Genomic DNA, 219328 nt, shown 5'->3' with positions numbered 1-219328 from the left:
TTTGCCGACGTCCAGGCCGAGGAACACGCCCACGTCTTCGGTGTCGAACATCGCGCCCTTCCCAGAGAGTTGAACGTGCCGGCCTTGGCAGTGGCGTCGTACGCGCGCATCCACGTTATGCAGACCTGCCGCCCGCGAACCGTCCGGCATTGCGCCGGACCGGGCGGTGGCCGGGCCTCTCATCGCGTCTCCGACGGCACCTCCCGGGCCCGGTGACACCACCCCCCAGGTCATCAACTTCGACAGGGGGACACAGTCATGCCGGGCCCGGAGGCCAGCGGTCCCGTTGCGGAACCGCGAAAGACATAGCGGGACGACGTGACTCTGAGGCCAGGGCGTAACACCGTGACAGTGACGGCGACCATCAACGGCTCCACGTACACCGACAGCGTCGACTGGACTCTCGGCTGAGAACTTCTGGGTGCGGGCTGACGATTTCAGCCCGCCCAGACCACCTCGGCTTGGTTCAGCGGCGCGGGGACAGCGCGGGGCGCCTGCGGCAGCGGGGTTTGCATGTGCCGTAACGGCATGTGGTCCAGTAGGCGGCGAGCACGACATTGAGAGGTTCCTCGCATGCCCCTTCCTGCGATTCCCCGCCGGGTCAAGATCGGCGATGCCGCCGCGTTCGCCGGGACCACACCCCGCGCCATCCGCCACTACCACACCATCGGGCTCCTCGCCGAACCGGAACGCGGAAGCGACGACCGCCGCCGCTATGGATACGACGACATGATCCGCCTGCTGTGGATCCGCAAGATGGCTGATGCGGGTATCTCCCTGGACGACATCCGGGACGGCTTTGAGGGCGCCACCGGCATCGAGCAGTCCCTGGCCCGGCTGGAGGAGTCCCTCGCCGCCAAGGCGGCCGCCATCGAATCCCAGCGGGCCGCCGTGCACCGCCTCCGCGAGGTGGGCAGCCCTCTGGGCCTGCTCTCACCGCTGGTGAGCGGCCGCCTGCATGATCTGCCGCCCGGAGCCCTGCGCCCGGCCGATCTCGATACTCTTCTGGTCACGGAGCGTGTGTTCGGCCCGCTGGGCGCTGCCGTCCAGGCCAACCGGTTCATCGTCCTGGCCACCCACCCCGATCTGCGGTCCGAGGAAGACCGCCTGGCCGAGGCCGAGGCGGCCCTGGACGACACCATGTCCCCCGACGACCCCCGCATCGAAGATCTGGCCGCCCAGCGGTGTACTCATGAGACCGCCTTGGGAGTCACCATCGACAGATCCGGTCTGGACGAGGCCCTCGACGACCTCCTGGACCAGGAAGACGAGCACGCCGGCGAGGAGGAAGGCGAGGCGAGGCGGAGCACGATGGAGGCCATCGGCAAGATGCCGTACGACTTCTCCCCGGCCCGCGTCCGGTACGAGGAACGTGTCATCGAACTGCTTCACTCGGTCGATCAGGACGGCGACATCCCACGGACCTGCTGACGGGCGTCGGTGCTCGGGGCGAGCCCGACAAGAGCAGCCCAGAATGGAGCAGCACGAACGCAACCACGTTGCCCCGGCAGCTGTTGGGCACTGTGCGAAGAGAGCAGAAGAACACGCCGAGGGCACTTGCCCGGTCGTCCACCAGTGCCGTCTGCCGTTGTCCACGCGCACCGTCAACCACCTCGCCGGTCTGCTGCGGCGCCATCTGAAGGCAAGAAGTGACACGCCGACTTTGCCATCCCTTGGGGCATCCGCACCCGCCCTCCTACCCTGGACGTAGTTTCTTCAGGGGGAGGCAGCCGTCATGCACAGCATCATTGTCGTGCCCATGCTCAGCACATGCCCGGACGATCACATCCACCTCGACCCCTGCGAGTCCCTGACCTTCGGCCGTTCCGCACGACCATCCGATCCGCACCTGGTCATCCCGCACGAGGGCGTCTCCAGAGAGGCCGGCGAGATCACGGCCGCCGGCGCCTACTGGAGGCTCAGCAACCTGAGCGGCGCACAGACGTACGTGGTCGAGAACCCGGAAGGCGCCGGCGAGCACATCAAGGTCCCACCCGGTCGGCTCGACGCACCGGTGCCCTTCGAGTTCTCGCGGGTGGTCCTGCCGGCCGCCAGCGAACTGCTGAGCTTCGACGTCTGGGCCCCTCGCCACGACTATCTCGACCCCACCGGCCCCAGAGGCGGAGCCCCCACCGCGTCCGCCTTCCCACTCGACCGCGGCAAGCGGTACTTTCAGGTGCTGGTCGCCCTGTGCGCCGGACGCCTGAGCGGTGAGCCGCACGCCCCCGTGCCCACCGCCGAGGAACTCGTCGAGCGACTGCGCCCGTTGTGGCCGTCGGTCTCGCGTTCGTCGGTGGCGTGGAACATCGACTACCTGGCGGTCAAGCTGCGACTGAAACCGGCTCCGGACTCCGCGCCGGGAGGCGGACCGCGCCTCAACGGCAAGAAGGAGAGTCTGGTCTCCCTGGCCCTGCGCTTCGACCTGGTGCGTGAGGCCGACCTGGCCCTGCTCAGCGGAAAAGCGGAGGCCTTGCGGTGAGCCAGGAGTCGTGGCCGTACGCCGTCCAGGTCCCACGGGGTTACCGCGTCGGCGCCTGGGACATACGCGAACCCATCGCCTCCGGGGCCTTCGGCAGCGTGTACGCCGCCCGCCGGGCCGAACTCGCCGAGGGCCTGCCGGCCGAAGCCGCGCTGAAGTTCCTGCCCACGGGGACCCAGACTCCGCGCCGACTGCGCCACCTGCGGGAACTCGCCGAGCGCGAGACGGAGTTACTGCGCAGGCTGCAGCGCCCGCGCCTGATCCGCATGTACGAGACCCTGACCGTGGACGACCCTTCCCGTCCCGGGCTCGACGGCGCCACCGTCCTCGTGCTGGAACGGGCCGAGGGCTCCCTCGACCAGTTGCTCGACCAGCTGACGACCCGGTTCCGGGGCCGGGGAGACACCCCGGCGGACCGCACCGTCGCCGTCCCCGGAGGGCCGTCCCTGGTCGCCCAGATCTGCGAGGGGGTGGCCCATCTCCACCACGCGGGCTGGGTGCACGGCGACCTCAAGCCCGCCAACGTGCTGCTGATGGCGGACGGTTCGGTCCGCCTCGCCGACTTCAACATGGCCGCCGAACTGGAAGGCACCCACGCCTACTCCCCCGCCTTCTCCACCCCCGACTACACCCCGCCGGAACTGCTGTGGGCCGAGGTCTGCGAACGCGGCCATCAGACCCGTCCCACCGCCGACATCTGGGCCTTCGGCGTCCTCGCCCACCTGGTACTCACCGGCGGCCTGCCGTTTCCCGGAGCGAACCCGGCGGCTCGCCGGGAAGCGGTTCAGCGTTACGCCAAGGGCCGGGAGGAGCTTCGCCTCTCGCCCGAACTGCCGGATGCCTGGCGGCAGATCGTCGCCGACTGCCTCGCCCCCACGCACGCCGACCGCGCCCCGCACTCCGCGCAGTCCCTGCTCCGCCGGGTCGAGGCCGCGGCCGGGGCGGCCCGTTCCCCACGGCTGCCCCGGCTGAAGCCGAGACGCGGCCCGCACCCCGCCGTCCTCGGCGCGCTGGCCGCGGTCACCGTGGTGTCGCTGGCCGCAGCCGGCCTCCTCGCCCTGCGCGAACCCGCGCCCCAGGGGTACGCGCGCTGCGACCGGGGCGACGTCTGCTTCTTCACCGAACCGGGAGGACAGGGCGAGATGTGCGCCTGGTACGAGTACGACGACGACTGGATCGGCGGCATCGTCACCTGCGACTGGGCGAAGACCACGAAACCGAGGTCGGCCTTCAACAACGGCTACACGGAGGATCCGCACGACGACGTCCGGCTCTTCCGCGAACCGGGAAGGAAGGCGCCGTTCGGCTGCATCCAGTCTCTCCAGAAGGTGGACTTCCCCGACCCCGGTGGCCTGGTGATCCGCTCCCACGAATGGGTGCCGGCCTGCTGAACCGAGAGCCGTCAGGGCGGTCGCCCCGCAACGTTCGAGGTACCGCTTTCGCGGCTGCGGCCGAATGCTTGACGCGTCCAGCGCCAAGAGCGACACAAGCACGACAACGGGGAGACACAGATGAACACTTCACACCCGGTCCGGCGCCGCAAGGCGGCCGTGGGGCTCGCGGCCGGCGCGCTCGCCCTCGCGTTCGGCCTCGAGTCCGCCGGCACCGCCACAGCGGCACCGGTCTCGGCCCGGATCGACGTGGTCCCGGCTGCCAAGCCGAAGTTCCAGATGCCGTTCGCCTGCGACACCCACTGGCGACTCGACGCCTACGGCAGCGGCCACGACCCGGCGCTGGACATCGTGGTGAAGGGCAACACGGGCTCGTCGGGCAAGGCGGTGTACCCGGGCTACAAGGGCAAGGTGGCCCGCACCTTCTGGGACCGGGGCGCCGGCAACGTCATCGTCATCGAGCACGGCAGCGGCTGGTACACGGCGTACTACCACCTCAAGGACAAGCACGACAGGTACGTGCAGAAAGGCGACCAGGTCACCGCGAAAACGAAGATCGGCCGCATCGGCGCCACCGGCGGGAACAGCGGCGACTGGGCGCACCTGCATTACGAGCAGCGCTACAAGACGAACGGCGTCCCGACGGAGGCCGACCGCAAGCCCGTGCACTTCAACGGCAAGAAGTACACGGGGACGGGGAACACGTGGAGGGACGTCGTCAGCAAGAACTGCTGACGTGGTTGCGGAAGAGTTCGGCCACTTCGGCGGCCCGCCGGTCAACACCCGGCGGGCCGCCGACGGTTCGTGGCAACCCCGCACCGCCGGAAATGCTCCGCCTTCCCGGTCCATGCATGCGAACATGATCTCGATTTACATGACTTGGAGGAAGGTTTCACACATGAGACTCACTCGCGGTGCCCTGTTCGTGGCCGCCGGCGCCCTGACCCCGGCCCTCCTGCTCGCCACCCCGGCGTTCGCCGCCGGCACGGCTCCCGGCACCACCACGGCGGCAGCGGCATCGCCTGCGGACGGCACGCCGGTGGACGAGATGTCGGAGGACGACCTCCGGATCGCGATCCTGCGCATCCTGGCCGACCCGGACTCCGGTCGCGGCGTCACCCGCGAAGCCAACGAGGCGCTCGACGGCACCGTGGAGGACATGCGGGAGTTCCTGAAGACCGGCTACCGCCTCGCCCAGGCCGAGGACGACGGCGTCGCCATCGCCCGCATCCTCGCCGACCCGGACTCCGGCCGAGGCGTCAAGCGCGAAGCCGGCAAGGCCCTCGACACCAACACCCCGGAAGCCCTGCGCGCCTTCCTGGAGACCGGCTACCGCCTCGCCCAGGCCGAGGACGACCGCGTCGCCATCGCCCGCATCCTCGCCGACCCGGCCATCAGCGACGCGCTGCGCGCCGCGGCGGAGGACGCCATCGACGGCACTCCGGAGGAACTGCGGTACTTCCTGGAGGTCGGGCGGTACGAGGTGGACGGCTGAGCGTCAGGGCAGTTCACCGTCGTTCACGAGCCGGAGGGCCCCCTTCCACGTGGGGAGCCTTGACGTGATCCCGAGGCCCGTCCTCCGGCTGACCGGCTGCCTTGTCGCGCCCGCGGTCGACGATCCGTCGGCCGCGGGCGCGACACTCGATCACAGCCGGCTACACGACACGGAGCCCGTTCCCTGCGGCACTGGGGGCCGGGCCGGCGAACCGCTCAACGCGGCCCGCGTGCCCGTCCGGCGTCGCCGTCGATCGCAGTGCGTCCCAGACGGTGCGGCGCGACATGCCCTGCTCAGGCGAACGCCCTGCAAAGTTGCAGGTTCCCGCGCGCTCACACTCCCCGAAAGCTGTCATCACACCGGACCTCGGGGGAGAAACGTGTCGAGGCGATGGGAACAGCACCACAGGCGACGTGCGCACGCCGCGGCCTGCGCGCTCACGGCCGTCATCACGGCCGTGGCGAGCGGATGCACCCAGGACAGGGACGGGAGAGGTGCGGGCCGCGCCACGGCGGCAGCACGCTCGACGGAGCTCCGGTAACTCACGTACGTCGAGGAGACCCGGCTGTCGGACGCCGAACAACGCCTGGTCCAGCTGTGTATGAAGGGCCACGGTTTCCGCTTCGGGCAGCGTGAGCGGCTCACGGTGGAAGAGGCGCGGCCCGTCGGCTACGTCCAGGACGACGTGGCGTGGGCGCGCGAGCACGGCTACGGCAGCCGCATCCGGGAGAAGACCGACCGCGCCCGACGGGAGGACCCCAACCTCCGCTACCGCGCGCAGCTTGCCGCATCCCGGCGCGCCGCGTTCGACACCGCGTTCGACACCGCGCTCGACGGCGGCCGAGACGCGAAGCTGCTCTCGGTCGACGTCCCGGGCGGTGGGACGATCCGCAAGCGGGTGGGCGGCTGCCTGGCCGAGGCCCAGACGAAGCTGTACGGAGAGCTGCGGACGTGGTCCCGCGCCGACGCGGTCGCCGCCAACCTGCGGCCGCTGTACGTGTCCGATTTGCTGAAGGACAGGCGGTTCACCGAGGCTGTGGCGGCCTGGGAGCACTGCATGCGACAGTCCGGCCACGCCTATGCCGACCCGGGATGGACGTCATCGAACCCTCCCAGCCCGCAGACCCGTTCGAGCAGGAACGGCGCCCAGTCCAGGTCCAGGACCTCCACCGACGGTGGATCCCAGAGAGGATCTCCATCCTTCGATGCGTCGGCTGACCGGCGGCAGGAGGCGAGATACTCCCCCGGGATGCGGGCGAGTTGCTGAGTGACGGCCATGACGGCGGTATCTCGACGACGTCAACCGGTTTCCCTACTCGGCCTTGTCGGTGGGGTTCGTCGATGGCCCTTCGCAGACATCTGCGTCTGCCGCGATCGCAGCAGACGCAGATGTCGGGGAAGGCGTGCGCGTCCTGGTGAGCGGGAGTGCACGCAGAGGGCTTACTCAGTGGGCGGGGTCGGCTCGGTCCGCCGCGAAGCCGCCCGAAGCGACTTCTCCGGCACACGCGGACGCATCCGACCGTGTGAGCGCCCGGCGCACCGCGTCCGCGAGGGCGGGAGCCGCGTCCGCGTCGGCGTCGGCGATCCCGACGCCGTAACGGAAGCGCACGGTCTCGCCGTCCTCGATGGTCAGCTCCTCGCTGAAGAACGGTGCCGGATTGAGGCAGGCGAACTCCTCGGTCCGGGCGAACCACTGCGGCGGGTGACTCGGGTTGGCCGCGTCGTCGACCATGAGCACGAGCGACTGCGCGTCCGTCCCGTCGTGGCGGCCCGAGAAACCCATCCACTCCATGCGCCGCCCACGGACCTCGTCGCCCCCCAGGCCGACCTCCGTCACGAACTGTCCGCCGGTGAACGAGCGCGGGCCCCGCCAGAACAGGCCGCCGTAACCGGCGTTCTCCCGTCCCTTGGTGGTCGGCGACCCCATGGCGACGTCCGTTCCGGAGACGTTCGTCATCCGCGTCTCGAACGTCAGCGCCCAGGCGTGCGGGGAGATCAGACTCGCTCGCAGCGTCCTGCGCTCGGTGAAGAACAGCGCGCCGGACTGGGTGGTCCAGTCCAGGTCGTGCGCGAACGTCGCCGTTCCGTCGGCCCTGTCCAGGGCGACGACCCGTTGGTGCGCCTGGGTTCCGTTGTTCTCCAGCTGGACGTAGAAGCGCCCGTGGATGTACGTGGGGCCGCCCCAGAAGTTCTCCTCGCCGACGTGGGGCAGGGACCAGGCGATGCCCTTGTGCCACACGTGGTCGTGGGGACGGAACAGGCTGACCACCTTGCCGGCCCGGGTGCGCAGGGGATGGAGGTAGGGCTTGGGCGATTCCAGCTGGACGGTGTCCGGCTGGTACACGTAGCGGAACAGCTCGGTGCCGCCGTCGCGGACCGTGACCGAGGTGCCGAGGTCGTGGCGGATGTCGAGAGTGTTCATACCAGGGCCTCCTTGACCCGATCCCACGGCACGGCGCCGCCGTCCATGCTGAGCGTGAACGGGTCGTCGCCGGCCAGTTGCCCTGCCGCGACGCGTACTCCGCGGAACGCCGAGGCGTACGTCGCCGCCGCGAACTCCAGGGTGCGGCGCGCGTCCGACAGGGAGACACCGGGTTCCTGACCGGTCTCCCATGCGTCGAACACGGCCTCGATCTGGAGCCTGTGGCCGCTGGTGAGGTCCGGCTCGCCGGCGTCGGCCCACCGATCCGCGAGCTCCTCGTGGCCGGGGGCCGGCGTGAACCTCCAGTGCTCTTCGCGGTAGCCGTAGAGGTGCTCGAGTTCGACCGTGGCGTACTCGAAGTCGAAGCGCAGGCGCGAGGTCTCCCGGGGGGACAGCAGGGAGTTGACCACCGTGGCGAGGGCTCCGTTGTCGAACCGGACGGCGGCCACCGAGACGTCCTCGGTGTCCGTGGGCCGGGCCTGGCGGTCAGCGAGCGCGGTGATCTGGGACCACGGTCCGAGGACCGACAGCATCAGGTCGAACTGGTGGATGCCGTGCCCCATGGTGGGGCCGCCTCCCTCGACGTCCCAGCGTCCCCGCCACGGCACGTCGAAGTACTCGTCGGGCCGGTACCACAGGGTCTCGCACGTGGCGACCAGCGGCCGTCCCAGCGCACCGGCCGTGGCCAGCCGGCGCAGGCGTACGGCTGCCGCGCCGTAGCGGTGCTGGAAGACGGTCAGGACCCTGGAGCCGGTCTGCTCCTGTACCGCGGCCAGTTCGTCCATCTCGCGCAGGCTCAGCGCCGTCGGCTTCTCCACCAGTGCGGTGACGCCGGCCCGCATCGCGAGGGAGGCCAGGGGCGCGTGGGTCTGCGGTGGGGTGCAGATGTGGACGAGGTCGAGCTGCTCGCTCTCCAGCAGGGCCTGCGGGTCGCCGAACACGTGTGGCACGGAGAACCGGTCGGCGAACTCGGCGGCGCGTGTGGGGTCGACATCGGCGACGGCGACCAGGCGGGCGCGTTCGGAGAGGTGGGTGAGGGCTTCGGCATGGGCGTGGGCGATACCGCCGGTGCCGATGATGGCCACGCTGTACGGCGGCCGGGAGCTGGGCATGGGTGGTTTCTCTCTTCTGGATCCGACCCGCTCTGTGCGGGGCTCACCCCGGGGGCCGTGGGGCGGCGACGACGGCCCCCGGGGAGGGGGTCACTTGGCCGCGTCGATCTCGCTCTGGAGCTCCTTGATGAAGGCCTTCGCGGCGGCTTCCGGCGAGGTCTTCTTGAAGTAGACCTCCTGGCTGTAGCGCTGCAGCTGCGGCTCGACGCCGCTTCCGCCGTTGGGGGTCACGACCGGCGACTCACCCGGTGTCACCGTGTTCATGTAGTCGGCTGCCGCCTTGTCGGGCCCGGTCAGACCCCCCTCGAGGTGCTTGAGCATCTCCTTGTTCGCGGGGATCCCGCGCTCCGTCTTGAGGATGTCGGCGGCCTTCGCGTCGTTGAGCACGAAGTTGACGAACGCGGCGGCCTCGGCCGGGTGCTCGCTCTGGCCGGAGACCGCCCAGTACATCGAGGGCTTGAAGAAGTTCGCCTTGGTGTCGCCGACGCGGGGCAGCCGCAGCAGCTTGAGCTTGGCGCCGGTCGCCTCCTGCAGCGCGGTGATCTGGGTGTTGTAGGCCCCCATCATGGCCGCCTTGCCGGTGGCGAAACTGCCGGCCGTGATACCGGCGGTCTGGTCCTCGACCATCGTCGAGGCCTTGACGCTGGCCCCGGAGGAGATCAGGCTCAGACCGTACTTCCACATACCGGCGAGCGACTCGGCCTTCAGCGAGACGTTCCCGTCCTTGCCGAAGAGTTCGTTGCCCTGCTGGCGAGCCCAGTACTTGAGACTTCCGGCGTCGAACCCGGGGGCGCCGGCCACACCGTGGATCTTGCCGCCGCTCTTGTCCGTCAGCTCCTTGCCGATCCTGGCGTAGTCCTCCCACGTCCACGTCTTGTCGTCGGGGAGCTTCACGCCGTACTTCTTGAACAGGTCGGTGTTCACGGCGACGGACATGACGCCGATGCCGACGGGAAGCGCGTACTGCGTGCCGTCGACCTGCCCGGTGGCCAGGGCCTGGTCGTCGAACTGCGAGGTTTTGACGATCTTCTCGGCCTTGCCGAGGTCGTAGAGCGCTCCGCGGCCGGCGTACGAGGCGAGGTAGAGCTCATCCATCTGGATGACGTCGGGGGAGTCCTTGGCCGCGGTCGTCGTGGCGAGCGCGTCCCAGTATCCGGCCCAGTCCTTGTACTCTCCCTTGACCTTGATGTTGGGGTACTTCTTCTCGAACGCCGCGATGACCTCGTTGGTGAGCTGAGCGCGGGCGTCCGCTCCCCACCAGGTGGCGCGGATGGTGACCGGCTTGTCGCCGAGCTCGGGAGCGGCGCCGGTGCTGCCGCCGGAGCAGGCGGTCAGTACGAGCGAGCAAGAGACGACGGCTCCGACGGCGACGCGTCTGAAGGGGCTGGCATTCATGTGCTTTCTCCTGTGCCTGAGGGGTGGATCGGGTGGGTGGCTGCGAAGCGCCCGAGCGGTCATGACTCGTTCGCCGCCGCGGTCCGGCAGTAGCCCCCGCGGTCACTTGCCGCCGGTGGTCGCGATGCCGCGCAGCAGGAAGCGCTGCCCGGCGAGGAAGACGAGGAAGACGGGAACGAGCGAGACCACGCTCATGGCGAACACCGAGCCCCAGTCCGTCGCGGTCTGCTGGTCGACGAAGGCGCGCAGCGCGAGGGGCGTGGTGTACATCACCGGGTCGGTGAGGTAGATCAGCTGGGTGTAGAAGTCGTTCCAGGTCCAGATGAAGGTGAAGATCGCGGTGGTCGCCAGGGCCGGGACCATCAGCGGCAGGATGACGTGGAAGAAGATCCGCGCGTGTCCGGCGCCGTCGATCCGTGCGGCCTCGTCGATCTCGCGCGGGATCCCACGGATGAACTGCACCATCAGGAAGATGAAGAAGGCGTCGGTCGCCAGGAACTTCGGCACGATGAGGGGCAGGAACGTGTTGACCCAGCCGAGTTCGGAGAACAGGACGTACTGCGGCACGATGATCACGTGGATCGGCAGCATGATGGTGACGAGCATGATGGCGAACCACACGCGCTTCGCCCGGAATTCGAGCCTGGCGAACGCGTAGGCGGCCAGGGAGCAGGCGAGGAGGTTGCCGAGGATCGCGCCGATCACGACGATCAGCGAGTTGATCATGTAGTGGCTGAAGGGTTGGGCGAAGGCGCTCCAGCCGTTGGCGTAGTTCTCGAGGCGCGCGTGCGTCAGGGCCAGTCCCGCGCTGCGGAAGATCTGGTTGTTGGGACGCAGCGAGCTGACCACCATCCACAGGATGGGATACAGCATCGTCAGAGCGCAGAGAGCCAGCAGGCAGTGCTTGAGGGGAGCGCGCACCGCGCGCCTGACCCGGCGTATCGACTGAGGGCGGTCGACGGGCAGCGGGCGGGGTACGGCTACGGCGCGGTCAGTCATCGTAAAACACCCAGTACTTTGAGGCCCAGAAGTTGACGGCGGTGAAGACCGCGACGATGAGGAGCAGGACCCACGCGAGCGCGGACGCGTACCCCATGTCGAAGTGGCCGAACCCGCGCTGGTACAGGTACAGCGAGTAGAAGAGGGTGGAGTCGGCGGGGCCCCCGGTGCCACCGGAGACCACGAAGGCCTGGGTGAACGTCTGGAAGGCGTGGATGATCTGCAACACCAGGTTGAAGAAGATGATGGGTGTCAGCAGCGGAATGGTGATGCTGCGGAACTGGCGCCAGCGCTTGGCGCCGTCGACGGAGGCCGCCTCGTAGAGAGAGACCGGAATCTGCCGCAGTCCGGCGAGGAAGATCACCATGGGTGAGCCGAACGTCCAGACGTTCAGGACGATGAGAGTCGACAGCGCCGTTCCCGGTTCCGAGATCCAGCCCTGCCCCTGGACACCGACCAGGGCCAGGGCATCGTTGACGAGGCCGTTGGTCCCGAACATCGCGCGCCACAGCACGGCGATCGCCACGCTGCCGCCGATGAGCGACGGCAGGTAGAACACGGAGCGGTAGAAGGCAAGGCCCCGCACTCCCCTGTCCAGCAGCAGGGCGAGTCCCAGAGCCAGCGCCAGCTGCAACGGAACGGAGACCAGGACGTAGCTGAAGGTCACCCCGAGCGACTTGTGCAGCCGCTCGTCGTGGAGCATCCGCGTCCAGTTGTCCAGTCCGCTGAACTGCGGCGGCTGCAGCAGGTTGTACTTGGTGAAGCTGAGGTACAGCGAGGCCAGCATCGGGCCGAGCGTGATCCCGAAGAGCCCGGCGAACCAGGGCAGTAGGAAGAAGAACGCCGCCTTGTTCTGCTGTCGCGCGCCCCGTTGGGACCCGCGCAGCCGGCGTAGTTCGTTGATGGAGCTCACGGCACTGCTCCCTTGAGCGGCGGCATCGAAAACACAGTGGTGCGGGCCCGTCCCGGGCCCCGCGTGACCAAAAAGTGATCGTTCACTCTTCGGGTTGCGAGGACCATAGTGAACGATCACTTTTTGCGTCAATAGTGTGTACGCTCTGACTTCCGTAACGTTGGCGGATGGGCGGGAGAAGCGGATGGACAGCGCTGAGACGGCGCGACGGCGGCCGACGATCACCGATGTGGCGCGACTCGCCGGGGTGTCGCCCCAGACGGTTTCGCGGTATCTGCGGTTCAACGGCGGGCTCAAGCCCACGACCCTGGAGCGCGTGGAGAAGGCGATCCGTGAACTGGACTACCGTCCCAACCTGGTGGCACGGTCGATGCGCACGCGCAAGACCGGCCGGCTGGCGATACTCATGCCCGCCATGGCCTTCAACCCGTCCCGCATGCTGGCGGGAGCCAGCGCGACGGCACAGGCCTCAGGGTATTTCGTGGACGTCGTGAGCGCCGGGGGCGGCGTACGGGCGAGGAGTGAACGCCTCCTGGAACTCGCCGACTCGGGGCAGTACGAGGGCATGCTCTCCCTGGCCCCCGTGCTCCCTGCGGTGGAGAGCAAACTGCACCAGAGGACGACCGTGGTGATCTCCGCCGACTTCGACGACGAGATGCGCGGCATCGGGGAACTGGCCGACGCCAGGCCCGTGGTGCGGATGATCGAGCACTTGGCGGCGCTCGGTCACTCCCGGTTCCTTCATGTGGCGGGCGACGCGCACTTCGCTTCCGCGAGGGCGCGCAAGCAGAGCTACCTGGACACCGTCGAACGCCTCGGGGTCGAGTCCGTCGGGGTCTTCGACGGAGACTGGTCGGGGGCGTCCGGCATCGAGGCGATACGGTCGCTCCCGAGCCGTTCGCGGCCGACCGCGGTGATCGCGGCCAACGACCTCGTCGCCGCCGGCGTCGTCCGGGGCGCCCGGGAGCGCGGCTGGGACGTGCCGGGCGACCTCAGCGTGACCGGTTGGGACAACGTCGGGGTCGGGCAGTTCATGACCCCGTCCCTGACCACCGTCGACGTGGATCTCGAACGGCTGGGCAGCAAGGCCATGGCCAAGCTGATCGCGGGCTTGACGAACACGGCGCCCGAGCCGAACGACGTGTCCCTGTTCCGGGTCATCTGGCGGGAGTCGACGGCCGAGCCGCCCCCTGGAAGCCGCCTCGCTCCGTAAACGGTGACCGCTCCCGGGCGCGGTCCGCGGCCGGCGCGGGCGTCCTGGCCTTGAGCGGTAACCGCTGCTGTGCACGGCCGCCCGCGCCGGCCCCGGCCGGTGACCGCGCCGACCCTTCCGCCGCACCGGCGGTCGGCCGGCTACGGACCGCAAGGCGGCACGGCAGGCACCCGCCCAGGCTCCCGTCACGGGCTCCTGGGTGCGCGTTGTCGTCGTCAGTCCTGGTAGACGTCAAGCCGCCCACACATGCCGAACTTCCCGCGGGCCGTGGGCTGTTGCGTCCGGACGACGGCATCGGAGAGGTGGGGGAACTCCCCCTGTTCAAGCGAGTCGAGCTGCACCGCGGTTGCCGCCGCGGCGGCCTCGGCCCCCTGCCGGAACCGCTCGCGCCACTCGGCGATGCGCGGCCGTACGAGCGCGACGGCGGCCCGGTGGAACGCGGCCAGGGCCTGTGGTCCCTCGGCCTCCCGCAAGGCCCGGTATCCCTCGAGGGCGAGGTCGCGCCGGGCCCGGGCGACGCGCTCCTGCTCCTCCTCGGGCGCGTTGGCCGGGATGACGGTGGCGCGTGCGTACGCCTCTGGATCGGTCAGGTACTCCGGGGGCAGCGTGAGGACCGCGTCCCCGGCTTCCGGCAACCCGCTGTTCTGCATCAGAACGGTGATCCGGAGATCGCTCTCGTTGACCAGCCGGTGGATGGTGCCGGGTGTGAACCAGGCGACGGCACCGGCCTGAAGGGGAGTCACCTCGTACCCGGACGCGGTCAGCGTCTGCACGGCACCCCGGCCGCCGGTGACGACGTAGGCCTCCGAGCACGCGAGGTGCATGTGAGGGGTGCCGCCGCACACCCCGTCGGCGGCTGGCCAGTCGTACACCGACAGATGCGAGAGGGCAACACCCCCGGGCAGTCCGGTATGGGTTGTGATCATGTTTCGTCAGCACTCCATTTCGCGACAGCAAGCGCTTACTATCTTCTCCTGAACTTACGTTCCTCTGGCCCAACGGGTCAATGTTCGGACTAAAATCAGGTCAGAAATCGCGAGCTGTAGGGAGATTGATGTGGGTAACGGGCCGGCAGGGAAAATCCTCTATGCCTTCGGCGACAGCATCGTGCACGGACACGTGTATCCGCGCAGTTTCGTGGACCTCGTCGCCGAGCGCGAGAGCATGACCCTTACCAAGTTCGCCCGGAACGGCGCGACTATTGGCGTCGACCCACATGCGTCCGGTGGACAGATACGCACGCAGGTCGAGGAGGCGACTGACATCGCGCCGGATGTTCTCCTCCTTGACGGCGGCACCAACGACGCCCAGTCGATCTTCAGGGACCAGCGCTACACAGTGGGTACTTACGCGGATGAGCTGGAGAAGACGCTGTACACGATGCAGCGGAAATGGCCGCGCGCCCGCATCGTGTACGTCGCCGCCCACAAACTCGGATCGAGGGACTGGAACACTCAGGTGGCGCTGCGTGAGGTGACGTTGCGGGCATGTCAGAAGTGGGATGTGGCGGTTGCCGACGTTTTCGGGGACACCTCGTTCGACACCCGCGATGACGCCCAGCGGGCGAAATACACGTTCGACGACCTGGTCAACGGTTTCCCCGGTACGGAGGGGTCGGGAACGCACCCCAATATGGCGGGTATCACCACCTTCTATGTGCCGGTGGTCAGCGCCTGCCTGCAGAAGATCTCATCGCGTTGATCAGTATGGAAATCAGCTCTGCCGGGCCGATAGCGGCCCGGCAGAGCTGTTTACTCACTGGAGAGATTTCAGCGGACCGAAACGGTCACTGGCCGTATCCGGTGCCGCGCGACACTCGGACGTCGTCCACGTGCACCGACCCGCGCTCGCCGCCGTTCGAGTACCACGCGACCTTCGCGATTCCCGGCATCGAGGTGCGGAACGCGGCATCGGTCAGGATGCGTCGGCCGTCGATGTCCAGGTCGAAGTGCTGGTTCACGGTGTCCACGGTGAGCGTGATCCGATACGACTTGCCCTTCGTGTACGTACCGATCGCGGAGTCCGTGGTTCCCTGATACGCGTGGATCTGGCCGCGCGCGAACGCGACGCTGACGGCTTGGTTGCCGCTGGAGTTGTACACGTAGGGCAACCCGAACCAGCCGCCTTGCGTGTCGTTGCGCATCACCTGCGCGTCGATGGTCACGACGCCCTGCAGCGGGGTGCTGAAGAGCCGGGCGAGGTTGGTCCCGTCGGTGCCGCCGCCTTCGATGGTGCGGGTCAGGCGGACGCTCTTGTCGGTCGCGGACGGCGTCTCCACCACGGAGACGTCGTTGTTGGTCGAGATGACCCGCCACCCGTTGGTCCCGTTGGCGAGAGCGCCGGTCGTCAGGCCGTTGAACGTATCCGTGAACGCGATGCCGGGCGCGCCCCGCTCGAAGGCGCCGATCTCCGGGCCGTTCCCGATCGGCACAGGAGCCCCGGCGTGGTCGAGGCCGCCGTTGCCGGTGACGGTGGCGCCGGAGTCGACGAACGGTGATCCGGACTGGAGCGCGAAGTTCGCCGCCGTGCCCAGCCTCGTGCCGTTCTCGTCACCGTAGGGTCCCGTGACGGAGGGGTTCACGAACTGCGGAGCGCCGACGACGGCGTTCGCGTCGGACGAGGGCCGAGTCGTCAGGTTGGACGAGTAGCCGTTGTTGTTGTAGACGATACTCGACTGCTGCTTGAACTCCGGTGCTGAATTTCCGGAGATGAACAGGTTGTTGGTCAGCGTCACCCTGCCGGAGGCGCCGCCGCTCACCAGGGTCTGCGAATTGGTGTTGGCGAAGGTGTTGTTGTAGACGTGCGCCACCGAGCCCGTTGTCTGCGACATGTGGAGGTTCCACCGCTCGCTGCCGGTGATGACGTTGTAGCGGACCACCGCGCTGCCGAAGTTGACCGAGGAGTTGCACGCGCAGAGCAGGATGCCGTCGCCGTTGTCGTGCAGGTAGTTGTACTGGAAGACCTGGTTGGTGGTGCCGATGTCGGGGTCCAGACCGTTCGCGTCGGCACTGCCACCCATGTGGTGCGTGCCCATGACCTCGTTGTGCTGGACGGTGACCCTGTCGGCCATGTTGGTCTCGACGCCGGAGACGCCGACCCGGTCGATCACGTTGCCTTCGACGAGTGCGCCTCGGGTGCCGGTGACGTAGATGCCGTTGCCGCCGAAGTCGGTGTTCGCCTGCGTGATGTAGTTGCCGCGGATCGTGACGTCGGTGTGCGGGGTGAAGCGGGAGTCCGTGGCCGTGGCGCGCTTGCCCCAACCCGTGAAGACGGCACCGGGCGCGTCACCGGCGTACTGCTTCGTCACGATTCCCGCGAACGAGGTGTTCTTGATGCTGGAGTTCTGCACCGTGATGTCGTCGAGCACGGTGGGGGCGCCAGGCGCGGCGATGTCCTGGACCGTGGTGAGGAAGGCGATGCCACCGCTGTTCTTCGAGCGGTCCCAGCCGTTGTTGAAGGTGATGCCCGGCTTGTTGTTGGCGGTGTTGCCGCCGATCCACTTGACCTCGCCGGTGACGTCGTGCACGTCGACCGAGTCGATCACGAAGTGGTGGAGGGTCTGGCCGTTGTTGCCGTGTACGCCGATGCCACGGAAGTCGCCGAGCTTCGAACCGTCTGTCGTCCCGGTGGGCACCGCGTTCGACACGTCGAGGTTGCGGATTTCCCAGTACTGCTGGTTGAACAGCCGCACCGCGTCGCTGACGGTGCCCTGGCCGGCGATCTTCGGCTTGGCGCCCGTTCCGTAACTGTCGATGGAGATCGGGGCGCCGTCTGTGCCGGACCCCTTCGGCCACAGCTGCCCGGTCCAGCTGTCACCGGCCTCGAAGCGAATGGTGTCGCCGGGCTGGAACGTCGTCGAGTTCACCTTGCTCAGCGAGCGCCAGGGCGCGCTGCTGCTGGTGCCGGCATTACTGTCGTTGCCGCTCGTGCTCACGAAGTACGTGGTGCCCGCGGCGTAGGCACGCTGCACGGGGATGAGCACGATCGACGCGAGCACGACGGCCAGCGCGCACAGTGCGGCGGCTGTCGCTCGTGACACAAGTCTTCGGTTGACGGTCATTGTCCTCTTCTTGTCGTCCGTGGTGGTGAGGAACTGGCTCCTGTCGTGACGCCTCCGGCCGCGACGTCCGGTAACGACTCGGGGCGCGGGCGGTTCGGGACCGTGAGGTGGACGCACCAACGGGTGCGCGACGACATGGGTGCGGGTCCGGCCGGACCCGCACCGTCCGGGGTTGAGCTCGGCGGCGGCTGCGAGAGCCGTGCTTCCCTCGTCACAGTGCCCTCCTGGAGGTGGAGCCGGCCGCCACGATTGCTCATGCCTGCCCCCTGGGGCTGCAGTGGGAAAACGTATTCCGCGCAGTGTGCCCAGCGATGACTGAGTGCGTCAAGGTTTCGGGCAGATGAACGCACGGGCGGTGCGGAGGGTCCTGCCGGAAGCCGACGGCATCGTGGGGCAGCGAGGCACGCGGCAGCACGTCTGCTTCGGTACTGCGCTCGCACGGGCTGCTCAGACACCCGCTGCACGCCTCACCCACACCCGCGCTCCCTCCCAGGAGGATCTCTCCCGCAGGGGCCTGCCGCGTGGGATCGCGGAGGTGAGAGGGCGCACCCGGTGGGAGGGGTCATCTCTCGGCGGGAAAACGCATTCCGCGTGGGAGGTCCGTCCGTGATCGAAACGCGTCTCGCGTCGGGCAGCCCGTAGAACGTCTGCGACGAGTCAGTCTCCGGTGGCCGGACACACTGTGTGCGTCGGCCGGAGTGATCGGTCCAGGGGCGGATCAGGCGATGCGGACCGCCACGCTGTCGCGCACCACGACCCGCCCGCGCATCATCAAATGCTCCGCTTCCGCACGATCCGCGAGCGCGAGGCGGACCGCTTCGGCACCTGCCTGCGCCAGCGGCAACGACACGGTCGTCAGCCGCGGTGTCACGTCGACCGCGAGCTCGATGTCGTCGAAACCGGTCACCGAGACGTCGTCCGGCACCGCCACCCCGGCAGCCCGGAAGGCGGACATCGCGCCGATGGCGATGGTGTCGTTGGCCGCGAGCACCGCGTGGGGCGGCTCCAGCCCCTCGGTGATCATCAGCCGCGCCGCGTCGAACCCCCCTTCACGGCTCACCGCACAGTGCGAGATCCGGATGTGCCGCCCCTCGACGCCGCCGTCGCGGAGCCCGGCCAGGAAGCCCGCGGTACGGGTGGAGACGTTTCCCTGCCCGCGCGCGCCGGCGAGGATCGTCACGTGCCGGTGCCCCGCCCCGGCGACGAAGCCGGCCAGTTCCTTCGCAGGGCCGTGATTGACGAAGCTGATGGAGTCGAACGGCATGTCGGTGTCACCGACGATCACCACCCGGCCGCCCTCGCGTTCGTATCCGAGCAACTCGTCGAGCAGGCGCCCCCCGAGGGCGTTCGCGTCGAGGCGGCTCGAGGTCAGAATGAGCGCACGCGGCCGCAGCGCACGCTGCAGCCGGACTGTCTCCAGCTGCCGCTCGGCGGTGCCGCGGGTCGACGAGACGGTCACGAACGCCCCGGCGTCGCGCGCCCGCCGCTCCATCGCCGCGACGGCCATTGCCATCGACGGGGTCGTGAGGTCGTCGCCGACGACCGCGATCGAGTCGTTCACGCGCCGCATGGCCCGGGCCGAGGCGTCCGCGGTGTAGCGCAACGCGGCCGCGGCGGAGAGGACCCGCTGCCGGTACTCCTCCGCGACCGTCCGGGAACTGCCACCCAGGACGCGTGACGCCGTCGAGACCGATACGCCGGCGGTCTCCGCCACGTCACGCAGGGTGACGGTCGGTCTGGCTGGATGGGGCATCGCGCCGTTCCTCCTGTCTTCCCCTGCCACGAGCGTGGGCGCTGTCGTCCCTGACCGGAGGATAGCCGTGGCCTGTCGGCGAGGGGTACAGGAACGGGTTCCGGCGCCGGCAGCAGCCGCCGGAAGAACGCAGTGCGAAACCAGGAGGGAGCGTCCCCCCTGCGGTGTGGCTCTCTGTGGCTGCACCGCCACCGCCGCGGTCCCTTGCGGCGCGGTGCACAATGTGCGGCATGGACGATGCGTCGGCGGGGCCTGTGCGGCGGCGCCAAGAGGCCGTATTCGGAGTGCGCCAGGCAACCCTGCGCGATGTGGCACGGGCGGCGGGTGTCTCGCAGGCGACGGCGTCGCGCGTTCTCAACGGCAGCATCCGTAACGTCCGGCAGCAGAACGTCGACCGTGTGCTCGCCGCGGCCGCGGAACTCGACTACACGCCGCATCTGTCCGCCCAGGCGATCGCCCGGGGATCGACGAACACCGCCGCGTTGGTCGTCAGCGGTGTCGACGACCCGTATTTCTCGTCCATCGCGGGCGGGGTGACGCAGGCGGCGGAGGCGGCCGGCCTCATCGTGACCATGGCGGTCGCGGACCGCTCCCCCGAGCGGGAACTCCAGATCGTCAGGACACTGCGCGGCATGCGGCCCCGCGCCGTCATCCTGGCCGGCAGCCGGATCGACGGCCACGACACCCGCGACGCCCTTGCCCAGGAACTCGACGCCTACCGGGAAGCGGGCGGCAGCGTGGTCCTGATCAGCCGGCACGACCTGCCGTTCCACACCGTCAGCATCGACAACTACGGCGGAGCGCGCCAGCTGGCCCGTGCGTTGGTCGGCCTCGGCTACCGACGGTTCGCGGTGGTGCGCGCGCACGCCGGGCTCAGGACGTCCCGCGACCGGTGCGACGGCTTCACGGACGGCTTGCGCGAGTTCAACATCGACCTCGAGGAACGGTTCGTGGTGGAAGCCGAGTTCAACCGCCGGGGCGGTGGTGCGGCAGCCCGTGAACTGGTCCGACGGGGCCTTGACGGCACAGAGCTCGTCTTCGCCGTCAACGACGTCATGGCCATCGGCCTGATGACCGCCTTCCGTGACACAGGGCTGATCCCCGGCCAGGACGTCGCCGTCGCCGGCTTCGACGACATCGGCCCGGCGGTGGATGTCGTCCCGGCGTTGACCTCTGTGACCGTGCCTCTGCACCAGGTCGGGCTCCACGCGATGGCACTCGCGCTTTCCGAGGGCGATACCTCGCGGATACTACCGGTCTCCACGAACATCGTCCTGCGGGGCAGCACCCCCCGCAGGTGACAGACCCTCGCTGTGGCGAGCGGCGAGACGCTGCTGGTGAACGGCGCCGCCGGGGTGGTCCGCTCCGTGGGCCTTGCGTCCGCCACCGCCCGCGTCCTCGGTGGACCGAGGTCCGCGAGCAGTATTGAGCACCCGGTTCACCAGGCACAGCACAGAAGCGGAACACCACGATCACGAACGGGCGGCAGCGCCGTCGCCCTCGTGGACCAGATGGCGCAGGACCTCCAGCGTGGTGGTTCCCGCGAGTTCGATCAGCGCCTGGGTAAGGCGGATCCGCGTCGCGGAGTCCACGGTCGGCGCGGGCAGTTCGTCGATTGCCTGACCTGGACCGATTCGACGCCGCGTCCTTTCCCGGAGGGGGGACAGAGCGGTACCCGCAGGTGGTGCGCTTAGCGCCCGAGGGACCGTGCTCGCTGCGAAGGGCCCGGGGACATGCGGCAGGTCGCACAGCCACCGCCCTGCTGGGAGCAGGCTGGGAGGCGTGACCAGCGCGCCGATCGTCGTACCCCCTCCCTCCCGTACCGGTGGCCGAAGCCTCACCGTGCACGCACGGGGCCTGGACGAGATCCTCGGCACCGCCTACAGCGACCACGATGTGGTGGTGTGGTGTTCCTCGAGGTATCGGGCGCATGCGGGCGCTTTGGCTGACGGTCACCTTCCGTTGTCCCGCCGCGAGGCTCTACGACATCAGGTGGGTCGCGGAACGTGCCCGCTCCCACATGCCGGGGACCTGTTCGACTGGACGCTGCTGTTCGCCGTGCAGGGCGTTGAGCACGACCAGGCATCCGGTCAGGGCCGGTACCGCCCACTGTGCGGCGGCCAGTTGCCGCCGTGCCTTGTCGAGGTCGATCGGGTGCTTCTCCGCCTGTTCGGCGTCGGCGGGGTCGGTGGAGGAGGCCAGCTCGACCTTTTTGCCCAGGATGCGGGCGTAGGCGGTGGCGGCCAGAGCCGCGGCGGTGACGACGGTCTTGGCCGTGGTGGAGGCGCCCACGCCCTGTTGTGTGGCGACACGGTGCGCGTTCACGGCGAGCAGCCCTCCGCCGCCGAACAGGTGTGCTCCGATCGCGGCTGCGTTGACCGGCGCCCACTTCGCCCAGCCCGACGAAGAGATCCGGTCACGGCCGGCCCCCACGCCACCTTCGTCCTGAGCCGCACCGTTGAGGCCGACCGCCCCCATCAGTGAGCCCCCGAACCAGGCGGCCAGACCAAGATCATGCAGGCTGCGGATGACGGTGTTGCGTTCAGACATGACAAAGCTCCCTCGGGTCAGCCGGAAGGGCTCGGCCTACGTGGACGGCGAAGCCCACCCCACCCTCGCCGAACTGCGTATACCTCGCCATCACGGCAGGCCGAATGGGTGGAACGGTGCGAAAGCTGTTTTGGGACCGCCGTATCGCCTGGCTGGGACGGACGCCTCGTGCCTGCGGTGCGTGATGGTTTCAACGCTGCAGCGAAGGGGCTCTGAAAGGCTGTGACGGCGCGTCCAGGGCCCCGACGCCGTGCAGCGGGACGCGCCTCACCGGGACAAAGAAGCATGCGGAAGTGGGGCACCACCGTCCACCCCCATGGCGCGGCCCGGGAATGAGCGGCCCCCGCTCCGAACCCACCGGCGAGCGGCCCGGTGACTGGCGTCGGCGAACCGGGTGCGCAAGGCGCGTAGGAGCCACTCGCAGGGAGAGCCCGCGCCGCCCGCGCCGTCAGCTCGCGGAGATTCATCGGGCAGGCCCGTCACGGTCTGATCTGGCCTTCGAGCACCTCCCCGCGCGAGCACGTGAAGGGCGAAAAGGTGGGTTTGTTCCTTTTTGGGGTACGCGGGACATCGGCAGTAGAACAGCTGGAGGAGATCATGAGCTATACCCCACCCAGCATGGAATCCCACCCGGACATCCTTGAGATGCGTGCTCGGCACGAGCGGGCAGCGACCACTCCCCGCGCGCAGGCGATTGAGGCTCTGGGTGTGGTTACCGGGCTGTACTTGGCGGCCTCGCCCTGGATAGCGGGCTTCAACGGCCTTTCGACCCTGGCCGTCAACAACCTGATCGTGGGCATCGCTTACGCGCTGCTCATGGGCGGCTTCGGGCATGCCTACGAGCGCACCCACAGCATGGCTTGGGCCGCCGCTGCGCTGGGGGCGTGGACGATCATCGCGCCGTGGGTGGTCTCGGGCGAGGTCGACACGACGCGCACCATCACCAACAACGTGATCGTGGGTGTGATCGCCTGCGCACTGGCCCTTGCGGCCGCCGCCGGCGCGAACATGTCCTCCGGCCGCCGTTCAGGCGGCGCCTCCGGCTACGGCAGCCGCGACGCAGGCACCTCCGAACAGTAGAGGGAACCGCCTCGAGCGCCGCAGTCAGTCAGGGCCAGTGGCTGCGGCAGCATCGGCCAGCCTGGGTGAGTGCCGGTTTCCGACGTAGGTCACCGTCACAGCCGCGGGCCGAACGTGCTCGACCCCTGGCCCAGGAACAGCACTTCAACACCTCCCTGATCGTGTGGGTCGGACCCGGGTGCGTTCCGGCCCCATCACCGAAACGGCAACCGAACATCACCAAGTGGGTCGACCGCGACGTATGGACCGCAGCCGTCAACGAGGCCGGATACCTCACCCGCCGCTGACATCTCATCAGGCCGTCCTCGAGCCCCTCGGGGTCAGCCGCCGCTCCGTCGTCGGACACCGCTCCTCCGGCACAAGCAGCGGCGCGAACTCACCACCGTGGCCGGAAGGCTCCGGAGAGAGCGGATCAGAGCAGTAGCGGGCCGGCGCCTCGAGAGCGTACTGAGACGCCCGACCTGGGTCATTCGGCTTCCGTTGCCGTGATCACCATCAGCTTGGTCACCTTCCCGTCGTCGCCGGTCACGTCCCGTACGTGCCGGAAGCCCAGGCGGCGGCACATGGCCAGACTGGCGGCGTTGTCGGCTCCGACCATGCCGTAGGCCTCCTTCAACCCGAGGTTGTCGGTGGCGTGGCGCAGCAGGCCGCGGACCACTTCTGTGCCGAGGCCGCGGCCCCAGTAGGGGGGTGCGAGGGCGGCGATCAGCTCGTGTCCGTCGACGTTTCCGGTCTTCTTGACCTCTGCGTGCCCGGCATAGACGTCCTCGTGCCAAATCCCCCACACGTCGAACAGGCGCTGGGGGTAGACGTCCGTCAGGATGGTGCGGAACAACGTGCGGATGTCCGCCTCGGGCACGCGTTCCTGACCCATCCAGCGACAGACCTCCTCGTCGCGCAGCAGGGCCACAAAGGCGTCCTCGTCCTCGGGACGATAGGGGCGGAAGGTGAGTCGTTCGGTGTGCAGGGCCGGTGTCATGAGGCTCCTCGGGAAGGGTGGACAGGCGGGCGGATCGGGGCGCGCTCCTGGAAAGGCGCGCGCCCCGGCCCGGTCCCGCGTGACGTTGCGCGAGCGCGTCAGGCTTCGGCGTTCTTCATGTGCTCACGCAGGCTGCGCGGGCGCATGTCGGTCCACACCTCGTCGACGTAGGCGGAGCACTCGGCCTCCGTGCCCTCCTTGCCGACGGGCTGCCAGCCGGCGGGCACCTCGATGTCGGCGGGCCACAGCGAGTACTGCTCCTCGTCGTTGCGCAGCACCTGGTAGCGGGTGTTCTCGTCCATGTCTGTCGGGCTCGCTCTCTGTGTTCGTGACGGGTCTCGGCGGTACGGGTCGGTCGGGCGGTGCCGGCGGTGGGGCTCGGCCCACGGGGCGGGGCGTCACCGGCGGTCGCGGGCGTGGTGGGCGATGTGGCGCAGCGCCCGGGCGAAGTCCTCGGCGACCCGCCGCACGGTGTCGGTGGCGTGCAGGGCGGGCCGGTGGTGCCAGGTGAAGGACAGCCGGCCGCGCTGGACCGCGCCGACGATCTCCAGCGGGTGGGAGCCACTGTCGCGCGGGTCGTGGTGGCGGCCGAACGAGCCGTGTTCGGCGCGCACCAGGCCGTCGCCGGCCTGCTCGGGGCGGGCATCCCACTGTCCGAGGTAGTTGAAGACGACCTGTCCGTGCGCGGCGCGGCCGAGGCGCTCGCGCACCTCGGGCGGGCCGAAGGTGCGCAGCGCGCCGAAGCCGAGGCCGTTGCCGGGCACGGCGCGCAGCTGGCGGCGTACCGACTTCACCAGGGTCCGCCAGTCGCGGCCGGGGTCGAGATCGGCGGGTTCGGGGACCTGGAGGGCGACGGGGTGGACGGTGGTGAACCAGCCGACCGTGCGCGTCAGGTCGACGTCGTCGAGGACGTCCTCGCGGCCGTGTCCCTCCAGGTCGAGGCGGACCTCCTCACGGCCGGTCCAGCGGGCCAGGGCGAGGGCGAGGGCGGCGAGCAGCACGTCGTTGACGCGGGTGCGGTAGGCGGTCGGCGCTGCGCGCAGGAGCGCTTCGGTGTCCGCCTCGTTCAGTTCGACGGTGAGTGTGTCCACGGCGCTCGTCTCCGGCCCGGCCGGTGTCTCGGCCGGGAGTGGCTCGGCGTTCACCGCGCGTTCCCAGTACGGCAGTTCGTGGTCGAGGGCACCGGCCGCGACGTGCGCGGCGAGGCCTCGGGCCCAGTCGCGGAAAGAGGTGGTGCGTTGGCCCAGCGTCACGGGGTCGCCCTGCGCGGTCTGCCGGTAGGCGGCCTCCAGGTCGTCGCGCAGGATGCGCCAGGAGACGGCGTCCACGACGAGGTGATGGGCGACCAGGAGGAGGAAGGCGGGCCGGTCGGCGGCGCCGGTGAACAAGGCCGCCCGCAGCAGCGGGCCGCGTGTCAGGTCGAAGCCGGTGTGCAGGTCGTCGGCGGTCTCCTCCATCGCCGCGTCGGCCTCGGTGGAGGTCAGTCCGCTGAGGTCGTGGCGGGTCAGGAGCCGGTCGCGGTCGGTGTCGGTCGCCGGCGGGTTGAACTGGCGCCAGCCGTCCCGGTCCACGGTGAAGCGCATGCGCAGGGCGTCGTGGTGGTCGAGCAGGGCGTTGAGGGCCGTTTCCAGGGTGGTGGCGTCGACGCCGGGGGCGAGTTCCACCAGCAGGGACTGGTTGAAGTGGGCGTGGCCGGCGCGCGGGCCGGTCAGGAACCAGTGCTGGATGGGGGTGAGCGGTACTTCTCCGCTCACCGCTTCGTCCCGGGAGTGCCGGGGCGCGGTGGTGACGACGTCGGCCAGCTCGGCGACGGTCTGATGGGTGAACAGGTCACGGGTGGTCAGGTGCAGTCCGTCGCGTCGCAGTCGTGAGACGACCTGCATGCTGAGGATGGAGTCGCCGCCGAGATGGAAGAAGTTGTCGTGCGCCCCCACGTCGTCCACACCGAGGACGTCGGCCCAGATGCGGGCGATGCGTCGCTCGGTGTCGGTGCGCGGTGGTGTATGCGGCCCCGTGGCGGTGTGGGTGGGGCCGGGTTCGGGCAGCGCGCCCCGGTCGGTCTTGCCGTTCGGAGTGAGCGGCAGGTGTGCCAGCGGCACGAACGCCGAGGGGATCATGTGCGGCGGGAGCAGCCCGGCGAGGTGGTCGCGCAGCTCGGGTCCCGGGAGTGCCTCCGGGGAGCCCTCGGCGGGGACGACGTGGGCGACCAGCCGTCCGCCGGAGCGGCCGTCGGGGTCGCTGCCGCCGCGTACGGTGACCACCGCGTCGCGCACGAGCGGGCTGGTGCGCAGCGCGCTCTCGATCTCTCCGGGTTCGATGCGGAAGCCACGCAGTTTGACCTGGTCGTCGGCGCGTCCGGCGAAGCGCAGTTCGCCGTTCACGTCCCAGCGCGCCAGGTCTCCGGTGCGGTACATGCGCTCTCCGGGGGCGCCGAACGGGTCTGCGACGAAGCGGGACGCGGTCAGGCCGGGCCGGTCGAGGTAGCCGCGGGCCAGTCCGGGTCCGGATACGTGGAGTTCGCCGGTCACGCCGGGCGGGACGGGGCGCAGGGCGGCGTCGAGGACGTGGACGCGGGTGGCGCCGGCCGGGCGTCCGATGGGCGGGGCGCCCGTGCCCGGGGCGAGCGGGCCGGTCCAGGTGGCGACGACGGTGGCCTCGGTCGGGCCGTACGAGTTGATCATCCGTCGGCCGGGGGCCCACCGTTCGACGAGGTGGGCGGGGCAGGCCTCGGCACCGACGATGAGGGTGCGCAGGTCCGGCAGGGCGTCGGCGGTGGCGGGCTCGACCGTCGCCAGGGCGGCGGGCGGGATCAGCGTGTGGCTGACGCGCCGCTCGGCGAGGGCCTGGGCGAGGCGCTCGCCGACGAGGGGGCCCTCCTCCCCCGTGACCAGGGTGGCTCCGCTGAGCAGGGATACGCACAGCTCCAGTACGGAGGCGTCGAAGCTGGGTGAGGCGAATTGGAGGATCCGGTCGCCCGGGCCCGCGTCGTAGCGGTCGGCGGCTGCCGCGGCGAAGGCGGCGAGGCCGCGGTGCGGCACCGCCACACCCTTCGGCGTGCCCGTGGAACCGGACGTGTAGATCACGTACGCCGGGTGGTCGACGGTCAGCGCGGCCATCCGGTCGGCGTCCGTGGGGGCGGTGTCCGGGCCGTCCACGTCCCAAACGGCGGCGGGGTCGTCCAGGACGAGGCAGGCGGCCGCGTCGCGCAGCATGAACTCCCGGCGCTGCTGCGGATAGTCCGGGTCGACCGGCAGGAAAGCGCCGCCGGCCTTGGTGACGGCGAGCTGCGCCACGACCGTCTCGGCGCTGCGCGGCAGGGCCAGCGCCACGATCCGCTCGGGTCCCACGCCCCGGGCGATGAGGCGGTGTGCCAGCCGGTTGGCGGCGCGTTCGACGTGCGCGTAGGTCAGCTCGCGGCCGTCGGCGTCGGCCACGGCGACGGCGTCGGGGGTGCGGGCGGCCTGTCGTTCGAACAGCTCGGGCAGGGTCGCCGCCGGGACCGGGCGGGCGGTACCGCGGCCCTGGTCGAGAACGGCCTTGAGCGTCTCGTCGGTGGCGAGGGGCAGGGCGCCCAGAGGCCGGTCGGGGTCGTCGGCGACGGCGGTCAGGAGGGTGGCGAGCTGGTCGGCCATGCGCTCGGCGGTGGCCGCGTCGAAAAGGTCGGTGTTGTAGGTGAGCACGCCGTGCAGTTCCCCGGTGCCGGTCTCGGCGAACTCCAGGGTGAGGTCGAACGCGGCGTGCCGCAGCTCGGTGTCGACGTCGGTGACCTCGATGCCGGGTAGGTCGAGGGCGGCGGCCGGGGCGTTCTGGAGGACCACCATGACCTGGAACAGCGGGGTGCGGCTGGTGTCGCGGACCGGCTGCACCTCGTCCACCACCTGCTCGAACGGCGCCTCCTGGTGGCCGAAGGCGTCGAGGACCGTGCCGCGGACCTCGCTGAGGAACTCGGGGAAGGGGCGGCCGGGTTCGACGCGGGAGCGCAGGACGAGGGTGTTGACGAAGAACCCGACGAGGTGCTGCGTCTCGGCGCGGTCGCGGCCGGAGGTGACCGTGCCGACGGTGATGTCCTCACCGCCGGTCAGCCGGGCCAGGTAGGCCTGGGCGGCGGCGACGAGCGTGGTGAAGAGGGTGGCCTGCCGGTCCCGGCCCACCCTGACGAGGCGGCGGGTCGTGTCGCCGGGCAGGACGAGGCGGACCGTGGCGCCGTGGTGGGTGCGCACCGCCGGACGGGGCCGGTCGGTGGGCAGGTCGAGCGTCTCCAGCCCGGCCAGGTGCTCCTTCCAGTACGCGAGGTGGACGTCCGTGCCGTGCCCGCGCTGCCAGTGGGCGTAGTCGGCGTACTGCACCGGCAGCGGCCGCAACGCACCTGCCTCCACACCGAGTTCGGCGCGGTAGAAGTGGGCGAGGTCTCCGGTGAGCACGCCCGTGGACCAGCCGTCGGTGACGATGTGGTGCAGGGTCAGCGTCAGGACGTGCTCGTCGTCCGCGAGCCTGATCAGTCCCGTATGCAGGAGCGGACCGCGCCGCAGGTCGAAGGTGCGGGCGCGTTCGGCCTCCAGCAGGTCCGCGAGCCGCTCCCCCACCCGGTCGGGATCGGCCTCCCCCGACAGGTCGTGCAGCGTCAAGGGCACCTCCCGCGCGGGGTGGACGATCTGCACGCCGCGGCCGTCCACCGCGTCGAAGGTGGTGCGCAGCGCCTCGTGCCGCACGACCAGGGCGCGCAGGGCCGCGGTGAGGGCGGGCACGTCGAGCCGGCCGCGCAGCCGCAGGGCCAGCGCGGTGACGTACTCTCCGCTGCCCGGCGCGAACTCCTCCAGGAACCACAGGCGCTGCTGGGCGTACGACATCGGGGCGGGCGTGTCACGGGAGACCGGGACGATCGCGGTGGGTGTGGAGTCACCGGGGCGTTCCTCGGTGAGCAGGGCGGCGAGGGCGGCGGGGGTGGGGTGGGTGAACACCGCACGCGGGGACAGGTCGGTGCCGAACGCCTCCGACAGACGGACGGCCAGCCGGATGCTGAGGATGGAGTCGCCGCCCAGCTGGAAGAAGTCGTCCCGCACGCCGGGGCGCGGCCCGGAGAGGACGTCGGCGAAGATCTCCACCGTGCGCCGCTCGGCGTCGGTGCGCGGTTCGGCCGGAGCGCCCTGCGGGTCGCCGCTCGTGGGCCGGGGCGCGGGGAGGGAGGCCCGGTCGACCTTGCCGTTGCGGCTGAGCGGCAGCGCGGGCAGGACGACGAACGCCGACGGGACGAGGTAGTCCGGCAGTGAGCGCCGGGCGAACTCCCGCAGGGCCGTCACGTCTTCGGTGCCGACCACGTAGGCCACCAGGCGGTGGCTGCCGGGCCGGTCCTCGCGGGCCAGGACCGTCACGTCGGTGACGCAGGGGTGCGCCGCGAGAATCGCCTCGACCTCGCCGGGTTCGACGCGGAAGCCGCGGATCTTCACCTGGTCGTCGGCGCGGCCAAGGAACTCCACGGTGCCGTCGGGGCGGCGGCGGGCCAGGTCGCCGGTGCGGTACATGCGGGTGCCGGGCGGGCCGGCCGGGTCGGCGAGGAAGCGGGCGGCGGTGTCGCCGGGACGGCCCAGGTAGCCGCGTGCCACGCCCTCGCCGGCGATGTACAGCTCGCCGGCGCAGCCCGGCGGCACCGGCCGCAGCCTGCGATCGAGGACGTGCACGCGAAGGTCGTCGAGCGGGTGGCCGATGGGCACGGTGTCGGGGACGGCGGTCGCGTCACGGAGCGCGAAGGACGTCGCGAACGTCGTCGTCTCGGTGGGCCCGTAGCCGTCCACGACGGTCAGGCCGGGGCAGGCCGCCAGGACGCGGCGGACGGCCGCGGCGGGCACGACGTCGCCGCCGGTCCACACCTGGCGCAGACCGGTGAAGCAGTCCGGTGCGTCCTGGGCCAGCAGACGGAAGAGGCCGGCGGTCAGCCACAGAGCGCTCAGACGGGTGTCACGGACCAGGTGCCGCAGCAGTGCCGCGTCCAGCGGCCGCTCGGGCGCCACGACGACGCAGCCGCCGGTGAGCAGGGGCGCCCACACCTCGAAGGTGGCGGCGTCGAAGGCCACCGGGGAGTGCAGCAGCACCCGCTCGCACACCCCGCCGGTGAAGCGGCTGTCGGTGGCGAGGGCGGCCACGTCCCGGTGGCGTACCGCGACCGCTTTGGGTTCGCCGGTCGACCCGGAGGTGAACATGACGTACGCGAGCCGCTCGGGATCCGCGGGTACGGCGACGGGCGCGCCCGGCACGGGGGTGCGCGTGGCGGCGACGCCCTCGGCGGTCAACCGGGCCGTCGCGCCCGCCCGTCGGATCAGTGTGCGGCGCCGGTCCTCGGGGGCGCGGGCGTCCACGGGCACGTAGGCGCCGCCCGCCTTGAGGACGGCGAGCTGGGCGACGACGAGTTCGGTGCCGCGGTCCATCAGCAGCGCCACCCGGTCCTCGGCCCGCAGTCCGTCGGCGAGAAGGCGGGAGGCCACGGCGTCGGACCAGTCGTCGAGGTGGCGGTAGGTCAGCTCCGTGTCACCGTCGCGCAGCGCGGGCGCTTCGGGGGTGCGGCGGGCCTGCTCGGTGAACAGGTCGACGGGGCTGCGCGGCACCGCGCTCCGGGCGGTGGTGTTCCACCGCTGCAGCAGGGCACGGTCGTCCTGGGTCAGCGGTTCCAGGGCGGTGACGTCGGCGTCGGTCTCCAGGGCGTCGGAGAGGGCGCGCAGGACGACCGTGAGGCGGTCCGTGAGGCGTTCGGCCGTGTCCGCGTCGAACAGTCCGGCGTCGTAGGCGAGGTCGATGCCGAGGCGGTCGCCGAGGTGGGCGCGCAGGCACAGCGGGAAGGTGGGCGCGTCCTCGGCGTGTGCCTCCTCGACCCGCACGCCCGTGCGGCCCGTGGCGGACTCGTCGACGGGGTAGTTCTCGAACACCACCATGCTGTCGAACAACGCCTCGCCTGCCGGTGTCTCGCACAGCGCCTGGATGCGGGGCAGGGCGAGGAAGTCGAAGCGCCGGGTGTCGCTCTGCCGCTCCTGCACCTCCCGCAGCCAGGACGCCGCTCCCCCGCTCGGGACCCGGATGCGGGTGGGCACGGTGTTGATGAACATGCCGATCATCGACTCCACACCGGGCAGTTCGGCCGGGCGTCCGGAGACGGTGGTGCCGAACACGACGTCGTCGCGGCCGCTGTGGCGGGCCAGCAGCAGCGCCCAGGCACCCTCGATCACGGTGTTCACCGTCAGCCCGGCCCGGGCGGCGGTCTGCCGCAACCGCGCCGACAGGTGCTCGTCCAGCTGCCGGTGCGCCAGGGCGGCGGCGCGGGCGCGGTGTTCCTCGGCCGGTGTGCGGTCGTAGGGCAGCGGGGTGCGGGCGGGGAACCCGGCGAGGGCGGCGGACCAGTGGGCCTCGGCGGCGTTCTCGTCCTGGTCGTGCAGCCAGCGCAGGAAGTCGGCGAACGGGCGCCGGACCGGCGCGGGGGCCGCTCGGCCGCCGGTGAGCGCGGCGTAGCGCTCGCAGACCTCGGTGAGCAGTTGCCCGGTGCTCCAGCCGTCCAGGATCAGGTGGTGGGAGGACCACAGCAGCAGGATCTCGTCTCCGGGCAGCGTGGCCAGGGTGATGCGGGTGAGCGGCGCGGTGGTCAGATCCATGCCCGCCGCGCGGTCGGCGGCCAGCAGTTCCTCGGTGGCCGCCGCACGCTGCTCGGGCGTCAGGCGTCGCCGGTCCAGGTGGGTGACGGGCAGCTCCACGCGCCGGTGCACGACCTGCACGGGGTGCGGCAGGCCTTGCCAGTGGACGCTGGTGCGCAGGGCCTCCGTGCGGTCGGCGACCTGCTGCCAGGCGGTGGCGAAGACGTGCGGTTCGGTCACCCCGGACAGGCGGACGGCCACCCGGTCGGAGTAGGCGCCCGCCGTGTCCACCAGGCCGTGGAAGAGCATGCCGGCCTGCAGCGGTGTCAGCGGCAGGACGTCGGCCACGTGCCGGCCGTCGCCCACGAGGCGGTCCAGTTCCCTCTGGCCGAGCCCGGCGAGCGGAAAGTCCGACGGGGTGCGTCCACCCGCGTCCGGGCGGGCGCAGTGGGCGGCGATCTCGCGCAGCGCCGCGCACATCTCCTCGGCGAGCGCACGGACGGTGGACTCGTCGTAGACGGCCGGTGGATAGGTCCAGCCGAGTTCGAGCCCGCCGTCCTGGACCACGCCGGTGATGTCCAGCAGGTAGGGCCGGGGGGCGTCGGGGTCGGTGTCGGAGCCGGCCGGTGGCAGGGCGGCGCCGTACAGGCCGCTGCCGCCGCCGTCGGTGTCCCACCGGCCGTGGTAGTTGAAGCCGATCCGCGGTGCCGGTGCGTCGGCCAGTGGGCTGCCGGGCAGGAGGTGGCGCAGCGCGCCGTGGCTCAGGCCGCGCAGGGGCACCGCGCGCAGTTGTTCCTTGACCGAGCGCAGGGTGTCGTGCCAGCCGGCGTCGGGGGCGACGGTCAGCGCGAGGGGGAACTCCGCGGTGAACCAGCCGACCGTCCGCGACAGGTCCAGGTCGTCGAAGAGGTCCTCGCGGCCGTGGCCCTCCACGCCCACGAGCACGCTCTCGCGCCCGCACCAGCGGGCCAGGGTGCGGCCGAGGGCGCTGAGGAGGACGTCGTTGACCTGGGTGCGGTAGGCCTCCGGAACGTGCCGCAGCAGGGCCTGGGTGGTCTCCGGCTCCAGTTCCACGGTGACCGTGGCGGCGGTGCCGTGGGTGTTCGGGCCGGGCCGTTCCGCGGGCAGGTCGGCGGGGGCCTGCGTGGTGCGCCGCCAGTGGTCCAGGTCGCCGTCCAGGGCGCCGGAGCGGGTGTGGGCCTCCAGCCGGGCCGCCCAGTGGCCGTACGCGGTGGTGGCCGGGGGCAGCTCGACGGGGTGCCCGGCGGCGGCCTGCCGGTGGGCGGTCTCCAGGTCGGCCAGCAGGATCCGCCAGGAGACGCCGTCGACGACCAGGTGGTGGACGGTGAACAGCAGGTGGGCGGGCAGTTGCGGGCCGCGGTCGAGGATCAGGACGCGCGTCACCCGGCCCTCGGCGGGGGCGAGGGCGGCGCGGGCCTCGTCCGCGAGGCGGGCCGTCTCGGCCTCCAGGGCGGGGCCGTCCAGGCCGGTCACGTCGTGCTGGGTGACAACGCCGTCCGGGACGTCGGGCAGGATTTCCTGGCGCCACTCGTGTTCGGTGCGGCGGAAGCGGGTGCGCAGCGCCGGGTGGTGGCGTACGAGGGCGTCCACGGCGTGACGCAGGGCGGACAGGTCGGTTCCGGGGGCCAGTTCGAGGCGCTGCGACATGGTGAAGCGCAGCGGGTCGCCGGGGGAGCGGCCGTCGAGGTACCAGCGCTGGATGGGCGCGAGCGGTGCCTCGGCGGGGGCGGCCGTGTCGGCCGTGACCGGCGCCGACTCGGTGACCCGCAGGGCGAGTTCGGCGACGGTCTGGTGGCGGAAGACGTCCTTGGTGGTCAGTGCCAGTCCGGCCTGACGGGCCCGGGAGACGATCTGGATGCTGAGGATGGAGTCGCCGCCGAGCGTGAAGAAGTTGTCGCGTGCGCCCACTCGTTCGACTCGCAGGACGTCGGCCCAGATCGCGGCCAGCGTCTCCTCGGGGCCGGGGCGTGGTGCCACGTATGCGGCGTCGGGTTCGGGTTGCGCGGGCGGGGCGGGCAGGGCCCGCCGGTCGGTCTTGCCGCCGGCGGTGCGCGGGATCCGGGTCAGGGGCACGAACGCCGCCGGCACCATGTGGTCGGGCAGGGTGCGCCGCAGTGTGAGGCGCAGTTCGTCGGCGGCCGGGACGGTGTTCCCGGCGGGCACGAGGTGGGCGACGAGCATGAGCCGGCCCGCGTGCTCGCGTGCCGTCACGACGGCCTCGGCCACGTCCGGGTGGGCGAGCAGCGCGGCTTCGACCTCGCCGGGCTCGACACGGAACCCGCGGATCTTGATCTGCTCGTCGGCACGGCCCAGGAACTCCAGCAGTCCCCGCTCGTCGCGGCGGGCGCGGTCGCCGGTGCGGTACATCCGCTCCCCGGGCGCGCCGAACGGGTCGGCGAGGAAACGCGCGGCGGTCAGGCCTGGGCGGTTCAGGTAGCCGCGGGCCACCTGCGCGCCGGCCAGGTACAGCTCGCCCGGTGTGCCGGGCGGCACCGGGCGCAGGGCGCCGTCGAGGACGTAGGCGCTCAGGTTGCCGCCGGGCCGTCCGATGACCGGCCGGTCGGGGTGGTCGGCGACGCGCCCGTAGGTGGCGTCGACGGTGCACTCGGTGGGGCCGTACATGTTGTAGGCGGTGACGCCCAGTGCGGCGGCGGCGCACAGCTCGCGCCAGGTGTCGGGGCCCGTCGCCTCGCCGCCGACGAGCAGGACGCGCGGGTGGTGGCGGCCGGATGCGAGGAGTCCCGCGGCGAGGAGTTCGCGCAGGAAGGACGGGGTGACGTTGACCAGGTCCAGGCGTCGTTCGGTGATCTGTGCGCAGAACGCCTCGGGGTCCAGGCGTACGTCTTCGTCGACGAGGTGGACCTCCTGGCCGAGGGCGAGCAGCAGCGGCCCCTCCCAGGAGGTGTCGAAGGAGAACGAGGCGCTGAGCGCGGCGCGCAGTCGCCGTCCGTCCGCGGTGTGCGGGGCGATGAGCCCTTCACGGTGGTCGTGGCAGAGGTTGGCCAGGTGGCGGTGTTCCACGACGACGCCCTTGGGGCGGCCGGTGGAGCCGGAGGTGTAGACGACGTAGGCGGCGTGGTCCGGGCGCAGCGGGGCCGGGCGGTCGTGGTCGGTGGGGTTGTGGGCGGGCAGCCGGTCCCACGGTGTGTCGCGCAGCGCCTCGGCGGTGAGCACGGTGTGCGGGGCGGCGTCCGCGAGGAGCCCGGCGGCGCGTTCGGCGGGCAGGTCGGGGTCGAGGTACAGCAGGGTGCCGCCCGCCTTGGCGACGGCGAGGACCGCGACCATCAGGCCGGAGGTGCGCGGCAGCCGTACGGCGACCACCCGCTCGGGGCCGGCGCCCCGGGCCAGCAGGTGGTGGGCGAGCCGGTTCGCGCGCTCGTTCAGGGCGGCGAAGTCGAGGGTGGCGTCCCGGGCCACCAGCGCGGTGACGTGCGGGGTGCGGGCGGCCTGTGCCTCGAACAAGGCGGGGAAGGTGGTGTCCGGGACGGTGAGAGGCGGTCCCTGCCCGTCGTGCAGCACCCGCCGCCGTTCGTCGGGGGTCATCAGCTCCAGCGCCCGTACGTCCCGGTCCGGGTCCCGCACCGCCGATTCCAGCAGCAGTCGCAGGCGGGCGGCCAGACGGCGGACGGTGTCCTCGTCGAACAGGCCGGTGTTGTACTCCAGGTGGCCGGTGACGCCGCCGTCGCTCTCCACGAAGTCGAAGGCCAGGTCGAAGGTGGCGTGTCGGACCGGCGGCAGGACCGGTTCGGCGTCCAGGCCCGGCAGGGCGGGTACTTCAGCGCCGAGGTTGTGCAGGGCGACCATGACCTGGAACAGGGGGGTGCGGCTGGTGTCCCGTTCGGGCTGGAGGGCGTCCACCAGCTGTTCGAAGGGCACGTCCTGGTGGGCGAACGCGTCCAGGACGGCTTCACGCACCCGCTCCAGCAGGGCGCGGAACGACATGCCGGGGCGCACCTGGTTGCGCAGCACGAGGGTGTTGACGAACATGCCGACGACGTCGTGCAGTTCGGGACGCTCGCGGCCGGCGGTGACGGTGCCGACGGCGAAGTCGTCCTGGTCGGCCCAGCGGGACAGCAGGGCCGTGCACGCGGTGAGCAGGGTCATGTACAGGGTGGCGTCCGCCTCCCGGCCCTGCTCGCGCAGCCGGTCGGTCAGTTCGGCGGGCAGGGCGAAGGTGACCAGTGCGCCGTCGCGGGTGCGTTCGGCGGGTCGCGGCCGGTCGGTCGGCAGCTCCAGTGGCGGTACCCCGTCCAGCTTCTCGCGCCAGTGGGCGAGTTGCCGCCCGGCCTGTTCGGTGCGGGCACGCTGCCAGGCGGCGTGGTCGGCGTACCGGACGGGCAGCTCGGGAAGTTCGGGGTGGCGGCTTTCGCGGGCCGCCGCGTACAGCTCGCCCAGGTCCCGGCCGAGGACGCCGAGCGACCAGCCGTCGGTCACGATGTGGTGGAGGGCGAGGGCCAGCACGTGTTCGCCGGCCGCCGTGCGGGCCAGCCGGGCGCGCAGCAGCGGCCCGGCCGCCAGGTCGAAGGGCGTGGCGGCCTCGCGCTCCAGCAGTTCCTCCAGCGCGAGCCGGGGGTCGGGGGCGGTGGTGAGGTCGTCCACGGTGATGTGGACCGGGTGCGGCGGGTGCACGAGTTGCCGGGGCCGTCCGTCCTGTTCGGTGAAGGTGGTGCGCAGCGCCTCGTGGCGGGCGACGAGGCCGTTCAGGGCCGTGTGCAGGGCCTGCTCGTCGAGGGGGCCGCGCAGGCGCAGCACGGACAGCGTCGTGTACTCGGTGCTGCCGGGCTCGAACCGGTCGAGGAACCACAGGCGCTGCTGGGCGTACGACAGCGGTGCCGGGGTCTGCGGGGCGGTCGCCGGTATCGCGTCGCCCTGGAGGGCGGAGGCGTCGCCGGCCGGTTCGCCCAGCTCGGCGGCGAGCGCGGCCACCGTGCTGTGGGTGAACAGCAGTCTCGGGGAGACCTCGGGCCCGAACGCGGCGCGCAGCCGGGCGGTGACGCGGACGGCGAGGATGGAGTCGCCACCCAGCGCGAAGAAGTCGTCCCCGGCGTGCACCTCGTCGGCCCCGAGCACGTCCGCCCAGGCGGCGGCGACCGCCCGTTCGGCGGGGGTGCGCGGCGCGGTCCGGTCGGTGTCGGCGGCGTAGCCGTCCGCCGTCGGGGCGGGCAGGGCGCGCCGGTCGAGCTTGCCGTTGACGGTGAGGGGCAGCGCGTCCATCGGCACGTAGGCGGCGGGCACCATGTGGGCCGGCAGCAGCCGCTCCAGGTGGGTGCGCAGCTCGGCGGCGGGAGGTGTCGCGCCGCCGGAGCCGACGACGTGCGCCACCAGCCGGCGGGTGCCGGAGGTGTCCTCGAACACGCCGACGGCGGTGTCGGCGACGCCGGGGTGGGTGTGCAGGGCGGCCTCGATCTCGCCGGGCTCGATGCGGTAGCCGCGGATCTTCACCTGGGCGTCCGCGCGGCCCAGGTACTCCAGGGTGCCGTCGGCCCGCCACTTCGCCCGGTCGCCGGTGCGGTACATGCGGCTGCCGGCCGGGCCGAACGGGTCGGCGAGGAAACGGGTGGCGGTCAGGCCGGGGCGGCCCAGGTAGCCGCGGGCCAGCCCCTCCCCCGCCACGTACAGGTCACCGGTCGCCCCCGACGGCACGGGTGCCAGGTCCGCGTCGAGCACGTACACCCTCAGGTCCGGGATGGCCACGCCGATGGGGCCGGCGGGGCCGCTCGCGGCGGTGGCGGGGTCGAGCGGGGCGTGGGTGACGTGCACGGTGGTCTCGGTGATGCCGTACATGTTGACCAGGCGCGGGGCGGCCGGGTGGCGTTCTGACCAGTCGGCGAGCCGTGATACGTCCAGGGCCTCTCCGCCGAAGATCACGGTGCGCAGCGCGAGCCGGTCGCCGGTGCCGGGGTGTTCGGCGTCGGCGCGGATCAGCGGGTAGAACGCGGACGGCGTCTGGTTGAGGACGGTGATTCGCTCGTCGGCCAGCAGCCGCAGGAAGTCCTCCGGGGAGCGGGCGGTCTCGTCGGGCACCACGACGAGCCGGCCGCCGTGCAGCAGCGGGCCCCACAGCTCCCACACGGAGAAGTCGAACGCGTAGGAGTGGAACAGCGTCCACACGTCGTCCGGGCCGAAGCCGAACCACGGGCGGGTGCGGGTGAACAGCCGCACCACGTTGGCGTGCGGGATCACCACGCCCTTGGGGCGGCCGGTGGAGCCGGAGGTGTAGATGGCGTAGGCGGGGCTCTCCGGGAGGGGGCGGCGGGCCGGGGCGGGTCCGCCGGCCGGGCGCCGGGCCAGGTCGGCTGCCGTGTCCGGGTCGTCGAGGAGGAGGGCGGGCACGCCGGTGCCGTCGACGCGGGCCGCGGCGCCGCTGGTGGTCACCAGGGTCACCGGGGCGGCGTCGGCGAGGAGGTGGGCGATGCGTTCGGCGGGCGAGTTCGGGTCGATCGGCAGGTAGGCCGCGCCGGTCTTCAGCACGGCCAGGATCGCCACGACCTGGTCGGTGGAGCGGGGCAGGGCGAGGGCGACGAACCGCTCGGGCCCGGCGCCGAGTCCGGCGAGCCGGTGGGCGAGGCGGCCGGCACGGGCGTCGAGGGTCGCGTAGTCGAGACGCTCGGTTCCGCAGGTGACGGCGATGTTGCCGGGGGTGCGGGCGGCCTGCGCCTCGAACAGGTCGACCAGTGTCTCGGTGGGGCGGCCGCTCTCGGTGCCGTTCCAGTCGGTGAGGATCCGGCGCCGTTCCTCGGCCGTCGTCCAGGCCAGGGTGCGCAGCGGCCGGTCGGTGCCGTCGGCCAGCTCGGTGAGCAGCAGGCTCAGCCGGCCGGCGAGCGCGCGGACGGTCGCGGCGTCGAACAGGGCCGGGTCGTAGGCGAGGTCGAAGCCGAGGCGTTCGCCGTGGTAAGCGCGCAGGACGAGCGGGTAGTTGGTGGCGTCGCGGGAGGTCACCCCGGCCAGCCGGATCCCGGAGCCGGCCGTGCGGGCCTCGTCGAAGGGGTAGTTCTCGAAGGCGACCATGCTGTGGAAGAGCGGGCTGCCGGACGGCACGTCGCTCAGCTGGGTCAGCTCGGCGAGCGACACGGCGGCGAATCGTCTCGACTCCGCCTGAGCGTCCTGGAGTCGGCGCAGCCAGGCCCCGGCGGGGAGGGCGGCGTCGACGCGGACGCGGGTGGGCACGGTGTTGATGAACATGCCGACCATCGACTCGACGCCGGGCAGGTCGTCGGGCCGCCCGGAGACGGTGGTGCCGAACACGATGTCGTCCTGGGCGGCGTAGCGGGCCAGCAGGAGGGCCCAGGCGCCCTGCACGACCGTGTTGAGGGTGATTCCGGTCTCACGGGCGGTGCGCGCGAGGCGCGCCGACGTCTCCTGGTCCAGGCCGGCCGTGTGCACATCCGCGGAGCGGGCCTGGTGGGCCTCGCGCAGGGGGCGGTCGGCGGGCAGCGGGGTGGGTTCGGCGAAGGCGGCGAGGACACCCTGCCAGTGGGTGCGTGCGGCGTCGGGGTCCTGGTCGGCGAGCCAGCGCACGTAGTCGCCGAAGGGGCGCCGCAGGGGCGGCCGGGGCTCGGCGCCCGCGGTGAGGGCCGCGTACGCCTCGCACACCTCGGTCAGCACCTGGGCCAGGCTCCAGCCGTCCAGGATCAGGTGGTGGGAGGTCCACAGCAGATGCAGCCGGGCGTCGGCCAGCCGGATCAGGGTCAGCCGCATCAGGGGCGCCGTGGCGAGGTCGATGCCCCGCGCGAGGTCGTCGGCCCGCAGCCGGGCCAGGCGCTCCACGTGTTCCGCCTCGTCCAGGCCGCGCCAGTCGAGGTGGGTGATCGGCACCCGTACGTCGCGGCGCACGACCTGGAGGGGCACCGGGACGTCCTCCCAGACGACGCAGCTGCGCAGGGCGGGCGTGTTGTCGGTGACGCGCTGCCAGGCGACGGCGAAGGCGTGCGGGTCGGTGACGCCGTCCAGCAGCAGGCCCGCCTGGTCGACGTAGACGTCGTCGGGGCCGCCGACCAGCCGGTGGAAGAGCATGCCCTCCTGCAACGGGGTCAGTGGCAGCAGGTCCTCCACCTCCCGGCCGTCGCCCACGAGCCGGTCCAGGCGGTCCTGGTCGAGGCGGGCCAGCGGGAAGTCGGACGGGGTGCGGCCGCCCGCGCCGGGACGGGCGCAGTGCTCGGTGATCGCGGTGAGCGCGCGGGTCATGCGGTCGGCGAGGTCGCGGACGGTGTTCTCGTCGTGCACCTGGTCGCTGTAATGCCAGGTGATCCGCAGTTCGCCGTCGGTGACCACGGCGGAGACGTCCAGCAGGTGGTCCAGCGGTTCGCCGGGGGCGATGTCGCGGCCGGGTGCCTCGCCCGCCGGGGCGAAGTCCCCGCCGTCGGAGGCCTCCCACTGGCCGTGGTAGTTGAAGCTGATCTGCGGCAGCGGCACGTCGCGCAGGGCGCGGGCGGCCGGGTCGGGCGAGCCGAGGCGGGCCAGGGCCTCGTGGCTCAGGCCGTGCCGGGGCACGGACCGCAGCCGCTCCTTCACCGCCTTGAGGGTGGCGCCCCAGTCGGGCGCCCCGGACGGTCCGGCGGGCGCGAGGGTGACGGGGTACTGGGCGGTGAACCAGCCCACCGTGCGGGACAGGTCCAGCGCGTCGTCCTCGCGGCCGTGGCCCTCCAGCAGGACGGTCACCCGCTCGGCGCCCGTCCAGTCGGCGAGGACCCGGCTCAGCGCGCCGAGCAGGACGTCGTTGACCTGGGTGCGGTAGACGGCGGGCACCCGGCGCAGCAGCGCCTCGGTGGTGGCGCGGTCCACGCGGGTGCCGAGGGTGCGCACCGAGCCGGCGAGCGGGGTGCCGGGGCGGTCCACGGGCAGCGGGGTGCGGGGCTCGGCGGCCTCGGCCGTCCAGTGCGGCAGGTCGGCGTCGAGTTCGCCGGCGCGGACCCGGCGCGAGAGGTGCGCGGCCCAGTCGGTGAACGGCGTGGCGACGGGTTCCAGGCGAACCGCCTCTCCCCCGGCCGCCTGCCGGTAGGCCTCGGCGAGGTCGGCGAGCAGGATGCGCCAGGAGACGCTGTCCACCGCCAGGTGGTGGGCCGTGACGAAGAGTTGAGGGCGCTCGCCGGACCGGGTCAGCAGGGCGGCACGCAGCAGGGCGCCGGTCTCCGGGTCGAGTGCGGCACGGGCGGCCTCGGCGGCCTGTTCGCGCTCTGTCGTCGGGTCGGCGGCGTGGGAGAGGTCGTGGCGGGTGAGCAGGCCGGTGGCCGGACCCTCGCCGGGGTGCTGGAGCCAGGTGCCCCCCGAGCGGGCGAAACGGGTGCGCAGCGCCGGATGGTGGGCGGCCAGCGCCTCCAGGGCGCGCTCCAGGGCCGCCTCGTCCAGGTCGTGGGGCAGGTCCAGCAGCATCGACATGCTGAAGTGCCGCAGCGGGCCGTGGCCGGCGAAGAACCACTCCTGTACGGGGGTCAGCGGCGCGGGGCCCTGCTCGGCCGGACGTCGGGGCGCGGGCACGTGCGCGGTGCGCACGGACGCGGCGGCGGCGAGGTCGGCGACGGTCTGGTGACGGAAGACGTCCCGCGAGGTCAGGTGCAGCCCGGCCGCGCGAGCGCGGGAGACGGCCTGGATGCTGAGGATGGAGTCGCCGCCCAGCTCGAAGAAGTTGTCCGTCACACCCACGCGGCGCGTGCCCAGCACTTCGGCCCAGATGCGGGCCAGGGTCTCCTCCTCGGGGGTGCGCGGAGCGACGAACTCCCGCTCGCGCTCACCGCCCTCGAGGTCGGGGGCGGGCAGGGCATGCCGGTCGACCTTGCCGCTGACGGTCATCGGCAGGGCGTCCAGGACGGTGAAGGAGGTGGGCACCATGTGGTCGGGCAGCACCCGCCGCACGGCCGCCCGCACCTCGCCCGCGGCGGGCCGCGCGTCGCGGTTCTCGGGGACGAGGTAGGCGGCGAGCCGGACGTGGCCGTGCGGATCGGTGACGGCGACGACCGCGGCGGCGGCGACCGCGGGCACATCGGTCAGGGCCGCTTCGACCTCTCCGGGCTCGATGCGGTGACCGCGCACCTTGACCTGGTCGTCGGCGCGCCCGAGGTAGTCCAGGCGTCCGTCGGCGGTCCAGCGGGCCAGGTCGCCGGTGCGGTACATGCGGGCGCCGGGCGGGCCGAACGGCTCGGGCAGGAACCGTGCGGCCGTCAGCCCCGGCCGCCCGCTGTAACCGCGCGCCAGTTGTACGCCGGCCAGGTACAACTCGCCGCCGATGCCGGGCGGCACGGGCCGCAGCCGGTCGTCGAGGACGTAGGCGCGCACGTTGGGCAGCGGCCGGCCCACGGTCGGCCGGCCGTCGCCCTCGATACGGCAGGCCAGCGCGTCGACGGTGCACTCGGTGGGCCCGTAGAAGTTGTAGGCGGCCACGTCCCGCCGCGTTGCCAGCTCCCGCCACAGGGCGCTCCCGACGGCCTCGCCGCCGAGCATGAGGACGCGCGGGTGGTGCCGCGGGTCGGTGAGCAGTCCGGCGGGCAGCAGCTGGCGCAGGTAGGTGGGGGTGAGGTCGAGGAAGTCGATGCGGTGCTCGACGACGTACTCGACCAGTGCGGCGGCGTCCAGCCGGGTCGACTCGTCGACCAGGTGCAGCGGGTGGCCGTCGGCCATCAGCAGCACGCCCTCCAGTGAGGTGTCGAAGGAGAACGACGCCGTGAGCGCCACCCTCAGCGGCCCGCCGCCGGCCTCGGCGACGAAGCCCTCACGGTGACCCGCCAGGAGGTTGGCCGCGGACCGGTGCGTCACGGCAACGCCCTTGGGGCGGCCGGTGGAGCCGGAGGTGTAGATGACGTAGGCGGTGGTGTCGGGGTGCGGCGGGGGCAACGCGCTGCCAGAGGTGGGGCCGGCGGTGTCGTCGGCCTCGCGCAGGGCGGCCTCGTCGAGGACCAGCGCGGGCCGCGCGTCGTCCAGCAGGAACCGCACCCGGTCCTCCGGCAGCGCGGGGTCCAGGGGCAGGTAGCCGGCGCCGGCCTTCCAGACGGCGAGGATCGCCACGATCATGTCGGCGGTGCGCGGCAGCGCGAGGGCGACCAGGCGCTCGGGTCCCGCGCCGCGCGCCACCAGGTGACGGGCCAGACGGTCGGCGCGCGCGTCGAGCGCCGCGTAGTCCAGGCGGGCCTCCCCGGCGATCAGGGCGGTGGCGTGCGGGGTGCGGGCCGCCTGTCGTGCGAACAGCTCCGGCACGGTCTCCTCGGGCACCGGGCGCGCGGTGGCGTTCCACTCCCCCGTCACCTGCCGCTCCTGCTCGGGCGAGAGCAGCGGCAGGGCGCCGAGGGGCCGGTCGGGATCGGCGGCGGCCCCGTCCAGTGTGCGCAGCAACTGGTCCGCCATGCGCTCGGCGGTGGCCGCGTCGAACAGGTCGGTGCGGTACTCCAGCAGACCGGTCAGTCCGTCCCCGTCGGGCACGAACTCGACGCTCAGGTCGAACGTGGCGGCCCGCCGGGGCACGGCGACCGCGGAGGCGGTCAGGCCGTGCGGGTCGGGTGCCGCGGGTGGCGCGGGGTGCAGCAGGACCATCACGTCGAACAGCGGGTTGCGGCCCGCCTCGCGGGTCGCCCCGACGGCCTCGACCAGCCGCTCGAACGGTGTGTCGCCGTGCGCGAAGGCGTCGTTGACGGTGTCCGCGGCGGCGGCGAGCAGCGCGCGGAAGGAACCGCCCGTCTCCACGCGGGTGCGCAGCGCGACGGTGTTGACGAAGAACCCGACGGCCCGCTCCAGGTCCGTGCGGCCGCGTCCGGGGGTGAGCGAGCCGACGGTGATGTCGTCCTGCCCGGACCAGCGGGCCAGCAGGGCCTGGCAGGCGGCGACCAGGGCGGTGAACAGGGTGGTGTGCTGCTCGGCAGCGAGCTGCTTGAGCCGGGCCGTGGTGGCCGCCGGGACGGTGAAGGTGTGCACCGCGCCGGAACCGGACTCCTCGCCGCGGCGCGGCCGGTCCAGCGGCAGCTCGGACGCGGCCGCCCCCGACAGTGTCTCCTTCCAGTACGCCAGTTGGCGCTCCAGCCGGGTGCCGGACAGTTGCTCACGCTGCCAGACGGCGAAGTCGGGGTACTGCGTGGCCACCGGCGCCAGGGCGGGCCGCGCGCCCTGGGCGAGGGCGTCGTAGGAAGTGCACAGCTCGTCCAGCAGGACGCCCATCGACCAGCCGTCGGTGACGATGTGATGGGCCGTCAGCAGCAGGACGTGCGCGTCGGGTGCCTGCCGCAGCAGCAGTGCGCGCAGCAGCGGCCCGGTCTCCAGGTCGAAGGGCCGCTCGTACTCGGCCAGCAAAGCCGCGTCCGGGTCGGTCCCGGTCTCGTCCGCGGCCGTGAGGTCCCGGACGGGCAGCGGGAGCGGACCGGCGGGGTGCACGGTCTGCGCGGGGGTGCCGTCGTTCTCCTCGAACGTGGTGCGCAGCGCCTCGTGCCGCGCCACCACGTGCTCCAGTGCGGCGGACAGGGCGGTGTGGTCGAGGGCGCCGGTGAGGCGCAGCGCCACGGCGCTGTTGTAGCGCGGGTCGCCGGGGCGCAGCCGGTCCAGGAACCACAGCCGCTGCTGGGCGAAGGACAGCGGCAGCGGCCGTGTGCGGTCGGCGCGCGGGATGGCCTGCCGGGCGGCGGTGGCGTCGGCGCCGGCGCCGCGTCCGGCCAGTCGGCGGCGGAGTGCTTCCTGGAGGTCCTGCGGGAGGGCCTCGGCACGGTTTCGCTTCGAAGACGTCATGGTCGTCCGGTCCTCACCGTTCGTCGTGGTCGCTGTCGCCGCGTGCGGCGTCTTCGAGTTCGCTCAGCACCTGTTCCTCCACCAGGTCCGCCAGGGCGGCGACGGTGCGGTTGACCAGGACGTCGCGGGGCGTGAGGGTCACGCCGAAGGTGTCGTTGGCGCGGGAGGCGATGAGCAGGGCGCGCAGGGAGTCGCCGCCCAGGGCGAAGAAGTCGTCCTCGGCGCCCACGGTGGTCTGCAGCGCCTCCTCCCACAGGGTGGCGACGGCCTCCTCGGTGGGCGTGCGGGGTGGTACGTGCCCGGTGGCCGGCTCCCGCGTCTCCGGGACGGGGGCGGGCAGCGCGGCCCGGTCGGTCTTGCCGTTCTCCGTCAGCGGGAAACGGTCCAGCACCACGAACGCCGACGGGACCATGGGGCCGGGCAGGGTGCGGGCGGCGAAAGGCCGCAGGTCCGCGCCGGCGGGCGGTTCACTGCCGGGGGCGACGAGCACGTGGGCCACCAGGCGCGGCAGCCCGGGTTCGTCCTCCCGCAGGCTCACCACGGCGTCCAGCACCGCCGGGTGGCGCACCAGGGTGGCTTCCACCTCGCCGGCCTCGATGCGGTGGCCGCGCAGTTTGAGCTGATGGTCGGTGCGCCCGAGGTAGTGCAGTTCGCCGCGGGCATCGCGGCGGACGAGGTCGCCGGTGCGGTACATGCGGGTGCCGGGCGGTCCGAACGGGTCGGCGGTGAAGCGGGTCGCCGTCAGCCCGGGGCGGCCCAGGTAGCCGCGGGCCAGGGCCGGTCCGGCGAGCCACAGTTCGCCGGGCACGCCGTCGGGGACGGGGCGCAGGCGCGCGTCGAGGACGTAGGCGGCGGTGACGGGCAGCGCGCGGCCGATGGGCGGTGCGCCGCCGTCCGGCTCCAGCGGGCCGGACCAGGTGGCCACCACGGTGGCCTCGGTGGGCCCGTAGGAGTTGATCATGCGGTGGTGCGGTGCCCATCGGGCGACCAGTTCGGCCCGGCAGGCGTCCGCGCCGACGATCAGGGTGTGCAGGTCGGGCAGGGTGCCGGGGGTGTCCGGCGGGAGGGTGGCGAGCGCGGCGGGCGGCAGCAGGGTGTGCGTGATGCGCGCGGTGCGCAGGACGCCGGCGAGTTCCGCGCCGAGCAGCGGGCCGGCCGGCGGTACGACGAGGGCCGCGCCCTGCGGCAGGGACATGCACAGCTCCAGCACGGAGGCGTCGAAGCTGGGCGTGGCGAAGGCCAGCACGCGGTCCCCGGCGCGGACCTCGTAGTGCGTGGCCTCGGCGGCGGCGAACGCGGCCAGCCCTCGGTGGGTGACGACGACGCCCTTCGGGGTGCCGGTGGAGCCGGAGGTGTAGATGACGTACGCCGGGTCGTCGAGGTGCAGCGGGCGGAGGCGGTCGGTGTCGGTGGGCCGGTGGCCGGGCGGGTCGTCGGGCGGCGCGGCGAGCAGGCCGGCGACCTCCTCGGCGGTGAGGGTGACGGTGGGGTCGGCGTCGCGCAGCATCAGCGTGATCCGCTCGGCCGGGTAGCCGGGGTCCACGGGGAGGAAGGCGGCCCCCGCCTTGGTCACGGCGAGCTGGGCGAGGACCATGTCCGCCGAGCGCGGCAGGACCAGCGCGACGATGTCGCCCGGCCCCGCCCCGCGCGCGATGAGCCGGTGCGCCAGCCGGTTGGCGTGGTCCTCCGCCTCGGCGAAGGTGAGCCGCGACTCCCCGGTGTCGAGGGCGGTCCGGTCGGGCCACCGGTCGACGGCGGCCTCGATCATCGTGGGCAGCGTCGCCGGGGGCGGCGGCGGGAGTTCCGGGCGGGTGGGGCCGTGCAGCAGCCGGTGGCGTTCGGCGGGGGGCAGGACGTCGACCGTGTGCAGGCGGGTCCGGTCCTCCGTCCCGGCGAGCGCGGTCAGGGCGTGCGTCAGCCGGTCGGCCAGCGCTTCGGCCATGGTCTCCTCGAAGTACCGCGGGTCGTAGCCGAGTTCCACGGTCAGCTCGTCGCCGGGCGAGATCACCACGGTGAGCGGGTAGTTGGTCGCCTCGCGGGCGTCCAGATCGCGCACACGCACGCCGTGCGCGCCGGCGGTGGCGTCGCCGACCGGGTAGTTCTCGAACACCAGCAGGCTGTCGAACAGGGGCGTGCCGGGGGGCAGGGCGCTCCACTGGTGGAGGTCCGTCAGCGGCACGTGGTCGAAGCGCCGGTCCTCCGCGCGGGCGGCCTGCAGCTCTCGCAGCCAGTCGGTGCACGGCGCGGACTCGTCCACGGTGACCCGCGCGGGCAGGGTGGTGATGAACAGGCCGGTGATGGTGTCCGCGCCCGGCAGGTCGGCGGGCCGGCCGGAGACGGTGGTGCCGAAGCAGACCTCCCCCTCGCCGCTGAAACGCGCCAGCAGCAACGCCCACGCACCCTGGACCAGGGTGTTGAGGGTGAGCCGGTGACGGCGGGCGAAGTCCGCCAGGCGGGCCGTGCCGGCCGCGTCGAGCCGCTGCGACAGCCAAGTGCCCGACCGGGCGGCGGCGCCCGGGGCGGGCCTGCGGTCGAACGGCAGCGGGGTGGGCGCGGCGTGTCCGGCGAGGGCGGCCTTCCAGTGCTCCTCGGCGGCGGCCGTGTCCCGGCGGGCCAGCCAGGCGGCGTAGTCCGCGAAGGGCCGCCGCCGCGGCAGCCGCGGCTCGGTCCCGTCGGCGAGCGCGGCGTGCGCCTCCAGGACGTCCGACAGCACGTGGAAGACGCTCCAGCCGTCCAGCAGGACGTGGTGGAAGGTCCACACCACGCGCACCTGGTCCGGACCGAGACGGATCAGGGTGACGCGCAGCAGCGGGGGGCGGTCCAGGTCGATGCCGCGGGCGCGGTCCTCGTCGAGCAGCCGCCGCAGTGCGCTCTCCCGCCGCGCCGGGTCGAGGTCGCTCCAGTCGAGCCGGGTGACGGGCAGGGCGACGCGGCGGTGCACGGTCTGCAGCGGGGCCGGGCCCCGGCCCAGGGCGACGGCGGTGCGCAGCACGGGCGTGGCGTCCACGACGTGCTGCCAGGCGTCCGCCAGCAGCGCGGGTTCGCGTACGCCGTCGGCGACGAAGGTGATCTGCTCGACGTACAGGCCCTCGCCGGGCTCGTCCATGCCGTGCACGACCATGCCGGTCTGGGTGGGGGTGAGCGGGTACACGTCCGTCACGTCCTGCCCGTCGCCGACGAGCCGGTCGACGGCGGCCTGGTCCAGGGCGGCCAGCGGGAAGTCGGACGGGGTGCGGCCGCCCACGCCGGACTCGGCGCAGTGCCGGACGATCCGGCGCAGTTCCTCCGCCGTCTCATCGGCGAGGCGGGCGACGGTGTCGTGCCGGTGCACCCGGCGCGCGTAAGACCACGTGAACTCGAGCCGCTTGTCGGTGACCCGACCGAGAACGTCGATGAGGTGGGGCCGGTCCGCCGAGCGGTCCATGCCGCCGGTCAGGCCCTCGTGGGGCGCCCGCAGCAGACCGTCCCCGGCCGCGCTCCGGTCCTGCTGCCCCAGGTAGTTGAAGCCCACCTGCGGCAGCGCGGGCAGCTCGGGTCCCGCCGTGGGGTGCAGATGCCGCAGCGCGCCGTAACCCACTCCCCCGCGCGGTACGGCCCGCAGGTTCTCCTTGACGGTCTTCAGCGCGGTGCCGAGGCCGGCGTCGCGGGGCACGTCGAGGCCAACGGGGAACATGGTCGTGAACCAGCCGACGGTGCGGGACAGGTCGACGTCGTCGAAGAGGTCCTCGCGGCCGTGGCCCTCCAGCGCGACCACCACCCGGTCCTGTCCGGTCCAGCGGCCCAGGACCCGGCCGAGCGCGCACAGCAGGACGTCGTTGACGCGCGTGCGGTAGGCGTCGGGCACCTCCTGGAGGAGCCGGCGGGTCTCCTCGGCGCCGAGGCTCACCGTCACGGTCTCCTCGTCGGCGGCGGTGTTGCCGCCGGGCAGGTCGGCCGGCAGGGGCGTCGGGTGCAGGGCGCCCCAGTGGGCGATCTCGTCGTCGAAGCCGCCGTCGGCGGTGTGCGCGGCCAGGCGCCGGGCCCAGTCGCGGAAGGAGGTCGTCTTCGCCCCCAGGTCGGGGGTCTCGCCGGCGCGCAGCGCCCGGTGGGCGGTGTCGAGGTCTTCGAGGATCACCCGCCAGGACACCGCGTCGACGACCAGGTGGTGGGCGGCGAGCAGCAGGACGGGCGGCCGGTCGCCGTCCGAGTGGCACAGGGCGGACTTCAGCAACGGCCCGTTGGCCAGGTCGAACCCGGAGCACAGACCGGCGGCCACGGCGGCCGGGTCCTCGGGGGTGTGGTGCACCTCCAGGTGCGGCTCGGCGCCCAGCGCGCTGCCCAGCTGCCGCCACCGGCCCTCACCCACCGGTTCGTAGCGCATGCGCAGCGCGTCGTGCTGCTCCAGCACCGCCGCGAGGGCGGCGCGCAGCAGTGTCTCGCCGGTGTCGGGCGCCGCCTCGAAGGAGACGGCCTGGGTGAAGCGGGCCGGGTCGCCGGTGAGGGTGTCGAACAGCCAGTGCTGTACGGGTGTGAGGGGGACGTCCCCGACGACCGGGCCCTGGTCTGCCGTGGCGGTGGCCGGGCCGGCCGGTGACTCGTCGACGGCGGCGGCGAGCTCGGCGACCGTCTGATACCGGAAGAGGTGACGGGGTGTCAGGTTCAGTCCGGCCCGGCGGGCCGCGGAGACGATCTGGATGCCGAGGATGGAGTCTCCGCCGAGCGCGAAGTAGTTGTCCGCCGCGCCCACTTCGGGCACGCCCAGCACCTGCGACCAGATCGCGGCGAGGGTCTGCTCGGTGGCGGTGCGCGGCGGCCGGGTGTCCTGCGAGGTGGCGGCCGTGGACCACACCGGTTCCGGCAGGGCCCGCCGGTCCAGCTTGCCGGTGGCGCCCAGCGGCAGCCGTTCCAGGGGCACCACGGCCGCCGGGACCAGGTGGTCGGGCAGGGTGCGGGCGAGGAAGGCCCGCAGGTCGGCCGGTGCGGGGGTGTCGTCGGCCCGCGGGACGGCGTAGGCCACCAGGCGCTTGTGGCCGTCGTGTTCCACGACCCGCGCGGCGGCCTCCGCCACCTGCGGGTGCCGGGCCAGCGCGGCCTCCACCTCGCCGAGTTCGATGCGGAAGCCGCGCACCTTCACCTGGTCGTCGGTGCGGCCCAGGTACAGCAGGTCGCCGTCGGCGCTCCAGCGGACCAGGTCGCCGGTGCGGTACATGCGGCTGCCGGGCGGGCCGAACGGGTCGGCGAGGAAGCGGGACGCGGTCAGACCGGGCCGGTTCAGGTAGCCGCGGGCCACCCCGGTTCCGGCGAGGTACAGCTCACCGGGCGCCCCGACGGGCACGGGCCGCTTCCGGGCGTCGAGGACGTAGGCGCGGGCGCCGCCTACGGGCCGGCCGATGGGCGGGACCCGGTCGGGCTCGTCCGGGTCGCAGGTGAAGGCGGTGGCGTAGACGGTGGCCTCGGTGGGGCCGTAGATGTTCATCACCCGGCAGCCGGGGATCGCCGCGCGCACCTGCTGGACGGCGCGGGCGGGCAGGGCCTCGCCGGCCAGGACGACGGTGTCGGCGCCGACCCGCACGGTGTCCTCGGCCAGCAGTCGGCCGAGGGCCGAGGGGACGGCGCTGAGCAGCCCCGCTCGCCACGGTTCGGGGCGCTCGGCGAGGGCCAGCAGGTCGCGGACGACCTCCACCCGCCCGCCCGCCAGCAGCGGCGAGAAGATCTCGAACACCGACACGTCGAAGTTGAGCGAGGTGGAGGCCACGATGTGGGCGAGTCCGCGGCCGGTGAACTCGGCGGCGGCCCAGTCGGTCAGCGCCATCACCGAGGCGTGGGAGACGACGACGCCCTTCGGCCGGCCGGTGGAGCCTGAGGTGTGGATGACGTAGGCGGGGTGGTCCGGCAGCAGCCGGGCTCGCCGCTCGCCGTCGCCGACGGGTGCGGCGGACGCGGCGGCCAGCCGGGCGGCGCAGCCCGGGTCGTCCAGCGCGATCGTCGTGTACGGGCCGTCCGGCAGCCGTGCGGAGGTGTCCGCGCAGGTGATCACCGCGTCGGGTCGCACGTCCTCGAAGAGGAACGCGATGCGCTCTTCGGGATGGCCGGGGTCGACGGGCTGATAGGCGGCGCCGCTCTTGAGGACGGCGAGGAGCGCCACGATCAGGTCGGCGGTGCGGGGCAGGGCCAGGGCGACGAACCGCTCCGGCCCGGCTCCGGCCTCGATGAGCAGGCGGGCCAACCGGTTGGCGCGCTCGTCGAGTTGCCGGTACGTGAGGCGGTCGGCGCCGGCGCTGACGGCGGGGGCGTCGGGGGTGCGGGCGGCTCGGGCCGCGAAGGCGTCCGCGAGGGTGCGCCGCGGGAGCTTCGCCCCCGGTCCCGCGAGCCGGTCCAGCAGGCGGCGCCCCTCGGCCGGTTCGAGCAAGGCGAGGTCGGCCAGTCGTTGGCCGTCGGTGACGTCGGCGGCGACCTGGGTCAGCAGCGTGCGCAGGCTCGCGCCGATCCCTTCGACGGTGGTCGCGTCGAAGGCGGCCGGGTCGTAGTCGAGGGTGACCGTCACGTCGTCGCCGGGGGCGACGACGACGCTGAGCGGGTAGTTGGTCGGCTCGACATCGCGTTCCTGCTCGACGGCGAGTCCGTGCCGGGCCAGGGCACCCGCGTCGAACGGGTAGTTCTCGAAGACGACGATGCTGTCGAACAGGCTGGTGCCGCCGGGCACCTCGCTCCACGTCTGCACCTGGGCGAGGGAGACGAAGTCGTGGCGCCGGGCCTCCGACTGGTCGGCCTGCACCTGGCGCAGCCACTCCAGCAGGGGGCGATCCCGGTCGATGCGCAGCCGGGTGGGCAGGGTGTTGATGAACAGGCCCACCATGGAGGTCACGCCGGGCAGTTCGGCCGGGCGGCCGGACACGGTCGTACCGAAGACGACGTCGTCGCCGCCACCGTAGTGGTGCAGCAGCAGGCCCCAGGCGCCCTGGAGCACCGTGTTCACCGTGAGCCCGGCCCGCTGGGCGGTGTCCCTCAGTCGCGCCGACACCTCCTCGCCGAGGGCCACCCGCACCGTCCCCGAGGAGGACGCGCGGTGGGCGTCGGCGGGGCGCCGGTCGCGGGGCAGTTCGGTGGGTACGGCGAATCCGGCGAGGGTGTCGCGCCAGTGGTGTTCCGCGCGGGCGGTGTCCTGGGCGGCCAGCCACTCCAGGTAGCGGGCGAAGGGGGCCCGGCCGGTCACCTGCGGGCGGCGGCCGGCGGTCATGGCCGCGTACCGCTCGCACACCTCGTCGAACACCTGGGCCGCGCTCCAGCCGTCGAGCAGCACGTGGTGGAAGGTCCACACCATGCGCACCCGGTCCGGTGCCAACCGGATCAGCGCGAGCCGCATCAGCGGGGCCGCGCCGAGATCGATCCCGGTCTCCCGGTCCGCGTCGAGCAGCGCTTCCGTCTCCCGCGCGCACCGCTCGGCGGTCCACCCGGTCCAGTCGTGGTGGGTGACCGGCACGGCGGCCCGCCGCTCCACCACCTGGAGGGGTTCGGCGGTCTCCTGCCACACCAGGCGGGTGCGCAGGATCGGGTTGGCCTCCGCCGTGCGCTGCCATGCCTCCGCGAGGGCGTGCGGGTCGGTGACGCCGTGCAGGACGACCTGCACCTGGTTGACGTAGGTGCGGCCCTGGGGGTCCAGCAGGCTGTGGAACAGCATGCCCGCCTGCATCGAGGTCAGCGGATACACGTCCTCGACGCCGCGGCCGTCGCCGACGATCCGGTCCACGGCGGGCTGGTCCAGCCGGGCCAGCGGGAAGTCCGAGGGGGTGCGGCCGCCGGCCTGCGGGGCGGCGCAGTGCGCGACGATCTCCTCCAGGGCGCGCAGCATGCCCTCGGCGAGGGAGGCGACGGTCTCCTCCCGGTGGCGGCCGCCGCTGTAGTGCCAGGTGATCTCCAGTTGGTCGTCCTCGACGCGGGCCACCACGTCCAGCAGGTGCGGACGAGGCGCCCCGGGGTCCTCCGCGCCGTCCAGGCCGCCGGGAACGGCCCGGACCAGCTCGGCGTCGGCGGCGGACCAGTCGAACCGGCCCAGGTAGTTGAAGCTGATACCGGGCAGCGGCGCGGCGGCGAGCCGTTCGTCGCCCGCGAGGTGGCGCAGGGCGCCGTAGCCGATCCCCCGGTCGGGCACGGCCCTCAGCTGTTCCTTCACGGCTTTCAGCGCGGCGCCCCAGTCGCCCCGGGGCAGGTCGAGGGCGACCGGGAAGAGGCTGGTGAACCAGCCGACCGTGCGCGACAGGTCGAGGTCGTCGAAGAGTCGGTCCTCTCGGCCGTGCCCCTCCAGTCCCACGGCGACGACACCGCGGCCGGTCCAGTCCGCCAGGACGCGGCCGAGGGCGGTCAGCAGGACGTCGTCGACGCGGGTGCGGTACACGCCGGGGACCTCGCGCAGGAGATCGTCGGTGCGCTGCCGGTCCAGGCGTACGGTCACGGCGCGCAGGTCGGCGACGGTGTTGCCGCCGTCCAGGTCCACCGGCAGCGATTCGGCGCAGTGCCGCGAGAGGTCCGCCCAGTGGGCGCGCTGGGCGGCGAGGTCCGCCTCACCGGTGCGTGCGGTGAGCCTGCGCACCCATTCCCGCACGGACGTGGTGCGCTGCGGCAGCCGGACCGGCTCGCCGGTCCGGGCCTGCCGGTAGGCGGTCTCCAGATCCTCCAGCAGGACGCGCCAGGAGACACCGTCGACGATCAGGTGATGGGCCGTCAGCAGCAGGCGCGGGGACCGGCCGTCACCGGTGAAGAGGCGGGCGGCGATCAGCGGCCCGCTGTCCAGCCGGAAGCCGGTGTGCGCCTCGTGGGAGAGGCGGGCCTCGGTCTGTCCGGCGGTGTGGGCGTCCTGACCTCTCAGGTCGTGCACCCGCAGCAGCTCCGGCAGCTCGGTGTCCGCGGCGGTGTACGACTGACGCCAGGTGCCGTCCGCCCCGCGGGTGAAACGGGCGCGCAGGGCGTCGTGGTGGGTCCACAGCGCGGCCAGAGCGGCGTGCAGCGCGCCGGGATCGACGTCCTCGGGCGTCTCGACGACCACCGACTGGTTGAAGTACTCCGGGCGCGGCGGCTCGGCGTCGAGGAACCAGTGCTGGATCGGGGTGAGCGGGACCTCCCCGGACACCGGCCCGGTGCCCGCGACGGTCGCGTGGGCGCCGGTCGAGACGGCGGCCAGGTCGGCGAGCGTGGGGTGGCGGAACAGGTCTCTCGGGGTCAGCGCGAGGCCGGCGGTGCGGGCGCGCGAGACGACCTGGATGCTGACGATCGAGTCGCCGCCCAGCATGAAGAAGTGGTCGTCGAGGCCGACGCGGTCCACGCCGAGCAGCTCGGCCCAGATGCCGGCGAGCACCCGCTCGGCCTCGGTGCGCGGCGCGCGGTAGGCGGTGTCGGCCGCCGCGGACCACTCGGGTTCGGGCAGCCGTCGCCGGTCGACCTTGCCGTTCGCGGTCAGGGGCAGCTCGGCCACGGTGACGAACGCGGCCGGGACCATGTAGTCGGGCAGTTCCCCGGCCACATGGGCCCGCAGCTCGGCCGCCTGCGACACGGCGGCACCGGAGGCCGGCACCAGATGCGCGACCAGGCGTTTGCGTCCCTCGTGCCGTGACACCGACACCACCGCCTCGGCGATCGCCGGATGGGCGGTGAGCCGGGCCTCGATCTCGGCGGGCTCGACGCGGAAGCCACGGATCTTGATCTGGTCGTCGACGCGTCCCACGAAGTGCAGTTCGCCGTCGGCACTCCAGCGCACGATGTCACCGGTGCGGTACATCCGCCCGCCGGGCGGTCCGTAGGGGTCGGCCAGGTAGCGGGCCGCGGTGGCGCCGGGGCGTCCGGCGTAGCCGCGGGCCAGTCCGGCGCCCGCGAGGTACAGCTCTCCCGGCACGCCGGGCGGTTGCGGCTGGAGCGCGTCGTCCAGGACGTAGGCGCGGGTGTCGTCCAGGGGGCGGCCGATGGGGAGCGTCGCGGGCAGCGTGTCACCGGCGCGGAAGGCTCGGCGAGTGGCGAAGGTGGTGGTCTCGGTGGGGCCGTACACGTCGACGACGGTGAGGTCGGGGCAGGCGTCGAGCACGCGTCGTACCGCGGCGCCGGGCACGGCCTCGCCGCCGGTCCACACCTCCCGGGCGCCGCGCAGGCAGGCGGGGTCCTCCTGGGCGAGCAGCCGGAACAGGCCGATCGTCAGGAACAGGCAGCTCACGCCCTGGTCGCTGATCGCACGGCGGACGGCGGCGGCGTCCACGTCCCCCGGCGGGGCGAGGACGGCCGTGCCACCGCGCAGCAGGGGCACCCACAGTTCGTAGGTGGCGGCGTCGAAGGCGTGCGGGGAGTGCACGAGGACGCGGTCGTGGCCGGCGAAGGCGCGATCGAGGGCGAGCGCGGCGACGTCCCGCTGCCGGGCGGCCACGCCCTTGGGGGCGCCGGTGGAGCCGGAGGTGAACATGAGGTACTGGACGGTGTCGGGGCGCACGCGCGGCACGGTGGTGAGGTTCGCGGCCGGGGCCTCGGTGTCCAGGTCCGGGCGCGATACGCGTCCCTCCGGGAGGAGATCCGCGGCCGTCTCGTGCCACTCGGCGTCCGTGAGCAGCAGGCCGGCGCCGGCCTCCGTGAGCATCGTGCGCAGCCGTTCCCGGGGTGCCCGGCCGTCGAGCGGCACGTACACGCCGCCGAGGCGGGCGAGGGCGAGCTGGGCGACGACGAGGGTGGTCGAGCGGTCCATCAGCACGCCGACGGAGACCTCCGGGCGAACCCCGAGCCCGGCCAGCCGGCCGGCCAGTGCCGCCGCCCGGGCGTGGAGTTCGCGGTAGGTCAGCCGCTCGGCGCCGGCCAGCAGTGCCACGGCGTCGGGGGTGCGTTCCACCTGCTCGGCGAAGAGGTCGGCGGTGGTCGCCGCCGGGGTGCCGGTGGCCGTGTCGTTCCACGCGTGGAGCACCTGCTCACGGCGGGCGGCGGTCAGCAGGGGCAGGCGGGCGGGAGTGCGCCGCGGGGTGGCGGCGAAGCCCTCCAGCAGGACGGTGAGGTACTCGGCCATCCGCTCGACGGTGGCGGCGTCGAAGAGGTCGGGGTCGTAGCCGAGGCGCAGGGCGAGTTCCGTGCCGGGGTAGGCGACCAGGCTCAGCGGGTAGTTGGTGGTCTCGATGCCGTCCAGACCGGTCAGCCGCAGCCCGTGCGCGGCGGCGAGGTCGTCGTCGACCGGGTAGTTCTCGAACACGACGATGCTGTCGAAGAGGGCGGCCCGCTCGGGCAGGTCGGTGTACGCCGTCATCCGGTGCAGCGGCACGTGGTCGTGGCGCCGGTCCTCGCTCTGCTCCTGCTGGAACCGGGCCAGCCAGGTGAGCAGCGGCTCGTCGCGCGGCACGGTCACACGGGTGGGCAGGGTCGCGATGAACAGGCCGGTGATGGCGTCGGCCCCGGGCAGCTCGTCGGGCCGTCCGGAGACGGTGGTGCCGAAGACCACCTCGTCGCGGCCCGCCTGACGGCTCAGCAGCACCGCCCAGGCGCCCTGGACGAGGGTGTTCATCGTGAGGCCCGCCGTCCTGGCCAGGCCCTCCAGCGCTTTCGTGGCGGGCTCGGGCAGGGTGACGCGCACCGCCGCCGTCGACTCCGCGCGGTGGTTCTCGCGGGGCTCGCGGTCGAAGGGGAGCGCCGTGGTCTCGCTCAGGCCGTTCAGGCGGGAACGCCAGTGCCGTTCGGCCTCGGCCCCGTCGGCGCGCTCACGCGACCAGGCGACGTAGTCACGGAAGGGGCGGCGCTCGGGCAGCGCGATGTGTGCGGTGCCGGACAGTCCCGCGTGGCAGGCGAAGACGTCGGAGAGGACCTGGAACAGGCTCCAGCCGTCCAGGATCAGGTGGTCGAAGGACCACACGACGCGGACCGCACGGTCGGAGACCCGGGCCAGCACCAGGCGCTGGAGTGGTGCGCGGGTCAGGTCGATGCCTCGGGCACGATCGCGGTCGAGCAGGTCGCGCAGCCGCTCGTCGCGTTCGGCGGCGGTGAGGTCGCGCCAGTCGGACAGTTCCACCGGCACGGCCGCCCGGCCCTGCACCACGAGCAGCGGCTCGGGCACGTCCTGCCACACCACCCGCGAGCGCAGCACCGGCGTGCGGTCCGTGACCCGCTGCCAGGCGTCCGCCAGCACCCGAGGCTCGGACACGCCGTCGAGGAGGAACGTCAGCTGCTGGAAGTAGACGCCGCGGTCGTCCTGGGAGAGCCGGTGGAAGAGCATGCCGGCCTGGGTGGGCGTCAGGGGGTGGACGTCCTCCACCCCGGCGGGGTCCTCCCCCGCGATGCGGTCGACGTGGGTCTGGTCGAGTCGGGCCAGCGGGAAGTCCGAGGGGGTGCGTCCGGCGGTGCCGGGGCGGGCCGCGTACCGGGCGAGGCCGGCCAGCGCGTCGGCGTAGCGTTCCGCCAGGTCGGTGACCGTCTCCGGCCGGTGCACCCGATCGGAGTGGAACCAGGTGAATTCCAGGCTGTCGCCGTCCAGCCGCCCCACGACCTCCAGGGCGTGCGGGCGTGTCGCCGAGGGGTCGGCGTCCAGCTCCAGGGGGCGGGCCAGCCCGCGGTACAGGCCCTCGGAGGTCTCGGACAGGCCGAACCGGCCGAGATAGTTGAAGCTGATCTGCGCGCCGGTCGCCGGGAGGGGTGCTCCGTCGCGGCCCGGCAGGGCCAGGGCGCCGTGGCCGATGCCGTGCCGGGGCACGGCGCGCAGGTGTTCCTTGACCTGCTTGAGCACGGTGTCCCAGGGGGCCTTCGGCGGGACGGTCAGGGCGACGGGGTGGCGGGTGGTGAACCAGCCGACGGTGCGGCTGGTGTCGACGTCGGCGAAGAGCTCCTCACGGCCGTGTCCTTCGACGTCGACCAGGACCCGGTCGTGCCCGCTCCAGCCGCACAGCACCCGGCCGAGGGCGGCGAGCAGGACGTCGTTGGCCTGAGTACGGTACGTCTCGGGGAGGGTCCGCAGCAGCGCTTCGGTGTCCTCGGGGCTGAGTCGCACCGTCACCGTGCGCTGAGAGGCGTAGGTGCCGGTGCCTTGCCGGTCCGCGGGCAGAGGCGCCCGGGCGCCTTCGGTCTCGCGGATCCAGTACGCCTGCTCGTCGTCGAAACCGCCGGCGGCGGTGTGCGCGGCCAGGCGCTCGGCCCACTGCCGCAGCGGGGAGGACTTGGGGGGCAGCGCGGCCGCGCCGTCCCGGCCCTCGCTGCGGGCGCGGTAGGCGCGTTCGAGGTCTTCGAGGAGCAGGCGCCAGGAGACCCCGTCCACGACGAGGTGGTGGACGGACAGGTGCAGGACGGGCGGCCGTCCGTCACCGCGGTCGTGCAGGACGGCGCGCAGCAGCGGGCCGTGGCCCAGGTCGTACGGGCCGAGGTGGGGGCTGTCGGTCTCGGGGCCGCTGTGGTGGATGAGGCGGCAGCGGGCGGCCGGGCCGTCGATCAGCCACCGTACGCGCGTGCCGTCGGCGAGGAAGCGGGAGCGCAGTGCGTCGTGGTGGGCGACCACGTCGTCGAGGGCGGCTTGGAGCGCGCTCGCGTCGACGTCGGCGGGCAGTTCCACCGAGAGGGTCTGGGCGAAGTGTCCGGCCCGCTCGGCGGCGCTGTCGAAGAGCCAGTGCTGGATGGGTGTCAGAGGCGCGGCGCCGGTGGCCTCGACGGGCGCGGACGGGGCGGCGGTCCGGCGGCGGTCCGTCTCGTCGGCGCGGCGGGCCAGGGCGGCGACCGTCTGGTGCTGGTAGACGTCCCGAGAGGTGATCGTCAGGCCCGCCTGCCGGGCCTGGGCCACGACCTGGATGCTGAGGATGGAGTCGCCGCCCAGCGCGAAGAAGTTGTCGTCCGCTCCGACCCGCTCCACGTGCAGGACGTCGGTCCAGATGGCGGCGAGCGTCCGTTCGGTGGGGGTGCGGGGGGCGACGTGGCGGGCGGCGGGTTCGGCCGGTGCCGGGTCGGGGAGCCGGCCGCGGTCCAGCTTGCCGTTGGGGTTGAGCGGCAGGGCGGGCAGCACCACGACGGCCGAGGGGACCATGTAGTCGGGCAGGGTGCGCCCGAGTTCCCGGCGTACGGCTTCAGGCTCCACGCGGGCGCCGGGGGCGGGGACGACGTATCCGGCCAGGCGGCGGTGGCCGTCGCCGTCGCGGACGGTGGCGGCGGCTTCGGCGACGCCCGCGCAGCCCCGCAGGGCCTCCTCGACCTCGCCGAGTTCGATGCGGAAGCCGCGCACCTTGACCTGCTGGTCGATGCGGCCGAGGTACTCGAGCTGGCCGTCGGCGCTCCAGCGCACCAGGTCGCCCGTGCGGTACATGCGCTCTCCGGGGGCACCGAACGGGTCGGCGACGAAGCGGGCGGCGGTCAGGCCGGGGCGGCGGAGGTAACCGCGTGCGAGTCCGCCGCCGCCGAGGTACAACTCGCCGGTGACGCCGGGCGGCTGGGGGCGCAGCAGGCGGTCCAGCACGTAGGCGCGGGTGCGGGCCACGGGACGGCCGATGGGAGGGGCCTGGTCGGGGAGCGCGCCGTCGGCGAACCAGGCGGTGGCGTAGACGGTGGCCTCGGTGGGGCCGTAGATGTTCGCCACCTCGGCCGCGGGCATGGCGTCCTTGATGTCCCGGACGGTCCGGGCGGGCAGGGCCTCGCCGGCCAGGACGACGGTGTCCGCCTCGATGGCGCCGTCGCCGCCGAACACGCGGGACAGCGCGGACGGCACGCCGCTGAGCAGTCCGGCCCGGCGCGGGCGGGAGGCGGCGAGGTCGGCGAGGGCGGTGAGGTCGGCGACCACTTCGACGCTGCCGCCGGCCAGCAGGGGGCACAGCAACTCGAAGACGGACACGTCGAAGTTGAGGGAGGTGGAGGCGACGACGTGGGAGAACCCGCGCGAACCGAACGTGTCCCCGGCCCAGGCGGCGAGCGCGGCCACGCTGCGGTGGGTGACGACCACGCCCTTGGGCCGGCCGGTGGAGCCGGAGGTGTAGATGACGTAGGCGGGATGGGACGGGTGGAGCGGCCCCGTCCGGTCGGCGTCGGTCAGGTCGGCGGCCGTCAGATCGGCGACGGTCCGGTCGGCGGCGTCGGCACCGGGCGGATCCGCCGCGTCGGCTTGAGCCGGGTCCGAGGTGTCGGCGTCGAAGGGTGCCACGTCCTCCAGCAGCAGCGGCTCGCAGTCCTCGGGAAGGGCGTGCGCCGTCTCCCGGGTGGCCAGGACGAGGGCGGGGGCCGCGTCGGCGAGCATGAAGCGGATGCGCTCGGCCGGGTAGCCCGGGTCGACGGGCAGGTATCCGGCGCCCGACTTCAGTACGGCCCACAGCACCGGAAGCAGGCCTGCGGTGCGCGGCAGGCACAGCGCCACCAGGGACTCCGGCCCCGCACCGCGCGCCGCCAGCAGCCGGGCGAGACGGTTGGCACGCCGGTTCAGCCCGGCGTAGTCCAGCCGGGTCGCGCCGCAGGTCACGGCGGTCCGGCCGGGAGTCCGGGTCACCTGCTCCTCGAAGAGCGCGGGGAGCGTGGACCGTTCGCCCCGGTCCTCGGCCGGCGCGGGCGGGTTCCAGGAGTCCAGGAGCACATGCCGCTCGCCCTCGGACAACAGCGGGAGCTCGGCCAGCGTCCGGTGCGGGCCGTCCGCCATGCCTTCGAGCAGGTGATGCAGTTGCCGGGCCATCCGGGCCACGGTCGCCGTCTCGAACAGGTCGGTGTTGTACTCGACCGTCAGCTCGTGGCCGCCGTCGGCGCGCGGCGCGAACTCCAGCACGAGGTCGAAGCGGGCAGCCGGGCGGGGCAGGGGATGTTCCTCGATGCGTACCCCGGCGGCGGCCGACGGCCGGGCGGGCGCCGCCTGCTGGACCACCAGCGCCTGCACCAGCGGGGTGCGGCTGGGATCTCTCGGCGGGGCGAGTTCCTCGACCACCCGGTCGAAGGGCACGCCGTCATGGGCGAACGCGTCCAGCACGGTCGCGCGCATGGCCTGCACGAACCGGTCCACGGTGACGGCGTCGTCGACCTCGCCGCGCAGCACGACGGTGTTGGCGAAGAAGCCCGTCACGTCCTCCAGTTCGCGGCGGTCACGCCCGTTGGTGACGGTGCCGAACGCCACGTCCCGCTGCCCGGAGTAGCGGGCGAACAGCACGGCCGCCGCCGCGGCGAACACCGTGAAGACGGTGGTGTCACGGCCCGCGGCCAACTGCCGCAGCCGGTCGATCAGGTGGCGCGGTATGTCCTGGCGGTGAGACGCGCCCGCGGTGGTGCGCACCGGGGGGCGCGGCCGGTCGGTGGGCAGGTCGAGCTGCTGGAGGCCGACGAGGTGGCGTTTCCAGTAGGCGAGGTCGTCCGCGTCGGCGTCGGCCGTGTGCCGCTCGAGTTCCCACAGCGCGAAGTCCGGGTACTGCACTTCCGGCCGGGGCAGGTCCTCGGGTTCGCCGGCGGCCTCCGCGCGGTAGAGCGCCGCCAGGTCCCGGGTCAGGACGCCGACCGACCAGCCGTCGGTGACGATGTGGTGCTGGGCCAGCAGCAGCACGTGGTCCTCGGGTGCCCGGCGGATGAGCAGCGCCCGGGTCAGGGGCCCGGTCGTCAGGTCGTGGGGTCGGCGCAGTTCCTCGGTCAGCAGGCGCTCGACGGCCTGGTCGCGCCGGTCGGCGGGCACGTGCCCGACGTCGGTGGTGCGCAGCGGCAGCTCCGCCTCGGCGGCGACGAGCTGGACGCCCTGTCCGTCGACGGTGGCGAAGGTGGTACGCAAGGAGTCGTGGCGGGCGGCGAGCCGGTGCAGGGCGCGTTCCAGGGCCGGCGTGTGGAGGGGCCCGCGCAGCCGCAGCGCCACGCCGGTGTTGTACTCGGTTCCGCCGTCGGCGAGGTCGTCGAGGAACCACAGGCGCCGCTGGGCGCCGGAGAGCGGGACGGGCTCCGAGCGCGGAGCGGAGGGGATCGGCTCCGGCGGGGCGACGGCGGACGGATCGGCGGTCAGCGGGGCGAGCGCGCCGACGGTCCGCGCGGTGAACACGTCGCGCAGGGTGAGCCGGGCGCCGAACGCTTCCCGGATGCGGGTCAGGGTGCGGGCCGCGAGGATCGAGTCGCCGCCCAGGTCGAAGAAGTCGTCGGTGACGCCGACGGTGTCGACACCGAGGACGTCGGCCCAGATCGCGGCCAGGGTCCGTTCGTCGTCGGTGCGCGGTTCGACGTGCCGCTCGGCCGGCGCGCCGCCGGGGGCGGGCAGCGCCCGCAGGTCGATCTTGTGCTGCGGGGTGAGCGGCAACGCATCCAGCACGACGACGGCGGAGGGCACCATGTGGGCCGGCAGAGCGGCGGTGAGGGCGGCTCGCAGCCGGGCCGGCTCGGGCCTGTGCGCGGGGTCGGCGGGGGTGACATAGCCGATGAGCCGGCCGCGGGCGGGTTCCTCGTCGCGGACCACGACGACGGCCTCGCGGATCTCCGGGTCGCGGATCAGGGCGGCTTCGATCTCACCGGGCTCGATGCGGAAGCCGCGGACCTTGACCTGCCGGTCGGCCCGGCCGACGAACACCAGCTCGCCGTCGGCGCGCCGGCGCACCCGGTCGCCGGTGCGGTAGAGGCGGGCGCCGGGCGGCCCGGAGGGGTGGGCGACGAACCGTGTCGCGGTCAGGCCGGGGCGGCCCAGGTAGCCGCGGGCCAGTCCGTCGCCGCCCACGTACAGTTCGCCCTCGGTACCGGGCGGCACCGGGCGCAGCGCCGCGTCCAGGACGTGCGCCTCGATGCCGGGAAGCGGGCCGCCGATGGTGGGTGTCCCGGTGCCGGCGCTGAGTGGTCCGGTCCAGGTGGCGACGATGGTGGCTTCGGTCGGCCCGTAGGAGTTGATCATGCGGCGGCCGGGTGCCCACCGGTCGACGAGCGTGGCCGGGCACGCCTCGGCCCCGACGATCAGGGTGCGCAGCGACGGCAGGCCCCCGATGTCCGCCGGGTCGGGCAGCGTGGCCAGGGCGGCCGGCGGTATGAGGGCGTGTGTGACGCGGTGCCCGTCCAGGACGTCGGCGAGTTCGTCGCCCAGCCAGGGTCCGTTCGGCGGGACCACCAGCAGGGCGCCGGACAGCACGGAGACGCACAGCTCCAGTACGGAGGCGTCGAAGCTGGGTGAGGAGAACTGCAGCACACGGTCGCCCGGGCCGACGGCGTAGCGTTCGGCGGCCGCCGCGGCGAAACCGGCGATGCCGCGGTGGGTGACGGTGACGCCCTTGGGAGTGCCGGTGGAGCCGGAGGTGAAGATGACGTACGCCGCGTGATCGGGGAGCGCCCGGCTCGGGACCGCGTCCGTCTCTCGCTCTTGGCCCTCCATCAGTGCGCGGACCCGGTCGAGGTCGTCCAGGACGACGGCGGGAGCGGCGTCGGCGAGCATCAACGCCCGTCGTTCGGCCGGGTAGTCGGGATCCACGGGGAGGAAGGCGGCACCGGTGAGGGCCACGGCCAGCTCGGCGGCGATCAGTTCCATCGAGCGGGGCAGGACCAGGGCCACCGTCCGCTCCGGTCCAGCGCCGCTCGCGACGAGGTGGACGGCGAGCCGGCCGGCCCGCCGGGCGAGTTCCCCGTACGACCAGGTGCTCCGGCCGTCGGTGACCGCGGGGGCGTCCGGGTCGCGCGTCACCCACCCGGTGAACAGCTCACCGAGCGGGACGTGACGGGTGACGTCACGGACGGGGGCCGACGGGACGGTGCCTGCCGGTGGGGGGACGAGCGTGGCGGGGCGCGGGGAGTGCGGGTCCGTCATCGGGGTGCAGTCCTTCGGGCGGGGGCGGCGCGCGGACCCGGCGCGCCGCGCTCGGGCGGCGCGTGGGCGCGCCGGAGCGGTGCGGGGTCCTTGCGTACGGGGCGGGTGCGGGGCGATCGGGCTGTGCCGGTGCCGCGCGCGGCCGGAACGGCGCCGATCCGGCGTGCGGTCGGACGGTGCCGATCGGAGGCGCAGTCGGACGCTGCCGGCCCGGCACACGGTCAGACGGCGCCGATCCGGCACGCCATCAGACGGCGTCGATCCGGCAGGCGGTCAGTCGGCGCCGATCCGGCACGTGGTCAGTCGGTGCCTGTGCGGCGCGCGGTGCGTCCGGAGATCTGCAGGCGATCGATGGCCCCGGTGGCGGGATCGCGGTGGAAGCGGCCGCCCGGTTCGACCCGGCCGGTGGCCGGATCCACCAGGTCGCAGGACAGGTCCGGATAGCAGACCAGCGGGATGGGATAGTCGCCGTCGACGGACAGCGTCGGCGTGTCGTCCCCGTCGAGTTTGACCAGGTACTCGGTGCCCCCGTTGCGGTAGGTTCCGGCGCACTCCGGGAGTGCCACGGCGAGTCCGCGGCGGGTGTCGGCGGCCGGGGCGGTGGGCACGCGAATCCCGGTGATCCGGGTGAGTTCCGCGGCCATGTCACGCCACAGGGCGGTGGCGGCGCCCGCGTTGCCGGTGAAGGCGATGACCACGCCGCTGTCGGGGTCCGCCCGCAGGTGACAGGAGGTTCCCTGGGCGTTCCCGTCGTGGCCGCACCACACCCGGCCGTCCTGTCGGAAGAGGGCGAGACCCAGGCCCCAGGAGTCGGCGAGGGCACCGGGGTCCGCGGCCGGTTCGGCGTGCCGCATCCGGTCGGCGACGGAGGCCGGCAGTCCGGCGGACCTGCCGATCAAGGCCCTGCCCAGGGCGACCAGGTCCTCGGCACTCGCCAGCAGCGCTCCGGCCGGGGCCTCCACCGGGGCGAGGTTCTGATGGGCCGGGCGTACCAGGCCGGTGGCCGTGTTGAGGGCGTGCCCGCTGGCGAGCGGCCGGGCGGGGGTGGCGTCGCCCAGGAAGGCGGGGACGACGCCCAGGGGCTCCAGGACGAGCGCTGCCACTGCTTCCTGCCAGGTCATGCCCGTCACTTCGGACAGGATGCGGCCGGCGGCGACGTAGCCCGCGTTGGAGTACGAGAAGCCGGTGCCTGGCGGGAACAGGGTGTTCCGGGCGGTGCAGACCGCGGAGAGGTACCGGGAGGCGGTGGTGCCGACGGCGCTGTCGGAGTCGGGTCCGGTGGGCAGACCGGCGGTGTGACTCAGCAGGTGACGCACCGTCACATCGGGTATCTCCCTTGATAAGTCGGGCAGCAGTTCGCTGACGGGTTCGTCCAGGTCCACGTCTCCGTCGTCGGCGAGGAGCAGGACGGCCGCGGCCGTGGCGACCTTGGTGACGGAACCCAGGGGGACGGCCGTCCCCGCGGTGAACGGGGTGTTCGCCAGGGCGTCGGCCGTGCCGGTGTGCGCGCTGAGGACATGGGTGCCGGTGTGGACGGCCAGTTGGGCGCCGGGCACGCGGTGGACGCGGGCGAGGGAGTCGAGGTGGCTGCTCAGCTCCTGCTGCGAGGAGGTCGACGGTCGGTGTGCGGCCGGAGCGGCGGTCGGGTACGGCATGGGGAGGTGACTCCTGGTGAGAGCGGGTGCGGGGAGGAGGACGCGGCCGGCCCGCGAGTGAGCGGTGCGGGGCGTGCGCGTCGGCGCGCTTACGGCCTGGTGACGCAGATCGGCAGGTGGCGTACGCCGACGATGACGGCCGGGTTCTGGTACGTGACGTCGTCGTACGAGGGCACCGCGATGGAGGAGAAACGTTCCATCATCATCTGCAGGGCGATACGGGCTTCCAGCCGGGCCAGGGGGGCGCCGAAACAGAAATGGATGCCATGGCCGAACGTCAGATGGGGATTGGGGTCGCGGGCCGCGTCGAAGACGTCCGGCGAGGTGAAGCGGGAGGGGTCACGGTTGGCGGCCCCCAGGTGCACCATCAGCAGGGTGTCGGCCGGGATCTCGTGGCCGCCGAGCGCCACCGGCCGGGTGGTGCGCCGGCCCAGCTCGGGGAAGGGCGGCAGCCAGCGCAGGACTTCCTCGACGGCGTCCGGAACCCGGTCCGGATCCTTCCGCAGTGCGGTGAGCGTGCCGGGATGCCGGTCGAAGGTGACCATGGCGGTGCCGAGCAGCGCGGTGGTGGTGATGTGCCCGGCGACCAGCAGCAGGGCGACGAACCCGACGATCTCCTGGTCCTCCAGCCGCGTTCCGTCGACCTCGGCGGTGAGGAGTGCGCTGGTCAGGTCGTCACCGGGGTGGGCGCGGCGGTGCCGGATGTGGTCCAGTACGTAGCCGTTCATCTCTCGCACCGTCGGGGCGATGGCCTCCAGCGCCCGTTCCAGGTCGGCCATGTCGAGGCTGTCCCCGAGCTGGTCGCCGCCGAAGAGGGTGGCGGCCCACTCCTGGAACAGCCTGTGGTCCTCGGCGGGGATCCCGAGGAGTTCGGCGATCACGATGATCGGCAGCGGGTAGGCGAGGGTGTCGACCAGGTCGAACCGGTCGCGGTCGGCGACGCCGTCGAAGAGCCGCGCGCACACGGCCTCGATGCGCGGTGCGAGCCCGTGGACCACTCGCGGAGTGAAGGCCTGACTCACCAGGGTGCGGAGTTTGCGGTGCTCCGGCGGGTCCATGCCGACGAAGTTGCCCTGCCGGAAGGCTTCGAAGTCCTCCTGGGTGGGGGCGATCGGCGTCATGTCGGAGGAGTACGTCGCCGGGTCGGACAGGACCGCCGAGACGCCCTGGTGGTCCACGACGTGCCACTGCCGCCGCGCTTCGTCGTACGTCACGGGACCCGCGTCGCGTAAGGACCGCCATCGCCCGGGTAACGCGTCAAGAGGCGATGAGGCGCCGGTCAGTTGTGTGCTTGTCACCGTTTCTCCTTGAGTGAGGGCGTGCGTGCCCGGCGGTGGGCCACCGACGGTGCGCGGCGGCCGACCGCGGGCAGCGCTGACCGTCACGGGTTCGGCCATCGAGGTGTGGCACCGCGGGGCGGTTGTCGCTCGGCGCCACCAGGCCGGTGCCCGGCTCAGCCGGGTCGGCCCACCGAGGGCGACTGGCTTGTCCGCCCCTCAGGGAATGCCGGCCCGGGCGTCAGCGGAACTGAGGACTGAACAGGGACGGTGGGGCGGCGGTTCCGAGCGGTCCGGACGCCCGCCGAGCAGCGGACAAACCCGCACGTGCGCAGCCCGGCCATACGCGCCCAGGGCACCTTGCAGACACCACCACGTCCCCCCAGTGACTTCTCCGCGCAGCAGCCCTGCGCAGAACTCCCCTGTCCTACGATTCACGTGTCAAGAACGCGCTTGGACACGATCATCCCGGCCCAGTGCGTTCACAGTTTTCACGTTGGGTCACAGGATGGCAACCCCCCGAAGTTGAAGGGGAGGTGGCCGTTCAGCAGCCCACCAAAGAGGGTGTGTATCCCGCTCTTTCACACTCAAACCCAGAGTCTGAAGGGAAAGTTGGGCCGTATCACGACGCCTTGAGGCACCACCGCGTCCGCCATCCTTGGCCACACGGCCACCCGCCTGCCGATATCGGTCAGAACGGCCGGTGGGCGGCAGTGTTGCCGCAACGGCCTCACAACACGCTGCAAGGCGACCTTCGAAGGTCCGGAACCGCAGCGCCGCCCCGCACCAGCCCAGCCATCCCTTTTGAGCCATCCCTGCCCACCATGGCGACCCCCTTCAGGTTCCGTGTGGATCACCGTGCGCGGAGCCAGAGGACGAGTGAGGCGATCCGGAGGCCGACGAGACAGCGGGCGACCGGCTCGTCGAAACGGGTGGCGACAGCCCGGAACTGCACATCGCTTCCCCCGGCCCGCCCAAGGCGCCGTCGGCCCGCGATTCCAAGGACGGGCACGGCGCGCTCGCGCCCACTGTTCGAGCATGCTCATGCTCCGTGCATTTCCGGCCAAGCAGCCCCGCGGTCGGAGCGGCACTCCTGCCGGCCGTCCTCCAGCAGGGTGCTCACGACCGCCGGGCCCAACACCGGGACCATCAGGCGCGGGTCAAGACACCAGAAGCGAGCCGTGGACCACTGGGGCCGGCCGGCCCTGTCGTCCGGCTTCCGATTGAGGTGACCCTTGGCCAGGAACGGCGCGGCAGGCGCCCGCTTCGGCCGTCTCCCAGAGGAGACCGCCACGGCCGCGCCGATCTTGCGGATCGCGCACCCTGCGCCTGCCTCACCGCCGAATGCACGGTGCTCAGGATGATCACGGCCTCCCCCAGTCGGTCCGCGGGGACGTTACCTGCGGCGCGGGGCACGGGCTTGTCTTCCACCTCCGCGCTGAGTGCGACCTGACGTCGGCCCCCCGACGCGTAACCGATGCGTTACGCTTATGGTGTGGACGACCTGAGCAAGGTGGCCGTCGCCATCGCCGATCCGGTACGCCGGGAGATCTTGATGATGTTGCGCCGCACCCCGCTGACGGCAGGCGACATCGCGGCCCGGTTCGCGATCAGCCGACCGGCGGTCAGCCGTCACCTGCGCGTGCTGCGGGAGAACGGACTGGTCCGGGACCAGCAGATCGGTCGCCACCGGCGTTACTCCCTCGTCCGCTCCGGGCTGGATGACCTCACCGCCTGGCTCACCCAGTTCGACACCCAGCGGGTCGACTGGTCGCAGCGTCTGGCGGCGCTGGAGACGGAGGTTCACCGCACCCGACGGGACCGCAAGCGGGTCGAGCCCGCCAACGACCACTCCAAGGAAGGCACGGCATGACCCTTGAACCCACCGGACAGCTCATCCCCACCCCCACGGGGCACGACCTGGTCCTCACGCGCAGCTACCGCGCCTCCGCCGAAGACGTCTGGGCGAGTGTCACCGAGCCGGAGCGCACCGCACGATGGTTCGGCCCGTGGCGCGGCCAGGCTGCGACCGGCCACACCGTCGAAGTGCAACTGGTCTTCGAGGAGTCGGCACCTTGGTGCCCACTGCGCATCGAAGCCTGCGAGCCGCCGCACCGACTCGCCGTCTCCATGGAGGACGAGGCCGGATCCTGGTCGATGGAGCTGCTGCTGACCGAGAGCGACGGCACCACCGAACTCCGACTGGTCCAGCATCTGGCCTCCACAAAGGACCTCGGCGAGACCGGCCCGGGCTGGGAGTACTACCTGGACATGCTCACCGCCGCGCGCACGGGCGGGCCACGACCTGACTTCGAGGACTACTACCCCGAGCAAAAGGCATACTTCGAATCCCTGACCTGAGCCCGTCTCCCGCCCTTTGAGCTCGAAGGGCGCGACGCGGCACGCGTCGCTCTCGTGGCAGCATCGGGCTTCCCTCCCGGAGCGAGTGCCGCGGTACTCCAGGACATGCGCGGCGGTTTCGACCAGCTCCACGACCTGGCGGACCGCTACGCCGTACCGCAGCAGGATCGTTCGCCGGGCGGAGGCGCGCCCGCGGCCCACCCCCAACAGAGACGAGGTCAGGGGACGGGATGACAACTCGTCTCCGAACTCTTGACAGAGAGAGACACGGAGCGGTCCTGCCCGGCGCAAGGCAGTTGCATCGGGGCACAGGCGCACCGATCGGCTGGAGCGGGAGTTGGGCACGGCTGAAGGAACGTCAGCCGGTGAACCAGGATCCCGCCGAAACCGCGAACATGTTCGGCCGCGATATCCAGTTGCTCGGCTTCCGACGTGCCTTGGGAGCCGACGCTCCGCATCGAGGGTTTCCGCCAACTGGGATATGGCCGCAGGCAGCGCGGACAGCCAAGGCGAGCTGATCGGCCCCGTCATGTTCTTCCTCGCCGACCCGGGGATGTTCCGCGCTCAATCTGCTGCGGGCTGTAGCCCGCCTCGGCTTCCCGCTGACGCGGCGGTGTTCCGCCGAAGTTCGGGAAGCGGAACGAGGCATGTGGCTCCGGTGGCCCGGGCCTCTACGGCCACAGGGAACGTGCCTCTGCGTCCTTCGAACGGGTGAAGGTCCTTGCCTGTGTGCAACCGCCGGGCCCGGGTGCGTGTCCTGCACAGGCGACACCACCCGCTCATCATGGGGAGCCTGTTCTTGTGCAAGAACCTCGTCACGGCTGCCGCTGTTGCGGCCGGCGCGCTGCCCGCCCTGCCCCCGCGTTCACGCACACGCCGCCGAGTACAGCTCGGCGTTGAAGATCCGCGGAGTTCATCACGACGCGCCGGGCCGCGACTCCAACAGCTGCTCCTCGGGCAACACCGACGAGGAGCACCCTGACGGTGAAGAACCCTCACTGTCAGACCCCTCTGCCACGATCGGTGCATGGGATTCTTCGACGATCTGGTGTTACCGGAGGAACCGGCCGCCGAGCGGACGGCGTTGGTCCGGCTGGGCCCGCCGGAAGAGGACGCCGGGCGGTACGCGCCGCCGGTCGACTGGTTCGCTCCTGCGCTGCTGTCGCAGCTTGAGGTGCTCGGCGCCGGTCCGCACACGAAGGTGCTGCTCACAGGATGGTCCGTATGGCCGCAGGCAGCCACCCTGCATCTGGCGGTCTTCCGCACGACCCGCCAGGACAGCGCGGCTGCGGGACGGCAGTCCGGGTTGCGGGTGGGGCTGCTGTTCTCCGACGGCCGCCGGGTGACCTCGCTGGACGGCACGACGGACCGGAGGGTGGAGTTCACCGGTCCGCAGGGACAGGTGACCGTGGCATCGACACCGCAAGCGGTCGGGCTGATACCGCTGGATCCCGGTTTGCACCATCCCCGCCGATCCCTCTTCAAGACCGACGTCGACCTGTATCTGGCAGAGCTCCCGCCCGCCGGAGAGGCTCAGTTGGTGGTGGAGTGGCCGGACGAGGGGATTGCCGAGACCCGCACCTCGGTCGACGTGGCGGCCCTCCATGCCGCCTCGACGCAGGCGCTCGAGGTCTGGCCGGCGCTCGAGCCGCCGGATCCGTCGGAGCAGCCGGGCGCCTTCGGGTTCATGGAGGTGAGCGGACCACCTGCTTTCCTGGCACCGCCGCTGACTCGGCACCAGCGCGAGATGCTGCGCCGCCAGGAGGAAGCCCGCAGGCGCTATGAGCCGCGGGCCGACTGGCAGCAACTGGGTTACCAGGACTGGGAGGACGCGGCCCTGATCCGTGCTCGGCTGAACGCAGGGGCACCGGTCGACGCCCGCGTCGGATGGCGTGGCACCACCCCGCTGCATTTGACGGCGGAACAAGGGTCGGTGGAGGCGGTCGCCGCGCTGTTGTCGCATCATGCGGAGGTCGACGCACGCGACGACGACGGACACACACCGCTGTGGTACGCCGCCTGCAGCGTGGACGAGGGCAGCGTCCGAGCGCTGATCGATGCCGGGGCCGATGTGTGGACGCCGCAGAGCGGGCCCTGGTCCCCGGGCCGGCTGCTGCTGACCACGTCGCTCGCGCCACTCGTCGCGGATCTTCCGGGGGCGGTGGAACTGCCCGCCGAGGAAGCCGCGGCGTTCGCAGCGGCGGACGCGCTCATCGCGGCCTTCGGCGAGCAGGAGCTGTGGACCGAAGGACTCGGCATCTGCTTCGTGTCGGGCCTGAGCGAGGACGAGGTGATCCGGCGGCTCGGCGCCGACCCCGCGCAGTGCCCGAAAGCAGACTCCGAGCACGCGCCCTTCGCCCCGATGGACTACGACGATTCCCTCCGCTATGTGGGCGTGACGAGCGTGCCCGGGGCCCCTGGCGGCTGCGCGATCACCCAGGATGGCTATATGCCGAGCGACGACGCCGTACTGCGGGTGATATCGGCGGGCACCGCCGCCTACGGAATCTACTTCAACCCCAAGGGCGGCACCTTCGGCACCCTGGCCCGCGACGGCGAAGTCGTCGAGCACGAGGAGATAGGCCTCTGGCCGGACAGTCCCGACCCGGCCGCGCACTGGCACTTCCGCTTCTGGCAGCGCCGTTCCGCCTTCCCGCACTACGCCGACACACTCGCCTACGCATGTGCCGCGGCCGGACTGAGGATCCACGACGGCCAGGAGGTTGCGGATCGCCACACCCCGCGCCGCTGGGTGCCGTTGCCTTCGCACCTCCAGCGCTGAGGCCCCGGGCCATGGGCCGGGGAGGCGCACATGCTCGGGGAGACAAGAGTGCCGCCTCCCCCCTGCGCGGCGTGAAATACCCACCCACGAACCGCTCCGAGCAGACCCGCGCCGCCTCTGCGACGGCGGAGCGGGGCTGCCATCGGATACCGGTGCGCAGCTGCTGCTCAGTCGGTGCCTGGGTGTGCCGGGCAGCACCACGCGCCGCACAGGGATTTCGGCCAGCGCCCGCGTCCAGCGCCTTCCGACGGAGCGCATTCCGCTATCGGGCCCTCGCCCTTCGCCCCACGCTGACCTGTAGAGATGGCCGTCAACTCACTGATAGCATCCGCTCACTTGTGCGAGAGCAGGTCGCTTTGCGGGAGGGGCGGCACGTGGGCGCAGCTGCCGTGTCGCACAGCCGACTGGCGGCCGATGTCGTCGCGGTACCTGTGCGGCGGGTGCAGAGCTGTTCGCCCGCCCAGCCGGCTCTTGCCACCACTGTCGTCGGCGGCATCACCGACCACTGCGGAGCCGACTTGATCTTCCGCAAGGCCAACGGCAGTACTCAGGGCACGGGACAGGTCCCCTTGCCCTGACCCTCGTCGCGCCTTTTCATGCCTGGACGATGTTCCGGTTGTCGTCCGTTCGTCGACGGCAACCCTGAGGTGGGAGAAACTCATATGACCAAGAGAGACGGCCGCGGCGGCAGATGTCGGGTCGTCGCCGCTGTTGGGCTCGCCGGGCTGCTCGGCGGTGTGCAGGTCCCGAGCGCGCACGCTGCCGGGGACACCGTCCCTGCGGACTTCAACGGTGACGGCTATCGCGACGTTGTGCTGCGGGTGCCCGCCGCGGACATCGCCGGACGCGAGGACGCGGGCGCCGTGATCGTCCTGTACGGCTCTGCCTCCGGGCTCTCGGCGACGTCCCGCGTCACGATCACCCAGAATTCCCCCGGCGTGCCGGGAAGCGCCGAGCGGGGTGACTACTTCGGTGCCTCCACCGCCTCTGCCGATCTCGACCGGGACGGCTACACCGACCTGATCGTCGGCGCGCCCTACGAGGATCTCGAACAGGGTGAGAACAAGGGCATGGTCACGATCCTGTGGGGCAGCCGATCGGGCTTGGTGTCCGGGCGGGTTCTGCCGACGCCTGACAGTCCCGAGGACTTCGACCGCATCGGCCGGGACCTGGCCGCCGCGGGCAAGGGAACCTCGTCCACCAGCCTGGTGACGGTCGGTGGCTGGAACTACACCCAGACCTTCCGGGGCCCGTTTACCCGATCGACTGGGCCCGCCTCCGCGGGAATGGGACTGGGCGAGTGGTTCGGCTCCGTCGCCGCCGGCGACCTCGACCGCGACGGCCGCGCCGACACGGTGGCGGTGACGGGGCGTGCCGGCGGGTACACCGGCGGGCGGATCCACGTCAACGCGGAAAACGAACCGCAGTGGAGCGTCCCCCTGACGCACGGCGACGCCCTGGTGGCCACCGTCGGCGATGTCAACGGCGACGGATACGGCGACCTCGTCGCCGGTGATCCCGACGAGCCCCGACAGCGCGGAGTCGACGGAGAGCACGGCGGGCGCATCCTCATCTGGTACGGCGGTTCGGCAGGGGTGCCGACCGACGCCAAGCCCGTCGTGCTTTCCCAGGACACCAGCGGCGTCCCCGGATCCGGGGAGAAGGGCGACAAGTTCGGTGCATCGGTCGTGGTCGCGGACTTCAACCGCGACGGCGTCGGCGACATCGCGGTGGGCGCGCCCGGCGAGAATCTCGGCACCGTCGCCGACGCCGGCATGGTGACAGTCATCCCCGGCAAACGCACGGGGACCCCGGGCTCCGGCGCCTACTCCTACAGCCAGGGCACCACCGGCGTCCCTGGCGGCAACGAGAGCGGAGACCACTTCGGCACCACCCTCTCGGCCGGTGACGTGAACCGCGACGGGCGCCCCGAACTCACCGTCACCGCGCACGGCGAGAACAACTACGCCGGCGCCGCATGGATCCTGCCCGGAGGAACCACCCGGCCCACCACAACCGGCAGCAAGATGTTCACCACCTCACAGTTCGGGCTCCCCGCCTCCGGATGGCAACTCCTCGGCGGCGACAGCCTCCCCCTGCTGTGACCACATGACGCAGGGCGGCCCGGCCTCGGGGCCGGGCCGCATACCGGTCACCCGGCGCATCCCTCACCAGGCTCAGCACGATCGCGACCGCCTCGTCGTCGTCGAGCAGCAGCGGCGGCAGCGTCGCGCCCGCGCCGAGCCGGTAGCCGCCGGCGACCCCTGGTGCGGCCTGGACCGGGTATCCGAGATCGCGGCCACTCGGTCGGGTAGTTCGAGCGGATCTCCCCCACCCTGCGCACCGCGCGCTCGCGCGGCTCTTGGGATGGAACGCGGGAGCTTCACCCTGGTTGACGACGTGAGTTAACGTCGATAAGTTATCGCCACTAACCAGGAGGAGAGTGACCTGTGCTCACACTTGAAGCCGACGACGTCTACGCGCTCGCGCCGTATGCCAAGACGCTCGGCGTCGTGTTCGAGGAGATCACTGAAGTCAGGGTTCAGGCCAGGCTGGCGCATGACCTCTCCCTTTCCACGGTGGGCGGCGGCCTCCACGGAGGGGCGTTGATGGGGCTCGCCGATGTGTGTGCTGCCGTTTGCGCCGCCCTCAACGGTCCAGTCGGCGCCGCACCGGCCACCGTGGAGTCGAGCACGCATTTTCTCCGGCCCGCCCGCACGAGCGTCGTCGCGACAGCTCGTCCCTTGCGTGTGGGACGCAACACCGTCGTCGAGGTCAACGTCCATGATGACGAGGGTGAACTGTGCGCCCGGGTAACCCAAGTGGTCACCGTCATCAAACCGAAGGCCTCATGACGCCTGGTCACGCACCGTCAAGACGCCGCAGATGAGGAAGCGTCCCCTCAGGGGGGCGCTCGGAGATTTCGGCGTCTGCCTATTGTCATCACCCTCTCACGAAGGCACATCTGTGACAGGTTCCCGAGTCCGCGCTGCCAAGGGCCAGGGTGGTCTGCTCCGAGATCAGCTTCTCGACATCGCCGCTCAGCTCCTCGAAAGCCATGGCGTTGAGGCCCTTACGATTCGCGCGGTAGCAACACGTGCAGGAGTCAGCCCGCCGGCCGTCTACCTCCACTTCGCCTCGAAGAGGGAACTCGTCCATGCGGCGTGCCTGCGCGTGTGGAGCTCACTGTTCAGCGAGATGGAAGCGGTGTCCCGGGAAATCCCGGATCCTGTGACGGCGCTCTACGAAACCTGTGTCGCCTACATCGCGTTCGGACTACGTCATCCTTCCCAGTACCGACTGGTGATGGCCGGCGAGGCCACCGAAGCCAGCCGCCAGAACGAAGACGCGTGTTTCCGCTATTTCCGGGACAAGATCGCAGCCTGTGTTGATGCCGGGGTACCTGTCGAGAGCACGACCGAAACCGCCAGAGTGTTGTGTGCCGGTGTGCACGGGGCGGTTTCTCTTCTGATCCACCAAGAGCGTGAGGTATGGCCGCCAGATAGCGACGGCTATGTCAGACGGGCGGCGTCCTCGGCCGTCCATGGCGCTCTCCTCACCGCATCCCACGCGTTCCGCCCCTCGATGGCCGACGTGATGCGGTCTGGCTGAACAATGGGTGCCGGAACCGCCCCGCTGGGATCACGGGCTGTGAGGGAGGCGATGCCAAGAAGTGCCGAGAAGCAGCGCGAATCGGCAGGAGGCGGCTCCCCGTTCGCCGACGAGGAACGGCGAAGCCGAGCGGCGCCAGGGCGGGCAGGCGCGTCCGTGACCACCGGAGCGGCGGGAAAACGTCGAAAGCTGCCACCCCTGGATCCGTGAGGGTCTGTTCCTGATCACCGAGACCGGGGAGCGCTGCCTATCCTCCGGAGAGCTCAACTACCCTTTCGCGCTCCAGTGGTGGTCAGGGGGACCTGGTCAGGCAAGCGTTCGTGGACGGTGTGCGGGCCTGGAGCATGCGGCGGAGGATTTCTGTGTATCTGGCTGCGCAGTGCTGCCTTCTCGGCCTGATCATTACGGCCGTCCATGTCCGGCACATCGATGTTCCACCTGCCGTCTACCTGGTTCCCTGGCTCGGCGTGTCAGCGGGCGGAGTGATCGGCATGTCTTTGGGGCTGAAGAAGCCGAACCAGCCATGACAGGGCACTGCGCCCGGCTGCCCGAGCGACTCCCCGTGCTCGTAGGGGCGAGCCGGCCGGCCGTCTTGGGGTTCCTTCTGCTGGCGACGCCTCAGAAATGCCTGCTCATGGTCGCGTTACGAGGCTATGGGCTTCCCGGGTGACCCGCGACGAGCGGGCCGCCGCCGCGGGCCGGTCGAGCGGAGTGCGCGCCGACCACGTCTCGGCCTCGCGAGCCGCGGCGGGGGAAAAGGCGTGCGATCCGGTTGCACGCCCCGGGCGCCGGACCGGTCGTCCGCAGTCCCTGAACTGACGAGAAATCGCCCGTCCCGGAAAAGGCGCCTCCCCATAAATGCCCCTACCAAACATGTTGATGAGGGGGAAGGGTGACGCTACGCTCGCAGACACCGTGAACGCTCGTATGCCATTCGTGAATGGAATGGCATACGACGCAACGGGGGAAAAGCCGACGCAGCGCCGGCCTGCATTTCGACGGTTCGACTCACACGGGGGCAGAATTGGATACGCGGCATCTCGAGGCATTCCTGGGCGCCGTAGACGCGGGAAGTGTGACACGGGCTGCGAGCATGCTCCGGGTGACCCAGCCGACGGTGACCAATCGCATCAAGGCATTGGAGCGGTCGCTCGGCCTGCCCCTGCTGGAGCGCTTGCCGGGCGGTGTCCGGCCGACGAGAGCCGGTCGCTCCATCCTCGAACAGGCCCGCGAGATACTGCGGCTCAGCGGTCATGTCCGGCGCATCGCGGACGCGTGACTCACGCCGCAGGGGAAAATCTGCGTCGGTGCGTCGGAGAGCCTTATCAACCGGTGGCGGAGATCGGCGGGCCGGGGCTGGGCGGGGCGCTGGTGCAGCTCGTGGGAGCGCCGTTCGCCCTGCTCGTCGACGCGGTCTCGTACCTCGCCTCCGCGCTGGGTGTCTCGGCGGTACGCAAGCGCGAGAAGCCCGTCCGTATCGACCCCGCGCCGTTACGGTCCCAGGCGTCCGAGGGTTTTCGCTTCACCTTCTCCAGCCCCTACCTGCGGGCCACGCTCGGGGAGGCCGCCAGTTACAACCTGTGCTGGCAGATCGTCCTGCCGATCCTCACCCTGTTCGCGGTGAAGGAACTGGACATGAGCCCGGGGACGCTGGGCCTCGTGCTGTCCGTCGGTGCCGTGGGCGCGCTGCTCGGCGCGGCGTTCACCGACCGTCTCGCCCACCGGGTGGGCCTGGGCCGCACGCTGGTGATCGCCGCGGTGATCGGCGACCTGGCCCCGCTGCTGCTGCCGGTCGCGCACCGCGGCACGTGGGCGGCTCCCCTGTTGGCCGTCGCCTTCTTCGTGCAGGGCTTCGGCATCACCGCCTGCAACGTGCACACCATGACGATCCGCCAGACGGTGACTCCGGAGCGGCTCCTGGGCCGCACCAACGCCGCCTACCTCTTCGTCGCCCTGGGCATGAAACCGGTCGGCTCACTGCTCGGAGGCTGGCTGGGCACCCATCTGGGGCTGCGCGGGGCGCTGGTGGTGGGAACCGTGGGGCTGCTGAGCACCAGTCTCTTCCTGATCCTGTCCCCGCTGCGTACGGTCCGCACCCTCGACAGCGTCAGGCCCGAACCCCCGGAGGAGGTCCGGGCCGCCGCGCCGACGAGCACGCCCTGAGGCGCGGTTCGGCGCCCGCCCCGGGCCGGCCGTCTCAGGCCACGTCCACCCGCAGGGCATGCCCCGCCTCGTCCAACGCGGCACGGCAGGTGTCCGCGTCGGCGGCCAGGGCGATCGCGTAGGCGACCCTGCCGTCCATCAGTCCGCGGGGCGGGGGCGACTTGACCTCTCCCGCCGCCGCCAGCGGGCCGCAGCGCACCACCTGCTCGGGCAGCCCCGACTTCTCGAAGCGGACCTCCGCGATGACGGAGTCGTCCTTGGGCGGGTAGTAGAAGCGGATGGCGGCGACCCGGCGGTGTCCGGTGGCCGCCCGCAGCCTCGGCGGTCTGCCGCACGCGACATCGGCAGCGGCGAGCGCGAGGTCCGGGCCACCGCCCAGGAGGTTCAGCAGGGGGATCATGCCCCCTCCGATCCGGGCGTTGACCTCGATGACCTTCGGCCCGTTCGGCGTCAGCCTGATCTCCGTGTGGGTCACGCCTTCGGTGAAGTCCAACGCGGCGTGCGTACGCACGACCACGTCCGCCAGTGTCCCGTCGGACCACAGCGGGTCGTCCGGGTCGACGACGTGTCCGGTCTCCTCGAAGTAGGGCTCGAAGCCGACCTCCTTGCGGGCGAGGCAGACCGGAGTCACCGTGCCGTGGTGGACCACACTGTCGACGCTGACCTCCGGTCCCCCGGCGAACTCCTCGACCAGGATGTTCCGCTCGTGCGTCGGAAGGTCGGGAGCCCACTCGCCGCTCGCGTCCGTGAACTCGACGGCCTTCCTCAGGTCGGCGGGTGAGTCGGCCCGCACCACGCCGAAGCTCCCGGCCAGGGCCCGCGGCTTGACGACGACCGGGTAGCCGATGTCCCCGGCCACCGCGAGGGCCTCCTCGCGCCCGGAGACGAGCACCGAGCGCGGCTGGGGCACCCCGTCGGCATCGAGGGCCGCACGGGTGCGGTACTTGTCCCGGCAGCGCTCGACGCACCGCCGGTCCCCTCCGGGCAGTCCGAGGGCGGCGGCCACCCGCGCGGTCTGCTCGATCCATGTCTCGTCCCAGCAGATGACGCCGTCCAGCGCCGGTTCGGCGTCAACCGCCCGGGCGACCCGCACGAGGGCGTCGACATCGGCAAGGTCGGCCACCACGGTGTGGCCGGCCACATACGCCCGTTCCCATGTGGGAGGTTCGGTCAGCACCAGGTGGACGCGGAAGTCGCGGCTGATCGACTGCAGCAGGTACTCGCGGTAGGCACGGATGCCAGGAGTGATCACGAGCAGGTGTCCCATCGTCATGGGCACCGGATACCCGTGCACCGCCGGGCGAGTCCCCGGCGGGCGGCGGCCCCTACCGGCTGCCTCCTGCAAGGGCCGCCCGCCGCCGCCCTCACGGTGCCGCGGGCTACGCGTCTCGTTCGGCGACGAAGATGCAGAACGGGTGGCCCTCGGGGTCACGGTAGACGCGGAAGCGTTCCTCGTCGTCGGGATCCGGCCGGTCCCGGTTGCTGAGCAGGCTGCCGCCGAGGGTGAGCACGCGCTCGTGCTGGTTCCGCAGTTCCGCCAACGAGGCGACGCTCAGGTCGAGGTGCATCTGCTGGGGCACCGGGCCGTCGGGCCAGTCCGGTTCGCGCAGGCGCTCCACCTGCTGGAAGGCGAGCTGCGGTCCGCCGCCGGGGTCGCGCAGGACGAGCCAGTCCCGGCCGTGCTCGTCCCGCTGATCGGCCGGAGGCGGCTCGTCCCCCTCCGCGTACGCGAGCCCCAGCAGGGACCGGTAGAACTCGGCGAGTTTACGGGCGTCGGTACTGTCGATCACGGTCTGCACCAGCCGGAGGCGGCTTGCGTCGTTGGTCATGGACTGCGGGTGCCCCGGCCCGGCCCCACCCGAACGACCCACTCGGGGGAACGCCCGCCGCCGAACAGCGCAAGCCGCTCGACTCCGGTATCGGTGTCGACTGCGCTTCCAGGACCGGCGCGACGACGGGCCCATGCGGACTTCCACACAGGCGGGCAGCGCCAACCACGACCACGGCTCCACGCCGCACGCCTTCACCTTCCACCACTCGTTCACCCCGGACGGAACTCCCGCCAAGGTCAGCGGCATGGGGCCGAAGAGCGACCAGGTTCGCTGACGAGGACGCCTGAACGCCGGGATGGGATGACGGCGGACGGCAACGGCCTGCCTCCTCTCCCAGCCCCGTCCCGCGCGTTGCCTTCACCCCCGTGTCCCCCCTGCTCATCCCCGGTTTCCCGGTCGCCGGTCCGGTGGGCAACAGGAAACCCGTCGACCCCCGGCCGACGGCGGGGCGACTCTGGACCCGTCAACCGGCGGCGGTGAAGGGGGGCGGAGTCCATGCGACGGGTACTGGTGTCGATCTGCGCGACGGTGGCGGCCACCGCGGCCGTCACGACCGGGTGCGCCGGTGGCGGTGACGACGACGGCCGTGCGCGGAACCCGCGTTCGCGTCCTGCGGCGCTGACCTGGCAGCAGGAACTGCGCGTCGCCGACGCGCAGCAGCGGCTGACCAAGCAGTGCATGGACCGCCGTGGCTTCACCCTCCGGGAGGACCGCGGTCTGACGCTCGACGAGAGCCGACCGGTGCGCTTCGTGCAGGACGACGTGGCGTGGGCCCGCGTCCACGGGTACGGCGGCCGAATCGAGGCGAAGGGCCAGGCCCTCCATGCGCGCAACCCCGTCGGCACCTACCGGCAGAGTCTCTCCGCCGACCGGCGCGCGGCCTTCGACGCCGCGCTGGACGGCGGCACGGACGCCCGCGTGGTCACGGTGACCCTGCCCGGCGGCGGCGGGGAGATCCGCAAGCGTCTGGGCGGCTGTATGGAAGAGGCCGAGCGCAGGCTCTACGGCGATCCGGCCGTGTGGTTCCGCACCGGCAAGGTCGTCACGGGTCTCAACGCCCTCTACGGCGAACAGCTCATGAGGGATCGCCAGTTCAGCTCCGCGGTACGGGCATGGTCGCGGTGCATGAAGCGGGCGGGACAGCCCTACCAGGATCCCCAGGCCGCCCGCGACGCCGTCCGCGTCAACACCGGCCGGCTGGGACCTGCCCGTTCGGACGAGGCGTTCGCCGCCGAGCGGAGAACCGCCGTCGCGGACGCCACCTGTGCCCGACAGACCTCCCTGCGGGCCGTGGCCACGGCCCGGGAGACGCACTACCTGGACCGCCTGCGTGACCGGTTCGGCAAGGACATCGACACCTACCGGCACCTCGGTCAGCAGGCCTACGACCGGGCGGTGGGCATCGTTCCGGAGCGCCACTGACCACTCCGCGCTCCGGAGCGGACACCGCTCACCGGTGCGGTGTGCGGGGCCACCGGCCCGGCGTACCCGCACCCGCACCTCCGCACGACCGGCAACACACCGACAGTGACAGCAAACGAGGGGAACAGCATGCGCAAGTTCAGCGTCACCGCAGCGGTCCTGGGGCTCGCCGCCCTGGGCCTCGCCGTACCCGCCACCGCGCAGGCGGCCGAGAGCGCCGTTCCCGGCCCCGTCTGCAACAGCAAGTGGGGACCGCGCAACGGCAATATGTACGCCTGGCAGGACCTGGACTGCGGGGGCACCCTGCTGATCGCCACGCCGGGCAACAGCAGCAACTGGGGAACCGCGGCCAACGACAAGGCCACCTCCGTCATGAACCGCGGCTACACGGGCGGCCTGGACCACGTCGCCTTCTACCAGAACGACAACTACGGCGGCGGCCACGCGTGTCTGGCGCCGGGCGAGCTGTACGCCGACAACCTGACCGACAACCGGTTCACCAACGGCGTCAACGTCAACGACAACATCACCTCGCACCGTTGGGTGGCCAGGAGCGCCTGCGGCGCCTTCCTGACCTGACGCGCGAACCGGTGAGGAGCGGGCGGCCCGCGACCCTGCGGGCCGCCCCGCCCTTCCGGTGACCCGTCCCGAACCAGGGGGAACACCATGCGCAAGATCACCGTCACGGCGGCCGTGCTGGGGCTCACCACGCTCGGCCTCGCCGTTCCGGCCGCCGCGCAGGCGACGGAGACCACCGTCGCCGAGCCGGGCTGCGCCGGCAAGTGGGGCCCGCGCGACGGGCGGTTGTACGCCTGGGACGAGCGGGACTGCCAAGGCTCCCTGCTGCCCGTCCCGTACAGCGGGACCTGGGGCCCGGCCGCCGACAACAGGGCGTCGTCCGTGATGAACCGCGCCTACACCAGTGGCTTCGACCACGCGGCGTTGTACGACAAGCCCGACTACTCGGGCGGGCACGTCTGCCTCGCCCCGGGCGAGCTGTACGCCGACAACCTGACCGACAACCGGTTCACCGACGGCACCCTGGTGAACAACGCCATCAGCGCGCACCGGTGGGTGAACGGGAGCGCCTGCCGGGCCTTCCTGACCTGACCCGGCGCCGCGAGCCACACAGAACGTCCGGAACCGCCCCACCGGTTCCGGACGTTCGCGTTTTCGCCACACCGGGGAAAGGCTTGGCTGCCCTGAGTGCCCCCGCAGTAGCCTGGGCATCCGCCGCCTCACGGACGCACTGCCATGGGGGACACCGTGGGAGACCCGCAGCACGGGCATGACACCGACCACCGGAACGGGCGGGACCGGAACGCGCTGACCACGCACTCCTTCCCCGCACAACTGCGACGACTGCGACAGGCACGCGGTCTGTCGCTGACCGATCTGGCACGGCAGACGCACTACAGCAAGGGCTACCTCAGCAAGATCGAGACCGGGACGAAGCGGGCGACCCTCGACGTCGCCCGCCTCTGCGACCAAGTGCTTCGCGCGGACGGGGAGTTGCTCAGACTCGTCCAGGAGAGACCGCCCTCCGACGGCGGGGACGCCCTCGAGGCCGCGCTCAGCGAGCGCCCGTCCGACGGGGCGTGTCCCTACCGCGGCCTGTCGGCGTTCACCCCGCAGGACGCGGAGTGGTTCTTCGGCCGGGAACGCGCGACGGCCGCCCTGGTGGAACGGGTCTTCGAACGGGTGGGCAGCGGCCCGCTGTTGCTGGTCGCTCCCTCGGGCGCCGGCAAGTCCTCGCTGCTCAACGCGGGACTGGTGCCCGCGCTGCGGCGCGGCGACTTCCCGATGCCGGGCGCCGACCGGTGGCCGGTGGTGACGTTCACGCCCACCTCGCGGCCCCTGGACGAGCTGCTGGAGCGCACCGCGAAAGCAGTGGGCGGTGACCTCGGCGTCACCGTCGAGGAAGCCCGGCGCAACCCCGACGCGGTACTGGACGCCGTACGCGCCATGACGGACGCCCCGTCCACGGCTCCGGGGGACCGCAGGCCCCCGCCCCGTCGGCCGGTGCTGATCGTCGACCAGTTCGAGGAACTCTTCACGCTGTGCGCGGACGAGGAAGAGCGGCGCTCCTTCGTCCGGGTGCTCCGCGCGCTGTCGGCGTCCAGGCCGGAGGGCAAGGGGCACGGCCCCGCCGTGGTGGTGCTCGGCATGCGGGCCGACTTCACCGGCAACTGTCTGGAACTGCCCGAACTGGCCCCGGTCTGCACCGACGGGCTGTTCGTGCTGCCCCCGATGTCCGTGGCGGAGCTGCGGGAGTCCATCACGCGCCCGGCGGAACTCGCCGGGCTGACCCTCCAGCCGGGCCTCGTGCCCCTGCTGCTGCGTGACGCGGGACTGCGCGACGGACCGGGCGGCACCGCCCCCGGCGCCGCGCAGGGGACCCGTCCCGGAGCCGACGAGACGCCCTGGGGCGCCCTCCCTCTCGTCTCCCACGCCCTGCTGGCCACCTGGCAGCGGCGTGAGGGCTCCGCGCTGACCGTCGCCGGGTACGAGCGGGCCGGCGGGATCCAGGGCGCGATCGCCCGCACCGCGGAGAACGTCTTCGCCCGGCTGTATCCGGCCGAGCAGAAGACGCTCCGCCGTGTCCTGTCCCGCCTGGTGTACGTCGCGGACGGGGCCCGGGCGACCCGCCGCCGGATGAGCCGGTCGGCGTTGATGGAGCAGCTCGCCGACGCGGACGGTGCGACCGCCGCGCTCGACGCCTTCGTACGGGCCCGGCTCATCACGATGGACAGCGACACCGTCGAGATCACCCACGAGGCCCTCCTTCACGCCTGGCCGCGGCTGCGCGACTGGATCCACGCCGACCGTGCCGGACTGCTGCTCCACCAGCAACTGGCGCACGCCGCCGCGGAGTGGGAGCGCGAAGGCCACGATCCGTCCGCCCTGTACCGCGGCACCCGGCTGAACACCGTGCGTTCCTGGGCCGACGAGCTGGACGGGTGGAGCCGGCTCAGTCCCGGCGAGGAGGCGTTCCTCAGGGCGAGCCTGGCCGAGCGGGAAGTCCTGGAGCGACAGACCAGACGACAGGTCCGGCTGCGGCAGTCCATGCTGGCCACCCTCGTCGTACTGCTGGGGCTCGCCCTGACCGCCGGCGCCCTCGCCTACCAGCAGCGCGAGAGCGCCCTCGACCAGGAACGCGTCGCGCGCTCCCAGGCCCTCGCCGTACGGTCCGCGTCGCTCGCCGAGGGCCAGCCGGAGGCCTCCATGCTGCTGGCCGGGGAGGCGTACCGGGCCCATGCCACCACCGAGGCGCGCGGCGCGCTGCTGAGCACCCAGTCACAGCCGTTCTCCGGTCGGCTCGGCGGCCACCGGGGCCCGGTCAACGCGGTGGCCTTCGCGCCGGGCAACCGGTCCCTGGCGACGGCCAGTTCCGACGGGACGGTGACGCTGCGCCGGGTGCACGATCACCGTACGACCGCCACGTTCGCGGTGCGCGGTCCGGTCCGCTCGATCGCCTTCAGCTCCGACGGCCGCCTCCTGGCGGCGACGTCGGCACACGGTCCCGTGAGTCTGTGGGACGTCGCCGGGGCCCGGCGGACGGCCGTGCTCGGCAAGGGCACCGAAGGCGCCCGGACGTTGGCCTTCGACCCCCGCGGGGGCAGGCTCGCCGTCGCGACGACGCGCGGGGTGATCGAGGTGTGGGACACCGCACGCGCCCCGCGCGTCACCGCCGCCCTGACCGGACACGAGGGAACGGTCAACGCCCTGGGGTACGCCCGGGACGGCCGGGCCCTGGTCTCCGCCGGCACCGACCGGACGGTGCGGCTGTGGGACACCGACCGGGCGGGGCAGCTCACCGTGCTGAAGGGGCACACCGACGAGGTGCTGGGCGCCGCGTTCTCCCCGGACGGCCGCGAGGTGGCCTCCGGCGGCATCGACCGGACGGTACGGCTGTGGGACGTCCGCGGTGCCCGGCTCAGCGCGACGCTGTCCGGGAGCAGTGACGACATCAACGCCGTGACGTACACGCCCGACGGCGCCACGGTCATCGGTGCGGTCGGCGACGGCACGACCCGGCTGTGGGACGTCCGCAGCGGCCGGCAGACCGCCGTGCTGGCCGGTCACACCGACTACGTCATGGGGGCGGCTGTGACCTCCGACGGCGCCCTGCTGGCCACCGCCGGGTTCGACCGGTCCGTCGTCCTGTGGGATCTGGGCGGCCCGGTGCTGACGGCGCGTCCGTTCACACAGGTGTGGCAGGCCCGGTACAGCCCCGACGGGTCGCTGCTGGCCACCGCCGACGCCGACCACACCGTGCGTCTGTGGGAGGTGCGCGGCCGGCGGCTGCTGGCGACGCTCCGCGGCCACACGGAGACGGTCTTCTCGGTGGCCTTCGCACCCGACGGGCGAACTCTGGCGTCGGCGGGCTCCGACGGCACGATCCGGCTGTGGGACGTGGCCGCCCGTTCCTCGCTGAGGACGCTGACCGGCCACACCGGGCAGGTGCTCTCCGTCGCCTTCGCGCCCGACGGCCGGAGCCTGGCCTCGGCCGGTGCCGACCGCACGGTGCGCCTGTGGGACGTGGGCGAACGCACGCCGCGGGCAACACTGACCGGCCACCGGGACTACGTCAACGGCGTCACCTTCAGCCCCGACGGCCGGACCCTGGCGAGCGCCGGCGACGACCTGGCCGTACGGCTGTGGGACGTGTCCGCGCGCCGGCCGCTCGGCACCCTGGACGGCCACACCGGCGCGGTCCGCAGCGTCGCCTTCGCCCCGGACGGGCGGACCCTGGCCAGCAGCGGCAACGACGGCACCATACGGCTGTGGGACGTGGGCCGCAGCCGCGCGCGGGCCGTCCTGACCGGGCACACCGGCTCCACGCGGGGCATCGCCTTCGCTCCGGACGGCCGTACGCTCGCCAGCAGCGGCAACGACCGTACGGTGCGCCTGTGGGACGTGGCCGGACGGCGTCTGTGGGCGACGTTGACCGGGCACACCAACGCGGTGTGGGGCGTGACCTTCGCCCCCGACGGGCGCACGGTCGCCAGCAGCAGCACGGACGGCACCGTACGGCTGTGGGACCTCGACCCCGGGGCGCGGCTGGCGGAGATCTGCCGGGTGCGCGCGGACCTGGGCGCCGGCGACCGCGCCGCACTCCTGCCGGGGGTCCCGCTCTCGGACGGGGCTTCCTGCGACGGCCGGGACTGAGACGGCGTCCCTGCTCGGAGGGGGTTTCCCAGGTGTTTCCCGTTGCCCGTCGGCGGGAGTCGACGGGCGGGATGTCGACGGGTGCGGGGCACGGCCAGCAGGCTGCTGTGCCATCACTTCCTCACCGCCTACAGGAAACGGGGGTCCTGGCATGGTCCGCCGGACCGGTCTGATCCGCACACTGATCGCCTTCATGGCCCTGATGTTCTGGGCGCCGGTGGCCGCCGCCGCGCCCGGCCCGGCGTCCGCGCCACGGGCGGCCGCCGCTTCGTGCGGCGCCCTCGCGCCCGGGGCCTCCCCCGCGGCCGAGCGGGCGATCGCCGCCGCCTGCGCCGAGGTGGCGGCCGGCACCTGGTACACGTGGGGCGGCGGCCACGGCTCCCAGCCGGGCGCCACCTACGGGCAGGTCGACCCGACCGACCCGGACAGTGCGCACGACCCCGAGCGGCTCGGTTTCGACTGCTCCGGCCTGGTCCGGCACGCCTACGCCAAGGCGACGGGCTCCGACATCCTCAACGGCATCGCCAGCCGGCAGTACTACACGCACCGCGCGGCGGCCCGCTTCACCGCCGCACAAGGCCTCGCCCCGCTGCTGCCGGGCGACCTGCTCGCCTGGGGCACGTCGAAGGACCTGCACCACATCGCCATCTACCTGGGCGCGGGCAAGATGGTCGAGGCGAAGGAGTCGGGCACCCGGCTCATGGTCAGTGACGTGCGCATGAACGGCTACTTCGGAGCCGTCCGCGTCAACACCGGCCAGGTCACCGGTCACATCCACCAGACCTGGGGCACGGATGTGTGGACCAAGGCGAAGCCCTCGCTCGGCGCGGAGCGCGTGTACGCCTTCCCGTACTCCACCACCATCCGGGTGCAGTGCCAGATCCATGCGGAGATGGTCAGCGCCGAGGGCTACGACAACGACGCGTGGTCGTACCTGCCGGACTACCGGGCGTGGGTGAGCAACATCTACATCAAGGGGCCGGCGTGGCTGGACGGCGTCTCGGACTGCGGGACGACGACACCCGTGCCGATGGTGTGACAAGGGCGCGGCGCCGTCCGTGCCCTCAGGGGACGCCGAGCGTCGCGAGGGCCCCGTCACCCGGTGGCTACGCGAGCGTCTGACAGCGCGGCAAGCGGTACCTTCGCCTGCCGCGCTGAGCGCCCGCGCCGGGCGCTCGTGATGCAGTCGCCGTACAGCCAACTGGCGTACGCGACCCCCTCCTTGGGTGCGTGGGGCGGTCGTCCGCCGTTGGCGTCGCCTTTGGCGTTGCCCTCGCGGACCGGCCGGGAGGCGGGACGGGAGGCGCCTGGGACCGTCCTTGCGATCTGGTCCGGAGAGCGATGAAGCGCCGAGAGCGGGAAGAAGGCCGATCAGGGTCGGGCGTCTGAGCGCCACGACCCTGATCCGAGGTGGTGATCACCTGGTAGGTGTCCCGGCGGGGCCTCCTGGGCCCCGCCGGGCCCTGTGTCATGCCGGTCGGATGTTCTCCGCCTGCGGCCCCTTCTGGCCCTGCGTGACGTCGAACTCGACCTTCTGCCCCTCCTGCAGCTCGCGGAAGCCCTGAGCGGCGATGTTGGAGTAGTGGGCGAAGACGTCAGGTCCGCCGCCCTCCTGCTCGATGAAGCCGAATCCCTTCTCGCTGTTGAACCACTTGACGGTGCCCTTGGCCATGGCTTGCTCCTTTGAGGAAGACCGGGCTCGCACCCTGCGGGCCCGGGAGGTGATCGCCTTGGTCCGGAGCGGCGCTGAACAGCAAGAACGCCCATGATCGTGATCACGGGCGCACGGGACTTCGGAACCACGACTGCTGGATATCGACGCTACACCGCTCGGTCCGAACCTGCTGGCGACACGGCCGTCGATCACGGAAGTCGATCATGGTTCACCCGGACGTGCGCGGTGCCGCCGGTGCCCGTGAGGGAGGAAGCCGCGCGGCGCGTGGTCCGGCCGTGCCGCGCGGGCGGTGCGGCGGTGCGCGCACCCTCCTCCTTTGAGGAGACGAACCCCCCTTCGCGCTGCGCGCCCGCGAATCCCTCGATGCGAAGCGCCGGATCGCGGCGGAGGTGGCCTCACTGATCACCGAGGGCGAAACCGTCCTGCTGGACAGCGGCACGACCTGTCTGGAAGTCGCGCGCCTGCTGCACGGTCGCCAGGTGACCGTCATGCCCCTGTCGCTTCAGGCGATCCGCCTCCTCGGCGACGCCCCCGAGCCGACCGCGCTCCTGGTCCCCGGAGGCCGGCCCCGCGCCGGCGAAGGAGCCCTCGTCGGGCCTCTCACCCTCGGCTCCCTGTCGGCGCTGCGCCTCGACACCGCCGTCCTGGGCTGCTGCGGCCCGACCGCCGGCGACGGCGTGACCGCCTACGACCTGGACGAAGCAGCGGTGAAGAAGGCGGTCATCACCTCGGCCCGCCGCATCATCGCCGCCGCCGACGGCGGCAAACCGGGCCGCACCGCCCACGCCCACGTCGGACCCTCCGCCCTGGTGCACGTCCTCGTCACCGACACCACCGCACCCGCCGACGAAACCGGCGCGCTCGAAGACAACGGCACCACTGTCAAGATCGTCTGAGTCGGCTGCCGCCGCTGCGCGGAACGGCATGCCAGGGACCAGGTCGAACGAGGGGGACCTGCGCGAGGACCGCCGGTCGGGTCACGAGCGGACGTGCGCTCGGACCGCCTCCTGAATGGGCGTCGACCCCTCGTTGAGTTCGAGGATCTGTCGGCCGATCCGGGGTTCGTGGAGCAGTTCCGCGAGGGTGGCGGCGACATCGTCGCGAGTGATCTCGCCGTGGAGCTCTGCCGGGCCGAGGGACACGGTGCCGGTTCCCGGACCGTCGAGAAGGAGTGACGGACGGAGGATCAGCCAGTTCAGATCGCTGCGGCTGACCGCGACGTCCGCGCCCTTCTTCACAGCAAAGTAGTACTCGACCTCCTCGCCCAGGTCGCGTTCCCGCCATGATTCCGGAAGCACCGACACCAGCACGAAGCGCTCCACACCGGCGAGGCGGGCGGCTTCCATCGCTTTGACGACCCCCTCGCCGTCGATCGCCGTCGTGACGTCCCTGCTGCCGCCATTGGATCCGGCACTGAACACGATCACGTCGACGTCGCCGAAGGCCGCAGCGAGTTGGTCCACGGTCATCGCGGAGAGATCGCCGACTCGTGCGTCCACACCTCGCGTTGCGAGTTCGGCCCGCTGGTCCTCCCGCCGAACCAGCCCGTGGACGGCGTCCCCCCGGGAGCGCAGTCTCTGCGCCAGCAGACCACCGATACCGCCGGTGATGCCGATGATGAAGATGTCCACGCCGGATGCCCCCTTCTCTCGATTTCTCTCGGTGCAGCTCTTCGGCTCCGGCGTCACACCGGCGCCCCGATGATCAACGAGCCGGGTCCACGCGGCTATTCCACGGGCATGCCGAAGCCCAGGGCCCGGCCCTTTCCTCCGAGGGGAAGGCACGGGCCGCACGGCGATCACGACCACCACCGGCCGGACCGCCGGGCCGGCACGACACAGCTGCGGGGCGGGAGCGAGAACCCATGAGGTCGCCGGGGGAGCCCGTGTCACGGGGCAGGCAGTGGATCATTCCAGCGGGCCCTCCGGTAGCGTCGGGGGGTATGAGTCATCCGCACCCCCATTTGAAGCCCGCCCCTCCCCTGCCGGCCGGAGGCTTGCGCGTCGTCGCCCTCGGCGGCCTCGGCGAGATCGGTCGCAACATGACCGTCTTCGAGCACCAGGGCAAACTGCTGATCGTGGACTGCGGTGTGCTGTTCCCTGAGGAGAACCAGCCCGGCGTGGACGTGATCCTGCCGGACTTCACCTCGATCCGGGACCGCCTCGACGACATCGTCGCCATCGTCCTCACCCACGGCCACGAAGACCACATCGGCGGCGTGCCCTACCTGCTGCGGGAGCGGTCGGACATTCCCGTCGTCGGCTCGAAGCTCACCCTGGCCTTCCTGGAGGCCAAGCTCAAGGAGCACGGGATCAGGCCCCGCTCGGTGCGTGTACGCGAGGGCGACCGGCGGGGATTCGGTCCCTTCGACTGCGAGTTCGTGGCCGTCAACCACTCCATCCCGGACAGCCTCGCGGTGGCCCTGCGTACCGCGGCCGGGCTGGTGCTGCACACCGGTGACTTCAAGATGGACCAGTTCCCGCTGGACGACCGCATCACCGACCTGCGTGCCTTCGCCCGGCTCGGCGAGGAGGGCGTGGACCTGTTCCTCACCGACTCCACCAACGCCGAGGTTCCCGGCTTCACCACCTCCGAACGCGAGCTGAACCCCGCGATCGAGCAGGTGATGCGCACGGCGCCGCGGCGGGTGATCGTCTCCAGCTTCGCCAGCCACGTGCACCGCATCCAGCAGGTCCTGGACGCCGCCCACGCGCACGGCCGCAAGGTGGCCTTCGTGGGCCGCTCGATGGTCCGCAACATGGGCATCGCCCGCGACCTGGGCTATCTCAAGGTTCCGTCCGGCCTGGTCGTGAACACCAAGGAGCTGGAGAAGCTCCCCGACCACAAGATCACCCTGGTGTGTACGGGCTCCCAGGGCGAACCCATGGCGGCGCTGTCGCGGATGGCCAACCGCGACCACCAGATCCGCATCGGCAAGGGCGACACCGTCCTGCTCGCCAGCTCCCTCATCCCCGGCAACGAGAACGCCATCTACCGGGTGATCAACGGCCTGACCCGGTGGGGCGCCAACGTCGTCCACAAGGGCAACGCCAAGGTGCACGTCTCCGGCCACGCCAGCGCCGGGGAGCTCGTCTACTGCTACAACATCGTCCGGCCCCGCAACGTCATGCCCGTGCACGGCGAGTTCCGTCACCTGCGGGCCAACGCCGACCTCGCCATCCGCACCGGCGTGGATCCCGAGCGGGTCGTCGTCGCCGAGGACGGTGTGGTCGTCGACCTCGTCGACGGTCGCGCCGCCATCACCGGCAAGGTGCCCGCGGGCAACGTCTACGTGGACGGCATGGAGGTCGGTGGCGCGACGGAGGCCTCCCTCAAGGACCGCCTCACCCTGGCCGAGGAAGGCGTCGTCACCGTCGTGGCCATCGTCGACGCCGACACCGGCGCCCTGGCCGAGGCTCCCGACTTCCTGGCGCGCGGCTTCGTCCACGACGAGAGCACCTTCGAGCCGGTCATCCCCGTCATCGAGAAGACGCTGGCCAACGCCGCCCAGGAAGGCGTCGGCGACGCTCATCAGCTCGAACAGCTCATCGCCCGAGCCGTGGCCAACTGGGCGTTCCGCACCCACCGCCGCAGGCCGCTGGTCATCCCGGTCATCATCGACGCCTGAGCCGGAACGCCACCACGAGAGTCGCCGACCCCTACCGGGCGCGGAGGAGGAGCACGAATGAGCGCGCGCTTCGAGGAGATCGACTGGCAGCCGACACCGATCGGTGAGATCAGTCTGCGCCGGCGCCGCGACCCGGTGTCGGGCGAGGACGTGTACGAGGTGAAGCTCGGCGACGAGTTCCTGATGTCCAGCCTCTTCACCACCGGTGAGACGGCCCTCGCGGAACTCGCACTGGCCGAGCTGCCGGACACCGGACTGGATGTCGCCGTCGGCGGCCTGGGGCTCGGCTACACCGCCCAGGCCGCACTGGACGACCGCCGGGTGCGTTCACTGACCGTGATCGACACGCTCGCCGAGGTCATCGGCTGGCACCGGCGGCACCTGGTGCCCCTGGGGGCCCGGCTGACGTCGGACGCCCGCTGCCGACTGGTACACGGTGACTTCTTCGAGCTGGCCGCCGACCCCGGCGGTCTGGACCCCGAGGAGCCGGGCCGCCGCTTCCACGTCATCCTGCTCGACGTCGACCACTCACCGCGCCATGTGCTCCACCCTCGGCACGCGGCGCTCTACCGGCCCGCCGGGCTCCGGGCCCTGGCCGGTCATCTTCGTCCCGGCGGGGTCTTCGCCCTGTGGTCGAACGACCCGCCCGACGAGGAGTTCACCACCGCGCTCACGGAGGTCTTCGCACACGCGGCGGCTCATGTCGTCGACTTCGACAATCCCCTGCGCGGAGGCACCTCGGCCAACACCGTCTACCTGGCAGGCACGGCACCGGACACGCCGTAGGACGCCGCCTCGCCCGGGTCCGCCGATGCCCGCCCGGTGGTCTCGCGAAGAGCCCGCGACGGGGAAGGGCACGTTCCGTCCCGTGTCCCGAGCGCGCGGACGGGTTGCCTGCCTCAGGTCACCGGCCCCGTGGCCGGGGGCGTGGGGTCGTAGGCGGCGGTCCGGGTGAGGTCCCGCAGGTGGAGCGCGGCGGTGAGCAGGTCCCGGTGGCTGGTGTAGAGGGCGTTGACGCCGAAGCGCAGCAGGTCGGGCGCGCGCATGTCGGCGATGACGCCGCGGTCCGCGAGGGCGGCGACCAGTCCGCGGGCATGGGGGTGGCGGAGGGTGACCTGGCTGCCCCGGCGGCCGGGATCGGCCGGGGTGACGGAGGTGAAGCCCAGGGGGGACAGGAGTTCGTCCGCGCAGCGCAGGAAGAAGCCCGTCAGGGACAGGCTCTTGGCACGGACCTGGTCCAGGTCGACGCCGTCGAAGGCGGTGAGGGCCGCTTCGAGGGCGAGCAGGGACAGGATCGGCGGGGTTCCGATGCGGGCCCGGGCGATGCCGGGGGCGGGCGTGTACTCCCGGGCCAGGGCGAACGGATCGGCGTGGCCGGTCCAGCCCGGCAACGGCGTCTCCAGCGCGGCGTGGTGGCGGTGCGCGACGTAGAGGAAGGCCGGGGTGCCGGGGCCGCCGGAGAGGAACTTGTAGCCGCAACCGACCGCCAGATCCACGCCGAGGGCGTCGACGTCGAGGGGCAGGGCACCGGCCGCGTGGCACAGGTCCCACAGCGCGTGGGCCCCGGCGTCGTGGACGGCCCGGGTCAGCGCCCCGATGTCGTACAGCTCACCGGTGCGGAAGTCGACGGGCGCGTAGCTGACGACGGCGACCCGGTGGCCTTCGGCGGTGAGGAAGCGCGGAAGGTCGGCCGGTGGTACCCGCCGTACCCGCAGATCCCGGCGGCGGGCGACCGCGTCGGCCAGATAGCGGTCGGTGGGGAAGTGTTCGGGGTCGGTGACCAGCAGCGGGCGGTCCGGGCGGAGCGCGGCGGCGGCGTCGAGCGCGGTGAAGAGCTGCACGCTCGTGGAGTCGCCCGCGACCGTCCTGTCCGGGCGCGGCCCCGATGAGTGCGCCGATGGCGTCGCCCACCCGCAGCGGCGCCTCCCACCAGCCGGACGCGTTCCAGGAGCCGATGAGTCCGGTGGCCCACTGGCGCCGCACGACGTCGTCGAGGGCCGCCGGTACGGCTGCGGGGAGCGGGCCCAGGGAGTTGCCGTCGAGGTGGAGAACGTCCGGCGGGAGCAGGAAGCGGGCGCGGAGGGGCGAAGGAAGCCGCGTGGAAGGCGCTCACCGCGTGCGAGGGTGAGCGGCGGGCCGGGACCGGCGGGGAGTCTGCGGGACCTGCGGGCGTTCCCCTGCGGGGACGGCCTGCTGGTGCGTCTGCGTACGGAGCCCGCCCACGCGGTGCGGGTGCGGGTGGTGCGCGTCGGGACGGGCGTGTTCAGCTACGTCCTGGGCCGGGCCGACGACCGCCTCTGAACAGGCGTTTCCCGTCCCCGGCGCGCCGGGGACGGGAAACGGTGGCGGGTCAGCGCTCCGGCGTGCCGCCGTCCCGGTAGGAACGCCGCACCGCGTCGCCGGCCTTGTCGGTCTTGGCGTCGTACTTGTTGCCCGTCCGCTCGTCGACCACGCGCTCGGCGCTCGTGACGCCCTTGTCGGCCTGGTCGGGGTGACCCTTGGCCATCTGCTTGGCCTTGTTCATCATGTCGCCCAGCTTGCCCATGGATACCTCCCGGGAGTGCACGTGCGTCGTTCCCGGACGTGGGTACCCTTCAGGCCGGATGCGAATCACACGCGGTCGCCCAGCCGTGCGGCCATGTTCCCCGCTGGTGCTGGTTGTCGTGGATGAGCCGGTGAGCGAGGCCGATTTCGTCGACATCGAAGGTCCGGGACAAACATGGGTCGATGATGCCCTGGTCGATCAGCCGGGTGACTTCTCGCGCCTCACGGGCGGTGGCAGAACTCGCCGCGTTCCTCGCTGGAGACGACCACGACGGGGATGCCGCCGACGTGCCGGACGAGCTGGATGGCGTTGCAGCCCAGACCGCCGGCGCCGCCCCGGACGAGTACCGGGTCGCCGGGGCGCACGGTGTGCGGGGGCCGGCCGAAGAGCTGGCGGTAGGCGGTGGCGGCGGTCGCCATGTAGCAGGCGGCCTCCGCCCAGGACAGCCGGGCGGACTTGGGGTGGCACATGTAGTCGTCGACGACCGCGAACTGGGCGAAGGAGCCGTAGTGCTCCTCGTCGTGCCTCGGCGTCAGATGCCGAGCATGGTGTTGAGCTCGTCCAGGGACTTCACGGTGATGTAGTCGTAGCCGTGGGTGACCGGGTCGCAGCCCCGGTCGAGGAGGACGAGGTTGCGGAAGCCCATGTCGTGCATCGGCATCAGGTCGTAGCGGGTGTGCGAGGAGACGTGCACGAAGTCCTCGGGGGACGCGTCGAGCTGGTCGAGCATGTACTCGAACGCCGCGTACCGGGGCTTGTACTAGCCGGCCTGCTCCGCCGTGAAGACAGCGTGAAAGTCCGCCCCGAGCCGGGGCACGCTCTCCTCCAAGAAGGCGTCGCCGGCGTTGGAGAGGATGACGAGCTTGTAGTGCTCGCCCATCGCCTCCAGGGCAGGCTCGATCAGGGCCCTTCCGGCCTCCGTCAGGACTGCCCTGCGCCCGATGCGGTGGAACAGCTCGGAGCCGAGATCACGCTCCAGTGCCCGCACGGCCTGCGACAGCGACGGCTGCGACACGTACAGAGCGGAGGCCGCACGGTTGAATCCGCCACGATCAACGATCGCGAGGAAGTATTCCAGCTGCCGAACGTCCATACGCGCCCTCTGCCCTCAGAGACCGACCGACGACTCGATCGGTCCCGACCATGGTCGCGTGAGGGATCGCCTCGACCAAGTACGGACCGCCGACGCACGGGCCGAAATCCTCTCCGAAGCGCGGTCACAGCCGGCTGAGGCACCGATGTGTCTCACCTGCCGGTGCCGTCGGTTCCGAAGTGTGCGCGAGGGCCTCTCGATGATCTCGTTCGGCTGCGTGGTTCGGATGCGTGGTTCGGATGCGTGGTTCGGTTCCGCCTATCAGCGCAGTTGCTCGGCCAGTCCGACGATGACGCCCTCCGGCCCGCGGACGTAGCAGAGCAAATGGCTGTCCTCGAACCGGGCGATCCGGCCGAGGAGTTCGGCGCCGTGAGGGCGCAGGCGGGCGACGGTGTCCTCGATGCCGTCGACGGCGAACATGACACGGTGCGTCCCCAGAACGTTGTGCGGCCGGTTGCGCGGCACGGCGCTGATCACCGCGGGGCTGCGGTACTTCGCCAGCTCGAGCCGGCTGTGGCCGTCCGGGGTCCGGAGCATCGCGATGTCACAGTGGACGCCGTCGAGTCCGGTGCACTGGTCGGCGACGGGGCCCTCGACCTCCGCCCTGCCCTCCAGCTCCATGCCGAGTTCCACGAAGAACGCGACGGCGGCATCCAAGTCCTCGACGACGATGCCGACGTTGTCCATCCGCTGAATCGCCATGCCGGCTTCTCCTTCTTCCTCGTGCAGCCGGCGGCCGCTCACACCCCTGGGACGGAGCCGGTGGCACGTTCTCGACATCCTCAGACTGTCGGACTCCGGAAAATCCGGCTCGTGCCCCAGCACCGCTGCAGCAGCGCCGGCGAGCCACAGCGTGCTGTCCGCGCTTTCCCGGCCCTCGCCGGCCGCGCCGCAGGAATGTCGTGGCACGAGGTGCAGGGCTCCGGATTTCCGCATCGGTGCAGGGCTCCGGATTCCCGCATCGGTGCCGGGCGCCGGATCGCCGCACCGGGACTACTCCGTGGCGTTGGCCGGCAGGCGCTCCGGCAGCCCGAGCCGAGGGAACCGGTCGTCGTGGAACGTGATGATCTCGGTGATCGCCCCACCGGTGACGCGCAGAACGTCGATTGTCAGCGGAAGGTAGGCGCCCTCCCGCTTCTGCCAGAGGTAGAAGGCGACGGCGGGCTGCCGGTTCACGAAGGTGGGGACGCCGCGCAGGCCCTTCATGCCCTCGAAGCCACTCTCGATCCAGTCCCTCACCACCGCGTCGCGGCCGACATGCAGGCCCGGAGTGGGCGGCATCGAGCAGCGGACATCGTCCCGCAGCATCGCGGCGAGCACGTCGACGTCCGTGGCCACGCTGGCGTCGGTATAGCGGCGCACCAGCTCGCGCGTCCCGGCGTCCTGCTCGCCGCCCGTCCAGTCCTGCCGCTCGGCGGGCAGGTGCTCCCGCATCCCGGCACGGGCCCGCTGCAAGGCGCTGTTCACCGAGTTGACGGAGTCCCCGAGACACTCAGCGACGTCCTTCGCCGGCCAGCCGAGCACGTCCCGCAGGATCAGCACGGCCCGCGGGCGCGGCGCGAGGTGCTGGACCGCCACCAGGTACGCCAGCTCGATCGTCTCCCGCGCGACGGCGACGGTCTCCGGCTCCTCCGCGTCGCCCGCGGGCAGCTCGTCGAGCAGCCGGTCCGGGTAGGGCTGCAGCCACAGCGCCTCGCCGCCCGTCGCGGGTTCCGGGCGGCACTTGGCGAGCAGGTCCAGGCAGGCGTTCGTGGCGATCCGGTACAGCCAGGCCCGGAACGTCGACCGCCCCTCGAAGGTCTCCCGCCGCCGCCAGGCACGGAGGAACGTCTCCTGCACGGTGTCCTCGGCGTCCTCGAACGACCCGAGCATCCGGTAGCAGTGCACGTGGAGCTCTCGCCGGTGCCGTTCCACCAGCCCCGAGAACGCCGGCTCGTCGGCCTCGCCCAGCCCGCTCACGTCCAGCTCCTTCAGCCGTGTGTCCGCACTCATCACGTCATCCTTCCGCCTCGTCGTGGTCCCTCGTAGGTGTGACGGGTTCAGGCGCGAAAACTCATCAGAGGCGCATGGGCCGGAGAGCGCCGTGTTCAGGGCAGCAGGACAGGCGGGACGGGCTCACAGGGTCGGCGTCACGTCGGGCCTATACCCTTTTAATACTGTTCAGCCTGATCCATGAGGGTCGGGCAGTCTCCCGGCAGGGATGAGAGTGCGGTGACGAGGGAGCAGCGGACGCCGGGGCTGTCTGGCGCGCGTCGCGCGGAGCGGGTCGACGGCCTGCCGTTCCGTCCTCCTGTTCTCGACGCCGTGCGTTCCGTGGCCGGGGCCGCTGCCCTGACGGGCGGTCTGCTCGGGCTGGTGAGCCTGGCCGGATGGGTCTCCGACACCGACGTGCTGAAGAAGGTGCTGCCCGGTACCGCGGTGTCGATGAAGCCCAATCCCGCCGTGGCGCTCGTGGCGCTCGGCTTCTCCTTGTTCGTGATCGCCCACGGTGCGGTCCGCCCGCGTACCCTCGCCGCGGCCCGGGCGGCGGCGGCCCTGGCCGCCGTGCTCGGCGTGCTGACCCTCGTGGAGTACGCGACCGGGGCGAGTCTGGGCATCGACGAGTTGCTCTTCCAGGACTCCACCGCCGCGGTGGGAACCGGGGCTCCGGGACGCATGGCGCCGAACACGGCCGCGGCGCTCGTGCTGGCGGGGGTGGCCACCCTGTGCGCCGGGGCGTCGCGGATCCCCGCCTGGGCGAGTCAGATCCCGGGCCTGGCCGTCGGAGCCCTCGGCATGCTGCGGCTGTACGGGTCCGCCTACGCGGTGCCAGAACTGGAGCGGTTCGGCGCCTACACGGGCATGGCACTGCACACCGCTCTTGCGCTCGTGTTGCTGGGCACGGCCCTCTTCCTGGCCCGCCCGGACGAGGGCCCGGCAGGGCTGCTGTGGAACGCGGGTACGACGGGTGCGCTGGGACGGTGGCTGTTCGTCACGGTGGTGGTGGTGCCGCCGCTGCTGGGCTGGGGTGTCCTGGCGGGTGAGGACGCGGGCGTGTTCGGGATGCGGCTGGGTACCGCTCTGCTCGTCTGCGGTCACGTGGCCGTGTTCACGGCGGTGATCTTCACGACGCTGGCGGTGGGCCGGCGGGTGGAAGCGGCTCACGCCCGGCTGGAGTGGCAGGTACGCCAGAACGAACTGCTTCAGGCCTTCATGGATCACACGCCCGCGGTGGTGTTCATCAAGGATCTCGACGGGCGCTTCCTGTCGGTCAACACGACGTTCGAGCAGATCCTGGGCCTGCGTCGGGAGCAGGTCCTCGGCCGGCGCGACCAGGACGTCATGCCGTCCGATGCGGGGCTGCGAGCGCGGCCCGCCGACCTCGCCCTACTGGCGGACGGCAAGCCGGTGCAGCGAGAGGAAGTGCTCGCCCTGCCGGGGGGCGCGCGGGAGTTCCTCTCCACTCTCTTCCCGCTCACCGACACCTCCGGCAGTCCCTACGCCGTCTGCGGCGTGGTCACCGACATCACCGACCGCGTCGCGGCCCAACGGGAGGTCCAACGGTCCCACCGGCGGTTCCGGGCGCTGCTGGAATCCGCGCCCGACGCCACCCTGATCACGGACGGCGACGGCACCGTGGTCATGGCCAACCCGCAGGTCACGCGCCTCTTCGGCCGTTCGCCGGACGACCTCGTCGGCACCGATGTGGTCCACTTGGCACCCGTCCCGCGGCGACGGCGGCACGGCGCCCTCCTCGGCGCCTACCTCCGCCTGCGCGATCCGAGACCCATGGTTCTGGACCGGGACCTGTACGGACTGCGCGACGACGGCTCGGAGTTCCCCGTCGAGGTGAGCGTCAGCAGCCTCGAGTCCGAGCAGGAGACCCTCGTCTTCCTGACCGTACGGGACATCACCGAGCGCAGACGGGCGGAGACCGACCGCGCCGAGCGCTACGAGCAACAGCGCCGGATCGCCCACACCCTGCAGCACAGCCTCATGGGACAGCCGCCCCGCCTCGCGTACCTGCCCAGCGCCCACCGGTACCTCGCGTCCGTCCAGGACCCCGGCGTCGGCGGCGACTGGTTCGACGTCATCCCCCTCGACAAGCGCCGCACGGGCGTCGTCGTCGGCGACGTGATGGGCCGGGGCCTGGAGGCCGCTGCCGTCATGGGGCAGTTGCGCGCCGCCTCCCACGCCCTGGCCCGCACGGGCGCCACGCCCGGTGTGCTCATGACCGGGCTGGACGCGTTCGTGAGCGACCTGGCGGATCAACTGGTCACGTGCGTCTACCTCGTGATCGATCAGGAGGCGAACGAGGTCACCCTGTGCTCGGCCGGACACCTTCCCGTCATCGCCCTGCCGCCCGGCGGACCGGCCTGCCGGCTCGGGGCCCCGGTCGGTGTGCCGCTGGGTGTCAACGACTCGTCCGGCATGGCGCTGCCGTTCGAGGACGTCAGCCATCCGCTGCCGCCCGGCAGCACGCTCGCGCTGTACACCGACGGGCTGGTCGAACGTCCCGGTACCGACATCGAGGCCCAGATCGATGTCCTCGCCCACACCCTCGCCCACACCCTCGGCCGTGAACCGAAGGACGGGCAGGCGGACCCGGAGACGCTGGATCGGGCCGCGGACCGGCTGCTCGCAGCCCTCGTCCCGGACCCGGCCTCCCATGACGACGACGTGACACTGCTCCTGCTCGGCCTGCCGGAGGCGGCGGAGCAGAGGTCCTGAAGGGAAACGTCCCGTTCACCCAGCGGGTCTGTCACGGTCCGGGCACGCCTCGCGCATACTTCTGGCCACGCAACCGCAGTGGCCGAAAGATGTGTCTTCGAGCGCGAGGCCGACCGCCGCCGAACGACGGCCCAGGGGGATGCGATGAACAGGTGGGAAGTGCCCGGATACACCGGGTCGCTCGAACTCGGGGAAGGGGCGAGTGGGCGGGTCGTCCAGGCCGTCCACGAGGAGACCGGCATTCCGGTCGCGGTGAAGTACCTCAGCGAGTCCCTGCGCACCCGGCCGGGATTCGTGCACGACTTCCGAGCCGAGGCGCGCCTGCTGGCCGGACTGGAGAGCGCGTACGTCACCGGCTTGTACGAGTACGTGGAGAGCCCGGACGGGGCCGCCATCGTGATGGAGCTGGTCGACGGCGTCTCGCTGCGTGCGCTGCTGAAGCGGGAGGGCCCGCTCGGCCCCGAGGCCGCGCTCGTCATCCTCAAGGGGTCGTTGCTCGGGCTGGCCGACGCGCACCGCATCGGCGTCGTCCACCGCGACTACAAGCCGGAGAACGTCCTGGTCACACCGGACGGATACTCCAAGCTGGTCGACTTCGGCATCGCGGTGGACGCGGGCACCAGCTCGGGCGTGGCGGGAACCCCCTCCTACATGGCCCCCGAGCAGTGGACCGGCGCGCCCGCCTCCCCCACCGCCGACGTGTACGCGGCCACGGCCACCTTCTTCGAATGCCTGACGGGCCACAAGCCGTACCTGGGCGACAACCTGGCCGAACTCGCGCTCCAGCACGTCGACGCGCCCGTGCCGGCCGAGGAGGCCCCCGAGGCACTGCGGGGCCTGGTCCGCCGGGGCCTGGCCAAGAACCCCGAGGAACGGCCCGCCCGCGCCGAGGATCTCGTCGCGGAACTGGAGGCCGCCGCCGGCACCGCTTACGGCCCCGACTGGGAGGAACGCGGCCGGAGCCGGCTCGCCGCCCTGGTGGCCCTGCTGGCGCTGCTCCTGCCCTCGTCCCGCGAGGCGCCCCACAGCACCACGGACACGGCCCGCACGGTTCTGCGCCGTCAGCCGGGACAGGGCCCGGCGGAGTCATGGCTGCCCGGCCGCCCGGGGCTGCTCGTGTCGGCCGCCGCCGCGGCTCTCGGTGTCCTCCTGGCCCTCGGGTCCCCGTTCGACCCGGGGACCGCCGCGCAGCGGTCGGCCCAGGCCCTGGCCACCACCAGCCCTCAGCCCGGCCGCGGGCCGGCCGCTCCGCCCGGTCCCACAGGCTCCTTGCCGCCGTCGGCGTCCACCACGCCCACCGAGTCGGCCGGGCCGTCGCTCACCCCATCGCCCTCGGCGCCGACGGCCTCCGGTCCGGACGAACCCCCGGCCGCCGCCACCCCCTCCGGAGACGAGGAGACCACCGCGCCCGGCGGCCCGGCCGGTGCGGCGACCCCCACGGGCCCCACGACCACCACGCCCACCCCGCCCGCCGCGCCCGCCGTCAAGGACGTCGTGGTGTCGGCGTTCCGGCAGACAGGTCCTGTGACCGCCACGGCCACCATCGGCATCACCACGGACGGCACCGGCCCGGTCTCGATCACGGTCTCCTGGTTCACGAGCCGCACGGCGGGCCGGCTGGGCACCCCGGACGGTGCGTCCCAGACCTTCGAACGCAGCGGCGCCACCCAGTACACGCTCACCGTCGACCACACGTTCCAGACCCTGGACTGTTACTGGGCGGTCCAGGCCACCACGACCCCGGCCGCCGCCGACGGGGGCGCCTCACAGCAGCTCCTCACCAGGCGGTGCGACCTCCGATGACCGCCCACGATGACGACCACGCTCCCGCATACGAGCTCACCGGCACGCCGGGATCCGCCGAAGAGCCCACCGAGGTGCTGCCCACCGGCCCACCAACCCAGACTCTGCCAACCACCGAAGAGCCCACCTACGTACTGCCCACCACCGGCCGACCGACCCAAACGCCGCCGACCGCGGACGAGCGGACCGAGGTGCTCGTACCGGCGGCCGAAGCGGGCGCTGCCCCCCGCGTGCTCGACACGACCCGGGACCTCCGGCCCGCCGACGGCCGCGCCCCGGGCGTGGATCTCCGGCCCTCCGACGGCCGCGCCCCGGGCGTGGATCTCCCGCCCGCCGACGGCCGCGCCCCGGGGGACGAGCCGGGCTCGGCCGACGCCGAGTACAGCGCCACCGTGCTGGCCAGCCACTGGATCGAGCGCCCCGAGCGTGACGAGACCCTCGTCGACCACGCGGCGCGGAAACGGCCGGTGCCGCCCGACCGCGTCGAGGGCACTGTGCTTCGCTTCGGCCCGGGCGTGACCGCCACCGTCGGGCACCGCACCCACCGGACGCTCGCCGCCACCCCGGCTCCTCCACCCCGGCCGCGCCGGCCGCGCAGACACGCACTGCCCGTGTTCGTGGTGCTCTGCGTCCTCGCGCTCCTCGCCTGGCAGCGGCTCGGGCCGCCTCTCAGGGTCGGCGCGGCCACGGTCACGGCCAGGCCGGCGGAACTCGACTGCGACGGCACCGCGTCCATCGTCGCCCTCGTCACCACGAACGGCCGCCCGGGCACCCTTTCCTACCGCTGGGTCCGCAGCGACGGCACCGCCTCGGGCGTGCTGGAAGAAAAGACAGTCCGGGGACAGAAGCGGGCACGGCTGCATCTGCGGTGGACCTTCCAGGGACCGGGGCGCCACACGGCCCGGGCCGAACTGCGCATCCTGTCGCCGATCGAGCGCACGGCCACCACCCGTTTCACGTACGCGTGCCCCTGACCGCCGCTCGCCCCGTCCGGCCCCGGTACCGACCACGAGCGGCGGACGCACCCAGCGGTCTCTCACAGCCCGGATCTGTACATTTGTATCGAAGGGAAGACAAAATCCCAGGCGTGCCGATGGCCATGCCCCTCCCATGACCCTCGCGGGCGAGGACCACATGTTCGATGTGAGTGCGCCGATCCTGACCACGTTCCTCGTGTACGTGGCCGCCATGATCGGGATCGGTGTCTGGGCGTACACCCGCACTCGCACCTTCACGGACTTCGCCCTCGGCGGCCGCAGACTCAACGCCTTCGTCGCAGCCCTGTCGGCGGGCGCCAGCGACATGTCGGGCTGGCTGTTCCTCGCCTTGCCCGGAGCGGTGTACGCGGCGGGCCTCGGTGCCAGCTGGATCGCCGTCGGCCTGGTGATCGGCACTTACCTCAACTGGCTCTTCGTCGCGCCACGGCTGCGTACCTACACCGAACGCGCCGAGAACGCCGTGAGCCTGTCGGCTTATCTGGAGGAGCGGTTCGAGGACCGCACCCGGATGCTCCGCGTGGTGTCGGCCGCCGTCACCCTGGTGTTCTTCACCGTCTATGTGGCCAGTGGCCTCGTGGCCGGCGGATTGCTGTTCGAGCAGGTCTTCGATCTCCGCTTCGGTGTCGGGGTGACCCTGACCGCCCTGCTGATCGTCGTCTACGCCTGCCTGGGCGGCTTCCTCGCCGTGAGCATGACGCATGTGATGCAGGGGAGCCTGATGCTCCTCGCGCTGGTCGTGCTCCCCCTGACCGCTGTCACGGTGCTCGGCGGCTTCGGGGCCCTGGAGGACACCCTCGACCGCGAAGCCCCGGAGTTGCTCGACATGGGAGCCCGGGTCGGCTACGCGGACGGTCAGTGGTCGGCCGGCGGGGCACTCGGAGCCGTGGCCACGGTCTCGCTGCTCGCCTGGGGCCTCGGCTACTTCGGCCAGCCGCACATCCTGGCCCGCTTCATGGGCATCCGCAGCACCCGTGCGATCCCGGCGGCCCGCCGGATCGGCACCGTCTGGGTCGCCGTCGTACTCGCCGGCGCCACCCTCGTCGGCCTGGTCGGCATCGCCCAGCCGGGCGCGCCGCTCGGTGAACCGGACACGGTGTACATCGCCCTGGCCCGAACCCTGCTCACACCCTGGGTCGCCGGAGTGATACTGATCGCCGTCCTGGCCGCGATCATGTCGACCGCCGACAGCCAGCTCCTCGTGTCGTCCACCGCCCTCACCGAGGACTTCTACCGCGCGTTCCTCCACCGGCGGGCCGGGGACCGGACACTGGTGCTGGTCGGCCGGTGCGCCGTCGTCGTGGTGATCCTGGTGGCCTACACGATCGCGCTCAGGGGCGGCGGACTGCTGGACATCGTCGGGCAGGCCTGGGCGGGCTTCGGAGCCGCCTTCGGCCCGGTGGTGCTCCTTTCCCTGTACTGGCCGCGCATGACCTGGGCCGGCGCCATGGCCGGAATCGTGTCGGGCGCGGGCACGGTCCTGTGGTGGGACCAGATCAACCCGCTCCTCGGCCCCCTGGAGTCGGGCATCTACGAGATGGTGCCGGGCGTCCTGGTCGCCACGGCCGCCGCACTGCTCTTCGGCAGATTCGTCGGCCGGCCTCCGAAGCGCGCCTTCTGGCGGATGCCGAACGGAGGCGTGAGCCAGCTGATGGTGACGCCGTTCCTCAACGACGCGCCCATCGGCATGGCCGTCCTGGACGCGGACCTGCGCTACGTCTGGGTGAACGAACCGCTGGAGCGTCTCGTCCCCCTCGAACGACGCCTGGGACGACAGGTGAGGGACGTGCTGCCGCAGGCGGAGGCCGAAGCCTTCGAGGACCGCATGCGCATGGTCCTCGAAACCGGGGAACCGGTGCTGGACCACGAGTACCGCACCCCCGGCCACCTGGCCCCCGACCTGATGCGCGCCCGCTCCGCCTCCTTCTTCGCCATGAGGGACCGCAAGGGTCGCACCGTCGGCGTCTCCTACATGGTCGTGGACGTCACCGAGCGGTGGCGGGCCCAGGAACGCCTGGCTCTGCTCAACGACGCCGGTGCGCGGATCGGCAGCACGCTGGAGGTGACGCGGACAGCGCAGGAACTGGCGGACGAAGCGGTGCCGTCCGTCGCCGAGTTCGTCGCCGTCGATCTGCTGGACTCGGTCATGAGGGGCGAGGAGCCGGCGCCGGGCCCGGTGGGCATGACACCCGTCATCCGCCGCGCCGGCCAGCAGTCGGTGCGCGAGGGTTGTCCGGAGGCGAGCCTGGCCGTGGGAGAAACGGTCAGGCGTGCTGCCTTGTCGCCGGTGACCCGGTGCCTGCAGGAGAGCCGGACCCTGGTGGAGCGGATGCTCGACCTTTCGGCCAGCGCCTGGGTGACCGAGGACGAGTGGCTGGGCTCGACCTTCCGCGACTTCGACTTCCGCTCGGTGATGGTGGTGCCGGTGCGGGCGCGGGGCGTCACGCTCGGGGTGGCGACGTTCGCCCGCACCGATCGCACCGGCCCGTTCGAGGACGACGACGTGCGGCTCGCCGAGGAACTCGTGTCCCGGGCCGCCGTGTCCGTCGACAACGCGCGCCGCTTCACCCGCGAACGCGCCGCGGCCCGCTCCATGCAGCGCTACCTGCTGCCCCAGGAGCTGGCCGGAGGCTCCGCGCTGGAGGTGGCGTCCTGGTACCTGCCCGCGGACGCCCCGAGCGGTGTGGGCGGTGACTGGTTCGACGTGATCCCGCTCTCCGGGGCCCGGGTCGCCCTGGTCGTCGGGGACGTCGTCGGGCATGGCATGAACGCGGCGGCGACCATGGGCCGCCTGCGCACCGCCGTGCGCACGCTCGCCGACCTGGACCTGCCTCCGGACGAGTTGCTGGCCCATCTCGACGATCTCGTCATCGGCCATCTGGGCGCGTACGACGGCAAGGTCACGGCGGCCGGCGACGAGAGCGCGGGCGCCGCGTTCCTCGGGGCCACCTGCCTGTACGCCGTGTACGACCCGGTCAGCAGACGGTGCACGCTGGCCAGGGCCGGCCATCTGCCGCCCGTGATCGTCGGTTCCGACGGCACCACCGACATTCTCGACCTGCCCGCCGGACCACCCCTGGGGGTCGGCTACCTCCCCTTCGAGTCCACCGAAGTGGAGCTGGCCGAGGGGACACTCCTCGCCCTCTACACGGACGGCCTCATCGAGACCTACGACCGGGACATCGACGTGGGTCTCAACCGGCTGGGTGAAGCCCTCGGGGCGCGCGGGCCGGCACTGGAGGAGATCGGCCAGGGCACGGTGGACGCCCTGCTGACCGGCCCACCGTCCGACGACGTGGCCCTGCTTCTCGCCCGGACCCGGGTCCTGGCCCCGGACCAGGTCGTCTCCTGGAACCTGCCCGGCGATCCGGCCGCAGTCGCCCACGCCCGTGGTCTCGTCGGCCGGCAACTGGACGCGTGGGGCATGCCCGACCTGACCTTCACCTCGGAACTCATCGTCAGCGAACTGGTCACCAACGCCCTCCGCCACGCGACCGGACCGGTCGACCTGCGCCTGATCCGGGACCGCGTCCTGATCTGCGAGGTCTCCGACGGCGCCAGCACCTCACCGCGGCTGCGCCATGCCCGGACCACCGACGAGGGAGGGCGAGGACTGCTGATCGTGGCCCAGCTCGCCCAGCGCTGGGGGACCCGTTACACGACGACGGGCAAGGTCATCTGGACGGAGCAGGCCATCCCGGCCGACCCGCTCGACTGAGGGCGCGCGGCCCGCAAGTCGGTACGGCACGCCCGTCCCCGAGGGTCTCGATCCACACGGCCGGCACCTTGCCCTGGTCGAGGACCACGGTCAGCGAGGCGGCCGGGATGACGGCCGTCCGGCATGCCGGGCGGCGCGTCAGGTCCGGGGTGGGCGGACGAGGGTGTTGCCACCGGTGCGGCCCGCGAAGTAGTCGTCCACGTTGGACACCGTGGTGTCGGCGATCTGGCCGACCGCGTCGCGCGTGAAGTACGCCTGGTGCGAGGTGACCAGGACGTTGGAGAAGGTCATCAGCCGGGCGAGCCGTTCGTCGGTCATCACCTCCAGGGACTTGTCGAGGAAGAACGCACCGGCCTCCTCCTCGTAGACGTCCAGACCGACACCGCTGATGCCACCGTATCGGGGCGCGGGGGCGAACGGTACGAGATCAAGGCAGGTGACCGGGACGGAGACAGGCGTGGGCGGTGCGGTCGCGTCCGTCAAAGGCGGGACGCCGGGTGGTGGGGAAGCCGCGCGCCCGGTGGGTGCGCCTCCCTTCGTTGTCGGACGACCCGGCCGGCCTCAGCGGCTGTCGCCCTTGAGCCGGTCCTGGGCCTGGGTGGCGATGACGGCCGCCTGGACGCGCCGTTCGACGCCGAGCTTGGCCAAGAGGCGGGAGATGTGGTTCTTCACCGTCTTCTCGGCGAGGTAGAGACGCTGGCCGATCTGGCGATTGGTCAGCCCCTCACCGATCAGCGCCAGGATTTCCCGCTCGCGCTCGGTCAGCCCGGGAAGGGCACCGGGATCCTCCTCCTGCCGGCCTCCCCGCAACCGGGCCATCAACTTCGTGGTGGCGCTCGGGTCGAGCAGGGACTGGCCCCGGGCCACCGTGCGCACGGCGGAGACCAGGTCGGAGCCCTGGATCTGCTTCAGCACGTATCCGGAGGCGCCGGCCATGATGGAGTCCAGCAGCGCCTCTTCGTCGTCGAAGGAGGTCAGCATCAGACACGCGAGGTCGGGCATGCTCGAACGGAGTTCGCGGCACACGGACACGCCGTCGCCGTCGGGCAGGCGGACGTCGAGAATCGCGACCTGAGGACGCAGGGCGGGCACACGCACCAGAGCCTGCTCGACGGTGCCGGCCTCGCCGATCACGGTGATGTCCGGTTCGTCGTTCAGCAGGTCGTGCACGCCGCGCCGTACGACCTCGTGGTCGTCCAGCAGGAAGACCCGGATCCGGTCGTCGTGGCCGGGCTGCTCGCCGTCCGCCATGTTCATGCTCCTTGTCCAGCGTTTCGTCCTGGTGTCCGTACCCGGTGCCTTGGGGCGGTACGGATCGGATCCTCCTCGTTCGCGGGCAGGAAGGCCAGGGCCGGTCGGCCCTGTTGCCCTCTCCCCCGATCCTCCCTCTTTGTCGCACCGGGCGACACGGCGACCGCCCACGGGTGCCGGAAAGCACCACCTGGTGCGAGCGAGTCCACCGCCTTTCACCCGCGCTTCCGGCTTGGCGGTGTGACGCGCTTGAGCCGGTCGGCCCACCGACCGGTGGAGGGGCGCGTCCACGACGCCACGCCCCTGCCGCGCGCCGCGAAGGTCCCCCCGGCCTCGCGGGCGGGACCGAATGGCCCTACCGCACGTCCCGGCCGCCCGGCTTTGCTCTGACCATGGCTGACATCTCCAGCAGGTCCGTCCTCCCGCAGCCGCCGGAGCGAAGGGCAGACGTCGTGACGCTGACCGGCGAGATCGACCTGGCCACGGCGCAGGCCCTGAGAACGCGTCTGGACGTGCTGACGGGCGGCACCGACCTCGACCTGGTCCTGGATCTGCGCCCCGTGTCCTTCATCGACTGCGCGGGACTGGGTGTGCTGTGCCGGGTGCGCAACCGCGTGCTGGCGCGACGCGGGCGGCTGCGTCTGGTCAGCGGCAGCCCCTCACTCCTGCGTGTTCTGCGGCTTGCCGGACTGGCCGGAGACTTCGAGGTGCTTCCGGTGATGCCGGAGGCCCTGGCCCACACGCTGCCGGAGAGCACTGCGATCAGGTGACACCGCGCCTACGTCCGTCAGGACCGCAGTTCCCGGCCGATCCGCGCCGCCCATGCCTCGATCCGCTCGAAGTCGCGGAAGTCACCACCCTTCCCGTTGCGGATGATCATCCAGGCGACCCAGCCCTTGGCGCCTTCCTTGAGGCAGCCGCCGAAGGTGACGTGATCCGTGGCGTCGAGGCCGGTCATGGCCTTCTTCACGCCGGGCACGGGTGGGAGGTCGCGCTCCGAGGCCGAAGGATCGAGCGGTCCGCTGCTGAACAACCACAGCGGGCGTTCGCTCAGTGCCTTGCGGTGGTGCCGCACGAAACGGCGAGCGTCCTTGTGCCAGCGGCCGGCGTACAGGCCTCCGCCGACCACCACGGCGTCGTACGACGCCACACCGGACACCGAACGGGCCGGGAGAGCCTCGGCCCTCAGCCCGTCCCCGCGCAGGACCTCGGCGACGAACTCGGCGATCTCCGCGGTGGATCCGTTCGTCGTTCCGTAGGCGATCAGCACGTTCTTCATCATGGCGGTCCGCCTCCTCTCACCCTTCACGCAGCCAGTCGTCGGCCGCGCCGTGCAGTGTCTGCTCGTCCGACCGAAGACGCGTGTCGTCCAGACGCCAGGCGAGCCGGTCGACGACCGCGACCACCCCGTCGATCTGACAGGTCATGGCGACGGCGGACACCTTTCGCTCCTGCGTTCCAGCTCGCCGGCGAGCATGACCAGGCCCTCGGTGACGCAGACGTCGATGGTGCGCGGCATCAGCCGCAGAGCACGCACACACACCTCGTCGGTGCCGTCCGCGAGAGATACCGCCCAGGGCGCGGGACGGGGTCCGGTCGAGCGCGTCGTTCGTCATGGCGGTCCCCTCGGAGCCTTCCAGGACGTTTCGAGCATCCCCCGGCCCGTGGCACCGTCCCAGGGGCCGACCGGGCCGACCTGGGGCCGATGGGCCCTGGTTGTCGGACAACCCGGGCGCGATCATGTCCGCTACGGGACCACTCCCACGGGGCAGGCGGCGTGGTGCAGCACGGCGTGGGTCACACGGCCGATGTGCAGGTCGAGGCGTCCGTCGGGATGCTGCGCGCCGATCACGAGGAGTGCCGCATCGGCCGAGGCATCCAGAAGGGCGGTGCGGGCACGGCCCTCGACGATCCGCTGACGCACCTCGACGTCCGGAAACTCTTCGGCGGGTGCGCGCAGCGCGGTCTCCCATGCCTCGACAGCGCGTCGCCGGTGCACCTCTGCGGGTTCGCCGGGAACCGGAACGTGGTCGGTCGTCTCATGTGCGTGCCGATGCCAGGCCCGGACAGCCTCCAGCGGAACGCCACGCCGGTCCGCCTCACGGAAGGCGAAACGCACGGCCGCCGAGCCGTCCGGTTCGTCGGGCACCCCCACGACCACGCGACGACCATGGAGCCGGGCCCCGACCGGGCCGTCCGGTGCGCCGCGGACGACGATCACCGGTCCTTCGGCCCGCCCGGCGACGGCCAGGCTGACCGAGCCCAGCAGCAGTTCCGCGGTGCTCCCACGACCGCGGGAGCCCAGGACGAGCGCGGAGGCCTTGCGTGCGGCATGACGGAGTACGGGCACGGGCCCTGCGGGCACGACCTCGGTGGTGATCGTCATGCCGGGACGTCGCCGGCCGGCGCGTTTGGCCGCAGCCACCACGAGCACGTCGGTGAGTATCTGCTCCGTCCTGCCCGGGCTCGTGGGAAAGACGGCACGCTCGTAGCGCTGCCAGAGTGACGCGTACACCACATGCAACGGCAGTGCGTGCAGCGCGGCCTCGTCGACCGCCCAGTCCACGGCTCTCAGGCTGGACTCGGAACCGTCCACGCCGACGACGATGGGCCTGCCCATGGTCCCCATCCTCTCCCGGGCTGAGGGGTTTCGGCAGTCCGGCCCGTCGGGGAGCCGCGGGCGACTGCGCAGGGCTCCGTCCCGCCGGGTTCGTGGCCGTCTCCGTGACCATGCTCCTCGTGTCTCAGGACGCCGGACATCCGGGGGTCCGGTTCCAGTGACCGGTCGCCCGTTGCCTACGACGGGAGTTCGGCCCCGTACAGGGTGCGCCCGCCCGCCAGGGCCCGTCCGGTCACCAGTTCCGGATCCACACGGACGAAGATCTCCTGCGGGACGGGCGTCCAGGATCTTGGTCCTTCTCGCAGGAGCCGAGTGTGTTCGGCAGGATCGGTGACCAGGGTGGCCGTGCCGGTGACCACGACGCTCCAGCCCGCACGAGTGTGCGGGTCGAACTCGTCGGCCTCGAAGGCCACCACCGCCCCCGCGATGGCGCTCGCCAGCTCGGACGTCACCGAGGTGCACAGCAGAACCGCCCCGTCGTCGGCCAGGCGGAAATCGACGGGGAGCACGGCAGGCAGCGCCCGCCGAGTGAACACGACGCGCCCCACGGGCGCCTCGGCCAGAAGGCGCAGGCACTCCTGCCGGTTCAGCTCACGAAATCCGTCGTCGGAGTACATCTGCCATCTCGTCTCTCACCCGATGCTCCTGATGGTGCTTGCCCCCATCCTCGGGCGGAACGGCATGACCGAACCAGGGCCGATCGGTCCCCGCGTCACCGACTACAGGTCCCGACCGCCTTCCGTCCGCCAGGAGTGGCGCCTCGAGAAGTTGTCGTCCCGCAGTCCGACGGGCCATCTCTCCTGGAGGAACACCAGAATCGCGGGTGCGGCATCCGATCGGTCTCGATGCAGTGCCAGGCCTGATCGACGGCCCTGCCGCCGATGCCTCGTTGCCGCGTTCGACGCATGGACCTGATCGCTCTCCCCCGGGAACGGGAACGCTTCGACAGCAATCGGCCGCCTGCGTGAGCTTCCCCCGTGTGGATCGGGCCCTGACACTAGACCGGGAGCGGCACGGTCCTGACAGTTGTCATGACCGTGCCTGTCAGGAGCGTGCGGGGCGCGTCAGCGGACGGAGAGATCGGCTCAGACCGTGCCAGGACCAGGTCTGCGCCTTCGACGGTCGCAGCACCTGCCTCGACTCGTCCGCGAAGCACGGCAACGCGTCCCGGTCCAGTGTCCATCGCTGGTCCTCGACCCAGCCGTGTACGGGCGGCCCTCTGGACCGCACGCATGACACCGGGACGCGTCCGCCAGTGAGATCACCATCACCTGTGAGGAGGAAACGTCAGTTGCGGCTACGCGGCGCTTGCCTGACGCTCTGAGCATGCACACGCGTGGCCTCGCACCACCGCCGCCCGCCCGGGGCCGCTCAGCTCGTGAAGCGCGTGTAGGTCAGGAAAACCGCACCGCTCTTCAGGGCGGTCTGGTCCACGAGTGTCCAGGTGCGCGGGTCGAAGGCTGCCTTGCGGGAGAACAGCGGGATCCCGTCGCCGATGGTGAGCGGGCCCACTTTGAGGATCATCGCGTCGATCTCGCCGTACAGGGACCCCGCCAGCTCGGCGCCGCCGAGTAGCCAGATGTCCTTGCCATCCTGTTGCTTGAGCTCCCGCACGGTCGCCACCGGGTCGTCGGCGACCAGTTCGACGGCCGGGCCGGGGATCTCGGTCAGAGTTCGGGAGAACACCAGATGCCGCAAGTGAGGGTAGGCGTCGGTGATTCCAGCCGCGAGACCGATCTCATAGCTGCGCCGACCCTCGAGAACGGTATCGAAGCGGGTGCCCCCCGCCGTGACGGACAGTGCCTGCCGCGCATGGGCGGGCAACGTCTCCGGGTACTCGGTGACGAGGTGTTGTACGTAGTCCTCCTGAATGGGCCAGAAGCCGTTGGGGCCGGTGGGATCCGCACCGTCCGGCCCGGCGATGAAGCCATCGAGAGTGGTGGCAACGTAGTAGACGAGTCTGCGCACGCACGTTCCTTCCGTCAGTCCGCTGTCGCGGTGCGACCCGTGGTCTCCGGGGCGTGGCCAAGGTGCGAGGTCGCTGAGTGATCATGACACCCGATCGATCGGGCGAACCACCGTGTCGCCTTTCTCCCCGCGTTCGAAGCAGTCCACAGCGTGCAGCCGGACCCGCTCCCACCCCGTCCTCCCGGCTTCGGTCAGCCGCGATCCCGCGCCTGTCTCACGTACCCCGTCGAAAGCCCCCGTGCCGGCGCCTGACCAGCGACGACAAGGCCACGGCTGCGGTGTCAGTCTGCTGAAGTATCCTTCCCGCCACCGCGGCACCGACTCGGAGGAACCAGAGAATTGACCGGCTTGTCTGCTTTCCCCTTGCCCTTTCAGACTTCCCGTTCCATAGCGTTCGCGACACCCAGAACGCTGCGGGAACTCCAGATGATGCGGTGCAGCGCACACATCCGGGCGAAGCCGGGGTGGTTCGACAAGATGAACGACCCCGGCATCGTGGCGAGATGGACGCAGGAAGCGGTCGCTCAGGGCCTCACCGAAGCGCAAGTCCGCTACGTGCTTGCCGAACTCCAGCATTACGCGGAGCTGCGGGACGGGCGAACGGGCGTCGAGGTGTCTGCCGTCGACGGGGTGTGGCAGTCGGACTCACTGGTCGACGATGAGCTGAGATCGCGGCTGCGCGAGGCGGTTGAGGTGCTGGAGCAGGTCCCCGAAGCAGAAAAGGACTGGCATCCCGGATCCGACGGCCAGGTGCTGGATCTGGTTCACCCCTCCTTGTTCTGCCTGGTGAGAGAGGTGAGCGGCGCGCCGGAGCGGGCTTGGCGGAACCCGACAGACCGCTACGGGAAGTACGAATTCTCGGAGACGTTCCAGTGGCTGCCCACGGACGTCGACGTCAGTGAAGACGGCGAAGTCACCTTCTGTTCGTATGTCAACAACGTCCACCCCGAGAAGCATCGCGAACTGGGTTCCGTCCTGCCGGACTTGTTCGCGCGTTTCCGCCCTCTGCTGGAGAATGTGCTCACCGACTTGCGCCATCCGCGGCCACTGCGGATCGAGGCCGATCCATACGGATGGTACGACTCGGAGCCGGAGTATCCGGACAAGTCCTCCTACAGCGATGACGGGGCCTACGCAGAAGCCCTCCGTGCGTGGGAACGGGCTCAGGACGACTGGTGGGAGAATCGCCGTCCGGTCATCCCGGACGCCCCGGCCTTCACACCGCTCCAGGTGCCCGATGAGTCCGCCCGCGTCGACCTGCGCGGTCGCCGTCTCCAGGTCATCGTCAAGCTTGCCAGCATTCACCTCACCCCGGAGAAGCCCGAGTACGCCGGCGGTTCCTGGCATGTCGAGGGGATGTTGAACGAGCGGATCGTCTCGACCGGTATCTATTACTGGGACAGCGAAAACATCACCGAAAGCCGACTGAGTTTCCGCGCGGCGCTCGACGACCCGAACTATGAACAGAACGACGACAATGGTCTGCGTGAGGTCTACGGCCTGGAGGACGAAGACGCACTGAACCAGATGCTGGGATCGACAGCCACCCCAGCGGGCCGTTGCCTGGCGTTCCCCAACATCCTGCAACACCGTGTCGGCTCGTTCCGCCTCGCGGACCCCAGCCGCCCGGGGTATCGCAAGATCCTCGCGTTCTTCCTGGTCGATCCGTCGGAAAAGATCATCTCGACATCCGATGTGCCACCGCAACAACCATGGTCCGCTGCCTCGACCATGACGCTTGATCAGGCCAAGGATTTCCGCGAACAACTCATGCGGGAACGCAAGTTCTTCGTCGACGAACACAACGAACAGCTCTACGAACGAGAGTTCTCCCTCTGCGAGCACTGACCTCTTCCCTCTCGGAGGTGTGTAGGTCAGGAAGGCGCGTACGGCCTGGCGGAGCGGTGGCGCTGAGCCTTCGCCACCGTCCGGCTTCGCACAACCGTCATCAGGAGGCGCCGGCACGCACGCCGCCGAGGAGGAGTTCTGTTGGACGCCCGAGCCGACACGCTTGAGGACGACCTCGCGAGCCGGCCATCGCGTTCGAACCCGTCGAGTCCTGCCCGGCCCGAAGGGAGAGCCGTCAACGGCGAAGTACCGTGCCGAGGGGGGCCGCGGAGGAGGCCGACGTGCCGGCGGTGACTGCGACGACCACGCCGGTGATGCCTCGACCACGGAGCGAAGACGAGACGGTCGCGGGTCCAGAAGGGCCCGGAGGGGTGCCCGGGACCGTTCCGGAGGGTGCCGGATGTCAAGATGGGGGCATGACTATCAAGGTTTTCTTTGACATCACCATCGACGACGTTCCCGCCGGCCGGATCAACATGAACCTGTTCGACGACGTCGCCCCCAAGACCGCGGAGAACTTCCGCGCGCTGGCGACCGGCGAGAAGGGCTTCGGCTACAAGGGCTCGTCCTTCCACCGCGTCATCCCGGACTTCATGCTCCAGGGCGGTGACTTCACCCGTGGTGACGGCACGGGCGGCAAGAGCATCTACGGCGAGAAGTTCGCCGACGAGAACTTCACGCTCAAGCACACCAAGCCCGGCCAGCTCTCCATGGCCAACGCCGGCCCGAACACCAACGGCTCGCAGTTCTTCATCACCACGATCGTGACGTCGTGGCTCGACGGAAAGCACGTCGTCTTCGGCGAGGTCGCCGACGAGAGCAGCATGGAGCTCGTGCGGAAGATCGAGAGCTACGGCTCACGGTCCGGCCGTACCTCGGCCACCATCACCATCGCCGACTGCGGGACTCTCTGACCGTAAGAGGTCATCTCCATGGGCTGTTCGGCAGTCTGGCGTCGTGGGGATCGTTGAGCGTCTCGTGCGAGATGAACTGCGGGAGCTGTTCGAGCGGGTGGGTGACGCCCGCTCCCTCCCCGCCACAGGCGGGCAAGGCTGGACGGCTGTCCTCTGACCCGCTCGCGGCGCGCACGGCCGCGTGCGGGGCCACTTCGGCGGGCGACGAAGCGGCGGAGGCGGGGTGACTGCGACCCGTACAGGCGGGCAGGGCCGACTGCGGCATGTCGGGCGGGTACCCGACCGCATCGGTCTCATGGACCGCCGGACGCAGCGGCGGGCCGACAGCACCCTGGAATCACGCCGCGCGAGTGTCCGCGGAGCGACCGCTCAGGGAGAAGGGACGGCTGCGTGGGCGAGGGCGGCGGTCTCCTCCGGTGTGCCGTCGATCGGGATGGCCGCCCCCGCTTCGTCCTCCCCTATCGGTTCGAGGGCGGCGAACTGGCTGTGCAGCAGCTCGGGCGCCATGAAGTGGCCCTTTCTGGCGGTGATCCGTGCGGCGATCAGCTCGGCCGAGCCGTCGAGATGCAGGAAGAAGGTGTGCGGCGCGGCGGAGACCAGCCGGTCACGGTAGCGCCGCTTCAGCGCAGAGCAGGTCACCACCCCTCCGCTGTCCGCATGGTCGGCGAGCCATCGTCCGATCTGCTCCAGCCAGGGGCCGCGGTCCTCGTCGTCCAGAGGGTGACCGGCCCGCATCTTCGCCACGTTGCTCGGAGGGTGGAAGTCGTCCCCCTCGGCGTAGGGGACGCCCAGACGGCGGGCCAGTGACCGGCCCACCGTGGTTTTCCCCGAGCCTGACACGCCCATGACTACAACCAGGGGAGCACCGTCGTACGACATGCAGAACCTTCCCTTCGCATCTCGTCTCCGCGGTCTAGAACTCGATGACTACCTTCACGTCGTCCGGTTGCTCCCGGAACGCCTCCGCTGCTCGTTCCAGCGGCACCCGCCTGGTGATCACGCGCTCGAGCCATGCCGGATCTGCCTCGGCCAGGGCGTCGGCGGCCTGTCGGTAGTGGCGCAGGTTGGCGTTGACCGAGCCCACCACCGCGTCGTTCTGCAGCACGATCTCCCTGTTCACGGCGCCGGCGTCCACGGTCGCCCTGCGGCCGGAGGGTGACACACCGGTCAGGCACACCACTCCGTAGGGGGCGGTGCCGGTCAGCGAGGCGAGCACGGGCTCGTTCGCGCCGGTCGCCTCGATGACGATGTCCGGGCAGACGGCGGAGATGACCTGCTCGACGTCCTTGGCGTGGTACGTGGCACCCAGGTCCCGGACCAGGCCGGGCTTGGGACCTTCGGTGACGCGGTCCAGCACGTGTACTTCCAAGCCCCGCTGGATGCCCAGGAGGGTGGCGAGCAGGCCTATGGGACCGGCGCCGGTCACCAGGACGCGCTGCGGCTCGAACCACGAACGGGCACCCACCCGCTCCACCTGCTCCCACGCCTTCGCCACCACGGTGGTCGGCTCCATGAGCACACCGACGCGGTCCAGATGCGGCTCCAGCTTCACCGCGTAGTCGGCCTCCACGCGCCACGCCTCGGACCCGTAACCGTCGAGCTCCTTGATGCCGCGTTCGGTGTAGCGGCCGTTGCGGCACATGTCGAACTCCCCACGGGCACACGCCCCGCACGGCTCGGGGTCCGGGCGGCGCACCACTCCGGCGACGAGGTCACCGGCCGAGAAGCCGCTTCCGGGTGGCGCCTGCCGCACCCGCCCGAGGGACTCGTGCCCCAGGACCAGCCGCTCACCGCCTGGTGGGGCCGTACCGTACTCGCCTCGGGCGATCTCTTTGTCCGTCCCGCACACCCCCACCGCCAGGGCGTCCACCAGCAGGTCTCCGTCAGCCGGGACGGGGTCGGGGACCTCCCCCACCTCTACGGAGTCCTTGGCGCCGGGCCGCACCGTGACCGCACGCATCGCCCACCTCGTCCCTCTCTCGGGCGGCGCAGGATGGCGAGGCGCCGCCGTCCGGCCGTCTGTCCCACTCAGAGCGTTTCAGTACCTGGCTGTCGGCACCGGAAACACGACGGGGCACCTTCGATCAGGCCGAGCGGCCCATCGGCCTTGGTCACCACGGCGGCACTCGTCGAGGACCGACCCACACTTCATCGTCGGCACCCCGGCCGGGCGCCGGTACGGGGCGCGTGGTGTCCTGCGCCCTCGTCACAGTCGGGCCAACCCCGTCCATGCCCCCGACCTGCATGAAAGGGATCCGGTCGGGGCAAACGGTTCTCCTGGAAATGTGGAGGATGCCATGACCATGACGGAGCAGCCGGTTCAGACGCCGGGACGCGACACCGCCTGCAGCGCAGGCCACGACAGCCAGAGCTCTGACCCCGGCGCCGATGCGCCGGAAACTGCGAGTGAACGGGTCAACCGGCGGTGGAACGAGATCCTTCAGGAGACACGGGTCACCCAGACGGGCGTGCAGATCCTCTTCGGGTTCCTGCTCAGTGTGGCTTTCACCCCGCTGTTCCGGGAGCTGGAGACGTTCGATCGCGTCCTTTACGTCACGACTGTGGTGCTCGGCGCGGCAGCCACGGGAACGCTCATAGCACCCGTCTCCATCCACCGCTTCCTGTCCGGCCAGCGCATGAAGGACGAGGTGGTGGAAGCCGCCGGCCGCTTGATGATGTGCGGCATGGTCCTCCTCGCGCTGACCATCGGCTGCACCCTTCTGCTGATCCTCCGTGTCGTCATCCCCGGCGTCCTGGCCGAAGTGCTCGCCGGTGGGGTCATGCTGTGGTTCGCCCTGTGCTGGTACGCGCTGCCGCTGGGTCTGCGACGCCGCGCCGCTCGGCGCTCCCGGCCCGACGGGGCGTAACACCCGCAGGGTTCGACACGGGCGAGGCTTCCCTGGCGGATGCCGTGACGCGGCCGTGCCTCGTCCGGGCCCCGGCAGGCCGAGGCCGACGGCCGGTCCCCTGTGACGCGACACATCCGTGCGACGACCGGTGGCCGAGCGTGCATCCCACGGGACGGGGGACACAACGCGGTATGGCGAGAAAGATCGGGAACAGAGGGGTGACGGAGACGGGGGAGCACGGAAGGGAGGGAACAGGAGCCAGGGGTTCCGACCGCACACTCATACGGTGCGATCGCCCATTGGTGAGTTCCGCCCCCTTCTCCCCCGGTGTGACGGAACGCTGGGGGATGCGGCGCGGGACCGGCGCCGGAGGTTTCTCTGGGGGTGGGGGTAGGCATGGCACTGGAAGCGGAACGCCCAGGAAACCTGGAACGGCACACGGTGTTGCTGGTGGCGGGCCTCACCGAGCTGGCCGTCAGCAGCCTGGGGTCGGCGCTCGGCACGGTGCGGGGTCTGCTGCGTCGCTCGGACACGGCCGAGCTGGCGGCCGAGGCCGAACAGGAACTGATCGCGCGCGGGCGCCTCGCGCTGGACCGGTACGCGGCCGGGCCCCCGGCCCATCTGGAGGTGCTCGCCCGTCAGGCTCAGGCCCGGCGGGCCGGCGATGGTGTCTGAACGTTGGGACGGCGCTGCGTTCAAAGTGCGCGTCGATGAGGTGCTGTGCTCCTTCGTCGCCCAGGAGGCGGACCGGTTCGCGGCGATCGATCCGGCTCTGGATGTCGTTGCCCGGCAGGTGGAGCAGGCGGTGGCGGACGGTAAACGGCTGCGGGCGGCCTTCTGCTACTGGGGCTGGCGTGCGGCGGGGCAGCCGGACAGTGACGCGCTGGTGCGGGCTGCGGGATCCATGGAACTGGTGCACGCCGCCGCGATCGTGCACGACGACCTCATCGACGACAGTGCGCTGCGCCACGGCCGCCCCACCGCGCACATGGCCCTGCGGAGCGCGCTGCGGCGCCGTCCACGGGCGGCCGGCGCGGCCCGCTCGCTGGCGATGCTGGTGGGGGACTTCCTCATGTCTCTGGCCGGTCAGCTGTTCGCCACCAGCGGCCTGCCGGCCGCCTACCTCGGCCGGGCCCGCCCGCTGTGGGCGGCGCTGGCCCGCGAGCTGATCGCCGGCGAGTGCCTGGAGATCCTGCACACCGGAGCCACCCCGGACACCACCGCGTCGCTGAAGGTGATCCGGTTCAAGACCGCCAAGTACACCGTCGAGCAGCCCCTGCTGATCGGCGGCGCCCTGGCCGGCGCCGATGAGCGGCTGCGGGAGGGATACTCCGCCTACGGCTTGCCGCTGGGCGAGGCCTTCCAGCTCAGGGACGACCTGCTGGGCCTGTTCGGGGATCCGGAACGCACCGGCAAGACCAACCTGGACGATGTGCGCGGCCACCGGCCCACCGCGCTGTTGGCAGAGACCTGGCGCATCGCCGGTGGCGAGGAGCGTGAGCAGTTGCGTGCCCTGCTGGGCCGACGCGACCTCGACGGAAACGGTCTGGAGGCGGTGCGCGCGATGATGCGGCGACTCAAGGCACCGGACCGCATCGAAGAGATGATCACCGCGCGGGTCGAAGAGGCCACCCGCTGCCTGCACGACCTGGATCTTCCCGGGCATGCCACCGCTGCCCTGACCGCGCTGGCCCAGTCGGCGGCGGTCCGCCACCACTGACGCCCTCGCGCCACCGCACGGTCGCACCGCGCCGCACCGCCTGATGCCCGCGGCGGCACCCTCGCCCCGCACGACCAAGGAGCCCTGTGATGAGCTACACCGAGGCGTCGATGGACGCCCTGCGCCAGGCAGGTGACGAACTCGCCGACGCCACCGTCGCCACCTTGTTCGAGCGCGGTGAGGTCGGCACGTTCAACACCCTCATGCGGTACGTGTCCACCGCCGGTGCTCCCCTGCCCGACGGGCTGCCCGACGTGGCCCGGGAGTACCTCCAGGTCACCAGCGCCCCGCCGGCCTGGGTGGACTGGGGTGAGATGGAGAAGGCCCGCCTGTTCTTCATCGACAACAACGTGCACATCTCCACCGCGCTGTCGTTCGCCTCCATGCCGGCCTGCTACGTCGTCCCGCACGTGGCACGGCTGTTGTCGGCCACGCACGGGCTGAAGTACCCCTCCAAGCGGATGGCGGAGACCGGCCAGTTCACCGTTTACCTCATGCAGCCCGGCGCGTTCGAGGCCGGCAGCCGCTTCATCCCGGCCGCCCAGAAGGTCCGTCTCCTGCACGCCTCCATCCGCCACCATCTCAAGCGCGACAAGCTCTGGAACACCGCCACGCAGGGCGTGCCGATCTGTCAGGAGGACATGATCGGCGGGCAGATGTTCTTCTCCCTGCTCGTCCTGGACTCCCTGCACCGCCTCGGCATCCACATGTCCACCGAGGGCGCCGAAGCCTACTTCTACGCCTGGCGAGTCGTCGGCGCGATGCTCGGCGTCGACCAGGACACCGTCCCCGAAACCCTCGACCAGGCACGCGAGTTCCTCGACCTGTACATGGTCAGGCACATGGCGCCGTCAGAAGAAGGCGCGCACCTCACCCGGCAGTTGATCGATCTGTACGAGGACGTCGTCCCCGGCACGTTCTTCGACCCGATCGTCTCCGCGCTGATCCGTCACCTGATCGGTGACACCTGTGCCGACTGGCTCCAAGTCCCGCGCACCCCCTGGGACACCGTGGTCAAGGCGGTCCCCCATCTGCTCGGCATCCTGGAGACCATCGAGGACCGCGCACCGCTCGCCGGCTGGGCACTGGACCGCCTCGGCCACCTCACCACCGTCCTGGAACTGTCCTCCCTCACCCGCGGACGCGTCATGCACTACGCCATCCCCGAACACCTCAGGCACGACTACGGCGTGACCGGCACCGTGCCCCGCACCCACCGCTGGACACCACCCGCACCCAGCAGCGTGAGTCACTGATCGTCGCCGGGAGCGTCTGGGCGTCAGCGCAGCGGCTTGTCCAGGATCGCCTTGCGGTGGCTGAAGGTCTCGATGGAGTAGCGGCCGTGGTAGTTGCCCATGCCACTCTCCCCCACGCCGCCGAAGGGCAGGTCGGAGACGGTGAGATGGGCGAGCGGCAGGCCGTACCCCAAGCCCCCCGAGGAGGTCTCGGCGGCGAATCGACGCCGCGTTCCCTCGGACTCCGTGAAGACGTACAAGGCGAGCGGCTTGTCCCGGTCGTTGATGAAGTCGATCACCTCGTCGAGGCCGGGGACGGTGACGATCGGCAGGATGGGACCGAAGATCTCCTCCCGCATGACGGGCGCGTCGGGGTCGACGTCGGCCAGGACGGTGGGCGCGAGGTACTTCGCCGTCCGGTCACTCGTGCCGCCCACGACGGTGCGGCCGGAGTCGAGCAGGCCGACGAGCCGGTCGAAGTGCCGTTCGTTGATGATCCGCCCGTAGGCGCCGGAGGCGGCCGGGTCGCTGCCGTACAGCGCGTTCACCGCGTTCGCGAGCAGCGGCTCCAGAGCCGCCGCGGTCTCCGGATCCGTCAGCACGTAGTCGGGGGCGACGCAGGTCTGTCCGGCGTTGAGGAACTTGCCGCGGGCGAGCCGGTCCGCGACGACGGCCAGGTCGGTCCCGCGGTCGACGAACGCCGGTGACTTGCCGCCGAGTTCGAGAGTGACCGGGGTGAGGTGTTCGGCGGCGGCACGCAGCACGATACGGCCGACCGTGCCGTTGCCGGTGTAGAAGATGTGGTCGAAACGCTCGCCCAACAGGGCCGTGGTCTCGGGGACGCCGCCCTCCACCACGGCGACCGCGTCGGCGTCGAGGTACGCCGGAAGCAGCCGTGCCAGGGCAGCGGAGGTGGCCGGGGAGAGCTCGCTCGGCTTGGCGACCACCGCGTTGCCCGCGGCCAGGGCGCCGACGACCGGGGCGAGCAGCAGCTGGGCCGGGTAGTTCCAGGGCGCGATGACGAGGACGACACCGAGGGGGTCGTACTGCGTCCAGACCGTCACGTCCGCGCCGAGGTGGGCCGGGGACGGGGCGGGCTCGGGGCGCAGCCAGTCGGCGAGGTGGTCGAGGGTGTGGTCGATCTCGCGGACGGTGAAGTCGATCTCGGTGCGGTAGGCCTCGGTGGCGCTCTTGCCCAGGTCGGCGTGGAGGGCGGCGGCCAGCTCCGCGCCCTGCTCCGTGAGCATGTCGCGCAGTCGGCGCAGTTGGGCCGTGCGCCATTCCACCGGCTTGGTGCGGCCGGTGCGGAAGGTGGCGCGCAGGCGGGCGACGACGTCGGCGGGCTGCTCAGGGGCAGAGTGGTTCACGGGTACCTCACAGACTCACAGTCGGATGCATATACCAACCATTTGGTGGCTGCCCGCATTCCACCGTTCCCGCACCACCTCCGTGCCGTGCGTCACAGGCGGAACGACCTGGGCGGCTCAGGGCCTGACCGAGGGGTGTGAGTGTTCGTGCCGCGCAGAAGCACCGCAGCACGGAGTGAGGCGGCCACCGGATCGGTGGCCGCCTCACTCGGTGCCTGTGGTGCCCGCTCAGCCGCGGACGATGTTCTGCGCCTGCGGCCCCTTCTGTCCCTGGCCGATGTCGAAGGTGACGTGCTCGCCCTCGGTCAGCTCGCGGTACCCGTTGCCCTGGATCTCGGAGTAGTGCGCGAAGACGTCCGGGCCCCCGCCGTCCTGTGCGATGAAGCCGAAGCCCTTCTCAGAGTTGAACCACTTCACGGTGCCGCTGGCCATACCATCGATCCTTCGTTCAAACCAGGGAGCAGCCCTTCACCGCGGGCCTGCTCCAGCCCTTGCACCTGCACGAGCCAGAAGCCGTTCTACCCCCGATCACCCTGCTTATCCGACCGACGACACACCTCATGTCAAACCCGCCTCCCACGCGCGGTGCAGCAGGGCGCGGAAGGCGGGCGGCGGGGCCGGGCCGTGCTGGACCGGCTGCCGGAGTGTTCGTCGGACATCCGGCGCGATCTCGGCGCCGGCTCATGCCGATGGCGGCGTCCGGTCAGCGGGTGGCGAGGAACTGCAGCGTGTCGATCACACGGTTCGAGAAGCCCCACTCATTGTCGTACCAGGCGACCACCTTCACATGGCGGCCGTCGACGCGGGTGAGAGCCGAATCGAAGACGGACGAGGCGGGGTTGCCCACGATGTCGGAGGAGACGAGCGGGTCGTCGGAGTACTCCAGGATCCCGGCGAGCGGACCCTGCGCCGCGGCTCGGTAGGCCGCGAGCACGTCCTCGCGGGTCACCTCGCGGGAGACCGTCGTGTTGAGTTCGACGATCGAGCCGACCGGCACGGGTACGCGGATCGAGTCGCCCGACAGCTTGCCGTCGAGGTTCGGCAGGACCAGCCCGATCGCCTTGGCGGCGCCGGTCGTGGTCGGCACGATGTTGACGCCGGCGGCCCGTGCACGACGGGCGTCACGGTGCGGTCCGTCCTGCAGGTTCTGCTCCTGCGTGTAGGCGTGCACCGTCGTCATGAACCCGTGCTCGATACCGGCGAGGTCGTCGAGCACCTTGGCCAGCGGGGCGAGTGCGTTGGTGGTGCAGGAGGCGTTCGAGACGATCGTGTGCAGCTCCGGGTCGTAGGCGTCGCTGTTGACCCCGAAGGCGAGGGTGACGTCGGCGCCGTCCGAGGGCGCGCTGACGAGCACCTTCTTCGCGCCCGCGTCGAGATGGGCGCGGGCGGCCTTGGCCGAGGTGAAGCGGCCCGTGGCTTCCAGGACGATGTCGACGCCGAGTTCGGCCCAGGGCAGTTGAGCCGGTTCGCGCTCGGCCAGCACCGTGATCCGACGGCCGTCGACGACGAGGGCATCCCCCTCGACGGTCACCGGGCGCCCGAGCCGGCCGGCCGTGCTGTCGTAGGCGAGCAGCCGGGCGAGCGTGGCGGGCTCGGTGAGGTCGTTGACGGCGACGACCTCGAGGGAGCTGTCGCGCTCCAGCAGGGCGCGCAGCACATTGCGTCCGATGCGGCCGAATCCGTTGATGGCGATGCGAGTCATGAGTGATGTCCCTTCCCTTCGCCCTCCAGGCTCGCCCCTGTCTCACGCAGCCGACAGTGGCGCGATCGCCACGGTTCAAAAGGATCCCGCCACAGGGTTTCGCGACAGGTGCTACTCGCCCCGGGTGAAGGTGCGCCGGTACTCGCTCGGGGTGGTGCCCAGGATGCGCTGGAAGTGCAGGCGCAGGTTCGCCCCGGTACCGAGTCCGACGTCGGCGGCGATCTGTTCGACGCTGCGCTCGGAGCGCTCCAGCAGTTCGCGGGCCAGGTCGATGCGGGCGCGCATCACCCACTGCATCGGGGTGTAGCCGGTCTCCTCGACGAAGCGCCGGGAGAAGGTACGCGCCGACACCCCGGCCTGCTGCGCCAGTGCGTCGAGGGAAAGGGGCTCGCCGAGTCGGTGCAGCGCCCACTCACGGGTGGCGCCGAAGCGCTCACCGACCGGCTCGGGGACGCTGCGCGGCACGTACTGCGCCTGGCCGCCGCTGCGATAGGGGGCCGCCACCAGGCGGCGCGCCGCGTGGTTGGACGCGGCCACCCCCAGGTCGCCGCGCAGGATGTGCAGGCACAGGTCGATGCCCGAGGCGGCGCCGGCCGAGGTGAGCACACTGCCCTCGTCGACGAACAGGACGTTCTCGTCGACCTGGACGAGGGGATGCCTGGTCATGAGCGCCCGCGTGTAGTGCCAGTGGGTCGTGGCGCGCCTGCCGTCGAGCAGGCCCGTGGCGGCGAGGGCGAAGGCCCCCGTCGAGATGGCGGCGAGCCGCGCGCCCCGCGCATGGGCGGCGATCAGTGCGTCCACGACGGCGCGCGGCGGGTCCTCGCGGTCCGGGTGCCGGTAGCCGGGGACGAAGACGATGTCGGCCCACGCCAGCGCGTCCAGGCCGTGGGCGACGGCGTAGGACAGGCCATCGCCGCCGGTCACGAGACCGGGTGTCGCCCCGCACACCCGCACCTCGTACGGCATGCTCGCGCGGGTCGTGAACACCTGCGCGGGGATACCGACATCGAGCGGCTTGGCACCCTCGAGTACCAGGACGGCGACGCGGTGCAGTCGGGAGGCCGGCATGGGAACGAGGCTACGTGGGACGTGACGTCGTTGCGGTCACCGCCCGGGCCCGACTCCGCGGTGCGGTCCACCGCTGGTTCCGCACCTGGCACGAGGACTTTCCGCCCGGCTGCGTTCCGGTCGCCGGACCGATTGGTCTCGCCGGCGACGACGTCTTCGGCGTCCTCGCTCCCGCCCGCCGCCTGGGCGCTTCCTGCCGCTACTTGGCCTTGGCATGGGCCGGCTTCATTCCTTTCCGGTCCTTGTGTGCCAGACCCGGCGGTTGGTCGGAGCCCTTTGCTTTGCCGTGCGCGGCTGCGCCGGGCGCCGCCTGCCCAGAGCTGCCGGGGGTCCCGGGCGGATGCGGGGCGGGCCTCGGGCCGCCGGAGGCCGGACGAGCCTTGCGCGTGGACGCGGAATTCTTGACCGGCTGAGCGGAGACGGAAGGGCTGCGCGAGGGCGGGGTCGCCGATGCGGAGGGCGTGTCGTCGTCGTGAACGGCGGTGTCCGGGAGGGTGGAGGGGGCGACCGGATCAGGGGCGGACGGGGCCGCTTCGCCTGTGGCGTCGCGGCTCGAGAAGCCGTCGGTGACCACCAGGCCGCCGGCGATGACGGCGGCCAGTGCGGCCGCCGCCCCACGCGTTCGGATGCGGCTGCGGATGAGGGCCGGCCGCGGCGCCCCCTCGGCTTTCCCGGCGGGCGGCGAGCTCCGGTGTGTCCTGTCCTCGCGATCCGCGACCGCGGCAGGAACAGCGCTGAGAACGGGCCGGGCCACGGAGGCGGACGAGGGCACCGTGCTCGTTTCGGCGAGACGGGTCAGGGCTCGGGCGCAGTCGCGCGCCGTGGGCCGGTCTTGTTCTTCCAGGCTGGTCATGTCCCGCAGGAGGGCGGCGAAGCCGTCGGACAGGAAGTCCGGCAGGACAGGCCGGCGGTGGAGGCGCGCTATCGCGGCCTCCAGGGGGCCGCCGTCGTATTCGAGTCGGCCGGTGACGCATTCGAGGAGGACCAGGCCGAGGGCGTAGAGGTCGGCGGGACGGCCGACGGGCCGGCCAAGCACCTGTTCGGGGGAGAGATAGGCCGCCGTGCCGGTCAGGGTGCCGGTAGCGGTGCGGGTGGTCGCGTCCAGCAGCCGGGAGATGCCGAAGTCCGTCAGATGAGGACGGCCGGAGGAGTCCAGAATGATGTTGGACGGTTTCACGTCCCGGTGGACGATGCCCGCCTCATGGGCGTGCGCCAGAGCATCGGCCAATGCCGCGCCGAGCGCGGCCGCGGCTTCGCACGACAAAGGTCCCTCGGCGATGCGGCTTTTCAGGGTTTGCCCGTCGATCAGCTGCATGACCAGGAAGGCGTCACCGTCATGACGTCCGGCGTCGAAGGCGGTCACCAGTCCCGGATGCTGCAAGCGGGCCAGGATCACAGCCTCGCCGTGGAAGGCCTCCTCCGTGTCGAAGCCGGTACCGGCGCGGAAGACCTTCACAGCGACCGGCCGCCGCAGCCGCAGGTCGAGACCGCGGTACACGTCAGCGGCGCCACCCGAACCGATCAGCGCGTCCAGGCGGTAGCGGCCCGCCAGAATCCGCGCACACCCTCGAAAAGCCCGCGCCTCCCTCGCGTCGCGCCATCGCACCTCGATCTCCCCACTCCACACACTCGCACCACTCGGACGCCCGTCGTCGACGAGCCGCCGCACGCAGGTACCCAGTCATCCGCGACTTGCACACAGCCGGGGCGTCGTCCCGGGCAAGTGCTCCGATGCCCGTGGTCAGGTCTGGGCGGGCTGCGTTGCCAGGGTGTGGGGAAACGGTGCCTGTACACCGGCGAAGCGGCGACCATGGCAGCGAAACGGCTCCGGCGGCTGGGACGCCGGTGTCCTCCTCCGGCGAGAGCGGAGGAGGACACCGGCGGTTCAGGTCCTCAGCGGTTGGTCCACAGGTTCCACTTCCAGGGCCACATGTTGCCCTCGGCGCACTGGTACTGGTCCCAGTGACCACGGTCGATGCCCTGCTGGCCGGCGGTCTGGCAGCCGCCCAGGGTCATGTACTTGCCGCGGTGGATGTCGAGACCGTCGGCGGCCTGCACGGCGGACGGCTGCTGGGACGCCACGCCGGGTGCGGCGACGGCCGGTGCCGCAACTCCCAGGCTGCCCAGTCCGACCACGGCGATGGCTGCGAAGGCGGACAGTGCGGTGCGTACACGCATGATGAAGATCCTTTCGGTAGGGGTTCGGAGCGGCCCGTGCCCTTCCATCGGCACGGCCACGAGTTCCGGCACGCTCACCCTCGGGGGTGATCCGCTGAGCCGGTATGCCGAGTTTGCGCAGGAAACGGCAGCCCTACAACCAGATCCCGGTTGCTTCACCGATGTCGGGATAAATACAGTCCTGACCTGCTGGGACATGCGCGTCCCGGGACATGGGACAGGTGGCGGGACGCTGTTGCCGCTCTTGCGGAAAGGCTTCGATCGATGACCGGCCGACAACCAGAGTCCCGCGCGGAAGCAGCACGGAAGCTGGGAGACGCCCTGCGCGACCTGCAGCGGCAATCCGGGCGCCCGCTGCGCAACCTGGAGGCTCAGGTCCGGATCAGCGACTCGTCCCTCTCGCGCTACTTTCGCGGCGAGACCGTGCCGACCTGGCCCGTGGTGCGGGACGTGTGCCGGGCGTTGGGCGCGGACCCTTCCGCGTACCGGGCCCTGTGGGAAGCAGCCGTCCCCGGCCACCAGGAAACACCGGCCGCCGCCGTCGGCGGCGACACCGTCGAAGCCGACGGCTCACCGCCCCTCCCCCACCGCGCCCCTTGGCGCCGACTGCGCGGACCGTGGCCTCTGCGCCGGATCGTCACAGCGGTCCTCGCCGCTGTCGTCGCGGGCGCGCTCGTGACGGGCCTGTGGCTTCTGCTCTCCCCGCAGGACGGCCCGGGTGCCACGCCCGCGCAGGGCGCCGCAGCCGGAGCGAGCTCGGGCGGCAGTGCGGGGGTCCTCGTCCACAACGTCGAGAAGGCATGCCAGGAGCCCCGCACGCACAGATGCGCACTGTCGCTGGCCTACAACCCGTACCGGCCCTACACCACCACCAACTCCGCCGGCCGTGTCTGGCACCGCGACCTCCTTCAAGCCCGCTGCACCATCGCCAACGGTGTCACCGTCACCGACGAGAACCACAAACACACCAGCATCTGGATCCAGGTCACACACAACGGACAGCGCCTCTGGCTCCCCGGAATCCGCGTCCGCCCCGGGCACCTGACCCAACTCACCACGGTCCTGCCCGCCTGCGCCCCGTCGGCCTGACACGGAGACCCGCGGGTCAGACCGACAAGGGCGCCCGTCGTTCCGGTTCCGCCCGGGGTCAGCTCGACAGTTCCATGAGGCGATGCATCAGTCGCTGCTCCTTCTCGGCGGCCTCGTGCACGATCTTCGACGCGCTATGGAGGGACTCCCGTGACGATGCGACTCCCGCCTCGTGCAGAAGCCCGGCCACCTCGGTCCACTTCTTCGACACCTCACGGTATGACTTCGAGACCTCCTCATATGCGCCGGTCCCGGTGATCTCGGCGGTCTCCGCGAGGAAGTCCGCCCACATCGTGCGGAACAGGCCCCCGCCGGTTCCCGCGTCCTCCATGATCGTGCAGATCTCGGGCAGGCTGTCGGCGGGCGATTCGAGGTCGTCGAGCCACTGCGGCATCAGGTCGGCGACTTTGTGCATGCCCTTGTACCCGAAATTCGAGATCGGCGGGTTCAGGAAATTGTCCGCCGCCGTCCTGATGCCCTTGCGGGCCGCTTCCCCAAGATCGGGAAGCCCGCCCTTCGGGAGATCGAGGGTGAAGGCACGGTTACGTGAACTCATCGGTCCCCGGGCGTTTCGCGCGGTCGCGAGGGATTCGCCGGTGGCCCATTGCAGGCCGAGGGGTTGAGTTTCGACCAGAGCAAAACGGTCGTCGTCGTACCCGACACAGGCGACATAGTGAGCCGCGAACCGGAAGTCGTCGGTGGAGTAGTCGAGGAAATAGCGGTCGAGCTTGAGACCGACAACGGTTCCGGAATCGAGCTCGGCCAGCAGGTGTTCCCTCGCCCGCTTCGCCGACGACGTCTCGTGGACGGACAGCCGCAGGTTCAGTGCGTTCGCGAGATGCTCGGACAATGTGTCGGGTTTGATACGGCCACCGACGAACGGCGTCGGCATCTGCTTCGTCCGCCAGTAGATGAACGACAAGCCACCGGCGAGCCCGAAGATGAGCGGCTCCGACAAGTCTACCTCTCGCTGCCGCAGCAAATTCACGAGAGTGGTCGACTCGCAATGGTTACCGACGTATGGATCTGTCTCTAAAAGCGACACTTGGTCTCGTCTCCCTTCCGTCGCGTCGAGCGTAGCGCAACCCCCTGAAGCACGATTGCGGACACCCGAATCAGGGAGGTGTTCACTCGCTCAGATTCGCGACACCAGGAAGTTGCCGAGGAACAGATGATCCATCTCCGTCTTGAGGAAACAGGACAGAGCATCCCCGGGTGAGCAGACGATGGGTTCGCCGGCGACATTGAACGAGGTGTTGATCAGGCAGGGAATCCCGGTCAGCTCGGTGAACTCACGCAGCAGCCGGGCGAGCAGGGGGTTGCTCTGCTCGGTGACCGTCTGGATCCGTGAGGTGCCGTCGACGTGGCAGGCGCCCTGGATCATGTCCTGGTACTCGGGGCGCACCGGAACCACGAAGGTCATGTAGGGCGAGGACTTCTTCTTGCCGAGCTCGAACACGTCGGGCGCGAGATGCTCCAGGACCACGGGGGCGAAGGGCCGGAACTGCTCGCGGTGTTTGATGCGTTCGTTGATGATGTCCTTGATGTCGGGGAACTTCGGGTTGGCCAGGATGCTGCGGTTGCCCAGTGCGCGGGGTCCGTACTCCATGCGCCCCTGGAACCACCCGATGACGCATCGCTCCCGCATCAGGGTCGCGGCCTCCCGCGGTACGTCCGCAGGGTCCAGTTCCCGCCACACGACCCGGTCGGCGTACTGCTGGAGAGCCGCCTGTATCTCCTGGCCGTCATGGCTCGGGCCCAGGTACGGCGACGGGCTGATCCGGGGCGGCGTGCCGGCCTGCCCGCCGGCGAACAGAGCCGCCCCGATCGCCACCCCGACGTCGCTGGCGCCGAAGCTGACATCCATCGAGGTGAAGCGTGAACGTTCCAGCAGCTTGCTGTTGTTGACGCAGTTCAGGGCGAGTCCGCCCTCGAAGATCACGCGTGGGAGGTCGCTCCGGGCTTCGAGCGTCCGGATCTGGCCGGCGGTCACCGTTTCGAGCATGTGCTGTGCCGCACTGGCCACGCGGACGCGGTAGTCGAACTCCTCTCGGCCATCGGCGTCTCCGCCGAAGATCCGGTCGAAGAGTGCGTAGTAGGCGGGTACGGCGTTCGCCGGATACGGAATCCTGTAGGTGCCGTCGGGGCACATCTCGACCACGTCCGTGAGCAACGGGTTGGGCTCGGGCGGCGCGCCATAGCCGGCCAGCCCCATCACCTTGTACTCGTCGTTGTTCGGCACGAATCCGAGGTATCGCGTCACCACGGAGAAGAGCATCGCCAGTGAGTGCCGCGAGTCGATGGTCATGTCGTCGAAGATCTTCACTTCGCCGTCGCGCACTTCACCCATGATCGAGGACAGCCATTCGGCGCGACCGTCGCTGACCAGGAATGCCGTGTCCTGGCCGCCCGACAGATGATACCCCGTCATCAGATGCGCCATGTGGTGCGGGACCCGGACCAGTTTCTCCGGGTTCAGCCTGTGTCCCGTGTGTTCGAGGAAGTCGGCTTCGGTCGCGGCCTGGCTGAACATCGCCTCATGGGTCTCCGCCAGGCGCTGCAAGCGCGCGAACTTCTGCTCGACGGACGCCGCCGGGTCTTCGGTGATCTCGGCGATCATCTTGTTCAGCACGTCCTGGGAGAACTGCCAGGAGAAGGCGAAGAGATCGACGTCGTCGAAGGATATCCCGGCCGATTCCAGGCACCAGCGCATGGCGTGGACCGGGAAGCTCGACGTCTTCTTCTCCCGGTTGAGCCGTTCCTCCTCCACGGCGGCGACCAGTTTCCCGTCGATGACGAGGGCGGCGGACGAGTCATGGCCGTACAACAGGTGGCGGTCGATGCCGGTGGCGCGAAAGAGGCGTCCGAAGATTTCCGCGGACTTGCCGAATCCGTTGTAGCCCAGAACGATCATGAGAGCTCCTTTCGCTATGGCCAGATCGTGAGGTAGTCCGAGATCACAGCAGTCCGCCGGAAGCCCGGGTCGAGCACCGCGCCGGTCAGATCGGCGCCGCTGAGGTCCGCGCCCTCCAGCTTCGCGCCCACGAGGCGGCAGCCGTTCAGCTCGGCCAGGATGAGGTACGCCTCGCTCAGATCGGCGCCTTCGAGGTTCGCGCCCCTCAGGTCCGCGGATATCAGGTAGGACTCGGTCAGCACGGCGTCGGTGAAGTCCGCGTCGGCGAGCTCGGCGCCCTGCAGGTCGGCGCCGTGCAGCATCGCCTTGCGCAGGTCGGGCCGGAAGGGGCCCCGTGCCCGGCTCCGTCGGGCGTGCTCGTTCCAGCGTGCGGGACCCTGGAGCAGTACGGTCTCGTCCTCGGTGGGCATGTCTCGACCTCGCGTCTACAGAGGGGTGAGCGCGCTGAGCGCCCGTTTCTCGACGTCCATCGCGGATCGCGCCGTGTCCGTCACGGCGTCCACGAGCGTGGTGAGATCGTCGCGCGCGGTGCCTGAGCCCGCTGTGAGCAGTGCGCGTCCCAGGTTCGACCACAGCCGCCCGCTGGCGAGGAACTGCTCGGCCGCGTCGGCGTAGCGCGCCTCGCCGGTGCTGTCGGCGACCCTCGCCAGGTAGCGGCCGATCATCGGGCGGAACAGCCCGCCGCCGGTGCCGAAGGACTCGATCTGCCGCCCCAGATGCAGCAGTTGACGCGCCAGTGCGTCGGTCCGCACCACGTTGCCCGTCAGGTCCACGTCCTCGACCTCGCCGTGTTTGGACTGCGGCCATGACGCCGCGGTCGTGGCCAGCGTCTTCATCCCGGGGATGCCGAGATTCCTGCTGCCCGGCTTGAGGACCTCGCGGCACAGGGTGCGTACGGCCACCGGGCCGACACGGTCCAGTTGGGGAGTGCGCCGGGGCGCGCCGAAGACGTACACCTTCCAGTCCGGGTTCAGCGGCGGCGAGTCGCGGCTGGACCGGGCCGCCTGGAGCTCGTCCGCGCTGACGGAGACGGGTTCGTCGAACGCCGGGTCCGACACCTCGAACGCATCGGCCCCCAGAGGGCGGACCACGTTGACGAAGTACCCGCCGAAGGAGGTGCGCCCCTCCAGACCCCAGTACGGAAGCAGGCCGAGGTCCACCCGGGCCATGACGGCCGGCACCGACTCCAGCAGTCCGGCCAGGCCGGCGCCGGTCTTCGGCGTGTGCGTCACCACCTCGACGCACATCAGTCGTGACGCCCGAAGCGGCATGATCGCCTGCTTCCCGACCACGATGTCCGGCGCGTTGCCGTTCGCCGGGAAGAAGGCGAAGCCGAACCCTGCGTCCAGTCCGAACACGATCTCCTCGTCCACCTCGTAGCCGTCGGCCGCGAGGACGGCGCATTGGCAGGCGGACTCAGAATTGATGCCTCGCCGGTGGGCGTAGCGGCCGGTCGCGTTCATCGCGTCACCCCTGTCCCAGTTCCATCAAGGACCGTCGAAGCCGCGGGTCCATCTTCTCCACCGCGTACCGGAACGTGTCGCGGGGCATGTCGGTGTGCCAGGTACGCAAAAACTCGGCCACCTCCTCGGGGTGGACCTGGGCGGTGACCTTGAGCAGCCAGCCGGAGCCCTTGCGCACGTAGACGTCGTCGTCGTGCATCAGCCGGACGCAGTTGTCGAAGACGTGCGACAGCGGCAGCTCGAAGACCGTCCGGCCCACTGTGCGCCGGACGAACTTCACGACTGCCACGTTCGCGGCACGTCTGGCCCACGGGGAGGCGGACCCGGTCCAGCGCCGGGTGCGCGGGATCAGCTCCAGGTGGCCGAGGAAGAACGGGTACAGCAGCTTCAGGCACATGTCGTCGCACTGCGCCCAGTTGGACACGTACGTCTCCAGCCAGTGCTCGCAGCGGTCCAGCAGTTCGCCGCCGAGCCCGGTCCGGGCGACCTTGTGCAGGACGGCGAAGCCCAGCAGCACCTCCTCGTGGTGCGAGGCGCGCGCCAGCACCTCCTCCGCCAGGAGCAGCCGCGTCGCCGCGGGGATGTCGCGCCGCTCCCGGAAGTAGTCGGTGGCGATCTCGGCGACCGCGGCGTTGCCGACCCCGAGGGCGCGGATCTCGTGCGGGAAGTACCGCTGCGTACGCACCGCGAAGTCCGGGTCGGCTCGGGCCGCAAGTGTCTTCGACAACTCGTCCGCGGCGGCTGGAACATCGATCACTGGGTGCCGATCGTGAGTGTGAGCGGCTGGGCGGTCACCGGCTTCGGTGCGCGTTCCAGCCGGGGCTTGCCTTGCATGACGTACTCGTACTCTTGTTGCATGTCGGCCACGGCCTGGACGGTGTCCCTCGAACGGTCCGTCAGGTTCTGCCCGCCCAGGCCCCACCACAGATACCAGTTCTTGTGGCTCAGGTAGGCGTCGCGGACGAAGTCGAGCGTGTCCCGGTCGGCGAGGATGGCCGGCTCCACGTAGAAGGCGGGGACGAACGTGCCCTGGCCTTCTCGCAGGATGCCGGCCTTGACGGCCTGACGCTGGAGCTTGGTGCCGCTGAGGATCCGGATCCCGAGGTTGGCGTAGATCTGGGCCGGGTTCAGGAACCGTTCGGTGAAGCGGATCGACTCCCTCAGTGCCTGCGGGGTCTCCCCCGGCCCGCCGAGGAAGATGCAGTGGGTGTGCTCGATCGGGCTGGCCGTGAAGAGGCGGTCGATCTCCAGGACCCGGGCCATGTCGAAGCCCTTCATCAGGTCCGCCAGGGCCTCGTCGGTGAGCGCGTCGGTGCCGAGGTCCACCCGGATGCAGCCGGCCGCGTGCAGCAGCTTCACGAACTCCGGCGTGACCGCGTTCGGCGTCAGCTGGCAGTACCAGGGCACGTCGAGCTTGGCGCGGATCATCTCCTCGCAGACCTCGGCGGCGTACTCCATCGGGTAGTTGAAGGTCGCGTCGACGATCTCGAACTCCCGCACGGCCGGGTTCTCCGCCATCGCCCGCTGGATCTCGCCGACGACCTCGGCCGGGTCCTTGAACCGGTCTCCCTTGCCCTCGGTCTTGCGGATGATGCAGTAGGAGCAGAACAGCTTGCAGCCCCGCTTGGTCTGCAGGGTCTCGATGGCCGGCTGGTGATCGCGGGTGAGGTCGGAGGCCGCCGAGACACCCTCCTCGAAGTAGCGGGGGTCGTAGACGGACCGGTCGGGCTCCAGCGCACCCAGGTCGAACGCGGAATTGGATTGGTTCTGGCAGAACTTGCCGTTGTCGTCGAGGTAGCAGAGCCCCGAGATCGACTCCAGGCGCCCGCCGGACTCCAGGTAGTCCATCAGCTGGACGATGCCGGCCTCGCCCTCACCCGCGATGCCGTAGTCCGGCTGGGCGTACTCGAAGAACGACAGCGGCTCGACGGAGAAGCCGGATCCGCCGAGGACCACCTTGGCGCTGGTGTACTTGCGCACACACTGGACGATCTTCTCGGTCATCGGACCGAAGAAGACCGGGTCGATGAACGTCAGGTTGTCCAGGTTGCGCACGGCGATGCCGACCACGTCGTACGTCTTCGCGGTCAGCTTCTCCCGGACCGCCTTGAGCTCCCGGGACTCCCAGAGCAGGTCCAGGACGTCGACCTGGTGCCCGGCATGCTTGAGCGCGGCGCTGATGTAGGCCATGCCGATGGGCAGCGCCGGCCGCGGTACCCGGATCTTGTTGGTGGAGATGAGCAGTACACGCATGGGCCTTCACTCTCGTCAGGACTGCCAGTACGTCGCCGGCTGCAGGTCGCCGCTCAGGGTGGCCTTGGTGCGGTAGCGGCGCATGCGCTCCAGGTCGACCTCGACGACACCGACACCCGGCTCCTTGCCGAGGTCCACCATCCGTTCGTCACCGTCGACGAAGTCGAATCGCTCGGCTTCGAGGAACAGCGGGTCCGCCAGGATCTGGCTGCGCCCCATGTATCCGAATCCCGCGTACAGGTTGGTGCCGATCCCGGAGGCGAACGCGATGACGCATTCGGCGTCCACCGCCCTGACCGGCAGTCGCATGTTCGCCACGTACGCGAACATCTCGGGCACCAGCGCGGAGCACACGATGACGTCGACTCCGCGGCGGCAGTACTCCCGCGCGACCTCGGGGAAGTTGATGTCGTAGCCCTGCATCAGGCCGATGCGGCCGAACCCGACGTCGAAGACCGGGTATTCCGATCCGCCGGAGAGGTAGCGGGCCTCCAGTTCGTGGCAGTGCACCCGCCGGTAGTGGCCGAGCATCGTCCCCTCGGGGCCGCACAGCACCGAGGTGCTGTAGTACTTGCCGTCGTCGCCGCGCTCCAGCAGGCCGGCCACGAGGTGCACGCCGGCCTGCTTCGCCTGCGCGCACAGGAACTCGGTCTCCGGCCCCGGGAGGGGCACCGACACGTCCGCGACCTCGAGGATGTTGCCGGAGGTGGAGAACGCCTCGGGCAGGCAGACCAGGTCCGCCCCCTGCTCGACGGCCTCGTGGATGTAGTGCTCGGCGCGCCGCAGGTTCTGGGCCGGCTTGCCGAGCTTCGACTCCATCTGGACGACGGCGATCTTCGTCCCGGGCATCACGGGCTCACCGGTTCGAGGGGACGCGAGGAGATCACCAGGCCGAGGTCCTCCTCCACCACCTGCCAGTCCGCCAGGCCGGCTTCCCGGAGCAGCTCGGCCGCCTCGTCCCGGGTGTAGGCGGCCTGAAGCGAGCGCATGAACTCGTCGCCGCCCTCCTTCACGAACTGCAGGATGAAGGTGATGTGCCCCTCCTCGGCGTGCCGGTTCATGTCCTCGATGATCACGACGCCGTCGGGCTTGCAGATGCGGGCGCACTCCTTCAGCGTCTCGACCGGCCTGCGCCAGCGATGCAGCGAGGAGAACGAGAACACGATGTCCGCGGAGTCGTCCGGGAAGGGCAGCCGGTTCAGCTTGGCCATCTCGAACTCCACGTCGCCGGCGCTGTTGGCCCACACGGCCAGCGTCAGGTTGTCCTCGGCGACGTCGACGAGGTTCTGGTTCTCCTCCACCCCGGACACGGCCAGGTCGGGCAGCCGGCCCGCCACATGGAGGGACAGCAGGCCGGTGTTGAAGCCGATCTCGACGAGGTCGGTCATCCCGTCGCGGACGTGGGCCAGGATGCGGTCGCTCGGTCGCTTGTACGCCATCAGCGCGGAGCGGCGCATGCCGAGGTCGTAGAAGCGCACCTTGTCGATGTCGTCGTGCGGGGAGGGCTGCGGCACGCGCTCACTCAGGTTCAGCAGTCGGGTCTCAGTGGTCACAGCCGGCCTCCTCGTTCTTCGGGCGCGTGGTGAGCTGCAGGGGAACCGGCCCGCTGGAGATGAAGTCGGAGATGTCCGCTCCCAGGTGCTGCGGGTAGCGCCGGTACTCCGGCGAGTAGAACGCCTTGGAGATGTTGTCCAGGTAGTACCAGCCCTTCGGGCCGGTCACCTCGATGCCGTTCTCGTCGGCGGTGACGAGTTCCTTCTCGATCAGGTCGTCGATCTCGGCGCGGAACATCTCCATGAAGTCGACGCCGTGGATCCGGCGGAAGCGCTCCCGGTTGACCCGACCGGCCTTGACGCCCAGGACCATCGAGCGCCGGATCGCCTCCGACTTGGTGATGTGCTTGCCCATGGAGATCGGCAGCCGGCCCTCCATCACCGTCTGGATGTAGCGGCCGATGTCGGGCTCGTTGAAGTACCAGTGGTCGCGCAGGTGCCCGGTCGCGGTGGGGCCGAGCGGGATGATGGGGATGTCCTCGCTCCAGGACGTCTCGCCGTACTTGGGCTGGTACCCCGGCTTGGCGAAGCAGTCGCCGTAGTAGCCCAGGAAGCCGTTTGCGGACAGCTTCTCAGCGGCGAACAGGAACATGTCGTCGACCACGGCCTTCTCCGGGACCGGCGGCAGTTTCCTGCGTTTGGTGGAGATCTGCGCGAACTCCATGTACGTGTAGAACGAGATGCAGGTGACGCCGAGTTCGATGGCGACGTCGAGGCTGTGCTCCCAGCTCTCCATCGTCTGCCCGTTGATGCCGTGCATCAGATCGATGTTGATGTTCTCGAAGCCGCACCGGCGCAGCAGCCGGATGCTCTCCTTGAGCATCTCCGGATCGTTCGGGCGGCCGATGTTCTTCAGCTCCTCCGGCACGAAGGTCTGAACGCCGAGGCTGATGCGCCGTATCCCGCGCTCCAGCAGGACGGTGGCCTTGCGTTCGGTGATGTCGACGGGGGTGGTCTCGATGGAGAAGTCCGCGCCCTCCTCGACGTTCAGGCTGCTGAACATGTGGCCCAGCAGGTCGTCGAGCTGGGGGGCGGTCAGCGCGGTCGGGGTGCCGCCGCCGATGTAGCCGAGGGTGATGACGTGGTCCTGGATGTAGGGGCGCTCGGCGTAGTTGGTGATCTCCGTCTTCAGCGCTTCCAGGTAGGTGCGGGTGAGGTCCCGGTCGGTCTGGTGCTTGATGTACGGGCAGCTGAAGCAGAGCCGGTTGCAGAACGGGATGTGGACGTAGACGCCCATGGGCTTGCGGGCGAACACCTCCTCCTCGTTCACCGGCACGTGCTTGGTCGGGTACTGCCGTACCCATTCGCTGTCGCGCTCCGGATACTCCTTCCAGAACGGCATGCTGGTGGTCGTGGTCGTGATGCTCATGCGATGTCCTCCGGTTCGACTCGGTCGACGATGGAACGGACGACGTCCGCCAGAGTGGGCTGGAAGTAGGACGCGGAGCGCAGGGCGAGGCCGGCCGCGTGGGCCCGGGCGACCACCTCGGCCAGAGTGCCTTGATGGTCGCCGTCGGCCAGGTCGAGCCGCACGCCCTGATCGACGGTGCGGACGGAACGGACCAGACCGCCGGCCTCGGCCTCCTGCCCGGCCCAGGAACGCAGCCGTGCCAGGTGCGTCTCGGTGAAGGCCTCGATGATCAGGCTGGAGCGTTCACCCCACCGGGTGACGGCGTCGAGGGAGGCGTCCTTGATCTGCCGTCCCTGGTGGAGCACCACGACGGAGTCGGCCAGCGCGACCAGTTCGTCGCGGTGATGGCTGGCGAACAGCACGCCGACGCCGTCCTTCTTCAGGCTCCCCAGCATCCCCAGCAGCGTCTCGCGCGCCGTCGGGTCCAGGCCGGTGGTCGGTTCGTCGAGGATCAGCAGGTCGGGCCGGTGCGCGACGGCGCAGATGACGTGCAGTTTGCGCTGGCTGCCGCCGGAGAGACTGCGCACGTACTGGTGGCGGTACTGCTCCAGTTCGGCCAGGGCGATCAGCTCCTCGTACCGGCCGGGGTCGGCCCGCCGGAGCTTGAGCTGGTGTTTGACGTAGGTCTCCACGCTGACGCCGTCCGGGAGGTCCTTGGCCTGCTGGACGTAGCCGATGTGGCGGCCGACCCGGCCCCAGCGGCGGGGGGCGGTGCCGCAGATGCGCACCTCGCCGCCGGAGGGGCGCAGCAGCCCGGCGACGAGCCGGATCAGCGTGGTCTTGCCGGCGCCGTTGGTGCCGATGATGGCCATGCCCTCGCCCGCGTGCACGGAGAAGGTGAGGGAGCGCAGGGCGAAGTCGGGGCTCACCCGGTGGTCGAGCCGGGAGACCGACAGGACCGGCGCCGCGGTGCTCGTGGTGTCAGCCATGGCCGATCCTCCTGCGGAAGGCCCACGCCGCGAGGGAGAGGGCCAGGAACGAGTAGGCCACCGCCAGCACCGACGCGCCGGTGGCCGAGACGTCCGGTGAGGTGGCGGCGCGGAACATGTCGACGTGCACCGCGAGGGGGAGCTTGTCGAACACGTCTCCCAGCGTGCCGAGGTTGTCGAGGGGGAAGAAGATCCCGGCGAAGTACATCAGCGGGATCACGATGATGTTCACCACCGCCGGGAAGGAGATCTCGTTGGTGTAGGTGGCGATGAGGATCCCGAGGCCGGCGAAGGCCGTGCACGCGGTGAAGAAGCCCAGCGTGAGCATCGGCACCGACTCGATCCGGGCGTCGAAGACCCCGACGCCGAGCAGGAGCACCAGCACGAACTGGAACAGGCACTTGAGCACCACGCCGACGATCCGGGCGAGCAGGAAGCCGGAGTACGACAGGGGCGAGAGGATGAGGTCCTCGATGGTGCGGCGGTTGCGGTCGACGATGACCGTGTAGCCGACGGTGTAGGTGCAGCTGAACATGATGCCGGCGCCGATGATGCCGGGGAAGACGAAACCGAAGTAGTCGGCGGCCGTCGGCGCCGGGCTCACCATCTGGTCGGTCGCCGCCCCGAAGGCGAGCACCATCGACACCGACGTCAGCAGGGTCGAGACCGCGAACAGACGGTTGTCGAAGAACTGCCGCATGTCCATGACGACAAGGCCGAGTACGTCACCGAGCCAGCCGGACTCCGGCTGCATACGCGTTGCCCTCATCAGGCGCGCCCTCCGTGGATCGTGGTCCAGGTCGAGCGCAGGTCGTCGTGGAACGGCAGTCCGGCGCGGACCTTCCGCCGCTGGCGCCAGTACACGTCCGCGTCGATGACCGCTTCCCGGCTGCCCGGGGCGGCCTCGGCGAGGATGTCCGCCTCCGGGTCCTGCCGGGCGTCCTGCACCAGACCGTCGACGATCATGCTGCGGCCGACGTAGGCCATGTTCGCGAAGCGGTTCTCGCCCACGCCGCTGGCGAGCACCAGCGCGCACTCGTTGTCCGCGGCCCGGGCGCGGCACAGGGAGCGCAGCGGGTGCGAGAACGGCCCGAAGAGGTTCGCCACACAGACGACGAGGTCGGCGTCCTGGGCGAGGTACTGTCGACTCGCCTCGGGGAACCGCAGGTCGTAGCTGACCTGAAGGCCGATCCGCCCGACGGGCGTGTCGATCACCGCGCCCGGCGAGCCGGTGGAGATGTACTCGGCCTCGCCCGCCCACACGCAGGCGCGGTGGTACCAGCCGAGCGGGTCGCCGCCGGGACCCATGAGCACGGCGGCGTCGAAGACGTCCCGCCCGTCCGACAGCAGCACGCCCGCCGCGATGTGGATGCCGAGGGTGCGGGCCTGCTCGGCGAGGAACTCGACGACCGGGCCGTCCTCGGCGGTGGCGTCGGTGCGCAGGGTCGGGAAGTTGAGGCCGGTGGCGAACGTCGCCGGCAGGCACGCCAGATCGGCCTCGCGTTCTCGTGCGGTGGACAGCAGCTTGGCGGCTCGCGCCAGGTTGTCCTCCCGCTGCCCGGGCTCGATCCGCATCTGCAGGGCGGCGAGTCGGGTTCGCGGGCCACGGAAGAGGCTCATCGCGGCGCCACCTCGGCAGCGACGTCCTTGCACGCCCGCTCCAGCTCCGGAAGGAACTCGTCCACCATCTTCGGTGTCACATGGCGGGTGACGACCAGCCGCAGGGTTTCGCCGAACCGCTTGGAGGTGGAGACGATCCAGCCCCTGGTCTCCAGCAGCTGCGAGATCCGCACCGCGTGCGGCATCCTCACCACCACGATATTCAGTTGCGGTTCGGTGAACAGCTCGTGCCCGGCCGCGCGCAACCCGTCCACCAGATACCTCGTCACCTCGTAGTTGGTCCGGGTGAGGTCGAGGAAGCCGTCACGCCCCAGGCGCTCCAGCACCGCGTAGGTCGACACCGCGGCGGCGCCCGGACGGGTGCCGAGCAGGGTGTTGTGCACCGGCGTGTCGATGAAGAAGGAATCGACCGCGAAGCGTCCGGCGTCCTGGGCGCCCCGGAACAGGATCGCTCCGGCCGGGACGTTGGCCAGTCCGTACTTGTGCGGGTCGATGGTGATCGAGTCGACGCCGTCGACGGTGAAGTCGAACTGCGGCAGGTCGTGGCCGAGTTCACGGGCGAAGGGGATGATGAAGCCACCGGTGGCCGCGTCCACGTGCAGATGCACGCCCCGTCCGGCCACCACCGGGCCGATCTCGTCGACCGCGTCGACCACACCGAACTCGCTGCTGCCCGCGGTGGCGACGACCGCCACGGTGTGCTCGCCGATACGCCGGGCCACCTCACCGGCCGGCAACCGCAGGGACTCGTCGACCGGCACGACCACCGGGGTCAGCCCCAGCAGGCCGAAGACCTTGGTGAAGGAGAAGTGCACGGTGCTGCTGACCACGACTTCGGGCCGGTCGGTCAGCCGCCCCCGGGCACGCGCCGACTCGCGGGCCACCAGCATCGCGATCAGGTTCGCCTCGGTCCCCCCGGACACCAGACTCCCCGACCCGCCGGGGTTGTCCAGCAGATCGAGCAGCAGCTCGACGACCTTGCGCTCGATCCGCTTGGTACCGCGGAAGATGCGCACGTCGCCGAGGTTGGTGTGCGCCGCCGCAGCGGCCATCTCCACGCCCAGCGGATGCGGTTCGGTGCAGATGGAGTTGAGCACCCGGTTCCACGGCACGTCGTCTGCCAGCTCCGTCGCGATCCGTCGTCGGACGTCGGAGGCGGGAGCGCCCGCGTCACGCATCTCACACCACCTGCGCCGTGAGGTCCGTGTACAGCTCCGTCCGGCGGGCCCACAGCCCGAACCACAGGGTCTGCTGGAAGCGCAGGTCGGGCTCGCGCAGGTGCCGGATCCTCTCGACGTCCCAGGGCGCCTCGATGACGCCCTCGTCGGCGCCCGCCTCGGCGACGAACCCCTCGGGTACCGCCACGGCACTGCCCCCACCGCAGCGTTCGCTCAGCGAACCGGCGAAGGCGACCGCGACGGTGTTGAGCGTCGCGATGCCCCAGACCGCGGCGCGCTGCGCGGCCTGCTGCGCGCCGTCCAGAGAACCGGAGACCAGCAGCAGTTCCGCGCCCGCCAGGCATTCGATGCGCGGTGGTTCGACCAGCCAGAAATCAGGGCCGAGCAGCACGCCGACGTGGCCGAACGGCGTCTCGACGACCGGGAAGTCGTCGCCGGTGCCGGTCGTCCCGTCGGCGAGGACGGGCCGCTCCACCCGGGCGCTCTCCGAGCCGCGGGGATCCAGCAGCCTGGCCACCTGCACCAGTTCGCCACCTGGCCGTTCCTCCGCCCACGAGCCGGTGAGCACGTAGGTACCGCGGGTCCGTGCCAGTGTCGACAGGCGGCCCAGACACCGCTCACGCAGCGGCCGGGGCAGTACCTGGGGGGCGTCGCCGGTGGTGAACGCGTTCTCGGGGAGGACGACGAACGATGCCCCGTCGGTCACCCGGCTGTCGAGATCGTCGAGTACGGCGTCGGCCGTCGCCTCGGGGGTGGCCCGGCGGGCGTGTTGGGCTACGAAGATGGTCATGGACGAGTCCCCTCATGTGCGCTGGTGGCGGCGACGGGCCGGCCGCGGTCCGGACCACCGCCCCCGGTCAGGCTCGCCCGCAGTTCGGCCGCGAGATCCCGGTCGGCACCGGCGTACGGGGTGAGCAGCGCCCGGTAGGCGTCGGGCCTGCGGAGCTGCTGCCAGCGGCGGCCGTCGCCCTCCGCGGGCTCGTCGAGGTCGACGACGAGGGTCTCCGGTTCGTCGCTGCCGGCCTGCGCGATCACGCCCTCCGGGCGGGCGACCAGGCTGGTGCCGGCGAAGTGGATCTCCACGAGCCGGTCCCCGCGTTTCCCGCGGACGACACCGACCGAACTCGCGTAGACGATGTTGACGTCGTTCAGGTACGCCGCCGTGCGCAACGCGTTCACCATCAGCGGCTGGTTCTGCCCCAGCGTCCCGCCCGGCACGAAGATCGTTCGCGCGCCGGCCAGGGCCAGCAGCCGGACGACCTCCGGGATCCAGAAGTCCGAGCACACGGCGATGCCGATCCGCCCGAACTCGGTGGACAGGACGCCGAGCGAGTCCGCCTGACGGCACACCACCATCTCGTTGCCGAAGGCGTGTGCCTTGACGGCGCGCCCGGTGATGACGCCCTGCCGGCCGATCAGCAGGGACGTGTTCCGGTACATGCCGTCCTGCATGTCCTCGACGAGCGAACCCAGCAGGATGTGCGTGCCGAGCTTGCGGGCCAGGGACTGGAAGCCGTCGACGACCGGCCCCGGGACGGGGGTGTCGGTCCGCCCCCTCAGGCCGTCCTGTCCCGGCATGTACCACGGCGGGCCGAGCAGGAACTCGGGAAAGCACACCAGGTCGACGTCGCCGGCGCCGCAGGCGTCCTCGATCGCCTGGTAGGCGTTGCGCAGGCCGTCCTCGTGATCGTCGACCCATCGGGTCTGTACTACCGCTACCCTCATACGTCTTGTCTCCTCGGGATGCCACCGGTGGATCGGCCGCGGCGGCTGCGTGCCGCGGCCGGGTGCGGGTCATGACGTGGCGGTACTCCAGTCCTGCACTCCGACGACCGTGACCTCGGCCTCGACCCCGAGCGCCTCGCCGATGCCGCTGCGGATCGCCCGCCGCATCGCGTCCACGTCGACCGCTCGGGGGTCGGCCACGGCGCAGGTCACGTGGAACGTGCCGTTTCGGAGGTCGCAGGCGAAGTGCGGTGCGAGCCTGCTGTGGCCGAACACGATCCGCTCCACGTCCAGCGCCGAGACCAAGCCGTCCGGACCGCGCACCGCCGACGCCGTGCTGCCGAGCGGCACCAGGATCCGGCTCGTGGAGCCGCAGTCGCAGCCGCGGTCCGCCGGCCACAGTTCGACGAGCTCCCCGGTCGGCGAGCAGTCCAGAAGCAGCTCACCGCGCAGGCCACCGCGGACCTCGGCCCGCAACCGGTGATCGCACAGGTGCAGTGCACCGGACTCGCAGGCGACGGCGACCGTCGGTGTCGACGGCGTCCCGTACAGGGCGGAGCTTCTCGCCGCCCAGGCGGCGCCGATGCGGTCGAGCCGCTCGGTGGAGCAGGCCTCCCCCACACAGACGATCGCCCGGATCGTCGAGTCCTCCGGTCGTCGTCCCAGCGCGACCGCGAGGGTCGCCAGCTCCGCGGCGAAGCTCGGCGAGCACACCAGGGCCGTCACTTCGTACTGCTCGATCAGCCCGAGCAGCCGGGGCATCGGGCAGATGGTCCCGCTCGTGCCGACGCTGATCACCGAGGCGCCGACCATCTCGATCACGCGGTCCACCTCGGCGCCGATGAACGACAGTTCGTACGGCACGGCCGAGACCACGACGTCGTCCTCGGTCAGCAGCCCGCCCAGCGCCAGCGTCAGGTCGATCTGGTTCCGCATCCACTCGTCGCGGGTCAGCAGGATCGGCTGCGATCCGCCCGACGGGTCGACCCGTTCGCCGTACCGGGCGCGGAGCCCGTCGCGGGCGTCCCCCGTGTCGTAGGTATCGCGGGTATCGCAGGTATCGCGGGCATCGCGGGCGAGCAGTTGCAGGAACTGTTCGTAGTGCGTCGCGATGGACGTGGTCGTCCTCACCTGTCCTCCGCTTCCCGGGCGAACCGGCGCCACCCGTAGTCGTCGAGCGCGCTGTCGCCCCGTTCGGTCCGCAGCAGGGGCCGGCGGTCGGTGCCGGCCTGCATGTCGACGCTGACGACCGTCGCCAGGACGAACTCGTGGTCGCCGATCCGGTAGGACGACTTCAGACCGCAGTCGATGGTGCCGACGGCGCCGGAGAGCCGTGGGCAGCCGTTGGCGGAGGGCGTCCACGACAGGGCGTCGAAGCGGCTGTCCGGCCTGCCCTGAGAGAAGGCGTCGGACACCTCGTGCTGGTCCTCGCCGAGGATGTTGACGCAGAACCGGCCCGTGTCGGCGATGGCGTTCCAGCTGGTGCTGCCCGAGCGCACCAGGAAGCCGATGAGGGCGAGCTCGTCGGAGACCACGGTGAGCGAGCCGATCACCAGGCCGTACGGTGTCGGTCCGCTCCGCTCGGACTGTCGCGCCGTGCCGGCGACCACCGTGACGGCCCGCGGCAGAAGCTCGCCGATGACCCCGAGGTCCGGTGCCGCACTCGGCCGCCGGTTTCCGGCGGGCTCGGGCACCGGCGTCACCGCACCGGGTTCGTCACGCAGCCGGCGCAGGAACCGGCCGGTCACGCTGGCCGCGTTGTCCGCGAGGTCCTCCGGCGGCCCGCTGTGCACCACTTGGCCCCCGTCGCGGCCCGCACCGGGCCCCAGATCGATCACCCAGTCGGCGATGGCGATGACCTTCAGGTCGTGCTCGATGACGACGATGGTGTTGCCGGTGGAGATCAACCGCTCGAACAGGGCCAGAAGATGGCGGATGTCGGCGGCGTGCAGACCGCGCGTCGGCTCGTCGAAGATGAACAGGGTGCGGCTGCGACGCTGTTTGAGCAGCTCACCGGCCAGGTTGAGCCGCTGCGCCTCGCCGCCGGAGAGCGTGGTCGTCGAGCAGCCGAGCTGGAGGTAGCCCAGGCCGAACTCGCTGAGCACGCCGAGCGCCTGGACGACCTTGGGACTGCTCGTGGCGTCGAACCATGCGAGCGCGTCCTCGACGGTCATCGAGAGCACGTCGTGGATGTTCTTCTCGCCCAGCCGCACGTCGAGGACGTGCTCCTGGAAGCGGCGGCCCTCGCATTCGGGACAGACGATGAACTCGCTCTTGAACAGGGTCATCTCGATCTCGGCCAGCCCGAGTCCCTTGCAGGACTCGCACCGCCCGCCGGCGACGTTGGGGCTGAACTCGCCACGGCCGAGTCCGCGCTCCACCGCGTCGGCACTGGCGGCGAAGGCGTCGCGGATGTGGTCGCTGATGCCGACGTAGGTGACGAGTGTGCTCCGGCTGGAGCGGCCGATCGGGCGCTGCTCGACGTAGATGACGTCGTCCAGGGATTCGGCTCCCTCGATGCCGGTGCTCGCGGAAGCCGCACCCGGGGACCGCTGGGCGATGGCCCGGGAGACCGAGGCGTGGATGCCGGCCACCAGTGAGCTCTTGCCGGCGCCGGACACTCCGGAGACGCAGGTCAGTCCACCGAGCGGGAACTTCGCCGTCTGGTCGACCACGTTGTTGCGCGTGATGCCGTGCACCTCGAGCCAGGACGCGCCGGCGAGGTCGGCCCTCGCCCGCGACGGCCCGTTCGACACCATCGCGGTCGCCGTCGGCGAGTCGCCGGAGTGCAGCAGGTCGGTGAAGCGGCCCTCGAAAACGATCTCGCCGCCGCGGGATCCGGCTCCCGGCCCCAACTCGACGATCCAATCCGCGGCACGGATCACCGACTCGTCGTGCTCGATGACGATGACCGTGTTCCCGAGATCGCGCAGCCGTCGAAGTGAGTCGAGGATCTTGCCGGTGTCGGCCTCGTGCAGACCGGCGGTCGGTTCGTCGAGGACGTACATGACCCCGGTGAGGTCGCTGGCCAGGTGCTGCGCCAGCAGCAACCGCTGCAGCTCACCGCCGGAGAGGGTGGTGACCGGCCGCCGCAGCTGCAGGTGCCCCAGGCCGACGTCCTCGATGTTCGCGCTCTGTTTGACGATCGCGGAGGCGAGCTCACGGACCTGCGCCGGCACGGCACCGGAGGAGAGCCCCTCACGCAGGCGGGCGATCGAGCGTGACAGCTCGTCGCTCTGGAAGTCGGGGAAGGTGTGCCCGGCCACCGTCGCCTTGAGCGATTCGGGACGCAGCCTCCCTCCGTTGCACGCGGGGCAGACTTCCCGCCCGAGGTAGTTGGTGAAGGCGTTCTTGCGGGCGGCCGACGACGCGTTGCGGTACGCGCGCTCCAGGAAGCCCAGGATGCCTTCGAAGCGGAAGTCGTTGGTGACCTTGCGGATCTTGAGCGTGTAGACGGTGTCCGAGCCGTGCAGCACCCGCTCGGTCTGCTCCGGGCTCAGCTTCTCGAACGGCAGGCCGAGGTCCAGGCCGATGTCCGCGGCCATCGCCTCGAAAGCCTTGCGCACGTTGGGAACGGCGAACGTTCCGGGGTCGGCGCCGTCCCAGATCTCGGTGAGCGTCTTCGACCGGTCCGGGATGATCTTCTCGAGGGAGAAGCCGACGAGTTCGCCGATGCCGTCGCACTGAAGGCACTTGCCTTCCTTGCGGTTCGGGCTGAAGTGCTTCGCGGAGTGTGGTTCGGCGAAGCAGCCGCAGTCGTCGCAGAACAGGTCCGCGCCGGTCGGGCCGAGACAGGCCGGGCACACCGGCCGCGATCCGGCGCCGAACAACAACCGGTACAGACCGTCGAGCCCGGTGAGGGTCCCCACGGTCGAGCGGGGATTGGAGTAGCCGCCGTCACGTTGGCGCAGCGCCACCGGCGGCTGTGTGCCCGCGATCCGGTCGAACTGGTAGTCGCCGTCGCCCATGTCGAGGGACTTGCTGGACAGGGCCCCCAGGTAGAGCGTCTTCGAGTGTTCGAAGAGGGTGTCGATGACCAGGGACGACTTGCCCGAGCCCGAGACGCCCGCGGCGACGACCAGCTTTCCCTTGGGGAAGGAGACGTCGACGGACTTGAGGTTGTGGGTCGTGACTCCCTCAAGCCGGATGCTGTCGAGACTCATGTGATGTCGTTCCGCCCTTCCGCCAGGTTTCGGGCCTGGGTTTCACAGCGCTTCAGGTCGGGATACCGGTCGTAGAGCATCGAGCGGACCCGTGCGGGATCGCCGCGGTTCCACGTCTCGTAGAGCTCCTGGCGCATGCCGAAGCGGTCGACGGCCAGATCGGCGGCGAGGCGGAAGACGCGGGACTTCTCGTCGACGCCCATCTCGCGCCCGCACATGTAGGTGTCCAGCACCGCGCGCAGCTCGGACGTGCCCAGGTCGGCGTCCGAGGGCTGCATGATCAGGCCCGACGCGCCGATCTGCCGGATGATCTCCGAGCCCCGGGTCGAGAAGCGTCCGGCGACGGCGTCGAGCGCTGCCGTCGAGCCGGGGGCGAGCAGACCCGAGGGGGTGGGCCGGCTCTCGGCGTCGATCGCGGTCAGGCCGAGCCGCACGATCTCGACGTACGAGGTGAGTTCGCCGAGAAGGTCGGTGACCTGCCGGAACTTGTCGACGCCGATCGCCTGGGCCAACAGTGACGCGACACCGAGCATGGTGCGCAACCGGTGGTAGTAGCGCAGTTGGCCGGTGTAGAGCGACCACTTGTTGAGCTCGCCGAACCCGCGGACGGCCGCCTGGGAGTCGTCGAGCAGGAAGACCCGGTCCATCGGGACGAACACGTCGTCGAACACCAGCATGGCGTCCTGCTCGTCGTAGCGCGAGGAGAGGCCGCCGGAGCCCTCGGCGTACGACGTGCGGCACAGGACGCGCAGGCCGGGCGTCGCCAGGGGGGCGGCGAACCAGCAGACGTAACGGGAGTCCTCACGCAGGTAGTTGGCGGGCGAGAGGTAGATGAGCACCTCGTGGGCGTACGGCGCCAGGGTGGCGATCTGTTTGGCTCCCCGCACGACGATGCCGTCGGCGCCCCGCCGTACCACCCTCAGTCCCAGTTCCGGCCGGTCGGCGGGGGTCGCGGACCGGTCGATCTGCGGGTCGCCCAGGCCGTGCGTCAGCGTGAGGTCGTTCTCCCGGCAGTAGTGGTAGTACTTCTCCGCGTTGGCCCCGAACTCGGGGTCGACCTCGGCCAGCTCGAACCGGTAGTCGTACAGCCCCACCACGACGTTCGACATGAAGTCGGGTATCCGGGAGAGCTGGCCGTAGGAGGCCTCCGCCCACCGGTGGGAGTTGGTCCACTTGCGGCTGAGGTCGTCCCGGTCGGCCGGCGCCAGGTACGACAGGCTGACGAGGTTGCCGGAGGTGTCCGACCGGTGGAGCATCTCGTCCGCCCGGCCGGGCAGGTGCTGGGCGTCGTAGAGACCGGCCAAGGTGGAGAGCATGGGCCGGAAGCCCGGGTCGCCGGTCACGTCGACCCGGCGTCCGTCGCACCAGACTTCCCGCTCGTCCTTGAGGCTGGCGATGTACTCGGCCCCTCTCCAGGCCCCGCCGGAGGTGCTCGGCGAAAGGGCGGTCCCGTCGTCGGGCTCGAGGCCGTCAGAGGCTGTGGATCCTGTGGTGGTCACCGTCCGCGCTCCTACGGGTTCCGCTCGGCCGCGCCGGACCGGAACGGCTGGTAGCTCTGCTCCTGCACCTGGGGGAAGTACTCGCGTGTCGCCTCGCCCACGACCCGCATCAGTTCGGCGTCGAGGGAACCGGGATCGGTGATGAGCTTGGCGAGGGGCGAGTCCGGCACGGCGTTCGCCAGGCTCGTGCGCCGTGCCCGGTGGATCACGGCCAGTGAGTGCTGGGCATTGGCCGCGTCCCGCATCTTGTAGACCGCCTGAGGACCGTCCGGAATGCCGATCATGGACTTGGTGCCGCCGCTGCCCAGGCAGTTGCGGGGCATGTGCAGATGCTCGTGCCGCCACTGCTGGTGGGCGGAGTGGAGTTTGAACGCCTGGTCGACCACCGTGTGCCGCAGCCATGCCTCCGGGTCGTCGTGCCGGTGTGCGTCGATGCCCCGGACGGTCTCCTCGAGCGAGGACTCGCCGAGCGAGTCCAGCCAGGCCTCCAGGTCGTTCCACATGTGCTTGAACAGGTCCCGGAACATGTGCTGTTTGATCGACAGGGAGTGTGTGCCGCTGGCGGGCCCCAGATTGGTCCGGAACCCGTGGTACTCCCCGGTCGCCAGGTGCTCGGCCATCACCCGCTGCGCCTCGACGACCGGGTCGAGCAGTTCCCGGCAGGCCGTCAGGTGCTGCGCCGCCCGGCTCAGGGCCTTGGCGCGGATCGCCCGGATCGCGACCTCCAGGTGGTCGTTCGCCTCGGCGCACAGGATCTCCGGGACCTGGTGCAGGGCGACGAACTCACCGTGCAGGGTGCCGGCGTTCAGCTCGGTCGCGGCGACGGCTCGCGCCAGCGTCTCGGCCGAGATCAGCTCGTCGGTGCTCCGGCTCACCCCGATGGGCACGGCGGTGAGGTCGCTCTCCCACTTGGTCGCGTCGTGGCAGCCGGTCCGGATGCCGTGCAGCACGCGGTACAGCGAGTCGTCGATGCTCTTGGTGGCGATGGTGGAGCGCGTCAGTTCGGGTGCCCCGGCCAGCAGCGAGCCCTTGGCGACGTCCTCCAGTTCCCGGAGCGCATCGACGTAGGCCGCGTAGCCGGCCGACTCGGAGATGCTCACGGTGGTGGTCCCTGCGGCCCCGCCGGCTCCGAAGACGCTGTGGGCGTCGAACATCACCGTGCCGAGCCTGCGCAGCAGCCGGTGGAACCCGACGGCCCACTGGACGTAGCGGGAGGCGGCCGGGATGTCGTCGGCGAGCAGGCGCTCCTGGGTCCTGCGGGCCAGGCGGGCCAGGTTGAGCAGGCACACCTCCGACGCCTGGAGGACGGCGCACACCGTCGAGTCGTACGTGCCCTGCGGCACTCCTCGGGCGGCCCGCGCCTCGCCGAGCAGGTCGATGCGGTGCAGTTGGTCGTAGCTCTCGGCCACCGGTCCCAGTTCGGTCATCTGCCGTCGGCCGGCGCACCTGTCGGCTTTCACTGGATCGTCCAGGCTGGACATTGCGCCATCACTCCCCGTCGGGTGCCGCTGAGTACCGGATCGATTCGGTGGGGCAGGAGTCGAACGCGTCGAGAACGCGCTCGAGCTCGTCGGACGTCTCGGGTTGTTTGCACACGTAGTGGACGTCGTTGTCGAGGTCCGCGTCGAAGTTGTCGGGCGCCAGGTCGTTGCAGAGCTTGCAGTCGATGCACGTGTCGTCGATCTCGAAGCGCCCGTCGAGCGGAACGCGCGTGGGAAGCGGCAGTTCAACCCTCACCGGCGGCCTCTCCTCCCCCGTGGGCACGGAAGTTGCGCATCGTCGGTTTGGCCGAGGTGCGCAGCGCCGTCTCGAACCGGTCGGTGTCCAGCGGACCGAATCGTGTGGACGCTCCGAGACGGTCACGGACACCGCATGCGATCGCCTTGCGGGTCGCGTCGTCGGCGCTCGACGGCGGCAGGGCGATCGTGAGGGCATCCCCGTCGACGTCGAAGGCGAAGTAGTACGGCTCGGTGGTCATGGCGCTCAGGACGATGTCCTCGATCTCCAGCTGGGAGGTCCAGCGGTCACCGACCGGGATGCGGTCACCGATCCGGCCTCGGTGGCGCAGTCGGCGCAACGGGGAGCCGCAGCCGCACGGCGCCGCCTCGATCTGGCACACGTCACCGGTCCGGTACCGCAGCAGCGGCATGGCCCGGCTCGCCAGCGTCGTCACGGCCAGTTCGCCGACGGAGCCGTCCGGCCGGCGCTCGCCGGACCGCGGGTCCACCACCTCGAAGAACGTCCGAGTCTCGACCAGGTGCAGCTCACGCTCCCGGCAGAACATGGCCAGCGTGTTGGTCTCGGTCATGCCGAACATCGAGTACGCGACGGCGTCCCACTGATCGGCCAGGCGCCGCTTCTTGGCCGGTGACGCCCCCTCCCCCGCCATGAGGATCTTCGAGACCGCGAGGTCGCGCCGCGGGTCGATGCCGCGGCGGCGAGCGATCTCGCCGAGGAACAGGGCACGCGTTCCGGAGCACACCAGGGTGGTCGCGCCGGAACGCAGCAGGGCGTCGACCATCCGGTCAGGGGTGCAGGACGGTGACGCCGCACCGAGCGGTACGACCGTGCAGCCGAGGATCTCGATGGCCCGGTCGAGGTCCTGGCCGACCCCGGCCAGTTCGTACGGGACGGCGATGGCCGCGACGTCCCGCTCGTCCAGGACGGCGGCCAGCAGGTGGGCGACGGTGAGGTTGTTCTCCAGCCAGTCCGCCATCGTGAAGAACGCCGCGATCGGGCGCCCGTTGCCGGTACCGGAACTCTCGTCGAAGCGGATCACCTCACGCCGCGGCACGGCGAGCATGCCGAGCGGGTAGGCAGCCGAGAGGTGGTCACGTGTGGTGAAGGGGAGGGCCTCGAACGCGTGTGGGCGGCCCCGCGCGACCGCTCGGGCGACATCGGCGGGGACGAAGTCGGCGTAGAACGGTGAGTTGCGGCAGGCGTGCTCCACGGTCGCGGCGAGCGCCTGCGCCGCCCATGTGTCGAGCGCCTGCCGGTCCAGTGCGGTGACCGCGGTGACCTTCCGGGCGATGTCGACGCGGGAGACGAGGGTGTCGTGCAGCCTGCCGCGCGGGTCGTGGCCGGCCGGCCGGGCGAGCGTGGTCATCGGGACGCCTCCTCCAGCCGTGCCATCGCCGTGCGCTCCTCGGCGGCCAGGCCGTCGACGATCGACGCGGCCTCGTCGAGTGAGCGCCGGGCACCGGCGTCGTCGGCCTCACGCAGCAGGTTCGCCACGTCCGTCCAGCGCCTGGAGATGCGGCGGTACTCGACAGCGAGCTCGTCGTAGGCGTCGATGCCGGTCAGTTCGTGCGCCTCTTCCAGGAATTGCGCCCACAGCGTCCGGAAGAGTCCGCCGCCCGTCCCGCCTTCCTCCATGCTGGTGCCGACGGCGGCCATGGCCTGGACGGGACGGTCGAGTCGCTCCTGCCATCCCCGCATGAGCGAGCCGGCCTTCGCGATGCCCTTGAAGCCCATGTTGGTGATCGGCGGGTTCAGGAACTCCTGTGCGGTGGCCAGGATCGAGGTCTGGCAGGCCTTCGCGAGGATCGACTCGTCGTACCCGCGCGGATCCACCCGGACCGACAGATGGCGCGAGGACATCGGTCCCTTGGCGGACCTGGCCCGGGCCAGGCTCTCCCGCGACGTCGACTGAACGCCGAGGGAGCGGGTCTCGACGACGACGAACCTGTCGTCCTCGTATCCGAGGCAGGCGACGTAGTGCGCGGCGAAGTGGTGGTTCTCCCGCGCGTAGTCGAGGTGGTAGCGGTCGAGTTTGAGTCCGACCACATCGCCCTCGTCGAGAGCCTCGATCAGCGTGGCCTCGGCCTTCGCCGCCGAGGACGTCTCCTGTGTCCGCAACTGCAGGGAAAGGGCGTCGGTGACGTTGCGCATGAGGTGGTCGGGCTTGACCCGGCCGGCGAGGAACGGGCTCGGCATCTGCTTCGAGTGCCAGTAGAGGAAGGACAGGCCCTGTCCCAGCCCGAAGATCAGCGGCTCGCTCAGCTCGATGTCGTGGTTGCGGAGCATGTTGAGCAGCGCGGTGGATTCGCAGTGCTCACCGGAGTACGGAGAGATCTCAATGACCGCCATCGCCGTGCTCCGATCCGCCGCGCGACGCCTCGTAGACGATCTCCAGCACGGAGCCGCTGTCGTTGTTGCGCAGGTGCCCGTAGGTGTGGCCGAGTTCGTCCGCCTCGGTGAACGCGATGTTCTCGAGGTGGTCGACGTCCCGGTCGAGGACGTCCAGGAGGTAGCGGACGTCGGCGTCGGTGTGCACGTCGACGGCGACGTGCGACATGAGACGCCCGCGTTCGCCGGCGGGGCGGTCCGCCCAGGGCCCGAACCGTCGGCAGGCGAACATCTCGATGACACGTCCGTCGGCGAGCACGATCGAGTTCCACCATCCCGGTGTGCCGTACTGCCGGGGTGAGATGTACGACGGGCCCATCTCGACGGTGGTGATCCGGCCGGACGCGCGGAGGTCGTTGAGGTAGGCGTTCCAGCCGAACACCTCGTCGTCGCTGCCGTAGTCGCCCATGTAGACGCCGATGTGGTTGACGCCGGCGAACTTGGCGACGACGTGGTCCGGCGCGTATCCGCACCAGGCCGACAGGTACTGCCCGCAGTCGAGGTCCCGCCACATGTCCGACGTCTGGAGGAGCTCTTCCCAGGATCGGTCGAAGCCTCCGCGGCCGGGGAAGCGCCCGTCGCGTGTGGCGGTGATGGCCGGCGAACTTCCCGCGAGTGCGTTCATGGCGCTTCCTTCCTGCCCGTGATGACGATCCCCATCTGGACTTCCGTGACCGCGGCCGTTTCGAGCGCGGTGCCCCGCAGCAGCTCCTCGATCTCGCTCTTGACGTACGCGGACCGGATCGAGGTGCGAAAGCCCGGGCGCATGTCGGCCGCGATGTTCGCCTTCATGAACTGGAACGTCGTCCGGTCGACGTCCCGGCGCAGGTCGGAGACGCAGTAGCGGCCGCCCGGCCTGAGCACACGGTGCATCTCCGACAGGGCGGTCGCCGGATCCGCCCATTCGTGCAGCGAGGACGCGCTGATGACGTGATCGAAGCGGTGGTCCTCGAACGGCAGGGCCAGCACGGTGCCGCATTCGTAGGCGCATCGCCCGGTGACGCCGTAGCTGTCCGCGTTGGCGCTCGCGCGCCGGAGCATCGCCGGTGAGATGTCGAGGCCGACGAGCCGGGCGGAGTCACGGGCTTGGGTGAGCCATTCCAGGCCCAGGTAGCCCGGGCCGCATCCCAGCTCCAGGACCTCACCGGAGTCGATCTCCGCCGCGAGGATGTCGTCGATCTTCTCCTGGAGCCAGCCGTTGTCCCGGATGTGGCGCTGCATCTCGTCGTACTTGCGGGCCAGTTCGTCGCCCTGCAGGCCCTCGTCGGTTTCCGGCACCCGGGCGGCGACGGTGCCCCGCGCGCTAGCCACGGCCTGGCCCGAGTCGCCGTATTCCCACTGCTACACCTCTCATCGTGGCGCTCCCCATGTGCACGTCGGAACGGTCGTTGGTCGTCAGGAGATTGACCGAGGATCTGAGCGATTCGTCGATCGAGGGCTCGCCCGGATACCACCAGCCGGCGTCCGCCATCACGACGTTCGGTGCGACGGAGTCGGAGATCTTGACGGTCATGCGCACCCCGCGCGCACCGGCCCGCGTGAACAGGTCCACTTCTTCGCCGTCCGTCAGCCCTTCCCGCTGCGCGGTGTCCGGGTGGACGGTCACCCGTGCCGCCGTCTGGCTGCGCGAGGTGGTCGGCAGTTGGTGGAACTCGGTGTTGTAGAACTGGCGTGGATGGGCGCTGGTCATCACGTAGGGCAGGGCGGGGTCCGGCTGTGGGGGGTGCCGGTAGACGGGGAACGGTTCGTAGCCCATGGCCCGCAGCCCGTTGTTCATCAGGTTCACGCGCCCGGACCGGGTGCGGAATCCGCCGTCGCGGTACTTGCGGTAGCGCTTCTCGTTCCGGATGTGGCCGATCTTCGTGAACTGTTCCCAGGTGAGGTCGAGGCCGGCGAGTTTGGCGTCAAGAGCGGCGTGGAGGGAGGGGTGGAAGTGGTGGCTCAGGCCGAGCCGTTCGGCGAGTTCGAGGATGATCTCCTCGTCCGAACGGCAGCCGTCGACCGTGGCGATCTTCTGCCGGGCCGCGATGTAGGAGTTGAACTCGACGATCTGGTCCCGTTCGAGCCAGCTGGAGGTCGGCAGGATCACGTCGGCGTACCGTGCGGTCGGCGTCATGAACAGGTCGCACACGACGACCAGGTCCAGCTTGGTGAGCGCCTCGCGGACCAGCTCGGTGTTCTCGTGCGAGGCCAGGATGTTGCTGCCGAAGATCAGCATCGAGGTGATCGGGTACGGCGTCCGGGTCACGATGGCCTCGTGCAGGTCTCCGGGCGCGACCCAGCCGGACATCGAGAGGACTTTGTGCTGGTCGCCACCGATCCGCTTCCTCGCCTGCTCCTCGGGGAGCAGATCCGAACGCGGGAAGGCACGCCGGCCCTCGATCGGCATCGGTTCCCAGATCACGTCGCCGCCGGGGGCGTCGATGTTTCCGCAGATCGCGGCGAGGAGGGCGATGGCGCGGTGGGTGTCGAAGGAGTTCTCGTTCTGCGACAGACCGGTTCCGGCCTCGATGCACGCCCGTGCGGCGAGGGCGTAGGACCGGGTGGCTTCGTGGATGAGCTCGGGTGTCAGCCCGGTGATCCGCGCGACCCGTTCGACGTCGAAGGCCGTGACGTGCTCGGCGAGTTCGTCGAACCCGGAGGTGTGCGCGGCGACGAATTCCTGGTCGTACCAGCCCTCGTCGATGACGATCTTGATCATGCCGAGTGCCAGCGCGCAGTCGGTTCCGGGCTGGACGGCCAGGTGGAGGCCGGAGCGGGCGGCGGTCTGTGTCCGTCGGGGATCGATCGTGATGAGGCGGCTGCCCCGTTCCACGGCTCGCAGCAGTTTGACACCGATCACGCCGTCCGAGTGGGTGTTCGGCTTGTTGCTGCCCCAGAGCAGGACGACCTCGGGGTCGCCTTCGTAGTCGCAGAACGTGAAGGCGCCGTACGTCATGATCGAGGCCATGACCCGGGGGTAGAAGCACACGTGCGCCGGGCCGGCCACGTTCGGCGTCCCGATCGCGTTGGCGAGCCGGAACACCCATTCCTGGTAGTTGCGGTCGGTTCCCTGGGCGAGGACCACGGATTCGGGCCCGTGCCGGCTGATGGTCGCGGCGAGCTCTCCGGCGATCCGGTCGAGCGCGGCTTCCCAGCCGGCCGGTTCGAACGTTCCCGAGCCGCGTGGGCCGGTGCGTACGAGCGGCGTGGTCAGCCGGTCCGGGCTGCGCAGGAGGTCGAGTGACGCCTTGCCCTTGATGCAGAAGTAGCCCTCGCTGGTGGGGTTGTCCGGGTCGCCGTGGATGTCGGTGGGGACGCCGTCCACGAGTTCGACGATGGCGCCGCATCCGCCGTGGCACATACGGCAGACGGATTTCATCCGGGTGACGGTCAAGCCGGCTCACCCGCCCGTTTGGCGGCCGGTATGAGCAGCCCCTCGAAGAGGGCCTGTTCGGCGTCGGCTATGGCGTCCAGCCGGGCCGCGACGGCATGCAGCTGCTGTCGCCGGTCCGCGCCGGGGTAGGCCATCAGCATGTCGATCGCCTGGTCCCACTGGCGTTGCACATCGCCGAAGCCCTGGACGTAGGGGTCGAGTTCGCTGTCCCCGCACCGCTGCCGCGCCTCGTGCAGGAACTCGCGGTAGAGCTTGCGGAAGTTCGCTCCCCCGGTTCCCGCGAAGCGCCAGAAGCGACCGACTTCCGCCACCGTCTCGTCCGCGGAGGTGAGGGTGTCGCTCCATCCGGAGATCTCGACAGCGGCTCGCCGCATGGCGCGGATCCCGAAGCGCGCTCCGCGGTCCTCGGTCATCCGCTCCGCCGTGAGCCGGATGGCGTTCCAGATCTGCTCGCGCAGCACCGCGTCGGTGTCGGTGGCCAGCCGCGGCGGCAGCCGTTCGATGTACAGGTGCAGATGGGGCGAGGGCATGAATCCTTCGTCGGAGGCGCGGGCCCGGCGCAGCGACTCCACCGGAATCGTTTGCGCTCCGCCTTGCTGTTCGGTGTCGACCACATGGGCGAGGGTGTCGTCGAGTCCGTACAGCGCGATGTAGTGCGCCGCGAAATGGCTCCGGGACTTGAAGTAGTCGAGGTGGAAGATGTCCACGGACACTCCCACGACATGTCCCGCGTCCAGCAGTTGCGCCGCTGCTGTGGAGGCGGATTCCGCGTCGGGTGAGCGTGATTCACGCAGTTCCGCACCGAGGGCCGCGCAGGCGTTGCGGGACAGCAGGGCGGGCTCGATCCGGCCGGTGAGCATCGGGGTGCCGCGACCGGGGTCCGGGGCGTCCCGGTATTGGAAGTCGATCCCCTGGCCGAGGCCGAACAGCATGGCTTCGGATATGTCGACGCCGGCCTGGTGGAGCATGTTGCGCAGGGTGGTCGTCTCGCAATGAACGCCGAGCTGGGGCTGAAATGTCGCCAAGCGCATATGGCTTCCCAATCACCGGGTGCGGAGATGCCGTGAGCGAGGGTGCGGCTATGCGTCGAGCAGGACTTCGTTGTAGCCCTGCAGATCGAGGAAGCCGGCGCCGCTGGCGAGGACCACGATCACCGGTTCGAGGTGGTCCGCGTCGGCCTTGGCCACGACGTCCAGGGCCGCGGCGACCGCGTGACCGGCCTCGGGGGCGAGCAGCAGGCCCTCGGTCTGCAGCAGGAGCCGGCCGGCCTCGAGCGCCGTCCGCTGGTCGAAGGCGACGGCGTCCAGGACACCCTCCCGCCGCAGCAGGCTGACCAGGGCGGAACTGTGGTGGTTTCGCAGGCCACCGACGTGGTTGGGCGGTGGGATGAAGCTCTCCCCCATGGTGTAGCCGAGCACCTCAGGCGTGAATCCGCCCAGGTCGGTGCGGCCGTAGGCGTAGAGGCCCTGGGTGAGCCGAGGCGCGGCCGTGGATTCCGCGGCGAGGAAGCGGAGGTCCGCTCCGTCGGCCTTGGCCCGCAAGTGAGGGCCGATGAGACCGCAGAGATTGCTTCCGCCACCCGAGCACGCTATGAGGTGGTCACCGCGCCCGTCGATGCCCAGGTCCTCGCCATGGATGTCCTTGAGCTGCTGCGCGACCTCGAGCCCGAGCAGTGTCTGGTGAAGGTAGACGTGCGGCATGCCGCTGCCGGCGAGATATGCGGCGGAGGGATCGTCCAGAGCATGCTCGATCGCGTCGCTGATGGCAGTGCCGAGACTGCCGGGGTGGCCCGGGTTCTCCGCGAGAATCTTCCGTCCGATCGCTGTGTGACGCGACGGCGACGGCCGCACCTGGGCCCCGAGGAGTTCCATGTAATGCCGCCGGTAGGGCTTCTGCTCGAGCGAGCACCTCACCATGAAGATCTCGGCCCGCAGACCGAACATCTTGGCCGCCAGCGCGACACTCATTCCCCATTGGCCCGCCCCCGTCTCGGTGACGAGGGTGGTCCGCCCCTCTTCGGCCGCGTAGTACGCCTGGGCTATCGCGGTGTTCAGCTTGAAGCTCCCGCTGGGAAGGACGTCTTCACGCTTGAGGTAGATCCTCGCACCCGTACCGAGCTGCTTTTCCAGGCGGTGTGCCCGGTGCAGCGGTGTCGGCCGGCCGCATTGCCGCAGCCGTTCCACGACGGGTCCGGGTATCGCAGTCCATTGCTCGTCCGGGCTGTTTTGCTCGATGAGGATTCGCGGCCGGACTTTCGCGGATATCTCCGCTGCGGTAGGGCTTCCGGAATCCCTGACCTCCGGCATGGGGCCGGGCAGATCTCCCAGGAAGTTATACCAATGCGTTGACATCTCCGATAATGATGAACCGCTTAATGGTGTACCGCTACGGACAACGGACTGAGCCACGGGCGACTGTTCATGCCCGGTACGGCTTGGACTATACGAAGTCACGTTCCCCCAGCTCCCCCGTTGTGCCTATTGTGTGAGTCAGCGTACAAAGCGTTCGAGCGCCGCGCAACCGTGCGTATCGCAAGTCGCGGATTCAACGATTGCAGCCGCGGCCCAGAAAGCCTTTTCCATCCTTGACCAGAGCACTTCGAAAAGATCAGTCGCCGGATAAGGAGCAGCGCACGCGCAGGAAAAGCCCCGAGTGCAGCCGGATCTGTTGGGCCGGCGTTCAGACGCGCGGCAGTATGAAGCGCAGAGAAGATGCCGCCGGATTCCAGCGGAAGGCGCCGGACCCGAGGCATGGGAAACGGTGCCTGATGAACCGACCGGACATCTAGGCGTCAGTGTCGCGAGAATTCATCCGTTCCGTCAACGACTCCGCCAGGAGCTGCCAGCTCTCGGCGTGGTGCCGTGCCAGTTCGGCGATCAAAGGAGCGCAGTGGATCGGAATGCTGCTCGCCATCGCCGCCCAGTCGTGTGGCTGCGTGGCCGAGGGTTCCAGGGTCCGCAGCAGCCTCCGGCCCACCTCGGTGAACCGAAGCGACGGGTCCGCCCGCAACCGGTGGACCGCCAGCGACAGATCCGCGCCCGCCGGGTGCGGCCTGGAACGCTTCGCGCCGGCTGGGTGACCGGTCCCACCGCCCGGGACCGGCACGTCGCTCGGCTGCGCCGTCGTCGGCGGTTCTCCTTGGTGTGTCCGCAGCCGCTTTCGCGCGTCCTTCGCCGTGGTGAGCGAGATGCCCGCGGCGCGCGCCACCTCCTTCGCGGACGCGTCGGGATGCGCGGCGAGGTGTTCCAGCGCGCGACGGCGGCCATCGGCCGCCGCGAGCGGGTAGGCGACCCCGTCCCGCCCGAGCCGCACTGCGGTCGGGTGCGGAACTTCCGCACCCGACCTTCGCCTGAGCGCTGCGATGGTCTTGTCCGACAGGCCGACGATTCCCGCCAGCCGCCGGTTGGACCACTCCGGGAAGTCGGCGAGCATGTGGAGGGCCGCGGCCTTGCGGTCGGCCAGGGAGAGCGGCAGTCCGTGGTTGCTGTTCAGCTTGACCGCGAGCACGAAGGCTTCTCGCTCGTCACCGTTGAAGAGCACGGCGCTTATGTGTGTGGCGCCGCTGCTTTCCACCGCCCTGAGCCGGTGCACACCGTCGATGACCGTCATCGTCTTTCGATGTATCACGATCGGCGGCAGTTCGGAGCACACTTCGGCGAGCACATTGATGTGCCGTGGGTCCTCCCCGACCGTGCGGAGTGAACCCGCGACCATGATTCGGCTTATCGGCACCCGGGTGATCTCCGACAAGAGCACGCCGAGCTGCGAATCCGGGCGGCGAAAGTGCTGTTGTATCGGCTTCTCCACGGACGCAGAGATGTGGTCCATCGCTCTCCCTCCTCAGCAAACCCCCGGTGGACCGGCCGGCTGTCGTACGAGTCATCCGTACGCGGATGACGTCAGGCGGCGCGGCGAACCACGGGACGAGGCGGGAAAGAGTCGTGGGCCATCGGAAAGGTGGACAACATCGAGTCTCCCCCGTGACGCAATGCCGAGAACCGACCCCCGAACACTGTCAGGAGGATCGGGCCGGTGCAAGGCCTCTGTCATGCGGTTCTGTGAGAGAAGGCGAGCATTTCTTGATCGCTGATCGCGTGACCGCGGGACTGCAAATCTCACTCACCGGGCGGAATGATCGGCTCCCCGAGGACGGCCGGAAATATTCTCGCTGCTGACCGCATGATCTGCTGTGCCCGTCCGGAGGACACAGCCCGTTTGCTCGGCCGGCGTGAAGAGCAAAGACGCCGAGAAATGTTCAACACTGGACTAATTTCCCGCCGCATCCACGTCGAGTGCGGAATGCCTTCTTCGACGACATGGGGAATGCAGTGCCGCGCCCCGACCCTCTCGGCTGCAGTGCGGAGGCGCGCTTCCTCTCCTGGACCGCCACCGGCGTGGCCTGGTTCTGGGCACCCTGGCGCACCGGGAGGGATACGTTCGCCCGGCCGACCACGTCACGTCCCCCTCGGGAGCCGTCCGGATTCGGGGACCGGCCACGGCGAGATGATCGTCACCGGTCATGACCAGCCGTTCACGATCGCCGCCCGCGGCTGCGAGACCGCATCAAGGATGTGCGTGCGGGCAGGTCAAGCGCTGGAACGGGTCACCAGACGCGCGGGAAGGATCAACGGTGTGGGGTCCTGCCCGTCGATGAGCGAGACGAGCATGCGCGCCATCTCTCGTCCGAGAGCCGTGATGGGCTGGTGGACGGTGGTGAGGGGCGGATCGGCGACCTGGGCGAGGGCCAGGTCGTCGAAGCCCACCACGGCGACGTCGGCGGGCACCGCCCTGCCGGCCGCACGCAACGTGCGCAGGGCCCCCGCCGCCATGTTGTCGTTGGCGGCGAAGACCCCGTCCACATCGGGGTGGTTCGCCAGCAGGACGGTCATGGCGGCGGCTCCGCTGGGCTCGGTGAAGTCCCCCTCCCGCGGCGGCAACGGATCGAGGCCGGCCGCCAGCAAGGCGTCCCGGTAGCCGCGGTACCGTGCGCGGCCGGCCTCGGTGTCCAGACGTCCGCAGATCGCCGCCACGCGAGTCCGGCCACGCGACACCAGGTACTCGGTCGCCTCGCGCGCTCCACCGACGTTGTCGACGTCGACGTACCACCGGGGGGCCGAACCGACCGGCCGCCCTCCGAACACGACGGGCATCTCCGCCTCCTCGGCCATACGGGCCAGCGGATCTCCCTCGCGCAGCGCCATCAGCATGACGCCGTCGGCGCCCTTGGACCGCAGGAGCTCTCCCACGCGCTTGCGGCCCCGGTCGGAAGCGGCCAGACACAGCATCAGATGCAGCTCGGCCTCTTCCAGAGCCTGCGAAGCCCCCACGATCACCTGGGCGAAGAACGGATCCGCGAAGATCGACGGATCCTCTCCCGAGACGACCAGGGCGGCCGCTCCCGTCTGACGCGTGGCCAGCGCGCGTGCGGTCGGATTGGGCACGTAATCCAGTTGCCGGACGGCCCGTTCGACCGCCTCGCGTTTGGACCGGCTGACATGCGGAGCGTTGTTGAGGGCACGGGAGGCCACCGACAGGGAGACACCGGCACGTTGGGCCACTTCCAGGAGCGTCGGCTGCCGACGCGCCGCACCTTCTGCCATGGAGCACGACCCTTTCCCTCACGATCGGACGGGAAGCGTCTCACTCCGGCCCGCGGCAGTGCCACCCACCAGGGCCCCTGTGACCACCCACTGGAAGCGCTTCCAACTTCTGGGCAGCAGACCTGTTCTCGCCAAGCGCATCAGGTTCCGCAATGGCCCTTGACAGCTCAACTACCCCGCCAGACCATACCGAGCACGCCCCGACGATTTCCCCGTGCTGCTGGGACCGCTTCCAATGGGAGCGCTCCCACTGCATGGCGCTTCACCACTCTGCTCAGGTCGCACGCTCGGGACCGGAGGTGCGACATCCCTGCCAGGAAGTTGAGGTTCAGTCATGCGCCGCAGACTCCGTGCCTTCGCCGCGACACTCCTCGCTCTGCCGCTGGCGCTCGCTGCCGCACCGTCCGCACACGCGGCCGACCCGACCACCATGACCAGTGGGTTCTATGCGGACCCCGACTCCAGTGCGAAGAGGTGGGCGGCCGCCAACCCCGGCGACGGCCGGGCCGCCGCGATCAACGCCTCCATCGCCAACACCCCGACGGCCCGCTGGTTCGGCTCCTGGAGCGGCGCCATCGGTACCGCCACGGGGGCGTACGCGGGAGCGGCGGACCGCGTCGACAAGCTGCCCCTCCTCGTCGCCTACAACATCTACAACCGCGACTACTGCGGCGGACACTCCGCGGGCGGAGCGGCCTCGCCGTCCGCCTACTCCAACTGGATCGCCCAGTTCGCCGGCGGTATCGCCAACCGCCCCGCCATCGTCATCCTCGAACCGGACTCCCTCGGGGACTACGGCTGCATGACCCAGGCGCAGATCGACGAACGCGAGAACATGCTCACCGGCGCCCTGGCCCAGTTCAGCCGCCAGGCCCCCAACACGTGGGTGTACATGGACGCCGGCAACCCGCGCTGGGTGGACGCGGCGACCATGGCCCGGCGCCTCCACGAGGCCGGCCTCCGGCAGGCCCACGGCTTCTCGCTCAACGTCTCCAACTACATCGGCACCGCCGAGAACACCGCCTACGGCAACGCCGTCAACCGGGAACTGAGTTCCCGCTACGGCTACACCAAGCCGTTCGTCGTGGACACCAGCCGCAACGGCAACGGCTCCAACGGCCAGTGGTGCAACCCGGCAGGCCGTCGGATCGGCTCCGCCACTCAGCTGGGCGGCGGCGCCGAGATGCTGTTGTGGATCAAGGTTCCGGGCGAGTCCGACGGAAACTGCGGCGTCGGAAGCGGGACCTCGGCAGGACAGTTCCTCCCCGAGGTCGCGTACAAGATGATCTACGGCTACTGACCGCGCGACCGTCGGCGACGACCGAACACACAGCGTGCGACCCCTGGGGCCTCACCATCGCCCCGGCTCGACGCGCTGTCGCCCGCCTGAGGTGCCTCAGGCGGGCGACAGCGGCCCCGGGTCACCCCGGCGCGAATCGGCGAGCGCTCACCCGGCCGCCTGCCCCGCCCCGAGCCGGATTCCGTTGTGTCCGCCTGCATGTCCGTGCTGAATGGCGCTCGTCGCTGATGGCGCTCGTCGCCGTCCTGGCTGCTGATGGCGAGGGGCGGTGCAACCGGTCGGCCCACGCCGAGACACAGGCCCGATCGGGGGCCGCTGGGGCCGGGTGCAGCGGCGGCGCCGCCACTCGGGTCGAGTCCGGGGGACGGCGGATCGATCCGGAGCGTGGCCAACCATTTATCGGGGCCGGGCGATTGAGGTGCTGAGCCCTCTTCCCTTGTCATGCCCACTTCTGAGATCTTGCGTCGACCCAATCGACCCACGGCCCGGTCGCTGCCACCCCTCGCGCCGGGCTCTCGGAGGATGCTGTGACAACCCCCCGCATATCCCGGCACCGTCTCAGACGGTCCCTGCTGTCCGTCGCCGCCGCCGGAGCGGCTCTCGCGTTCGCCACGCCCGCCGGCGCCGCCGACCTGGGCACCGGCCTTCCCCCCGGCCCTGCCGCGGCCCGCGCCGCAACGCCCGCCCAGTCCGCCGCCGGATGGGCCGCGGGCACCCGCTCCTACCTCGTCATCACCGCTCCCGGTGACACCTCGGCCGCACGCAACGCCGTCACGGCGAACGGCGGTTCCGTCTTCGCGCACTACGACGCGATCGGCGTCGTGGTCGCACACTCCGCTTCGGCCGGCTTCGCCACCGCCATGCGCTCCGTCACGGGCGTGCAGAAGGTGGGCGCGACCCGCACCTCGGACGTCCCCGCGGACGCCTACTCCCCCACCCTCCCCAGTGCTCCCCCCCAGTCGGCCACCACGCTCACCGAGACCGCGCGGTGGGACATGACCAGGATCAAAGCCGACAAGGCCTGGGCCGTCAGCACCGGCTCGCCGTCCGTCACGGTGGGCGTACTCGACACCGGCGTCGACGACCGGCACCAGGACATCGCGCCCAACTTCGACGCCGCGAACTCCCTCTCCTGCGCCTACGGCAAGGCCGACACCCGGGCCGGTGCCTGGCGCGACGTGGGCACCCACGGCACACACGTGGCAGGCACCGTCGCCGCCGCCAAGAACGGCAGGGGAGTGGTGGGCGTCGCTCCGGGCGTGAAGATCGCCTCCGTGCGCATCGCGGAGCCGGGTACGAGCATGTTCTTCGCCGAGAACACCATCTGTGGGTTCATGTGGGCCGGTGACCGAGGCTTCGACGTCACCAACAACAGTTATTACACGGACCCGTGGATGTTCAACTGCCCCGACGACCCGGACCAGGCGGCCATCATCGAGGGGGTGAGCCGGGCGCAGGAGTACGCGGAGGGCAAGGGCTCCCTCCAGGTCGCGGCAGCGGGCAACTCCAACTACGACCTGGCGAACAAGCGCACCGACAGCTCCAGCCCGAATGACTCCACCCCCGTCAACCGCACCATCACCAACGCCTGCGTCGACATCCCGACGGAACTGCCCGGCGTGGTGACCGTCGCGGCGATGGGCAACGGGAACATCAAGGCGTCCTACTCCAACCTCGGCCGGGACGTCATCGACGTCGCGGCCCCGGGCGGCGACGGAGCCTACGGCGTCTACTCGACGCTGCCCGGCGGCAAGTACGGGAACATGAACGGCACGTCGATGGCCTCACCGCATGTGGCCGGTGTGGCGGCGCTGCTGAAGAGTGCCGATCCGGCCGCCACCCCCGCTGAGCTCCGCGCACGGCTGGGCACCCAGGCCACCGATATCGCGTGCCCGTCCGACAGCCGCTGCACCGGCACCACCGCGAAGAACGCCTTCTTCGGGGAGGGTCAGGTCGACGCGCTGAAGGCCATCGGCGGGACCGTTCCGCAACCCGGCCCATACTTCGAGAACACCGCCGACGTCACCGTCGCCGACAACGCCACGGTGGAGTCCCCGATCACCGTCACCGGTGTGACGGGCAACGCCCCGGCCGCGCTGAAGGTCGGTGTCGACATCAAACACACGTACCGGGGAGACCTGGTGCTTTCGCTCGTCGCCCCTGACGGAACGGTCTACGCCCTGGAGGACTTCGCCGACCGTGACAGCGGGGACGACGTGGTGCAGACCTACACGGTCGACGCCTCGTCGGAGACGGCCTCCGGTACGTGGAAACTGCGTGTCCGTGACACGGCCACACAGGACACCGGGCGGATCGACACCTGGAACCTCACCTTCTAGCACCAGGTTTCCGCCGCGTGCATGCACTCCTCGCGGTGGGGCGGCGTCACCACCGCCGCACCGCGAGGACCGTGAAGGCCGGAGCGAAGGGCGGTGCTCGCTACCGTCGCGCCTCCCCGCCGCGGAGCGAATATGACCGAATCGCAACAGGAACCCGTGATGGGCAACTTTTCCGCCAGCTCGATCATCTCAGTACGCGACATGGTCAGACGCAGGTAAGAGGGCCCAAGGATGAACGCGGTACCCGTTGATGAGACGTCCGCCCAGGGGCCGGAAGGTGAGCAGGCTCCTGACGACGGGCACAGGGCACCGGCGGAGGGGCCTGACACCGCCGACGAGCCCACGCGCTCCGCTGCCCCTTCCCGGGAACCAGCGGATGCGGCGGGCTCGGACACCGACTCCGCGGAAGATCCGGAAGCCCGCCCGGAAGCCCGCCCGGAGGCCGGACCGCAGCAGGAGGCGGCGCCTGCCCCGAAGCCGGGACCGGGACCCGGACTGGGACCCGAGTCTGGGTCTGAGCCCGAGCTTGAGCCCGCGGCCGAGCGTGACACCGACGCCGAGCCGGCATCCGACGAGGCCGAACCGGACACCGAACCGGAGCAGGAAGCGCGAAGTGGAGCGGAATCGAATGCCGCACCCGATGCCTCCGAAGCGGAACCGCACGCCGAGCTGGAACGGGAGGCGGCGCCCGCGCCCGAGTCCGAGCCCGCGTCCGACTCCAAGCCCGCGTCCGACTCCAAGCCCGCGTCCGAGTCCGAGTCCGCGTCCGCGTCCGCGCCTGCGGACGTGCTGGACATCGACGCGGGTTCCGCCGATGCCGACGCCGGGGACGGGGACGGAGGCGGGGAAGCGGTGGCTCCCTCACCGGAGCCGAAACGGGAGCCGGAGACAGAGCCGAAGCCGGGGTCAAAGCCGAAGCCGGGGTCGCAGCCGGAGCCGGAGTCAAAGCCAGAGCCGGGGTCACAGCCAGAGCCGGAGTCACAGCCAGAGCCGGAGTCACAGCCAGAGCCGGAGTCAAAGCCAGAGCCGGAGTCACAGCCAGAGCCGGAGTCACAGCCAGAGCCGGAGTCACAGCCGGAGCCGGAGTCACAGCCAGAGCCGGAGTCACAGCCAGAGCCGGAGTCAAAGCCGGAGCCCCAGCCAACCATCTCCCTACGCGTGCCTGCACCTGCGCCCGCTCCCTCACCGGACGTACGCCGCGACATAGCCGACCCGGAGCGGACACGGGAAGCTCCGCTCCCGCCGCTCGATCTGCTCGCGCAGCTCACCAACACTCCCCCGCCGACCGAGACCCCCGCCAGGACCCTCGTACGGCGGATCAAGATCTGGACTCCGCTGTTCCTGCTGCTGGCCGTGGTGTTCATCGGCGTACAGGTGCTGCGGCCGCTGCCGGAACCGGCGCTGGGCGGCGCCAGGGCCTCGTACGTGCTGCCGGGCCGCTTCGAGATTCCGTGGCCGGACCACGGGCAGGGCGCGGTGCGCATTCCCGGCAGCGGCCAGGTCGCCGTGTTCGGTCAGCAGAAGCCCGCGCCGACGGCCAGCGTCGCGAAGATCATGACGGCGTACGTCATCCTCAAGGAACATCCGCTGAAGCAGGATGAGGAGGGGCCGCGGATCGCGGTGGACGCCAAGGCCGTCGAAGAGGGGAAGGCCAAGCACGAATCCCGGATCGAAGGCCTGACCGCCGGGGCGACGTTCAGTCAGCAGGACATGCTGAAGATGCTGATGATCCCGTCCGGCAACAACATCGCCCGGTTGCTGGCCCGGTGGGACGGCGGTGGCGACTCCACTGCGGCCTTCGTCGGGAAGATGAACGCGGCGGCCGAGGACCTCGGCATGGACGACACCACCTACACCGATCCGAGCGGGCTGGACCCCAGGACCGTGAGCACAGCCGTCGATCAGCTGAAGCTGGCGGAGGCGGTCATGAAGTTCGACGTGTTCCGGGCGATCGTGGCCATGCCGAACGCCGCGATCAAGGGGCTGTCCGAGCCGCTGTACAACAACAACGACAGCCTGCTGCTCGCCGGTTTGAGTATCAGGGGCATCAAGACCGGTTCCAGCACACCGGCGGGCGGCACACTGGTGTGGGCCGCGTACAAGACGGTCGGCTCGCATACGCCGCTGATCCTCGGCTCGATGATGGGCCAACGGGTCGACGGACCCGACCCCAACGCCACCAAGAGCCTGAAGCTGGTGAAGTCCAACAGTGAGAAGGTCGTCGCGGCCGTCCGCACGGGTCTCGGGTCCGTGACCGTCGTGTCCGAGGGCCAGGTCGTCGGGCACCTGGACGACGGCTTCGGCCGGCGCACGCCCCTGGTGGCCGCGAAGGACCTCCAAGTCATCGGCGTGCCCGGTCAGAAGCTGAGTGCCGTCCTGAGCGCCGACGGCAAGACGCTTCCCCGCACCGCCGCGGCCGGCACCGAGGTCGGCACGCTGACGGTGGGCAGCGGGCCGCAGGCCCCGTCGGTCCCGGTGACGGTGCGGAGCCGGCTTGCGGAGCCCACGTTCATCGACAGGCTCACCCGCCTGGGCTGACGACCTCTTGGCCGACGGGCCCACAGTCCGCGCCCTCACCACGTCACGGGCAGCTCCACGGGGAAGCGACGGATGGTCTGGGTGTCCCAGGGGACGTCCTGGGCGGGTACCGCGAGGCGGAGCTCGGGGAGGCGGGTGAAGAGGACCTCGATCGCCGTCCTGAGTTCCGCGACGGCGAGTGTGCTGGCGATGCAGTGGTGGCCGCCCCAGCCGAACGTCATATGGGGATGAGAGGAGCGGTGGACGTCGATGACGTCAGGGTCCGCGAACACCGCCGGGTCCCGGTTGGCCGCGAGGTAGGAGACGTGGACGAAGTCACCGGCACGGATCACCGCTCCTTCCAGTTCCACGTCCTGCAGCGCGACGCGCGGGATGCCGACGCCCTTGCGGAAGGGGATGTGCCGCAGGAGTTCGTCCAGCAGCCGGGGCAGTTGTTCCGGGCGGTGCCGCAGCAGGGTGCGAAGCTCGGGGCGGGTGAGCAGGGTGTAGGCGATGTTGCTGATCTGGCAGGTGGCTGTGTCGTTGCCGCTGAGGATGAGAGTCAGTGCGAGGACGGCCAGCTCGTCGTCGCTCAGGGGCTCCTCCCCTTGGTCGCAGGCAGCCATGGTGTTGATGAGGTCGCTGCTCCCGTCCTCGCGCCGTTCGGCGACCAGCGTGGTGAAGTAGGCGCGCAGGTGCTGCTTGGCCTCGGCCGCCGCCTGCCGGGCATCGGGCGCGGTGGCGAGCATCTGCTGTGTGTGGCGCAGCATGAGGGGCCGGTCCGGGGCGGGTACGTCCATCAGGGCGCAGATGGTGTGGTTGGGCAGTTGCGCGGACAGGTCCTGCGCCAGGTCGGCCGGCGGCCCGTGCTCGACCATCTCGTCCACGAGCCGGTGGGCCACCTGTTCGATGGCCGGCGTCATGCGCTTGACGCTGCTCTGTGTGAAGGCCCGTGCGGCGGCATGGCGTAGCCGGGTGCTCCGCGGGGGGTCCATGACGTTGATCGACTCCGGGGAGACGATCGGCTCGGGGGTCATCCGGGGGTAGTCCCGTCCGACGATGGCGGCCCGGCTGAACCTGGGGTCGGTCGTCACCTGACGTACACCGTCGAAGGTGGTGACCAGCCACGCCTCGGCTTCGCCGTAGGGCAGTCGGATACGGCTGACCGGGCCGCTGGCCATGAGCTGTGCGAGGGACGGGTCGAAGGCGAGGTCCTCGCTGAAGTCGAAGGGGCAGGCGGCGGGGTGAGCCATATGTACTCCTGTACTCCTGAGCGCGCGCGGCGGTGCGGCCATGTGGGCGGAACCGGTGGACTCGGGCCACGGCCGCCCGGCCCGTGGGGGACATTTCGCATAGTGCGGCAGAGCGCCGCTCCGTGCATCCAGTGCCGGTCAGACGGCAGAAAGCAGGGAGACGTGCCCGATCCCACCCTTCAGACACCACGGCAGCCGACTGTGGACGTGCTGGTCGTCGGCGGCGGACCGACCGGCCTCACCCTCGCCTGCGATCTGGCCAGGCGCGGCGTGCGGACCCATGTCATCGAGGCGGCCGACGAGCTTTCCGCCGGTTCGCGCGGCAAGAGTCTGCAGGCACGCACGCTGGAGACGTTTGACGACTTGGGCGTCGACGACGCGCTGAAGGCGGCCGGCGCCGCCTTCCCTCCCATGCAGACCTGGCGCGGCGGCGAAGGCCAAGGCGAGTGGCAGCTCATCGAGCCGGACCCCGAGGCCCCGGTGTCACGTCACCCGCAGCAGTGGCTGGTCCCCCAGTGGCGTACGCAGGACATCCTGCGCGACCGGCTGCTGGAGCTGGGCGGAACCCTGGAGTGCGGTGCCCGGCTCACTTCCCTCACTCAGGCGGACACGCACGTGACGGCCGAGGTGGCGCGGTCCGACGGGGGCCGCCGCGTGATGACAGCCCTGTACCTGGTGGGCGCCGACGGCAGCCACAGCGCGGTGCGCGAGTCGTTGGGCATCGCCATGAAGGGTGAGGATCGAGGGCTGCGCTCGGCAGTGGTGGCGGACGTACGGGTCAGGGGCCTGGACCGAGACCACTGGCACATCTGGCCCGACGACCCGCCCGGGGAACTGCTGCTGTGCCCGCTGCCCGGAACGGCCTACTTCCAGCTGAACGCCAAGATCACCGGGGAGGAGTTCACCGCGACGCCCGAGACCGTGCGCAGTCTGGTCGCCGCCCGCACCCATCTACCCTCGGACGCCGTCACGGACGTGCGGTGGTGCTCGTTCTACCGGCCCCGCACCGCACTGGCCGAACGTTTCCGCCAAGGGCGCGTCCTGCTCGCCGGGGACGCCGCTCACCTCCACCCGCCCGGCGGCGGCCAAGGGCTGAACATCGGCGTGCAGGACGCCTACAACCTCGGCTGGAAGCTCGGCCAGGTCATCGCCTGCCACGCCCCGGACACGCTGCTGGACAGCTACGAGGCCGAGCGTCGGCCCGCCGCTGCGGGCGTCCTGGACCTCAGCGCCCGCCTCTACCGAGCCGGTCGCAAGCCCGAGGACGGTGACCAGTCCCGCTACCGCGGGCGGGTCTGCCATCTGCTGTCGGTGCACTACCGCGGCAGTGAGCTTTCCGTCGACGCCCGCGAACGCCGCTCTCCGGCCGGAGTCCAGGCCGGCGACCGCGTGCCCGACCTCGCGTGTGTCACCGCCGACGGCCCCTGCCGGAACCTCTTCGATCTGCTGAGAGGCCCACACTTCACGCTGCTCGCGGTGAACTGTGCACCGCCCGCGGTGACGGCGGGTATCCGCACACACCAGGTGACGGACGGGCCGCTCGCCCGGGAACTCGGCACAGGACTGTTCCTGATCCGCCCCGACCACCACATCGGTCTGGCCGCCGACGGCCCGGAACGGCTCGGCCGCTACCTGGCGCGCTTCGGTCTGCGGAACACCGAGACGCAGAGGACGCTCGGCGCCGCTGATCCTGTGCGTCGCGGGGCAGGCGGGTAGGCGGCTTCCGTCCGGCCCGTGCCGACGACGCCCGCTGGGGGCCGGACGGCGCTGCCGCTCACCATCAGCCCGGTGCGGTGACCGATCGGCCGAGACGCCGGGCGAGGAACCGGACCGCGCTGTCGGCCTCGAACCCGGGCAGTTCCATGTGCTTGCGGGGAGTGTCTTGTTGCCGAGGCGCTCCCGGCGAGGCCTGTGTCAATCGCAGGCCGTGACGGGAAGGGGGAGCACCACTGCTGCGGAGGGCCAGGGTACCGACCTCGGAAGCTGCGCGAGATACGTGAACGGATGACGTACGCGCAGCGCAGCGGCACACCGATCGCTGAAGCCCTCGCACGGCGTGACGTGCCCTGAAAGGCAGCATCCCCGCTTGCTTGACCGTGCTTCTGCCACCACACCTCACTGGACGGTCGATGCCGGTCCCCTGGCGTGCAGCGCACCGCCCCCTGCATCACCCCGCACGGGCACAGCCCAGGGCTCTGGTGCGGGCAGACCCGGCGCGGACCTGCACTCCCATTGCTGCGACTTCCGCGCACAACCAACTGCTTGAGACGACCCCGCACCACATTCTGAAGCGACCGGTCAGCAGGGCCTGACGTACCAGACGGGAGTCCAGTTGTAACTCGGCTCGCTGTGGGTAGCGCCAGGCGTGGTGAAGATGACGTTGCGGTTTTGGTTCTTGAACAAGGCGCGGGTGCCCGGCGTCTGATGGTTGTAGTACGAGCCGTCGCCGGTCCAGTTCTGCAGTGCGTAGTCCTGGCAGTGGTACAGGGCGAGTCGGTCACCCAAGCCGAGTTGCTGACGGAACATGCAGAAGTACCCGTAGTCGCACTCCCACTGTGCCGCGGCACGGCTTCCGGCCGACGTGCTCAGTTCGCGCGCGTACTTCTCCCCGGGGACGGTGACCGTGAGCGTGGCACCGTCGGCCAGGACGATCTCGTTCGCCGAGACCTGCCGTCCGTCCTGGCGGGCAAGGTAGCGGTCCATCTTCGCCTGGAGAGCGTCGGCTTGGTCTCGGCTGAGGCCGGCAGCGCGGGCCTGTTCGTCGAAGGCCGCGTGGGGCGGTGTCGTCTCGGCGGAGGCCGGTCCGGCCAATCCCACTGCCAGGAGCGCCACCGTTGCAGCCGCGAGCGATGCGTACCGCTTCAGTAGGGACATGCCATTCCTTTCGTGATGAAGCAAGGGCACCGGGAAAAATGTCCGGTGCTGGTCCGACTCCACCGGGCCCCTCCGGCGTGAAAAGCAGGAGCGCCGATGACCACGTGTGCCGCAGACAGGTGCTCTGCGGTATGCCCGGGAACGTATCCGAGCCGGCCTCCGGTGTCGTCCTGACACCTGTCAGGACGACCCTCGGTATGCCGGGGCGGCTGCCCGGCGGTTGACGGTCCGGCTGGGCCTGCGGGACTTGCCGGGCATGGACGATGCGTGATCTCGACGGGTCGCACGGCCGGGCGCTCAAGGGGGGTACGGCGTAGTTCGGGCGACTCCGCGACACAGTTTCAAACGATCGGTAAGGGCCCGTCGGCAGCTTGCCGACGGGCCCTTATGCGGACGCCCTTAGCAGGCCTTCCGGCCCAGGGGCGAAGTCACCGTCTGCGGCTCCAGCCGCCGCCGACGCCGGCCACCTGCAGAGCCAGGCACAGCAAGCCCAGCAACATGACGTTCGTCGAAGAGAACACATCGTTGGTGCTGATCTCTGCCGCGTTGATCAAGAACGCGAAGAAGAACAGCACCGCCGCGACTATGCCGAGCATGAAACGAGCTCCTCTCGAAGGGGGTGAAGCCCGTATGCCCCGACTCCGCCCCGGCAGACACCAGACTTCCGGCCGACCCGTCCCCGCGGGTCCCGTCCGGTGTACACGGGGACGGACACGGTCGGCTCGTGCCCCCTGGCGAAGTGATGCTCGGCCGCGGATCACTCCGCCGGGCGATACCGGCTCGCTTGCCCCTCCGGAAGGATCAGCGCGACCCTTCCTTCTCCCCTTTCGAGAATCGCATGCAGCTGCGTTCTTGGGGCTTTGTCGCCGCTCTGTCCCTGGCCACCCTCGTCGTGCCGAGCACGAGCGCGTCAGCCGCCGCGCCACCCCCGTGTCCCGGCGGTTCGGTCTGCTTCTTCAGTGAAACGGACTTCCGCGGCTCGAGATGGGAATGGACGGCCGCCAGCGGCTACCGCGACCTGCCTCCACAACTCCATGACAACGTCGGCTCGTTCGTGGCCGGCACCGACGCCTGCTTCATCAACTGGGCGCCGAAGGAGACGCGTCAGGTGCACAACGGCGACTGGCGCCGCGCGTACAAGGGCGATTTCGGCGGCCGGATCGACGGGGTCGGCAGCGGACGCTGCTGACTGCGCCCCACCGCCACAGTGTCGCTCGCTCGGGGAACGGTCACCGCGGCCGTTCCCCGAACGCCTGCGTCACGGCCCTCCCCTCGGGCCGCATCCCCCGCAACGGGCGGGGAACGGGCCGGGAACGGCACGCTGACACCATGAGCGCTTCCCCGTCTACCGAACCGGACGCGTCCCCGCCTCTCCCGTCTGGGTGGAGTCGATGGGCCGACCCTTGAACGTCACCCCGGTCTCCGCGTCGGCCGCATGGCGCGGATGTACGGAGACGGCGGTCATGGCGGGAGACGCCACCGCTCCTGACGACTACGACCGGGCCTGCGCGGTGGACGATCTGGCCGGTGTGATCGCTGTGTGGGCGAGAGTGGTGCGCAGGCACTGGTGCTGGCGGTCGAGCCGGCCACCAGCTGCCATCTGCCCGAGCGGGCGGGCTTTCCCACGGTGGCTCGCCGCCGACTCCGCAACCGGGTCGAGGGCCGCGGCCGAGGCCGTACTCACGGACCCGGCCACCGCTTGGGAGACGTGCGGCACGTGGGTGTCGGACGGTCCAGCCGTGCTCATGGACTGCCCCGAAGGAGAGTCCGAACTCGACACCGCGTATCCCGGCGGCGGGATGCCCGCCCAGGCACCGGTCCCGCTGCGCGTCGGCCCCTTCAGAGTTCTGGCCACCCACACGAAGACGGACGGGCGAAACCGGGTGGGCCTGGTTCGGATTCTCCCCGTCGATGGCTGAACCAGTCGTGGCGTGGGTGCAGTTCACGAGGCGTCCACTGACGGACGGTCACGGTTCGGCGTGATCGTGCGGTCGTCTATTCGGGCGCCGGGTACGCGACAAGCTTGCGTCGTCCGACTGCACACGGCCCGAGAAGAGGCCTAGACCTTCCCATGATCACCGGCTAGGCTCTGCCGCGCATATTCCGAGAGCGCTCTCAAGCTCTGCTGTTCCACCCCCACCCTGCTGGAACAACGAAGGGGCATCCCTTGAGACGCACCACCATCCTGCGCACCGGCCTGTCCGCTCTGCTCCTGCTCGGCTCCTGGGCGACCGCGAGCGCCCTGCCGGCTTCCGCCGCGGAGGGTCCCACCCGCTCCACCGAAGCACCGGCGTCCGCCGATCTCCTGACCGCGATGCAGCGCGACCTGGGGCTGACCCGAGACCAAGCGGAAACACGCCTGGCAGCCGAGAAGGCGGCGACAGCCGTCGAACGCAAGGCGCGCAGTGCCGCCGGTTCGGCCTACGGCGGCTCCTGGTTCGACGCCGACAGCGGCAAACTCACCGTCGCCGTCACCCGAGCCGCGCGCGCCGACGCCGTACGCGCGAGCGGAGCCGCCGTTCGCCTCGTGCGGTACGACGCCCGCCAACTCGACGCGGCGAAGGAGCGGCTCGACGCGCTGCGAGCCCCTGCCGGAGTCGGGAGTTGGCACGTGGACCCGAAGGTCAACAAGGTCGTCGTGAACATCGTCACGTCACACCGGAACGACAACGATGTCCAGGCCTTCCTCTCCCGAGCCCGTCAGGCCGGTCCCGTGACGGTGCGACACACCCCCGCCGCACCGCGCACCTTCGCCGCCGGCACTGTGGGCGGCGATCCCTACTACACCGGCAACGTGCGCTGTTCCATCGGCTTCTCGGTGCACGGAGGCTTCGTCACCGCCGGGCACTGCGGCTCACCGAGCGCGGCGGTGTACGGCTGGGACCGGTCCTACATCGGCAACTTCCAGGGGTCGTCGTTCCCGGGCAACGACTACGCCTGGGTGAACGTGGGCAGCGGCTGGTGGACCGTACCGGTGGTGCTCGGCTGGGGCACGGTCCCCGACCAGCTCGTCCGCGGCTCTGCCGAGGCCCCGGTGGGTGCGTCCGTCTGCCGTTCCGGTTCCACCACCCACTGGCACTGCGGCACGGTGCTGGCGAAGAACGAGACGGTGAACTACAGCCAGGGTGCCGTCCACCAGATGACGAAGACCAGCGTCTGCGCCGAGCCCGGTGACTCGGGCGGCTCCTTCATCAGCGGCGACCAGGCCCAAGGCGTCACCTCGGGCGGCTGGGGCAACTGCCGCAGCGGCGGCGAGACCTGGCACCAGCCCGTCAACGAGATCCTCAACCGGTACGGGCTGAGGCTGCACACAGCCTGACCGATCACCGGCACACCGAGCGGGCCCCGTCGATGCAACCGGCCGACGGTGCCCGCCCGGACCCCACCTCCTCTTCGGAACTCGAGGCTCCTTCGCGCTGGACGGCGGCGGCCAACAGCCGGACAACGTCCAGGCCAGGAGGGGGCGCAGACGCGGATGACGGCGGCGGACAGGCCTACGGGCGCGGTCACTGTCGACATCAGCAGCCCGGCCGCCGGCCCGCCCCTCCGCGGGCGACAGCCCGGCCGGTATCGGGGCAGTCGCCCGCGGAGGGGCGGGCCGGCAACGTGATGTTCACGAACAGCAGGCGCGGCCCGTGCCACAGCCGCACGCGTCGCCTGCTCGGGACTCCGTTCGGGTGTCGTCCGCCGGGCCCGCAGTGGGGACGCAGCAGCCCTTGCCCTGCCAGGCGTCGCGGCCTTCCCTGACGGCCATGCCGGCGATGACGAGGGCGGCGAGCGGGTCGGCCCAGGACCAGCCAAGGGTGGCGTTGAGGACCAGGCCGACGAGGAGGACTGCCGACAGGTAGGTGCACAGCAGGGTCTGCTTGGAGTCGGCGACCGCACTGGCGGAACCGAGTTCGCGACCGGCGCGGCGCTGGGCTGCGGACAGGAACGGCATGATCGCCAGGGAGAGGGCGGCGAGGACGATGCCGGGGATGGAGCGTTCGGCTTCGCCGGTGCCGGTCAGGGCGCTGACGGCGTCGACGGTGACGTAGACGGCGAGGGCCAGGAACGAGACCGCGATGATGCGCAGGGTGCGCTGCTCGCGCGCTTCCCGCACCGCGTGGTCCGCTGGGGAGAACTGCCAGGCGACCGCGGCGGCGGAGGAGACTTCGATGACGGAGTCGAGCCCGAAGCCGATCAGGGCGGTGGAGGAGGCGATCGTGCCGGCGGTGATGGCGACGATCGCTTCGATGACGTTGTAGGCGATCGTGCCGGCGACCAACAGCCGTATGCGACGGGTGAGTGCGTCGCGGCGGGCGGGGCTCGGGCCGAGGGACAGCGCGGTCATCAGCAGCACCCCTTCGTGTCGGCGTCGGGACAGGTGCGATCGGTTTCCACGGCCACCACGGCGGTGCGCAGGTGGTCCAGTGCGTCTGCGATGCGGTCGTCGGCGAGTTCATAGCGCGTGCGGCGGCCGTCCGGGATGGCGACGACCAGGCCGCAGTCGCGCAGGCAGGCCAGGTGGTTCGACAGTCGGGTGCGGGAGACGCCGAGCGTCTCGGCAAGGTCCGACGGGTGGGCGGGCGCCTTTCGCAGGGCCAGCAACAGCCGGCAGCGGATGGGGTCTGCGAGAGCGCGGCCGAAGCGCGTGAGCACCTCGACGTCCGGGGCGATGGTCAGCACCCCATGAGAGTACAAGAAATCCTGAATTCAGGAAGACCTGAACTATCGGCTTCCGGCTGGCTGCGCGGTGACGCGTCGACGTGGCGCGCCCGCGCAGGGTCGGTGGCTGGTGCCGCCGGGCCCCACGTGGGGTCCGATACTCACAGCCCGATGGTCACAGTCGGGATGCTTCACGGTCACGGACGGCGCCGAACGTGCCATTCCATGGTGGAGTCGGGTCATGTCCTCACCGCCCGTGGATGACCAGGACTCCCCGGCGCCTGCCCGGCGCGAACGCCCTTCCCGGCTGACCGACATCGCTGTTGCCCTGCTGCTCGCGGTCGCGGACGCCGTGATCGTGGTCGTCGGCGCGATACTGCTCTTCGTGGTCGGCATGGGAACCGCGCCGTCGCCGGACTCCCCGCGCCCCGCGCAGTCCCGCGACACCCCTGTTCTGATCTGGCTCGTCATCTGGGGGATTCCGGCCGTGGCCGCGACCGGTGCCTTCGTGCACGCCCGTCTGAGGATGCCTGTCACCACCGTGGTGCAAGGATTGTTCACCCTCGTCTGCACGCTGCTGGCCGTGGCGTGGACACGCATGCTGCTGTCGTAGCGCCGGACGCTGCGGGCTCGCTGGGGCGAGGAGCACGGCGAGCGCACCGTGCCGTTTCAGAAGGACCACCTCGAGCCGAGATCGATTGTCAGTGGTGGGTGAGAAGGTAGAGGCATCAAGCCGGAACAAGGGGGAGCTGTGATGTCCGGAAGCCAGAATTACATCAATCACGTCGCTCTGGTGCTGGATGCCAGTTCATCCATGTCGCACCTGAGTCGCAAGGTCGTCGAAGTCGCCGATCAGCAGATCGCGTATCTCGCCCGCCGTTCCAGGGAACTGGATCAGGAAACGCGCGTCACGGTGTACGCCTTCGCCGACAAGGTGGAGTGCGTCATCTACGACAAGGACGTGCTGCGCATGCCGTCATTGAAGCAGTTGTACCGGACCGGTGGAATGACGGCCCTCCTGGCGGCCGCCCTCAAGTCACAGAGCGAGCTGGCTCAAACGGCCCAACTGTACGGCGACCACAGCTTTCTGACGTTCGTGCTGACCGACGGGCAGGAGAACGCGAGCCACCGCTGCCCGGATTCCCCCACCAGGGATCCGCGTCAATTGGTCCAGGCCGTCGCCCAGATGATCGAGACACAGCAGGACAACTGGACGCTGGCCGTCCTGGTGCCCGACCAAATGGGCAAGCGCGAAGCCATGCAGTGCGGTTTCCCCAAGGACAACATCGCCATATGGGACGCCACCAGCACACAGGGCCTGGAGGAGGCCGGGCAGGTCATCCGGCAGGCCACCGAGAACTTCATGATGGGCCGCACCCAGGGCATCCGGGGATCGCGAGCGGTGTTCTCCACCGGCGCGGAAGCCGTCAACGAAGACACCATCAAGGCAGCCGGCCTCACCCCGGTCGACCCGTCGAAGTACCAGCTGATCCCCGTGGCCCGCGACGCGGCGATCAGGGAATGGGTGACCGAGTGCGGGCACACCTACCAGACCGGTAAGGCGTTCTACCAACTGAGCAAGTCGGAGAAGATCCAGGCGCAGAAGCAGATCGCGGTGCTGGAGAAGAAGACGGACCGCGTGTTCACGGGGCCCGCGGCCCGAACCCTGCTCGGACTGCCCGCTACGGAAGTCCGCGTCAAGCCGGACCACAACGACCACTTCACCATCTTCGTGCAGAGCACCAGCGTCAATCGGAAGCTCATACCGAACACGCGGCTGCTGCTCATGCTCTGAGTATTCCGGAAGCAGATGGGGTGCCGGGGTGCCGGAGCGTCGCCACTCCGGCATTCCCAGCATCCCCGCGCCCCGCATACGGCTATCGGCCAATTCAGAAGCCCGTGCGTTCATTCCCGCAACGCCTACCGCGGGCCTTTCGAGGCCGTGCCGGACTTCCCTTGAGCGTCCGTCCGTCTACAGGCCGAGTTCGCGATCGCCGAGTGGGGCGAAGAAGCGCTCGACCTCGGCCTCGGTGACCTCGGTGAGGGTTTTCGGTGACCACCGCGGCCTGCGGTCTTTGTCGATGACCTGGGCCCGGATTCCCTCCACCAGGTCGGGTGTGGCCAGGGCGGCGCAAGAGACGCGGTATTCCTGGTTCAGGACCGGCTCCAGCGCGCCGAGCCTCCGGGCACGGCGCAGGGAGGCGAGGGTGACCTTGAGGGCGGTCGGCGACTTGGCGAGCAGGGTCTCCGCGGCCTCTTTAGCGGCGGGGTCACCCTGCGCGAGCAGCCGACGCACGATCTCCTCGACGGTGTCGGCGGAGTAGCAGGCGTCGATCCAGTCACGCTGGGCGGCCAGAACCCCGGGCGGCGGGGTCCGCACAAAGCCGGCCAGGGCCTCCCCTGCCGGCGCGTCGGCCAGGGCGTCGAGGAGGTCCGGGAGCGAGGCCGTCGGCGTGTAGTGGTCGGCGAGCCCGCACAGCAGCGCGTCGGCGGCCGAGATGTGAGCGCCCGTCAGGGCAAGGTGGGTGCCCAACTCCCCGGGGGCCAGGGCGAGCAGACGGGTGCCGCCCACGTCCGGCACGAAACCGATGCCGGTCTCCGGCATGGCGACCCGAGACCGCTCGGTGACGACACGGACGCTGCCGTGCGCCGACAGGCCCACTCCGCCACCCATGACGATGCCGTCCATCACGGCGACGTACGGCTTGGGACAGCGGGCGATACGGGCGTTGAGGTGGTACTCGTCGCGCCAGAACAAGGCGGAGGCAGTGCCGTCACCGTCGCGGGCGTCGTCGTGGATGGCACGGATGTCACCGCCGGCACACAGGCCGCGCTCCCCCGCGCCCGTGAGGACGACGGTCTTCACGGCCGGATCCCGCTCCCACGCGGTCAGCGCCTCGTCGATGCGGCGGACCATGGTGTGGGTGAGGGCGTTGAGGGCCCGAGGCCGGTTGAGCGTGATGTGGGCGGCGCGCCCGCTGGTGCGGAAGAGGACGGGTTCCCGTTCCTCGGCTCCGCTCATAGGAGCGCCTCCCCCGGGCCGTGGGCCGCGATGACGCGCATGTCTTGTCGATCCTTCCTCTCGGGTGGGGTACGGCGTCCGCCGCACCGGGGCCGAACCACCCTGCCACGCGCACCCTACGGTGCGTTGATACCTGCCTGGCCGCCCAGTGCGATCAGGTCGAAGGCTCGTCGGTCGGCGAAGGCACGGCACACGGGCGGAGGACCATCAGCGAGTCCTCCGGGGTCGCCACCATGGCAAAGGGGAAGCGGTCCAGCTCAAGACAGAGTGCGATGTCATCGGGATGAACTCCCTGACGCACCCCCTCCGCGAGCTCGGCGGCGGCACGCGAGTCGCCGGCGCGGCGGAGGAACTCGGCCGCGTCCGTGTCGGCGCCGGTGGCCCTCCTCGCGATGTAGTGAGCGCACGCCAGGTCTTCATCGGCCTGTCCGCCCTCGCCGGTGACCACGAACGTGACACGGTCGCACGCACGAGCCCGCAGGAGCCGGGCCGTCGCCTCCGCCACCACGAAGCCGGCGCACAGCACCAGCGACGCCTCCTTGACCGCCAGGGCGCCGACCGTCCCTGCTGTGGTCTTCTGGACAACGGTCCGTCCGTCGAGGTCGGCCGAGCGCAACAGGCCCGGCGAGTTGACCCTGTCGAAGCCGGGCGCGGGCGGCCCGTCCTTGAGCGTCACCCACTCCGGGTGGCGAGCCTTCAAGGCCAGGGCTTCGTCCAGCGACTCGGCAAGAACGATCTTCTCCGCCCCTCGGGCGAAGACCCAGGCAGCCACCGTGAAAGCACGCATGACGTCGACCACGACCGCCACGGGCGGCGCTTCGGCCAGGTCGGTGATGCCAAGGAAACGAGCCTCCGTCCGGCCATGATCGCGCATGTCCGGTCCGAACATCCCGACCATGACACGCATCACCCCGGCGCCACCGCCGCGCCCGACGGCACCAGGGGTTGTGGACTGTCGCCGTTGCGTCCCACGGAGGGGCGGGCGCCGTTCGGCGGGCAGCGTGTGTGCGCTACATTTTGCCTCTCCTTGACCGCGATCAGTCATGATCCCTAGCTTCGGAGTTGGCAACCCCATGAGCGACATCGTCAACGGACTCGGGCGGGCCACTGCGTACGGCGGTCTGGGCCTGGTTCTGTTGGTCCTCGGCATCGTCCTGGTCGATGTGCTGACGCCCGGAAAACTCGGCCGGCAGATCTGGGAGCAGCGCAATCGCAATGCCGCCACGGTCCTCAGTTCCGCGCTGCTCGGTATCGGCGGCATCGTGTTCACGTCCATCTGGACGACCTACGAGGACTTCGGCAAGGGACTGGTCTCGACCGCGGCGTTCGGTCTGCTGGGACTGGTGATGATGGCGGTGGCGTTCTGGGTGGTGGACCTGGTCACCCCGGGCCGCCTCGGTGCCACGCTGGTCGAGGCAGAGCCTCATCCTGCGGTCTGGGTGACGGCCTCCTGCAACCTCGCTGTCTCGGCCATCGTTTCTGCGTCCATCGCCTGAACCGCGCGCACCCCGGGTGAAGCGCTTCACGCAGGTGTCGCCGTGAGGGTGCGGGCCATGTGGTCGCTGAGGTGGTGCGGCATCCAGTCGAGCCGGGCGTTGCCGAAGAGGTGGTCACCAGGCGGGACGGACAGGTATCCGCCGAGCGGCGCCAGTCGCGTCAGGGACTCGCCGTTCGTCACGCCGGGGATGACGTCCTGGTCACCGTCCACGACGAGCAGTGGGGCGGCGACGCGGGGTGCCAGGCCGGCGAGGTCCAAGTGCCGGGCGAAGTCACGGGCGGCATCGGCCCTTCCGGCACGGCAGGTCAGCATGTCCCGTACGGGCGGGGGCAGTTACTGCCAGTCGAGGCGGAAGGGACCGCTGACGGTGGCGACGTCCGCCAGGCGCGGTTCGAGCGCCGTGGTCCGGGCCGCGAAGTAGCCGCCCAGGCTGAGACCACGATTCCGGCGCGAGCGACGTCGACGACCCCGTATGAAGTAACACCCACCGCACAGTGAACGCCCAGCCGCGGTCCCTCCTCTTGCAGGGCGAAGCCCCACAACTGAGAGGAATGTGCCGTGCGTTCACGCAGACGTATACGTTCGCGCCTGTACCCGGCCGGGTCTGTGGTCCTGGCCCTCACTGCCGCAGGATCCGTGCTCGCCGGGCCTGCCGGTTCCGCCGTCGCCGCCGAGACGGTCGGGCGCGCCGATCTGCGGGCGGACGTCAACCGTGACGGGCGGGTCGACGTCACCGGCGGCAGCGACACCAAGGGGGAGGACAGCTGGTCCGTCGAGCGCGGGGCCGTGTATCTGCCCAACATCGACGACGACGCCAAGCGGTGTCCGGTGACCGGGCCGGGCGGAGCACCGCTGTCCGACGCGAAGTTGGCCGCGTGCAACGACGCTTCCGACACGAAGATCAACGGCACTGAGGACGCGGCTGACCTCGCCCGGGTCCATTCCGTTCCCCTGCGCGGTCTCCCTGCGGGCGCCGAGGGCAGCCTGAAACTCGCCACGGGAGGCACCCACGCGCACCTCTTTCTCAAGCGTGACGGGAAGTGGATTCCCGTGACGTCCGCGACGCGGCTGACGGCCGTCGAGTTGCGCTCCGGTGTGGAGTTCGGTGTCGAGGCCACCGACGTCGTCCGGGACCGCGCGAAGTGGGACGGCCGTGCGGTGGTCCGGCTGACGGTGACGTCCGGCCAGAAGTCCACCTCCGACGCCGTGACCCTGCGCGTCGCGCCGCTGCTGACACAGCATCACCTTCAGGACACCCAGCAGGTGATGGTGTCCAAGGTGCAGGGTGATGGTCCGGACAGCCGGCTTCAGCGGGAGTTCGTCACCGCCCTCGGGAAGGAGGTCAAGAAGGCGGGGGTCACCACGCCGCTGGTCACCTTCGAGATGTACGCCGACCGCTGGGCCCAGGACTTCGTCGAACCGGCCTACGTCAGCATGGCGGGACCGGGCGGTCAGCGGCACGTGATGCGCGTGATGCTGCGTTCCGCGCAGCCGGACCGGGACGCGGGCCGGGAACTGTTCGAGAGAATGCGCGGCCGGGACGTCGGTGTCGTGCAGGTGACCGACCCGGCGGAGCCCGACGACTGGTCGCTCAACTCCATGGGCAACCTGGAGACCATCCCGCCCTACACACACGGTGGGCGCTCCTTCCCGGCCGGGCGGATCATCATGGGCGAGCGCAAGGACAGCGGGGCGCGTCCGTCGAAGGTGATGCGGACGCTGCTCGCATCGCAGGGCTTGCAGGACCCGCTACTGCTGGACACCTCCTGGCTGAGCGTGGGGCACGTCGACGAGTTCGTGCAGTTCCTGCCCGCCGACACCCCGCGCGGCTGGCGCATCGGCGTCGCCGACCCCGAGGCGGGGCTGCGGCTGCTGCGCGACGCCAAGCGCGACGGCCACGGCACGACGAAGATGTTCTCCGTCCCGGGCCGCAGTCACACCCCGGCCCCCAAGGAGACCATCGACCAGGCGCTCGCCTCCCGTCACCTGGTGGCCGACAACGAGATGGCCGCGAGGCGCATCGCGGCCAACCTGGAGATCCTCACACGCGAGACGGGGGTCACCGACGCGGAGATCGTGCGGGTGCCCGCGCTGTACACCCGTGACTCGGAGGCCCTGACCGCCGACGGACGGGAGGTTCCCGTTCCGCGCCTGACGCGCATGGGCGCCGGCTCCGACCTCGTGGACAGCCTCGGTGAACACGGCCAGCAGAAGTGGCTCGCCGAGAGCCCGGCCACCTCGCGTGCGGCGGCTCCGGCGACGGTGACGACCAGCGCATACGTTCCGGGCGCGGTCAACGGCGTGCTCCTCGGACGCGACCGCTACCTGGCCCCTCGCCAGTGGGGGCCCGTCATCGGCGGCAAGGACATCTTCACGGAAGCCGTGACCGCCGCATATCAGCGGGTCGGCATGGCGGTGTCGTACATCGACGACTGGTACACGTACCACCTCGGAATGGGCGAAGTGCACTGCGGCACCAACACCTTGCGCGACGCGAGTGCCGCATGGTGGCGGCAGCCGGTCGTGGGCCGCGACAGGGCGTAGAGGCGCCCCCGGCCGGGCCACCTTCGGCCGACGGGCGCGGCGGCGGGCATGCTCCCTGCCACCCGGCGTACGCCTCGGAGGCTCGCCTCCGAGGCCAAGCCGAGTGCTGTCCGGCTCGTGGAGGGCGCCCACTGGGAGACGGCTGACTTGCTGGCCACAGCGCGACCGGACCCGGCTCGCCCTTGGAAGAGGGCCTGCGCCTGCTCGCCTCGCCGACGGTCGCCCACCACGTCAGCCCGGCCGTGTCACTCCCCCCATCTGACCGCGCCGGCATTCGGCGCTCCCCGCGGTTCAAGGAGTCCGCGTGTGGTGGTCCAGCAAGCGTGTGAGCATCCGCATGAACTGGTCGCGTTCGGCGGGGTTCAGCGGTGCGAGCAGTGTGTCGTGAAGGTCGTCCAGGGTCTCGTCGAGGCGGCGCAGATGGCGGCGGCCCCAGGGGGAGATCGTGATGACGTTGCGGCGCCGGTCGCCGGGATCGGGGGTCCGCTCGACGAGGTCACGCCCGGCCAGTTCGTTCAGCATGCCGCCCGGTGCGTCCTGCCGATGCAGCGGACAGCCGGTGACCTCACTCCAGAACCGAGCCGGCTCAAGGCATCCGAACAGTCGACAGCCACGATTGGCACCACGGATACCGCGCAGGTCAGGTCAGCCGGCCTCACTCCAGCACAGCGCGCCAGGAACTGCTGGTCACTCCCGGACGCTGACAGCATCAGGGAATCGCTCGCACGGCCTGCGATAGGTTGCCCGCCATGACTGTACTGGGGCCCCTGGCCTGGCCACCCGCCCCCGTGAAGACCGAGCGGCTCGTACTCCGCGAGTCCGAGGCGCGGGACCGGGCGGCGTTCATCGAGCTGTTCTCCTCGCCGGAGGTCCATACGTACCTCGGCGGCGCTCGACCGCGTGACGCGCTCGAACACGCGCTGCCCGAGATACCCGGGCGGCGTCCTGGCCTCTTCGTGATCGATCTCGACGGAGCGATGATCGGCATGGTCACGCTGGATCGACGTGACGCAGAACGTCCGGGTCACCTCCGTGCGGATGGCGGGGAGGCCGAACTCGGCTACACGTTCCTGCCGCAGGCGTGGGGGCGCGGGTACGCCGCCGAGGCGTGCGCGGCCGCGCTCGACTGGTTCGCCGACGCATGTCCCGGCGAGCCGGTGGTGCTCTGCACCCAAACCGCCAATGTCCGCTCCCTGCGCCTCGCGGGCAAGCTCGGGTTCACCGAGGTGGAGCGTTTCGAGGAGTTCGGCGCCGAGCAGTGGTTCGGCGTGTGGTCCTCGATCGCTCCGTCCGGCTGAACGGGTCGTCGTACGTGGTGTGGCGCTGCGGTGGGCGCAGAGGAGCGCCCGGGGCAAGCGTCCGGGGTGGAGTGGAGCGCCCGGGGCAAGCGCCCGGTGGGCGCGGAGAAGCGCCCGGGGCAAGCGTCCGGTGCGTGGAGTGAACGCCCCCTCAGGGCCGGCCCGCCGTCCGGCCGTCGTGCTGCTCGCAGCGGACGCTCACGCGACCGGCCATCGCCTCTCAGCAGTGGCCGGTCATGACTCCGGCTACTCCGTGATCGGAGATGCCGCGGTGCAACCGCCTGCGCTCACGAGGCCCTTGGCGCTCTGTTCATCGAGCACTTTGCCCTTGTAGACGATCTTGCAGGTCACCTGAGAACCCTCGGGGTCCGCGGCGACCGGGATGACGGCCGCGGGCATGATGCCCCGCAGGGTGACCGTCTTCTTCCACGGCAGCTGCGGCTTGGACACCGAATCGACCTTCGGCTCCATGGCCTTGCCGGCGCCGCCGTGGAAGTCGATCGAGTCGATGTTCTTCCCCGTGACCTCGTAGGTGACCTCGTACGTTGTGTCCACTGCCTTGTCGACCTGGTCGACCGCCTCGGAACAGGAGCTGAGGCCGAGTGCGAGACAGGTGACAGCCACGGTGTGGACGGCTGCACGGACCATGCTGCTCATATGGATCCCCCCGGATCATGAAAGGTCGGAGCCGTAGCCAAGCGCAAAGGGAAAGCAAGGTCAACTTCCGGTCGGCCACGAGGAGGACGAACCGTCGTGAACCCACGCGCCGGGCGCTCTTTCCGCCGGAGGTGATCGGTACGGACGAGCCGGGATCGCTGAGCATCCATCAAGTGATGCTCGACAGCACCGACATCCGAAGACGCGCTGAGGCTACCGCTCGCTGCTCGGACTGCTCTACGGCGCCGGGGACGAGCCGCGGGGACCGCCATCAGGCACGGCCATCCAGGCCGCTGCCGTCAAGTGCTGCTCGAATCCGGCTGAGCCACTCCGTGCCCAGTCGACGGCCGTCCGGGAACTGATCGTCTCGATCCCAGCGCCACGTCGTGATCATCGCCAGTACGAGGATGCGGCACTCGCGCAGCAGGTTCCGGTCGACACCCGGATAGTGCGCGCCGACTGCCTCGGGCGCGTGCGCGAGGTCGAATTCGACGGGCCCGCGGCAACACGTCTCAAGGTCGACGAACAGCGGCCCGTCTGCCGTGGTGAGCAGGTTTCCAGGGTGCGGCTCGCCATGCAGCAACTGCTCCGCGCCGCCGCGCTCGCCGATGCTTCGTTTCAGGCTTCGCAAGGTGCCACCGAGCAACCGCCGGTCCGCGTCGGCGAGCGCCGGAGTCCGGCAGCGGTTCGCCACGAGTCGCTGCGCCTGCTCCACTCGATCCGTGAAGCGCGGCGCGGGGACGTCGAGTGTGCGCATGCCGGCATGCAGCCGCTCCAGCGCACCGGCGTATTCGGCCGGTGAGACCTCACGGGCTCTGACGGGCTCGTAGTAGGTCCACAGCGTGACCACGAAGCCATCACGCTCGTGAACCCGCGGCTCCACTCGGGGCGCGAGGGCGGCCACAGGGCACCCGGATTCCGCGAGCCGCTGAGCAAACTCCACTTCGAACTGCGCGACCTGCTGCGCCACAGGTGCCATCCGGGCCACGACGTCGCACGGCAGCAGACGCAGAGTGAGCTTGTTCGAGTCATGAAGAACGACCGTGTCATGGACTGTCAGGTCGAGTGAAGAGGCGATCGACATGGCCGCAGCCACCGCCCGCCGGACCTCTGACCCCTGCATCGTCGCCCTACTCCTCTCGCCGTGAGCACGTGCACCCAGTACACACGGGCTCCGGGGATCCGGCCGACTGATCGCGAGGGCACGGTCGCCCTCACGTGCGTGAGGGCGCGCGAGTATACGCAGCTCATGAGGCTTGAGCAGTAACCCAGATCACGGTCGTATCACGGTGTAGATCATTTACGCTCTGGGCAGCCTCGTAGCGCTTCTCGGTTCAACTTTCGTTCTGCGAAGTCCAGTTCGATTGCGTGGGGCGGCCTCGGAGGCCGCCTGTGTGCAGGGCCGGGGGACTCTGCGGTCCGTCTCCCGAAAGGAAGCGTATGTCTCAGGACGTCAGGTTCGACGCCTCGTCGATCCTCCTGTCAGCGGACGTCCTGGTCTTCCTGGAGCGGCAGCGCATCTGACGGACCGCGCGTGCTGCCGGTAGGGGCGACCCGATCCACTTCCCCGGCCGTCGCCACGGCAGTCGTGCCCCTCGCGGTCGTGCCATAGGGACCGGAACCGGTCGCAGGAGCCCGGCTGTCGGGCGCGGTCCGTCCGCGGAAGGCACAGCAGATTCCCGATCCGTTCGGCCGACCACCACGGCCGACCGATTCCGTTGGCAGGACCACAGCTTGAAGGGAGACCGGTGTGAAATCTCGAGTCGAAGGTGCTGGTCTGAAGGCGCCCACCGACAGCGTGGTCCCGGCGCAGCCCAGCGCCCGGCTCCAGCCCGGGGAGGCCGGGAACGCCTTGGCCCACCTTTTGGCGAAACGCGTCAAGGGGAGCACCGAGCAGCACCGAAGGTGCCAGAACGCCGTTCAGCAACGGCAGGGCGAACTCAGATCCCCTCAGTCCGGCACCACGCTGCACGTGGAGGGGGCCCTCCGTCTGACGCCGCGCGCGTTCCTCCCGCCCGACGAGGAGGGCGAGGCCAGACTGAAACAGCTCGACGCCGGCCTGCGCGTGATCGAGGAAGCGTTCCCCCAGGTCAGCACCGATGTCGAGGTCTGCCGACTGACCAGCAGGATGCTGGAGGAGGCCTGGAGAAGCCGGGCGCTCGCCCCGCCGCGCGAGGAGCAAGCAGCCGACTGCGCCTGCCCGCTGTGCCGTCGGCTCCCCTCGGCTCCCGCGCGCACCCTGGATGACTACGGTTGGCGGCAGAGCGCCGGCCGTCCCCTCACCGCCAAGACCTGGCCCTACCGCCGGGAACTCGACAGCGTCCTGACCGGCGGATGGTCCTGGACCCGGCAGATGAACGACCTCGAACGGGACCTTGGCCACCGTCACCGCTTCGAGGACGACATCCTCGTCTTTCACGAATACAAGCGCGTGATCGAGACCATCGACACCACGCACCTCACCCAACTCGTGGAAGGACGCTTGGCCGAGCGTTTCAGCACCAACAGCGCACGGGCCCTGGTCTGCGGACTCTTCGCGGCCCACAAGCGATCCGTCGACGAGTACTGGCTCCAACAGCACCACGCGGGCAGCGTCGTACTCCCCCAGACCAACCCACTCAGCCAGAGCACCTACTCGATCCTCCAGATGCTGGACTGCCTGTTCTGGCACGTCTCGCCCGACACCGAACTCTGGCAGGAGGAACACCTCGCCTCCCTGCTGCTGTGCCGCGTCATCGATGACATGGCCGATGTACGAGTCGACGCCCTCACCGGCGAGATCAGCAACTTCTGGCTCGCCGACATGCCCGCCCACACCAAGGCCTTCTACGCCGCCTGCGCCATCGCCCTCGTCAAGTACGGCTGCACGCCGGAGGCGCATGACCCGATGTGGAACACGTGGTTGATGACCACGACCATCGTCTGGATGGGACTCACGGGCCGCCACGCCCTGTGGTTCGACGGCATCACCCAGGGACTCCCCCCGGCCGAGGCGTGCCCGCTCTGCGACCTGCAGCCCAACGCGTGCACGGGCATCCTCACCCACGGCACCACTCTCACCCTCGCCCCGCGGCCCACCGCGCCGGCACTGAGTGCGCGGACCGCCGAGCTGTCCGCGCGCTGCCGAGCCCAGTACCCCCGGACCTGGCCGCTCTTCGACGCCGAGCTCCATGCCTTCGAAGCACTGCACGGCCCCTGGCACGGCAACACCGACACCACCTGGGAAATCCTGCGCCGCACCTACATAGCCGCCGTGGAGGCATCCAGCGCCGCGGCCTCCACGGACCGCGCCCGTCAGATCCAACAAGACGCCGGCGCAGTCGGATCCGAGATGTTCCACACCCTGCACGACGCTCGGACCGGGAGGGAGGACACCACACTGCTCGCCTACATGTTCGGCTGCGCCCATCCGCATTTCCTCTGGAACGCCACGGGGTACCGTCCCGCGGACCTCGCGGGTGACTGGCTCGACGGCTGACACCTCGATCCTGTCCAGGAGGACCAGAAAGAGAAGAGGGGAACAGTCGGCGGGGACGGTCAAGCGTGTCAGGACGGACGGTCGGGCTGCGCCCACGCCGAGCGGTAGGGGTGAGCGCCGAACTGCTTCTCGAACGTGTCGTCGGCGTGGAGGCTCGAGTGTCCGCCCGTCAAGCGGGCGACCGCCCACCGGAGAGCCTCCGCCCACACCGCGCCGTCGGGATGGGGTGATCGCTCGGCAGCCGCGCTGAAGTCGCGCAGCACCTTCGTGGCGTCGTTCCCGCGTGCCTTGACGGCCGTACGGATCTCATAGTGTTCCGTCGCCGTGCGCGTGTGGTGGCACGGGCACCGGCGGTGCGTGGGCACCGGTCCGCACGGACCGGCGCGGGGAGTGTCGAGCGGTGAGCCGGTGCAGGCGGCCGGGTCCGGATCGGTGCAGTCACACCCGAGGAACTCGCGGACCGTCTGCCACTCCGTGGGCGTCAGCTCGGTACGGCTGTCGGGGCCGGGGGACGATGTCACGGGCAGGGCCTCCAGGACGGGGCGGTGATCCGGTCGCTGCCCGCTGCACGGTGTCGGACGTTCCCCCGAGGGAGCGATCAGCCGGGTGTACTGCTGGGCCGCGGCGGCCCGCGATGCCCGGATGAGGGCGATTGCTTGGCGAACACGGCGGCCGCACCCGCAGTCTCCGGCTCCCACAGTACCGAGAGTTCCTGCCGGGCGGCCCGGCCGACGAGCAGCTCGCCGCGCCTGCGACCCCACGGTGACGGAGTCGTCGAGCGGCAGCAGTCGGCCGCCGTCCGTGCGGCGCCGCCACAGCGGCAGTAACAGGCGGTGCACCGGAGACGGCTCGCGCTTCGGCCGCTTCCGGTCTGCGCCGGCTGACAGCGGGAGGACGGCGTGGAGTTCGGCGACGGCTGGGGGCCGGTCTGCTCGACGGGTCCGCACCTCCTCTGCGGTCGTGCGTGGCCCGGGACGCCGCGACGTCACAGAAGTCCTGCCGCCCGCCTGAGCTTCGCACGGCCGTCCGGGGCGATGAGGCTGTCCGGCAGCATCTCCACCACACTCGCGTAGCGCGTGAACACGGCCCTGCACCGCTCGCGCTCGGGATGTTCGCTGTCGACGCCGAACCACAGCGCCATGGCCTCGTGAGTGGGATCGACCGGCTCGGAGTAGTCGGCGGCCATGATCAGGTGATCCAGCAGTCCGGACCGCTCGGGAAGTGCCGGGTCGCCCGCGAGACGGAGCAGGAACGGCAGCAGTTCCGGCATCGCGGGGTTCATCTCGGCGATGTCGAACATGGAGTTGGCCAGGACACGCTGGGCCTCGGCCGCGGCTGCCTGATCGAGCAGGCCGTGCAGCAGCACCGGGATCCTGGCCGGGCACCCGGGGAACTCCGCCCAGCGGATCTCCTCACACCCGTGGAGGGCGGAATGCTCACGTCGGGCCCCGGCTGCCTGCGGATACTCGTACAGGAACCGATCGATCGTCGCCTCTTTGACGGCCACATCCATCCTGCACACCTGTCTGCCCCCGTCCCGCCGTCAAGAGCCGACCTCCGGTCCACCGCACTCTCGCGCGACCGGGTGTCCCGGCACAAGCCGAGAGCAGGCCAACCACGGGCCAGCCACAAACGCTCGCCCGCTCTCGGCAGAGGTCGCGCGCTCGCACGGCGTGCTGATCATCGCCGCCTCGTCCTCTCCTTGCCGCATCAGCACCGGAGCGACGCCTGCGCTCGATCACCCCCGGCTCAGCCCAGCGGCTGCGCATGGGCGATGAGCAGCGCGACGTCGTCGTGGTCGGCGGGCTTCCGGAGCTGTTCGAGCAGGCGGTCGCAGGTCTCCTCCGCGGAGCGGCACGGCGGGGACAGCAGGCGCAGGAGATCGTCCAGACGCTGGTCGATGGGGTCGTCGCGGGTCTCCACCAGTCCGTCGGTGTACAGGACGAGCTGATCACCGGGGTTCATGGCGAGCGCGGAGGTCTCGAAGAGGCCACTGCCCACTCCCAGGGGGGTGCCGGTGGGCAGGTCCAGCAGTTCCGGTGGTCGGCCGGCCCGCACCAGGACGGGGGGCAGATGGCCGGCACAGGCCACCTGCAAACGGCAGTGCCGCGGGTCGTAGACCGCATAGAGGCAGGTGGCCAGGTAGGGGTCCAGACCCTCTGTGATCTTGTCGAGGTGGGTGAGGATCCGGCTCGGGGCGAGGTCGAGGTCGGCGAGGGTGGAGGTGGCGGTGCGCAGCCGGCCCATGGCGGTGGCGGCCGGGATGCCGCTGCCCATGACGTCGCCCACGGCCAGGGCGGTTCGGTCATCGCTGAGGGGGATGATGTCGTACCAGTCGCCGCCGACCTCGCTGAACGCCTGCGCGGGCCGGTACCGTGCGGCGATCTGCAGGCCCGGGCGGCGAGGCGAGGGCTGGGGCAGCAGGCTGCGCTGCAGGGTTTCGGCGGCGCTGCGGATGTGCTGATGGAGGATGGCGTTGTCGATGCTCAGCGCGGCGGACGACGCCAACTCGCACGCGAGGGTGAGGTCGTCCCCGTCGAAGGGCTCCGGGTTGCGGGCACGGGCCAGGCCCATCACGCCGATGATCTGTCCGCGGGCGATGAGAGGGACGGCCATGTCGCTGTGGACACCGGCTTGGGCGAGCAGGCCCGCGGCGGCGGCGTCGGCCGCGATGCGGCTGAGGTCGCCGCTGTCGAGGTGGGTGAGCAGCAGGGGTTTGCGGGTGCGGAGGCAGTGGGCTGCCGGGTGGTCGGCGTGGTAGGTGGTGAGGTGCCCGGGCGCGATGATCGCCTCCGAGGCGTCGGTGGTGTAGGCGGTCTTCACCGCCAGTGCGCGGAAGAGTGCCGGGCCCTCTCCGGGGTCGGGGCGGCCCGTCCGCAGGACGGAGTCCAGGATGTCCACCGCGATCATGTCGGCGAGGTCGGGCACCAGGACGTCCGCCAGTTCCTGGGCGGTCCGCTCCACCTCCAGGGTGGTTCCGATGCGGGCCGAGCCGTCGGCCATCATGCGCAGACGCTGCTGGGCCCGGTCGGCCTGCCTGGCTGCTTCGTAGCGGTCGGTGACGTCCACCACCACGTTGGCGATCCCCAGCACGTGCCCGCTCTGGTCCTCGAGCCTGTAGAGCGACACGGCCCAGGCGTGGTCGTTGTCCGGGTCGGCGCGCGTACGGCCCACCACCTGCTTGTCCACCAACGGCAGACCGGTTCGCAGGACCTCCCGCATCTGGTTCTCCGTGGTGGAGAAGGGGTCGCCGGGCAGGATCTCCCGGAAGGAGCGGCCCAGGTGGTCGGCCTCGGGGACGCCGTGCATCGAGGCGAGGGCCCCGTTGACGGCCACGTACCGAAGCTGGGTGTCCAGGACGGACAGCCCGATCGGCGCCTGGGTGACCAGCTGGCTGGACAGGGCCACCTCGCGCTCCACCTGCCGCACCGTGGCCCGGTCGGTGGCCAGCCCCAGCGCGTAGTGATCGCCGAGGTTGTCCGTCAGCCGCATATTGCGGAACTCGACGATCCGGGTGCTGCCGTCCTTGTGCCGGACGGGGAAGGCCCCGGCCCAGCCTCGGCCCGTGACCATCAGCTGGGCGAAGAGCCTGATGCCCGCGTCCCGGTGTTCGGGATGCAGAAGCAGGGTGGCCGCGTACTGCCCGGCCGCCTCGTCGCCGGTGTAGCCGAACAGTTCCTCGGCCTGCGGGCTCCACATGTCGATCCGGCCGTCGGCCTCCACCAGCACCGCGGCGACGCCCAGCAGATCCATCAGCCCGCTGGGACCGGACGCGGCCTCGTCCGGATCAGCCGCCGGCTCCGAATGCTGATTCGCTCGGCTCATCACATTCGCCCCTCAGACCTGTCCATCTCACCGGCGCACCCGCCTGCATCAGCAGACGCGTACAGCGGTCTCCTAGCAGGTCAGCAACCCGTTCACGATGCGCCACGCGACCTGCGAACGGCCAGGAGACGCGCCGGGGAAGCCCCGTGCCCCGGCCGAACCGGACAACCCGGGCGACCAGCACAAGATCCAGACCGTGCTCGGATCACTGGGTCGGTCATCACTTCACTTCCACCCTTCCACACGCCGACGGCTCATGGCGGACGCCGTCCCGGTCGCGCTCACCAGGGCCGGCCAGGCATGACTCGCCCCCAAGGGGAGTCGCGCGCGCCGTCCGGCCGTGTCACCGTCGCCGGCCGGGCATGCGTGCCCACGCCCGCGTCACCCGTCCGGCGGCCCCTTCACGGCTCTCACGAAGTGGAGACGGTCGGCGAGCCGCCCGCGGCCGGCTTCCGATGCCCGCCGTAGGTCCCCGGCCGTCGGCCCGGGCCGCACCGAGGTCATCCGCGAGCCCGATGCCACCTGGCAGGTACTTCATGAAAGACTTCGAGCCCCGCGCGGAGTAGCCCCGGTACCGGCCTGTCGCCGGTACCGCGTAGGCGAAGAGGGGGCGGGGCGGTCGGATTCGAACCGACGTCCTCCGAGATGCTGTCGCGGCGCATTACCTCTGTGCTACGACCCCGCCTTGCCGGTGATCGTATCCCCGGCCCGCGGAGGTCGGCCATGCCTCTTCCGGGCGGGGAGCCGCGGCGGACGGTGCCGGGCCCGAACTGTGCCTGAGCGGCGCCGAAGCCGTGTCCGTCCCGGCCGCAGGCGCGGCGCTAGCGTGAGGCGCATGATCGTATGGCTCAACGGAACCCACGGCGCGGGCAAGACGACCACCAGTGCCCTCGTGCGGCAACTGATCCCGGACTCAAGGGTGTTCGACGCCGAGAAGGTCGGCGAGACGCTCATGGACATCAAGCCGGCGTTGCCCTGGACGGGCAACTTCCAGCACTGGCCGCCGTGGCGACCGCTCGTGGTCGAGACCGCCCGGCACGTACTCGACTACGCCGGTGGCACTCTGGTGATGCCGATGACCGTCCTGGTCGAGCAGTACTGGCGTGAGATCAGCGCGGGCCTGGCCGGGCATGGCATTCCGGTACGTCACTTCGTGCTCCACGCCGATCAGGACACGCTCCGCCGGCGCATCGAGGGGGACACGGTTCTCGGCCCCTCCTCGTTCCGCCTGTCTCATCTCGAACCCTACGCGGAGGCGGCCCGCACCTGGCTGCACAGGGAGGCCGAGGTCATCGACACCACACACCTCACTCCCGCCGAGGCCGCCCTGCGGATCGCGGAGGTCGTCAAGGGGTGAGGCCACCGGCCGTGCGAAGGGTGTGGTTCCGCGGGCCGGAAACCGGCGGACGGCCGAGAAGCCCGGGGTGATCACGGGTGAGGCGGAAGTCCGCCGGGTTCGTTACGCGCCAATGTCGTCTTCTCGCCGGTGGAGGCCGTCAGCGGCACCCGGCCCGCACCGTGGCGCCCGCCCGCGCTGACTGCCTGGGCCAACGGACCCCTATCACACCTGCTCATTTTCATCACACGACATCCACGTGATGAACACTTCCGGCCGGGGGGTCGACCGCACCATCCCCGTGGGGCAGACGCTGCGCCGAGTCGCTGCCTAGCCTCCCAGGTCATGCGATCACACCTGATGAGACGCTTCGGCCTCGGTGCCGTTCTCGCCCTCGCGCTCGCCCTGTTCGGCCTGGCCCCCAGCGCGAGCGCCGCCGACCCGGCGCCGGCGGAACTGACCTTCGCCACCGACAGCGCCACTACCACGCCCGGCGGCACGGTCAACCTGTCGATGACCATCACCAACCACAACACCTATGACGTCTGGTTCGTGTACCAGACGATCGAACCGACGTGGCTGACCACACAGCGCCCCGACCTGAAGTACGGCTTCACCGGGTGCAGCCTGGCCACCGCGAACGGCTCCACCCCCTGTTCCGGGACCGGCCCGGCCAACCTCGGCTCCAACTACGGCGCGACCATCCCGCCCGGTCAGAGCCGTACGGTCACCCTGACGCTGAACGTCGCCGCCGACTCCGGCTGCAACGGCAACATCGGCTTCTACTCGTACTTCTACGCCGAGTTCAGCGACTCGACGAGCGTCAGCGGCGGGCCGGTCTACACGCCCGTCACGCGCGTGCTCTGCTCCTGACGCTCCGTCCGGACCGCGGCACGTGACCTGAAAGCCTCCCTGCCCAGCCCCTCGCTCCGGTCTGGACCACTGGCACTCCGGCCGGCGGGCCCACAGGCCCGCCGGTGTGCCGCGCAGGGACCGGACCAGCCCCGGACCAGCACGCCGGACATGGGCGCCCACCGGGCCCTGCCCCTCCCGGCCGCCGCGAGCGGCTCCCTTCGCTTCCGGAGGCGCCCATTTCGTCACCTGCGCTTTTCCGTCATGTTCCGCAACACGACCGCCGGATCTCCGCACAGCCATCACTATGTGACACGAACGGATGTGTGACGAACTGGCTTCTGAGGGGGACGCCGGCGGCACGCAAGGGGGTGCGTTCGCTCTACGGGAGCCGTGCTCACCCCTGCCCGGGGAGGGGACCTCACCGCATGAAGCGGACCTTTCGCACCACTGTGCTCACGGTGGGCGCGCTCATCGCCGCACTGGGCCTGCCGACCGGTGCGGCACATGCCGACACCACGCCCCGTATCGACCTGCGGGTGCTGGTGGTGAGCGACGGCGGCCCGTCGACTGACGCCATAGCCGCCGAACTGGCCGCGGCCGGCACGCCGTACACCCGGATCGACCTCACGGAGTCCGGCCGGACCGTGATCGACGCGGGCTTCCTCGCGGACACCGTCGACGGCAGGCCGCGCGCCAAGTTCCAGGCCGTCGTGCTGCCCAACGACAACCCGTTCCCGGCCGGTTCATCCGAGATGGCGGCACTGGCGGCGTACGAGCGGACCTACGACGTTCCCCAGGTCGACGCCTACACCTACGCCCGTCCCGAAGCCGGTCTGCAGTACCCGATCAACGGGGGATACTCCGGCAGCATCGACGGCGGGCGCGCGGAGGTGACCGCCGCCGGGAAGTCGGGCCCCTTCGGCTATCTCGACGGGCCGGTGCCCTTCGAGGACAACGACCCGGCCGTCGGCGAGAGTTACGCCTACCTGTCGAAGCCCGTGGCGGGCGCCGACTTCACCCCGTACGTGGAAGCGGCGATCCCCGGCCGGTCGACCAAGGGCACGCTGGTGGGCGAGTACCGGCACGACGGACGGCGCGAGCTGGTCGTCACCTTCGTCTACAACCAGTACCAGCAGCAGTTCCGCCTCCTGGCGCGCGGCATCGTCGAGTGGATGACCGGTGGTGTGCACCTGGGCGCCTCACGGAACTACTTCTCCGTCCACGTGGACGACGTGTTCGCCGCCGACGACCGCTGGAACAGTCAGCTCAACTGCACGCCCGGCGACGTCGACTGTGCGGACCCCGACGCGACACCCGACCCGATCCGGATGACGCCCGGCGATGTCGACCACGCCGTCGACTGGCAGAACAGCAAGAACTTCACCCTCGACTTCGCCTACAACGGCGCCGGCAGCACCGACCACCGCGAGGACCACAACGGCGCCGACCCGCTGGCCGACCGGCTGATCGCACGACGGGGCGAGTTCCGCTGGATCAACCACACCTACTCGCACCCCTTCCTCGGCTGCGTGCAGGACACGACCGTGGTGCCCTGGAAGTGCGCGACCAACGCCGACGGCACCACCCGGTGGATGAGCCGCAACGACATCTCCGACGAGATCGCCACCAACCGGGTCTGGGGCGAAAGGGCCGGGCTGCCCCTGGTGAACGGCGAGTTGGTCACCGGCGAGCACTCCGGCATGAAGGTGCTGCCGCAGCAGCCCGTAGACAACCCCCACCTGGCGCCGGCCCTCGACGACAACGACATCACCTGGCTCGGCTCGGACAACTCCCGTGAGCCCGCCCAGCGACGGGTGGGCCCGGCCACCACCGTGCCCCGCTATCCGATGAACGTCTTCTACAACGCCGGCCGGGCGGCCGAGCAGGTCGACGAGTACAACTGGATCTACACCGGCCGCGCCCAGGGCGGCAGCGGCATCTGCGAGGACAACCCGGCCACCACCACCTGTCTGGCGGCGCCCCTGGACGCCGCCACCGGCTACGCCGACCACATCGTCCCGCTGGAGACGCGGATCGCCCTCGGGCACGTCCTGGCCAACGACCCCAAGCCGCACTTCATCCACCAGTCGAACCTGGCCGAGGACCGCATCGCCTACCCCGTGCTCGACGGCGTCCTGGACGGCTACGAGGCGCTCTTCGCCGAGGGCACGCCCGTGGTGAACCCGAGAATGCAGGACATCGGCACCGAACTCCGGCGCCGGGCCGACTGGCAGGCCGCGCTCCGGGCCGGGCAGGTCACCGCCTACCGCGTCGGCGACACGGTGACCGTCGACGCACCGGCCGGACTGGCCGTCACCGCGACCCTGCCCTCCGGCACCACACTGGCCGGCGCCGCGTTCGGCGAGGCCTACGCGGGGGCGGTGTCCGGCTGGACACCCGCCACGGACACCCCGCTCGCTCTGAACCTGCCGGCGTCCGCGACGGCTCCGGCCGCCGACGCCCCGGAGCCCGCCCCGGCCACCGGCCCCGCCCCGCGGACCCGGGTCCCCGTGGGCGTCACCGACCCGGTGGGCCACACCACGGGCGACTGAACGGCGCACCCGCCCACAACCGACCTGAGGTCCTGGCCGCCCCGGCGGCCAGGACCGTCCCGAACCACCCCACACCTCGGCCGTGGAGCCCATCGATGCCCGTTCCCCAGGGCGCGCGACATACCGGAGCGACGCGCGTCACCCTGCTCACCGAAGGCACCTACCCGCACAGCCACGGCGGCGTCAGCGTCTGGTGCGACCAGCTCGTCCAGGGCATGCCGGACCTCGCCTTCGACGTCATCGCCGTCACCGGCACCGGACGTGAGCCGGTCGTATGGGACCTGCCCGCACACGTCTCCAGCGTGCTGTCCGTCCCCATGTGGGGCGCCCCGCCCGAGGGCCGCCCGCCCCGGGGCCGATCCCGCAACCAACTGGCCGCCTCCTACGAGCGGTTCCTCACCGCACTGCTCGACCCGCGCGCCGAGGACGGGTTCGCGCCCGCCCTGTACGCGCTGGCACGGGCGGCGTCGGAGGGGACGCTGAGCCCTTTCCTGCGCGGGGACCGGGCGATCGCGATCCTCACCGCGCTGTGGAACCGCCCCGGTCTCGCCGTACGCGAGGCACAGCCCACGCTGCACGACGCGCTCACCGCGACCGCCCTGCTGGAGCACGCCCTGCGCCCGCTGGCCGCGCCGGCACCCGCCAGCGGGGTCGCCCACGCGGTCAGCGGCGGGGTCGCCGTCCTGCCGGGTCTCGCCGCCCTCGAACACCACGGCGTTCCGCTGCTGTTGACCGAGCACGGGGTCTATCTGCGTGAGCGCTACCTCGGCTACCGCACCGCGCCCTACCGCTGGCCCGTGAAGGCCGTGATCCTCGGGTTCTTCCGGCTGCTCGCCCAGGAGAGCTACCGACGCGCCGCCCTGATCACACCCGGCAACCGCTACAACCGGCTGTGGGAGGAGGAGGGCGGCGCCGCCCCGGAGTCGATCCGCACGGTCTACAACGGCGTCGACCCCGCCGCGTTCCCGGCGGCCGGGCCCGAACCGGACGCACCCACCCTCAGCTGGGCGGGCCGCGTGGACCCCATCAAGGATCTGGAGACCCTCATCCGGGCCTTCGCCGTCGTCCGCGACCGGCTCCCGCACGCGCGGCTGCGGCTGTTCGGCGGGACACCGCGAGGCGGAGAGGCCTACCGGGAACGCTGCGAGGCCCTGGCCGCCGAGCTCGGACATGCCGACGCCGTCACCTTCGAAGGGCGCGTCGACGACATCAAGGACGCCTACGCCGCCGGAAACGTCGTGATGCTCTCCAGCATCAGCGAGGGCTTCCCCTTCACCCTGATCGAGGCCATGTCCTGCGGACGGGCGACCGTCTCCACCGACGTGGGCGGTGTGCGCGAGGCCGTCGGCGACACCGGGCTCGTGGTGCCTCCGCGCGATCCCGTGGCGATGGCCGAGGCCGCACTGGAGCTGCTGGGCGATCCCGGGCGGCGCAGGGCGATGGGTGAGGCGGCCCGGCTCCGGGTCATCGAGCAGTTCACCCTCCGGCAGACCATCGACACGTTTCGGTCCGTCTATCTGGAACTCGCCCATCCACCGCAGGGGTCGACGGTCATGCCCCCGACGGTCAGGAGGTCGGCCCGGGCCGTCCACGGCACGGGAAGCCTCGCCCTGTGAGCGGGCCGATGTCCCTGGAACCCGGGGGGTCCGAACAGGACACCCTGGCCATCCGCCTGGCCGGCACCCGCCCGCCACGCCGTCGGCCGCGCTGGGCGCTCGACGACACCACGCTCGCCATCAGGCTGCCCCGGCGCGGCCCCGACGAGGAGGCGGTCAGTGAACTCGCCGCCGAACTCGCCGACCGCATAGGCCCCGCCGTCCACCCCTACGAGGTGGCCGCGCTGCTGGAGGCGGAGGGACTGTCCGCCTCCCTGATCAACGAACGGTACGGACACCCGAACCTGTTCTCCCTCGCCTCCGCGCTGTACGAACGGGTGCCGCGCACCTTCCCCGAACCCGCCCCCGGGCCCGACCCCTGGCGCCCCGACACCCTGCGCTGCCTCCTGCGGGGCGTGCTGTTCGCGCTGCCCGGCCTGGCCTACCTGCTGACGGCCCCGTTGTGGAACGCCGGCGGGCACGCCCCCGCCCTCGTCGTGGCCGGACTCGTGTCCTGGGCGTGGGGGCAGGCACTCGGCCACCGCGCGCACCTGCGGATGGCGACCGGACGCCGGGAGGCGGGCCGTACCCTCCTGGCCGGCGCGCCCGTGGGAGCGGCGGTGGCCACGGCGGTGGCCGCGCTGCCCGCGGACGGCGGACCGGTGACCCTGGTGGCGGCCGCGCAGTCCGCGTACCTGGCGGCCGCCGGTGTGCTGCTGGTGCTGGGGCGGGAACGGCTGCTGCTGGCCGCGCTCAGCCCGCTGCTCGCCGGTGCTTGCCTCCTGCCGTGGTGGGAGCCCGGCCCCGCGCTCCGGACCGGGCTGCCCCTGCTGGCGCTGCTCGCCACGCTCACCGTCACCGGCGGGGTCCTGCATCGTGCCCTCGCCGCCCCGGCCACCGCCGGTGCGCCCCGGCCACGCCTGATGTGGTCACTGCCGTACGGCCTGTTCGGGCTGGCCGCCGGGGTGCTGGTGCTGCTGGAGGGGCGGGAGGAACCGTACGCGGTGATCGTGCTGACGCTGAGCATGGGGCCGGCGGAATGGCTGCTGTACCGCTACCGCGGACTGTCGGTCGCCGCGCTGCGCGCCACCGCCACGCCCGCCGGGTTCCTGCTGCGCTCGGCCGGCATCCTCGGCCTCTGCCTGCTCGCCTATCTCGCACCGCTGCTGCCCGCGGCCCTGCTCACCGGCGCCGACCCCGTCGCCCTGCTGCTGCTCGCCGCCGTCCTGTGGACCGCGCTGCTGCTCCAGGCGTTCGGAGCGGCCTGGTCGTCGGCGGGGATCTGCCTCACGGCAGCCGGCGCGGCCGGTGCGGTCGTCCTGTTCCGGCTGCCACCGGGCACGGCCCTGGCGCTGCCGCTCAGCTGCGGCGCCGCCGCTCTGTGCCTGTCGGCGTGCGCGTTGTGTCTGCTCGGCCGGCCCGCCCCGCACGCCTGACCCCGCTCACCTCTCACCGCGTCGAAGGGACCACTCAGTTGACCTCCGCACCGCTCGCCGCCGTCACCGGAGCCGAGGGCTTCATCGGCTCTCACCTCACCGAGGCCCTGGTCGCCTCCGGACACCGGGTCAGGGCCATGGCCCAGTACAACTCCTTCTCCTCCTACGGCTGGCTGGAGACCCTGCGTCCGGACGTCCTGGACCAGGTGGAGATCGTCCTCGGCGACGTCCGGGACCCCGGTTCCGTCCGCGGTCTCCTCGAAGGCGCCGACACGGCCTACCACCTGGCCGCCCTGATCGCGATCCCCTACTCCTACCAGGCCCCGCACAGCTACGTGGACACCAACGTCACCGGCACCCTCAACGTGCTGGAAGCCGTGCGCGCCCTCGGCACGCCCCGGCTGGTGCACACCTCCACCAGCGAGACGTACGGCACCGCGCGGACCGTGCCCATCACCGAGGACCACCCCATCAACACTCAGTCGCCGTACGCCGCTTCGAAGGCGGGCGGGGACCGGCTGGCCGACAGCTACCACGCCAGTTTCGACACCCCGGTCGTGACACTGCGGCCCTTCAACACCTTCGGTCCGCGTCAGTCCATGCGCGCCGTCATCCCCACCGTCATCGGGCAGGTCGCCGCGGGAGAACGCACGATCACTCTCGGCGACCTGCGCCCCACCCGCGATTTCACCTTCGTCAAGGACACCGCGCAGGCCTTCCTCGCCGTCGGTACCGCACCCGCCGGGCAGGTCGTGGGCCGTACCTTCAACGCCGGTACGGGCGGGGAGATCTCGGTCGGCGACCTGGTCGGGCTGATCGGCAAGGTGATGGACACCGCGCTCGACGTGCGCGAGGACGAGGCCCGCATCCGTCCGGCCAACTCCGAGGTGATGCGCCTGGTCGCCGACGCGAGCCGGCTCGCCGCCGCGACCGGCTGGCGGCCCGCCCACACCCTGGAGGAAGGCCTCGCGCACACCGTGGAGTTCTTCCGCGACCCGGCCAACCTCGCCCGCTACAAGACCGGCATCTACAACATCTGACACCGCACAGCGGATCTCGTCCGTCACGTCCGCGCACGTCCACGAAGCGTTCACGAAGGAGGAGCCCCATGCACGCAGTGATCCTGGCGGGAGGCAAGGGCGTCCGGCTGCGGCCGTACACCACGGCGCTGCCCAAGCCGCTCGTCCCCATCGGCGACCAGCACGCCATTCTGGAGATCGTGCTGCGCCAGCTTTCCGCGGCCGGCTTCACCAGTTGCACCATAGCGATCGGCCACCTCGGCGAGATCATCCGCGCCTACGTCGGCGACGGCTCCCAGTGGGGCCTGGCCGTCGACTACGCCACCGAGGAGAACCCGCTGGGCACCATGGGCCCGCTGCTCACCCTGCGCGACCGCCTGCCCGAGACCTTCCTGGTGATGAACGGCGACGTCCTCACCGACCTCGACTACGCCGACGTCCTGCGCCGGCACCGCGCGTCCGGTGCCCCGCTGACCATCGCCACGTACGCCCGCAAGGTGCACATCGACTTCGGGGTGCTGACCACCGACGCCAGCAGGGTCGTCGCGTTCACCGAGAAGCCGAGCATGGACTACCGCGTCTCCATGGGCGTCTACGGCCTGTCCCGTGCCACCCTCGGCGGCTACACGCCCGGACTGCCGCTCGGCTTCGACGAGTTGGTGCTCGACCTGCTCAAGAGCGACAACCAGCCGCACGCCTACGACTTCGACGGGTACTGGCTCGACATCGGCCGCCCGGACGACTACGACCGGGCCAACGCCGAGTTCACCAGCCGCAAGTCGCTACTGCTCAAGGGAGCCTGAGCACGTCATGCGCATTCTCGTCCTGGGCTTCACCGGCTATCTCGGCGTGCACGTCGCCGAGCGGCTGCGCGACCTGCCGGGCGCGCTGGTCCTCGGCGGTGGCCGCTCGCCCTCCGCCGACCTCGACGTCGATCTCGCCCGCGTCCGTCCGGAACAGCTGGCGAAGACCCTCGCGACGGCCGCGCCCGACATCGTCGTCAACTGCGCGGGCGCCACCGGCGGTGACGCCGTCACCCTCGCCGAGGTCAACGCCCGCGGCCCGGCGGTGCTGTGTGCCGCACTGCGCGAGGCGGCACCCGCGGCCCGTCTGGTGCACCTGGGCTCGGCCGCCGAATACGGCCCCGGCACCCCGGACACCGCGGTGACGGAGTCGGGGGTCACCCGCCCGGTCGGCCCCTACGGCGCGACCAAGCTCGCGGGCACGCTCGCGGTGACCGCCTCCGGCCTGGACGCGGTGGTGCTGCGGGTGGGCAATCCGGTGGGCCCCGGAGCACCGCCCACCGGGCTGCCCGGGCGGATCGCCGGCCTGCTGCGCGAGGCCGGCCCCGACCCGGAGGCGGTGCTGCGGTTCGGTGACCTGTCGGCCTACCGCGACTTCGTCGACGTACGCGACGTGTCGAGGGCGGCGGTGCTGGCGGCCACGGCTCCGGGCCCGCTGCCGCTCGTCCTCAACGTCGGCGGGGGCCGGGCCGTCCCGGTGCGCGACCTGGTGCGGGGCCTGGCCGGCCTGGCCGGGTTCCGTGGCCGGATCGAGGAGACCACGGCGAGCCCGGCCGGCTCGGCCCGTTCCGCGCAGGTGTCGTGGCAGTGTTCGGACATCACCGCCGCCGGGCGGGCCCTGGACTGGCGTCCCGCCCACACCCTCGGCGACGCGCTGGCCACGCTGTGGGAAGGCTGCCGCACACCGTGAACCTGCTGATTCCGCTGTACGTCCATCCTGCCGAGGACCCGGGTGCCTGGCACCGGCTGATCACCGCCGCGCCCCGCACGTACGGGGTCGTCCTCAACCCGGCGAGCGGACCGGGTGAGGCCCCCGACCCGGCGTTCACCGCCGCGGCCGGTGCGCTGCGGACCGCGGGAGCGCGTCTGCTGGGCTATGTCGACACCGACTACGGGGTGCGCGACCCCGCCGACATCACCGAGGACGTGCGCCGGCACCGGGAGTGGTACGCGGCGGACGGCTGCTTCCTCGACCGGGTGACGGCGACCGCCGACGGACTGCCGGGCTGTCGCCGCCTGGTGCGGGCACTGCGCCGCCTGGGCGTGGGCACGGTCGTCCTCAACCCCGGGGTCCACCCGGCCCCGGGGTACGCCCGCATCGCCGACCTGACCGTCACCTTCGAGGGCCACTGGTCCACGTACGTCTCCGCGTTCAGCCGGCCCGCGTGGACCGCGCGGCACGGACCGGAGCGGCTGTGCCACCTCGTCTACGGTGTGCCCGAGGCGCTCGTTCCCCTCGCCGTGCGCACCGCACATGAGCGAGGAGCGGCGGTCTGCGGCCCCGTCACGGGCGAACCGCCCAACCCCTGGGCGCAGTTGACACCCGCTCTCGCCGGAGCGGAGCGATGAGGAGGAGGCAGCTGTCCTGTGCGGCCCTGCTGACCGCGCTGGTGGCCGCGGGGTTGACGGGCTGCTCCGGCGGCGCGGAGCGAGCCGCCGACGCGCACGGCACGACGCCGGCCGCGCCGCGCACGGCGGCCCCCTCCCGGCCGCCGGCACCCGAGCCGGAAGGGCCGGTGACCTCGCCGAGCCCCTCCCCTCCGCCGGCGCGGCCGGCCGCCTCACCCTCGCCCTCCAGAGCGGTGTGGAAGCCCCGCCCGGGTCTCTCCTGGCAGTGGCAGCTCGACGGCAAGGTCGACGCCTCCGCCGACGTCCCGGTCTACGACATCGACGGATTCGAGAACTCCGCGGCGGACGTGGCCCGGCTCCACCGCGCGGGCCGGAAAGTCATCTGTTACGTCAACGTCGGCGCGTGGGAGAACTTCCGCCCGGACCGGGACGCCTTCCCGCACTCGGTGCTCGGCAAGCCCAACGGATGGGCGGGCGAACGATGGCTGGACATCCGGCAGCTGACCGTCCTGCGACCGATCATGGAACGCCGCTTCGACATGTGCCGCGACAAGGGATTCGACGCCGTGGAGCCCGACCTGGTGGAGGGTTACGGCAACGACACCGGTTTCCCCCTCACCGCACGCGACCAACTGAGATACAACCGTATGATCGCGGCGATCGCGCACGCGCGAGGACTGTCCGTGGGCCTGAAGAACGACCTCCCCCAGATCTCGCAACTTGTGGCCCACTTCGACTTCGCGGTCAACGAGGAGTGCGCCCAGTACGACGAGTGCGGCGAGCTCTCCCCGTTCATCGCGGCCGGCAAGGCGGTGTTCCACGTGGAGTACACGGAACCGCGGAGCGGTTTCTGTGCCGAGTCCCGACGGCTGAGGCTGTCGTCGATGGTGAAGAAGCCGGAACTCGGGGTGTGGCGGAGCCCTTGCTGAGCTGACGCGCCCCGGCTGTGGAGCGCGGCGGGGAACCGAACGGGGCCTTCGCGCGTGGTAGCGGAGAAGGCCTGTTTCGCCGCCCGTGACCCGTTCGCAGGGGTGGCCGTGCGGAAGTGCCGTTCGCTGCCCGCGGTGACGATTCTTGTCTCAGCTAGTCGTCACCCGTCAAAATGGTGATGTGCATCTCGACCACGTTTTCGTCTGCGGGCACCCGGCCCTCGACTTCGCGGCCACTCTGCGCGCCCGGCGCTCGACACCGTTCGAGTTGTTCGTGACGCCTGAACGCCTGAACGCCTGGTACCTGGAGTCCGGGCTCGTCGACACGATCACACCCGGCAAGGAGGAGGACGTCCGGGAAGCGACCACGGTGCGCGAGGTGATCTACCGACTCGTCACGAACCGTCGCCTGGGTGAGAACTTCGACCGCGAGGCGCTCGCCGTGCTGAACGCCGCTGCGCGCAAGACGCCCGCGACACCGCAGTTGACCCTGACAGGCCGGCACACCGACGCGACGCCCGAACAGGCCCTGGCGACCGTGGCCCGGCAGTCGGTCGAACTGCTCAGCGGCCCGGACGTCCCCCTGCTGAAGGAGTGCGGCAACCCGGAGTGCACGCGCGTCTACATCGATCGCTCCCGCGGCATGCGGCGGCAGTGGTGCGGCATGGAGTCGTGTGGCAACAAGATCAAGGCAGCGGCGTATCGCGCACGGAAGAAGACCTCTCCCGTTACGCCCTCGAACTGATCCGTCGGTCGGGCCCGCGCGTCGGCCTCTGCTCGGCGAACTGCCGCCGTGCGCTTCGAAGGGGGCGAAAACCACACGTGGCCGGGAAGGACGTCGCCCTTCCCGGCCACGTCGACGCTCCGGACTAGGCCCCTTCTGATGGATCTCCGCGGGAGAAGGAGCGGCGTTCGGTGCGGCGGTGGGGGCCCCTCCCGTTCGAGCGAAGCCGAGAACGGGGGAGCGTGCCGGGCGTCGCGACGCCGCGGAGATCCATCAGAAGGGGCCTAGCCGCGCCTGGGCAACCGCCAGTTCGGGCGCGGGAAGTGACAGGTGTAGCCCTCCGGATACCGCTGAAGGTAGTCCTGGTGCTCCGGCTCGGCCTCCCAGAACGCGCCGGCCGGCACGACCTCGGTCACCACGGGACCCGGCCACAGTCCGGACGCCTCGACATCGGCGATGGTGTCCTGCGCGACGCGCCGCTGCTCGTCGTCGAGGTAGAAGATGGCGGAGCGGTAGCTCAGGCCGATGTCGTTGCCCTGCCGGTTCCTCGTGGTCGGGTCGTGAATCTGGAAGAAGTACTCCAGGATCGAGCGATAGTCGCTGGCGGTCGGATCGAACACGATCTCGATCGACTCCGCGTGCTTTCCGTGGTCACGGTAGGTGGGGTGGGGCTTGCCGTCGTCGCCGCTGTAGCCGACCCGGGTGCGGATCACCCCGGGAAGCGACCTGATCAGCTCCTGCATGCCCCAGAAGCAGCCGCCGGCCAGCAGCGCCCTTTCCTCGACATCGCTCATGGCGGTCACCTTTCTCGTCCGTATGGGTCCACGCGGAACCAGCCTCGCACATCAGCCGTCCCCTGCAATCACCATCCTGACAGGTGACGAGTCGGGCTGACCCCCGGATTCCGCGTCAGGCGGTCCTCCAGGGCGGTCGGCGTAGGGCGTGCAGGGCCCGCCCGGGCCTGCCCCTCGGGAACGGTCGGTCCGCCCGGACGCGGGCGACTCGCCTCTGCGGAGACACGACCTCCGTCGAGGTCGCCTGTCGCTGCTCGGGGGCCGGCGGCTCGGGAGGTGACGGAACCGGCTGGTCGCACCGCCCGGCTAGGCCGCCCCGTCGCGGTCTGCCGCCACCTCGCCGCGCAGGGCGCCACCGGGGCTGTCGGAGAGAGCGATGCGGGCGGTGATGCGCTTGCCCACCGGCTCGCGCTGTATCTCGAAGTCCTCGACCACGGCCTTCACGATCTCCAAACCGTGCTGGCCGATCCTGCTGGGGTCGGCGGCCCGGGCCGTGGGGACCGTCGGGTCGCTGTCCCAGACGATGACTTCCACACTGCGGGCGGTGACGCGCAGTTCCAGCAGCACGGGCCCCGGAGCGTACTTCCGCGTGTTGGTGACCAGCTCGCTGACGACCAGCTGGGTGAGATCCCTCGCTCGGGCGGAGACGGCCAGGTGACGGTCGTCACTCGCCCGGTCGAGGAAGGCGACGGCGTGATGGCGGGCGTCCGCGATGCAGCTGTCGTCTCCCCCCAGCGCGTACGCGGCACGCATCAGGTACTCCTGCGGCGCCGTGCAGCCGTCACCGTCGACATCAGATCCCACTGGCCTCGCCCTCACTCCCCGTTCACGCGCGCCGGTACCCCGTTTCGCCACCCCGCATGCCGCAAAGGTGTTGTTCGGCACAGCCGCTCAGGTGCATCGGGCCGGGACGGTGAGGCAGAATCATCCGCGCACGTTTCTGACCGGGCAAGCCTAAGCACATTTGAGGAGACGGTGACCCACATCGAGGAAGCGGACCGGCCGGGCCGGCTCCATGCCGAACACCGCATGGCGGGAGACATCCGTGTCGTGACGCTGCGGGGCGAGATCGACCACGACGTCCAGGACGTGCTCAGCGCAGCCCTGCTCATCGACGACGGGGCGGTGCCACCGCGGATCGTCGCGGATCTCAGCGGCGTGACATTCATGGACTCCAGCGGCATCAACGTCTTCGTCACCGCCCACCAGCAGGTGAGCGGCGCAAACGGGTGGATGCGGATCGTCGGCGCCCAGCACTCCGTCCTGCGGGTGCTGCAGCTGGTCGGCGTCGACACCCTCATCCCCTGCCACGACACCACCGAGCAGGCCCTGAGCACCTGAACCGCGTGCCGCCGGCCCCGGGCGGAGACGCCACGGGGGCCGCGGGCCGGGTCGCCGCCCGGCCCCCCGATGAGCTGGCGGGCGGCGCTCGAGCCACAGGGAGCCGATGCTCTGCCGCTCGGCGACGGACCGCGGACCGTGCGACGACCGGCTGGACTCTTCGCGAGATCCGGTCGTCGGCAGAAGGAAGTCGCTGCGCCCCGCAGCTTCTGGTCACATACGGGAGGAAGGGCTACGGAAGCGACTTCCCGGCGAAATCGGTCAAGGCAGGATCTCGACGTACCCGTCGGTTCCGTGGACGCGGATCCGCTGGCCGTCCTGGATCAAGCGGGTGGCCCGCTCCACGCCTACGACGGCCGGCAAGCCGTACTCCCGGGCGATCACCGCGCCGTGGGTCATCAGGCCGCCCACCTCCGTCACCAGGCCCGCGATGCCGACGAAGAGGGGTGACCAACTGGGGTCCGTGTAGGCCGTGACCAGGATGTCGCCCGGCTCGAGATCGGCTTGCGCCATGTCCAGGATGACGCGGGCCCGCCCTTCGATGGTCCCGCCGGAGACCGGCAGGCCGACCAGGGCACCGGCCGGCACGTCATCGCGTCGGTAGGCGCCGTTGACGGTCTCGCCCTCCGAGGTGAGGACGCGCGGCGGTGTGAGCGCGTGGTACGACCGGAACGCCTCCTTGCGCTGCGGGATGAGCCGGTCGTCCACCCGCTTCGCACGCACGACGTCGTGGAACTCCTGGAACGTGAGGTAGAAGATGTCCTCCTCCTCACGGAGCACGCCGGCCTGCACGAGGCGCTCGGCCTCCGCCATCAAGGCCTGCTTGTAGACGAAGTAGCGGCTGATGATGCCGTACTTGGGGTACTCCCGGTATCCGATGAAGGTCCGGACCCGGTCGATCATCTTCTTGGCCTCGTCCGCTTTGCTCTCCCCGTCGGGCAGGGCACGCAGGCGGGTCAGCACGTCCTGTTCCTTCTTGAGCGCCTTCTGCCGGCCTTCCTCGAAGCGTCGCCCGGCCGCGCCCGGATCGAAGTTTCTGACGTTGTCGAGGATCGCCGGCACGAGCGTGCCGGGGCGTTCGCGCCAGCGGGGCCTCGTGATGTCGATCTCTCCGGCACAGCGCATGCCGTACCGGTCGAGGTAGGCCTCGATGGCTTCGCGTGCTTCGGGCCCACCCGGAACCTTGGCCAGTTCGTCGAGGAAGCCGTCGTCCTCGACGGTCTGCAGGAACGCCACCACCTCCGGGTGGGGACGGATCACGTCCGCGACGTCGAGCAGTTCCAGTCCCATCTCCGAGGTGATGTTGTCGGGGGCGGACAGCGTGAGGGTGTCGGCCGCGTTCTTCTCGCCCAGCCACTCGTGCAGCGTGTCGTTGAGCCACCACGTGGACTCCATCCCGGCCATGATCGCCTGGAAGCTCAGCGGATCGGTGAGGACCCGCTTGTGCTCCTCGAAGGCCTCCAGCAGGAAGTCGAACAGCGCCGGTCCGCTCTTCGCGGCGATGTCGCGCCGCAGGGCGGCGACGGACTTCTCGCTGCGCTCGATCAGCCGGGTGACGACGGCCGGGTCGGTCTCGATCGGCGCGGGCGCGCCGCCGGCCGGGCGGTCGCCGGGCTCCGGGTCCGGGAGTGAGGAGACGAAGCCGTCCCGGTCGAGGACCGTCTCCAGGGCGTCCCTGGTCAACGGGTCTGACCTCCCCACCAGGTCCATGAGGTTCGCGCGGCTCGCGGGCGAGGACAGCGCGCGGGTGGCGTCGACGAAGAGCCTCCCGCCGGCGTCGCGCATCGGCGCCATGGCCGTCAGCTTCCACAGGGAGAGCCCCAGGGGCTTCATGGGGTCGGTCATCATCTGCTGATGGCCGACGGAGACGTAGACGTGATTCTCCTGGTCGTCGGTCTCGGGAATGGGGAACAGCGTCGTGATCGGCCGGCTCTGCACGATCTGGAAGCCGTCACCGGCCAGGCACCATTCGATGTCCTGCGGGCTGCCGAAGTGCGCCTCGATCCGGCGCCCGAGCTCCACCAGCCGCACGACCTGTGCGTCGGTCAGCGCCGGCTGCTCCTGTTGCCGCGCGTCGACCGCCCTCGTCTGCGTGCCGCCGGCCGGCAGGGCGTGCACGGCACGCTCCTTGGCGGCGATCGCCCTGGCGACGATCCGGCCGTCTCGCACCTTGAAGACATCCGGGTTGACCAGGCCGGAGACCAGGGCCTCGCCCAGCCCGAAGCCGGCGTCGACGGTGGCGACCTTCCGGTTGCCCGTGACCGGATCGGCCGTGAACAGGATGCCGGCCGCCTCGGAGAACACCATCTGCTGCACGACCACGGCCATGTGGACCGTGCGGTGATCGATGCCGTTGCGTCGGCGGTAGGTCACGGCCCGCTCGGTGAAGAGTGAGGCCCAGCAGCGGCTGACATGCCGGAGGATCGCCTCCGGCCCCACGACGTTCAGATACGTGTCCTGTTGGCCGGCGAAGGACGCCGTCGGCAGGTCCTCCGCCGTCGCGCTGGACCGGACGGCGTAGGCGGCCTGTTCGCCGAGCCGACCGAGAGGGCGGGTGATCGCCGCCGCGAGATCGCCCGGGACGGTGATCCCTTCGATGGTGCTGCGGATCTGCGCGCTGAGGCTTCGGATCGCCTCCCGGTCGTCCGGGTCCAGACGCGCCAGTTGATCGAGTCGGTCCCCGATCGGCGGTGCTTCCGCCACGATCCGCCGGAAGGCGTCCGTCGTCACACAGAACCCGCCCGGCACGCTGACGCCTTCGATCCGCGACAGCGTGCCCAGGTGCGCGCCCTTGCCGCCGACGGTCGCGACCTGTGTCTCGTCGACCTGCCGGAGGTCCCGCACGAGTTGCTCGGTCATCGCGACACCTCCGAGGCGGCCGTGCTCCGTCGTCCCGCACCCACAGTTCGGACCAGCAGCGCCTCCAGCGCCGCCGAACCGCTGGTCGAGCAGGTCCTTCTATGCAACACACGCACCTCATGTCCCCGTTTCCGCAGGTTGTGGCCTCGGCCGATGATTCTGCGCCCTGACCAGGCCCTTGCCGCAAGCCCCCCGGTGCGCTATACCTTGGGAGAGGCAAGGAGATCTCTCTCCTTGCCTTTGGCGTTTTCCGGGGGGCCGTCCGGCCGGAGGCGGCGCGGGCGCGTCCGCTCAGGCAGCCGCCTGGCCGCGGTGATCGGTACCGCCGCTTCCGCAGCCCGGCTCCATTCGGCGCCCTGCCCTGCTCGAACGCATCGTCGACACCCGTCTTCCACCGCCCTCGACGGACGAACTGGTGGGGGCGTTCACCACGCTGTGGAACCTCGGCGGCGCGGGGATCCCGCTGGCGGATCCGGACCGTGTCGAGCCACACAACCGCGCTCTGCGTGACGCGGCGCGCTCGATCGACTCCTGGGCCTACGCGGAAGCGGTGCTGAGGACTCAGCGGTTGTCGCGGCGCGTCGTCGAGGGCTTCCTCGCCGGCTTCGACCTCCTGGTCACTCCCACGATGGTGTGCCTTCCGCCGCCGATCGGCGCCTGGCGGGCCGGCACCGAGGAGGATCCGTCGGCGGCCCTGAGGAACAGCTACCCCATGGGGGTGTTCACGTCGCTGTTCAACGTCACGGGCCAACCGGCGATCTCCCTCCCCGTCCACCACGACCCCGCCACCGGCCTCCCCGTCGGGGTCCAGATCGTCGCCGCGCCCTGGCGCGAGGAGCTTCTGCTCCAGGTGGCCCAAGTGATCGAGCGGGCACTCCCCCGGGCCGACCGCCGACCCTCCGTCGGCTGACCGGACACGACAGCGCCCGCCCTGCCGGTCGAGCAGGGCGGGCGCGACAGGGTCAGGTCCGCCGAGGCGTCGCGAACGGCCGTCCTGTGCACGGACGTTGGCCGTTCGGCGGAGACTGATCTCCTCGTCCCGGTAGCCTCGCGCCATGGACCAACTGCCCGCGAGTGTGGACCACGACATCCTGGCGCACCGGAGCATCACCGCGATCGCGACGATCCGCGAGACGTGGGGCTGCACGGTCCCCCAGGCACTCGACGCCTACGTGCAGCGTTACGAGGAACTCCGTCGCGACCGCCGGGGCGACCTCAAGCCGGGCTCGGAAGAAGAGCACGGCTCGCGGTCGGCACCCGTGGCGGGCGACGCCAAGAACCCGTAGGTGAGGGCCGGGTGCCCATGGTCAGGCGTTGGCATGGCGACGCCAGGTCGCCCTCCGCGGAGCGGCATGGTGCACCGGCTCATCCGGCCGGTGAGCCTGCCGACGCGACAGCCACAGCGACGTCATGGCCAGCAGGGCGGTGAAGACCACCAGCAACACCACCGAGACCCACATCTGCCGGCTTCCGGGGTTGTCCCACCCCGCCGAAGCTGCCGTGGCGGCCCACAAGACGGCGCCCCCGGCGTAGAAGGTGCGCATCCTGCGCAGCTGCCGCAGGGCTCGTACGGATTCAGCGTGATCGTTTTCCGAGGCCATGCCGACGCAGGTACCCGCGATCCACGTCCCCTATCAGCCTGGGTCACCTTTCTTCGCGTAGGGAGGACCGCGACCTTCGCTGTGCGTCGTGATCAGGGCGACTCGGGCAACGCCGACCGGTCCCGGTGGTGTTCGAGGAGGTAGGGCTCGTCGAGACGTACGTCGTCGGCGCGGTGGCGTCCGTCGGTGAGGAGCCAGTCCAGCAGTTCCGGGGTGGCGTGGTACTCGTCGTAGAAGCCCATGTGCAGGTCGGTGATCTCGAACTCGACCAGCACGTCGTCGATGAGGTCGGCCAGTTGCGCGTCGGCGGCCGGGGTGCGGGTGGTGGTCCACAGGTCCAGCCAGGCGCGCAGGCTGCCGGTGGCGACGGTGAGGAGGCTGAGGACCTTCCTGATGGGGACGGGGCCGGGGTGGGTGTGCAGCGTGGCCTGCCACCATGCGGACCAGACGTCGCGGAGGGCCCTGCTCAGGGGCGCGTCCCAGGTGGTCCAGTCCGCTGCGACCAGCAGCGAGGCGATGAGGTTTTCGTCGACATGGAGCCGGCCGGTGACGGCGGAACGGCTGATGCGTGGCGTGAGACGGCGGTAGAGACGGGGGAAGTCGTCCCAGTGGTTTGGCGCTTCGCCCGCGACGGCGGACACCAGATCCTCGGCGATGAGGTCGAGCGGTCCGGAGAGTGCGGTCAGGTCCTGGGCGCCGTAGCAGTACGTGCACCCGGCGACGGAGAAGGGCTCTTCGGAGGCGAAGGCGCGGTCCAGGGCGTCAAGCGCTGTCATGAGCTGCTGCCGGTGGCGAGACATGGCGACCTGCTGGGGGACTCCGTCCGGACGATCGGCGAAGATCGCAGATTATCAGCTGGTCGCCCGGTGCCCCCGGGGCGGTGCTGTGGGGTATGCGCCCGCACCGCGAGTCGGGTGTCAGGGTGTGTCCTCGTCGGTCAGTTCGAAGTCGGCGCGGGCTGACTCGACTCCGTTGATCTGCAAGGAGACGGCGTGCTGTCCGGGGTAGTAGCGGCGGGTCGTGATCGGCCGGAAGGAGTGCTCGCGGCTTACCTGGACGCGTTCCCCGGGTGCGAGGGTGCGGGTGGTCAGCTTGAACGTCTTGCCCGTCCGGCCGCCGTTGGCCTTGCGGTGGTGCACGATGTAGTCGATCGTGAGCCGCGCCTGGGCGTCGCCGGTGTTGTGGATCGATGCGGTGAAGCGGACGCCGCCGCCGAACGGGACGGTCAGGCGGTCCAGATGGGGTCCGTCGACCTCCACCGCCGCGGGGCCGAAGCCGAGCAGTGCCAGCGCTTCGGGGTGGCCGCGTTTGACGAGGGTGCGCAGTCCGTGGCGCACGAGGCGTTCCGTGGCCGCGTCGGGATCGTCCAGCCAGCGGCGGGCGGTGGTGATGACGAGGTCGGGGTGGTCGCGGCTGAGGTCGTTGAGGTGGTTGGCGACCGAGCGGCGCACGTAGTCGCTCTCGTCACGGTAGAGGGCGTCCAGGAGGGGGACCGTTGCTCCGGGCCGAGCCAGGATGTCCGGCACCCGCACCGACCAGGGCAGGTAGGGACGGGTTCCCTCGGAGGCGAGCCTGCGTACGTCGGCGTCGGCCGAGCCCGTCCAGCCGTTGATGATGCCGAGGGCCCGGTCCAGGTCGTGCCGCAGCAGTGTTCTGATGGCGAACTCCGAGGTGAGACGCCCGGTGAGGTCTGCGAGCAGCGTCATCGCATCGTCGAAGGCGGGGTCGCTGCCGTCCTGGACCGCGCGGGTGGCGAGAGCGCTGGTGACCGGCCAGATCAGCCATCCCGAGAAGTGCGGGGCGTTGTCCCGGGCGGAGCGAAGGGTGCGGGCCAGTGCCGCGTAGTCGCCGGGCAGGTCTGTCAGGAGAGCGTCTCGCAGCAGGTCGGCCCGCTCCCTCAGGGACAGCGGGGCGATCTGTTGCGGGGCGGCGCGCAGTGACGTGAGGACGGCGTCCGGAGCGGCGCTCTGAACGGCCTGGATGAGGCTCTGTACGGTGTCGCGGCCGATGAGCTCGTCGGCGGATGGCATGCGGTCTCTTCCATGTGGTGAGGGTGATGAGGATGGTGGGGGGTGATGAGCCGACTCGGTTCCCGGTGGTGACATCCGCCCGTCGACCCGGTCGCGGGCGGTCAGGGGCTGTCCCCGCAGTGGTAGAAGCGGCATGTCACGCCGGGGCCCGGTAGCCGCGCCTCGTCCGGGCCGGGACCGTACAGCGCGCGTCCGCCGGGGAACTGCCCGAGTTCGGTGGGCAGCGCGGCTCCCGAGTCCATCTCGTTCGGCGTCCACCCCGTGACGTCCAGCAGCAGTCCGTCCAGCGGCCCGCCGATGAGGTGGGCGTACGTCTGTCCCGGGCGGGGGCCCGGGTCGGGGTCGTCGTGGTCATGGCCGTAGACCCGGCCGCGCAGCAGCTGCTCATCTCCGTTCATGAGCCCAGCCTTCCAGCCACCACTGACAACGCGCGGGCTCGCCATGGGCGCCATGAGTGGTCCGGCCGCGCTGGGACCGCGTGCGGCTCGCCGGGATCGTGGCCCTTCGTACCGGAAGGCCGATGATGAAGGCATGACCGACCGTGACGCGTTCCTCGGATGGGTCGGCACCGCCCGGTGCGTTCCCGAGGTCCATGCCCCGACGAGGACGACCCGCTCCAGACGGAGCCGGTGGTATTCGACCTCGGTGACGTCCAGGGGCGGAGCTCGCGCTGCACAACGGTGACGCGGCTCCCCGCCGGGCGCTCTGGTCGCCGCGGAGGAGGCCGAGGGCGGGCACCGGGGCCCGCCGCTCACAGCCCCGGATGCACCTCGGTTCCGGGCAGTCCGGCCGGGGGCACCGTGCCGGTGCCCGCGCGAAGGTCGAGGAGTTGCCGCGTGTGTCTGGGCACGTGGTCCTCCGCGAGGCCGTCGATGAGGCCGGCCAGGGGGACCGGCTGGTCCAGCACCAGTTCGGAGTGGGAGACCAGGAGCGACGGCACCGGAACCGAGGCGTCCTGCTCGCTGAGCCGGTCGGCGATGTCGCACAGGACGGTGGCCTGGTCGCGGACGTGCTCGATCAGGTCCGCCCGGTCCGCGTGCTCGGCGATGATCCGGTTCAGGTTCCACGGGTCGAGGCTGATCCGGTTGTCGAAGGTGGGTCGTGAACCGGCGACCACACCCAGGGCGACGGCCGCGATCGAGGCGTCGACGCTGAGGAGGTGGGCCAGTACCTGGTCGGCGTTCCACCCGTCGTCGGCCGCCTCGCCGAGGTCGGGGCGGGCCGCGACGTCGAGAAGCCCGTCGTACGCTCCGCGCAGTGCTGCCGTGTCCATGGTGTGCGGTCCTTCTGTCGGTCAATCGGGCTGGGCGGGATTCGCTTCGTGCTCCGCCGCTTCGGCGACGCGCTTGATGTGGGCCAGCCGCCGGTCCCATTCCGCGGCGAGCGACGCCATCCACCGTGCCGTCGTGTCGAGCGCATCGGGCCGCACCGCGTACCGCACCTCGCGTCCGACGCGGCCGCCCGACACCAGTCCGGCGGCGTCGAGGACGGCGAGGTGTTTGACCACCGCCTGGCGCGAGACGGGGAGTTGCCCGGCGAGCGTCGTGGCGGTGGCCTCGCCCTGGGCGGCGAGAACGTCGAGCAGCCGGCGTCGCGTCGGATCGGCCAGCGCGCCGATGACGCTGTCGACGACGTCGGCGGCGCCGGGGTCTTGTTCCGTCACGGGGCGGGCTGCTCGGCACGCGTCTTGAGCGCGTCGAGCTCCATGGGCCAGCCTTCGCTGTGGTCCTTGCGGTTCTGACTGCGCAGTTCCTCGGACCCGGCCAGTGCCGCGAAGCCGCTCTCGACGACCCGCAGCCGCGTCCGGTCGCCTTCCTGCGTCAGCGTGAACTCCACCAGGGTGCTGTTGTTCTCGCGGAGCTCTTCGCCGGGGAAAGCGCTGGTCCAGCGGTAGGCCAGATACGTCGGCGGCTCGACCTTCTCCACGCGCACCGGGAAGTCGCCGTGCTCGGCGTTCTTCACCACCATCGACTCGCCCTCCACCGCAACGGTGCCGGGCAGGCTCGCTTTGTCGGCGACCCAGAACCCCGGCTGGGCCACCAGCGACCAGACGCGCTCCAGGGGCGCTGCGATCAGGGTTTCGCGTTCGATCCGGTCTTCGGTCATGAGGGGCTCCTTCAGTGATCCCGTCTTCTGCAACTCCACAGTTGCACATGCCGCATGCCTGCGCAACCTGAGGGTTGCACTTCGAGTGGCAGGGGTACTCGGAGCGTCCCGGGCGGCCGTTCCACGCGGCCGGCATTCGTGCTGGTCAGCGGTCGCTCCAGCGTTCCGGTGTCCCGGAGTGGCCGCCTTCTGTGGCGACCGGGACGCATCCCGGAACAGGCTTCGGTCGTCCGAGCAGTTCACCGGACCACATCGAGATCTCCATGGTGCGAGGTGGGTGTCGCGGCGGTGTCTCTCACCACCACCGCGACCGCCACCGCCACCGCCGACAGCACTGGCGACACCGTGCGGGCCTGCGAAACCAAGTACCTGACCTTCAAGCTGAGCTCGCAGACACAGGCGGGCGGCTACTTCCTCGTCACCGCCAAGGCCAAGTCCGGCGTCACCTGCTACCTGAAGGGCGTCTTCCCTCCGCCTCCTTCGGCTCCTCCCCCGACATCGAGGTGTCGCCGGCCGAGCACAGTGTCAGCGAGAACGTCACCCTGTCCGGCTCCCGCGCCGCCTACGCCGGCAACAGCCACAAGACCACGAACGACGACCACGGCGGGCAGTTCGACCGGATCCACCTGCGGCCCAGGTATCCCGACGTGCCACTCAACCGCCCGGTACGGGAGGGGCCTCGCTAGGCGAGCCAGAGGGAGCTGCGCCGATGACGCGCCGGCGGGATGTCCACCGACTCCGCGGTATCGAGGGCGAGTCGGTCTCCGGGGGAATTCACCAGCTTCACCAGAGCCTCCACTTGGGTGCGCAGACGCTGCCGCTCCCGGCGTTCGTGCGCTGCGGACCACTCGGCGACGGAGCGGTCCCGCTGGTGTCGAGGGAACGAGTAGATCTCCACCGTGCGCCGGATCCTGCGAGGTCGGGGCCTTCTGGCCTCTCTTGCCGCATCGGTGAGGCTGCGTGCGCTGTACCGGAGATCGTGGAGAACCACGTAATGCCAGGGCGTTCCTGACGAGCGGTCATCTGCGCTCCGGCTCGGTGAAGGGGGAAGATGGCGGGCGGTGCGAGCCATGGGACTCCTGTCGCGGCAACCACCAGGTATCTCCTGGCGGGCTACCTGAAGCCGGTCGGCCCTGTGGAGCGCGCGTTTCCCATGCGCGACACCCTATGCCGCCCCTTCCGCGTGCGCAGGCTCGTTGTGTGTCCCACACCTCTGCCCCGGACATCGGCCGTGCCAGGATGTCGGCATGGTTCTGACCCGAAAGGGCGATGCCGCGTAGGCGTCCCAGGCTGCCCGCGCCGAGCGGTGGCGGCCGTACGAGCACATGCCGGTGCGCCGGATCCCGTCCGTATCGGCTCGGACCCGGGCCGCGGTGCAGCGTGTGAGGCCGAGCATCTGTGGCCGGACGCCGTTGCCCACGCTCTCCGGCGGTTCGAGTGGGCTTTCCGTCAGCCGGGACGCTGTCTGACCGGCCCTTACGACAGTCCGGCATCGAGATCGAGGACGGCCGAGACGCCCTGGAAGTGGCCCTGTGACACCTGCCGAGTGGAGCCCGGGCGGATCTGGGTCGTCTGGTGGAGCGCATCGACGCAGAGTTCGCGCGCCGTACGCTCCCGGATCCGGGGTGGGCGAGCGAGTGGACGGCGGGACGCTGCTGGTGGCGCATTCGGGAACGAGTGACGACGGAGTTCGGCGGCCCGGTGAGGTCCGCGCCTTCCGGTAGCAGCTGGTCGCCTCCGGACCAGACCCCGTGCTCTCCGGCAGGGACACCTCACGCAGGGCGGCGTGAGCGGTGAAGGTGGCGATCTTGGGAAGACGGTGGGGGTGATCTTGCTGTTGGTCCCAAGAGGGGGGATGTCGTGACAATGCCTGGGCGCCGTACACCGTTCGCGAAACGCCGGTATGGGTTCGATCTTCGGTCGACCGCCCTGTTCTTCCTGTTCCTCGCCGTGGTCGTGTGCGTCCTCGGGCTCGCCGCCCGCGTGGTGGCGGATGCCGTCGAGCGGCGTCCTGCCTGGATGTTCGTGCTGGTCGCGGTGGGTGTCGCGGGATGTCTGGGCCTACGGCGCCGGGTGCACCTGGCGAGGGCGGCCCGCCGGGCCGCGGCAGCGCTCGACGAGGCGGCGAGGGAGGCTGCCGATGTACTGGAGGCGCCCCCCGTGCCTCGCCCGCGGGCGGCCGTCGAGGTCGCCGTCGACTACGACGCCCTCACACCCGAGGAGTTCGAGGAGGCGATAGCCGCCCTCTGCGAACGCGACGGCTGCTCCGGTGTCGACGTCGTGGGAGGCGCCGGGGACCTGGGCGCCGATGTCATGGCCGCGACGCCCGACGGGCGGCGGGTCGTCATCCAGTGCAAGCACTACGCCCCCTCCCATCGCGTCGGCTCCCAGGACCTCCAGCGTTTCGGCGGCACGTGCTTCACCGTGCACGAGGCCGACATCGCCGTGCTCGTCTGCACGAGCGACTTCACAGCACCGGCGGTCGAGTACGCCGACCAGTGCGGGATCGTGTGCGTCGACCGGGAGACCCTGGAGGCGTGGACGGAGGGCACCGGCCCCCGGCCCTGGGAGACCGCCCGGGGTGGCGGGGCAGCCGGATGGGAGACAGCCGGTGCCGAGCACTGAGGCGTGCCGGGCGAGGTGACAGGCGTGCGGCGTGATAGCTGTGCCCGGCCCCCGGTTTCTGAGCTGGGGCGATGTGACACCGCCCGCACGCGGGTGGCCCTACCCGTTCGGGGTGATGCGGCGGTAATCCGCGCGCGGCGGGGTAATGGGATGGCGATCAGCCACCTGTTGAGAAGGAGCCGCGGATGACCGACGACGCCTACTTGTTCCTGCTTGACGACGTGTCCGCGCCGCTCGGTGTGGCGCCGGCCGCCGTCGGTGAACTCGCCTGTATGGAGACTCCCGCGGTTCGCGCCTGGCTCGACGCCCAGGGCAGCACGCCGACCTCGCCACACCTGCGTCTGCTGCCGCCGGAGGAGACGGCGGCCGTGCCCGAGGGAGCGGAACGACTGCCCGTCCCGCTGAGCGACGAGGAGCTGAACCGCCTCCGTCACCAGCTGGCACCGGAGCCGCTGGCCCGGCTGGAGGAGGAACTGCTCGCCTACCGTGACCGTACGGACGGGCGGGACGGTCTGATCGGACGCGCACTGGCCGCCGGCGTGGCACCGCACCGCATCGTCGAACTGACCGGCGTGGATCCCGCCACGGTGACCGCCGCCGCGAGCCGTTGACGACTCGGCGCCCCCTCCACGCCGTCGAGCGGTCGAGATGAACAGCCCACGTCATGGCCCACGGAGTCCTGGTGGACGCGACCCACAGGCGAGTGCGGCTGGACCGCCGGCGCCGCGATCAGTTCGCGGCGCCGGCGGCGAGGGAGATGAAAGAGCGGAAGGCCCCGCACTCGACGGCGTTCAGTGGCCCGTCAGTTGAGTGGGTCGAGCGTGAGGTAGGCCTGGCGCGGATTGCCGTCGTGCACCAGTGACTCATGATGGCCCACGTCATCGAAGGCGAAGGCGTACGCCTTTCCGTCAGCCATCTGGGCGTGGATCTTGCGTGCGTAGTGATTGGTGACGTTGTCCTTGTAGAAGTCGGCGGAAATCGCATCGGGCTGATG

Annotated in this window: 162 protein-coding genes, 1 tRNA gene and 8 pseudogenes (1 of these 171 only partly in view); 73 read left to right on the top strand and 98 right to left on the bottom strand. The window is 70.9% G+C overall.

The window, feature by feature from the left end; genetic code table 11:
• Positions 1-573: 573 nt before the first annotated feature.
• The 6 genes from QNO09_RS15675 (at position 574) to QNO09_RS15650 (ending at position 6632) form a co-directional block, all read left to right on the top strand.
• Positions 574-1431: a MerR family transcriptional regulator gene (locus QNO09_RS15675; RefSeq protein ID WP_283970792.1), complete on the top strand. Its 858-nt coding sequence runs from the start codon at positions 574-576 to the stop codon at positions 1429-1431.
• A gap of 304 nt (positions 1432-1735) precedes the next feature.
• On the top strand, positions 1736-2479 hold the full coding sequence (locus QNO09_RS15670) for an FHA domain-containing protein (protein WP_283970791.1): 744 nt from the start codon (positions 1736-1738) through the stop codon (positions 2477-2479).
• Positions 2476-3870 (top strand): protein kinase domain-containing protein, encoded by a 1395-nt coding sequence (locus QNO09_RS15665; RefSeq protein ID WP_283970790.1) that lies wholly within the window; start codon positions 2476-2478, stop codon positions 3868-3870. The genes QNO09_RS15670 and QNO09_RS15665 overlap by 4 nt, the downstream gene beginning before the upstream one ends.
• A gap of 120 nt (positions 3871-3990) precedes the next feature.
• Positions 3991-4605 (top strand): M23 family metallopeptidase, encoded by a 615-nt coding sequence (locus QNO09_RS15660; RefSeq protein ID WP_283970789.1) that lies wholly within the window; start codon positions 3991-3993, stop codon positions 4603-4605.
• 163 nt (positions 4606-4768) lie between these two features.
• Positions 4769-5365, top strand: a complete 597-nt coding sequence (locus QNO09_RS15655; protein WP_283970788.1) for an ALF repeat-containing protein — start codon at positions 4769-4771, stop codon at positions 5363-5365.
• 601 nt (positions 5366-5966) lie between these two features.
• Positions 5967-6632 carry a hypothetical protein gene (locus QNO09_RS15650; RefSeq protein ID WP_283970787.1) on the top strand — a complete coding sequence of 222 codons (666 nt, stop codon included), beginning with the start codon at positions 5967-5969 and terminating at the stop codon, positions 6630-6632.
• A gap of 177 nt (positions 6633-6809) precedes the next feature.
• Here the strand turns inward: QNO09_RS15650 and QNO09_RS15645 are convergent, their stop codons facing one another.
• From QNO09_RS15645 to QNO09_RS15625, 5 genes are all read right to left on the bottom strand, one after another.
• Positions 6810-7787, bottom strand: a complete 978-nt coding sequence (locus QNO09_RS15645; RefSeq protein ID WP_283970786.1) for a DUF6807 domain-containing protein — start codon at positions 7785-7787, stop codon at positions 6810-6812.
• Positions 7784-8899 carry a Gfo/Idh/MocA family protein gene (locus tag QNO09_RS15640; RefSeq protein ID WP_283970785.1) on the bottom strand — a complete coding sequence of 372 codons (1116 nt, stop codon included), beginning with the start codon at positions 8897-8899 and terminating at the stop codon, positions 7784-7786. Before QNO09_RS15640 ends, QNO09_RS15645 begins: the two co-directional genes overlap by 4 nt.
• A 90-nt stretch (positions 8900-8989) precedes the next feature.
• Complete coding sequence (locus QNO09_RS15635; protein WP_283970784.1) at positions 8990-10294, bottom strand: ABC transporter substrate-binding protein; 1305 nt, start codon at positions 10292-10294, stop codon at positions 8990-8992.
• A gap of 102 nt (positions 10295-10396) precedes the next feature.
• Positions 10397-11167 carry a carbohydrate ABC transporter permease gene (locus QNO09_RS15630; protein ID WP_283970783.1) on the bottom strand — a complete coding sequence of 257 codons (771 nt, stop codon included), beginning with the start codon at positions 11165-11167 and terminating at the stop codon, positions 10397-10399.
• Between the two features lie 118 nt (positions 11168-11285).
• Entirely contained in the window at positions 11286-12206 is a 921-nt protein-coding gene (locus tag QNO09_RS15625; protein WP_283970782.1) for a carbohydrate ABC transporter permease, read from the bottom strand.
• 184 nt (positions 12207-12390) lie between these two features.
• On the opposite strand from QNO09_RS15625, the gene QNO09_RS15620 reads away from it, so the two are divergent.
• Positions 12391-13419 (top strand): LacI family DNA-binding transcriptional regulator, encoded by a 1029-nt coding sequence (locus tag QNO09_RS15620; protein ID WP_283970781.1) that lies wholly within the window; start codon positions 12391-12393, stop codon positions 13417-13419.
• Positions 13420-13634: 215 nt separating this feature from the next.
• Here QNO09_RS15620 and QNO09_RS15615 read toward each other — a convergent pair whose 3' ends face one another.
• Positions 13635-14345 (bottom strand): cupin domain-containing protein, encoded by a 711-nt coding sequence (locus tag QNO09_RS15615; RefSeq protein WP_283970780.1) that lies wholly within the window; start codon positions 14343-14345, stop codon positions 13635-13637.
• 130 nt (positions 14346-14475) lie between these two features.
• Here QNO09_RS15615 and QNO09_RS15610 point away from each other — a divergent pair, with 130 nt between their 5' ends.
• On the top strand, positions 14476-15120 hold the full coding sequence (locus QNO09_RS15610) for an SGNH/GDSL hydrolase family protein (protein ID WP_283970779.1): 645 nt from the start codon (positions 14476-14478) through the stop codon (positions 15118-15120).
• An 85-nt stretch (positions 15121-15205) separates the two neighbouring features.
• On the opposite strand, the gene QNO09_RS15605 is transcribed toward QNO09_RS15610, so the two are convergent.
• From QNO09_RS15605 to QNO09_RS39960, 3 genes and pseudogenes are all read right to left on the bottom strand, one after another.
• Positions 15206-17458 (bottom strand): choice-of-anchor Q domain-containing protein, encoded by a 2253-nt coding sequence (locus tag QNO09_RS15605; protein ID WP_283970778.1) that lies wholly within the window; start codon positions 17456-17458, stop codon positions 15206-15208.
• Positions 17459-18197: 739 nt separating this feature from the next.
• Complete coding sequence (locus tag QNO09_RS15600) at positions 18198-19049, bottom strand: LacI family DNA-binding transcriptional regulator (protein WP_502962300.1); 852 nt, start codon at positions 19047-19049, stop codon at positions 18198-18200.
• Between the two features lie 33 nt (positions 19050-19082).
• Positions 19083-19232: pseudogene (locus QNO09_RS39960) on the bottom strand (LacI family DNA-binding transcriptional regulator); the annotation flags it as partial.
• 230 nt (positions 19233-19462) lie between these two features.
• Between QNO09_RS39960 and QNO09_RS15595 the strand changes: the two are divergent.
• The gene (locus QNO09_RS15595; RefSeq protein ID WP_283970776.1) at positions 19463-20533 is read left to right on the top strand and encodes a LacI family DNA-binding transcriptional regulator; all 1071 of its coding nucleotides are present in this window, start codon (positions 19463-19465) and stop codon (positions 20531-20533) included.
• A 679-nt stretch (positions 20534-21212) separates the two neighbouring features.
• On the opposite strand, the gene QNO09_RS15590 is transcribed toward QNO09_RS15595, so the two are convergent.
• Complete coding sequence (locus QNO09_RS15590) at positions 21213-21782, bottom strand: hypothetical protein (protein WP_283970775.1); 570 nt, start codon at positions 21780-21782, stop codon at positions 21213-21215.
• A 618-nt stretch (positions 21783-22400) separates the two neighbouring features.
• On the opposite strand from QNO09_RS15590, the gene QNO09_RS15585 reads away from it, so the two are divergent.
• Positions 22401-22862, top strand: coding sequence for an SPW repeat protein (locus QNO09_RS15585; protein ID WP_283970774.1), 462 nt, complete (start codon positions 22401-22403; stop codon positions 22860-22862).
• Positions 22863-23328: 466 nt separating this feature from the next.
• On the opposite strand, the gene QNO09_RS15580 is transcribed toward QNO09_RS15585, so the two are convergent.
• From QNO09_RS15580 to QNO09_RS15555, 6 genes are all read right to left on the bottom strand, one after another.
• Positions 23329-23841, bottom strand: a complete 513-nt coding sequence (locus QNO09_RS15580) for a GNAT family N-acetyltransferase (RefSeq protein ID WP_283970773.1) — start codon at positions 23839-23841, stop codon at positions 23329-23331.
• Positions 23842-23939: 98 nt separating this feature from the next.
• Positions 23940-24143 (bottom strand): MbtH family protein, encoded by a 204-nt coding sequence (locus tag QNO09_RS15575; RefSeq protein ID WP_283970772.1) that lies wholly within the window; start codon positions 24141-24143, stop codon positions 23940-23942.
• Positions 24144-24239: 96 nt separating this feature from the next.
• Complete coding sequence (locus tag QNO09_RS15570) at positions 24240-44168, bottom strand: non-ribosomal peptide synthase/polyketide synthase (protein ID WP_283970771.1); 19929 nt, start codon at positions 44166-44168, stop codon at positions 24240-24242.
• A 13-nt stretch (positions 44169-44181) separates the two neighbouring features.
• Complete coding sequence (locus QNO09_RS15565; protein ID WP_283970770.1) at positions 44182-62844, bottom strand: non-ribosomal peptide synthetase; 18663 nt, start codon at positions 62842-62844, stop codon at positions 44182-44184.
• Between the two features lie 299 nt (positions 62845-63143).
• Positions 63144-64499, bottom strand: a complete 1356-nt coding sequence (locus QNO09_RS15560; protein ID WP_283970769.1) for a serine hydrolase domain-containing protein — start codon at positions 64497-64499, stop codon at positions 63144-63146.
• Between the two features lie 89 nt (positions 64500-64588).
• Positions 64589-65713 carry a cytochrome P450 gene (locus tag QNO09_RS15555; RefSeq protein ID WP_283970768.1) on the bottom strand — a complete coding sequence of 375 codons (1125 nt, stop codon included), beginning with the start codon at positions 65711-65713 and terminating at the stop codon, positions 64589-64591.
• 1558 nt (positions 65714-67271) lie between these two features.
• On the opposite strand from QNO09_RS15555, the gene QNO09_RS15550 reads away from it, so the two are divergent.
• From QNO09_RS15550 to QNO09_RS15500, 10 genes and pseudogenes are all read left to right on the top strand, one after another.
• A complete protein-coding gene (locus QNO09_RS15550; RefSeq protein ID WP_283970767.1) occupies positions 67272-67649 on the top strand; it encodes a metalloregulator ArsR/SmtB family transcription factor in 378 nt (125 codons plus the stop codon).
• Complete coding sequence (locus tag QNO09_RS15545; RefSeq protein ID WP_283970766.1) at positions 67646-68137, top strand: SRPBCC family protein; 492 nt, start codon at positions 67646-67648, stop codon at positions 68135-68137. The genes QNO09_RS15550 and QNO09_RS15545 overlap by 4 nt, the downstream gene beginning before the upstream one ends.
• 784 nt (positions 68138-68921) lie before the next feature.
• A pseudogene (locus QNO09_RS15540) lies at positions 68922-69114 on the top strand (lamin tail domain-containing protein); the annotation flags it as partial.
• 50 nt (positions 69115-69164) lie between these two features.
• Entirely contained in the window at positions 69165-70919 is a 1755-nt protein-coding gene (locus QNO09_RS15535) for an ankyrin repeat domain-containing protein (RefSeq protein WP_283970765.1), read from the top strand.
• Positions 70920-71293: 374 nt separating this feature from the next.
• Complete coding sequence (locus tag QNO09_RS15530; RefSeq protein ID WP_283970764.1) at positions 71294-71497, top strand: hypothetical protein; 204 nt, start codon at positions 71294-71296, stop codon at positions 71495-71497.
• 84 nt (positions 71498-71581) lie between these two features.
• A complete protein-coding gene (locus QNO09_RS15525) occupies positions 71582-73024 on the top strand; it encodes an FG-GAP repeat protein (RefSeq protein WP_283970763.1) in 1443 nt (480 codons plus the stop codon).
• A gap of 345 nt (positions 73025-73369) precedes the next feature.
• Entirely contained in the window at positions 73370-73774 is a 405-nt protein-coding gene (locus QNO09_RS15515) for a PaaI family thioesterase (RefSeq protein WP_283970762.1), read from the top strand.
• Between the two features lie 112 nt (positions 73775-73886).
• A complete protein-coding gene (locus tag QNO09_RS15510; protein WP_283970761.1) occupies positions 73887-74531 on the top strand; it encodes a TetR/AcrR family transcriptional regulator in 645 nt (214 codons plus the stop codon).
• A gap of 940 nt (positions 74532-75471) precedes the next feature.
• On the top strand, positions 75472-75810 hold the full coding sequence (locus tag QNO09_RS15505) for a LysR family transcriptional regulator (RefSeq protein ID WP_283970760.1): 339 nt from the start codon (positions 75472-75474) through the stop codon (positions 75808-75810).
• 53 nt (positions 75811-75863) lie between these two features.
• Positions 75864-76694: an MFS transporter gene (locus tag QNO09_RS15500; RefSeq protein WP_283970759.1), complete on the top strand. Its 831-nt coding sequence runs from the start codon at positions 75864-75866 to the stop codon at positions 76692-76694.
• A 34-nt stretch (positions 76695-76728) separates the two neighbouring features.
• On the opposite strand, the gene QNO09_RS15495 is transcribed toward QNO09_RS15500, so the two are convergent.
• Both QNO09_RS15495 and QNO09_RS15490 read right to left on the bottom strand, forming a co-directional pair.
• Positions 76729-77967 (bottom strand): ATP-grasp domain-containing protein, encoded by a 1239-nt coding sequence (locus QNO09_RS15495; protein WP_283970758.1) that lies wholly within the window; start codon positions 77965-77967, stop codon positions 76729-76731.
• Between the two features lie 106 nt (positions 77968-78073).
• Positions 78074-78523 (bottom strand): VOC family protein, encoded by a 450-nt coding sequence (locus QNO09_RS15490; protein WP_283970757.1) that lies wholly within the window; start codon positions 78521-78523, stop codon positions 78074-78076.
• Between the two features lie 133 nt (positions 78524-78656).
• On the opposite strand from QNO09_RS15490, the gene QNO09_RS15485 reads away from it, so the two are divergent.
• From QNO09_RS15485 to QNO09_RS15460, 6 genes are all read left to right on the top strand, one after another.
• Entirely contained in the window at positions 78657-78800 is a 144-nt protein-coding gene (locus tag QNO09_RS15485; RefSeq protein WP_451520579.1) for a hypothetical protein, read from the top strand.
• Positions 78801-79021: 221 nt separating this feature from the next.
• Complete coding sequence (locus QNO09_RS15480) at positions 79022-79948, top strand: hypothetical protein (RefSeq protein WP_283970756.1); 927 nt, start codon at positions 79022-79024, stop codon at positions 79946-79948.
• Between the two features lie 129 nt (positions 79949-80077).
• Positions 80078-80527, top strand: a complete 450-nt coding sequence (locus QNO09_RS15475) for a peptidase inhibitor family I36 protein (protein WP_283970755.1) — start codon at positions 80078-80080, stop codon at positions 80525-80527.
• Positions 80528-80614: 87 nt separating this feature from the next.
• Positions 80615-81058, top strand: a complete 444-nt coding sequence (locus QNO09_RS15470) for a peptidase inhibitor family I36 protein (protein WP_283970754.1) — start codon at positions 80615-80617, stop codon at positions 81056-81058.
• Between the two features lie 144 nt (positions 81059-81202).
• Entirely contained in the window at positions 81203-85120 is a 3918-nt protein-coding gene (locus QNO09_RS15465) for an nSTAND1 domain-containing NTPase (protein WP_283970753.1), read from the top strand.
• Between the two features lie 151 nt (positions 85121-85271).
• Positions 85272-86159 (top strand): NlpC/P60 family protein, encoded by an 888-nt coding sequence (locus tag QNO09_RS15460; RefSeq protein WP_283970752.1) that lies wholly within the window; start codon positions 85272-85274, stop codon positions 86157-86159.
• Positions 86160-86588: 429 nt separating this feature from the next.
• On the opposite strand, the gene QNO09_RS15455 is transcribed toward QNO09_RS15460, so the two are convergent.
• Complete coding sequence (locus QNO09_RS15455; RefSeq protein WP_007379522.1) at positions 86589-86792, bottom strand: cold-shock protein; 204 nt, start codon at positions 86790-86792, stop codon at positions 86589-86591.
• Between the two features lie 206 nt (positions 86793-86998).
• Here QNO09_RS15455 and QNO09_RS15450 point away from each other — a divergent pair.
• Positions 86999-87691, top strand: a pseudogene (locus QNO09_RS15450) (DeoR/GlpR family DNA-binding transcription regulator).
• Between the two features lie 81 nt (positions 87692-87772).
• Here the strand turns inward: QNO09_RS15450 and QNO09_RS15445 are convergent.
• Positions 87773-88426 carry an NAD(P)H-binding protein gene (locus QNO09_RS15445; RefSeq protein WP_283970751.1) on the bottom strand — a complete coding sequence of 218 codons (654 nt, stop codon included), beginning with the start codon at positions 88424-88426 and terminating at the stop codon, positions 87773-87775.
• 311 nt (positions 88427-88737) lie between these two features.
• On the opposite strand from QNO09_RS15445, the gene QNO09_RS15440 reads away from it, so the two are divergent.
• Together QNO09_RS15440 and QNO09_RS15435 are read left to right on the top strand one after the other, a co-directional pair.
• Positions 88738-90423, top strand: a complete 1686-nt coding sequence (locus QNO09_RS15440; RefSeq protein ID WP_283970750.1) for a ribonuclease J — start codon at positions 88738-88740, stop codon at positions 90421-90423.
• A gap of 57 nt (positions 90424-90480) precedes the next feature.
• Positions 90481-91209, top strand: a complete 729-nt coding sequence (locus QNO09_RS15435; protein WP_283970749.1) for a polyamine aminopropyltransferase — start codon at positions 90481-90483, stop codon at positions 91207-91209.
• Between the two features lie 113 nt (positions 91210-91322).
• Here QNO09_RS15435 and QNO09_RS15430 read toward each other — a convergent pair.
• Positions 91323-92505 (bottom strand): annotated as a pseudogene (locus tag QNO09_RS15430) (kynureninase); the annotation flags it as partial.
• Between the two features lie 42 nt (positions 92506-92547).
• On the opposite strand from QNO09_RS15430, the gene QNO09_RS15425 reads away from it, so the two are divergent.
• A complete protein-coding gene (locus QNO09_RS15425) occupies positions 92548-92724 on the top strand; it encodes a hypothetical protein (protein WP_283970747.1) in 177 nt (58 codons plus the stop codon).
• A gap of 49 nt (positions 92725-92773) precedes the next feature.
• Here QNO09_RS15425 and QNO09_RS15420 read toward each other — a convergent pair whose 3' ends face one another.
• The 6 genes and pseudogenes from QNO09_RS15420 to QNO09_RS15395 form a co-directional block, all read right to left on the bottom strand.
• A complete protein-coding gene (locus QNO09_RS15420; protein ID WP_283970746.1) occupies positions 92774-92968 on the bottom strand; it encodes an antitoxin in 195 nt (64 codons plus the stop codon).
• Between the two features lie 221 nt (positions 92969-93189).
• Entirely contained in the window at positions 93190-93438 is a 249-nt protein-coding gene (locus QNO09_RS39955) for a hypothetical protein (protein WP_502962297.1), read from the bottom strand.
• A 62-nt stretch (positions 93439-93500) separates the two neighbouring features.
• Positions 93501-93698, bottom strand: a complete 198-nt coding sequence (locus QNO09_RS15410) for an HAD family hydrolase (protein WP_283970745.1) — start codon at positions 93696-93698, stop codon at positions 93501-93503.
• Between the two features lie 147 nt (positions 93699-93845).
• Positions 93846-94061, bottom strand: a pseudogene (locus QNO09_RS15405) (LysR family transcriptional regulator); the annotation flags it as partial.
• Between the two features lie 261 nt (positions 94062-94322).
• Complete coding sequence (locus QNO09_RS15400) at positions 94323-94763, bottom strand: VOC family protein (RefSeq protein ID WP_283970744.1); 441 nt, start codon at positions 94761-94763, stop codon at positions 94323-94325.
• A gap of 291 nt (positions 94764-95054) precedes the next feature.
• Positions 95055-96053, bottom strand: a complete 999-nt coding sequence (locus tag QNO09_RS15395; protein WP_283970743.1) for an RNA polymerase subunit sigma-70 — start codon at positions 96051-96053, stop codon at positions 95055-95057.
• 219 nt (positions 96054-96272) lie between these two features.
• Here QNO09_RS15395 and QNO09_RS15390 point away from each other — a divergent pair, with 219 nt between their 5' ends.
• The 4 genes from QNO09_RS15390 to putP all read left to right on the top strand — a co-directional run bounded on the left by QNO09_RS15390 (position 96273) and on the right by putP (position 105287).
• A complete protein-coding gene (locus tag QNO09_RS15390; RefSeq protein ID WP_283970742.1) occupies positions 96273-98771 on the top strand; it encodes a PAS domain S-box protein in 2499 nt (832 codons plus the stop codon).
• A 144-nt stretch (positions 98772-98915) separates the two neighbouring features.
• On the top strand, positions 98916-100574 hold the full coding sequence (locus tag QNO09_RS15385) for a serine/threonine-protein kinase (protein WP_283970741.1): 1659 nt from the start codon (positions 98916-98918) through the stop codon (positions 100572-100574).
• Complete coding sequence (locus tag QNO09_RS15380; RefSeq protein ID WP_283970740.1) at positions 100571-101548, top strand: hypothetical protein; 978 nt, start codon at positions 100571-100573, stop codon at positions 101546-101548. The genes QNO09_RS15385 and QNO09_RS15380 overlap by 4 nt, the downstream gene beginning before the upstream one ends.
• A gap of 160 nt (positions 101549-101708) precedes the next feature.
• A complete protein-coding gene (gene putP, locus QNO09_RS15375) occupies positions 101709-105287 on the top strand; it encodes a sodium/proline symporter PutP (RefSeq protein WP_502962299.1) in 3579 nt (1192 codons plus the stop codon).
• Between the two features lie 138 nt (positions 105288-105425).
• On the opposite strand, the pseudogene QNO09_RS15370 reads toward putP, so the two are convergent.
• Positions 105426-105689: pseudogene (locus QNO09_RS15370) on the bottom strand (2-hydroxyacid dehydrogenase); the annotation flags it as partial.
• Between the two features lie 159 nt (positions 105690-105848).
• Positions 105849-106538 carry a response regulator gene (locus QNO09_RS15365; RefSeq protein ID WP_283970738.1) on the bottom strand — a complete coding sequence of 230 codons (690 nt, stop codon included), beginning with the start codon at positions 106536-106538 and terminating at the stop codon, positions 105849-105851.
• A gap of 392 nt (positions 106539-106930) precedes the next feature.
• Here QNO09_RS15365 and QNO09_RS15360 point away from each other — a divergent pair, with 392 nt between their 5' ends.
• Positions 106931-107308: an STAS domain-containing protein gene (locus QNO09_RS15360; RefSeq protein WP_283970737.1), complete on the top strand. Its 378-nt coding sequence runs from the start codon at positions 106931-106933 to the stop codon at positions 107306-107308.
• A gap of 17 nt (positions 107309-107325) precedes the next feature.
• On the opposite strand, the gene QNO09_RS15355 is transcribed toward QNO09_RS15360, so the two are convergent.
• The 5 genes from QNO09_RS15355 to QNO09_RS15335 all read right to left on the bottom strand — a co-directional run bounded on the left by QNO09_RS15355 (position 107326) and on the right by QNO09_RS15335 (position 111126).
• On the bottom strand, positions 107326-107820 hold the full coding sequence (locus QNO09_RS15355) for a flavodoxin domain-containing protein (RefSeq protein WP_283970736.1): 495 nt from the start codon (positions 107818-107820) through the stop codon (positions 107326-107328).
• Positions 107821-107836: 16 nt separating this feature from the next.
• A complete protein-coding gene (locus tag QNO09_RS39715) occupies positions 107837-107980 on the bottom strand; it encodes a hypothetical protein (protein WP_349636971.1) in 144 nt (47 codons plus the stop codon).
• Between the two features lie 305 nt (positions 107981-108285).
• The gene (locus QNO09_RS15345; RefSeq protein WP_283970735.1) at positions 108286-109158 is read right to left on the bottom strand and encodes a universal stress protein; all 873 of its coding nucleotides are present in this window, start codon (positions 109156-109158) and stop codon (positions 108286-108288) included.
• A gap of 176 nt (positions 109159-109334) precedes the next feature.
• On the bottom strand, positions 109335-109775 hold the full coding sequence (locus QNO09_RS15340; protein WP_283970734.1) for a pyridoxamine 5'-phosphate oxidase family protein: 441 nt from the start codon (positions 109773-109775) through the stop codon (positions 109335-109337).
• A gap of 754 nt (positions 109776-110529) precedes the next feature.
• On the bottom strand, positions 110530-111126 hold the full coding sequence (locus QNO09_RS15335) for a dihydrofolate reductase family protein (RefSeq protein ID WP_283970733.1): 597 nt from the start codon (positions 111124-111126) through the stop codon (positions 110530-110532).
• 339 nt (positions 111127-111465) lie between these two features.
• Between QNO09_RS15335 and QNO09_RS15330 the strand changes: the two genes are divergently transcribed.
• Positions 111466-112974 carry a DUF4246 domain-containing protein gene (locus QNO09_RS15330; RefSeq protein WP_283970732.1) on the top strand — a complete coding sequence of 503 codons (1509 nt, stop codon included), beginning with the start codon at positions 111466-111468 and terminating at the stop codon, positions 112972-112974.
• Positions 112975-113390: 416 nt separating this feature from the next.
• The gene (locus QNO09_RS15325) at positions 113391-113888 is read left to right on the top strand and encodes a peptidylprolyl isomerase (protein ID WP_283970731.1); all 498 of its coding nucleotides are present in this window, start codon (positions 113391-113393) and stop codon (positions 113886-113888) included.
• Between the two features lie 369 nt (positions 113889-114257).
• On the opposite strand, the gene QNO09_RS15320 is transcribed toward QNO09_RS15325, so the two are convergent.
• Together QNO09_RS15320 and QNO09_RS15315 are read right to left on the bottom strand one after the other, a co-directional pair.
• On the bottom strand, positions 114258-114767 hold the full coding sequence (locus QNO09_RS15320) for a gluconokinase (RefSeq protein WP_283970730.1): 510 nt from the start codon (positions 114765-114767) through the stop codon (positions 114258-114260).
• A 34-nt stretch (positions 114768-114801) separates the two neighbouring features.
• Complete coding sequence (locus QNO09_RS15315; RefSeq protein ID WP_283970729.1) at positions 114802-115848, bottom strand: glucose 1-dehydrogenase; 1047 nt, start codon at positions 115846-115848, stop codon at positions 114802-114804.
• A gap of 337 nt (positions 115849-116185) precedes the next feature.
• On the opposite strand from QNO09_RS15315, the gene QNO09_RS15310 reads away from it, so the two are divergent.
• The 4 genes from QNO09_RS15310 to QNO09_RS15295 all read left to right on the top strand — a co-directional run bounded on the left by QNO09_RS15310 (position 116186) and on the right by QNO09_RS15295 (position 119713).
• Complete coding sequence (locus tag QNO09_RS15310; RefSeq protein ID WP_283970728.1) at positions 116186-116755, top strand: DUF6328 family protein; 570 nt, start codon at positions 116186-116188, stop codon at positions 116753-116755.
• Between the two features lie 378 nt (positions 116756-117133).
• On the top strand, positions 117134-117412 hold the full coding sequence (locus QNO09_RS15305) for a polyprenyl synthetase (RefSeq protein ID WP_283970727.1): 279 nt from the start codon (positions 117134-117136) through the stop codon (positions 117410-117412).
• Positions 117402-118457 carry a polyprenyl synthetase family protein gene (locus tag QNO09_RS15300; protein ID WP_283970726.1) on the top strand — a complete coding sequence of 352 codons (1056 nt, stop codon included), beginning with the start codon at positions 117402-117404 and terminating at the stop codon, positions 118455-118457. The genes QNO09_RS15305 and QNO09_RS15300 overlap by 11 nt, the downstream gene beginning before the upstream one ends.
• Positions 118458-118546: 89 nt before the next feature.
• Positions 118547-119713: an oxygenase MpaB family protein gene (locus QNO09_RS15295; RefSeq protein WP_283970725.1), complete on the top strand. Its 1167-nt coding sequence runs from the start codon at positions 118547-118549 to the stop codon at positions 119711-119713.
• A 23-nt stretch (positions 119714-119736) separates the two neighbouring features.
• Here the strand turns inward: QNO09_RS15295 and QNO09_RS15290 are convergent, their stop codons facing one another.
• The 6 genes from QNO09_RS15290 to QNO09_RS15265 all read right to left on the bottom strand — a co-directional run bounded on the left by QNO09_RS15290 (position 119737) and on the right by QNO09_RS15265 (position 126007).
• A complete protein-coding gene (locus QNO09_RS15290) occupies positions 119737-121059 on the bottom strand; it encodes an aldehyde dehydrogenase family protein (protein ID WP_283970724.1) in 1323 nt (440 codons plus the stop codon).
• A 228-nt stretch (positions 121060-121287) separates the two neighbouring features.
• Complete coding sequence (locus QNO09_RS15285; RefSeq protein WP_107458844.1) at positions 121288-121491, bottom strand: cold-shock protein; 204 nt, start codon at positions 121489-121491, stop codon at positions 121288-121290.
• A gap of 271 nt (positions 121492-121762) precedes the next feature.
• A complete protein-coding gene (gap, locus tag QNO09_RS15280) occupies positions 121763-122761 on the bottom strand; it encodes a type I glyceraldehyde-3-phosphate dehydrogenase (RefSeq protein WP_283970723.1) in 999 nt (332 codons plus the stop codon).
• Between the two features lie 111 nt (positions 122762-122872).
• Positions 122873-123829, bottom strand: a complete 957-nt coding sequence (locus QNO09_RS15275) for a GlxA family transcriptional regulator (RefSeq protein WP_283970722.1) — start codon at positions 123827-123829, stop codon at positions 122873-122875.
• A 199-nt stretch (positions 123830-124028) separates the two neighbouring features.
• Positions 124029-125435: a serine/threonine-protein kinase gene (locus QNO09_RS15270; RefSeq protein ID WP_283970721.1), complete on the bottom strand. Its 1407-nt coding sequence runs from the start codon at positions 125433-125435 to the stop codon at positions 124029-124031.
• Positions 125436-125722: 287 nt separating this feature from the next.
• Positions 125723-126007 carry a hypothetical protein gene (locus tag QNO09_RS15265; protein ID WP_283970720.1) on the bottom strand — a complete coding sequence of 95 codons (285 nt, stop codon included), beginning with the start codon at positions 126005-126007 and terminating at the stop codon, positions 125723-125725.
• 264 nt (positions 126008-126271) lie between these two features.
• Between QNO09_RS15265 and QNO09_RS15260 the strand changes: the two genes are divergently transcribed.
• Entirely contained in the window at positions 126272-127096 is an 825-nt protein-coding gene (locus tag QNO09_RS15260; RefSeq protein WP_283970719.1) for a helix-turn-helix domain-containing protein, read from the top strand.
• Between the two features lie 58 nt (positions 127097-127154).
• Here the strand turns inward: QNO09_RS15260 and QNO09_RS15255 are convergent, their stop codons facing one another.
• From QNO09_RS15255 to QNO09_RS15115, 29 genes are all read right to left on the bottom strand, one after another.
• Complete coding sequence (locus QNO09_RS15255) at positions 127155-128141, bottom strand: BtrH N-terminal domain-containing protein (protein ID WP_283970718.1); 987 nt, start codon at positions 128139-128141, stop codon at positions 127155-127157.
• A 90-nt stretch (positions 128142-128231) separates the two neighbouring features.
• Positions 128232-130010: a carbamoyltransferase family protein gene (locus tag QNO09_RS15250; protein WP_283970717.1), complete on the bottom strand. Its 1779-nt coding sequence runs from the start codon at positions 130008-130010 to the stop codon at positions 128232-128234.
• 14 nt (positions 130011-130024) lie between these two features.
• On the bottom strand, positions 130025-130420 hold the full coding sequence (locus QNO09_RS15245) for a pentapeptide repeat-containing protein (RefSeq protein ID WP_283970716.1): 396 nt from the start codon (positions 130418-130420) through the stop codon (positions 130025-130027).
• Positions 130421-130435: 15 nt separating this feature from the next.
• The gene (locus QNO09_RS15240) at positions 130436-131473 is read right to left on the bottom strand and encodes a DUF4872 domain-containing protein (RefSeq protein ID WP_283970715.1); all 1038 of its coding nucleotides are present in this window, start codon (positions 131471-131473) and stop codon (positions 130436-130438) included.
• 4 nt (positions 131474-131477) lie between these two features.
• Entirely contained in the window at positions 131478-132230 is a 753-nt protein-coding gene (locus QNO09_RS15235) for a DNA alkylation repair protein (RefSeq protein ID WP_283970714.1), read from the bottom strand.
• A complete protein-coding gene (locus QNO09_RS15230; RefSeq protein ID WP_283970713.1) occupies positions 132227-133726 on the bottom strand; it encodes a B12-binding domain-containing radical SAM protein in 1500 nt (499 codons plus the stop codon). Before QNO09_RS15230 ends, QNO09_RS15235 begins: the two co-directional genes overlap by 4 nt.
• A gap of 15 nt (positions 133727-133741) precedes the next feature.
• Positions 133742-134575, bottom strand: a complete 834-nt coding sequence (locus tag QNO09_RS15225; RefSeq protein WP_283970712.1) for a carbon-nitrogen hydrolase family protein — start codon at positions 134573-134575, stop codon at positions 133742-133744.
• The gene (locus QNO09_RS15220; RefSeq protein WP_283970711.1) at positions 134575-135279 is read right to left on the bottom strand and encodes a class I SAM-dependent methyltransferase; all 705 of its coding nucleotides are present in this window, start codon (positions 135277-135279) and stop codon (positions 134575-134577) included. The genes QNO09_RS15225 and QNO09_RS15220 overlap by 1 nt, the downstream gene beginning before the upstream one ends.
• Positions 135269-136648, bottom strand: coding sequence for a coproporphyrinogen-III oxidase family protein (locus QNO09_RS15215; RefSeq protein WP_283970710.1), 1380 nt, complete (start codon positions 136646-136648; stop codon positions 135269-135271). The genes QNO09_RS15220 and QNO09_RS15215 overlap by 11 nt, the downstream gene beginning before the upstream one ends.
• The gene (locus QNO09_RS15210; protein WP_283970709.1) at positions 136645-137619 is read right to left on the bottom strand and encodes an ABC transporter ATP-binding protein; all 975 of its coding nucleotides are present in this window, start codon (positions 137617-137619) and stop codon (positions 136645-136647) included. Before QNO09_RS15210 ends, QNO09_RS15215 begins: the two co-directional genes overlap by 4 nt.
• Positions 137612-138388, bottom strand: coding sequence for an ABC transporter permease (locus tag QNO09_RS15205; protein ID WP_283970708.1), 777 nt, complete (start codon positions 138386-138388; stop codon positions 137612-137614). Before QNO09_RS15205 ends, QNO09_RS15210 begins: the two co-directional genes overlap by 8 nt.
• Positions 138388-139239 (bottom strand): carbon-nitrogen hydrolase family protein, encoded by an 852-nt coding sequence (locus tag QNO09_RS15200; RefSeq protein WP_283970707.1) that lies wholly within the window; start codon positions 139237-139239, stop codon positions 138388-138390. Before QNO09_RS15200 ends, QNO09_RS15205 begins: the two co-directional genes overlap by 1 nt.
• Positions 139236-140417, bottom strand: a complete 1182-nt coding sequence (gene mfnA / locus QNO09_RS15195; protein ID WP_283970706.1) for a tyrosine decarboxylase MfnA — start codon at positions 140415-140417, stop codon at positions 139236-139238. The genes QNO09_RS15200 and mfnA overlap by 4 nt, the downstream gene beginning before the upstream one ends.
• 1 nt (position 140418) lies before the next feature.
• On the bottom strand, positions 140419-141207 hold the full coding sequence (locus tag QNO09_RS15190; RefSeq protein ID WP_283970705.1) for a carbon-nitrogen hydrolase family protein: 789 nt from the start codon (positions 141205-141207) through the stop codon (positions 140419-140421).
• Positions 141204-142142, bottom strand: coding sequence for a carbon-nitrogen hydrolase family protein (locus QNO09_RS15185; protein ID WP_283970704.1), 939 nt, complete (start codon positions 142140-142142; stop codon positions 141204-141206). The genes QNO09_RS15190 and QNO09_RS15185 overlap by 4 nt, the downstream gene beginning before the upstream one ends.
• A 69-nt stretch (positions 142143-142211) precedes the next feature.
• Positions 142212-143273, bottom strand: coding sequence for a phenylacetate--CoA ligase family protein (locus tag QNO09_RS15180; RefSeq protein ID WP_283970703.1), 1062 nt, complete (start codon positions 143271-143273; stop codon positions 142212-142214).
• Positions 143270-146305 carry a flavin reductase gene (locus tag QNO09_RS15175; protein ID WP_283970702.1) on the bottom strand — a complete coding sequence of 1012 codons (3036 nt, stop codon included), beginning with the start codon at positions 146303-146305 and terminating at the stop codon, positions 143270-143272. The genes QNO09_RS15180 and QNO09_RS15175 overlap by 4 nt, the downstream gene beginning before the upstream one ends.
• The gene (locus QNO09_RS15170; protein WP_283970701.1) at positions 146302-147804 is read right to left on the bottom strand and encodes a 4-hydroxyphenylacetate 3-hydroxylase family protein; all 1503 of its coding nucleotides are present in this window, start codon (positions 147802-147804) and stop codon (positions 146302-146304) included. The genes QNO09_RS15175 and QNO09_RS15170 overlap by 4 nt, the downstream gene beginning before the upstream one ends.
• Before the next feature lie 11 nt (positions 147805-147815).
• Positions 147816-149231, bottom strand: coding sequence for a hypothetical protein (locus tag QNO09_RS15165; protein WP_283970700.1), 1416 nt, complete (start codon positions 149229-149231; stop codon positions 147816-147818).
• 61 nt (positions 149232-149292) lie between these two features.
• Entirely contained in the window at positions 149293-149541 is a 249-nt protein-coding gene (locus QNO09_RS15160; protein WP_283970699.1) for a ferredoxin, read from the bottom strand.
• A complete protein-coding gene (locus QNO09_RS15155) occupies positions 149531-150910 on the bottom strand; it encodes a phenylacetate--CoA ligase family protein (RefSeq protein WP_283970698.1) in 1380 nt (459 codons plus the stop codon). Before QNO09_RS15155 ends, QNO09_RS15160 begins: the two co-directional genes overlap by 11 nt.
• Positions 150907-151893 (bottom strand): BtrH N-terminal domain-containing protein, encoded by a 987-nt coding sequence (locus QNO09_RS15150; protein WP_283970697.1) that lies wholly within the window; start codon positions 151891-151893, stop codon positions 150907-150909. Before QNO09_RS15150 ends, QNO09_RS15155 begins: the two co-directional genes overlap by 4 nt.
• Complete coding sequence (locus tag QNO09_RS15145; protein WP_283970696.1) at positions 151880-152557, bottom strand: hypothetical protein; 678 nt, start codon at positions 152555-152557, stop codon at positions 151880-151882. Before QNO09_RS15145 ends, QNO09_RS15150 begins: the two co-directional genes overlap by 14 nt.
• Entirely contained in the window at positions 152554-153243 is a 690-nt protein-coding gene (locus QNO09_RS15140) for a class I SAM-dependent methyltransferase (RefSeq protein WP_283970695.1), read from the bottom strand. The genes QNO09_RS15145 and QNO09_RS15140 overlap by 4 nt, the downstream gene beginning before the upstream one ends.
• On the bottom strand, positions 153236-155293 hold the full coding sequence (locus QNO09_RS15135; protein ID WP_283970694.1) for a molybdopterin-containing oxidoreductase family protein: 2058 nt from the start codon (positions 155291-155293) through the stop codon (positions 153236-153238). The genes QNO09_RS15140 and QNO09_RS15135 overlap by 8 nt, the downstream gene beginning before the upstream one ends.
• 11 nt (positions 155294-155304) lie before the next feature.
• Positions 155305-156339, bottom strand: coding sequence for a BtrH N-terminal domain-containing protein (locus QNO09_RS15130; RefSeq protein WP_283970693.1), 1035 nt, complete (start codon positions 156337-156339; stop codon positions 155305-155307).
• Positions 156340-156387: 48 nt separating this feature from the next.
• Positions 156388-157659, bottom strand: coding sequence for a TrpB-like pyridoxal phosphate-dependent enzyme (locus QNO09_RS15125; protein WP_283970692.1), 1272 nt, complete (start codon positions 157657-157659; stop codon positions 156388-156390).
• A gap of 433 nt (positions 157660-158092) precedes the next feature.
• A complete protein-coding gene (locus QNO09_RS15120) occupies positions 158093-159136 on the bottom strand; it encodes a ParB/RepB/Spo0J family partition protein (protein WP_283970691.1) in 1044 nt (347 codons plus the stop codon).
• Between the two features lie 758 nt (positions 159137-159894).
• On the bottom strand, positions 159895-160908 hold the full coding sequence (locus QNO09_RS15115) for a LacI family DNA-binding transcriptional regulator (RefSeq protein ID WP_283970690.1): 1014 nt from the start codon (positions 160906-160908) through the stop codon (positions 159895-159897).
• Positions 160909-161242: 334 nt separating this feature from the next.
• Between QNO09_RS15115 and QNO09_RS15110 the strand changes: the two genes are divergently transcribed.
• The 3 genes from QNO09_RS15110 (at position 161243) to QNO09_RS15100 (ending at position 167085) form a co-directional block, all read left to right on the top strand.
• A complete protein-coding gene (locus QNO09_RS15110) occupies positions 161243-162208 on the top strand; it encodes a glycoside hydrolase family 6 protein (protein ID WP_283970689.1) in 966 nt (321 codons plus the stop codon).
• Between the two features lie 527 nt (positions 162209-162735).
• Positions 162736-164547 (top strand): S8 family peptidase, encoded by a 1812-nt coding sequence (locus QNO09_RS15105; protein WP_283970688.1) that lies wholly within the window; start codon positions 162736-162738, stop codon positions 164545-164547.
• A 1158-nt stretch (positions 164548-165705) separates the two neighbouring features.
• Positions 165706-167085, top strand: a complete 1380-nt coding sequence (locus QNO09_RS15100; protein ID WP_283970687.1) for a D-alanyl-D-alanine carboxypeptidase family protein — start codon at positions 165706-165708, stop codon at positions 167083-167085.
• A gap of 35 nt (positions 167086-167120) precedes the next feature.
• On the opposite strand, the gene QNO09_RS15095 is transcribed toward QNO09_RS15100, so the two are convergent.
• Entirely contained in the window at positions 167121-168317 is a 1197-nt protein-coding gene (locus tag QNO09_RS15095) for a cytochrome P450 (protein WP_283970686.1), read from the bottom strand.
• A 162-nt stretch (positions 168318-168479) separates the two neighbouring features.
• Here QNO09_RS15095 and QNO09_RS15090 point away from each other — a divergent pair, with 162 nt between their 5' ends.
• Positions 168480-170033 carry an FAD-dependent oxidoreductase gene (locus QNO09_RS15090; protein WP_283970685.1) on the top strand — a complete coding sequence of 518 codons (1554 nt, stop codon included), beginning with the start codon at positions 168480-168482 and terminating at the stop codon, positions 170031-170033.
• A 228-nt stretch (positions 170034-170261) separates the two neighbouring features.
• A pseudogene (locus tag QNO09_RS15085) lies at positions 170262-170387 on the top strand (deoxyxylulose-5-phosphate synthase); the annotation flags it as partial.
• A gap of 228 nt (positions 170388-170615) precedes the next feature.
• On the opposite strand, the gene QNO09_RS15080 reads toward QNO09_RS15085, so the two are convergent.
• Positions 170616-171191: a hypothetical protein gene (locus QNO09_RS15080; protein ID WP_283970684.1), complete on the bottom strand. Its 576-nt coding sequence runs from the start codon at positions 171189-171191 to the stop codon at positions 170616-170618.
• A 428-nt stretch (positions 171192-171619) separates the two neighbouring features.
• Positions 171620-171787 carry a hypothetical protein gene (locus tag QNO09_RS15075; RefSeq protein WP_283970683.1) on the bottom strand — a complete coding sequence of 56 codons (168 nt, stop codon included), beginning with the start codon at positions 171785-171787 and terminating at the stop codon, positions 171620-171622.
• Between the two features lie 242 nt (positions 171788-172029).
• Here QNO09_RS15075 and QNO09_RS15070 point away from each other — a divergent pair, with 242 nt between their 5' ends.
• The 3 genes from QNO09_RS15070 to QNO09_RS15065 all read left to right on the top strand — a co-directional run bounded on the left by QNO09_RS15070 (position 172030) and on the right by QNO09_RS15065 (position 174510).
• Positions 172030-172380, top strand: coding sequence for a peptidase inhibitor family I36 protein (locus QNO09_RS15070; RefSeq protein WP_283970682.1), 351 nt, complete (start codon positions 172030-172032; stop codon positions 172378-172380).
• Between the two features lie 202 nt (positions 172381-172582).
• Complete coding sequence (locus tag QNO09_RS39950; RefSeq protein WP_502962296.1) at positions 172583-173110, top strand: Imm21 family immunity protein; 528 nt, start codon at positions 172583-172585, stop codon at positions 173108-173110.
• Between the two features lie 248 nt (positions 173111-173358).
• A complete protein-coding gene (locus tag QNO09_RS15065; RefSeq protein WP_283970681.1) occupies positions 173359-174510 on the top strand; it encodes a S1 family peptidase in 1152 nt (383 codons plus the stop codon).
• Between the two features lie 294 nt (positions 174511-174804).
• Here QNO09_RS15065 and QNO09_RS15060 read toward each other — a convergent pair whose 3' ends face one another.
• On the bottom strand, positions 174805-175524 hold the full coding sequence (locus QNO09_RS15060) for a cation efflux transmembrane domain-containing protein (protein WP_283970680.1): 720 nt from the start codon (positions 175522-175524) through the stop codon (positions 174805-174807).
• Positions 175524-175859, bottom strand: a complete 336-nt coding sequence (locus tag QNO09_RS15055; protein WP_283970679.1) for an ArsR/SmtB family transcription factor — start codon at positions 175857-175859, stop codon at positions 175524-175526. Before QNO09_RS15055 ends, QNO09_RS15060 begins: the two co-directional genes overlap by 1 nt.
• A gap of 220 nt (positions 175860-176079) precedes the next feature.
• On the opposite strand from QNO09_RS15055, the gene QNO09_RS15050 reads away from it, so the two are divergent.
• Together QNO09_RS15050 and QNO09_RS15045 are read left to right on the top strand one after the other, a co-directional pair.
• Positions 176080-176451 (top strand): hypothetical protein, encoded by a 372-nt coding sequence (locus tag QNO09_RS15050; RefSeq protein ID WP_283970678.1) that lies wholly within the window; start codon positions 176080-176082, stop codon positions 176449-176451.
• 141 nt (positions 176452-176592) lie between these two features.
• Positions 176593-177633 carry a vWA domain-containing protein gene (locus QNO09_RS15045; protein WP_283970677.1) on the top strand — a complete coding sequence of 347 codons (1041 nt, stop codon included), beginning with the start codon at positions 176593-176595 and terminating at the stop codon, positions 177631-177633.
• 177 nt (positions 177634-177810) lie between these two features.
• On the opposite strand, the gene QNO09_RS15040 is transcribed toward QNO09_RS15045, so the two are convergent.
• Together QNO09_RS15040 and QNO09_RS15035 are read right to left on the bottom strand one after the other, a co-directional pair.
• Positions 177811-178860, bottom strand: a complete 1050-nt coding sequence (locus tag QNO09_RS15040; protein ID WP_283970676.1) for an enoyl-CoA hydratase/isomerase family protein — start codon at positions 178858-178860, stop codon at positions 177811-177813.
• Between the two features lie 154 nt (positions 178861-179014).
• A complete protein-coding gene (locus QNO09_RS15035) occupies positions 179015-179758 on the bottom strand; it encodes a 2-phosphosulfolactate phosphatase (protein WP_283970675.1) in 744 nt (247 codons plus the stop codon).
• A gap of 175 nt (positions 179759-179933) precedes the next feature.
• Between QNO09_RS15035 and QNO09_RS15030 the strand changes: the two genes are divergently transcribed.
• Positions 179934-180356 (top strand): DUF350 domain-containing protein, encoded by a 423-nt coding sequence (locus tag QNO09_RS15030; RefSeq protein WP_283970674.1) that lies wholly within the window; start codon positions 179934-179936, stop codon positions 180354-180356.
• Positions 180357-180382: 26 nt separating this feature from the next.
• Here QNO09_RS15030 and QNO09_RS15025 read toward each other — a convergent pair whose 3' ends face one another.
• Positions 180383-180670, bottom strand: coding sequence for a hypothetical protein (locus QNO09_RS15025; RefSeq protein ID WP_283970673.1), 288 nt, complete (start codon positions 180668-180670; stop codon positions 180383-180385).
• 246 nt (positions 180671-180916) lie between these two features.
• Here QNO09_RS15025 and QNO09_RS15020 point away from each other — a divergent pair, with 246 nt between their 5' ends.
• Positions 180917-182902: a protein-arginine deiminase domain-containing protein gene (locus QNO09_RS15020; RefSeq protein WP_502962295.1), complete on the top strand. Its 1986-nt coding sequence runs from the start codon at positions 180917-180919 to the stop codon at positions 182900-182902.
• A gap of 291 nt (positions 182903-183193) precedes the next feature.
• Here QNO09_RS15020 and QNO09_RS15015 read toward each other — a convergent pair.
• Positions 183194-183427, bottom strand: a pseudogene (locus QNO09_RS15015) (MarR family winged helix-turn-helix transcriptional regulator); the annotation flags it as partial.
• 224 nt (positions 183428-183651) lie between these two features.
• On the opposite strand from QNO09_RS15015, the gene QNO09_RS15010 reads away from it, so the two are divergent.
• Positions 183652-184200, top strand: coding sequence for a GNAT family N-acetyltransferase (locus tag QNO09_RS15010; RefSeq protein ID WP_283970671.1), 549 nt, complete (start codon positions 183652-183654; stop codon positions 184198-184200).
• A 246-nt stretch (positions 184201-184446) separates the two neighbouring features.
• On the opposite strand, the gene QNO09_RS15005 is transcribed toward QNO09_RS15010, so the two are convergent.
• Positions 184447-184857 (bottom strand): MmpS family transport accessory protein, encoded by a 411-nt coding sequence (locus tag QNO09_RS15005; protein WP_283970670.1) that lies wholly within the window; start codon positions 184855-184857, stop codon positions 184447-184449.
• A gap of 271 nt (positions 184858-185128) precedes the next feature.
• Positions 185129-185980: a phosphotransferase enzyme family protein gene (locus QNO09_RS15000; RefSeq protein WP_283970669.1), complete on the bottom strand. Its 852-nt coding sequence runs from the start codon at positions 185978-185980 to the stop codon at positions 185129-185131.
• Positions 185981-186607: 627 nt separating this feature from the next.
• On the opposite strand from QNO09_RS15000, the gene QNO09_RS14995 reads away from it, so the two are divergent.
• Positions 186608-188335, top strand: coding sequence for a hypothetical protein (locus tag QNO09_RS14995; protein WP_283970668.1), 1728 nt, complete (start codon positions 186608-186610; stop codon positions 188333-188335).
• Between the two features lie 68 nt (positions 188336-188403).
• Here the strand turns inward: QNO09_RS14995 and QNO09_RS14990 are convergent, their stop codons facing one another.
• The 4 genes from QNO09_RS14990 to QNO09_RS14975 all read right to left on the bottom strand — a co-directional run bounded on the left by QNO09_RS14990 (position 188404) and on the right by QNO09_RS14975 (position 192844).
• A complete protein-coding gene (locus QNO09_RS14990; protein ID WP_283970667.1) occupies positions 188404-188856 on the bottom strand; it encodes a hypothetical protein in 453 nt (150 codons plus the stop codon).
• A 464-nt stretch (positions 188857-189320) separates the two neighbouring features.
• A complete protein-coding gene (locus QNO09_RS14985; RefSeq protein ID WP_283970666.1) occupies positions 189321-189848 on the bottom strand; it encodes a hypothetical protein in 528 nt (175 codons plus the stop codon).
• Between the two features lie 236 nt (positions 189849-190084).
• Positions 190085-192160 carry a SpoIIE family protein phosphatase gene (locus QNO09_RS14980; protein WP_283970665.1) on the bottom strand — a complete coding sequence of 692 codons (2076 nt, stop codon included), beginning with the start codon at positions 192158-192160 and terminating at the stop codon, positions 190085-190087.
• Positions 192161-192769: 609 nt separating this feature from the next.
• Positions 192770-192844, bottom strand: a tRNA-Leu gene (locus QNO09_RS14975).
• A gap of 151 nt (positions 192845-192995) precedes the next feature.
• Here QNO09_RS14975 and QNO09_RS14970 point away from each other — a divergent pair.
• From QNO09_RS14970 to QNO09_RS14920, 11 genes are all read left to right on the top strand, one after another.
• Positions 192996-193517, top strand: a complete 522-nt coding sequence (locus tag QNO09_RS14970) for a P-loop nucleotide/nucleoside kinase family protein (RefSeq protein ID WP_283970664.1) — start codon at positions 192996-192998, stop codon at positions 193515-193517.
• Between the two features lie 324 nt (positions 193518-193841).
• Positions 193842-194369, top strand: a complete 528-nt coding sequence (locus QNO09_RS14965; RefSeq protein WP_283970663.1) for a hypothetical protein — start codon at positions 193842-193844, stop codon at positions 194367-194369.
• Positions 194370-194776: 407 nt separating this feature from the next.
• Complete coding sequence (locus QNO09_RS14960; RefSeq protein ID WP_283970662.1) at positions 194777-196903, top strand: hypothetical protein; 2127 nt, start codon at positions 194777-194779, stop codon at positions 196901-196903.
• Between the two features lie 95 nt (positions 196904-196998).
• Positions 196999-198519: a GT4 family glycosyltransferase PelF gene (gene pelF, locus QNO09_RS14955; RefSeq protein ID WP_283970661.1), complete on the top strand. Its 1521-nt coding sequence runs from the start codon at positions 196999-197001 to the stop codon at positions 198517-198519.
• Positions 198516-199934: a hypothetical protein gene (locus QNO09_RS14950; protein ID WP_283970660.1), complete on the top strand. Its 1419-nt coding sequence runs from the start codon at positions 198516-198518 to the stop codon at positions 199932-199934. The genes pelF and QNO09_RS14950 overlap by 4 nt, the downstream gene beginning before the upstream one ends.
• A gap of 38 nt (positions 199935-199972) precedes the next feature.
• Positions 199973-200974 (top strand): GDP-mannose 4,6-dehydratase, encoded by a 1002-nt coding sequence (locus QNO09_RS14945; protein ID WP_283970659.1) that lies wholly within the window; start codon positions 199973-199975, stop codon positions 200972-200974.
• Positions 200975-201042: 68 nt separating this feature from the next.
• Positions 201043-201756 (top strand): nucleotidyltransferase family protein, encoded by a 714-nt coding sequence (locus QNO09_RS14940; protein WP_283970658.1) that lies wholly within the window; start codon positions 201043-201045, stop codon positions 201754-201756.
• Positions 201757-201763: 7 nt separating this feature from the next.
• The gene (locus tag QNO09_RS14935) at positions 201764-202666 is read left to right on the top strand and encodes an NAD-dependent epimerase/dehydratase family protein (protein WP_283970657.1); all 903 of its coding nucleotides are present in this window, start codon (positions 201764-201766) and stop codon (positions 202664-202666) included.
• Positions 202663-203325, top strand: coding sequence for a spherulation-specific family 4 protein (locus QNO09_RS14930; RefSeq protein ID WP_283970656.1), 663 nt, complete (start codon positions 202663-202665; stop codon positions 203323-203325). Before QNO09_RS14935 ends, QNO09_RS14930 begins: the two co-directional genes overlap by 4 nt.
• Entirely contained in the window at positions 203322-204254 is a 933-nt protein-coding gene (locus tag QNO09_RS14925) for an endo alpha-1,4 polygalactosaminidase (RefSeq protein ID WP_283970655.1), read from the top strand. The genes QNO09_RS14930 and QNO09_RS14925 overlap by 4 nt, the downstream gene beginning before the upstream one ends.
• Positions 204255-204435: 181 nt before the next feature.
• Complete coding sequence (locus QNO09_RS14920; protein WP_283970654.1) at positions 204436-204999, top strand: CGNR zinc finger domain-containing protein; 564 nt, start codon at positions 204436-204438, stop codon at positions 204997-204999.
• A 263-nt stretch (positions 205000-205262) separates the two neighbouring features.
• On the opposite strand, the gene msrA is transcribed toward QNO09_RS14920, so the two are convergent.
• Both msrA and QNO09_RS14910 read right to left on the bottom strand, forming a co-directional pair.
• A complete protein-coding gene (msrA, locus tag QNO09_RS14915; protein WP_283970653.1) occupies positions 205263-205772 on the bottom strand; it encodes a peptide-methionine (S)-S-oxide reductase MsrA in 510 nt (169 codons plus the stop codon).
• A gap of 306 nt (positions 205773-206078) precedes the next feature.
• Positions 206079-206576, bottom strand: coding sequence for an ATP-binding protein (locus QNO09_RS14910; RefSeq protein ID WP_283970652.1), 498 nt, complete (start codon positions 206574-206576; stop codon positions 206079-206081).
• A 171-nt stretch (positions 206577-206747) separates the two neighbouring features.
• Here QNO09_RS14910 and QNO09_RS14905 point away from each other — a divergent pair, with 171 nt between their 5' ends.
• Positions 206748-207113, top strand: a complete 366-nt coding sequence (locus QNO09_RS14905; RefSeq protein WP_283970651.1) for an STAS domain-containing protein — start codon at positions 206748-206750, stop codon at positions 207111-207113.
• 261 nt (positions 207114-207374) lie between these two features.
• Here QNO09_RS14905 and rph read toward each other — a convergent pair whose 3' ends face one another.
• Positions 207375-209972 (bottom strand): rifamycin-inactivating phosphotransferase, encoded by a 2598-nt coding sequence (gene rph, locus QNO09_RS14900; RefSeq protein ID WP_283970650.1) that lies wholly within the window; start codon positions 209970-209972, stop codon positions 207375-207377.
• Between the two features lie 415 nt (positions 209973-210387).
• On the opposite strand from rph, the gene QNO09_RS14895 reads away from it, so the two are divergent.
• Both QNO09_RS14895 and QNO09_RS14890 read left to right on the top strand, forming a co-directional pair.
• Positions 210388-210882, top strand: coding sequence for an amidase family protein (locus QNO09_RS14895; protein WP_283970649.1), 495 nt, complete (start codon positions 210388-210390; stop codon positions 210880-210882).
• A 145-nt stretch (positions 210883-211027) separates the two neighbouring features.
• Positions 211028-211258 (top strand): hypothetical protein, encoded by a 231-nt coding sequence (locus QNO09_RS14890; RefSeq protein ID WP_283970648.1) that lies wholly within the window; start codon positions 211028-211030, stop codon positions 211256-211258.
• A 21-nt stretch (positions 211259-211279) separates the two neighbouring features.
• On the opposite strand, the gene QNO09_RS14885 is transcribed toward QNO09_RS14890, so the two are convergent.
• From QNO09_RS14885 to QNO09_RS14855, 7 genes are all read right to left on the bottom strand, one after another.
• Positions 211280-211573: a hypothetical protein gene (locus QNO09_RS14885; protein WP_283970647.1), complete on the bottom strand. Its 294-nt coding sequence runs from the start codon at positions 211571-211573 to the stop codon at positions 211280-211282.
• Between the two features lie 92 nt (positions 211574-211665).
• A complete protein-coding gene (locus QNO09_RS14880; protein WP_283970646.1) occupies positions 211666-212373 on the bottom strand; it encodes a hypothetical protein in 708 nt (235 codons plus the stop codon).
• 117 nt (positions 212374-212490) lie between these two features.
• Positions 212491-213603: a DNA alkylation repair protein gene (locus QNO09_RS14875; protein ID WP_283970645.1), complete on the bottom strand. Its 1113-nt coding sequence runs from the start codon at positions 213601-213603 to the stop codon at positions 212491-212493.
• A gap of 101 nt (positions 213604-213704) precedes the next feature.
• Positions 213705-214001, bottom strand: a complete 297-nt coding sequence (locus QNO09_RS14870) for a hypothetical protein (protein WP_283970644.1) — start codon at positions 213999-214001, stop codon at positions 213705-213707.
• Positions 214002-214354: 353 nt separating this feature from the next.
• Positions 214355-214876, bottom strand: a complete 522-nt coding sequence (locus QNO09_RS14865; protein WP_283970643.1) for a hypothetical protein — start codon at positions 214874-214876, stop codon at positions 214355-214357.
• A 21-nt stretch (positions 214877-214897) separates the two neighbouring features.
• Complete coding sequence (locus QNO09_RS14860; RefSeq protein WP_283970642.1) at positions 214898-215266, bottom strand: ArsR/SmtB family transcription factor; 369 nt, start codon at positions 215264-215266, stop codon at positions 214898-214900.
• Positions 215263-215709: an SRPBCC domain-containing protein gene (locus tag QNO09_RS14855; RefSeq protein ID WP_283970641.1), complete on the bottom strand. Its 447-nt coding sequence runs from the start codon at positions 215707-215709 to the stop codon at positions 215263-215265. Before QNO09_RS14855 ends, QNO09_RS14860 begins: the two co-directional genes overlap by 4 nt.
• A 503-nt stretch (positions 215710-216212) precedes the next feature.
• Here QNO09_RS14855 and QNO09_RS14850 point away from each other — a divergent pair.
• Positions 216213-216395, top strand: coding sequence for a hypothetical protein (locus tag QNO09_RS14850; RefSeq protein ID WP_283970640.1), 183 nt, complete (start codon positions 216213-216215; stop codon positions 216393-216395).
• On the opposite strand, the gene QNO09_RS14845 is transcribed toward QNO09_RS14850, so the two are convergent.
• Positions 216392-216607 carry a hypothetical protein gene (locus QNO09_RS14845; protein WP_283970639.1) on the bottom strand — a complete coding sequence of 72 codons (216 nt, stop codon included), beginning with the start codon at positions 216605-216607 and terminating at the stop codon, positions 216392-216394. The two genes, QNO09_RS14850 and QNO09_RS14845, sit on opposite strands and share 4 nt — an antisense overlap.
• 962 nt (positions 216608-217569) lie before the next feature.
• Here QNO09_RS14845 and QNO09_RS14840 point away from each other — a divergent pair.
• Together QNO09_RS14840 and QNO09_RS14835 are read left to right on the top strand one after the other, a co-directional pair.
• Positions 217570-218334, top strand: coding sequence for a restriction endonuclease (locus QNO09_RS14840; RefSeq protein WP_283970638.1), 765 nt, complete (start codon positions 217570-217572; stop codon positions 218332-218334).
• Positions 218335-218519: 185 nt separating this feature from the next.
• Complete coding sequence (locus QNO09_RS14835; RefSeq protein ID WP_283970637.1) at positions 218520-218945, top strand: DUF6003 family protein; 426 nt, start codon at positions 218520-218522, stop codon at positions 218943-218945.
• 191 nt (positions 218946-219136) lie between these two features.
• Here the strand turns inward: QNO09_RS14835 and QNO09_RS14830 are convergent, their stop codons facing one another.
• On the bottom strand, positions 219137-219328 hold the 3' portion of the coding sequence (locus QNO09_RS14830; protein WP_283970636.1) for a glycoside hydrolase family 64 protein. Its footprint extends 1014 nt past the window's final position; 192 of the gene's 1206 nt are visible here — the last part of the coding sequence; its start codon lies beyond the right edge, outside the window — the gene reads right to left on this strand; it ends in the stop codon at positions 219137-219139.

Source organism: Streptomyces sp. 378 (genome assembly GCF_030124145.1).
Classification (GTDB): Bacteria; Actinomycetota; Actinomycetes; order Streptomycetales; family Streptomycetaceae; genus Streptomyces.
The sequence above is the reverse complement of the archived record's forward strand: the minus strand, read 5'-3'. Positions and strand labels throughout refer to the sequence as shown.

Bases quoted from the DNA above. Each gene is read 5' to 3' on its own strand.
- QNO09_RS15675 (WP_283970792.1), top strand. From the start codon at position 574: ATGCCCCTTCCTGCGATTCCCCGCCGGGTCAAGATCGGCGATGCCGCC.
- QNO09_RS15670 (WP_283970791.1), top strand. From the start codon at position 1,736: ATGCACAGCATCATTGTCGTGCCCATGCTCAGCACATGCCCGGACGAT.
- QNO09_RS15660 (WP_283970789.1), top strand. From the start codon at position 3,991: ATGAACACTTCACACCCGGTCCGGCGCCGCAAGGCGGCCGTGGGGCTC.
- QNO09_RS15655 (WP_283970788.1), top strand. From the start codon at position 4,769: ATGAGACTCACTCGCGGTGCCCTGTTCGTGGCCGCCGGCGCCCTGACC.
- QNO09_RS15650 (WP_283970787.1), top strand. From the start codon at position 5,967: ATGAAGGGCCACGGTTTCCGCTTCGGGCAGCGTGAGCGGCTCACGGTG.
- QNO09_RS15645 (WP_283970786.1), bottom strand. From the start codon at position 7,787: ATGAACACTCTCGACATCCGCCACGACCTCGGCACCTCGGTCACGGTC.
- QNO09_RS15640 (WP_283970785.1), bottom strand. From the start codon at position 8,899: ATGCCCAGCTCCCGGCCGCCGTACAGCGTGGCCATCATCGGCACCGGC.
- QNO09_RS15635 (WP_283970784.1), bottom strand. From the start codon at position 10,294: ATGAATGCCAGCCCCTTCAGACGCGTCGCCGTCGGAGCCGTCGTCTCT.
- QNO09_RS15630 (WP_283970783.1), bottom strand. From the start codon at position 11,167: ATGCTGTATCCCATCCTGTGGATGGTGGTCAGCTCGCTGCGTCCCAAC.
- QNO09_RS15620 (WP_283970781.1), top strand. From the start codon at position 12,391: ATGGACAGCGCTGAGACGGCGCGACGGCGGCCGACGATCACCGATGTG.
- QNO09_RS15615 (WP_283970780.1), bottom strand. From the start codon at position 14,345: ATGATCACAACCCATACCGGACTGCCCGGGGGTGTTGCCCTCTCGCAT.
- QNO09_RS15600 (WP_502962300.1), bottom strand. From the start codon at position 19,049: ATGCGGCGCGTGAACGACTCGATCGCGGTCGTCGGCGACGACCTCACG.
- QNO09_RS15595 (WP_283970776.1), top strand. From the start codon at position 19,463: ATGGACGATGCGTCGGCGGGGCCTGTGCGGCGGCGCCAAGAGGCCGTA.
- QNO09_RS15590 (WP_283970775.1), bottom strand. From the start codon at position 21,782: ATGTCTGAACGCAACACCGTCATCCGCAGCCTGCATGATCTTGGTCTG.
- QNO09_RS15585 (WP_283970774.1), top strand. From the start codon at position 22,401: ATGGAATCCCACCCGGACATCCTTGAGATGCGTGCTCGGCACGAGCGG.
- QNO09_RS15580 (WP_283970773.1), bottom strand. From the start codon at position 23,841: ATGACACCGGCCCTGCACACCGAACGACTCACCTTCCGCCCCTATCGT.
- QNO09_RS15575 (WP_283970772.1), bottom strand. From the start codon at position 24,143: ATGGACGAGAACACCCGCTACCAGGTGCTGCGCAACGACGAGGAGCAG.
- QNO09_RS15570 (WP_283970771.1), bottom strand. From the start codon at position 44,168: ATGACGTCTTCGAAGCGAAACCGTGCCGAGGCCCTCCCGCAGGACCTC.
- QNO09_RS15565 (WP_283970770.1), bottom strand. From the start codon at position 62,844: ATGACGGACCCGCACTCCCCGCGCCCCGCCACGCTCGTCCCCCCACCG.
- QNO09_RS15560 (WP_283970769.1), bottom strand. From the start codon at position 64,499: ATGCCGTACCCGACCGCCGCTCCGGCCGCACACCGACCGTCGACCTCC.
- QNO09_RS15545 (WP_283970766.1), top strand. From the start codon at position 67,646: ATGACCCTTGAACCCACCGGACAGCTCATCCCCACCCCCACGGGGCAC.
- QNO09_RS15535 (WP_283970765.1), top strand. From the start codon at position 69,165: ATGGGATTCTTCGACGATCTGGTGTTACCGGAGGAACCGGCCGCCGAG.
- QNO09_RS15525 (WP_283970763.1), top strand. From the start codon at position 71,582: ATGACCAAGAGAGACGGCCGCGGCGGCAGATGTCGGGTCGTCGCCGCT.
- QNO09_RS15505 (WP_283970760.1), top strand. From the start codon at position 75,472: ATGGAATGGCATACGACGCAACGGGGGAAAAGCCGACGCAGCGCCGGC.
- QNO09_RS15495 (WP_283970758.1), bottom strand. From the start codon at position 77,967: ATGACGATGGGACACCTGCTCGTGATCACTCCTGGCATCCGTGCCTAC.
- QNO09_RS15490 (WP_283970757.1), bottom strand. From the start codon at position 78,523: ATGACCAACGACGCAAGCCGCCTCCGGCTGGTGCAGACCGTGATCGAC.
- QNO09_RS15485 (WP_451520579.1), top strand. From the start codon at position 78,657: ATGCGGACTTCCACACAGGCGGGCAGCGCCAACCACGACCACGGCTCC.
- QNO09_RS15480 (WP_283970756.1), top strand. From the start codon at position 79,022: ATGCGACGGGTACTGGTGTCGATCTGCGCGACGGTGGCGGCCACCGCG.
- QNO09_RS15475 (WP_283970755.1), top strand. From the start codon at position 80,078: ATGCGCAAGTTCAGCGTCACCGCAGCGGTCCTGGGGCTCGCCGCCCTG.
- QNO09_RS15470 (WP_283970754.1), top strand. From the start codon at position 80,615: ATGCGCAAGATCACCGTCACGGCGGCCGTGCTGGGGCTCACCACGCTC.
- QNO09_RS15465 (WP_283970753.1), top strand. From the start codon at position 81,203: ATGGGGGACACCGTGGGAGACCCGCAGCACGGGCATGACACCGACCAC.
- QNO09_RS15460 (WP_283970752.1), top strand. From the start codon at position 85,272: ATGGTCCGCCGGACCGGTCTGATCCGCACACTGATCGCCTTCATGGCC.
- QNO09_RS15455 (WP_007379522.1), bottom strand. From the start codon at position 86,792: ATGGCCAAGGGCACCGTCAAGTGGTTCAACAGCGAGAAGGGATTCGGC.
- QNO09_RS15440 (WP_283970750.1), top strand. From the start codon at position 88,738: ATGAGTCATCCGCACCCCCATTTGAAGCCCGCCCCTCCCCTGCCGGCC.
- QNO09_RS15435 (WP_283970749.1), top strand. From the start codon at position 90,481: ATGAGCGCGCGCTTCGAGGAGATCGACTGGCAGCCGACACCGATCGGT.
- QNO09_RS15420 (WP_283970746.1), bottom strand. From the start codon at position 92,968: ATGGGCAAGCTGGGCGACATGATGAACAAGGCCAAGCAGATGGCCAAG.
- QNO09_RS39955 (WP_502962297.1), bottom strand. From the start codon at position 93,438: ATGTGCCACCCCAAGTCCGCCCGGCTGTCCTGGGCGGAGGCCGCCTGC.
- QNO09_RS15410 (WP_283970745.1), bottom strand. From the start codon at position 93,698: ATGCTCGACCAGCTCGACGCGTCCCCCGAGGACTTCGTGCACGTCTCC.
- QNO09_RS15400 (WP_283970744.1), bottom strand. From the start codon at position 94,763: ATGGCGATTCAGCGGATGGACAACGTCGGCATCGTCGTCGAGGACTTG.
- QNO09_RS15395 (WP_283970743.1), bottom strand. From the start codon at position 96,053: ATGAGTGCGGACACACGGCTGAAGGAGCTGGACGTGAGCGGGCTGGGC.
- QNO09_RS15385 (WP_283970741.1), top strand. From the start codon at position 98,916: ATGAACAGGTGGGAAGTGCCCGGATACACCGGGTCGCTCGAACTCGGG.
- QNO09_RS15380 (WP_283970740.1), top strand. From the start codon at position 100,571: ATGACCGCCCACGATGACGACCACGCTCCCGCATACGAGCTCACCGGC.
- putP (WP_502962299.1), top strand. From the start codon at position 101,709: ATGTTCGATGTGAGTGCGCCGATCCTGACCACGTTCCTCGTGTACGTG.
- QNO09_RS15365 (WP_283970738.1), bottom strand. From the start codon at position 106,538: ATGGCGGACGGCGAGCAGCCCGGCCACGACGACCGGATCCGGGTCTTC.
- QNO09_RS15360 (WP_283970737.1), top strand. From the start codon at position 106,931: ATGGCTGACATCTCCAGCAGGTCCGTCCTCCCGCAGCCGCCGGAGCGA.
- QNO09_RS15355 (WP_283970736.1), bottom strand. From the start codon at position 107,820: ATGATGAAGAACGTGCTGATCGCCTACGGAACGACGAACGGATCCACC.
- QNO09_RS15345 (WP_283970735.1), bottom strand. From the start codon at position 109,158: ATGGGCAGGCCCATCGTCGTCGGCGTGGACGGTTCCGAGTCCAGCCTG.
- QNO09_RS15340 (WP_283970734.1), bottom strand. From the start codon at position 109,775: ATGTACTCCGACGACGGATTTCGTGAGCTGAACCGGCAGGAGTGCCTG.
- QNO09_RS15325 (WP_283970731.1), top strand. From the start codon at position 113,391: ATGACTATCAAGGTTTTCTTTGACATCACCATCGACGACGTTCCCGCC.
- QNO09_RS15320 (WP_283970730.1), bottom strand. From the start codon at position 114,767: ATGTCGTACGACGGTGCTCCCCTGGTTGTAGTCATGGGCGTGTCAGGC.
- QNO09_RS15315 (WP_283970729.1), bottom strand. From the start codon at position 115,848: ATGCGTGCGGTCACGGTGCGGCCCGGCGCCAAGGACTCCGTAGAGGTG.
- QNO09_RS15310 (WP_283970728.1), top strand. From the start codon at position 116,186: ATGACCATGACGGAGCAGCCGGTTCAGACGCCGGGACGCGACACCGCC.
- QNO09_RS15305 (WP_283970727.1), top strand. From the start codon at position 117,134: ATGGCACTGGAAGCGGAACGCCCAGGAAACCTGGAACGGCACACGGTG.
- QNO09_RS15300 (WP_283970726.1), top strand. From the start codon at position 117,402: ATGGTGTCTGAACGTTGGGACGGCGCTGCGTTCAAAGTGCGCGTCGAT.
- QNO09_RS15295 (WP_283970725.1), top strand. From the start codon at position 118,547: ATGAGCTACACCGAGGCGTCGATGGACGCCCTGCGCCAGGCAGGTGAC.
- QNO09_RS15285 (WP_107458844.1), bottom strand. From the start codon at position 121,491: ATGGCCAGCGGCACCGTGAAGTGGTTCAACTCTGAGAAGGGCTTCGGC.
- gap (WP_283970723.1), bottom strand. From the start codon at position 122,761: ATGACTCGCATCGCCATCAACGGATTCGGCCGCATCGGACGCAATGTG.
- QNO09_RS15275 (WP_283970722.1), bottom strand. From the start codon at position 123,829: ATGCCGGCCTCCCGACTGCACCGCGTCGCCGTCCTGGTACTCGAGGGT.
- QNO09_RS15265 (WP_283970720.1), bottom strand. From the start codon at position 126,007: ATGCGTGTACGCACCGCACTGTCCGCCTTCGCAGCCATCGCCGTGGTC.
- QNO09_RS15260 (WP_283970719.1), top strand. From the start codon at position 126,272: ATGACCGGCCGACAACCAGAGTCCCGCGCGGAAGCAGCACGGAAGCTG.
- QNO09_RS15250 (WP_283970717.1), bottom strand. From the start codon at position 130,010: ATGATCGTTCTGGGCTACAACGGATTCGGCAAGTCCGCGGAAATCTTC.
- QNO09_RS15245 (WP_283970716.1), bottom strand. From the start codon at position 130,420: ATGCCCACCGAGGACGAGACCGTACTGCTCCAGGGTCCCGCACGCTGG.
- QNO09_RS15240 (WP_283970715.1), bottom strand. From the start codon at position 131,473: ATGAACGCGACCGGCCGCTACGCCCACCGGCGAGGCATCAATTCTGAG.
- QNO09_RS15230 (WP_283970713.1), bottom strand. From the start codon at position 133,726: ATGCGTGTACTGCTCATCTCCACCAACAAGATCCGGGTACCGCGGCCG.
- QNO09_RS15225 (WP_283970712.1), bottom strand. From the start codon at position 134,575: ATGCCCGGGACGAAGATCGCCGTCGTCCAGATGGAGTCGAAGCTCGGC.
- QNO09_RS15215 (WP_283970710.1), bottom strand. From the start codon at position 136,648: ATGAGCATCACGACCACGACCACCAGCATGCCGTTCTGGAAGGAGTAT.
- QNO09_RS15210 (WP_283970709.1), bottom strand. From the start codon at position 137,619: ATGGCTGACACCACGAGCACCGCGGCGCCGGTCCTGTCGGTCTCCCGG.
- QNO09_RS15205 (WP_283970708.1), bottom strand. From the start codon at position 138,388: ATGAGGGCAACGCGTATGCAGCCGGAGTCCGGCTGGCTCGGTGACGTA.
- QNO09_RS15200 (WP_283970707.1), bottom strand. From the start codon at position 139,239: ATGAGCCTCTTCCGTGGCCCGCGAACCCGACTCGCCGCCCTGCAGATG.
- mfnA (WP_283970706.1), bottom strand. From the start codon at position 140,417: ATGCGTGACGCGGGCGCTCCCGCCTCCGACGTCCGACGACGGATCGCG.
- QNO09_RS15190 (WP_283970705.1), bottom strand. From the start codon at position 141,207: ATGACCATCTTCGTAGCCCAACACGCCCGCCGGGCCACCCCCGAGGCG.
- QNO09_RS15185 (WP_283970704.1), bottom strand. From the start codon at position 142,142: ATGAGGGTAGCGGTAGTACAGACCCGATGGGTCGACGATCACGAGGAC.
- QNO09_RS15175 (WP_283970702.1), bottom strand. From the start codon at position 146,305: ATGAGTCTCGACAGCATCCGGCTTGAGGGAGTCACGACCCACAACCTC.
- QNO09_RS15165 (WP_283970700.1), bottom strand. From the start codon at position 149,231: ATGACCGAACTGGGACCGGTGGCCGAGAGCTACGACCAACTGCACCGC.
- QNO09_RS15155 (WP_283970698.1), bottom strand. From the start codon at position 150,910: ATGACCACGCTCGCCCGGCCGGCCGGCCACGACCCGCGCGGCAGGCTG.
- QNO09_RS15150 (WP_283970697.1), bottom strand. From the start codon at position 151,893: ATGGCGGTCATTGAGATCTCTCCGTACTCCGGTGAGCACTGCGAATCC.
- QNO09_RS15145 (WP_283970696.1), bottom strand. From the start codon at position 152,557: ATGAACGCACTCGCGGGAAGTTCGCCGGCCATCACCGCCACACGCGAC.
- QNO09_RS15135 (WP_283970694.1), bottom strand. From the start codon at position 155,293: ATGAAATCCGTCTGCCGTATGTGCCACGGCGGATGCGGCGCCATCGTC.
- QNO09_RS15130 (WP_283970693.1), bottom strand. From the start codon at position 156,339: ATGCGCTTGGCGACATTTCAGCCCCAGCTCGGCGTTCATTGCGAGACG.
- QNO09_RS15125 (WP_283970692.1), bottom strand. From the start codon at position 157,659: ATGTCAACGCATTGGTATAACTTCCTGGGAGATCTGCCCGGCCCCATG.
- QNO09_RS15120 (WP_283970691.1), bottom strand. From the start codon at position 159,136: ATGGACCACATCTCTGCGTCCGTGGAGAAGCCGATACAACAGCACTTT.
- QNO09_RS15115 (WP_283970690.1), bottom strand. From the start codon at position 160,908: ATGGCAGAAGGTGCGGCGCGTCGGCAGCCGACGCTCCTGGAAGTGGCC.
- QNO09_RS15110 (WP_283970689.1), top strand. From the start codon at position 161,243: ATGCGCCGCAGACTCCGTGCCTTCGCCGCGACACTCCTCGCTCTGCCG.
- QNO09_RS15095 (WP_283970686.1), bottom strand. From the start codon at position 168,317: ATGGCTCACCCCGCCGCCTGCCCCTTCGACTTCAGCGAGGACCTCGCC.
- QNO09_RS15080 (WP_283970684.1), bottom strand. From the start codon at position 171,191: ATGTCCCTACTGAAGCGGTACGCATCGCTCGCGGCTGCAACGGTGGCG.
- QNO09_RS15075 (WP_283970683.1), bottom strand. From the start codon at position 171,787: ATGCTCGGCATAGTCGCGGCGGTGCTGTTCTTCTTCGCGTTCTTGATC.
- QNO09_RS15070 (WP_283970682.1), top strand. From the start codon at position 172,030: ATGCAGCTGCGTTCTTGGGGCTTTGTCGCCGCTCTGTCCCTGGCCACC.
- QNO09_RS39950 (WP_502962296.1), top strand. From the start codon at position 172,583: ATGGGCCGACCCTTGAACGTCACCCCGGTCTCCGCGTCGGCCGCATGG.
- QNO09_RS15060 (WP_283970680.1), bottom strand. From the start codon at position 175,524: ATGACCGCGCTGTCCCTCGGCCCGAGCCCCGCCCGCCGCGACGCACTC.
- QNO09_RS15050 (WP_283970678.1), top strand. From the start codon at position 176,080: ATGTCCTCACCGCCCGTGGATGACCAGGACTCCCCGGCGCCTGCCCGG.
- QNO09_RS15045 (WP_283970677.1), top strand. From the start codon at position 176,593: ATGTCCGGAAGCCAGAATTACATCAATCACGTCGCTCTGGTGCTGGAT.
- QNO09_RS15040 (WP_283970676.1), bottom strand. From the start codon at position 178,860: ATGAGCGGAGCCGAGGAACGGGAACCCGTCCTCTTCCGCACCAGCGGG.
- QNO09_RS15035 (WP_283970675.1), bottom strand. From the start codon at position 179,758: ATGGTCGGGATGTTCGGACCGGACATGCGCGATCATGGCCGGACGGAG.
- QNO09_RS15030 (WP_283970674.1), top strand. From the start codon at position 179,934: ATGAGCGACATCGTCAACGGACTCGGGCGGGCCACTGCGTACGGCGGT.
- QNO09_RS15025 (WP_283970673.1), bottom strand. From the start codon at position 180,670: ATGCTGACCTGCCGTGCCGGAAGGGCCGATGCCGCCCGTGACTTCGCC.
- QNO09_RS15010 (WP_283970671.1), top strand. From the start codon at position 183,652: ATGACTGTACTGGGGCCCCTGGCCTGGCCACCCGCCCCCGTGAAGACC.
- QNO09_RS15005 (WP_283970670.1), bottom strand. From the start codon at position 184,857: ATGAGCAGCATGGTCCGTGCAGCCGTCCACACCGTGGCTGTCACCTGT.
- QNO09_RS15000 (WP_283970669.1), bottom strand. From the start codon at position 185,980: ATGCAGGGGTCAGAGGTCCGGCGGGCGGTGGCTGCGGCCATGTCGATC.
- QNO09_RS14985 (WP_283970666.1), bottom strand. From the start codon at position 189,848: ATGGATGTGGCCGTCAAAGAGGCGACGATCGATCGGTTCCTGTACGAG.
- QNO09_RS14980 (WP_283970665.1), bottom strand. From the start codon at position 192,160: ATGAGCCGAGCGAATCAGCATTCGGAGCCGGCGGCTGATCCGGACGAG.
- QNO09_RS14970 (WP_283970664.1), top strand. From the start codon at position 192,996: ATGATCGTATGGCTCAACGGAACCCACGGCGCGGGCAAGACGACCACC.
- QNO09_RS14965 (WP_283970663.1), top strand. From the start codon at position 193,842: ATGCGATCACACCTGATGAGACGCTTCGGCCTCGGTGCCGTTCTCGCC.
- QNO09_RS14960 (WP_283970662.1), top strand. From the start codon at position 194,777: ATGAAGCGGACCTTTCGCACCACTGTGCTCACGGTGGGCGCGCTCATC.
- pelF (WP_283970661.1), top strand. From the start codon at position 196,999: ATGCCCGTTCCCCAGGGCGCGCGACATACCGGAGCGACGCGCGTCACC.
- QNO09_RS14940 (WP_283970658.1), top strand. From the start codon at position 201,043: ATGCACGCAGTGATCCTGGCGGGAGGCAAGGGCGTCCGGCTGCGGCCG.
- QNO09_RS14935 (WP_283970657.1), top strand. From the start codon at position 201,764: ATGCGCATTCTCGTCCTGGGCTTCACCGGCTATCTCGGCGTGCACGTC.
- QNO09_RS14925 (WP_283970655.1), top strand. From the start codon at position 203,322: ATGAGGAGGAGGCAGCTGTCCTGTGCGGCCCTGCTGACCGCGCTGGTG.
- msrA (WP_283970653.1), bottom strand. From the start codon at position 205,772: ATGAGCGATGTCGAGGAAAGGGCGCTGCTGGCCGGCGGCTGCTTCTGG.
- rph (WP_283970650.1), bottom strand. From the start codon at position 209,972: ATGACCGAGCAACTCGTGCGGGACCTCCGGCAGGTCGACGAGACACAG.
- QNO09_RS14890 (WP_283970648.1), top strand. From the start codon at position 211,028: ATGGACCAACTGCCCGCGAGTGTGGACCACGACATCCTGGCGCACCGG.
- QNO09_RS14885 (WP_283970647.1), bottom strand. From the start codon at position 211,573: ATGGCCTCGGAAAACGATCACGCTGAATCCGTACGAGCCCTGCGGCAG.
- QNO09_RS14880 (WP_283970646.1), bottom strand. From the start codon at position 212,373: ATGTCTCGCCACCGGCAGCAGCTCATGACAGCGCTTGACGCCCTGGAC.
- QNO09_RS14875 (WP_283970645.1), bottom strand. From the start codon at position 213,603: ATGCCATCCGCCGACGAGCTCATCGGCCGCGACACCGTACAGAGCCTC.
- QNO09_RS14870 (WP_283970644.1), bottom strand. From the start codon at position 214,001: ATGAACGGAGATGAGCAGCTGCTGCGCGGCCGGGTCTACGGCCATGAC.
- QNO09_RS14865 (WP_283970643.1), bottom strand. From the start codon at position 214,876: ATGGACACGGCAGCACTGCGCGGAGCGTACGACGGGCTTCTCGACGTC.
- QNO09_RS14855 (WP_283970641.1), bottom strand. From the start codon at position 215,709: ATGACCGAAGACCGGATCGAACGCGAAACCCTGATCGCAGCGCCCCTG.
- QNO09_RS14835 (WP_283970637.1), top strand. From the start codon at position 218,520: ATGACCGACGACGCCTACTTGTTCCTGCTTGACGACGTGTCCGCGCCG.